This window comes from Anaerocolumna aminovalerica, from assembly GCF_900115365.1.
Taxonomy (GTDB): Bacteria; Bacillota; Clostridia; order Lachnospirales; family Lachnospiraceae; genus Anaerocolumna; species Anaerocolumna aminovalerica.
This window is the reverse complement of the sequence record NZ_FOWD01000001.1, coordinates 1-230,686: the sequence shown is the minus strand read 5'-3', so window position 1 is coordinate 230,686 and position 230,686 is coordinate 1. Positions and strand designations below refer to the sequence as shown.

Sequence of the window (230,686 nt, the reverse complement as noted above, 5' to 3'; positions counted from 1 at the left end):
TTTTGCACTGATTTTTTGAGGAACCATTCCATCCGGGATAATATAATCATCTTTACCGGTTACTATCAAAGATTTTTCTTCATATACACCCATAGCTTCCCTTAAATTTTTGTTGATTGCCTCACTATCAATTACCAGCATAAGTTCAGTATCTATATATGTACTTCTCATATCCCAGTTAAAAGAGCCAATAGCAGACAAATTATGGTCTATAACAAAGCATTTTCCATGATAAGATATCCCTCCATCATATTCCAGGATTTGTATTCCTGTATCTAATATCTTTCCTTTATTATTCTGATAATCCATTGCTCCGAAAGGATTACCATTATTCGCAACAGAATTTGTCAGCATAGTTACTTTAGGAACCGCTTTGCTGACTTTGGTTATTTCCCCCAGCATCCAGTCATTGCAGATAATATAGGGCGTATGAAAAATGACTTCCTCCTTTGCATTCTGCATCAACTGGGTTATCTTATAAAATACAATGGGTTCTTTTGCATAAGGGGTTGTAGGATTAGATATTAGCTGAATATTATTTACCGGCTCTGTTTTCCCATAATAGTCAATCGTTTGAAACCATTCCGGATACTCTTGCTGCATATTTTTATATATTGTTATTAACTCTTCTGTTGCCTGCTTTACAGAATCTTTCTTCCAGATTTTAATATTGTTATTAAATTTTTTACATTCAGGCAGATTCCATATACCTGTGAAATAAGCAAGTAGTTGCTTCATGGATTCTCCCTGAACTGTTTCTTTATTATATACCAGCACATCCCAATCATAATTTTTATATCCCTCTTGGTTACCAAGGAAATAATCATAAGTATTACGGCCTCCAAGAATATATAAATTATCGTCTGCAATTAAATATTTATCATGGAGACGCCCCATAAGTGACCAAGGACGTAAAAGTGATACCGGATTATAGATTCGTATCTCTGTATTCTGTAAGTCTGATAGTGCATAAAAGTATTCATTACCTTTCACATTTGTAAACTCAGAAACTCCATCCACCAGAAGCTGAATCTGAACCCCTCTTTCTGCTGCAGAAAGCAAAGCTGCTAATATTTTCTTTCCGCTTTCATCCGTACGAAATTCAAAGGTAGATAGAATAATTCTTTTCTCCGCCTGTGCTATCATTCGTATTCTCTCTTCCAAAGCTTCTCCATTATCCGACAATATATAAGCTCGCTCACTTGTGATACCATCACCAGTATATTGACTTTTGTAGATGCTGTATTTCGTTTCTTTGCTTATAACCGGCTGATTAATGAATGGAAAAACGGCCCCAATTATAATGTAAACCATTAGTACAATCAGTAATATCGGTATCAGTTTCTTCATTTTTTGTTTTATGCTCCCCTGCTTATAATAATTCTGATTGAAATTACATACTTTATTAAGTACTTTTGGAACGCTGTACTTTTTCTGTCTCTTTTGCATTTTATAAATCTCCTACCGGTGCTTTTGTAATGATTCTAATCTATAATCGGAGAGTATACAACTAAAGTACAATAATTTAAGTTTTTTTTAATTGATTTTTTATTTTTATTTAGGATACTCTAACTCTCTTTTAACTCTAAATCAGGATATGCTCATGAAATGTAATCATGAGCATATCCTGATAGAAAACCTATTAATGTATTTTCTTTTTGCTTCCAGCTTTATTAAATCTTTCTGGGTGGTTAGTTCTTCTACAATGCCCTTTCTCGACGGTAAAGAAGTCCATGGCTCAATACAGATGTAATCTACTATTGTTTTCGGCCAATGCCAAATACCCAGGTATTTCATGTTTGAAAAAAGCATAGTAATTTCTTCTTTACCTTTTTCAGATCTTAAAGTAACTTTTTTTCCCATGTCTTTTAAAATGATTGCATCATTATCAAATAAATCATGCTTTAAGTGTAGATATTTCCCTTCTTCAAGAAGGAATTTTCTATTATTCTCTGTAACAAAGCAGTCTTCTGACATTCCAATCTGTATGGGTTCTGTCTGATCTTCAAATTCTATCACATAATCTTCAAAATTTAAGTTATCCTTCATTGGCACATTAAATCCAGGATGTCCCCCCAGGCCGAAATACATAGTTTTCTTGCCTTTGTTATGTACTTCATAAGTAATAATAATTTCATTCTCCTGTAATCTATATGTTACACAGAATTGAAAGGAAAATGGATATTGTATTCTTGTTTCCTCATCATCTTCCAGTGTAAAAGTAATGCAATCCTCTTTTTGTTCTAATATTGTAAATTCTTTCAACATGGCAAACCCATGAATCCCCATATGATATTCCTTACCATGGAACATATAAGTTTCCTTAGTCAGTCTTCCAACATAAGGAAATAAATTTGGTGCACTTTCTTCCCATGTATTTTTACTGCCCTGCCATAAGAACTCTTTTCCGGCTTGATTCCGGATGGATTTCATTTGTGCTCCTTTTGTTGAGATACTAACTTTTAATTTACTGTTTTCTATTACATATTCCATACTTTCTCAATTTCCTCTCTAGTTGGAAGGGCAGGAATTCCACCCATTTTCTGTACGCACAAAGAACCGGATATGTTTCCATACTTTAATGCAGCTTCAATAATATCTTTCGTTAAATCCTGTTTCTTGTTTACATCCTCCAATAATAGTTTTGAAAGGAAACCACCAAAGAAAGCATCTCCAGCACCTGTTGCATCTACTGCATGTACCCTTCTGCCTTCAACCTTTCCTATTTCTTTACGGAAGAAATACTTTGCACCTTTTGCACCCAAGGTTTCAATCACTACAGTAATATCGTATTCGTCCATTAATCTGAATATGTTTTCTTCTCCACCTACAAAATACAACTCTTCATCAGAAATTTTTAGCAAATCAATATAGGGAAGAACTTTATCTACTTCATTTTTTGCTGCTTCTTTACTTTCCCATACCATGTCACGGTAGTTCACATCAAAACTAACCAGTTTTCCCTGTTCATGTGCCATTTTCATAGCATATTTTACGGCATCTCTGCTGGGATTCTCTGATAAGCTAAAGGATCCGGCATGAAATAAGCGGCACTTTGCGATATCTTCTTCTTTCACATCCCACTCGTAAAGCATCATATCTGCACCTGGTTTTCTTGCAAAAGTAAAAGATCGTTCTCCATTTTCATAAAGGGTTACAAAGGCTAATGTAGTTACCGCTTCCTTTGTCAGACCCTCACATAAATAGGTTACTCCATCCTCTTCCAACGTTTCCCTTAAAAATCTTCCGAAATCATCCTCTCCAAGTTTTCCTAAAAACCCCACCTTTAAACCGTTTCTTGCTATACTAACAGCTGCATTTGCAGGGGCTCCACCGGGATTTTTAATATAACTGTTCTTCTCTTTTCCGGGCGTAAAATCAATTAACATTTCTCCCATACTAATTACATCCATTGTCATTTTCCTCCTTCAGAATACTTTTTAAATTTATTCGTTAATTTCATTGACTTCTTATTATCTACATTATAATATTATTTAAATTGTATTGCTATTCTTTATAGCCACTGTACAAAATTAATATTTTATTTCACTTTCCATGTTCTTTTCAACTACTGTATATTTCAGTACTTTGTTTTAATATAGGAGGTATTTATGGAAGAAGCCATTCACTTAATCGATGTACCTGTTTACTCTGCCAATCGTAATGTATTGACCAATGCGGAACTTAAGATTCCTGGGCTGAAAATGTTTGGAAAACACACCATGACTACTGCTGTTTCTCCCTTACCCAATCATTATCATAAAAATTGTTTTGAGATCACTTATGTATCCGATGGAGTAATTACGTTCCACGTAGGAGAAAAGGATTATAAATTACGTGGCGGTGATGTTTTTATCACGTTTCCTGACGAAGTACATAGTACAAATCTAACTCCCATGTCTGTAGGAGAAATATATTGGTTTCAGTTAGATATCACCAATCCAAAGAATCTTTTATTTTTAAATAGAGCAGCTTCTAACACATTGGTGAATCATTTATTACACTTAGAACAGCATTTATTAAACGCCAACTCAAAGGAAATGCTTCTTTTACTAAAAAAATCCTTTGATGCAAGTTTTCATTCCAAAAATACATTTTTATCCGCTTCTTATCTGACTGTTTTTATACAAAAATTATTGGAATGTAATACTCTGCCTAAAACAAAACTTTCAATGGATATGGAATCATCCGTAAATTATATTTTAACTCATCTAAAAGAAGAATTACCCTTGGATACGCTGGCAAAGCTATGCAATTTATCTACTTCACAATATAAGCAAAAGTTCAAAGCTCAAATGGGGGTATCCCCAAGAAACTTTATTAACTTCCAAAAAATCGAGGCCTCTAAACTTCTATTAGAAAAAGGAATGGATATTACCCATGTTGCTATGGAATTGGGTTTTAATACCAGCAGCTACTTTTCCGTTGTATTTAAACGGTACAATACCTATAGTCCTTCCGAATATATTAAAAGACATAAACCAAACATTTAATTTTGTACATCGTTTGTAAGTAAATGCGTACATTTTTATAGGTTTATATAATATAAGTAAACTATAAATAAACGGAGGTATTAGGTTGAAAAAACAATGTTTTTTCAAACGGCAATTTGTGCCGGCGTACATATTACTTTCGTTATCCAAAGGCGCTAAAGTGCCAGAATCGAGGTTACAATGAAACGTTCAGAAGTAAATAAAGCAATTAAAGAAATGGAAAGTTTAATAAAGAAACACGGATTTGAGCTGCCCCCATTCTGCAACTGGACTCCAGAAGAATGGAAAAATAAGAATGAAGAATACGATGAGATTCGTGACAACATGCTGGGTTGGGACATTACAGACTATGGTTTGGGAGATTTTGAAAAAGTAGGTTTTGCACTGATCACTCTTCGAAACGGCAATCAAAATAATCCAAAATACAAAAAAGTATATGCAGAAAAATTGTTAATGTTAAAAGAAGGCCAACATTCCCCTATGCATTTCCATTGGAATAAAAGCGAGGATATTATTAATCGGGGCGGCGGAACTTTAATTATTCATCTTTACAATGATAAAGGAGATGGTACCTTTGACGATTCCGATGTTCTAGTTAATTCTGACGGCCGTTCTTATTATGTAAAAGCAGGAACCGGTGTGGAATTAAAGCCCGGTGAAAGTATTACTCTTTGGCCTCACCAGTATCATGATTTTGATATAAAACCGGGAACCGGTGATGTACTAATTGGAGAAGTGTCTATGTGCAATGATGATACTACGGATAACCGTTTTTATGAAGAAATAGGCCGCTTCCCTACCATCGAAGAAGACGAACCGGCTTACCGGTTGTTATGTACGGAATATCCTAAGTGCCCCCAATAGAGGCGCTTTGCTCTGTAGTTTGTTGAAAACTCAGAAAGTGCTTTATTAAGCTTTATAATGACTCCATTTATATTGTTCAAGGATAACAGGGTGTATAGGATTAATTTTGCTACCTTACCCTGTCGGCCGGATTACGCAAAATTAATCCTATACACCCTGTTATCCTAATTTAAAGTTTTATGAGAGTCATTACGAAAGCTTATTAAGCACTTTCTGAGTTCAATTTATGTTGTCAGCAAAGCTGCTACTACCGATTATTTTACAAACTAGTATATATCTTAGGATAAATAAAATGTACATACTAATTCATGATATTATTTTATGTTGCTATATAATGGGTATACTAAATGAATTGTTATAAGTTTCAAAACACAACTTTACCTCAATGTATAAATTGAACTTTGGAGGTTTCGAAAAGGCTTTTAATTCTTTTTGAATAGATATTTAATACTTATGTACATAGATATAGAATTTTTTAAAGGTATTAAAACAGATAATATGAGATGAGAACCTTTTGTATGGAAAGAATAATAGTTATTGTCTGACAGAGAATTTATTTCCTTAAGTATAATTAATATATTTGAACTTGATTGATGAAAATTAAAATTATTTCATAAACAGCTTTGCTTCACAACATAAATTAAACTCAGAAAGTACTCATTGAGCTTTCGTAATGACTCTCTTAAACTAAATTAGGATAACAGGGTGTATATTATAAATTTTGCGTAATCCGGCCGACAGGGTAAGGTAGCAAAATTTATAATATACACCCTGTTATCCTTGAACATATAAATTGAGTCATTATGAAAGCTTTAATGAGCACTTTCTGATTTCCAACAAACTTCAGGCAAAGCGTCCTACTAAATTATAGTTCTAAAGTTTCACAAATCTTATCTTAGAACCATTCACAATATGATTTAACAAAAGATGATATTCTTTAGGCACCTGACCAATAACATTTACTCTCTCATCTGCCGGAAGTGATTCTACAATAATTTGAATCTCACCGGAATATCTTTGGTAGCGATAATTGTCAATGGTTATGGAGCCAGGTATTCTTTCCCTGCAATGTTCCGGTAAAATCTCTGCTCCCTTGCAGGCATATTCTCTTGATTCCTGTAAACGTTTCAACCAGCGAGGTGAATCTGCTCTTATGGTAAATACTTGATTAAACAGATATTCATATTCTTCCTCAAATATCGCCGGTATAGCATAAATATCAGATTCCAAATACTGTGATATCATATCCGCCTGAAATTGACTGATTAATCCATCACCAATAAAAATACCATCAACACCATAGGATAACAGATCAATAAATGCTGAGTAGGGAGATGCATTTCTATGAGACTCCAACGTCGGTAAGCCTTCATGTATCGGGCCTCTTTTAACTTCATCTCCGGGAATGAATGCAAGAACTTTAAATCCCTTACTCTTCAATGTATCATTTCTAAGTTGAAATTGTTCTATATCCAATCCTGTTTCCGGTCTTGGATAAAAATTATGCATTGCATATACATTAAAGGAATGTGATGCCAGTGTATCTATAAAATCAGAATTAACCGTTGAAGCATTAATACATATAGGAAATTCTTTCGCCAACTCAAATATTTCATCCTCTGAGAATCCGTAATCAATTCTTAGTATAGATATACCTAACAGCTTTGCTAAATCTATAAGGGAATCCGTTTTAAACACTTTCAAAGTATTTCTTGAGACATCTGCAATTATCTTATATCCACAGGTGGTTAAAAAAGAACACATCTCTTTGACTCTTTGAATATAGGTAGTATCATATTCTTCACTCATATGCAGGGAAGTAAAAATATAATTACCTTCTTTAAATATGGACTCCAATTTTGCTTTTTGTTCTTCAAAAGTTGATAAATATACAGAATATCCGATTGTATTAAACATTTGCAACTTCCTTATCTTTAATTACAAAGTAAGTTATTATAAAACCTGCTATATAGGATATCAGTAAGCCTAAGAAGAAGTTAAGCATGCTTTCCGGTTTCATAATTGGAATAGCTACTAATCCGGATGGGCCCCAGGAACTTGCCATAACATGTGTTAACATTACAAATGCTCCACCAAATCCTGCACCTAGACCTGCAGTAATAAATGGTTTAAACATAGGTAGAGTTACACCGTAGATTAAAGGCTCACCTACTCCAAGGAATCCTGCTGGAAGGGCACCAGCAATTACTTTTTGTATACGCTTGTTTCCAATACGTTTTGCTTTTAGATAGATTGCTAATGACGCACCAACCTGACCAGCTCCTGCCATTGCTAAAACAGGGAATAATGTAACACCGCCTAAAGTTTCTAATTGAATCGCATAGATTGGTATTAATCCATGATGCAATCCAAGTAAAACCATTGGAAGAAAGACTGCTGATAATATATAACCGCTAATTACACTAACAACAGGGTTAGAAGAATTAATAATTACACTAAGTGCTGCTACTAATCCATCTGATGCAAAACCTGCTAATGGCATAATAATAAATATAAATAAGATTGCTGTAATTAATAATGATACAAAAGGTGTAACAATTAAGTCTAATACATCTGGAACATGTTTTCTAACAAATTTTTCTACTTTTGATAGAATCCATACTCCTACGATAACACCTATAATACCGCCTTTACCTGTTGTAAGAATAGAACTTAGCGGAACTTCTTCATTGTACAGGCCAAATATTGTAGATATGGCAACAATATTACTTCCGATAGAGATTGCACCAATCATACCGCCTAGTGCTTCTGTTGCACCAAACTGTTTTGCAGAATTAATACCGGTATAAATTGCAAAGTAACCTAAGAATCCGCCGCCGATCAGAGCAAATAATAGCTGTACTACCTGCCAGAATCCTTCTGTACTTAGTACTCCTTGACCTTGCAGGGTGCTGATTAAACTGGCAAGACCATTGAACAGACCTGCTGCAATAATCGCCGGAATTAATGGAATGAAAATGTCTGCAATTGTCCTAATTGCCTTTTTAAATGGACTTTGCTTTTGTACATCCTTCATTGCAGTCTTATTTTCTTTCCAATCTTCAGTTACCATTTTTACCTTCGGAAGCCCTAATTCATCAGTACAAATATCAGCAACTTTTTTGGCTTTACCTGGCCCTAATACAATCTGAAGAGAATTACCATCCACAATATAGCCCATAACACCCTCTGTGTTCTTGATTTCCTCTCCTTTTACAAGGTCGGCATTCTTAACTGTTAAACGTAGCCTTGTCATACAGTTTGTGGCTTTATCAACATTTTCTTTACCACCAACAAGTTCAACAAGTTTTTTTGCTAATTCTAAATTTGTCATATATATTTCCTCCTCCTAATATGTTTTATGTGAATATTATCTCACTTTCAAACCCGATGCCGCTTTGCCACATCTAAAATAATAAACGAAGAAGTTCAATATGAGAATTCCAATGTATTCTCATGTTGGAGTTCTTCCAAGTGTGGAGATGCTTTTCTTTCAACTTTCGAAAGATTTTCATAAACTATTTGCTGCCTTTTAAAGCATGACGAATATGTCCATTAGAGTGGTCTAATCTTTCAATCGCCTGGTCTTTTGTACATTGTAACAAGATCATGGTGATTGCTAACTTAACACTTCCATCAGCCATTTCTAACATATCCTTCGCTAGTTCATGATTGCATCCTGTAGCTGCAATAATAATATTTACAGCACGAGAGTTTAACTTCTCATTGGTCTGCATAACGTCCACCATTAAGTTCTGATAGACTTTTCCTATCCCAACCATACTTCCAGTGGATATCATATTAAGTATCATCTTCTGTGCAGTGCCTGATTTCAAACGGGTAGAACCTGTTAATACTTCCGGTCCTGGTATTGGTTCAATTGCAATGTCTGAATATTTCGACACCTCTGAATTCTTATTACAAGCCAATACTGCTGTTTTACATCCAATCTCTCTTGCATATATTAATCCTGATATTACGTAAGGAGTACGCCCACTGGCAGCTATTCCTATTACAACATCATTCCTATTAAGATTTAATGTAACCAGATCTTCTTTTCCAAGAGTTTCGCTATCTTCAGCACCTTCCACCGCTTTAATGAATGCGTCGTTACCACCTGCAATCAATCCTACTACAGTATCCGGTGAGGTTCCAAAGGTTGGTGGACATTCCACTGCATCTAACAAACCTAACCTTCCACTTGTTCCTGCACCCATGTATATAATTCTGCCGCCTTTTCTTAAAGAATCCGTACACCATTCAATTACAGTAGCAACTTGGGGTAATACTTCATGGACTGCAGCCACTACCTTATTATCTTCTTCATTCATTATGGTTGCAATTTCTAATGGGGTCATACTATCTAAATTCATTGTTTTTTCATTTCGTGTTTCTGTTGTCAGTTTTGTCAAATCTAGCAACTGCCATTCCTCCTCGATTCTGATTTTAGTCTAATTTTTATTATGTTCATCTTGAGTCGTGCTTTTGTTAGGCTTATCTATGTGTGTATTCTCAAACTGTGCGAGACTTGATTCAAATTGCTTATTTAAAAATCCCGTATAAAGTATATCAATAATATTTAGTTGTGCTATCCTTGAAGACATTGCTCCGCTTCGAAATATGAATTCAGTAGCAGCAACACTTAAATTATAATCTGCCATTCTGGACAGAGGTGAATCTTCAAAACGTGTAATAGCAATGATTGGTGTTCCTTTTTGTTTTACGGTAGAAGCACATTTTAACACTTCTTCAGTTAAGCCAGAATAACTGATTACAATGGCTACATCTTCTTTCTTAATGTTTCTTGCCTGAAGCAACTGAGCATGCCAATCTTCATTGATTAAGCAAGGCTTGTTCATTCTTAAGAATTTAAGATAAGCATCCTTTGCAACTAAAAGGGATGACCCCATTCCAAATAGACATATTGTGTTGGCACTGTATATTAAGTCAACACAGTCCTGTAATATATTAGTATCTATTAATTTTCTGGTATTCTCCAGAGAGGCAATATTCTTATAAGTTACTTTGTCCACAATAGTTTCCAGGGAATCTTCTCTACTAATTTCTTTTCCCTTTTCACGACTGGTAGCTTTTCGTAAAGCCATTTCATAAATTAGTGATTTATGAAAGTCTTTATACCCTTGAAAACCTAGCTTACGACATAATCTTATGATTGTAGAAGATGATGTATAAGTTGTTTCCGCAAGTTGGTGTATATTAAGATTTACACCTTTTTCCGAATTTTTTAATAGAAAATGAATCACACCTTTTTCAGCTCCACTAGCATGACCTGAATATTCCTGTAAACGTACTAGTACACTTTTCATTGTTTTTACTCCATTCATAAGTTGAGTATACTATCCTGAAATTTTATAGTCAATTTTTATACACCATTATGAAACAATGTTTCCCATTATGACTAATTTATACTGAAAATCTGTAATTTCATGATAGTTTTTGTTAATTTGTAATAATTATTCCTTTGAAAATTACTATTAAGCGTTCCTACAGCACTTGTCTACGGATGAATTTATAAATTAATTTACACATAAAAAATACGCCTTACTGGCTTTAAATCAGTAAGGCGAATCTTATATGCAGATTATCTCGTTACCCTGGAATAGTTTATCCGTTCTGTGCCTATATCATGAACTCCGGACATTATTTTCCTAATAATTATAATATATAACTTTATAATTTGCACTCATCATTTTATTGTATGTAATGATATTTAAATTTAGTTAAAGTACAGTTTACAAGAGGATTACACAGGCTAACGGTCTATGGGCAGTAAGGGTAGCCGTACAGAGTAATTGCTGCTGCTTTTCTAGAACAGGCAGAATGGGAAGAGAAAACGCAAGTGACATGGCTGGATTTATGTGGTAAAATGGATTTATTGTATGTTCACAATGGTAGTATATATGGCGAATGTAGAAATAATGTATACTTCAAAACGTGAGGTGAAGAAATCATGACAGACAAAAAAATCATAGTACATTTTACGATGGTGACATTTTTCATAGCCTATCTTATGTCAGGGGCTTTGATTGCTCTTGGGCAATTGGGATTTTCGGTTCACTCTTCGGTTCAAGAATCATTACAGAACTTAGGGATGAATATTCCTTTTACAATCTATATTTTGTCCCCCGCTATTGCTTCATATATCGTTCTGAAGAAAAATAACAAAATAGCAGATCTTAAGGAATGGTTGAAAACTGTTTTTTACGTCAAAAATAACATATCTCTTTATTTGTTCGTTGTTGCAGGACTTGCACTGTATTTTTTGATACATCTTGCAGTTTCAGGCCCCAACGAAATGGCACTACCATTTTATATGTTCTTCCTTTCCCTGCCTGGCAATCTTATTATCGGTGGTTTGGAGGAAGCTGGATGGACATACATTTTACAGCCTGGGCTTTACAAGAAATATGGTTTTGTTTTATCTTCCGTTTCTGCCGGCATCATTTGGATTTTATGGCATATCCCTCTCTTCTTTATTCCAGGTACGGTTCACTATGAGGGCCTCATTGACTTTTGGATGTTTGCAGTTCAACTCATTGCGTTTCGGTTTTTCTACGGGGCAATCTACAAAATATCAGGTAAAGGCACTGTGTTTATGTGCGTATTATCCCACACCATGTTTAATGCGGCAAGCTCCACCTTTAGTATTCTGCCTATGACTTGGGCGGGAACAATTACCGCAAATGCTGTGCTTGTTCTTGTTTCAATTGTAACCGTTGCAATATACGACAAAAAGAACAGGCGAATTGTATAAGCATTCTTCAATCACCTTATACTAATAAGGTGGTTAAACTTGATGTACACTTCAACCTTTAGGCAAGTTTAATACAGAAAAAGAGCCGAAAATATAAATATTCAGCTCTTTTCTTAACTTTTATTACTTAATATCAAAAACACTGCGTAAACGAAGATCGGTTACATTACCACGTAAAACAGTCAGACGCTTTTCTCCTGCATTCATATCAAAATAATTATCAGATAAAACAAGATCTTCTGCATCATTTTGAACCTCCACACTCTTTGCATAAGCCTGTGCCTTTATAATAATTTCATTACCTGACACAGAATAGCTTAACTTTGGATCCTTATATTTAAAATATTTTGGATATGAAAATATAACGGTACCGTCGGAAACCATATTTTCATTTGAATAAAGAGAATAACTTACATATTCATTGAAGATATCAATATCAGGAAGCATTTTTTTATCTAACCATATGCTGGATAAGGCAGGTACAAATACTTCACTGATCTCCTCATATATTATTTCTGCATCAACATTTCTCACAGCAAAATGAACTTTTAAATTCTCATCCTTACGGCTTTCATTTGCCACACTAAGCCAGATGGATTTTTCAAATTCAAAATGTTCACGGTTCATATCTGCCTTCTGGGACATCATACCCTCTTCCTGACAACTGAGCATTAGAGGTGCAAAAAAGCGTTTTGCATAATAATGCAAAGCCTTCCATCTTCCTGTATAGTCAATGGAGGACCATGAAATAACCGGCCAGCAGTCGTTTAACTGCCAATAAATAGCTCCCATGCAACGGCCCCGGTTCCTCCTGAAATGCTCCACTCCATAGCGGATTGCCTCAGCCTGTAATAATTGTGAAGCATAGAGGAATATATCAAAGCTTGTAGGATAAAGATACGTCTGTTGCAGATAATTCATAATCTTCCCGTTTGCACCATAATTCCTCTGATGTTTTTCCATAATATAAGAGAATATATTGTGATCCGCAGGATCATCCGTAAATGTCTCAATGGTCTTCTTACAGGGAAAAGACTGAAATCCAAATTCAGATGCATACCTGAAGAAATATTGCCGGTATTCAGAAAAAGGCTTGTTTCCATGCCATACTTCCCAGTAATGCACATCTCCCCGGTCAGGATCATTTGGCTTATCAAAGGAACCTCCCGAAGAGGGACTTGCAGGCCAGTAAAATGTCTGGGGGTCATGCTCACTTAAAATGTCCGGAATCAGTTCTTCGTACATGATTAAATAATCACGGACTTCTGAATGCTTTGTTACCCAGTGATGATTCTCACCTACAAACTGTTCCATTTCATTATTTCCGCACCATAATCCTAGAGAGGCATGATGACGTATTCTTTTAATATTGTCGATAAACTCCTGTCTGATATTAGCTTTAAAATCTTTTGTCAATTCATAAACTGCACAGGCAAACATAAAATCCTGCCAAACAATTAGCCCAAGTTCATCGCATAGATCAAAGAACCAATCTTCCGGATAATATCCTCCGCCCCATACACGAACCGCATTAAAGTTTGCATGTTTAGCATCTTCAAGAAGGCGTCTGGTACGTTCTTTTGTTGTACGCCCGATTAAATGGTCTTCCGGAATATAATCTGCACCCATTGCAAAGATGGTAATTCCATTTACCTCATGGGCAAAGCTTTCTCCCCATTGATCCTTTTCAATTTTCATTGTCATAGTTCGCAGACCAATGGTTCTTTCCCATGTACTTATTTCTTTTTCATCTGCATATAAAGTGAACTTTATATTATAAAGATACTGTTTTCCATAACCATTTGGCCACCAAAGCATTGGATCTGTAATTGTGATTTTATCCGGTGAGCCCTTATAAACAGCAGTTACCCCTAATGGATTTTCAACCTCAACTTTGTATTCATAATGGACCTTATCATACATCTTACAGTATTCTATCTCCGGTTCAAAATTAAGTATAACGGTATCTCTCTTATGCTCCTGTTTTATATACACACTTTCAATCCTTGCTTTTTCAATTCCCAGCAGGGAAACTTCCCTGAAAATTCCTGCATCAGGCAGGTGTGCGCCCCAATCCCATCCAAACATACAGTGAGCCTTCCTGATATGTACAAAACCATCCATTGCATCTTCAGAGCCAAGTGTCCTGCATTTTTTAAAAGCCTCTTGTATATATTGGGTTGGTGAATGCAATATTACCTTAAGTATATTTCCTGTATCCTGTAATTTCCCGGTTACATCAAATCTCCATATGCGATGCATATTATAGGTATTTCCTATACTCTTCCCGTTAAGATATATATCCGCTATAGTGTCAATACCTTCAAAACAAAGAAAAACTTTATCCATCTCAAAAAAAGCTGCCCCGGCATCAAATCTACTCTCATATTCATAATCATATTCCATTAATTCCAATGCAGCATTTTCATTATCTTTCCAAAATGGATCATCCATACTTCCGTTTCTTAATAAATCCGTATACACGCTGCCGGGAACTATAGCAGGGCTCCACTGAAGTTCTCCTGCTTTTCTCATTTTCCAGTTTGAATTTAAGTTTTGATGTAACATAAATACAGCCCTCCTATATTCTTGGTCCTTAGTTTTTAAAAGGGGTGCTGCAATTGCATTGCAACAGCCCCTCTTAAGTTATTTATTTGGTTTTCTTCCACTCATCAATCTGTCTTTGCATTTCATCAATAACATCCTGGATACCTGTAGCTTCTAACTTCTTGTTAAGCTGGGGCAGATATTCATCAGGGTCAACACTTCCGGTATATAAGGACTTACCAAACTCATCCAATACATTTCTAAATCCTGCTACCTGTGTACTTACAGGATCTAAATTGAAGTCAAATCCAAAGGAAGGTGCTTCTTTTGAAGCATCATTAAACTCTTTAAAAACAGCCCATTTATCCAAAGGTTCGTTTACCATTACATAAGTGTTAAATAAACCACCTTGTACCCAGTAAGGAACAGAATAATCTTTTCTCTTTTCTTCATTATATTTAAGTTTTACATCATAAATATAATCTTTACCTTTACATGCCTCAACTTCTTCATCAGTAGCATTCTCTTTTTCATAATGAACACCTTCAATACCGTAATTTAATAGGTTTCTTAAATATTCATCGGTGTTGATCAGGTTTAATAGGGCCATTGCTTTTTCCGGATGTTCGGAATTCTTATTAATAGCAGTCATTGCTCCACGTGCAGATACGTTTGTAACTTGTGTATCCATGATTGGTGATGTTACTACTTCATATCCTAAATCTTTTCCCCAGATAAGTTCTGCATATGGCTGACCGTCGCCTTTTGTTACAAACCTTTTCACAGACTTATCATCTGATGCTGTTGCTGCATCTCTGTTAATATAACCTGCTAAATAATATTTTCTCATTGTTTGTAAAGTAGATTTCATCTTTTCTGTCTCAAAAACATTCTTTACTGTTAAAGTATCATCTTCATATTCGATACCAACAGGATCCTGAATCTTATCCATATAAGTAGGAGCAGAATAATCCTTTGTGAGATAAAAAGGTACAACGTCAGGTTCTTTTTCCTTAATTAACTGAAGCCATGGCTCTAAATCTTCAAGATTATGAATATCCTGATAAGGAATATTATATTTATCAACATACTCTTTTGTAAATACTCACATCGGGCAGCTGCCAATTTCTTTTTCACTTGGAACTGCATAGGTTACTCCGCCTACTTTTGCTGCATTCCAAAAGCGTTGATCGATTATATCATACATTTCCTTGCCCTCTTTTTTAAGCAAGTCATCTAATTCAAGAAAAGCACCTTTTTGCGAATTCTGAAGATAATCATTTGCCCAAGAACAGGTAAAACATAAATCCCATTTATCTCCGGTATTGATTACAACCTGCATCTTCTGATTATAATCACCCCATCCAACATTGATCACATTAAGCTTAACCCCTATTTTTTCCGCCGTATACTTATTTACTTCCTCAATAACCATATCTGCATCTTTTTGACGATCCCCAATCTGATACCAGGTCAGTTCAACTACTTCATTATCGTTTTTACTTGTTGCTGTTTCCTTAGCTTTACAAGCAGATAAACTGCCAACTGTCATAGCAGCAACCAATCCTAACATAACCATCTTCTTAAGTTTCATTTTTCCACCCATTGCATATCACATCTGTTTACTATGTAGTACTTATGTGATATTGCCACAAAAATCAAGTTGAAAGAATGGTTTGTGGCATCCTTTCTTTGTTTTATTTTCTTCCAACCTTCTCCTCCATGCATACCGTATATAATCTAATTCTATTCCTTTCATTACTCCTTAACCGCTCCAACTGTCAGGCCATTTACAAAATATCTTTGGAAAAACGGATAAGCAAAAATAATCGGCAATGTGGATATAGTAACAATTGCCATCTTTATAGTTTCTTTTGGCAAATTAAGCGCAATTACAACACCATCTACTCCCATCATTGACTTATTGCTTGCCAGCCAGTCAATGGAACTCTCAATCTGGATAAGCAGATACTGCAATGGTACCCACTTTTTACTATCAATGTACATCATTGCATTAAACCAGTCGTTCCAGTACCCTAATGTTAAAAACAAACCAATTGTAGCAAGTCCAGGCAAAGCCATAGGTACTACAATCTGAAAAAACAAACGCCACTCAGATGCACCGTCTATTTTAGCCGATTCAACTACTGCATCCGGTATACTTGTTTTAAAAAAGGTACGTAAAACAATAACATTAAAGGAGTTCATTGCAAGGGGAAGTATCAAAGCCCAAACACTTTCCTTCAGCATGAGAACTTTTGTCATAATTAAATAATTGGCAATCATACCACCGCTAAACAACATTGGAATGGTTATTACCTTCGTGAAAAACTTCCGAAATGCATAGGTCCTTCTTGATAGTGCATAGGCGTAAGTACCGATTAGAAATAATCCAAGGCAGGTACCTACTACTGTAACTAATATTGTGACACCATAGCTTCGTATAATGTTCTCCCCTGCTTTTACTATGTACTCGTAGGCATATAAACTGACTTTCTCAGGGATAAAACGATAACCATTTTTAACCAGTACATTTTCATCTGTAAATGAAATAATAATAACAAATAAGAACGGAATAATACTAAGCAGAGATAAGATTCCTAAAATCACGTTAAACAAGAAATTGGCAGGCTTCTTAATTCTATTGAACTTCGATTGTTTTTTTTCACGTTTCGCTATTTCTTTTTCTGAAACAACCGTCTTTCCTTTTTTGTGCATTTCCTTATCCCCTTCCTAAAACAATGCATTGTCGCTGTCAACTTTTGAGACTATTTTATTGGCAAACATAATCATAACAAATCCTACCGTAGACTGAAACAATGCTGCTGCCGAACTCATTCCGATTTCACCATTGGTCTTTAGCGCCCTGTATATATAAGTATCCAATACATTTGTCACCGGATATAATGGTCCGTTGTCTTTTGGAAGATGGTAAAACAATCCAAAATCCGCTCTAAAAATTCCGCCTACTGACATAATCAATAAAATTGTAATAACCGGTTTCAGCATCGGCATAGTTATGTATTTTACCTGCTGCCATTTGGATGCTCCATCAAGTACCGCAGCTTCATAATAAGTTCTGTCGATTCCACATATGGAAGCCAGATATACCACTGTATTATATCCGATTCCCTTCCACTGGCTCATAAATATAATAATAAAGGGCCAATATTTCTTCTCGCTGTACCAGGAAACCGGGTCAGCTCCAAAATGCTGCAAAACCGTATTAAAATAGCCTTTTTCCGGATTTAAAAAAGCAAATAAGCAATAACTTACTACTACCCAAGAAAGGAAATAAGGTAGAAACAGCGAACTTTGATAAATCTTAGCCATTCCCTTGTTATGAATCTCATTTAACAGCAGTGCAACTATGACAGGAAGCACAATACCTAAAATGATAAAAACAACATTATATAAAACTGTGTTTCTGACAATAATCCATGCATCTCCGCTGCTAAACAAAAATTTAAAATTATCAAATCCAACAAATTCACTTTTTATCAGACTAGTCAAAAAACTACCAGAAAAGCGAAACTTCTTAAATGCAATGACCACACCAAATAAAGGTAAATAAGCAAACAGAAGAAACCATATACCTCCCGGTATGCTTAAGATCAACAGTTCTTTATTTGCTTTCAGCCGATTTAGAAATTTTCCTTTCTGTACATTTGTATTTCGTGAACCCAATTTCCAACCTCCCTTTCCTAAAATCAATAACTGCTAGCTAGTTAATTGACCTTATATGCATATTATACAAAAAACCCATAAGCATAGATAGTTGAAAACTTTTAGTTTTCCTGTACATATTCTAGGGAAGTTAATAATCTAGTATTTTTTCATTTCCCGCAGGGATGCAGGGGATACTCCGTAACACTTCTTAAACTTTCTGTAAAAATAACTGGTATCCTGATATCCTACTTCCTTTGCAATATCATTAATCTTCATGTTAGTATTCAATATCAGATCTTTTGCATCTCCATTCTTCTTATTGCTAAGATACTGTGCAAAAGAACAGCCTACTTCCTTTTGAAATATCTGTCCAAGATAGGAGGCATTCATATTGTACTTATAGGACAACATTTTCAGATTCATGTCCTCTTTATATTTCTTTTCTACTTCTGCCATAATCTGTTTTATAACAGGCGTATACTGTGAATCATCCTCATGGAGGTAATCTATTATCTGTATAATCTCACCGATGAAAATAGTCTTTAATGTGAACAGATCCTCTGCATGGTAGATTCTATCAATGATTTCTATGAGATTCTGCATGTTCTTGCGATCATTTAAGTTATATTCCGACTTTATATTCTGCAAAATCATTGCTATCTGCAATGCCATCTGAAAAATATCCTCAACTGCTGAATTCTTCTTAACATTGTTAATAAATAAATCTTCAATATAGCTTAAAGCAGCTTCTTTGTCTTTTTTAAAAATCATTTTTCTTAAAGTACTATCATCAATTGATATATCCTCAGATTTACGATTTTTAATTGTTCCTGGAGCTACACAACTTCCGTAACCTTCTATGACCTGATATTTTTGCAGCTTCATAATCTCCCGGTAACATGCCGGTAAGAATTTGTAATCATTAAAAGGACTTGCCAGGCTAATAAAGGTAAATACATCATATGTACTTTCAATCTTATTTTGCAGAGAAAGAAAGAATTTATATACCTCATTTTCATCCCTATCGGTAGTATACAGGAGTATGAACAAGCTGTCGGAAGACAGATAAATAACCCGGAGATTCTTCTCTTTTTGAAGTTCAACTAACAAATCGGATATTTTTACGGTTTGCAGACTTTCTATTTCAATTTTCATTACCCCGCCATATACAGACTGTCCGACAGCTATCTTTGGAAGTATTTCCAGGTATTTCTCTTCTTCTTCCTTTTCTAATGAACCTCTTAAAAAACAAAGCCATCCTGCCTCATCATCAATATTAACTGCTTTTTTCCGGTCAATTTCATTCAACTTATCATATGCTCTTCTTAAAGTTAACTCCAATTTTTCTTCGTCAATAGGTTTTAGAATATAGTCTTCCACATCCAGATGAATGGCTTTCCTTGCATATTCAAATTCATCATACCCGGTTAAGATAATAAAACGTACCCGTTTGTCAATGTTCCTGATTTCATGTAATAATTCAAGGCCTCCCATAACAGGCATCTCAATATCTGTTATTACAATATCAACGGGCTGTAATTTCCAGTATCTAAGAGCTTCCTCCCCATTATGTGCTTTATGTACTACTTCCATATTCAGTTCCTTCCAATCCAGAATATTGGTAAGTCCCTCTAATATCAGTTCTTCATCCTCAATTAACATTACTTTTTTCATTCCCATTTTCCTCGCCCATTCCAACTCTTAAAATTATATGCATTCCGCCGCTATCACTAGATTTTAACAAAACTCCATATTCTTCACCATAAACTGCTTTTAGCCTTCCGTTTACATTAATCAAACCAATGCTCTTTTTAGTCTCTCTTTTATTCTCCATTAACTCCTTATTTTTTGCCTCTATTTCCTCATCACTCATACCTCTGCCGTTATCAATTACATTTATAATCAATGCATCTTCATCACTCTCTACAAGAATACATATTTCATTTCCTTCACTTTCCCCACGTATTCCATGTACAAAGTAATTCTCGATCACTGGCTGCAATATAAATTTGATTATAGGATAATTCATATATTCCTCCGGACATATAACAGTGGAAGTAAACTTTCCCTGATAACGGAATTCAAACAATTCCAAATACTTTTTACAATAATGGATTTCCTGAATTACCGTAATAACATCGGATTCCTTTAATTGGCTTCGAAAAATCACCGCCATACTATAAAGCATTTTTGCAACGTCCTTATCACCATTACAGATAGCTTTCATACGAATGGATTCCAGGGTATTGTACAAAAAGTGGGGATTAATCTGATCCTGCAGCGCTTCAAGTTCTGCATTCTTTTGCTCAATTTCAGCCAGATAACTCCTTTGAATGTACCTGTCAAGCTTGACACACATGTCATTGAAATTTTTCGAAATTAAATCCAGCTCATCTCCATTATTATCAACTTCCAAACGTACCGACAAATCTCCGGTTGTAATTTTATTCATTCCATCCAGTATATAATTCAATCGTCCTGTTAATTTTTGCAGGTATATATTAATGCACATCTCTCCAATGATAACCATAGTTACACCTACCCCAAAAATAGTAAGAAGTAATGACATTGGAAGCTGCCTTGCCTGATTTTTATCAATAAATGTGTAAATTACATAATCTTTCACCGTCTTTTTTATAGAATATTCATTGTCTTTTTCAAGATTGATTACTTCTTTTTCGGAGTAATCATCTAAGGAATTATATACTGCAGTTCCTTCCATATTATATACTGCCAGCTCTGCCTTGGAGTAATAGTTCTGCAATTTATCAAAAACATCTGCCTTAAAGATTACAATCATGCATCCTACACTTTCCATAGTATCCGGATCTCTCAATTCTTTCAAAAAAGAAAATCTCCCTCTTCCTGCCAGGTCACCATCTCTAATCTGATCTATCTTGTTCTTAGGAAGTGTTGTCCTGTTCTTTATTCCGTCTGAGTAACATGATGTACTTTCAAGTCTTAAGTAAGATATAAGATCAATTTGCAGGATATTAGAATAGGTTTCCATGTTTTTTATAATAAAGCTTTCAAATCCATTGTATTTTAAAGTAGTGGAAGCTATATATTTCTCAAGACGTTTAACTTGGTAGGTCTCTTCATCATATCTAAGATAGTTCAATAGATCCTCTGAAATAACAGGAAGTTGGTAAAGATCACCTTTTATGTAGCCTACATCATTTGAGCACTCCTCCATATAAGATACAGCCTCTTCACTGAGCATCTTCATATAATCAAGGTTCGTCTCAAATATTCTTGCTTTATTGGAGGAAATAAAATAAACCATAAGTACCCCTACTGTAAAAACTAAAATGGCAGTATAAGTAAAAAATATTTTATAGTACAATTGTTTTGATTTTTTCTTATGCATAAAATTTCCCCCAATATTTTAATATTTCCCATCAAATTATAGCACAGAAAGAGCCAGTGTCACTGACTCTTTTCTAAAAACTTTAAAATTGGCCGGCTCATAAAAGCTATCAGGAAGCCATAACCGCTTATCATAAATAAAACTGTTGTTCCTGCACTAAGCTCAAATAGCATCAGCATAAAGCAAAATGCTGCTATATACCCAAGTGTACAAACAGGGCGGGTCACTGTTATTATTACTGCAACCCTGACTATATCTAAAAGCTTCATATCATACCTTGATGCAAATAAATATAAATTAGGGGTTAATACTATTGTGAATATGAAAGCAACAAAGAACAGCATAGAAACAACACCCAGTCCATATTCTGACAAATACTTTGTATTGGTCCAAAGAACGAATATAGCAAATAACTGTACTGCACCAAGCTTTAGTTTTAATAAAAAATCTGCCCGGTATCCTTTTTTATAATCCTTAAAGGCCCGAACCTCTGTCCCTCTTAACTGTCTTCCCATACAATACAATACTGCAGAAAAAGCAGGGGGTACCGGCAGCAGGGATATCATAAATAAAGGAAGGTAAGTTGGGATATGCTTTATATCAACAAAAACAAAGAAACAGATTAACGGTATATTTGACAGCCAGAACAAAGTATTTACTATAAAGAAGTAGCATACTTTTTCACAAAAACCAAAAATTCTCTCTCCGCTAAACAATTCATTCAACAATTTTACCCACCTCTTTTCTTATACTAATCTGATTATAAACCCTTCAAAAATCAGGTAAAAATCTTGGAAATAGTGATTTTTGCCCTGATTTTTGTGTAAGGTTTATTTTGGGATTTATATTACAACTCTATTAAAATTGTTTTTATCTCATAAGGCTTTACTTCAAATGTTAAATCTTCTGCACCCTTCTTTTCCCCAGTGGGACGCTCTCTTAAATCTCCTTCCACAAAGGATTTGAACTGAAATCCCAGCTTCATATTAACAGTTTGCCTTGATCCTGCAAATTCATGGAAACGAATCACAATATATTTGCCGTCTTCTGATTTCTTAACTGCATCTACTTCAATCTGGTCATTATCCAGGGTTAAGAAACTCTCAGCTTCCAGCCTTAGCTGTCCCTTTACCACTTGCATAGGCTCATTTAAAAGAAATGCTTCCTGTACTGTCCTTCCCTCAATAAAATCACCTCCATGAGGCAAAAGTGCGTAGGTAAAGACATGTTCTCCCTGATCCTGTAAATGATCCGGATGGTTGGCAGCTTTAATAAGGCTGATTCTCATAACATTATCTTTAATGTCATGACCATATTTACAATCATTTAATAAACTTACCCCATAATTCCTCTCTGACAGATCTGCAAAACGGTGTGCCACCGTTTCAAACCTTGCCTGATCCCAGCTTGTATTCCAATGGTTTGGACGTCTTACATTGCCATACTGAATATCATAGGTAGCATATGTTGAACGGATATCCACCGGAAATGCAGCTTTAAGCAGCTGATGGGTTTCATGGTAATCCACTGTTGTTTCAAAATCAATGCGTCTGTTTTTGGAATATAGAATCATATTCTGAGAAATGTAAGAATTCATATATTTCCATTCCATATGTATTACCATACGCAGATTTCCACATTCTGTAACTTTAAATTCAACAAGTTCCTTTACTTCACGCATTTTCTGCTGATAGAATATATCAATATCCCATGCATCATTTCCCAAGGGTTTATCTTCAAACATCTGTAGGACATTTGCTCTTTCTCCCTCGGGAAGAACTTCACGTTCAAAAGTCTTATCATACAAACCTGTAATCTGTCCCCAGTCATTCAAAGAAATAGAATAGAATGGTGTCTCAATATTTCTTTCCTCTATTTTGAAACTTAAATTTGTTTCATCCTTATTTCCCGGTTCAAATACAATTGTTGCCACACCCATAGATGGTACTTTCTTTAAAAATACATAAGAACTATCCTTTTCAAACTGTGTTTCAAGAATATTTCCATGTTCATCTTTATAGATTCCATCCCCTGTATTAGGGATTTTAACTATTCCGCTTACAGTCCATGCTGAGCTGTTTATAACACTGTATTTATTGTCTTCTTTCAGGGTTGTATAATCCAGGAAGTCATTCTCTACTTCTATTCCAATCTTTTCGATGTATTCATAATCTTTCCTGGAATCTTCATACACTTCATGAATTGAGGAACCTGGTATTATATCATGGAACTGGTTGGTAAGAATATGTTTCCAACCCTTTGTCAGTTCCTCCTGCTTTGCATTCTGCAAAGATCCGGTAAGTATTCCCTTCATTACAGCCATCCACTCTGCTCTTCGATAAAGAAGCTCCATCTTTCGATTCATACGCTTATTGTGGCCATGGCTGGTATAAGTACCTCTATGATATTCCAGATAAAGTTCTCCGTCCCAGGTATTTACAAACTGTTCAGAATTTCTAACTGTTTCTTTCAGATTTCTAAAGTACTCCTTAGCTGTGGAAGTTTTCAGGTTAGGGAGTCCGGGAATCTTATCGATACATCTTCTCTGTTCCAGATTGTCCCTGTTGACTCCGCCGCCTCCATCACCAAACCCATAGGATATTAGCAGTTCTTTATTCAGTTCTTTTTCACTGTAGGCTTCCCAAGTACCCTTTACTGTTTTGGGCGTAAGTTTGCCATTATAAGTATAGAACCAGGAACCCGGTTCACTCCAGGGATCCGGTGTGGTAATAAAATGAGTTATCACTTCACTGCCGTCTATTCCTTTCCATTTAAAGGTATCATGGGGCATACGGTTATATTGATTCCAACTTATTTTTGTTGTCATAAACATGTCAATGCCAGATTTTTTAAGAATCTGAGGCAATGCCCATGAATAGCCAAATACGTCCGGAAGCCATAAATACTCTACATCTTTTCCAAATTCATCTTTAATGAACTTACTTCCAATAAGTATTTGTCTGGTAAGGGATTCACCACTGGTTAAATTGCAATCAGCTTCAACCCACATACCTCCATCGCATTCCCATCTGCCTTCTTCTATCTTTTTCCTTATCTCGCTATAAATCTCAGGAAAATCTTCTTTTATGTATTCGTAAAGCTGGGGCTGTGTCTGTAAAAATATATATTCCGGATATAGTTCCATAAGGCGTAAAACTGTTGAAAAAGAACGGGATGCTTTTTCTCTGGTATGTTTTAGCCTCCATAACCAGGCAACATCAATATGTGTATGGCCAACACACTTTATGTTTACTTCCGAATTTTTCTCCATTGCCTCCACTTTATTGTTTAAAACTTCATTTGCCTGATGGAGAGAATCATAAAATTCCTCACTTCCAGGATATGACCAGTCAATACACTTACATGCGGCATCCAGTGCATTTCTTAAGTCATACTTAACCGGATTGCCATCCTCCAGATTCTTTAATGTATCTACAATCATCATTCCCATGTAGTAGAAATTATCCACTTCCTCATCAAGCCATGCTAAATCTGCCCGATTTATACAATGTTCCTGGGGACTAGGCACTCCGCCCCCCTCAAGACCGGACCACAAGCGGAAAGTCAGGTTAATACTGGAGCCTATAAGTTCCGGTTTAATAAATACTTCCTTATGGTTAACATCAACCCCCTGATATGGCTTACCGTTTATGTAACACATGGACTCAAATCCTGAATTATTACCTGCTCCTGTATTGCCATAATCAAATATACCTACAACCCGTTTATCTTTCCACTTTTCAGGTATTATAATATCCTTGTGCATCCAAAGATACAAGTCTCTTCCGGACCATTTATCACCCACACATATAGTATCCCAATTGTCAAAATTATCCGGTACTTTAGGATTAACCACACTCTGAGTATCTTCTTTCATGAAAAACTCTTTAAGAGGTTGTATTTCACGGTATCTATATTCTGCTAATTCCTGAATACGGCTTTCTAATTTTCTATCTGTCAAAAACATATTATATCTCCTTTTTATTGAAATAAATTATAACCTCTGAAAAATCCTTGCAGAAATTAAAACGTGTTTACAGCCTTAGATATATGGGCTATACAAGGTATTTTAGTAAGGTATTAATGAGAGATTAGTAATTACATATGGTATATCCGCAATATTCCAGAACAAGCTCACAAAATAATGCATTGGCCCATGAAAACCATTCTCTTGTATATTCCTTTGGGTTATCGGGATTAAAACTCTCATGCATGAATCCGGTATCTCCATCCGTTTCCACCATTTTTTTAAGAATAATTAACTTTTTGTTCTTATCCTTTGTTGTAAGCCCCTCCATTGCAAGTGAAATATGCCATATGTAACCTACCGGTGTATGACTGCTTCCAATTCCGGCAGCTTTACTACCCTTATAATAATAGGGATTTGCTTCACTTAAGATAAGCTTTCTGGTATTCTCTGCAACTTCTTTTCTTTCCGGTTGATATCCTAAGTACTCCATAGAAAGAAGGTTTGGTACATTGGCATCATCCATAAGATTAAATTGTCCAAAACCATCTACTTCATAAGCATAAACATCTCCGTACCCTTCTTTTGCTGTAATTCCAAAGGTCTCGACACCTGTTTTGATTTCTCTTCTTAATTCTGCTGCTTCCTGCATTAAAACAGTATCCTTATAAATCACCTCTGCAATTTCTTCTATATAACCAAGAATCACTACAGCAAACATATTCGATGGAATTAGATAGCCATATGTGCAGGCATCGTCACTTGGCCGGAATCCGGACCAGGTCAAACCGATACCCGGTTTAACCAAAGCCCCTTTCCCTCCCCTTGACAGAGTATCCATAAAGAATGTATTCTTCCGCATAAAACTATACTCCGATTTTTCTTCGTGATCTTGTTCTATACGAAACACCTGTATGATTTTTTCAAGTGCTTTCTTTATATTAAAATCAAAAAACTCCGTCCGGTTTGTTACTTTCCAGAATAAATACATCAATTGAACCGGATAACATAAAGAGTCAATTTCATATTTACGTTCCCATACCCAGTCATTTCTTAAGGTTTCATCCTGTTCCCAGCAGGCACCGTTGGCCTCCCGGTTAAATGCATTGGCATAAGGGTCAATATGTATACAAGCAACCTGCCTCTTTATCAATCCCTCTATTATATCAGCCATTTCCTCATTACCTGCAGCCGGAATAAGATATGGACGCATTTGGGCAGTTGAATCCCTAAGCCACATTGCCGGTATATCTCCGGTTATTACGTATGTTGTTCCATCTTCAAGTCTTTCCGCCGTTTTCTGTATAGTATTACGATAGCATTTATCAAATACCTGGGCTATTTCCCGGTGACCGCTTAACTTATCTTTAACCTCCCGGATAAGGGCTTCCAGGGATTCATCTACTGACTGCTTCATAATTAGCTTTACTCCTTACTTGTTTATTCCATATACTTCTACTTCATAAATTCTTGCGGCAGTATCACCACCCTGTGTAGGTTTTACTACAACCAAACGTACATATCTGCCATCAACAGCCTTAAATGTATCCAGTGTCATGCCTTCTTTATTCTTTGTTATATTTACAATCTCCGTAAATTCATTGCCGTCAGTACTTACTTCAAATTTGTATTTCTGTGTATTCATATCCGGACTTTCATTTCCTTTTTCAGCATGGGCAATTGCTATCTGACTGATAGTTTTTACCTCTCCCAGATCAATAGTAAGGGTATGAGGCGGATTTCCGGTAGCACACCATTTCTTAGAATAATCTCCATCTACAGCAAAGGTAGGCGCTTCATTTTCATTTACATAAGCAGAGGCTTCTGTATTCTGATTTAATGCCAGGTTCACAAGACCATCTTTTGCCTTATTACTTACAGTTATGAAACCTTCTATTTCCTTTTTATCTTCACCTTTGGCATTTTTAGCAGTCAATGACACTTTATATGTACCTTCCTTCTGGTAGATAACGGTAGGAGAAGCCTCTTCACTTGTTGTTACATCAGCTCCTTCAAACTCCCATAAAAGACCTTCTGTATTCTGGGTACTTATACTTTCAAAGGTTACAGAACCGCCCTCAGGAATCAATGTTATAGATGCTTTAAAGTCTGCTCTAGGTATACTGTTATCTTTCCATTCTATTGAAATTGTAGCACCTTTACCCCGAACCCCTTCATAATTCACTGCAACCACTTCAAATGTAGTAGTTAAGGATTCTCCGCTTCTTTCAAGACGGTCAATATAGCTGCAAGGATTCGTTGTAACTGATAATAAAGATTTACTGTTATCTTGGTTTATTCTGTATATTTCATAGTTCTTAATATTTTCTGTACCCGATGGCTCATAGGATAGACGAACACCGGCGTACATATTTTCTTCGTCAAAAACACATCCCTCTACCTTGGCAGATGTTACATCTGTAATTTCTAAGGCTCCATTTAAAATTGACAGGTTTCCTAAGAAAAGCTCATAACCGGAAGCTTTCTCCTTTGCTGCAATTGATAAAGAAATATTACGTACTGTTTTTCCTGCTAATTTAGAAACATCAAATCCTACTACTGTCCAGTCCGTGGATACTGCTTTATCCCCTTTCACAACTTTAGTTGACCCATCATCCATCGTTAATACCAGATTAGCTATGGTTTTATGGGAAGCCTTTAATGCCGTGGAAACTGTCATGGACTTTTCAATAGCTAAATCCGATGCAAATAATTTAATTTCTGTCTTTTTATTAGCATCCATATTACCATAGAAGCGGAAGGAATTTCCCCCATAGTATGCATTTGCATAGTCTGTATAAACCTTTAGATCATTATTGCCTTCAGAATCCATGATCCAGCGGTATGTGGGCATTACATCAGCCATACTCCGGTTATTCCAGTCACGGTTTGAAACCTTTTCGCCATCAATAAAGAAGCTGTATCCATTACCCATACTAAAATTAGTTACAAAAGGTGCTTTTTTAACAACACTGCGCTCAACTACATATGTAGAAATACCTTTCCATGTACTTCCGCTTACCTTAGTATCAATAGCAGGATTTCCATGTTCGTTAACCCATAAACGACTTTCGTTTTTGTCATAAGCATCTATGGTTTCTGCCGCAAAATATGACCAACTTGGACAATACAGTCCCAGTGATGTATATGTGACAGATGGAGAGCCATTCTCAAAATTCTTCCACTCCACAGGTGTCATAACACCGTTTGCCTGAATATCAACCCCAGCATATAGTTCATAAGGATCAATACCAAGCTGTTCTGCTCTTTCTCTGGAATTTTTAAGTTCATCCCTTCCCCACCAGAAATTTAAGAACATACTATCTGCAACTTTATTCTTCGCAGAATCAATCATAAAGATGTCATTTTCCTGAGTCAATGCATTCTGCCAGTTCATTTCTCCGTTCTTTGTCATAGAATCATACCATACAATCTGGAAGCCTTCCGGTGCCTTTTCCTTGCATTGCTTTATGAACTCCTGCATCAGTACTGCATGATCCTTAGTTAAGGAGTCCTGTGTTTCCTGATTTATAAACCATCCGTCAAATCCGTATTTATCTGCAACTTCAATTAGTTTATCAGCCATTGGGAAATTACCGGCGGCATCTTTTTTAAGAAAATCATTTAACCATTCTATTTTACCACCATGTTCAAGCATTGGGAAAAATATTGTGCCAAGAACCGGAACACCGTTTTTATGAGCTGCATCCGTTACATCAGGACTTGGTGGTACAATAATCCCTTCTCCGGCAGATCCTCCCCAATAAACCAACGTGTCTATGTATTGCCAGTGAGAAAATGTATTGGCTGAAAACTTGCTTTTTCCATGTGGTGCATTTCCACTTGTACTGCTGTTCATTACCTTTGTATCTTTATTCTGAGTGCTATTAATTGTACTCAACTTATCTTTTTCAACACGTTCCTGTAAGGGTACTGTGCTTACATTGTAGGCAAAATCAGTATCTTCTTCCGAATTCCACGTCAGAAGTTCTGCCGGAAACCAAAATGAAGATATAGGTGAATTTGGTAATTCAATTTCTTGATTTGCTTCTTCTGTAAGGGTATAACTGATTTTGTCACTCACCACACTTTTACTGTCATCTTTGGCTTTACATCCTGACATGCCCAGGACTAATGTACAAGCCAACACAACAGCAACTGCTCTTGTTTTTGCTTTTAAAATTTTTTTCATTTTAAATCCCCCTTTGTTATTGTAATTTTAGTGTAACAAAAGCCCATTGATCCCGATAGTGAAAAAATCTTAGATATACTGTAAAAAAAATATTTTTAGATACTATATATCAAATATCACCCATTAATTTACACAAGTAGAAATCGAAATAATTGAGGTGGGAGTAGTAGGACACTCTTCTTGCTATAAAAGAAAAGAATAGAGTTGTAGAATGGCAAAAATACAGTCATTGGAGAGAACAAAAACTTAAAAATAATAAAGATATCTTTGGAAGCTTACTTCAAAGTCAAACATAATAAACCAATATGTGGTATAATAAATTATATTTACAATGGTATTTTATCATATAGTATAAATAACCTGGGGAGGTATTGCTGTGACCAAAGAGTTAGGTTTCAATATGGGGGTACTAAAAATATTGGCTATTTTTCTTATTATATATCTTGTTACACGCCTTTTATTTAAGTATTTAATTAAATCAAATAAGATAAAATCAAGCAAAATATCAAGAATATTTTATACAGATGACGAAAAATTCATTATAAATTGGGAAAAGAATAGAAAAAAAGGTAAACTAATGTATATATTATACAACCTTATAATTACTAGTATCATCATTTTCGTAACTTCTATAATATATTTAGTAGTCACTGGTAGTGGCTTTAATAAACTAACGATATCTTTTTTACCTGCATTCTGTGGGACATTAATAGGTAATATAATTGGCTTACCTTCTCGATGGGATATGAATGAAGAAAAATATTATAATTTACTGAATAATAAATAGTACATTTTGTCTTGATTAAGGTATGACTTTAATTGGCAGTTTTTATATATGACGAATTAAATGTTATTAATAACTTTATTAAAAGCTTATCCAAAAAACAATTTAATGATGAAAGCCTATATCTTAAATTACTATGCAAAGTAAGATATAGGCTTTCATCATTAAGATTGTTTTTTCGGTTCCATCTAATATTTTTTAGCAACTAGTAATGTAGTATTCCCTTCTCTCCATTTCATTTCCACATTCTGAAACCCGGCTTTTAAAAGCAAATCAATTTGATTAGAAATTGTACATGGAGTATCATAATGATAGAACTCCCCATCCTTAATGCCATATTCTTTACGAAGTCTCTTATTTTCACTAAAATAAAAGTCTTCATCCTCCTGCTTTTCCAACATATAATCGCATTCTATGTATTGGCCATCCTCTTTTAAGGCAGCCAGAATCTTTGAATACAGTTTAATTTTATCATCATGTGAAAAATGATGCATTGTTTGAAAAGAAACGGCTGCATCATATAGAGAAGTTCCGAAATCATAATCAAAATAGCTTTCATTTATCAGCACCATATTTTTATCCGGATGTTTTCGTTTTAATTGATCAAGCATTGCTTTGGTCAGGTCGATACCAGTAACATTAACAAAAGGAAATCTTTTAAATATCTCATCAATCTCTAATCCGGTACCGCAGCCTAAATCTAATAATTGAACCATATCCGGGGGCAGCAATTCAGCCATCTTAATATAACCGTCTTTACACCCTTCTACATTATTCAGCATATGATCATCATATCCGTCCACACGGGCAGTAAAAAAGTCACTCATTTTCTCAATCTTCATATTTTCCCATTCACCTATTTCTCATCCTATTAGTAATCTTTATCTTATAATCCATTTTTACTTTAACATATCATATACCTTCATATTTTATCTAATACACCCACAATTTAGTTCTTAATATTTATTTTCATTAATATTTGATTGTTGTACTATTTTCAAATGTCTCTAATATTTCTTGGGTTCTAAGTCCATATACCCCGCTGGTGTCATAATTATCCTTCCCCAATAAAGTATTCACCACTCTTTTTATTAGGGGCAGCTGGACATGCTCCGGTTGTGGAAATTCGATTTCATATGATTTATCTTCTTTTATTACAGATAAATTATCATATGACATAATGGATAACTTTATTGAGCCTTTACTTCCAATTATGGTTAATTCATCCCGTTTTTCATTTCCGTTAAAAGAAAGCTGTATACTTCCTTGAATATTGTTTTTAAACTGGATTATACCGGAAGTAACATCATTTACATTTAATGCTTTACTTTGATTGCAGGATATTCCTGTTGCCTGCTTAACCTCCCCAAACAAATAAATCATAGTATCAATCATATGAGAGCCTATATCATATAATAATCCCCCGCCTGCCACCTCTTTACTTAGAAGCCATGAGCGGTTAGGATCTGTTTTTGGAATACCGGAAGTATAGAAATATTGAAAAGATCTTACTTCACCAATATCCTTGGATTCTATTAGCTCTTTTACTTTATTAAATCTATCTTGTCCTCTTCTATAATAAGCCACAAACAACGGTACATTATTATCCTTACAAACTTGAATCATTTCTTCACATTCCGCTACTGTCATAGCCATTGGCTTTTCAACATAAACTGCCTTACCATATTTTGCAGCTTCCAGGGTATAAAAATGATGCATATTAGGAGGGGTTGCAATATATACAGCATCAATATCTTTATCTTTTAATAACTCTAAATAGTCCGTTGTATATTTGGGCACATTATGCCTCTTGGCATAATCTATTAATTTTTCCTCATTACGTCTCATAACTGTTAATAGATTTGCCCCTTCAATCTTTTGAAAAGCAGGACCGCTCTTTACCTCAGTTACATTTCCGCAACCTATAATTCCAAAATTAACTTCTTTCATCAGTAATCTCCTTAAATATGTACTTATTTAAATATTAAATACGGTATACAAAAATTATATACTATTATATGTATTATATTATAGAATCTTAATTCAGCAGTTATGTATCCTTTACAACCTAGTCTATCATAAATTTAACCAAAATGTAAGAGAAATAACCTAATGTTTGTTGCAAAAAACAACTGTCATTCTGAAAGCTTTTAGCCGAAGAATCCTGCCTTCACAATTAAGATTCTGTTTCTAAAAGTTTTATAATGACAGCTTTGTAATGTTTCTTTTACATTATAACTTTATCTATTTCAAATTGAGAATTAACAATCAACCATAGGTCATTGAAAAAATTCATAACATTCCAAACAGCTATACCACCTAATCCGGTTTTTGCAACTTCTTGAACATAGGCATTTATAGTACGTGCATCTTTAAATTGTACAAAGAATTCTTCATTACCTTGTATAAATATAAAATAAGCAGATTCTGTTGACACATCATATTCAATTGGTACATTATTTTCCCGGGCTAATTCTACAGCTGCAGTATTAGATATGGCATTACCTCTGCTAATGCATTCCAGAAAAGGAAGCTCCCATATATACCCAATTGTAGATAAACCTATTTGTAACTTTTCAGGTGGTATTAGTGTAATAGCAATATCAATAAACTGCTGAACTGTGTTAAAAGTTATAGTGCTAAGAGGGATTCCAATAGAAAACCCCAATTCGTAAGGCAAAAGAATAGTAAAGTCTACATAATCACTTATGTTTGCATATTGAAGTTCAGAGTATGCAATACCTGTTAATAGTTCAAATGTACTAGCACCATATGTATTGAACACCTGATATCCTTGCTCTCTGATAACACTAACAAAATTTACCATAAATTCTATATATAATTGCCGATCCTCCGGAAAAATATATACTATATCAAAATTCACCCCATAATATCCTTTTGTATTTAAAAAGTGTAAAACATCATTAACATAACGACTTTGAACCTCTTTATTAGTAAGTATTCTATGTGTAATATCATTTTCCCTATTTTCACTTTCTGGAAATGTTATTAACATAATAGGTGCTACCCCGTATTCTTTAGCTGTCCGAATAACCTCAGTATCGTTTATATTAATTAAATTACCCTCTGGTGTAGCAGCGTAACTGTAGATATTTAGGTAAGTTAGAAAAGGTAAGGTTTTTCTAAGAATGGAATTTTCAATAAAAGGATACGCATATCCATTAACAGCAATTTTTTTTATTTTGGGATCTGCGTACTGAATAATGATGGTCTCTCCAGGTGTTAAATATTCCCTATCTGAAAGATAAGGGTTATTTCTTAATAGATCCATTACAGTTACACCATATGCTTCTGCAATACCTGCTAACGTGTCACCTTCTTGAACGGTATAGGTTATCTCAGGATATAATATAACAATGGTATCACCAACTACTAAATTATTGGGATATATTATAGCATTTTCTATAATTAATCTTTCTACAGGAAGTCCATATAAATTTGCTATGGATTCAGCTGTTTCCCCTGGTTGAACAATATGTATCTGCATAATTACCTCTGGTTAAAGTCCTTGATTTAATATATGAGTGAATTTATTATATGATGTAAGAAAAGCTGAGTAATTCTAATTTTTATATTAGTGCATCCTATTATCCCCTTCATTAAAATAACGATCCTCTTTTAATACATAATTGCAATTCAATAAGTTACAAAAAGGTAAAAAAACTGTCATTCTAAGTATAAATTCAACTTTGTTGAATTTATTTCTTAAGAATGACAGTTTCCAATAGTTATTTTTATACTTAATTCTAACCATTATCTTTTCATCTGTTTTAATTTTAATAAAATATTTTAATTTATTACTTATTTTTTTCTCTATCTTATCACTTTTTAATTTTTATCTGTTTGGATTCCTTATCTTCTGGTGATTATTTATTTTCAATTAAAATTGGCCTCATCATATCATTATCTTCATGTTCTAGAATGTGGCAATGCCATACATAATCTCCAACATGTTCCTTAAAGTGCATAATAACTGATGTTACTTGCCCCGGTTCTGCTCTTACCACGTCTTTCGGCCCTGTTTCATAACTAAGGGGAGGAGTTAAACTGTTTAAATCAAATTTATAGTTTCCATGTTCATCAAAATCATTTGGTGTAAACACCTTTCTTCCCAATATCTCAAAATGCACCAAATGAACATGCATTGGATGAGGAAAAGCAAAATTATTTACAAAATGCCATATTTCAATGGTATCTAATTTAGGTGTTTCAGTAACCGGTGCATCCCACATTTTACCGTTCAGTAAATGCTGTGCTCTTCCATAATGATCTGTTGTTTCAACTAACTGCATTGTTCTCTCTTTGACTGCTAGCTTGGGATCCATTTTATGAACAGGCATCAGTTCTGTGGGAATCGTACTTGTGTCCGGGCAAGATAATCTTTTGCCTACTTTAAATTTCATTATATTTTCCATGCCTGGACTAGGTGGACCTTGAGCAATGTTTTCTAAGATAATCTCCTGGCCTTTATATTGTGAAAAGTCTACTATTAAATCTATCCTTTCAGCCGGTTCCAGAATAAAGGAATCAATATCAACAGGATGATGCAGTAATCCTAATTCAGTACCAATCTGATGGAATTTAGCTCCATTACTTAATTTAAGTTCATAAGCCCTTGCATTGGAGCCATTCAACATCCGAAATCTATATTTACGGGGTTCGACTTCTAGGTATGGCCAAAGTTTACCATTTACCACTACAGTATTTCCAAAGAAAACAGGAGGTATTGACGGAATGGGATTATCAACAGGCGGTGTTGCATTATCCGGATAGAATAATGATCCATCCTTATTAAATGATTTATCCTGAATCATAATTGGTATTTCGTAAGGACCTTTCGGCAGATTTAATCTTCTCTCTAAAAAATCTCTTATAAAGTAAAAGCCGACTAATCCTGCGTATACATTTAATCTGGTTATTCCTACTGCATGATCATGATACCACAAGATACCTCCAGCTTGATGATTGGTATATTCGTATACTTCCCGGGTGTATTTATGTCCTACATATTTATTATCTCTTGAAAACCATGCATCCGGATGCCCGTCACTGTCAGAAGCAACATTAGCACCGTGAAGATGCACTACTGTTCTTACATCCGGAGTATCCATAGTTCCATGAAGAGTATGGTCTACCGGAAGGATGTGTTTCGTTGGTAATTTATTTTCCCATTTTACTTTAATTGGTACATCCTTTTCAACCTCAAAGGTTGGACCAGGATAAGTTCCATTGTATCCCCAAATGTTTGTTAGCGGAAAATACCTATGAAATCTATGCTTACCTTGCCGCATTGTAATATTATAAAACAACTCCTGTTTCTTTGATGAATCATATTGGTTAACAGGCTCTGCTACATCTGGTATTGGCATTGGATCCACGAATTTGGGTATGGTAGTAGGATCCGTTGGATCAACTTTAATTTTTTCCGGTTTTTCATGCCGTCCCAGTTCTGTATATTCTCCCTGAGCTGCATATTCTTCTGATTTATTATTTTCTTCTATTTCTTTATTTTTTTCTATTTCTTTATTTTCTTCCACTTCCCTATATTCTTCTGCTTCTTCATGTTCCTCCGGCTCTTCATATTTTTCCATTTCTTCATATTCTTCCGGCTCTTTTGACCTGTGTATTATATATACAGCCATGTTTACACCTCCATCTATAATTAACGTGTATAATCTTAATAAGACTATTAATATTATATGATGCTATTATAGTTTTGTGTTATATTATGGCGTATTATAAAGCATTATGTCGAATATGTTTTTCGTATTTTTTTTATCTTGAAAAATCTTCATATACATATGGAAAATTACAATTAATCAAATTAAATATCATAATTTATCTAATAATATTCATTAAAGGCTTTACTTTACATATTTTACGGTCATAAGTGAATAATCCGTTTACCTCATCCTCCACATCAGAAAGTTGTGTATATACTGCAGCACATAATCCTTTCTTCTTAAGTTCTGCAATATCCTGTGCAAACATCTTTTGAAAATCCTTATTTAAATCTTCCTCATTCATATAGATGCGGTATCCGTAGATTTTCCAGGAATAAGAATGTTCTTTAATATAACAGGCAAAGCCACCGAATTCGGATAATACAGTGGGCCGTTTTTCACTTTTTATTTTTAGTTTATGAAAATAATTATGTATACTTTTAAAATCTCCGCATTTCTGATCATACCAACCGCTTGCATGGTCAACAAGTCTGGTTTTATCCATTTCTTTCAATCTGGCATATATTTTTTTTGCATCAAATTGTCCCCAGGCTTCGTTAAATGGAACCCAAACTACAATAGATGGAGAATTGTATAGATGGTTTACTGTATCTTCACATTCTTTCAACCATTCCTTTCGTCCTTCTTCATTTTTCCTTCCAAATAACCGGTAATGCTTATCTTTTAGCAGCTTAGCAGAACTGGGGAATAAAGTGGGAAGATAGCCAACTATTAATTCATTGTATTTTTCTCCACCATTAACCATATCCTGCCACACAAGAATACCTAAGCGGTCACAGTGGTAATACCAGCGAAGAGGTTCTATCTTAATGTGTTTACGTATCATGTTAAAGCCCAGTTCTTTTGTTTTTAGAATATCAAAAATAAGTGCTTCATCACTAGGGGCAGTATATAAGCCATCAGGCCAGTATCCCTGATCTAAAATACCATTTTGAAAATATGGCTTATGGTTAAGATAGATTCTGGGGATGCCTTCACTATCCATCTTTATCTCTATTATCCTCATTGCAAAATAGGTCTCAACCCGGTCTTCCCCTGCTGTAATAACCACATCATATAAGAAAGGATTCTCCGGGCTCCAATATTCAAAGTTGCTCATAGGAATAACTACATTTGGATATTCACTGGACTCAGATATTATTAAAGTTCCTTTGGCATAAACATCAATGTGAAACTCTATGCACTCTATCTCTCCAGAAATCATACTATCAGAATTTCTATTGGAAGAATTATCATCCTTTTTATGTAAATCTAAAGTATTGCTATTATTTATCAGTATATTTACTTCTACTGCACTTTGCAGCACCAGGGGCGTAATCTTTATTGATTCAATATATATCTTTGGAACCCATTCCATCCAAACAGTCTGCCAAATTCCACTTTGAGCAGTATAAAACATACCTCCCCGGTCTAATTTCTGTTTTCCTCTGCTGTGATAAGAGGTATCGCTATCATCAGCTACCTTTAGAATAAGAATATTTTCACCCTTTTCAATTTCCTCGGTAAGATCAATAGAAAATGGAAGATAGCCCCCCATATGTTCTTTAACCTTTTTGTTATTAAAATATACTTCACAGAATTGATCCACTGCTCCAAAATGCAAAATGCACCTTTTATTATCAGGTAACGTATCAATCGTTATCTTTCTTTTATACCACAGGAATTCTTCCGGCATTAATTGCTTATTAACTTCAGATAGCATACTTTCAGGTGAAAAGGGTACTAATATTTTACAATCGTAATGTTCAGGCATGGCAGAATCTTTAGTAATGCAATAATCCCAATAACCGTTTAAGATGGTATAATTATCTCTTTTCAGCTGGGGCCTCGGATACTCCTCCAGAACATGATCAGGATCCAAATGCTCTCCCCAAGTTGTATATAGCTTATGATGGTTCTTATTCTTATCTTTAAATTTCATAGTACGAATAGCATCTCTTAGTTTCAACGTATCACCTTCCTATTTTAACTCTTCGTTATCAGTAACACCTTACCAAACTTCCTATTATAACCCTATTCATTATATGCCTATAATATTATAGCCTCCTATTTGATAAATAATTACCAAAAAAGAGGCTATGAATGACTATTTAAATATAATAAAAAATCCGATTACTATTACACCTAGTACAATACGATACCAGCCAAAAGCTTTAAAATCGTTATTTTTAATGTATTTAAGAAGAAACTTAATTGCAATAATTGACACAACAAATGCTGAGATCATACCTGTCAGCAGTATCGCCAATTCTGTTCCTGTAAAGTTAAAACCAAACTTGAGTAATTTTAAAGCACTTGCACCAAACATTACCGGAATGGCTAAAAAGAAGGAATATTCAGCAGCTATATAACGTGAGGCTCCAAGAATAATTGCTCCAAGAATTGTTGCACCAGAACGTGAAGTACCTGGAATTAGCGCTAAAACTTGGAATAGTCCAATGTATAATGCAGTTTTGTATGACAAATCTTGAAAACTGTTAATTTGAGTCCTTTTCCCCTTGTTTCGATTCTCGATGATAATAAAAAGAACACCATATAGAATTAATGTTATCGCCACTGTTACATCATTATAAAAATGCGCATCAAACCAGTCATCAAATAGCACACCTAAAATACCTGCCGGAAGAACACCAACAATTACTTTAAACCAAATACTCATAGTATCTTTCTTTTCCTGCATCGATTTCTTAGGAGAAAAAGGATTAAGTTTGTTAAAATAAAGTATTACAACAGCCATTATAGCACCTAGCTGAATTACTACTCTCATCATTTCCATAAATTCAGCGCTAACATTTAACGTTAATAAATTCTCAAATAATATCAAATGTCCTGTACTGCTGATAGGCAGCCATTCTGTAATTCCCTCAACTATACCTAAAACTAATGCTTTAATAATTTCTATGAAATCCATTTTTATCCTCCAATATTCCTTACGTAATAATTAGAATTATATAACATTCATATAGAAAAGTACAACATAAAATTCCAAAGATGTTAATGGAAATTTATTTTTAAATGAACAATGTACCTAACTTCTTTGTTTCCATATTGATTTAATATTTAATCTTCATATTTTATTTCCAGGTCACCACAATATTTTCTTTCCATACTGTGTCTTGCCTTGCGATTCTCTACCGTATCAAAAATAATAGAGAAATCATAATCCTCTGGATATAACTCTTTAGCAGCTACATGCAATTTTACACGTTTATGGTTAATCCAAATCTTTTTATCCGGTAATTGAACCCTCAGAACACCTTTATCATTAACCCTCTCACAAACAATCCCAATTCTTTTATCAGGTAAAACCATTACACTGTCACCTAAGTTAAACTTTTCTGTGATATTTTGTTGATTCTTTTTTTCTTTTACCTTATAAATAATTGGTGCAGATTCCCGTTGTACCTCATCTTCTTTCGATAAGTCCAGAAATTCCAATTCTTCTTTACCATAAGCAGCCATACTTGCTCTTCGAAGCATTCCACCAGGCATGCCAAGACGTTTTGCTATATATAGGGCACAACTTTCACCGGCTTTTCCAATTTCAAGTTGGTATAATGGTTTTAATGTTTCCCGGTCAAAGGTCATTCGCGCATTTAGAATATTTTCTGTTTTTTCACCATAATTCTTAACTTCAGGATAATGAGTGGTGACAAGGAAAAGACAATTGGACTTTCTTAATTCCTCCAATATTGCAATTGCGATACCCATACCCTCTGTTGGATCGGTGCCAGAACCCAATTCATCCATAATAACAAGACTATCTCTACCGGCTTTCTTCAGAATATCTAACACGTTAGTAATATGAGCTGAAAAAGTTGACAAATTCTCAGAAATATTTTGTCCGTCACCAATATCACAAAGCACCTGGCTATTCAAACAAATATCCCCTTCATCACATGGAATGTGAAGTCCACATTGAGCCATCAGGCAATGTAATCCCACTGTTTTGATTGCAACTGTTTTTCCCCCTGTATTTGGCCCGGTAATAATAACTCCATTGGTATTGCCCCCAAGGTTGAAGTTTAATGGTACACAGATATCTTTATCCATTAATGGATGTTTTCCATTTACAATTTTTATGATTCTATCTGTATTAATGTGTGGAGCTTTGCCATCCAGCTCAACACTTAGCCTTCCTTTTGCAAATATATAATCCAGCTTCTCCATGATTCCGGTATTTTGTAAAAACACCTCTATCTTCTCTGCAACCATGGATGTGAGGGTATATAGAATTCTTCGTTCTTCGTTCTCTTCCTCAATCTTTAACTCCTGCAATTCCTCATTCAAACTGGCAACTGCTGTTGGTTCTATAAATAGGGTTGCTCCTGTAGATGATTTATCAATAACACTTCCATTTATTTTAAACTTACAATCTTTTTTTACCGGAAGACATATACGTCCGTTACGAATTGTAATAAATTGATCTGATAAACTGTCTTTATTAGCCTTAAGAATGGACTCTGCCTTCATACGCATCTTGTTATCCAATCTTTCAATATCACTGCGAAGATCTTTTAATAACTTACTGGCGTAATCATCTACCCTGTTATTTCTTATTTTATTATTCAATTCTTCTCTTAATTCATCTAGAGAATCTAATTCTACTTCATAATATGGCAGGCTAAGTTCAAGTACCTTACAGCGGCATAAGAAATCTTTCAATCTTCTCACTGCAGTTAAGGTTATGGCAATATATTCTAATTGTTCTGCAGCAAGGCATCCCTCCTTCTCTGCAATCACCAATAGTTCTTCAACTCCTGACAAGGATACCAGAGGAGGATTCCCTATCTTATCCAAAATGATTCTGGCTTCTGTAGTTTCTCTCTGTTTTGCCAATACATCTCTTTCTGCCATAAATGGTTCTAAATTTCTTATTTCTTCTTTTGCTTTCTCTGTATAAGCGTATTCTTCTAATTTATTTAATATCTTATGAAACTCTAAAATTTGAAATGAATGATTCATGTTTGTTCTCCTTTACAACAAAAAAACCTATAAGACCATAGCATCACAGTCCTATAGGTATTATCCTAATCATAATTGTGTATGTGCTACATCTATTACGGAATCAAAACAGGCACAAAAAACAGACCTTAAGCTACATACTTAAAAGGTACAAAAATAAAACTGTCAGCAGTTATCTGCCACACCTGTCTTGCTACATTCAGTTACTTAAATTCCATAATTTGATGCAATTAACAAACATGCACAACCTTTCATTTCAAAATATGCATCCATAATAGCATGATAAAAATCAAATGTCAATAAAAAGTTTATCTTACATCTGTTTTCTAACAATTTTATATTCATCATTAAACTGAAAATGGGGGCAGTCATGATAAGAATCACTTAAAAACCTTACCATTTCGTCTTCATCTAAACTGACATCACATATGTAACAATTGTACTCATCATCATGTACATAATTCATACAATACTCACAATTGGTTCCTTTCATAAAATATCCTCCTGTACAATTTTGGCATCATCAATAGATCAAACAACTTTTTGAGCCACTTATTTGCAAGTAAAAATGTAAGTCCCACACTTCCAAGTATTACAAGAATATCAAGATATGCCGGTCCTTCTTTAATCATAACAAAAAACCCAACATAATTTAATATATTCCGAATCCAGACATGGGTCATGTATATTGGAAGGGTACGGCTGCCAAGTTCTGAGAAAAACAGTTTGCATCTGGGGACAAGAAGCATTGTTGCTGCAGATGTAAGCAAGGCTGCTACATACCATAAACTACGAAACAGTATTCCATAAGGTGCTAAATTGCGAAGGCCCTCTGAATATGGTGTTCCTCCAAATAGGATACTATAAACTGCACTTAATTCTTTCCAGAATACTACAATACAGATGAATTCTGCTATAAGGAAAGCCAGTGCTAAAACCCTTAAAGGTTTGTTCAAGAATTCTTCTAATTTTTCTTTAGATAAATAAAATCCTATTGCGAAAAACGGAAAGAATACTAATACCCTGGATAAAGAAAATTCAAATTTAATACTATTAAAATATCCTGCAGCCAATCCAATTAGCACAGTTCCCGAAATGAAATATCTGGGTTTTATACGCTCCATTACAGGAATAAATAGGTACCAGATACATAGGGATATGAGATACCAGGGAGCAGAAGAATCATGCAATAATTCTAAAGCAAAATAACCTGAAAAAATAAACTTTATAATTGCATTTCCCATCTTAAAAATTAAGTACATTGTGAATATGGATAAAATTTTATCTATCCTAAGTCTTCCACCTGCATTCATATTTTTGGCAAGTAAGCCATTGGTAAATATAAAACAGGGCATATGAAAAATATAAATAAAATAAACCAGCTTATCAATAATCTTTATATCACATAATTTAAAACTAAAATGGCCCACAACTACAAGAGTTATTAAGATAAATTTAAGATTGTCCAAAAAATAACTCCTATTGTTTTCTATTGTATTATCACTCTTACCATCCGGATAATACCACTTCTTCATAAGATTTACCATAGAATCCTCGATTCTAGCGCTTTAGCGCCTTTGAATAACGAAGGTAATTTGTGTCCTAAGCACAAATTCTGGTTAAAAACACTGTTTATTTAACCTATCCTCCGCTTTACATAACAAATAAATTCCCCTAATTTAATTATCACAATGAGATAGTATATTCCAAAAGTATGAATTCTGCAACATAAATCGTTTGTCATTGTATGTCATAATGTAACAATATTGTCACACAATCTTAATTTGTAAAAAAGGCTCTCTATTGGTATAATTTTTTATAATAATAATACAAATAGAAAGAACACAAATAAGATTAAACCTCTGATTTGATGTCAGTATTAGTAGAATTATGTATATTAATTTATCTTCAGGAGGTAACCATGAAAAAAGCACTAAAAATTCTATTGTTTTCCTTGTCCATCCTTACATTAACCGCATGTGGAAAAAAGACAGAACAACCCACCGGATCAAATACAAATCAGGAAAAAGAACAAGGAATAAGCACCCCGTCTCCTACGAGGGAAGAAACACCCCCGGCAAATGGAGAAGCAACAAATTCAATCAAAACATCTGATAATAAAAGTATGAATAATACCCTTTATCCGGTATTTATAACAGAAAATAATATTAGAAAATACGGCTATGTCAACGAAAAAGGTGATTTTGTAATCCAACCGGTATATGATTGTGCAACCAATTTTTCAGAAGGATTGGCTGTTGTGAATACTACGGACACCTATAAAGTGATTGATACAACAGGTAATGTAATATATAAAAGCGATTCCAGCATAGGAACTTTTCAAAATGGTGCCGCGATTATAAATAAAATAACAGACAAACTATTATACGGCTATATTGACACAAATGGTAATGCAATTGCAGATTCAAATTTCTATGAATTTGCAGATAATTTTAATTCTGATAATCAAGCTTTCGTATATTCCGAGGGGAAAAGTAGCATAATTGACAAATCTGGAAATATTCTGGAAAGCTATCCTATTGATTCAAGGTATCAGGATATAATTGATATTCAGGATGGTTATATCATCTATTCTGACCCTGATACCGGAGATTATGGTGTCATTAACTATAAGGGCGAAGATATACTTGAGCCTAAAAGTAACCCATATATAGTTAGATATGTAGGAAATGATATATTTGAAATAAAAGAAAATCAAGAGGATTCTTATCTGCCATCCTCTTATAGTCCATCTGCTCTATTGAATATAAAAGGGGAACAGCTTACTGATTTTAACCTTTATGATTTAAGTGATTTTAATAATGGTTATGCATCCGTTACAGATGATAAATATACTTATTTCATTGATACCTCTGGCAAAGAAGTGGCTAGCTTTCCAAAGCTAGAAGGACGAGGAACCCTTACCCTCCTTGGTGATATTGTAAAAGCTGAGATTGATAGAGATTTACTATATATGAAAAAAAAGGGCATCATATTATGGCATAATAGTAATGAATACAACTTAACATCAGATGTTAATGTAAAAGAAGTGAAATATAAACCTAGTAAATATGTTTCCGTATATTATCCTGTAGTGGTAGGATTGAAGTCAAAAGAGACTGAAAAAAAGATTAATAATAAATTGAATGAACTTTTTATAAGCCATAGAAAAAGTATTACCGCAGAAGATCAACTGTCTGTTGAAGATAGTTTTACCGCCGAACTAGAAAATCAATTACTTGTTATTAAGCAAATAGGCTATGATTATCCATTTGGTGCAGCACACGGAATGCCTATTAAGAATTACTATTATTGCAACATCAAGACTGGTGAATTCTATACTTTAAAAGACTTGTTTATAAAAGATAGTGATTATATAACCACGATAAACCATATCATTAAAGAAATGATTGCCAAAGAAGAAACAAATGAAAGTTCTATGCTTTTCCCGGATAGCTTTAAAACCATATTAGAAGACCATAACTTTTATCTAACCAAAGAAGGTCTTGTTATATACTTTTATCCTTATGATATAGCTCCATATGCAGCCGGATTTCCTGAATTCGTAATACCTTTTGAGAAGTTAAATAAGATTGTAGATAAACAGGGAACATTTTGGAACTCTTTCAATTAATATAATTTTATTTCTTCTCCTGCATTGGTTGAAATCTAAGAGGCTGCCCATAAAGACAGCCTCTTAAGAGTAAAAATATATAAAATAACTTCCCCTTCATATTATATAAGTATAATAACTTTATATTTAATAGACAGCATATTGTTTTGGAAAGAAATAGGCAGCGATAGAAACTGCCTATTCTTATAGGAGGACACTCACTACAATCTATCAAATAATTCAGTCATTTTCTCCGGTAATATTGGTTCACTTACGTAATATCCCTGAACGATATCACACTCCTGTTGTTTTAGGAAATCATATTGTTCCTTTGTTTCAACACCTTCTGCTATTATAGCTGCATTAATCTTATGTCCTAACAAAATAATCATCTCAATGATGGATTGATTAACTTTTGATTTAAAGTCCTCAATGAAAGATTTATCTATCTTAAGATTATCAACTTCTATACTTTGTAGATAATTTAAAGAATTATAACCGGTTCCAAAATCATCAATAGAAAACTTAATACCTTGTCTTTTTAATCTCATTAAATTCTTAGAGATTACGCTATTATACTCCATATGTACCGTTTCTGTTATCTCAAGCTGAAGGTATTCCGGTGTTAATCCGGTTTCTTCAAGAGTATTTAAAACCATTCTTGCAAAACCTTTTTGTTGAAGCTGAATGACTGAAACATTCACAGATATAAAATAATTTTTATACCCCATGTCATGCCAGGATTTTAATTGACTGCAGGCTTGTCTCACAACCCACTCACCAATTGGTATAATATGCATGGTTTCTTCAGCTAAAGGAACGAACTCTTTCGGACTTATGGTACCTCTATGAGGATGATTCCATCTCAGTAATGCTTCCATACCGATCATCTTATTTGTCTTTGTATTAATTAACGGTTGATAGCATAAATAAAACTCTTCGTTATCTATTGCATAATTAAGATCTGTCTTAAGATCTGTTATATTATAAACATCGTACATAAGCAAACTCACTCCTATCCTATGAACATCCAGACTGTTCATATTCGCTTTTTGATTTTTCTTTTGTATATCTCCCAACATAACAACCTCACTTAACCTATCTTTAGTAATTCTAACAAATTATATCAATAGTTGAAATACCTTTTTAGAAATATCTTTTATTTGTATATGAATTTTTAATATTTTTTGTATATTCATTTTCATAATAATTAATTATTTGAAATAATTGATTAATTTTCCCAATTATTCTCCGAAATTATTCCATTACAAAATTTGTCCGATGTCATATACTATTATAAGTTGTATAAAAAGAAAATGCCATGACGTTTTTAGAGATTTTTATAAATTCTCCAAAAACGTCATGGTTAATAAGTCAAACATCCATTATCATATATCTTAATTAGACAAAACAATTTACATAAACTAAGAACGAAAAAAATAAAAAATAAAAGGAGAGATTTATTATGAAAAATTTAAAATCTAAAATTAAAGTAGTTGCTACATTATTAATGCTTACATTAGTTGTTACTGCTAAAGTTGCTCCAATTGCACAAAATAATACTCCTATTACTACTTTGGGCATTGGTTATGATAATTGGACTAATTATTAATTAATACAAACATTCATATGCATTATAATTCCTATTATAGTATTTTTGTATCGTATCTCTTAATTTAAAATTTTTCATTAAATCACTAATATAAAAAGCCTGATTAAAATATTTTATTCGGGCTTTTTTATTGTTTTCATTTTTATTAGCTTTATCAATCTTCTCTAAACAACATGCTTTTTCACTTAAAAAAGAAGCTAACATATTTCCTCGTCTGCATCGGAAAGATAGATGGATAGCTTTATCACATATTAACTTTCCTTGTTCTGGTTCACCATTTTCTTCTAACCATGTTGCCAAATTTGACATAACAAGTAAAATCCCAACAGAATGATACTTTTCATCTACTTTACTATGCTCATAATTATATATAATATCTTGCAATAAATTTATAGCTTTTTTCTTAAGTCCTAACTTATTATAAGTTATAGCAATTTGATTAATCAGTAGTACTTGGTCTCTTGATAAATAGATGTTTCTAATTGAAGCAATTCCATAATTTTTCATTGTATATTTTAAAGCTTTTTCAAATCCATCTAATGCTTCATCATCAGTTATTTTTTTCATTCCGTAAGCTATCAAGGTACGGTATTGTAATAAAAATTGTATGTTTTCTGGAACGTTATCTTCTAATTCCTTTGCTAATTTATTAAATATTATTTCAGCTTCTTCAAAATGGTGGAGATTTATTAGTTTAGTAATTTCTCTCTTCTTTTCAAAAATTTCAAAATTCTCTGTTGATATAAAGATATTATACAAATCTTTATTTATACCCATACGTGTTGTTAAGGATTGAAAATTCTTTATACTGGGTGCTCTTTTACCGGATTCAATACGAGATAAAGTCTCCGGTGAACAGATATTCCCGCTTAAGGTTTCTTGAGATAACCCATTGGCAATACGGCAATTCTTAATAAATTCGTTTACCAAATATAACTCACTTTGTGTATTTTCTAATAATAAGGTAGAAGTATCATTGGAGGTTGCAAAATTGTATTCCTTATAAATTTCATTTAAACTGTCAAACTGGCATGTTATTCGTTTTAAAAGTTCCTGATTATTCTGATGCCTTAAACCGATAATGCAAAGTTGCAGCAACTCAGACAGGCAGTTAATTACGCCATTAGATACAATTAAATCTATGGTTTTTAAGCATAAGGTTACTAACTCATCATATTTCTCATCTTGCAATAATAATTTTGATAATAAGTATACTGCTTTGGGATATACCTTTACCTTTTCTTCCTCATCCGAATACTTTTGATCAAGGTAATCAATAACATTATGCAATAATTGCAATGCCTGTCCTTCTTCTTCCGTATTGGAATATGCCTGAGCAAGCATAAGTAAAAGGTAAATTTCTTCAATACTCAATAAATATTCTAGGATATTCTCAATATTAAAGGAAGGCAACGTCATATTTATTGCCTCCAATAAGTATTTAATACTCTCCTTAGTGTCATGTTCTAATTCATCAGAAAGCACTGACTTTATTTTATATATGTATTGTTGATGAAGTTTTTCTTCACATTCTTTTTGCTCCTCATAAAGTATAAGTTCTTCCTTAGCTAATTCAAAATTATGTTCAAAAATGGCTTTTTCAATAGCTTGTCTTTTTTCAAATAGAAAATAATCTCTCTCTGACAATATGGTTTCTAACTTATCCGGAGATTTTCCAAGCCTTTGAAGAAGGGCATCCAGTAAGAACTTATCAGGAATTCTCTCTCCTAATTCTATTCTTGATAAAGTTGCATCGGAACATAAACCGCTGCATAACATTTCTTGGGAGATATTATAATGCTTACGAAGTGTAAATATAATTTTTCCTATATCATTTTGTCTCATGTTAAAAACTCCTTTTTCATGCTGTTTTTTATTTTACTACTGCCTTGAAGTTTGCTTAACACTTTTCCATAGTTAACCATTTATTAAGCCCTAATGTATTTTACCATATAGTTTTACAAATTACCAGAATATTGATATGGCTCTTTATTAAAACAAAAAAAGTTTCTAATAAAATAAAAAAGCAGCTTAATAACTGCTATTCTATCGTAGCACCAAAAGGCATCAAAGCCAGCTTGGCTATTTTAAAATGTTGTAATCCAAAAGGAATCCCTATAACAGTAATGCATAAAAAAGCACCAAATACAGCAGATTCAATTACAAGAGGTATTCCCGGAAAGAGAAGCCATAAGATATTTAATAACACAGAGCCTGCTCCACCTCCATATCGTATTTCTTTCCCAAAGGGAAAAAAACTTAATCCTGCAAATTTAAAACATTGAACACCAATGGGTATTCCTACAATAGTGATGCACCATATACAACCTGCAATCAGCCACGTTAACCCGCTAATAAATCCTCCAAAAATAAACCATATTATATTACCTAAGCATCCCATAAATCATACTCCTTTAAAGAATTCAATTTTTAAAATACTTCTATTAGGAATTCGTAAGTAAACTTACACTCTTCATTTCGTTTTCGTATATCTGAATAATGCACTCACACTATTATCTTTATTTAGGTTGAAAGACAACATATTCTCCATGATAATTTCCCCACAGGGTACAGGGTTCCTTAGTAAAATAAAAAGTAGAGAATAACATTTCAGAATAGTTTAGTTTAACCAGAATATTTATTAATATTTCATCCAACGGGAATATGACTTCTTCTAAGGGATTAGAAATACCTTTTATATAATTCATTTCCTCTTCATTAAACATAGAATCTACTTTTTTCTTTGCTTCATTGTTTAATTTGTAATAATAAAAATCAGCAAAAGAATGCTCCGGATCATTTAATAGCCAAAGTTCTCTGATATGTTCACAGGCCTCTTCCTGATTCCAGGTAACTATTTTATAGTTATATTTCTCAAACCCCTCCTGTATATGCTCCAAATATATTGCTCCTGCTGCCTTTAACTGTTCTACTGTAAGCATATATCCTCCACTTCTTCCTATAAGCAGATTATATCCCTAAATAATCTAATGTTTATTCCATAGTGTTACAATCATAAATTATCCTAATTTTATATTTTAGATACTTTCACTAAGACTTAGCTTTGTACTTACTTCTGATTTTTCACAAAAGTATTTCATTATATCCCTTCTTGTTACAATTCCTATAAAATAATTCCTATCGTCGATAACCGGTACGAAATTCTGATCCATTGCTCGAATCATCAGTTCTTCCATTCTGGCTGTTATTCTTACCGGAGGATTTTTGTCTGGCTTTAGTATGTCTTTTATTTTCATATTCTCCAAACTTTTCATACATGGGGAATTTAAATCCTGATTATCCTGATTTAATATATGCCATAGAAAATCACCCTCACTTACAGTTCCTATATATTTATTACCTTTGGATAATACGGGTATTGCTGCATATCCATGTTGGTGTAATTTTTCTAATCCTTGACGTAATGTACAATCATTATATAAATAGGCTACTTCACTTTTTGTAATTAAAAAATACGCTATATTCATAACATTTACTCCTCATGTATATAATCTTTATAATCAATATCTTTTTACATATGTATCTTGTATAATAAATGTAATATTACCTATAACCCACTATTATAACTAATTATACCATAGAATTAACAGTAGTAGTTATTAATTTTTAATTAAGTATATTATACTTTACTTATTAATTAATTTACCTTATCCTAAAACAACAAACTGTCATTCTGAGGATGCCATTGAAGTTGAATTCTATGCTTTAAGAAGCCATCTTAATAGTACGATTTAGCCCTTTCAATTCAATTTCATTTACTCAAAATGACAGTTTTGCAGTTATTCTTTATTATTTAGTTTCTTAAAGAATATTTCTAACCTAATCTTTTCCCTTAATGCAGTTCCCTACCCTATGGGATTAACATCCGTCCATACATTTGTTCCAACCAATCTGTACAGGTTAAACCGTGCTATATATCCGTATTTTGCACCCATTTGTAAGTATCCGCTTGTATCTAATCTTCCGGCAACATAATGCTCTGTTGCGGTTCCATATGCCACCTCTACTTCTGGATTTTCCGGTCCCCCTGGTCCCCCTGGGTTTTCCGTTTCTCCGTCATCAATGGAATTGCCGGATAAAAAACCCCATATAATTCTACTTGCATCAGGTCCTGTACTGTCTGTATAACTACCTAAAGAACTTCCCCCTGACCAAGCATGTCCCATTCCGTCAACTAAATATTTTTGCATTAATAGATTTCCTTTACCGTCTTCATAGCTATAGACAGTATAGCTTCTTCCCCCCGTCACGGTTTTTGATTCTGTAGTGTTAGGTGTGTCATTAATGGAGTTGTTATCCCTTCCGTCATCTAACAAATCATTGACCTGGGCCCATTGGGATAATATCTGATTACCGTTTATTTTTTGAACTACATAATCACTGTTTCCATGAAATACGATTGTTGGCATAAGCTTAGTTGCATAACCAGACATTTCATTAAATGCAAGGGTACCCTGAGTATTTGGATCCGGCCCGCCCATGCTCATAGCCATAAAAGCACCCGTCATATTAGTTGCAGCTTTATATTCCAGTCCGGAGACAATTCCAACTCCTTTAATTATATCGGGATAGGTAACACCTAAGATTACGCTCATGGCTCCTCCCGCAGATAAACCTGCTGCATAAACCATATTATCGTTAATATTATATGTATTCTTTATTTCGCCTATCATACCTGCTATGATAGCCGGTTCTCCGCTGCCTCTGTGTTGATGTGCCGGTTCGAACCAGTTCCAGAACTTATTTTGATTTGCTGTTGCCGGTTGATCTGGATAAAGTACAATAAAGTTTTCTGTTTCTGCAATTTCATTCATTCTGGTACCGACTGCGAATTGATCAGGATCCTGACTTCCGCCGTGGAGCATTACCATCAAAGGTACTTCTGTTTCACCATCGTAAGTTGATGGTACATAGATTTTATAGTACCTGCTTCCATAAGTAACCTTTGTAAATGTTCCTTGACCGGCATATGTAGTTGTTCGGAAAATTGAACTAAACAACATCACTGCTAACAATAGACTTAACCTTTTAAAATTTTTGTTTCTCATAGCGAAAAACTCCGACCTTTCTGGACTTTGTCCCTGTTCGTTAGTAATTATCCTAACTAATGTTAACATGCTGCAGTCCTATCATATTTAAGTTACTGAGGCTCCTCACTCCTTTCCTTTATATACCTAAAATTTAACATTTTTGCATTTATTAGTAAATATAAACTTGTCTAATTATTTTGTCATAAACAGAGTTAATTCGACATACTCTTCCTAATGTAATATACCATTTCTCAATTCCATTCTAAAATTCAAGAATAAAGTAATAATTAAAATACTCTTGCCCAAATAGGAAGCTGTAATCTTAATAACATAAAATAACAGCTGTATTCACATGAGGGGGTATATACGACCAACGGATGCTAATTCAGCTGTTATATAATTTTGATGGAATACTCCGGTTGTATGTAATACACATTACCTTATTACCTTTATTCAACCAATCTTCCTACTTGAATTAATTTATTTAAGACGGATTGAGCGCCTCTATGACAGCCCATAAATTGTTCAGTTAGATTATTGCCTGCCGACAAACCAAAATGGGTTCCACTTGCCCAGGGTCTAATATGACTCATATCATAAACAATCCCATTAATTGCCACATATGGTGGTTTACCATTGGTGCCGTTATATTCGGCTAATTCCTCTAATGTGAACTCTTTTTCCGGAAGTTCTTCTGTATTATATTCCGAGTTTATTTCTCTGTTATTTTCCGGGCTAATTGTGAATCCATCTTCACTTTCCTGTTCTACTGAAAGATGAAATAGATTTTCCGTATTTGGTTCCGGAATAATGAATTTATTTCCTACCTTATATGGATACTCTTCTATAGGTTCTTTTTCTTCTTGTAGATGTCTAATGCCATAATTATTTCCTTCCGGGGAATAATATAGGTTTTTTACCTCCAGTTCCATGATCCCTTCCAGCTCACCAATAAGTGCATTGGTTCTTTGCTGTATCTGTTCACTATAGTAATTTTTTTCATAAGTGGTCATAGAATAAATTTGCATTTGCTGAAAGTAACAAATATCACTCTCATATTTAGTAATTAAATCACTAATATTCATAATCCCCTCCATAACGAAATCATTACATTCCATCCTATATAAAGTATGCACATCAGTTTATTTCATGCATACTATTTTAGGCTTAAGTTGCTCCGGTACTCTCTCGTTATAAGGGTGAAATCTTCGGGTATAAAATTCACTTTGTTGATTTGTGCTGTCAGATTGATAATTTATTATTTTGAAACAGTTTAATATGATTCTATTATATATATGTTATTTTATTATGGATTCTGAGCTACTTCCATGGTTCCGGCATAGTACGGAACTATAATGTATGCCCCTTCGTGTATGACATCGGAAGTCAGTCCGTTACTTCTTTTAATTTCATTAATATATGTATAAATGTCCGAATATTCTTCTGTCATATATCTTTCCGCTATACTCCAAAGGGAATCTCCCTCTTTAATTCTCACGCTGGTAACCAGCTTTTCTTTTGTTGGTGATTTTTCTGCAATTACTTGAGTGGATATAGTAAAAAGTGAAAGAAGGATTACGGTAAAAATTAATGCACCTAATAAAATCATGGTGGGATTTTTCTCAAACATAAGTGCAAGTTTCGTTTGAAATGAACTTCTTTGAATAGTACGTGTACGATACATATGATTCATATTCATGCCTCCCGTTTTCTCTATATGTTGGTTTTATGTTCTTTATCCTTGTTTTCAAGTTCTGCATATACCAAGTTGTTCGAACAAGTGTTGCGAACACATGTTTTGTTTTTCTTGTACCCATTATATTATCCAAACACTTGTTTGTCAATAGATTTTTTTAAAATTACGAACATAAGTTTTGCATTTTGAAATTTTATATGCTATAATAGGAAAGAAGTTAGCGTAATTAAGCTATTTGGAATCAATAAGCTTTATAGTGAACGAAAACGAAAGATTTATATTATTATTTACCGGATAAATATTTTTCCTGCAAAGAATTACCGGGTTAAAAAACTATACGATTGGAGGTATAAGAATGAGTTATGGTAAGATAAGCGCCAAACAAAAAGAAATCTTAGAATATTTGAAATCACAGATTATTAATAAAGGATATCCGCCTGCTGTACGTGAGATTTGCGAAGCGGTTAACTTAAAATCTACATCTTCTGTTCATTCACACCTTGAGACACTTGAGAAAAACGGTTACATAAGACGTGATCCTTCTAAACCCCGTGCTATTGAGATTATTGATGATGAATTTAATTTAACAAGAAGGGAACTTGTGAATGTTCCAATAGTTGGTACAATTACAGCCGGTGAACCGATACTTGCTGTTGAAAATATTGAGGGGTATTTTCCTGTTCCTTCCGAATACATGCCGAATGAAGAAACTTTTATGTTAAAAGTAAAAGGGGAAAGTATGATTAATGCAGGAATACTTAATGGGGACAAAATACTGGTGCAAAAACAGCCTACTGCTTCCAACGGAGAAATTGTTGTAGCATTGATTGACGATTCTGTTACGGTAAAAACATTTTATAAAGAAAAAGGTTATTACCGATTACAGCCTGAGAATGATACCATGGATCCAATCATAGTTCCCGAAGTGAATATATTGGGAAAAGTTATTGGATTATTCCGTGTTTTTAATTAATCCTTACATAAAATAGTTATAAGGCTATTACTTAGTAAAGTAATGGCCTTTTTTTGTAATAACTACCTTTTATACACTAAAATTCTAAAAGAAGTTTTTAAAATACTAATCTAGATTCAGATGCCTTCCTATTCAATAAGTAGTTAGGAAGTATTAAAATAATATGTGTATCATACGAATATTTTATTCATTTTTTATATCCATTTACCAGATTTCATTTCACTTATTTCTAATGGAACTTATTTCTCGGGTAACTTATCTGCATATTTAAAAATGAAAAAGTTAATAATAAACTTGTAACATTTAATTTATTATTTCTCAGGAGGAAATGAAAAATGGAATCAAGAAATGCTAATACTAGAAACGATGCTACAACTAGCTCTAGAAATGCCAATACTAGAAACAATGCTCAGGATGTAAATACTAGAAATGCTAATACTACAACTACTAGAAATTCCAACTCTAGAAACGACGCTCAAGATGTAAATACTAGAAACGCTAATACTACAACTACTAGAAATTCCAACTCTAGAAACGATTTCCATGATACAAGTAGATAATAATTATCTGATTGAAGTCTCCTAGGCTGGAGACTTCTTTTATTTATCTGTTATTATTCTTCTGTTTTATTTTTTCTATTCATCTGTTTTTTCATCATCGGTGTATTTATATACAATTTCCCCATTAATTATAGTATATACAGTATGGGTAAATACCTCCATAGGATTACCAGTAAATATAGCAATGTCAGCATCCTTTCCCACTTCTATACTTCCTACTCTATCACTAACATTACAAATAATCGCTGGATTAATGGTAATGGCTTTTAATCCCTCTTCAATACCTAAGCCCTTTTTAGCAGCCAGACCTGCATAAATAGGCAGGTATTGGATTAATGTAACTGGATGATCTGTCATTATTGCAACTTTAACTCCTTTACGGTTTAATACCCCAGCTGTTTTAAAATCTGCATTTTGTGCTTCCAGCTTATTTCTACAGGCTAAATCAGGACCCACAATAGCATAAAAACCGCTGTCCCTGATTTCTTCAGCAATAATATGCCCTTCCGTACAATGATCCAGAGTCATATTCAGGTCAAATTCTTTAGCAATACGAATGGCAGTAAGAATATCATCCACTCGATGAACATGGGCTTTTAAAGGTATTTTTTTATCAAAAACCGGAATCCAAGGTTCTAATCTAAAATCTTCCTGAAACTCCTCTCCGGTTTCTAAAGAGTAATCTTTCTTTTTCTTATATTGTTTTGCATTATATAACTCTTCTCGCAACAAAGCAGCAATCGTCATTCTTGAGGTTGGAGGTTGATTCATCTCCTGAAATGTTGTTTTAGGATTTTCTCCAAAAGAAACTTTAATAGCTGCAGGTGCTAAAACAATCATATTATCTATAACTCTCCCATGTGTCTTCATAAAAGTAAATTGTCCACCGACTATATTGGTACTGCCAGGACCAACCATTACTGAAGTAATTCCGGCCTGTATAGCATTATGGAAAGCCGGATCCATTGTATTTATGGCATCTAAGGATCTTAAATAAGGAGTAATTGCAGATGTAGCTTCGTTGCAATCTTCTCCTTCTTTCCCTTTCTTTTCCTCTGATATGCCAATATGACAATGAGCATCAATAATACCTGGCATAACCCATAGACCTTTAGCATCTATTAATAAATCGTCTTCATTTAAAGCAATATCTATATATTCCTCAACAGCAGCTATTTTACTATCAATGATTAATATATCTCCTTGTTCCAATATTTTACCTGCCATAGTTAATACTTTACCGTTTTTTATTAATAACATATTTTAATTTCTCCATAATTATATATTTCAAATCCTTATTAAGTTTTTCATGTAAGGAGAAAAAATATTCATTTTTAAAAAAATGATGTCTGATAGTAACTATGTATTTATCATGTGTACGGTTGAAACATTTTAATAAAAAAAGCTTTCTACGAAAATTCATAGAAAGCTATAATTCAAATAAATTTAACAGAGCATACTTATGCTTCTAGTTGTTCTTTACTAACTGATGTGCCATCTCTCCAGATTCTTTCCAAATCATAGAATAGTCTGTCTTCTTTTGAAAATACATGGATTACAACATCGCCATAATCTAATAGAATCCAGCTGGCAGTACGTAAGCCTTCCACACGTTTGGGATTATAACCATTTTTCCCTAGCAGATCCTGGACATTATCAACCAGAGCCTGTACCTGTGATGCATTAGTACCGTTTGCTATTATAAAATAATCCGCAATTATTGAAATATTACCTATTTCCAATATTTTAATGTCTTCAGCCTTCTTATCTTCTAATGCTTCATATGCTAACCTAGCCATTTCTTTTGCTGTATTGTTCATTTAATATCCCCTTTCAAGGTTTATTTTAGAATAATATGAAACCGGATTTTAGAATCATATTTATTTTTTAAAACGGAGTATTTTTACATCAAATGTGTCTCATATTATCTGATGATATTTTTATAATATTCATATGCTTCTACCGTAGTACTATCAATTTCCATGTGAATTTTTTTTAAATAATTTAATGTATTGCCCAATATTTGGTATACCGCAAAATCTAAATTATCAAATGCTAACCTTCTAATCTCATGGAGATTTGGTATTCTTTCAGAAGATCGGCTTGGTTCAATATAGTCCGCTGTAAAAACAATCTTTTCAAGTAAGCTCATATCCGGTTTTCCCGTTGTGTGATAGCTTATAGCAGATTGAATTTCTTTATCTGTAATACCATATTTGTTTTCTGCATAATATGCTCCCAGTTTACCATGTAATAAATATGGACTGTTTTCTTCTGTATCTGAGATGGGTAAACCATACTTACCACATTCAGAAAGTAATACTGCACCGGATAAACATTTTGCACTATCATGAAGCAGTCCGGCTATCAAAGCTTTTTCTTCATCTGCCCCGTGTTTTAAAGCCATTGCAAAGCTGGTAGTCTGTACACCTAATGTATGATAAAATCTTTTCTCTGTCTGGACTTTTGCCATAGCTTGTTGTAAACCAAACAAATCATATTGCATAATTAATAGCCTTTCCCCTACAATCTTTTAAATACATTTAAATCTTTATAAATTCTAATTTCTATAGAATCCAGATATTTGATGTTCCAATTTCTAATCTTTATATAATCCATGCTCTTGTATATATTGAGCTACCTGGTTTGGTACATAATAACGGATGGATTTCCCTTCCTTTATATGCTCCCTTAACATTTCAGAAGATAAATCCATGTTTGGAATCTCCAGTAAATGAATCTTTCCATGATACATCTCTTCCAGATGATGTGCCTGTTGCTCTATTTTATCTTTTGGCGAACGGTATCTTCCCGCTGCGACAATATGTGAAAGTCTTAATATAACATCAGGATCTCTCCATTTTTCAATTTGCTGTAATGAGTCCCATCCCAGGATAAAATAATATTCATTTTCCGGAAAATCCTTGGCTAATTGCCGTAAAGTATCTGCCGTATAAGTAATTCCTTCTCGTTCTAACTCCATAAGAGATAATTCAAAATGAGGGTTTCCTTCAATTGCCAGCTTCACCATTTCCTTTCGATGATGATCACTGACAATTGGCTCATGAAGTTTATGAGGAGGCTTCTTTGAGGGCATTATTAAAATTTTATCCAACTGTAATTGTTCATAAGCACTTTCCGCAAGTATAAGATGTGCCATATGAATGGGATTAAAAGTTCCTCCCATGATTCCCACCTTACTCATATATATACTCCTAAACCATAGAAACGATCCTAAAGATGTTTTATTTATACACGTCTCTAAATTAATTGTTCTTTACTTCGTTACTTTCTTTTCCTTAGGAAGTTCAATCTTTTTCTTATTCTTAGATTCCCTGTAAAGTACAATCTTTTTTCCAATTACCTGTACAACCTCAGAATGTGTTCTTTCACCTAATATATTAGCAATTTCTTTTGGATCATCTAAACAATTCTTAAGTACATGGATTTTAACCAGTTCTCTTGCTTCTAAGGCTTCATTTAATCCAATGGTTAACTCTGGTGTAATACTGGATTTTCCAACCTGGTAAATGGGATCTATATTCATAGCTAAGCCCTTTAAATAAGCTCTTTGTTTACTTGTCATAAAATCTCCTCTAATTTATTTATAAAATGTATTTCTATTTTACCAACATATCTTTTATTTATAATAATCAAACTGTAAACCATACATTCTTACAGTGTCACCTTCTTGAATTCCTAAATTCTCTAATTCTTCAAGAATTCCGTTATCCTTTAAGAAACGTTGGAAGAATTCGAATCCACGTTCAGAATCCAGATTCGTATAGCCTAACATTCTCTCAATACGGGGACCTTCCACAACAAATACATTCTCACTTTCCTTTTCCACGGTATATGGTTCGTTAGAGAAGGTATCCTCTTCCGGAAAATACTCTCTTTCAAAAACAACCGGTGCAGTATCTATGGAATCCAGCATTTCTCTTACATGATAAAGGAGCTCTTTGATACCTTTACCACTTACTGCAGAGATAGGAAATACTTTAATCCCCTGCGGTTCAAAAGTATCTTTTAGCTTCTGAATTACTTGTTCTTCTTCCTCACCATATAAAACATCCAATTTGTTGGCTGCTATTACCTGCGGTCTCTTAATCAGTTCTTCATTATATGCAGCTAATTCGCCATTGATAGTATTAATATCTTCAATAGGGTCTCTTCCTTCGGTAGAAGCAGCATCCACCATATGAATGATCACTTTTGTTCTTTCAATATGTTTCAAGAATTCATGTCCAAGACCAATACCTTCCGATGCGCCTTCAATTAAACCTGGAATATCCGCAATGACAAATCCATCTGCACCCTCTAAATCCACAACACCTAAATTCGGATTCAAAGTTGTAAAATGATAATTGGCAATTTTGGGCCTTGCATTGGTAACTCTGGATAAAAGAGTAGATTTACCTACATTAGGGAATCCTACTAAACCAACATCTGCAATCACCTTTAATTCAAGAGTTACGTTTAGCTCCCTGCTTGACTGACCAGGCTGTGCGTATTTTGGAACCTGCATGGTGGGCGTAGCATAATGCTGATTACCTTTTCCGCCTCTGCCGCCTTTTAGTATGGTCTGACGTCTATTGCCATGGGACATATCTGCAATTACTTTTCCAGTCTCAGTATCTTTTATAACTGTGCCTTCCGGAACTCTGATCACAAGATCTTCTCCATCCTTACCATGACAACGTTGTTTACTGCCGCTCTCACCATCCCCGGCACAATATTTTTTGGTAAATCTAAAATCGGACAAGGTATTAAGACCTTCATCAACTTCAAAAATCAAATCTCCGCCTTTTCCGCCATCGCCACCATCCGGTCCTCCGGCTGCCACAAACATTTCTCTTCGAAAACTTACATGTCCATCGCCGCCTTTACCGGAACGTATATATATTTTAGCACTATCTGCAAACATCATCTCACCTCTTATTCGTTTCAATATGTATAGTATTTATAAAATTAAGTTTCTTATTACAGAATTTCATCTGACATTTTCTTCATTATTTTCAATGTTTTTATTATAAACATAAAATATGAAAAATACAACAAAAACATGCAGGAAGTCACGTTTTATTGTTTCCTTTCTACACAAATAAACCCCAAATTCATGATTTAATCAAGAATTTGGGGTTTTAAATCATCTCAACCTATTTTGATTCTACAGGATAAACAGAAGCTTGCTTCTTGTCTCTGCCTTTTCTTTCAAAACGAAGAACACCATCTATTAATGCGAATAATGTATCATCTCCGCCACGTCCTACATTAAGACCTGGATGAATTTTAGTTCCACGTTGTCTGTATAGAATGTTTCCAGCTAATACAAACTGTCCGTCTGCTCTTTTCGCGCCTAGTCTTTTGGATTCGGAATCTCTACCGTTCTTAGTAGAACCAACACCCTTTTTATGAGCGAAAAACTGAAGGTTCATCTTTAACATAACCTACACCTCCTTGAAAGTTTGACACAGAACCTGCTTTCACATGTTCTGCGGTACAAATTTAATATATTCTTGACCATATTCTTCTTGTATTCCTTGTAAACCCAGGAACAAAGAATTGAGTAATAAACTTGACTCATTACTAAGTTCTGAAACAATTTTGAAATCTATCATTCCACTCTCTTCGTTTTCCTTATATTCAAAGGTATCACGAGTAAAACTTTCTATAGAATTCATGGTATTGATTACCAGTACTGAAACTGCTGAACATACAATATCCTGTCCCTTTTCAGCAAACCCGGCATGTCCGGAGCATCTAAATCCGATAATCTTACCCTCTGCATTATTATACATTGATATTTTAATCATATCTCTACCAGCTTGGTATTATGCATTGATTTTTTCGATCTTTACCTTAGTATATGGCTGTCTGTGACCGTTTTTCTTGTGATATCCGGTTTTACTCTTGTATCTGTAGACAACAATTTTCTTGTTCTTGCCTTCTTCAACAACCTGTGCAGTAACACTAGCATTAGCAACTGTAGGATTTCCTACTACTAATTCTCCGTTATTTACTACAAGCACTTGATCAAATGTAACAGTTTCACCAGCTTCTACACCAAGCTTTTCTACTTTAATGATATCGCCTTCGGCTACTTTGTACTGTTTACCACCTGTTGCTATAATTGCGTACATATGGCACCTCCTATTATCATTACTCGCCAACTATGGTGTCTGACACTTTTAAAAATGAACAGAACTTTAGACCTCGCTGTGCGGCACACTAAATTATACTAGCATAGTAAGTAGTATTTGTCAATGTATTTTCAATAAATTTATAATTAATAAAATTCCTGCGGCTAAAAATATTTGAGTCTCTTAAATCCGTAAAATTATCTAAGATTACTCTGCAATATCGCATACCACCGCATCTGTAAATTTAATAAGATCATCAGGCTGAATTACCAACTGGCATCCCTTTATACCTGCACTAACTGTTATGGTGTCAAATAATATAGCCGATTCATCTATATAAGTAGGATATTTTTTCTTCATACCTATTGGGGAACAACCGCCCCTTATATATCCGGTCAAACCTAATAAATCTTTTACATGAACCATCTCTATTTTCTTATCCCCAACTACAGCTGCTGCTTTTTTCAGATTCAATTCCATATTAACCGGTATACAAAAAACTAGAATTCCTTTTTTCTCACCCTTTGCTACTAAAGTTTTGAAAACTTGTTGGGCAGGTACACCAATTTGATCGGCTACATGCTCTCCTGCCAAATTATTTTCATCCACTTCATATTCTATGGATTCATATTCAATCTTTCCTTGATCCAGTAATCGCATTGCATTTGTTTTTATCATAACTCATCAGTCCTTTTGTGTATGTATGATTGCTTTTCATAATTTCATAAAGTTATTATATCAAACTCTACTGTTTTTATTACATCAAGCCCAGTCTTTCCTACATCTCATTACATACCTAATTCATCAAATGTTCCATAGTTTATATTAATATCAAATTCTATTTTGGCATTATTAGCTGCAACCAATTTGATTCTATTCAGTCCTTTTTTTATAGGAATTTGATTTACCGCATAATCTTTTGCATCTGAATTCTTTGTAGTTTCAATCAGTGTTGTTAATGTTTCATCCGGTGAAATCAGCACTAATTTTGCTTTTCCTCTGGAAACTTTAAACAAATAAGTCATATCAATTTCCGTATCCTCTTCGGAGTTAAATGTCCATATGGTATCCATTCCCTCAAACTCTATGGTACCTGAAAATTTTTGTTCCTCTATTTTCTGTTCAGCCTCATTTAAATTATAACTATTTGTATCACTTGTTATCTTTTCTTCATTATTGTAAATAGAATTCATTAAGTTTGAAGTACATCCTGTTAAAACTAATAAAGCAATCGCAACTATTGATACTAATTTTTTCATTTTCCCCCTCCTTCTTAACTTCAATCCTATATCCGTTATAAAATCTGCTCGTATAATGGTTTTCTTACCTTTTTCCTTGTTACTTCAACTAGATTTAAAGCAGTCATATCCACCAAAGTAGTCTTAACGGGATCCTTCCGGAATAATTCTTCTAACACCTTCATTAATTTTACTTTATACTCCTGCTTACTCATATCAATAAAATCGATGATAATGATACCCGACAAATTTCTTAAACGTATTTGTTTTGCTATTTCCTGGGCCGCCTCCATATTTACCTTAAAGAAAGTGTCTTCCACATTCTTTTTACCACTAATGGCTTTGCCAGTATTTACATCAATTACGGTTAATGCTTCTGTAGGTTGAATAATTAAGGTAGCACCGCTTTTTAACCAGACCTTTTCATTTAAACCCTTTTCCAATTTGGAATTGATACTGTAAAGATTTTTCAGTGAAATCATATCATCTTTATATAATTGAAGTTTTTCCAAATCCTCTTTTTGATAATTTTCCAGATATTCTTTAATATTCTTATGAATTTCCAGATCATCCGTAACTATTTCATCAATTCGGTCTGCATATCCATCCCGTATATCACAAATATATCCCGGTGGAGTTTGATGTAATAAGGAAAATAAACTTTTATGAACTCCATATTGTTTTAATTCTTCATATTGTTTCTTTAAAAACATGATTTCTTCATGAATACGTTCTTCGTTCATGTGAACCGCATTGGTTCGGACAATAAAACCATAGGTATCTTCTTTGAAACCTTTCATTATTTTTTTTAATCGTTTCCGTTCTTCCTCATCTTCTATCTTGGAGGAAATGCCAATCATGGACCTGCCATGAATCAAAACTACATATTTGCCGGTAAAGTTTATATTTGTAGTAACTACGGGAGCTTTCGTCTTAATATCTTCCTTGGAAATCTGAACAAGCAATTCATCTCCAACCACTAATTTGTCCGTTTGCTTAGGCTTTATATAGATGGGATGCAAATTCTCTTCCAAAGAAAGATAGCACATCTTACCACCACTAATTTCAACAAAGGCAGCATTAATGTTTTTTACAATATTCTTAACTTTGCCGATATAAATATTACCGAGGATGCTTATACTCTCCCTATGGTCAATGTTTACCTGAACCATATCGTTGCCTTCATAAATTGCTGATATTATTTGATTGTCTTGCTTTGTAATGATTAATTTATTCATGCAGACTCCTGTTATATATTTTTTCATGTAAAAAGCTTATAAATACATATGAATTTATAATTATAATACCAGTTTTTCTGTGTTCATCTGATTTATTAAACTGTTATGTCAAAGCGGATATTCCACTTGCCCATAGGCAAGTTTATCCGCTTACGCTACTTGCTCATAACCTCATTGCCACTACGTGGCATTTCAGCAGGAGCTTAAACTCCTGCTGAAACAGGCAAGTCCTGCTTACCTGATGAGGTTAAATAACATTAGTATTTTATAATTATTCTCTTTTCATTTACATAGTATAATAGTTCTAAGTATATTAATCATTCATTTGGTCCAGAGCAATCAATCTTCTATTCTCCTCAGTGCCCAAATCTGCGTAAACTTCCATTCGATGTACTTGAAATGCAAATTCATTATATTCTATTCCTGTATACTGACAAAATGCCTCCATAACTAATTCCGGTTTTAAGTTATTGGCGCTTCCTGTTGCAAGCTGCATATAGACCTTGATACCATTTTCATATTCGTCTGCAACACTTTTCATATCTTTATCATAAATTTGTCCAATATTCTTACAGAATTCTTCTCTTTCAAATCCAATATGATAAATTGATGGTTTAATATCCACCTCTTTCTCACTTTTCTTGGATTTTTTAAGAATAACAATACTTTCACGGTTATGGAACTCTTGGAATTTCTTCATAAATTCTTTCATCTCCATGAATTCATAACCATCTTTCACGGAAACCATATAGTCAGCCGCCGCCACAATAGACATGGCATTCTTACTGTCCTCCGGGAGTACCATAAAACCAACTGCCTGTATTTCTTCTGCCATGGTCTTATTAATCTTTTCTATCATTACCTCAGGCTCATCACTAGCTTTCAACTGAAGATCTAAATATTCCCCATCGCTGGTAAGCCCTACTCCCAAAGGCGCTGCAAAGGACATAAGCTGGTGAGGGTTAAATCCCTGGGAATACTCCACCTCCAGTTCTGCCCGGCGAAATGCCTTCTGGAAATACCTCATTACATCCAAGTGTCCTACGAATTTTAATGAACCTGATTTTGTAAATTTTATTCTTGTCTTCATAATATCCTCGATTCTGGCGCTTTAGCTTCTATTCCCCCGCTTTAGTGCTCTTTTCTTATACTTGTCCTCTCTCTTCAAAACATACCCCGCCTTCAAATACTTTAGCACCGCAGTTAGTACAAGCCATTCTACAGTTTGGTGTTACCTTTGCATTCATAGCACGGTCATACTCTCTCCATAAGAAGTCTTTCGTTACACCTGCATCAATAAAATCCCATGGAAGAATTTCTTCTTTTACCCGTTCCCTGCTTGTGTAGAACGCCATATCGATTTGATTATCTTCAAAAGCTTTCTCCCACAGCTCATATTTAAAATGTTCTGACCAGGAATCATAAAGACATCCGGCTTTATAAGCATCATAAATAACCTTGCTTATTCTCCTGTCTCCTCTTGCAAATACTCCCTCCAAAACACTAAGTTCTGCTTCATGCCAATTATATTTGATGCTCTTACGGTTTAATTGCTCATTGAATTTTGTTCTTAAGAAATGCTGTTTCTCAAGATATTCTTCTGCCGTATTCATTCTCGACCATTGAAATGGTGTAAATGGCTTAGGAACGAAGAAAGAAGTACTGGAAACGATGCTGACCTTTCCATTTCTTTGATCTTTCGGAATTGTATAATATTCTCTGGCAATCTTATCAGAAAGGACTGCAATCCCTTCAATATCTTCATTATTTTCACTTGGAAGTCCTAACATAAAATAAAGTTTTACACGATTCCAACCGCTGTTAAAGGCATCCATAGCACCTTTTAGTATGGATTCTTCTGTTAGACCTTTATTAATAACATCGCGAAGTCTTTGTGAGCCTGCCTCTGGTGCAAAAGTTAAGCTACTCTTTCTTACATCCTGAACTTTACTCATTACATCCAATGCAAAGGCGTCGATTCTTAAAGATGGCAGCGATATATTAACACCTTTGGAACTAAACTCATCAATTAAAAAATAAACCAGTTCCTGTAATGAAGAGTAATCGCTGGAACTTAATGAACTTAACGAAATTTCTTCATGGCCTGTATTTTTTAACATCTCATAAGCATATTCTTTTAAAAATTCAAGATTACGTTCACGAATAGGACGGTAAACCATACCTGCCTGACAAAAACGGCAGCCACGAATGCAGCCTCTTTGGATTTCAAGTACTACCCGGTCCTGTGTTGCTTTAATATAAGGAACTAATGGCTTCTTAGGATAATAAGTTTCATTCATGCTTATTTCTACCTGCTTTTTAATGGCATCTTTTCCATGAGCATTTTTCTTTGTAAATGATTTTATGGTTCTATCTGGGTTATATTCCACATCGTAGAAAGCTGGCACATAAACACCTTCAATCTCCGCTGCTTTCTCCAGAAATTCTTTTTTGGTGCCGCCTTTAAGCTTATTCTCTTTGTACAGATCCAAAATCTCATTATAAACAGTTTCCCCTTCTCCTATATAGAAGAAATCAAAAAAGTCCGCAATTGGTTCCGGATTATAAGTACAAGGACCACCACCTAGTACAATGGGATCATCTTCTGTTCTGTCCTTTGCATAGATGGGAATTTGGGATAATTCTAATACTTGTAAAATGTTGGTATAACACATTTCATATTGTACGGTAAAACCTAAAAAGTCAAAGTTCTTTATAGGTTCCTGAGATTCCAGTGCAAATAAAGGAATCTGTTTTTCCCTCATAATCTTGTCCAAATCAACCCAAGGGGAATATACTCTCTCACAATAAGTATCTTCCCGGCGGTTAAACATGTCATAAAGTATCTGAATTCCCAGATGTGACATACCGATTTCATACACATCCGGGAAGCACATACAAAAACGTATATCTATGTTATTCAAATCTTTTTTTACCATATTGATTTCATTACCTATATATCTGGCGGGTTTTTCTATGGTTAATAAGATTTCATCGTTTAGTGCTAATTTTCTCATTAAAGTACCATACCTTTCTTAATGTAGGAATTTATATAATCTTTGAAAAACACATTGATTAGCATAAATACATTATGCAATCAATGTGTTAGTAAATACTATTTCAATATCAATACCAAGGGAACTTGGTATTATCTCATTACGTTTTTATTATATCTTATCTTTTTAAAAAAGACAAATAGAATTCATCTCCAGCCGATTCATCTCCATCTGTAATAAGAAGGAGTATTCTTTTCCAATGTAACTTCTTATCCGTTTATAGGTAAAAAAACAGTGAAGCAGCTCCCTTTACCTGGTGCACTTTCAACTGTTATTTTACCATCGCAAAGCAGTAAAATCCGTTTTACCAACGAAAGCCCAAGTCCATTTCCCTCCGTGACCCTCGAGTCATCACCTTGATAGAATTTGTCAAAGATATGTTTTTTTACCTCCTCATCCATGCCAATGCCTTTGTCGGATATAGATATATATGCATAGTTTCCCTTGGTTCTGAGTATCACATGGATGGTAGCACCTTCCGGACTAAATTTGACAGCATTCTCCAGAAGGTTGATCCACACATGATTCATCATTTCTTCATTTGCGGTAATCTTCATGGTCTTAAGACTGATCTCCAAATTAAGACGTTTTTTTTCCAATTGAGGCTCTAAAAGAAGGATTGACTTACGGATCTGCTCATCTAAATAATAGGCAGACTTTTCAATAGGATTCTCCGTGTTTTCCAAATTAGATAAAAGCATGACATTACTGGACATCCTGGTCAGACGCTCAGTTTCTGCGATGATGATATCTAAGTATTCCTCCCGTTGCTGCTCTGTCAATGTGCTTTTCTTAAGACGTCTTACAAAGCCACTGATGGAGACGATTGGCGTTTTGAATTCATGTGAAACATTTCTTATAAAATCACTGTGGATTTTTTCAATGCCTGCAAGTTCTGTTGTCATCTCATTAAAGCTAATCGCCAAACGGTTTATCTCATTGGGTCCATTGACTGGTACCTTAATATTAAAATTTCCTTCTGCAACCTCCTTTGTGGCTGCCACCAAATCATGAAGAGGGCGCAAAAAATGGCTTCCTGCAAAGATTGCTAAAACAGTGCCTATGAACAGGCTGACCAGCAGCAAGAATATTAAGACCATAGGAAAACGTTTCTCCGTTAAAGGAGGTAGAATTCTCGCTTTTATAAAAAGATAAGCGATGCCATCCGATAATACAATACTGATAAGCAGGATGACAAATACAAAGAGGACAAGTAACAAGAGCGTAGTAAGCTTCCACTTTGCAACTTTCTTATTAACATTCTTTGTATCTTTCCATTTATCCATCATCATTCTTCACCGCCTTATATCCCAATCCTCTCACAGTCACAATGGTAAACTCCGGCCAGTTGCCAAAGCGTTCCCGCAGTCTGCCCACATGGACGCTTACAGTATGAGCATCCGTTTGAGAATCATATCCCCAGATTTCATCCATCAACTGCATCCTGGTGAAAATGGTATCCGGATAACTGAGCAACTTGTATAGAAGCATAAATTCCTTTTGAGGAAGTGTAAAGTGTTCCGATTCGCGACTTATGGTCAGCGAATCATAATTCAGTGTTACTTTCCCTATGACGATTTTCCGTTCATTCACAATTTTTGCCCGTCGTAAAAGTGCTTTGACCCGCAGGAGCATCTCTTCCTCATCAACAGGTTTTACCATATAATCATCTGCCCCAACAAGAAATCCTCTGCGCTTATCCTTAATTGTTTCTTTTGCTGTCATCATTAATACAGGAAAGTCAAATCCCGCATCCCGAAGCATCTCTGTCAGGTCATAGCCATCCACTTCCGGCATCATGATGTCTGTTATCATCAGATCAATATGCTGGTGGTCTAAAATACCCAGGGCTTCATGGGCATCTTGTGCCAGCACTGGAATGTAATTCTCATCTAGCAAAATATCCCCAAGCAGCTTTCTGGTGTGAAAGTCATCTTCCACAACAAGTATATTAAACATGGTGATCACTCCTTCATTTAAAAATTTATACATCTCAACTGTTCAGTTGAACTTTAGTTGATATTCCTATTATAACATATATATATCTATCGGGTAAAGAAACAGCCGCCGGTAAATAACACCCAATCATAACAACGGAAAGTGAGGATGTTTTTATGTTGACAACGTTGAAAAAGGTATTTAAATCAATGAAGTGGCTGATGCTCCTATCTGGCACCATGATTGTGATACTTGGTATTACCATGCTATTTACGCCACTTCAAAACTTAGTTACACTGGCTATTTTTATTAGTATTTCTATGTTGATATCGGGTTTCTCTGAAATTGTGTCTTTTTACAACGAAGAAAAAGTCCACCGTTCCGGCTGGTTGCTGGCAAGTGGAATTCTCACCACTTTATTTGCTGTTTGGGCATTGTTTGGCCACGGAACCAAAACGTTGGCCGCAATGTTTCCTTTTGTCTTTGCCGTATGGGTAATGTCCTCCGGCGTCATGCGTATTGTAGGATCCGTTTCCTTGAAGTCCGAAGGTTATGGTTTATGGTGCTGGATCATGGCATTTGGCGTTCTTGGAACCGCTTTCGGATTCCTGCTTTTGTTCTCGCCGGTTCTCTCGGAAATGATCATATCCTATTCAATAGGTTTCATGCTGATCTCATACGGAATTGATAACATCATTATCTTCTTTCGCTTAAAGAAAATCGGAGATTATATTAAAAATTCTTATGGTGAATTGCCATGAAAAAGACGGATGATACCTTAAGTAAACAGCATAGAAAGGATAAAGATCCCGTTGTCAGTAAAACTTTACGTGCTTTCGCCTATGTCTCTCAGATTGGAGTAACTATGGCGGCATCCGTATTGGTGGGGGTCTTGTCAGGTAAGTTTCTAGATAGTCTGTTTGGAACAAAACCATGGCTTCTGCTTATTTTTTCACTTTTAGGTGTGGGAGCGGCTTTCAAATCTTTATTCGATATATCCCAAAAGAAGTAATGGCAAACCAAAAATTTAGTATGGAGAGGAGTATTATGAAGCTGTCTGATTTAGCAAAGAAAATGATTGTTTCAATATCAATAATAGCTTTGATATGTATTTTGGGTTCGGTAATCTATTACCGTTCTCTGTATTTTCTTCCTTTTATGTGGGGAGTCTTCTTGGGCTCTTTCGTTAGTATTATTAAAGTCTTTCTTCTGGATCATGCAGTGGATAAAGCAGTAAAAATGGAACAAAAGCATGCCGGTAACTATATGAGTATCCAGCACATGTTAAGGCTTTTACTTTCCGGTATTGTGTTGGTCTTAGGTGCTCTTGTTCCGCAGATTAGTCTGTGGGGAGTGGCAGCCGGTATATTAGCTTTCCAGCTTGCTGCCTATAGCTTAAAATTCACTCCGAAAAGATGAGATTAATATTAAGAATAGGAGGTGATTAGTTTATGAACTTAGAAATAGATAATCTCTGGGTTATAAATATTGCAGGCGTTGAAATCTGGATAACAGAAACGATTTATAACACATGGATTATTATGTTGATCCTTATTGTGCTTGCAGTTATCATACGTTTCAAACTTAAAAACTTTAAAATTGTTCCGAAAGGTTTTCAAAGTTTAATAGAAGGAGCTATGGAAACATTCGATAACTTTGCAGACAACACTCTAGGGGAAGGATTTTCAGATATAGTGCCTTGGTTTTTTATGGTTTTTGTGTTTATTCTCTCTTCTTGTCTGTTCAGTGTATTTGGTCTTAGAGCACCAACAGCAGACTGGGCAACAACTTTTGCACTGGCCTTAGCCAGCTTTGTAATCATGATTTTCATGGGTTTTAAACATCAAAAAGGTAAATACTTAAAAACCTTCTTCGAGCCAAACTTTATATTTTTCCCACTGAATTTGATTGGGGAGTTAGCTAAGCCGGTTTCGCTGAGTTTCAGGCTCTTTGGTAACATGCTTTCCGGCACCATTATTCTGACCCTTTATTATGCACTGACGCCATTATTTGTTCAGATTGGTATTCCTGCATTGCTACATACATTTTTTGATGTAATATTTGGTGCTTTGCAAACTTATATATTTGTTATTATTAGCCTTATGTATATTAGAGGTGCAGCGGAGTAAATCACAGTAAATTCAATGTAAAAAGATTGGAGGAAATTATTATGCAAGATCCATTAGCATTTGTCATCGGTATAGCACACATCGCAGCTGCGTTAGCACTCCTTAACGGAGTGACCACCACATTCGGTCAGGCAAAAATTGCCGCCCAGGCCATCGAATCCATAGGCAGACAGCCTGAAGCTGCTGATTCCATTCGAAGTACAATGTTCGTCGGTTTAGCTATGGCCGAGACATCCGGTATTTATGGCCTTTTGATTGCCATCGTCATGCTATTTGCTAATCCACTGGTAGATATTTTACTTAATTATCTGGGTTAAGTGTGAAGGAAAAGCATCTTCACACTCGGAAGAACTCCAAAATGAAATCCATTGGAATTTCATTTTGAACTTCTTCATCTATTATTTGAGATGACGCAAAGCGGCATCATGTCGGGAAGTGAGAAGAAAAAACTTTCTACAAATGGAAGACTATTCTTCCATTCGGAAGAACTCCATCAAGAGAATTCCTATGGATTCTCTTGATAAAACTTCTTTATCTATTATTTAAGATTGGCAAAGCCACATCATGTTGGTAATAGTGAATTATAAGACAAGAGAAAGGAGGCCGTTAAAAATTGTATAACAAAATAATATTCTTAGCTGAATCTGTGCCCAAAGGCCGTGTTTTCGCTATAGATACACAGACTTTGATCAGTATAGGTATCCAATTACTAAATGGGATTATTCTGGCCGTTGCATTAGGTTTTATTCTGTATAAACCTCTGAAGAATTTTATGCAGAAGCGTACAGAAAGAATTCAAAGCCAGATTGATGATACCGATGCGAAAATGGCCGAAGCAAAGGAACTTATGGCTGAGTATAACAGAAAAATAGATGATATATCCAAAGAACGTATCGAGATCCTTGAAGATGCTCGTCTTAAGGCTGATAATGAGAGGAAAATAATTCTGGAAGAAGCAAGGCAAGAGGCAGATGAGATTAAAAAGCGCTCTTTAGAAAGTGTCCTGGCAGATGAGAAACATCTTCTGGAAGAAACACGTCTTACTATTATTGAGCTTGCCTCACTTATGGCCGAAAAGTATATTGCTCAAACTATTGACCAGGAGACCCAGAATAAGATCTTTAATGAAACATTAGCTCAAATGGAGGGTGCAAAATGGCAGGACTAAAAGAGCATTATGCTACAAAACTTTTGGAGCTTTCAGAAAAGGGCAATATCTTGGAAAAGGATTTAGAACAGGCAGTTTTGCTACGGGACACTCTTGGAGAACCTAAAGTGCAAGCTTTCCTTAGGGATCCACATATACTAGCTCCTGTGAAGCACCAGCTTTTCACCGATTCTTTCTCAGGAAATATTTCAGAGCATCTTATAAAATTTTTATATCTAATGATTCATGAGAATCAAGAATCATTGATTATACCTGTATTAACAGAATATATAGAACGGGCAAACAGGCGCCTGGGTAAAACAGAGGCAAAGGTTGTTGCAGCCTTTCCACTTACAAAGGAACAGACTGAATCCATTGGCAATGTATTAACAAAGAAGCTTGATATGCCAGTTGATATCAGTGTCACAGTTGATCCTGAATTAATAGGTGGATTCTATGTTTTGGTAGATGGTCATATTTTTGACGGTACAGTAAAATCTAGTTTTAATAATATGAAGAGAACGCTTAAAGAGAGGAAGTTATGAATGCAAATTAATACTGATGAAATCAGTAAGATGATAAAACAACAAATTGAGTCTTACTCATCCAGGCTGGATTTTTCTGAAGTCGGTGCAGTCATACAGGTCGGGGACGGTATTGCAAGAGTAACCGGTTTGAACAGCGCTATGAGCGGCGAACTTCTGGAATTTCCCAATGGAACTTTTGGTATGGCGCTGAATTTGGACGAAGACAGTATAGGTGTTGTCGTTATGGGTTCTGACGCAGATATCAAAGAAGGTGATCCCGTTAAATTGACGGGCAGGATGGCTGAAGTACCGGTGGGGGACGGTCTGCTGGGGCGTGTTGTCAATGCCCTTGGCGAACCCATTGACGACAAGGGTGCTATTAGGGCAGATGCTTACCGTAAAATAGAGAACCCTGCACCAAGTGTAATTATGCGTCGGGAAGTAAATCAGCCACTGCAGACAGGTATTAAAGCCATCGACGCACTAGTACCAATCGGAAAAGGTCAGAGAGAATTAATCATAGGTGACCGGGAGACAGGAAAGACCGCTATTGGTATTGATACAATTATTAATCAGAAAGGAAAAGATGTCTATTGTGTATACGTTGCAATCGGACAAAAGGTATCAACGGTTGCCCGTATTATCAAAGTTCTGAATCAGACCGGTGCTATGGATTACACCACGGTGGTTCTGGCCAGTGCTGCTGATTCTGCATCTTTGCAGTATATTTCTCCCTATGCAGGCTGTGCAATCGCTGAAGAATGGATGCTTAAGGGAAAGGATGTCCTAATCGTCTATGATGATCTGTCCAAGCATGCAACCGCTTACCGGGCCATTAGTCTGCTTCTTCGCCGTCCACCTGGACGTGAAGCCTATCCTGGCGATGTTTTTTACTTACACTCAAGATTATTAGAGCGTGCAGCATGCATGAGTGAAGACTCCGGTGGAGGTACCCTGACGGCTCTGCCAATTGTAGAGACCCAGGAAGGTGACATTTCCGCCTATATTCCCACGAATATTATATCTATCACAGATGGGCAGATTTATTTGGAAGCTGATCTGTTTAACAACGGCATTCGTCCGGCAATTAATCCGGGCTTGTCTGTTTCACGGGTGGGGGGATCCGCTCAGATTCCTGCAATCAAGGAAATGGCCGGTCCACTTCGAATCGAATTTGCTCAGTATAAGGAATTAGCTGCTTTCTCCCAGTTTGGCTCCGATCTTAATCGGGACACTCTGGATCGCCTGAATTATGGAGAGAGCATTATGGAAATTTTTAAACAGCCACAATATGCTCCCATGCCGGTTGAAGATCAAGTTCTGATTCTTTTCGCCTTAAGTAACAGGCATATGACAGATATAAACATCAGGCATATTCGTAAATTCCAGAAGGACTTCATTGATTATGTGGATAAACATGCAGCTTATATAAAAGAAGAAATCAGGAAAACCGGGAAGGTTTCGGAAAAACTTAAGGAAGATATTAATGCAGTAATCTCTGAGGTTAAAAAGTATGACTACAGTTAGGAGGTATTCATATGAGTTCCATGAGAGATATTAAACAAAGAATAACAAATATTAGTTCTGTAGAACAGATCATTAAGGCCATGGATATGGTTGCCTCCACAAAGCTGCTTAAAGCAAGAGCACAGTTGGATGGGGTACGCCCCATTTACCATGAACTAAAACGTATAACAGAGGAACTTGGCAATAACAGCAATGCAAAATCACACATTTTCTATAAAGAACATGAAGTTAGGAATTCTTTATATATCGTATTAACCAGCGACAGAGGGCTCTCCGGCAGCTATAACGCAAATATTATGGCAAAAGCTTTAGAGCATATGGAACAGGGGAAAAATGAGAAATTAATCGTTGTGGGTTCCAAAGGTAAGGAATATTTTAAAAAGAAAAATAAAAATATTATCCATGCAGTTACTGACGTTAATGACACACAGGTGTATTACAGCAGCGAAAAAGTTGCAAAATGGCTGATTGATGTCTATCTGTCCGGAGAGGTGGACGAAGTGTTTATTGCCTATACTCACTTTAAAACCGTCTTAAGCTCTGTGCCTATAGTGGAAAAACTGCTTCCTTTGGCTACAAATCCAGCAAAGGAAACAGACTATAGCAATAAGAACTATGAACCGGACATATGCACATTTATTGACAATGTGGTTCCGCTGTATTTGCATATGAACTTATTCCGGGCATATTCGGAATCCCACACCAGCGAGCAGGCAGCCCGGATGGTCAATATGGATGCAGCCGGAAAGAATGCTTCGGATCTTATTGAAGAGTTAAATCATATGTATAACCGAAAACGACAGGCAGATATCACACAAGAACTCAGCGAGATTGTAGGAAGTGTAAATGTTTTGAATAAAGGTGGTAGAAATGAAAGTTGAAAATAAAGGTAAAATTATTCAAATAGTAGGGGCAGTTATTGATGTTCGTTTTGATGGTCAAGTGCCTTCTTTATATAATGCAATAAAAGTGCCCTTCCACGAGGAAACGGTGGTTTTAGAGGTCTTGCAGCATCTCGGAAACCATACCGTACGGTGTATTTCCATGCATCCCACAGACGGACTGACCCGGGGTATGGAAGCCGTAGACACGGGAGCTCCGATCACTGTACCCGTAGGTGAAGAAGTTCTGGGCCGTATGTTAAATGTTCTGGGAGAACCCATAGATAACAAGCCGGCTATAGAAGTAAAAGAACGTGCACCCATTCACAGAGATCCACCTAGTCTTGCCCAGCAAAGTAGCAAACCGGAGATGCTAGAAACCGGCATCAAAGCTATTGATCTCCTCTGTCCTTTCTCCAAAGGCGGTAAGATAGGTTTGTTTGGCGGTGCCGGAGTAGGAAAAACTGTCCTTATCATGGAGCTTATTGACAGTATCGCCAAGGAACATGGTGGTTATTCTGTCTTCGTAGGTGTAGGTGAACGTACTCGTGAGGGCAATGATTTATATTACGATATGAAGAATTCCGGTGTTATCGATAAAACTGCATTGGTTTTCGGTCAAATGAATGAACCGCCGGGAGTCAGGATGAGAGTGGCTCTTTCAGGGCTGACTATGGCGGAGTATTTCCGTGATAAAATGCAGCAAAATGTCTTACTTTTCATTGATAATATTTTCCGTTTCGTACAAGCAGGTTCAGAAGTATCCGCTTTACTGGGACGTACACCAAGTGCCGTAGGATATCAACCGACTCTGGCCACGGAAATCGGTTCGCTACAGGAGCGCATCACATCCACCAAGTCCGGTTCCATCACCTCTGTACAGGCAATTTATGTTCCTGCAGATGATTTTACTGACCCGGCAACAGCTACCACATTTGCTCATCTGGATGCAGTAACGGTTTTGTCCAGATCCATTGTTGAACAAGGCATCTATCCTGCTGTTGACCCTCTGAACTCATCATCACGTATCTTGGATGCCAGTATCGTTGGCTCAGAACATTATCGTGTTGCAAGGGCTGTTCAGAGTATTCTGCAGCGTTATAAAGATCTTCAGGATATCGTTGCTATTCTTGGTATGGATGAACTTTCTGAAGATGAAAAACGAATTGTCAGCAGAGCCAGAAAGATTCAGCGTTTTTTTTCACAGCCTTTTTATGTAGCTGAAAAGTTCACTTCTATCCCCGGGCGACATGTTTCTGTAGATGAAACAATCCGTGGTTTTAAAGAAATCATAGAAGGAAACCATGATGATATACCGGAAGGCTATTTTCTCAATGTAGGAACTATTGATGAAGTCGTAGAAAAATATAAAAACACACAAACTTGATGCATTCTGAAAAGGCAAGGTGGTTAGTGTGAATTATTAAAATGTATAATTCACACCCTGATTTGTGGCAGTGCCACATCTGCAAGCAGATGCGGCATGCAATGGGAGCAGCAAGTTTGTACTGCCGCCAAATTGGTGGGTTTGAGGCAGAATGGAGGATTATTATGGCAGATCAACAGACCAATTTCCCAAATGAAAAAAAAATTAATCTTAAGATAACTACTCCCCGTGGAGTAAAATTCGTTGAAAAAGCTGATATGCTTATCATGCGTTGTGTTGATGGTGATCTGGGTGTCCTTCCGGGTCATGCACCGGTTTCAGCCGTACTTGGTGATGGTATTCTCCATATTTTTAATGATGGAGTTGAAAAACAACTTGCTGTATTCGGAGGTATCGCCCAGATAGAAAGCAAGAATGTGGATATTTTTAGCACCATTGCTCAGCATCCGGAAGAGATTGATCTTGAACGTGCCCGGGCAGATCGTGAGAAAGCCGAAGCGGCCATGCAGGAAGAAGCTGAAGAATTACAGATCCAAAATACACAGGTTTTGTTACGCCGTTCTTTGGTTCGTATTGAAGTCAGCTCACATCTGGAAGAAGCTGATTATTACGATGACGGTGGCAATGAAGATGAAGATAACTGATATAAAAAAGATGGGCATGATAAAACAGGCACCTGTTCCTAGCGTTTGTTTTACCATACCCATCAACACATCAGTGGTTCTCTCCTACTAAAGGATTTATTATATCTTTTGCCTGTATTCCTTTCATCTTTCCTTATTAGTTTTATTTTCATTATTTTCGTTATTTTCGTTATTTTTTCTATTTTCTTTACTTTCCTCATCTTCATTTACTTTCTCTTTATCAAATAGAGATACGAAAAAGTTTTCAGCTTCTTCCATTCCCTGATTGGAGGATACCAATTCTTTAATTGAGTTACTACTAATCCCTTTAAATTCAATTTTTAACTTATCAATAATAAATACTGTAAGAAACAGCATGAATGCACAAATAGCTCTAATTATAAATATCCTCATAGTACTATTGGGAATATCAAATTCTCCCTGGGAAAAGTTATAGTAATCCGAAGTATCTTTCTTTTTTAAAAAATTATATCTTATATCTTTATTATCATCCTTCATTTTACTATTGTTCTTACTGTTCAAACCTGGAGCATTTAAATTCCTGGTACAGCTTTCTCTTGCGAGTTTTATGTATTCTGCTCTTGATGGCATTGAAAAATCTTCCTGATGATCCATTACTCTCCTCCTATTCCTTTCTATACCGGTTACCAGCCACATATGAAATTAAAATATTTCAAAATATCTCATATTTTAATTTTATACTATTATATTCATTACTTGTTCAAGAATATTCGCTTCATTTAGGAATGACATTGAAAAATAAATTATTTTCATTTATAATGAAAATAATTTATTGAAGGAGGAAATAAAATGTCGACGAATGTTTATGATATTTTACAAGAACGTGGATTTATAGAACAGACAACCCATGAAGAAATCAGAGATTTATTAGGGAAGGAAAAAGTAACTTTTTATATAGGATTTGATGCAACAGCAGATAGTTTAACAGCAGGACATTTTTTAACCGTTATGGCTATGATGCATATGCAAAAAGCAGGACACAGACCTATCGCATTACTTGGCGGCGGTACTACTATGATCGGTGATCCATCCGGAAAATCTGACATGAGGAATATTATGACCAAAGAAACCATACAGCATAATGCAGATTGCTTCTACAAACAATTATCCAGATTCATTAATTTTGATAATGACAATGCGATTATTGCAAATAATGCTGACTGGCTGCTGAGTTTAAACTATGTTGATTTCTTAAGGGAAGTTGGAGTTCATTTCTCAGTAAATAAAATGTTAACCGCAGAATGTTATAAGCAAAGAATGGAGAAAGGTTTAACCTTCTTTGAATTTAACTATATGCTTATGCAGTCTTATGACTTCTTAAAATTAAATCAATTATATGGCTGCTCCTTACAATTAGGTGGTAATGACCAATGGTCTAATATTCTTGGCGGCGTTGATTTAATTCGTAGAAAAGAACAAAAACCGGCTTATGGTTTGACTTTTAAACTTCTTACTACCAGCGAAGGCATTAAGATGGGTAAAACCATGAAAGGTGCTGTATGGCTAGATCCTAATAAAACATCACCTTATGAATTCTATCAATACTGGAGAAATATTGAAGATGTTAAAGTTGAAGAATGCCTAGGGTTGCTAACTTTCTTACCTATGGATGAAGTAAGAAGACTTGGTGCTTTAAAAGATGCCGAAATCAATCACGCAAAAGAAGTGCTTGCTTACGAAATCACTAAGATCGTACACGGTGAAGAAGAAGCAAAGAAAGCACAAGATGCAGCCAGAGCATTATTTGGCGGTAATATGATTTCTGATGATATTCCTACCACTGCTTATTCCCCGGAACAATTTAATGCAGGAATTGATTTAATAACTTTATTAGTAGACGCTAAGATGGCAACTTCACGCTCTGATGCTAGGAGAAATATTCAACAAGGCGGGGTTACTGTAAATGATGTTAAAGTAACTGAATTTGACAAAGCCTTTACACCTAAGGATTTTGATTCCGAAGGACGTTTACTTGTAAAAAAGGGTAAAAAAGCTTATCACTGTTTTAAAGTTAGTGAATAACTTATAGTATAAACTGATAGGGGTGAGGATAATGCCAAAATGTCCAAAATGCAACATGCTATTTACTGTTGATGAAACACTTTGCAGCAATTGTGAAACAGAATTAATTGAATTTGATTCTTCTGCATTAGTTGTCTTTAAAGAAGTGGATAAAAAACCGCAAGCCCATAAGTTTGTGAAATTTCTTCATTATTCTAATATTGCTTCTGCAGTATATGAATATAATGAAGAATGTGAAACATGGAGTATTCTAGTTAAAGAATCAGATTTAAAGCAAACCAAAAAACTTTACGAGGCTTTTTATACTGTTGAGGCGGAGAATGCTTTAAATCATAGTAAACAGGCGGTGGCTATTCAAAGCACCGACTCCATGGAACATGATACAAAGGTGAATGATTCCCCAGAGAATGTAACTACAGAAAATAATTCTGTGGATGGTGACATTAGGGAAAGCAGCTCTGTAGAAAACGATTCACTAGAAAATGATTCTGTAGAAAGCAGTTCTGCGGAGAACAATTCTTCAGAATATGATTCTGCCGAAACAAGTTCTGATGAAAATTCTTCAGAAAACCATTCTGTAGAAAGCAGTTCTGTGGAAACTTCAGCCAATGATTCTGTGGAATGCAGTTCTGCGGAAAACGATTCTTCAGAATATGATTCTGCCGAAGCAAGTTCTGTGGAAAATTCTTTAGAAAACAATTCTGTAGAAAGCAGTTCTGTGGAAAACGATTCTTCAGAATATGATTCTGCCGAAACAAGTTCTGTGGAAAGCAGTTCTGTTGAAAACGATTCTTCAGAAAATGATTCTATAGAAAGCAGTTCTGTGGAAAGCGATTCTGTAGAAAATGATTCTGTAGAAAATGATTCTATAGAAAATGATTCTGTAGAAAATGATTCTGTAGAAAATGATTCTGTAGAAAATGATTCTGCAAAAAATGATTCTGTAGAAAATGATTCTGTAGAAAATGATTCTGTAGAAAATGATTCTGTAGAAAATGATTCTGTAGAAAATTCCGTAGAAAATTCCGTAGAAAACAATTCTACGGAAACAGATTCCGAAGAATATCCTCCTAAAGAAAAGGATTCTCCAGAGAAAGAAACTTTGGAGCATGATGTTCTCTTAGATACAGATGAGGCTTCTGAATTGAATGAAAGGGAAAACAATAGAACACATAATGAAGAATATCCCGAAAATAGCAATACCGAACATTCCCCCATTTATGATCCGGAAGATGCTGAAATTACTACCCCTGAGGAAGAAAATCACTTAAGGGAAGATTTCAACATATCTGATATGGAGAAAGAGGAAGAATACTTATTTGATCAAGAAGAAATACAGGACTTTTATGATGAAGATCCGAGAAGACCTGAAAAAACACAGACCTATATAAAAAAGGAAGAACAATATAAGGACCTAATCTCTTCCGCTTTCAGTTTTTTAGTTATCTCTATTTTAGGCATTCTCATACTTGTGATTAATGCTATAGGATTTATAAGTATATTTAATGGTACTATGACTTATATTGTTATGGGTGGTTTATTCTTAATCTTTTTATATATAGGGATTACTACTTTAATAAAGTCTAATAAAGTGAAAGGCCAAATAAGTGAAGAAAATCAGGTAACTGATGCAATCAATTTATGGCTATCTCAGAATATAACAAAAGAAAGTTTAAATGAGCTGGTGAATCCAAAGGATACGGAAGAAATCCAATTCATGCAAAAAATAGAAAAAATGAAGGAACTCGTCATAAAACAATTTGGTGAGTTGGATGATTTATATTTAGATCGCATTACTGAGGAATATTATAATAACCATTTTGATGAATAGTTTATAAATCATAAAAATGGTGAAAGTGTTTTAATTTCATACTAAGCATTAAAGGCGAAGATTCTCTTACAACACCATACGAGGTTCTTCGCCTTTTAATTGTATCTCGATACAATTAAACCACAGCTATGCCAATGTGTCCCCAATGACATGGAATAACAAAAGAACACCTTTCTGTATATAGTGTTCAAACATCTAGATATAACAGAAAGATGGTCTTTTATTATAACCTTTTATTTAATTTAAAAACGGCGTCTTCTGTCAAATAATTGTCTTAAAAATAAAAGTCTGATAATATCTCTTATATTAAAGTCACGAAAACGGCGACGGCGGCGGAATCTGAAGTCCCGATCCCTACCCATAAAGCCATCGAAGGGTATTTGTTGAGGTATGACTTCATCTATATTGTATCCAAAATAATTCTCCTGCTCATAATTATTTACAATATTATCAACCATATTGTCCCAAGCACTAAGAGACTCCTCTCCGGTCATATTGTTTTCTGCTATATAATATCTGATATCTTGATCTAACATTGCATATAATTCAGGATAATTAGCAGCAAATTCAGTTAGTTCCATATAATTACTCCATATTTTTATTTTAGTCTTTCAATATCTATTATATGAAAAAATTATAATAGAGTTCAGATTCTATGTTTTTGGAACTATTCAGAACACCTAATAAAAAATGAAGTCTGTTCCCTATGCTCGCAAGTGCGAAAAAGATAAATGTGAAAGGGGTACATAAGTAAGGAGATACATTACTAATATACACCAAAATAAATTAAACATAATACAAAATTATTTAGATATTCAATTAAAGAAGCAGGAATCTCCGTTAAAACAGGGCTTTCAGGGAAAAATCAATGTTTTTATATACTCTTGTGCAATAATACCATGTCCAAGATGACTAGGGTGAACACCGTCCGCAGCCAGCTGTCCACAAGAATACTGTTCTACTTCTACTTTTGCAAATATCCCATCTAAAGGTACATAGTAATCTGCATATTCTTTTGCAAGTTTTCTAACAACCTGAATTTTAGGATCTAAATCTTCTCTCCATAGCCCTCTATCAGGAAGAGAGTTAAGAACAAAGGGTTCTATAATCATAATCTTACATGCAGGCAGATCTGTTTTTATGAGATTTAAAAGCTTTCTATAAGTTTCTTCAAATTCTTCCGGCGTAGTCGGATCATTGGAATCATATTTACGCCATGTATCATTAATTCCTATTAAAATCGAAATAAAATCAGGATGAATCTCTTTTATGTCTTTTTCATATCGATTTAGAACATCCTTTACTCGATTACCGGAAATCCCTTTATTAATAAAAGTTACTTCATTATCAGGGAAGTATAGATTATAAGTCTTTGCAATAATTCCCGGGTATCCATAAGATAAAGATGTAATATCCTCTCTATCCCTTCCGCAATCGGTTACACTATCTCCTTGAAATAATACAACTTGTCCTTTGTTAAAAAATTCTTTCATATTTCCTCCAATGTATCATTTGATGTCTGATTAATATTTATTTCAAATCCTTATTCCATCTGCCATAACCCCAAAATTGTCATATCTAAAGTATACTATAAGTATTTCAATATAGCCATCAAAATTTAGAAAATCTGGTCAAACATATTTATAATATTCATATTTAAAAAAGTCTTGGAACATATATATTCCAAGACTTTTTTATTAATACTTCTGTAAAAAATTTGTTTATACTTGTTCAATCTGACTGGAATGCTTTTTAAAGAAATCCACCTTAGGTTCCAAAAATTTAAGCTTATGCCCCTCAAAGTCATCTATAATATCGTACAAAGCAGTAAAGATATAATCCCAATTCCAAATTCTTTCATCTACATTCAGATATTCTCTTACCATCTCGCATCCATTAGGGGCGATTGGATGGAACAAAGCGGCTGCAACTTTTACAACATAAAAGGAATCCAATAATACTTGCTTTCTAAGTTCTTCGTTGTCAGTTGTTTCAGCCGTTCTCATATTATTAACCCAATATTTATTCATATTGCGGATATAGGTATCCAGTACATAAGTCACGCTGTGAAACTCATGATTGTACATATGCTTTTCGTAGATTAAAACCGCTTCCTTGGATTCTTCCAGAATATTTTCGCTGATTGTACCCGTAGGAATCTTAGAGTCATAATAACTTTGAGCGGTATAAAAACAGGATCTGATTAATCTATTGAATACATTTGTTAACAGATTTCCCTCTTTTAATACCATATCTGCTCCCTTTCTTTCCTCTTCCTGCATATATACCTGTGGCTGGAAGCTGACACTTTTGGTTGATAAACCAAGACTTAAAAAGTGCATTCTTAATTGTTCAGAGGTATAATACTCCAACAAATCCTTTGCCATAGGCGGTTTTACATTACTGCTGCTGCTTGCCTTCTTATCCATAAACAGAATATGTCTGTTTGCAATGATGTGAGGAAGTGGTATGTCCCTCATATCAGGAACTTGTTCTTTGGTATATTCGAGAGCTGTAAATAAAGCCATCTCTGCAATTCCATAAAAATAAATATTATCTTCACCAATAAACTGGTATACCACAGAATCATTCGAATTCCACCATTTGCTCCATTCACTGCTGTCTTTTCCACTCTCCTTTAGATAAGCTCTTGTAAATGATATAGGCGCCCAAAGGGATTCCGGCCAAACCCAAAAGGTCAGATCTTTTAAGTCTTCTTTTTCAGGAACTTTTACACCCCAAGAAATGTTACCGGAAAGCCGGAATGGAACTAAGGTTTTCCCTGTTCGATAACGGATTCCTTTCTGTGTAAAAGTCTCTCTTGCAATATCTCTGTCTTTTAACGTTTCAAAAACAAAGGTTACGGAGGCCTTCTTTTCTTCCGATAGTATACTGTGTTTTGGAAGTGACTCTCTTAAATCTTCCATTTCTCTCTCATCCCCCAACAATTCTTTCTTCACATAAATATAAGGGGGCTTTAGAAATTCTTCAATAGTATTTATAATATACTTACGAGTGTTGGAGTGGGCTTTCAGATAATCCATCCTTTTCTTTAGCATATCCACACAATCATCTAAGTCAAAATACCAATTTACAACATCCTTTAATTCAGGTGTCTTACCGGATAAGGTACTTTTTGGACCAATTAACTCACTTGGCATATACTGATGCCCTAAAGAACACTCATCTGCATAGCCTTTATCAGAATTACAGCCGTCTATGGGACATCTGCCCTCTACCTGTCTGCCATTTAAAAATACATGAAAATCAGGATCGTAAAACTGTGGATTGGACATCTTGGTTAGATATCCATTTTCATAAAGCTTATCAAAGACCTCATTAGATACTTCCCTGTGTACCTTTCCACCTTCATCCAGTGCAGAAGCACCATAAAGATTCAGACTGATATCATAACCATCCAAGGTTTCTTTTTGCAAATCATGGTTCATACGGACATAATCTTCAATAGACCCGTTAAATTCACCACTTTCTGTAAGTTTACGGTAGCTTTCCAGTATGGGAGAACCATAACAATCGGTTCCTGATATAAAGATTACATTCTCCTTTCCAATTCTGTCACGCAAAAACCTTGCAAATGTATCTGCATGTATGAAAACACCGCCAATATGTCCAAAATGAAGTTCTTTATTACCATAAGGCATACCTGCTGTAACCACTGCTCTTTTAGGGAATTCCGGTCTTATATAGCTATTAAAAACTTTACTATCTTTTTTCATATTTTCACTAACCTTTCTTCAAAATTACTAATTAAATATAACCAAAAGCATGGTATTTGAACGTATTCAACTTAGTTAAATTCGTTCTGAATATCTTTTTCAAACAATTCGCAATTAACATCATTTTATGATTAGAGTCTCAAAGCCATTATGAAATCTTTAATATTGTGCTACCAAATCTCTAATTGTGTCATTTTTCTCATTCGAGAAGTTTTGAACCTTTGAAAACTCAAATCATTTTTAGAAAAATTGAAGTTTAAAAGTATAAAAAAAACACCTCCTACAAATTGAATTGTAGGGGCGAATTCGTTCGCGGTACCACCCTATTTTATTAATATGTCACCATATTAACCTTACAGAGTACTATTCATACTCCTGTTCTGTAACGTGAACTTACGTCATAGCATCACTTTATAAAAAGATCCGTATGCAGCTCCGAGGCTTGTTTCATCATAAATCCGCTGCTCCTTCTCATCAACCGGAGTTCTCTGTAAGCTTCATATATGATTACTCTTCTCTTCATAGCCTTTATTTTTTCATAGTATATGGTAATAGTATTCCTTTGTCAAGAGGAATTTATTTATACATTTTTATTCCATCTTCAATAATATTCCAGAACTTATCTACATCAATATCTATTCCAACATAACTATTAGATTCTTTTTTCAGATAACCAAAATAATCGCAATTAGTACGTCCATAACTTTGTGTACTGCGAATATCTATCTCTGTATACATGGCTTTGGCAGTTACCACAGATGGGTCTATTAAATATGCAATGGTTACCGGATCATGCAAAGGACCGCCATCCCATCCAAAAACTTCTTTTTGTGAATGATTATAAAAATTCATTAAATCCACAAATAATTTAGAGGCTTTATTATCCGCCTTTCCCATTCTTTCCACTATACTTGGATAACAAAGTACTTTTCTGGTTACATCCAGTCCAATCATTACGACCTTTCTTCCTGATGTAAATACAACATGGGCAGCATCGGCATCGGCTATAATGTTAAATTCTGCCGCAGATGTTACATTTCCTAATTGATAGGAGCCACCCATAAGAACAAATTGCTTTATTTTAGTTGTAATTGCAGGCTCCAATCTAAGGGCCATAGCATAGTTTGTTAATGGCCCTGTTGAAACTAAAGTTATATCTCCATCGGAGGCCATTAACCTGTCTATTATAAATTGAACTGCATGCTTATTCTCTGCCTTTTTTGTAAGAGGATCAAAATGAGTTCCATCTAAACCTGTTTCTCCATGAATGTCATCTGCAATTTTCCGTTCCCTTATCATTGGTCTGTCACAGCCTGAAAATACAGGTATATCAAGCCCCAAGTGCTGGCATACATTTAATGCATTAATTGTTGTTTTTTCTAAGGTTTGATTTCCTGCTACAATAGTAATCCCCAACACTTCTATTGCCGGACTGCTTCCAGCTAACATAATGGCTACCGCATCATCATGACCGGGGTCACAATCAAGTATGATTTTTTGTTTTTCTACATTATCCTTATATGTTTGATTTACTGGCATATGTATCATCTCCTTTTACTGCAAATGAAATGTATGAATAGATATCACTTATATTATAAATTGTAATTTTATGTGAACTCTTCTAAATTACTTCAATTACAATATACCATATATTAGTAAATATGGCTACCACAAACTTTTACTCAGTAATTTTAAAAACTATGTTCTCAGGAGTATGAACATCCTATTTCCAGTACCATATACCTTTTATCCTAAAATACCTCCAATGCAGCTTTCTTTATTGCCGATTTCTCTACCAACTTTACAATAATAGTTCCTATTATACAATATACAATCCCCAAACCCATCTCACCTATTAAAAGCCATGTAAGCCTTCCCGAATCAATCTTATCAAATAGCATATTTGCGGCCTCTATGCTGCGTGTAAGTGGCAATACTTTTGAGAATAGCCTTGCTGCCAATGGAAGTTGAGAAACAGGAAAATTAGCTCCGCAAAAAATCATAAGAACATAGGAAGATAGATTCAATATAAAATTCATCTCATCTGTAATTAAACCAAGTACAGCCAACAACATTCCGAATCCGGTAGCTGCAAACATTGCTACAATTGTGATTAATAAAAATAATCCCGGATTAATGCCGGTAAAATCTACTCCAAATATGAGACTTCCCATAAAGAACCCAAGCATAACGGATAATACGGCCGCAATACATGGATAGAAACCTTTCTGTAATATAATACTTATCTTGTGAACTGGTGCTACAATAATGGATCGTAATCGTCCAAAATATCTTTCTCCGGTAAAGGTTCCGCCTAAACTAAATATACAAGTATTAATGCAAAGCAGAAAAGAATTCCCCACTACCCAATGGGTCAAATCTGATTTACGAAAGCTGTATCCGGCTAAAACGCAATAAAAAATTAAAGTGATCAATGGATATGATACTTTAAACAGAAGAATTTCTTCAAAACTAAAGGCTGATTGTTGTCCTTTAAAACTCAGCCATGCTTGAGAAAAGAATCGTCTTAACATATTAACTTACCTCCAGGGTTGCTTTCATACGTACTTGTTTTTCTATGGTACGACAGAGAAATATGGACAATACAATATATATCATTGTGATGCATCCAAGAATACCAAGTATAGTAAAGTACTCCATCCTATTGTCTACTCCTGAAACACTAAGACGAATCAGTTTGACTGCCCATGTAGGTGATAGGGCATAACTAATCGGTAATACCCAAACGGGAAGGATCTCTACCGGAAAAACAAATCCACACAATAAAATAACTGGTATCTCAATACAGTTCATATAAAGCTGTGTCTTTCTGGATAGGGTTAACAGATATGCCAAACAAATGGATATGGTTATAAAACATATAACTGCTGCAAAAATAGAAAGCAGCAAAAACCCTGGGCTGACCACCATAATCGGTGCATGATATACTATTTTTGCTGTTAAAAAAGATATAATTAAGGTTCCTAAAGATAAAACAGTATTTCCTAATACTTTACCAAAGATTATAGTGCTAAAATTAGCAGGTGTAACAAATATAAGAGATAGGGTTCCCATAGATCTCTCCCTGTTTATATCTCCTGCTGACGAAAAACAAATGCAACTCCAAAGTCCCATAAGTCCTCCACCAAGCATTACGTATGTAGTAAAATTATCTTGACCGGAATTTTTATACATTTCATACAAAAGTATAGTCTGTACAATGGGTGCTGCAATTAAACAAAAGCGATACATAGGGCGTACAAATGAATTCTTCATCTGCAGCCTCAGAGTATCCCATATCACAATCAATTGTTTCATAATAATCCTCCATTCTGCCGCAAACCCGCAAATTTAAGCGGCAGCACAAATTTGCCCTGTGAAAAATCTTGATTTCCCACACTACTACCTTCACTCCAGCAGATAATTATATTAGTTAATTTTCTTCCACTAACTGAATATATACATCTTCTAAAGTGATTTCTTTCTGGGTAAATGAAGTTATCTTTTTGTTTTTTAATACATCAAATAATGTTCCGCTTATATCACAATCAGACTTATGTTTTATATAAATTATGTTGCCCTTTTCATTAACTGAAGCAGAAACCGATTTTACGCCCCGTATATTTTTGATTTCACTTATTAACTGTTCAGAAGCTTCTCCAACTAAAACTTCTATGGAGCTGATACCATTTACCATATGTTTTAAATTATTTGGTGTATCAAGAGCTACTAATTTGCCTTTGTTGATAATTGCAATTCTGTCACAAAGTTCATCTGCTTCATACATATAGTGAGTCGTAAGCAAAACGGTTTTTCCCTTTTCCTTCAACTTTTTAATAATATCCCGAAGCATTCTAGCCCCTAAAGGATCCAATCCTACCGTAGGTTCATCCATAAACAAAATATCAGGATCATTAATAAGCCCTCTGGCAATTTGTAAACGCTGTACCATACCCTTTGAATAAGTTTCAACTAACAGATCTGCTTTATCCGATAGTCCTACTAAATCAAGAATTTCTTCTATTCTTTTACTGGCAACCGGAAAATCAATGTGATACAAGTTAGCAAAATACTTTAGATTATCCCTGGCAGAAAGTCTCCGATATACTCCCATTTCACCTCCAAAGATAAAATTAATCCGCTTTCTGATGTTATCTTCTTCACCGAAAGTTCGGAAACCTAAAACCTTACATTCACCTGAGGTTGGGGCTAATAATGTTATTAACATCTTAATGGTTGTTGTCTTTCCTGCTCCATTCTGACCTAATAAACCAAATATTTCACCTTCCTGAACCTCAAAAGTAATTCCGTTCACTGCATGAATAATTTCTTTTTTTCGCTTCACCCATCCTTTTGTTGTTATGTACTCTCTTTTTAAGTCTCTTACTTCTATTACAGCTGACATAGGAACCCCCTTTTATCTAATTCGTTACTTATCGAATTTCATTATAATCGAATTACTTTAAGGTGTCAAGATAAAAAAAGCCCTTCATAGCTATAGCTTAGCACTATATTCCATGAAGGGTATTTTTTATTATACAGTTACTTAAAGATAACACTTATATCCTATATTTAACATTATTTATTTCCCAAAGTCTCAGTAAGGACTTTTAATAGCTCATCAACATTATTTCTGCTAATGCTATAATATTTTGAGTTCTTTTCCTGCTCTTCATTCACAATACCTGCATTCTTTAATTGGTCCATATGATGAGAAACAGTAGAAGGAGCCAGTGATAGTTCTTGTGCAATATCAAGTCCTCGAAGAGGTTCCTTTGTATTAAGTAAGGATATAATTTTAAGCCTTGTACTATCAGCAATGGTTTTTAACTGCTTTAACATCATTTCATTTTCTAAAGGAGCAGGCCTTAGTGTATAAAACAAAATCTGATCTTTCCCGAAGAAACGAAGTGCCCGATAAGGAAGTAATAAGCTTGGGGAAAATGAAAACTTTGAATATGGCCCTCTGTTATGAAAGGTCTTTCCCATAATTTTTTGTGAATATTCCAGTGCTTCTTCCTTTACTAAAGCCTTCTGGTGCTTAGATAAATCTTCCTTTATCCTATCTGCCAACCCTTTCATCTCACTTTGAAACCCGGGTGTACGTAGTTCTTCCGAAAATGCAAAAAATTCTTCAAGGTATCTTTTTCTTTGCCTTATAAATGATTGAAGTCCAAGAAAACTATAGAAAAAATCATGGTGTTCCAGATAAAATTTCTCCAGACCCTCATCTGATTTCACTGCCTTTTCCAATTCCTCTTTTTCAATAAAGTAGAAGCATTGGGCTAAGAATTCTAATGTATCCAGATTCAATATATAATCTCTAAATTCTGAAAGATGAAAATTATCCAACGGATAATTCAATAAATGTTCTAGTATACAGTTAATACTAAATTTATTAAAAGTTCCAGCTATCTCTACAAGAAAGTGATACTTTTTCTTTAATTTTCCAATATATTCTTCCCCATATAGTTTGGTACACAATTGATGTTTTTCTTCACCTTCCAAAATGTTTAATACTCCCAACATTAATTCCATATCTTCAGAGAAAAAGAATACGCTATTCGAATTTATTTGCTTATACATCTTTATAACTATGCTCCTTTCAGCGTCTGGAGACTTTGTACATAGCACAAATCTCCGGTTGAAAGATTTCAACTTTGGAAGAATTTCCATTTTGAAGAATGAAATCTTTCAACCATCCCGACATGATGTCGCTTTGCCACATCTCAAATAATAGACGAAGAAGTTCAATATGAGAATTCCAATGGATTCTCATGTTGGAGTTCTTCCAGTGTGAAACTTAGAAATTCTTAGTCTGCGTACTGTGCTGACTTAGAATTTCTTTTCACACTTCACCTACCCTAATATCTCTTCCAATTCCTCACGGGTTAATGTATTGATAAATACTTCTTTTGACTGAATGACAGAATCGGATAAATTTTTCTTCTTCTTTTGCAATTTATAAATTTTTTCTTCAATAGTACCTTTGGTAATAAGCTTAATTACATGAACGGATTTCATTTGCCCTATACGGTAAGCTCTGTCGGTAGCCTGGTCTTCTACTGCCGGGTTCCACCATGGATCATAATGGATCACCGTATCTGCACCGGTTAAGTTAAGACCTGTTCCTCCAGCTTTTAGAGAGATTAAGAATACTTCACCTTCCCCTTGGTTAAAACGTTTTACATAGTCATTTCGATCCTGTACTTTTGTTGAGCCAGCCAGATAAAAGCATCCGATATTTTCCTTATGCAATTCTGCCTCAATAATCGAAAGCATGGAAGTAAATTGGGAAAATACAAGTATTCGGTGCCCATTGGCAATGGCATCGGTTATAATTTCCAGCAATAATTCCAGTTTACCGCTTCCACCAGTATAGTTATCAATAAAAGTGCTTGGATGGCAGCATATTTGTCGAAGTCTGGTTAATGCTGCAAGTATTTTCATCTTGCTCTTTTCAAAACCATTTTCTTTGATTTCTGTATTGATTTCACTTTTAACATTCTCCATAAAGGATACGTATATTTTTTTCTGTTCCTCAACCATGTCAGTAAGCATCTTTTCTTCTACTTTATCAGGAAGTTCATGCAATACATCTTTTTTCATTCTTCTTAGTATGAAAGGTGTAATACGTCTGTTTAAATCCCTTAATTTGTCTTCTTCCTCTTTCATAATAGGTTTTTCATAAATATTTATGAACTTAGTATGGCTGAACAGATAGTTTGGCATGATAAAATCAAAGATGGACCATAATTCAGATAAGGAATTCTCAATTGGCGTTCCTGTTAGGGCAAATTTATGCTTTGCCCTTATGAGCTTAACGGATTTTGCATTAAGTGAATCGGCATTCTTTATATACTGGGCCTCATCAATAAATACGGTATGAAATTGTATTTTTTCATATAATTCAATATCTCTTCTTATCAATGGATAGGAAGTGATGATAATATCTGCTTTCCTGTCCGATTCAATCAGTTCTTGTCTTTCTTTTGGTGAACCGGTAATCACTTCCGTTGTTAAATGAGGGGCAAAATTATCAACTTCATCCTGCCAGTTATAGATTAGTGATGAAGGACAAACAATTAAAAACCTTACTTGATCCGGTTCTTCCTTAACAGCATTTTTGACCCTACTTACTTTGTTATCAGCGTCCGGCTCTTTAACATTATTTTTATTCTCAGAATCCTCAAGTATAGAAGCCATATAAACAATAGATTGCAGCGTCTTTCCAAGCCCCATATCATCTGCAAGAATTCCACCCAGATTATTTGCAGCTAAGGTTCTAAGCCACTTATATCCGGTCATCTGATAAGGACGCAAAGTAGCCTGGATTCCATTGGGCACCAGATATTGTGTTATACTAGGATTTAAGATACTATCAACCAAAGCAGAAAAATCTGCATTCTTTTCTACTTCCAGATTTAATTCTGAAAATGCATTATTTAAATATACGGCAGCATTCTTGGATACTTCTATTTTTTCCTTATCCAGTTCTTTACCTGATACATTCAGTTTACTTAAGATATCCCAGACATTCTTAATACTCTCATCTTCCAGATTAATAAAGCTGCCGTTCTTTAAACGATAATACTTTTTCTTTAACCGGTAGGATTTAAACAGTTCCTGTAACTCATCTTTAGGAACTTCTTCGTAATTTAAGTCCATTTCTAATAAATCAACACCTGTGCTTACACGAAGTCCGGCCTTGAAACTTCCCGGTGATTTAATATTAATCCTTTTAAAATCATCTGAATAGTACAGTTCACATTCCTTTGCCAGATCATGAATGGAGTTTGTTAAAAACTGGTATATATCTTCTTCATTTCTCATAATAAAACTATGGGATTTGGGTACAAATCCTAATTTCTCCAGGTATTCCAGATAATAATCTTCCTTCCCGGGCTGTCTGACTATAATATAATTAGGCTCAGAAGGATTGTCAAAAGCATTAAACTCATGTTCACCGTACCTGAATTTTAATTCCCCTCGAATATGATTCTTTGCTCTGTCTAAGTAAACAATCGGCTCTAAATCCTCAGTAATAAACCGGTCCTGTAACTCTTCCGGTACAGCCAACTCCATAATTTCACTTATTTTTGGCAGAACTACTTCCAGAAATTTATTTTTATGGACTCCTTTGAATACCAGGGGATCCCGATTGCCGCCTAAATTATTAAAAAAAGGAACATAATTATGCTTAAACCTTTTATTGGGTTTATAGATACACCCGTTAAAATATAGCAGTTCCCCGGTATCCGTAAGGGGGACAATGTGATAATTGCCGCTGTAATCCATAATAATTCCATCTTCAATCATGGATAAATTGTATTTAATACGGGGATTGGAAGCTGAAAATATAACATCCTCGTACTCCTTCCCATAAAGATCCAATTGAAATTTATTTTCTCCCAATATGGTTAATAGCCTTAAAAGCATATTCTTGGTTAAAATCACTTGTGACCGGTTAAATAATTTTGGAATTGCCATTTTGTCTACAACTTCTTGAATCTCAAGTATTTCTAAAAAATAATCCAGTACTTTATTAGACTGCTTATCAAATTTACTCTCGCCATGAACAAATTTAAATTCTTTTCCAAGCACAATATTTTCTTTATTATATAAATCCAATAAGAACTTCTTTATAGACTGAATTTTATAGAACTTACTGCTGCCAACACGAATAGAAGCAAATGCATTTCCTTCGCTGTCTCTTAGAAGACTTGGTATGGTTATGGTTACTTCAATATGATAAGTTTCCCCTTGAACAATACTTACTTCTTCATTACTAAAATATTCGATAATCTGATATATTTTCTTTTCCTCCGGATTATCCGGTTCTTTTAATAAAGACCGCTCTACATAATTAAGCACGAAAAGAAGTGCAGTCACAACATGCTTGCATGCACCGTTTTCTTTCAGATGCTCCGAACAATTACAGCTATGTTCAAAGGACCCGTCTTCGAATACTTTAATGGTTACATTATAATTAAAATTATCCTTAACCGTAATGCGGTATTGCTTTTTGCTATTTGACCAGGTAGCATTGACTACATGATTATTTTTATAGTCTTGCAGACCTCTTGCATAAACCACATCACTGGAAGCAATGTTTCGAATTCCAATTCTGGATAATTGTATCATTTAATTTACTCCTTTTACATCTTATTCAATCCTATTATTATACCACATTTAAAAAAATAAAGTAGTATTTCTTCGGATAAAGTAAAATGGGGGTGTAATCTACCGAATGACATTAAATATTCCATTGATTTAGATTGTAACAATGATATCATGAACGTACCTAATACATATAAACTTTACCAGAATTAAAAAAACCATTGTATTCTGAAAGCAATTTATTCTTGCTTTATCCAATTCTGTGTACTATAATACGTAATTATTTAAATTAAGGAGGATTATAATGTATACTGTAGAAGAAATAGAATTTGGTTCAAAACGCTATGAACAAACCCTTCTGTTGCGAGACAAAATTATGCGAAAACCCCTGGGACTTTCTATCTATAATGATGATTTATCTTATGAACAGCAGGCTATTGTACTTGCTGTTTTCGATACAGAAACAATTCTTGGCACAGGAGTTCTTGTTTTTGAAGACGAAGCAACTGCTAAAGTCCGCTTTTTATGTGTTGATTCCAATTTGCAGAAAGGTGGTATCGGACGGGCGATACTTGAGAATATGGAAGAACGCTCATTACAGCATGGAATTAAAAAGATACATTTGGAATCCCGGGTAACAGCCAAGGATTTTTATAAGAAACTAGGTTATCATGAATATGGGGATACTTATTTAATGAAACAGGCTCCAGTTGAACATATCCGGATGCAAAAGATAATATAGCTTTTTAAATAAAATCAATAAAATGAACTGTAATTATCATTTGAAATCAGGCAACATACAAGACGCCATCCTTAATATCACAAGGCGGTGTCTTGTATAAAATAATAATTGCTATAGTGGATTATTTCATGCCTTTTGGTAAGGACAAATCTCCTTTGAGGCTTCATGTTGCTCACAATTATGAACCATAGAACGTAACCCGAATATAAGGCAAACTACAATTCCCATAAATGGAAAAGCAATATAACAGCCATTTATATTACCATAAATGATGGAAAATCCCCAAAGCAAACAGAGTATCCCTAAGAACGCAAATATAATACTTTTAATAAAATAGCGGTATTTACTCAATCTGAAACGATGAATTAAATCTTTTATATAAATCAACTTCTATTCCCCCTAGACAAATGAAAGCTTAAATTTGATATTTTATTAACTTATCTCTATATATTAGACGATTTTGAAAGCAATATTGTTTCAACAATTTATAAAACTCTTAAAGAAATGCAGAATAAATTTTGGATTTCCATTTGACCTGTTTAACGGATTAGTTGGATACCGCCACACCTATCTGATTATAAATATTTACAGCATCCATAATATGCAATTGTTTTGTTTGATGTGTGCCGTCTGCATTTGCAGTTACCAATATATACTCATGCCCATTAACACTTGCCAAACTTGCAAGACAAAGTCCTGCCTGGCCAGTATACCCGGTTTTTCCACCCAGAATTTCACCTCCGGTTACTTCTGCTGAGTCCATGTATTTGAACATAGTGCTATGGAAAGTAAATCCCCCCGGATGAGAATTTGAGGGGGTTGTACTATATCTGCTGCTGGTAAATACAGTACGAAAGACTTCATTCTTTAATGCATATCGAAGAAGTATATAAATGTCTTCAACCGTTGAATAATGGTCATCATCATGGAGACCGGTGGTGTTGCGAAAATGAGTATTTTTCATTCCAAGTTCGGCAGCTTTTTTGTTCATCATCTCTACAAATGCTGTTTCTGAACCGGCAATAGAATCAGCAAAAGCCAAACAACATTCTGCTCCGGAAGGAAGAAGTATTCCATAAAGTGCATCTTTGTATTTTACCTTTTCCCCCGGTTGAAACCCCGCCAGTGATGCATTTTGGGAATACAAATCCTGAAATAGATCCGATGAAAAAATCAATGTTTTTTCTAAATCGGGTGTATTCTCAATTGCAAGGATTGCTGTCATAATCTTAGTTAAGGAAGCAGGATATATACGCTCACTGCTATCTTGTTCCACAAGCACTTTTTCGCTGTTCAAATCTACAAGAATAACATTAGGACTATTTAAATGGTCTAAGTCAACCGGTATGTCAGGTATTGGTTTACCAGAACCTTTATCCGGCAGTACTAAATCCTTTGTCCTTATATCTGAGATTTTAAATGGCCGCTCTTCATTATTCATTGAACGAAAATCTTTTATTACTAAAACAAGCAAAAAGAGTAACAGTGTCGTAGCTATAAAAAATAATCCATATAACTTTATCATTCTTTTACGACGCTGCATTTTTCTTTTCCTTATCAACTGTTTTTTTATTTCTTCATCCAAAATAATACACACCTTTCTTTTTACAAAATAAAAGTAGCTCCTGTTCAGTAATCATTGTACTGAACCAGAGCCACTTGTACTTTAAAATTCCATGATTTAATTCTTAAGAAAATCCTAATATTTTATTGATATTTTCTTAATCTGTTAAAGGAAGTGAAACTATAAAGGTAACTGTATTATCTTTGCTTTGCGCTGTAATGGTTCCTTCATGTAAAGTAACGATTTCTTTTGCTATAGCAAGTCCTAATCCAGAACCGCCTGTAACAGAGGTGCGGGCTTCATCCATCCGGTAAAACTTTTCAAAAATGGTTGATAGTTTTTCAGAGGGAATGGTCTGTCCTTGGTTTTGAAAGGTAATAACCACACTATTATCCTTCTTTTCTGCCGAAATAATTATTTCTGTATCTGAATAGCTATAGGCCACCGCATTTTTCATAATATTATTAAATACCCTAGCCAGCTTTTCAGGATCTCCATAGATGGTAAGGCTTTCATCTACCTGAATTACAGCCCTGTTTCCTTTTGAAGATAATATGGGATAAAACTCATCTATCAGCTGTACTAACATAAAATAAAGGTCAATAGTTTCTTTTTCCAAAATAATATGCTGTAGATTATACCGTGTAATCTCGAAAAATTCGTTTATTAGTTTTTCTAAACGATTTGCTTTATCTAAAGTTATATGAACATATTTTGCTTTCTGCTCTGGCGGCATATCTGGAGCTTCATCCAATAAACTCAAGTAGCCAATAACAGATGTAAGGGGAGTTCTAATATCATGAGCAAGATACATAACCAAATCATCTTTACGCTGTTCAGCCAGTTGTGCCTCAAAAGCACGCTTTTCTAAAGTTTGACGGACGGTGTTCAACTTTTTCTCTATGGCAAACATCTCTTCTGATAAAACAATCTCTTTTCCATCATCTTTGAGTAATTTATCAATTCCATTATTAATTTCATTAAAATACTTAGTAAATCCTATAAGGGAAATTCTAAACAGTATAAAAAAGACAATAGAAACAGATACAATCCAAATTATCTCAATATTGTCACGAAATACTTGCCGATAAATATTAAGCGCTTCATAATATCCCAGGGGAAAATACTTTTGAAGTACCGAAACCAGCCAATTTCCTCCTTTTCCACGCCAAATAGAGTTATATATTGCTACTATAACTACAAAGGCTATTATCACCATACCCAAAGCCTGCAAAAACATTTTAGTTTTTAACCGCGAGAAATCAGCATTATTTTTCACTTTACGTTTCAATTTTATAGCCCACTCCCCAAATTGTTTTTATATACTTAGGATTTTCTACCGTATCGCCCATTTTCTCGCGCAAATGTCGAATATGTACGGTAATTGTATTATTGCTTTTACTGTAATATTCATCCTTCCAAATCTCATGAAACAATTCTTCAGCACTCACCACTTTACCTTTTTTCTCCAAAAGAATTTGAAGAATAGCAAACTCAGTGGGAGTCAGAATAAGTTCTTTCTCGTTTAATAAACACTCATGGGTTTTTATATTCATTACAAGTCCGGAATGGACAATAATAGAATCCGTAATCCCTGCTTTTTGTACCATATTATACTTTTTGTATCGTCGTAGCTGTGCTTTTACTCTTGCTATCATTTCAAGGGGACGAAAGGGTTTTGTAATATAATCATCTGCCCCCAGAGTTAAACCAGTTATTTTGTCTGTTTCATCATCTTTAGCTGTCAGCATAATAATAGGATAGGCATGGTGCTCACGTATCTTTTGGCAAAGAGTGAATCCATTCATATCTGGCAGCATTATATCCAAAATAGCAAGATCGATTTCTGTAGTTTCAATACAAGCAAGAGCATCCTTTGCAGAATAAAACTTAAAAACAGTATAATTTTCATTCTTTAAGTATACTTCTACTAAATCTGCTATTTCATGTTCATCATCTACTATCAATACTTTATTATTCATCTATATTCTATCCCTTCCCTATACTTATCATTATATTGTAACATGACATGCAATGAAATGTATTCATTTTTGCATAAAGAATTATTAATATTTTCCTAAGGTTCTTATTTTCGGGATAGAAATTATTTATCAATGCTTATGTTACTCTTAATATTAGACCCCTTTTTAATTTATTTCTGATAAATTTCGAATTCTGCTACCTGTCCCCCGCCTGCTCCAGAATTCTCTGTAAATACAAGTTCCACGTATCTTGCTTGCGTATCATCAAAAAGTATTTGTACTTCGTTCCCTGTATCAGGATCAAAGGTATATTGCTTCTCACCTGCAAGAGTAGTAAAATTCTCACCGTCATCACTGATTTGGACAGCAATGGTCTGGGTTCGTTTACCCCAGATAGCCATTGGATTTAAAGCAATTCGAATGGCGTGAAAGGTCTGTATACTCTCTAAATCCACAGTAAGATAGTTGGGATAATCCGGTTTTCCTTCCCAATAGGATACACCTGTAGCTTTCCCGTCTGTTACTTTTTTTGGAGTATATACATCTGCATAGCTGCTGGCTTTCACTTTCTTTTTTAATGCTATATTAGTACCCTCCGGTAATACCAAAGTATACTCTTTCTTCTTAAAGTCGGGATGCTCCATACCCTCTGTCTGGTCAGGTGACTGCATAACTGTAACCTGATCAGCGTCCATCTGACGGGGAGGTTCCTTGGCTCTGCCTGGTGCAAAGCCAAGAAGATAAATATTAACTGCCAATAAAATCACAATGATTATGGGGCGTACTACTTTCATTCATATATCCTCCTTATTTTTAGCATACAAGACAAAGGCTGTTCCTTATTTTATAATTATATTTTCCGTAGTGGCCGGATCAATTTGGAATTTACCTTGTTCAAAACCTGTAATTTTTTCACTTAGAATTTCAAGATTACTTATGGATACATTACTAATCTTATGGTTTTCATCAAATCCTTCCACCCTTGATGGGCTGAATTTACCAGACAATACTTTTACATTATCAATGATTATATGATCAATAGTTCCTCTTTCTTTGGTGGAAGTCCAATTGGATGTCTTAGGTATGTGAATATCAATCAAATAAGGCATCTCATCACCGTCTCCGGAACCCATCTGGGCATTTTCTACTGTTATGTTTTGAAAGGTTACCTCTTTTATTATGGCATCATCTGCATTATGTACGGATATAACCGGTTTGTGAAAATTATTCAGTACAGTAATATTTCTAAAGGTAATATCAGATATGGATACATCTTCTGCCTGTCCTTTGTTGGTTTCATAGCCTATTTCCATAGATTGGGCAAAATCTGTCCATAACTGCATATTTTCAAATGAAATATGTGAAGAGCTTCCTTCATAATTTTTAAGTACTAAAGAATCATCCCAGCTTCTTACGAAACTGTTTTCAATCCGGTAATTATTGCAGGACTGCAGTGTAATTCCGTCTCCGTTAGGTCTTGAAGAAATAATACGAATACCGTCTATAACACCATTTACAGAACTTTTTGCAGAACATACCCAGGCATTGGAGTTTAATACAATAATGTCTTTTATGGTAACACCATCACAATTATCAAATTTTAACGGTACATAGGCAGTTTTGCCCATCCACCCCTGAAAAGAGGAACCATCCAGTATTCCTCTTCCTTCTACTTTTATATTTTTTGCATAATTGGCGTTGATAATACCATGAACTACAGCACCACCTGCCAGATATAAAGTCTGGTTATCTTCCAGTATGATATTTTCAATATTCCATTCACCTGGGCCAATATATTTTATATTTTCTGTACTTTCTGTAGGTGCATCCTTTTCGATGGTATTGGCGAATATATGTAATGCCCGCTCCGGTGAATCATTAAAAATGACGGTGTAATTGTCCGGTTTGGTTATGGTAAAAGTGACTGTCTTAGAATCTAAATCCACTTCCGGTATAATATGATAACTTAGTGGGCTTATTTTAACTGATTTTAAATCCATAGCAGGAACACTTACTTCAATTTTTGCCATACCTTCAAAATCAAAATACGTAATGGGAGTTCTGGACTGAGGAGGCATATAGTCCGGATACCATACTCTATTGTGATTAACATTGGTATCATAAACATAACAATCATATCCGTTTACTTTTACTTTTGTGTCCGTACAGTGCAATAGAGCAAAATTCCTTTGTTTTTCGCTTTCACTTAACAGATCTTCCGGTTTTGCATCCTGTAAAGATTTTGGCCCCTCATAGAGAACCAATTTAGAGCCTTCATAATTTAACATCCTGCTTATCTCTTTTGTTCTGTCTTTTAAGCGTTTTCCTGCAAAAACTGCTATTATAATAAGTGCAAAAATTACAAACCACTGAGCAAACTCCATAACCTTTTTCCCTTTTTCCATATGTCTTTTCCTCCTGAATTGATCACACTTCCAAACATGATGCCCCTTTGCGACATCTCAAATAACTTAGAATTTCTTTTCACACTTCTTATACCAATTCCCTATAAAATCACCAACGAATCCTGCACCCTTGAATGTAGGGATTTTTACAGTGATTTCTTGGAAGGATTTTAATAAGGGATTCGTATTATTCTTCTAAGATAACTTCCCAATTAATGTCTGCCCAAAGTCCTGGAGCTTCATAATCTGCTCTAAGCTGTTTATATTCAGTTCCTATCCCCAATACTTTCATATGGGCTGCTTTTCCGGCTACCACACCGGCAAAAGAATCTTCAACCACTAAGCATTCTTCATATTTTAATCCCAGTTTGTCCGCTGCAACTTCAAACACCTGGGGATCTGGTTTTGACCTGGTTATATCCAAGCCGCAGCTGATTTTATCTACATAGTGAATAAGTCCGGTTCTTTCCAGTATAAGAGGTGCATTTTTACTTACTGAGCCGATTCCGATAAGAATTCCTTTTTGCCTAAGCATTTTAAGGCATTCTTTAGCTCCAGGCAGTATTCCATTCTCATTCAGTTCCTCCAAAAGTTCTTTGTAGTATGTATTCTTACGCTCTGCCAGTTCTTCTTTTTCCTCTTCCGTATAGATTCTGTTACCTTTACTTAGAACTACATCCAGTGAATTCATTCTGCTGACACCTTTTTGCCTTTTATTATCCTCTTTTGTAAATTTATCAATTCCAAGCTCATCAGCTAGTTTTTTCCATGCATTAAAGTGCATTTCATCCGTGGATACAAGTACTCCGTCCAGATCAAAAATTACTCCTTTTATCATCATTACATTCTCCTTTTAATTCGTTTTTCTTTTGATTTTTTGTCTATAATTCTATGCTTTGCGTTACTCTTGTTTATTGTAGAATCATTATTCCTGGAAGCAGCAATTGAATTCATCTGTACATCTTTGCACAATTATGATAAACTAATTACACTTACGTTTAACATAAAACCTGCAAAAGAAAGGAACTTGAAAATGACCACTATTAAAGACATTGCACAGGCCGTAGGGGTCAGCTGTACTACTGTCTCCAATGTAATTCACGGAAAGACAGGCCGTGTATCCGAAGAAACCATTGCTCGTATTAAAGAAGCTATTGATACGTTGGGTTATGTTCCGAATATGTCAGCACGCTCCCTGGTGTCTAGTTCATCGAAGGTAATCGGAATGATCAGCCACCTTACTTCAAATAAAAAAGAAAGCATTGTAGAAGATCCTTTTCATTCTGCTTTTATCGGTGCCATTGAGAAAACTTTAAGAGAAAATGGCTATTATTTAATGCTTCGTACTGTAGAAACTACTTCTGACCTAATGAATTTTTTACGGACCTGGAATGTTGACGGTCTGTTCTGCACCGGAGTTTTTCAGGATGAATTTTTTGAAGCACTCAGTAATCTTACTATACCTGTAGTGCTGATCGATAGTTATGTATCCCATCCGAACATTTGCAACGTGGGTCTTGAAGATTATGACGGCGGCTATATTGCTACCAGATACCTGATTGACAAAGGTCATGAAAAAATAGCCTTTGCTTCTCCTTCTATACGGGAGAAAGGTGTTGTATTTGAACGTTTTCAAGGGTATAAGGATGCTTTAAAAGAAGCTTCCATTCCTTTTAGGCAAGACCTTGTATTTGAACAGGAATTAGATATTGATACCACCATTGCCCTGGGCAGCAGTCTTGCCCTAAGAAAGGATATTACGGCAGTCTTTGCTACTGCTGATATACTTGCAGCGGGTATTATGTCAGGTTTAAAACAAGCAGGAAAAAAAGTTCCTGATGATATTTCCGTAATAGGATTTGACGATATCAATCTATGCCGGCTAACTTCACCCAAGCTGACTACCATCCATCAGGATGCTCCTCTTAAAGGAAAACTAGCCGTCTATTTCATGATGGATAAACTGGATAATAAACCCATTCTAAACAGAGAAGTCATTCTTCCCATTCATCTGGTGGAAAGGGAAAGTGTAAAGTCTTTGTATCAATAACTATAAGAGGTACTTTTTGAGTCTCAATATTAATAAATGGAAGCTAAATATTATTATCGAGACTCAAAAGTCAAATCATGTATCACTTTTCTCATTACTTTCTCTTTTTATTTTTTCAATATGTACTTCCTTTTTTGTTATAGTAACTTGGTATAATTCCCCCATGTAGAATATCTGAAAGCGTAATTTTGTCCAGTGAGAAGGAAGATCAGGCTTTGCTTTTAATACTCCGTTTTCAATATAAATTCCGCCAAAGCCTTCTACAGCCGTCATATAAGCACCTCCTGCGGCTGCGGGATGAGTACCTCCGATATATACCAAGCCTGCCCATTGCTTACCGCCCTCTTCTAAATCTGCTCTGGCAGATTTTAAAAATAAAGGGTATGCTTTATCGGCCATACTGCATTTGCATGCAACCATAGAATACATACAGGCACTTAAAGAGGAACCATGTTCCGTTCTTGGCTCATAATAGGCCCAATTCTTATAAAGAATTTCTTTGTCATATTCATTTGAGAACAGATTAAGCATGGTTATAACATCTGCCTGTTTTATTATCTTTGTATGAGAGGCAACTCCATAGGCACCTCCCCAATATTCCTTTTCGTGTAAAAGCCTGCTCTTAATTTCAGAAACGGTAGCTTCTTCCAATTGCTCATACCCGTCAAACTGTTCAATTACTCCATTCTCATCATTGGGTTGTGGAATATAGAGATGTTTCACTCCATCCCGGAAGTTATCCAGCAGTACTTTCTTCTCTCTTCTTTTTTGATCCGGTTCTATCTTTGATGCTTCTGCCTCAAATTCTTCTTCCATTTCCAGTATTTTTATAGCAGCATCAAAAGTAAATTTAGCCATACGGTTAGTATAAGCATTGTTATTGACTCTCTCATGGTATTCATCAGGACCGATAACATCCCAAAGTTCATAGTTTTCTTTGTTAACCCGTTTAACCAAAAGACTGTAGTAGAATCTGGCGCATTCTATAATAACTTCCCCGCCGCCTTCCTTCAACAGATCATCTTTTCCGGTATATTCCACATAACGCATTATACCGTAAGCGACAGCTGCTGATATGTGGATCTGCTTATCTTTAAAATATGTTCTCATTGGACGTCCTGTAAACACATCCGTCACATTATAGTCCGAACAGGCATCAAACCCTCCTTCCTGACTCTCCCAGGCATAAAAGGCCCCTTCATATCCATAATGCTTTGCTTTCTTTTTAGCACCGGAAAGGGTATCAATACGGTATCTTAACAGTGTTTTTGCTACTTCCGGTTCTGTAAAAAGAAAAAAATCCAGCATAAACATTTCTGTATCCCAAAATACCGCTCCCTTATAGGTCTGCCCGGATAAGCCTCTGGCTGCTATAGAAAGGCTTTTTGTATGTCTGGGAGCAATGCTGTGAAGATGGTAAAGGGAATAATTTAAGGCTTCCATAGCTTCATCATCCCCTTCTATAAAAACCTCTGAAACCTTCCACTTTTCTTCCCAGATTTTCATATGCTCTTCTATAAGCTTCTGAAATCCCTTTTCTTTCGCTGCAGATAGTAAGCGGATTGCTTTTTCCCTGTAATTCTTCATATCCTTGCTTGTATAGACAGAAATGTATTTATGCAGGCAATATTCTTTTCCGGGCTTTCCCTTAACACTAAGATGTCTGATAACATACTTTTGGCTATATTCTATCCTCTCCTGAAAAGGAAAGGTAGAATCTATGGTTTCTCCCACAAAGACTTCCTCTCTGCATTCATGGGTAATTCCTGAGGCAAAGATACTATCTTGTATTTGAAAACTATCCAATTGCTCATAATGAGGACCATTTATATCCCATACATCAGAATCTATTCCGGTGATGATTTCAAAATCTCCCTCAAAGAAAGGTGTAACCTTTACTTTCAGACAAATCAGATGTTTTTCTTTCATACTGGCAAATCTTTCAGTTTCCAGTACTATATCACCTTTTGCAGTGCAAAATCTGGTTAGACGGCGGAATATGCCATGTCTGTAATCCAAAGACATATTATGAGAAACACATTCTTTCTCCGGAAGAATGTATTCCTCGCCTTCTACCACCAAACGGGTAAATAGTCCGTTTGGTGCATTCAGCGGTTCTCTCCATCCCTCTCCTGCCTGATCGTAAATACCGGAAAGATTTATTGCCGGAAGCTGTTCCTTCTTATATTCCTCCAATGTCCCCCGGATTCCCATATAACCGTTGCCTGTTAAGAATTTATTGCCAAGGCCTGTTGCTCTTTCTTTGTTAAATCCATTTTCTTCAATACTCCAATTAATCATAGGTCATCCCTTTCTCAGAGGATAACAGGAATATTAATTTCATCCTGTCCTAATATATATGGTTTTCCATAGACCAGTATCTGGATTCCTAATCCGGCTTTAGAAGATATTTTTATATTCTCCTTATCAACCTTGAATCTAAGAATGTCTCCTTTAAAATGTATTTTGAAAGCATATCCTTCCCACTCTTTAGGCAGGGATGGAGCAAAGGAAAGCAGTTTTCCATCCGACCTCATTCCTCCGAAACCATAAACAATATTCATCCAAGCTGCGGCAATGGAGGTGGTATGCAATCCTTCTCCTGTATTCCGATTATAATTGTCAAGATCCATTCTTGTTGCAAATCCAAAAAATTTATATGCTTCTTCCTCTTTTTGTAGCTGAGAAGCAAGAATGGAGTGTACGGAAGGTGAAAGTGAACTTTCATGGATACATCTGGGTTCATAATACTCATAATTGCTTTTTAACTGCTCTTTTGTAAAATCACTGTTATACAACAACATCATCATAAGAACGTCCGGCTGTTTTAACATGTCATTTCGGTATATCCTGTCATAGGTCCAATGATGATACAAAGGAAATTCTTCTATAGGTATTTTATCAATATCCACATGGGGAAGATTAAAATACCCTTCATGCTGTTCAAAGATACCTGTTTCTTCCTGATAAGGAATATACATATGTTTTGCTATATTATGAAATTCCTCTATTTCCTCTGCTAAAAGGCAGTGTTTCTTAATAATTTTCTCATATCCATCTGGATTTTTATTGGAATACCGCTTTAAAACAGAAAGAGTATATTCTATTGTTTTCTTACCTAGATAATTGGTATAGCAATTATTGTTTACCATCATCTGAAATTCATCCGGTCCCATGACCCCGTAAAATCCATAACGGGTCCTATCTTTATTCCAATCACCTCTGGAAGCAAGCATCCTGCTGACTTCAATCAGAATAGAAAGCCCATTTTCAAATATAAATTCTTCATCTTCCGTAATATTCTCATAATGCCAGAAACCATATGCAACGGCTGTGGAAGCCTGAAGCTGGAGGCTTGCATGCTGCCATAAGGAACAGCACTCTCTTCCCGTAATAGTAGCAATAGGATAAAAAGCACCTTTGCAATCCAAGGTTTTTGCTCTTTCCATAGCTTCCTCAAGTGTCAGATAACGAAACTCCAGAAGATGCCTTGCAGCCTCTGTATTATTAAATATATAAAAGGGCAGGCAATAAGCCTCTGTATCCCAAAAGGTATTTCCACTGTATGCTTCACCGGTCAACCCTTTGGCACCAATAATGGTTCCTTTATCCGCGCCGTGATAGGTCTGATGCATCTGAAAGATACAAAACCGAATGCCCTGCTGATTTAATCCATCCCCTTCTATTACGATATCAGAATCCTGCCAGGTTCTCTTCCACCAGTTAATCGTATCTTCCCTTAATTTCTGGTAAGATAAAGAATGTAAAACTTCTTGGTTTTTTCCCCATTTCGTTTTAAAATTCTCTTTCTCTTCTTCCTTTATATCTTTTCTGGTAAGATTCCTTATGATTTTAATAAACTCTATGGACTTGCCTTGTTCTCCGGAAAGTACAAATCTTCTTACCAGTTTTTTCTCTTCTTCAATGTCAGACCATTCCCTGCAATCTACCTGAAACCGACAGCTTACAAGAACCGACTGGTCTGTGGATATGGTATCCCCAAGCATACTGATACTGTCATTATCTGCTGTAGAACCTGCAATATTCCACATATTCTTACCGGTCATGTGATGTATCAGCCCAAAGTCAATACCGGAATAAAGAATAATATCACCCGAAAAATTAAGAGGTGTTAATGTGATTTTTTGGGCGGCTATTTCCGCATCCTTCATGGATAAAAACCGTTCAAACTCAAGTTTTATTTCTTTTCCATTTTCTAAGACCCATATATAAGATCTGGTCAGGATACCTTTTTTTAAATCCAGTATTCTTACATAATCTTTAAATTTACAGGTGTATAAATCAACAATCTCATTATCTGCCTGGATTCTGGTATATAGCCAATTTGCTGAATTAACAATGAATTCGGTTTTATCTATCATTCCTTTATAAGAGGATTTTTCTAAATCTGCGGCTTCGTAAATTCCGTTAAAATAATTTCCCGTAAGGCTGTCACCTGAATACCCTTCTTCAAAGTTTCCTCTGGTTCCCATATATTCATTTCCCAACGAAAATACGGATTCGGACACCATGGCGTACTCTTTGCGAAAGCCTTCTTCTATAATCTTCCATGGATGTATTTTATAATAAATATCTGCTGATTTTGCCATGCTCTACCCCTTTAATGCTCCTGCTGATGCACCTTCTGTTATTTGTTTCTGAAAAATAGTAAATAATATGACCGGCGGTATTATTGAAAATGCTACTGCTCTTAATACTTCTACGTCCGTTGCATTGGATGTTCGAAACATAAACAACCGTACCATAACCGTTTCCTTTCCTGAGCCGTTCAATACCAGATAGGGCAGGAGGAAATCTGACCAGGCGGCATTTACAGCAAATATAACTACCACCATAACAATGGACTTTGACAGCGGAAGAATAATATTAGTAAAAGTTTTCAAATAACCGCAACCGTCTAATTTGGCTGCTTCAACTAATTCCTTTGGCAGCCGCTCAAAAAATTGTTTAAATAATACTACATAAAATGCATTGGCACCAAAAGAAAGCCAAAGCGGTAAGAAAGACTGATTGATTCCGATTCTGTTAATATTAATGAACAATGCAACAACGCTGGTGGTTGACGGAATCAATAAACTCCACATAACAAGTCCATATATGACTTTATGTCCCTTGGGTTTGATAACACCAAGTACATAAGCTAATAATCCGTTAAATATAACCGCAGATAAAACACTTCCTGCAACAGATATAAAAGAATTTATGTAAAACTTGGCGAATTTCAAGTCATTCCAGGTCTTTGCATATACGCTAAAATCAAACTGTGAAGGCAATATGGTGGCACTTCTCCGAAACTCTTTAATATCCTTAAAGCTTGCAAGGAATACCCAAATAGGCGGAAAGAGAGACACTATAATGACAGCCAGACATATTAGGTAAATTATAATAAGTAGTATTTTGGTACGTTTGGAATGCAGGTCATAAAAGCGAACTGCTCCGTCTTCTTTTTTTCTGTAATTATCAAAAAACATGGAATCACCCCCCCTAAGCTTCTTTAGAAGCAGTTATCTTAAAATATAATCCGCTTAATATAATTAATACAATGCCCATCATAACAGACAAAGCAGCTGCCATTGGATAATTAAAATCTCTAAAAGCATAATTGTAAACCAGATGCATGATGGAGATACTGGCGTTATTAGGTCCTCCATTTGTCATAACGAGCGGTTCGTAAATAATCTGGAACACGGATATAATTTGTAAGATAAGAAGGGTCTTTGCCAGAGAGAAAATACCGGGTAAAATAATATAACGTATCCTGCTAAGTATACCTGCACCATCTATGGTAGCCGCTTCATATAATTCAGGATTGATGTTGGAGATCCCTGCCATATAAATTAATGCAGTAGAACCCGCACCTTTCCATGTCATAATAATTACAATAAGGGGAATAGTCCATTTCGCATTGGTAAGCCAGACCTGAGGCTCAATACCAATCTTGCCCAGTATAATATTTAACACGCCTGTACTTCCAGGGCGGAAAAAGAATCCCCACATAAGAACGGTAGCCAGTCCCGGCATGATATTGGGAAAATATATGCCCACTCTGAAAAAACTTTTGAAATGAGTTGTCTCTGTTATAAGAACCGCCAAAATCATAGGTATAAAAAAACCAATTGCAAGAGACCAAAATATGTATGTAAACGTATTAGAAAAGGCAGCAAGAAAATCCGGATGCTTTAAAACCCTGATATAATTTTCAAACCCAACAAACCTTTCCAGGCGAATTCCTTTTGCCGTATAAAGAGAAAGCCGAATGCTTTCTAACAATGGCTCCCACACAAAAAATGCAAATAATATAATAGTGGGAAGCATGATAAGCCATCCTACCGCATCTTTTCGTTTTATTCCTGTCACTGTTTTGTTATTTGCCCTGTACTTATTTCTTCCAGCCACCTTATCTGTCCTCCTTAGCTTTTACTTGTCTGTATAGAAAATACCACCGATAAACAATTAGCTGCTATTCAGAATTGATGGGCATCTTAAAAAAGATCCCCATCAACTTTATAATCTATTTATTTACCGTCTCATCCAAAAGTTTCTGATAGTTGTCATTTGCAGTCTTCATAAGAGACGCAACATCTGCATTCTTATCTGTAATAACTGCTTGGAGGACTTTGGTAAGTTCAGCATACAAATCCTGTGCGGATCCCGGTTCTTCCAGGCGAAGATTACCCTCTTTCTTTAATATGGCAAAATAATCATTGTACAGGTTCATGTCAACATTACTATATTCTTCCGTTACTGCCTTTTCTGCTGCAAGGACTTTTTCATCTACCCAACAAGGAAAACGGGGAATAACGGGAACATTATTATCAATTTTATTCTGATTATCAGCCTTCATACCTGCAATGGCGTCTTCAGTTGCTACAGGTGCTTTACCCATAATTTCAAGATAATCAAGGGCAGCATTTATCTGTTCCGGTGTAGCATCTTTTGAGAACATATATGGAGTACCGCCGGATAAGGAATACTGTCCGCCAGGACCTGCCGGAAGAGGTATTAAAGCAAGTTTTTCAGCAGGAAGTTCGTTTACCTGGGTAGGTTGGTTCACCGCATCATTTGCGGCTATGTACATGGCAGCCGTACCGGTTCCTAAGTTTGCAAAACCAGTTGACCAGTCTTCATTAGTAGGATCAGGAGTAAGAATATCATATTCCCATTTTAAAGACTTTACAAATTCCATTGCCGCAATGGCTTCCGGAGTATTTACATTTGCTATAAATTTATCATCTTTAACAAGGGTTAAGGTTGCTCCAAAATCCCAGGCAATATTGCTAAAATGCCAGCCACCTGCATTATCTTTTGCTAAAAGGCAAAGGCCTGCCTGACCTGTCTTATCTTTAATGGTTTTTCCTATCTGAGCAAGTTCTTCCCATGTCTTTGGATATTGGGGGTATCCATTCTCATCTACTAAACCAGCTTCTTCAAAAAGCTCAATATTAACCATAAGTCCAAGTGCATATCCATCACGTGGAATTCCATAAATTCTTCCGTCTTTTGATAACAATTCGCGAATGGAAGGGTTCATTGCTGTATCCCAACCTCTTGCTTTTAATTCATCGGTAATATCTGCTACAAAACCGCCGTTAATTAATTTCTGAGGTTCCGTATACCATGTTTCGAAAATAGTGGGCAGATTACCTGACTCTGCAAGTGAAACAAAAGTATCTGTTGCATATTTGTAATAAGCAGGTACTACCTCAATGTTTGGATTTTTGTTGTTTAAAGTCTTTACATAACCTTCATGAACTTTAATATCATCTGTTAAAGTATCTTCCGGCCAAATACCAAGTTTTAACTGAATCTTTTCAACAGGACCTTCTGTGGCCGCTGCCTGAGTGGGATTAACTGTATCTGTTGTGGGAGGTGTTGTTTGTTCGGCATTAGTTTCATCTACTTTATTATCCTTCTTGCAGCCCAGCAGCATAGTAACGGTCAGCAAAAAACATAACAGTAAGCCAATAAGTTTTTTTGCTTTTTTCATAAATTTTCCCCTTCCTTATAAAAGAATATTATATAGTTTTACGTTAAACTAAACCTGTACTTTTTTCGTGTATTGTTCATTTAACGTTAAACCTATTATAGCATTTACATATTTTGTTGTCAATAGAAATTAATTTTTTATTGGTAATTTTTAAGCTGTTAGTTGCAATGCATCTTTAATTATTCTTTACCTTTTCATGCCAAATACTGTATAATGGCATTAGATGCTTAAGTTACTATTATTGTAATTTATGAATTTAAGATTGTGGAAAGTTAATGTTAATGAACTGGGTTAAATATTTGGATTGACTACCGCTATATTTATGCTTCTTTTAAAATAACATTAATGCTGTTGAATGTAGATTTTAAGTAATGTGTTCCAAATCATATATAAATTAAGTATCAAATGATTAAAGGAGTATCAATATGAAAAAGTATAATATAATCTTTTTACTTACTATTGTATTATCAGTCTGTTTTTTCCTTGTAGCTTGTAACAAAGCTAATCAGTCCGGGAAGAATCCTAATACCTTAATTCCTGAAGAAGTCACAGAAGTAACCGTGAATCATATCCTTAGTGGTAACGAATCTGATTACACCATTGAGGGTACTGCATTAGAAAAACTAAAAATATGGGCTTCCAATCTGTCTATGAAACACAAAGTTTATAAAGACGGTTCATCACCGGGAGATGTTGATGGCGGGGAAGTTTATAGTTTCAACATGGGTAACAATTATACGGATTTTTCATACATCATTAACGGAGAAAATGATTGTCATATACTAATCGGTGATGAATGGTACGAGGTTTTAAATCCAACAGTCCCATTTGATGAAAGTGAATTGGAATCCTCTAGAAGCTCCATCCCAAAATGGACAAAGTAATTTTGGCTGCATAGGTTCGGAATATGCCTTTTACGATGACGGAATTATTGTTATGATAAATAGGGAATGGCAATTTTTTAGAAGTGAAAAAAGCAAACTTTCACTGGATGCAGTTACAGATTTAGCTCAAAAGAAAGACGTACATAGCTGTACAGAAAGTACAATCCTGCAAAGGTATAAACAGCTCCGCCGCCCTTGCAGGATTCTCTTTAATTTATAACCTGTATTATTAATTTTCAAATACCTTATGTGGATTTAAAATATTCTTCGGATCAAAAGCTTTCTTAATTCCTCTCATGATTTCTACTACCACCGGATCCATGGATTCTAAAAGATAAGATTTTTTCGCATATCCGATTCCATGTTCACCGGATACCTGGCCATTTAATTCCCTGGCTTTTTCATAAATGTTATCCATAGCCGCTTTCATCTTCTGCTCCCATTCTTCGTTGCTTAAATCATCCTTTAAGATATAGGCGTGGAGATTGCCATCTCCTGCATGACCAAAACTTTTAATCCGGATATCTACTTTTTCATGAAGGTTATGAATATATTCCACCATCTCATTCACAGAGCTTCTCGGAACAACAACATCCACTTCATCCATATAAGTAGTGGAGCCTTTAATAGCCTCTAAGAATGCACCTCTTGCCTTCCAAATAGATTCTTCTCTCTCTTCCGTATCGGAAATTAGAATATCTATTGCTCCTTGTTCTAAACAGATTTGCGCTATTCCTTCATAGGCTTTTTCTATTTCTTCTACAGAATTGCCATCAAATTTTAATAACAGATAGGCATCGGCAGAATTATCAGGGAATTTTTTACCCAAATATTTTTCTGCATCCATGATTACTTCCCGCTGCATAAACTCAATAGCGGTGGGAATGGACTTTGATTTTATAATTAATGGTACGGTTCTTATGGCCTGCTCCAAACTTGGATATGGTATTAATAAACTGATGGCTTTTTGAGGCAAGGGTAATAATTTTAATACTGCTTTCGTAATAATTCCAAGTGTTCCTTCGGAACCTACCATTAAATCCTTTAAAGCATAGCCGGTACTGTTTTTTACAACCTTTCCGCCAAAGGTTGTAATATCTCCATTGGGCAATACTACTTCAAGTCCACGGACATAATCCCTGGTAACTCCGTATTTAACCGCTCTCATTCCACCTGCATTGGTGCTGATATTACCACCTATGGTTGCGGACTTTTCCCCTGGATCCGGGGGATAAAATAAATCTCTCTCTTCTACGTAAGCTGCCAGGTCCATTAATAATACGCCTGGCTCTACAGTGATAGTAAGATTATCTTCGTCCAGTTCCAGTACATGATTCATTAAACCAGTTTCTAACATAATACCATGTTCCATGGCTACAGAAGAGCCTACCAGGCCGGTTCCTGCCCCACGGGGAGTTACGGGAATCCTACGCTCATAAGCGTACTTCATAATTGCAGCAACTTCTTCTGCTGAGGTTACCCTTACCACTACATCCGGGTAACTTTCCGTACCACTTAATTCGTCGTGGCTGTATTCTTCATTGATATTTTCACCATAGAGTACACGTTCTTTGTCTCCAATAATACTTTCTATGTATTCTATATCTGTTTGATCCAATCTTTTATAATTCACAGTTAAGCCCCCTTATTTGCCTTTAATTTATCAATTAATTCTGGTATGATTTCATATAAATCTCCTACCAAACAGTCATTTGCTACTTTAAAGATTGGAGCTTTCTCATCTTTATTAATAGCTATAATATGTTCGGAATGATTCATACCTGCCACAAACTGAATGGCACCGGATACACCACAGGTGATAATAAGTTTTGGCCGGACTGTTCTTCCACTTAATCCGATTTGTCGTTTTGCTTCCATCCATCCGGCTTCAGCCATCGGTCTGGTACAAGCAATCTGACCTCCCAATAAATCAGCAAGTTCTTCAAGCATGGCAATATCTTCTTCCTTTTTCACACCACGGCCTGCAACCACCAGTACATCGGCTCCTTCAATAAATTCTTCTTTTTCTTTCTTTATGATATCCAGTACTTCTACATTGTTTTTTAATAATTTGGAATCTATATTGCAGAATAGGATTTCACCGGATTCCTCTTTTTTTCTCTTGGGAGCATCCATAACTTTATAACGTACGGTTGCCATCTGTGGCCTGTGGTTTGGAGTTAAGATCTGTGCCATTATGTTACCGCCAAAAGCAGGGCGGATTTGTATCAGGTCAGTATCCTCATTCATATCCAGTATTGTACAATCTGCTGTTAGACCAGTTTGAAGCCTTGCCGCTACCCGAGGTGCTAGCTGACGGCCTACGGTAGTTGCACCTACTAAGATAGCCGTTGGTTTAATATTTTCAATAAAATCTTTAAAAACTGCCGTATAAGGCTCTATCTTAAAACGGTCTAACTCTTTAAAATCATATACAAATATTTTATCAATGCCATAATGAAGAAGTTCCTTACATTTCTCTTTTATATTACTTCCCATCATAATGGCATACACAGGATGATGAATCTTACTGGCAAGTTCTTTTGCTTTACCGATTAATTCATAAGTAACAGGATGAATGTCCCCATCTATATGGTCCACATAAACAGCGATACCTTTCCATAAAGATTTATCTACTGCTTCTACCTTCTCTTCCACATAAGTTGCAGCACCTTCCGGTCCTTTTTTCACACACAATTTACACATCTTACAGGCAGCATTTACTCTGACTTCCCCCTCTGCTTCTTCTAAAGCACCAAAAGGACAGATGCTGATAAATTCTTTTATATTATCAATTTTACTTTGATTAATAATAAGTTTAGCCATGTTCTTACTCCTCCTATACCAGTTTTAATTCTTCCAGTTTATCGTAAAGCCGGTTAGCCAGTTCTGAACCATTGCCTTTCCATATTACCTGACCGGAATTCACTTCTGGTGGGAAGATGCGCTGTACTTGTGTTGGCGAGCCATTTAGTCCATAATGTTTTTCATTCTTGTCCTCCAGATCATCAAAAGTAATAACTGTGATTTCACGGTCTTTGGAGGCTTGCTTTTTCAAATAGGAAGGCAGCCTTGGGGTAAATATATCTTTATCCACTGATAAAAGACAAGGAAATGTAACTTTGGCTATTTCTATGTCCTCGGTCATATCCATTTCCACAACAATAGAATTATCTGCTATTTCTTTTATTTTACACACATTGGAGACACTTGGAATCTGCAGCAATTCTGCTACTTCTGGCCCTACTTGTGCTGTATCTCCATCTGTTGTTTGTTTACCGCAAAGGATTAAATCAAACTGACCTAATTTTTTAATCCCTTGTGATATGGTATAACTGGTTGCCAACACGTCAGCTCCGCCAAATTTCCGGTCTGAAATAATTGCTCCTTTATCAGCTCCCATAGAGAAAGCTTCCCTTATAATACTAATAGCCTGATTAGGTCCCATAGTTACAACGGTTATGGTACCTCCTTTTTCTTCACGAATCCTTAGCGCAGTTTCAATTGCATATAAATCATAAGGATTCATCTTAGAGCTTACACCATTTCTTTTTAGTACACCGGTAACGGGATCCACTTCAACTTTGTTGGTTTCAGGAACTTGTTTAATACAAACTAAAATATTCACAGATCTACTCCTTTCAAAATTGGTACTACCACTTATAGTAAAATATAAAGTGGCAGCTAATTGGTAGTACCACTTGTTATTCTTATTATATAATTAATTTAATAATGCGTCAATAAGCTACTGGTAAATATACAATATTTATTGAATTTTTCATATCATCTTTATTCATATTACATAATAATAAAAAACCCTTCCGATTCAATCAGTAATCCGGATATGATAATTCTTCTTTCAATATGTAAGAATTATAAATTCTTACTTACCAAATTTCTTTAACTTATCATCAATTAATGCAAAGTGTTTATATATTGATTTTCTGCCCAGTTCCTTGTCTTTTGTCAGCAGACTCTTCACCATTCCCTTATGGGCTTCATATAAGCCATCCCTGCTGTCTTCACTGCTTAATATTTCTCTTCTTAAATCCAGAATAAACTGATCCACTATGGTGGACAAAGCTTGCAGTATGTTTAGAATCAGTACATTTTTAGATGCCACGGCGATACTGTAATGTAGTTTTTTATCCAGAATCACATTATTTTCTTCTGTTACGTTCTCCAGTTGGGATATAATCTGCTCCATCTGCTTTAGCTCCGGTTCTGTTATATGGTCTATGGCTAACATTAACGCTTGCATTTCCAGTCCAAGTCTTAATTGGCTGATTTGCTCATAATTAATCTGATTCAGTAAGAACATCATTGACATAGACTCTACCAAATTATTTTCAAAGTTTCCTTGGACATAATTACCGGCACCATGCTGGCTGGATATTACCCCCATAATATCTAAAGTACGGACCGCTTCACGTACGGAATTACGGCTGACTCCCAATGTTTCAGATAGCTCTCTCTCAGCAGGCAGTTTATCACCTGTTTTTAGCTGACCCGCCATAATCTGATGTTTAATATAATCAACTACTTTGGTATAGGACTTTTTCTGTAACTCTTTTTCTTCCATAAATTCCTCCTGTAAGATTTATCACTATTACGGTAAATTGCAAGTAAAAAATATAGCTCTCACTAGAAATTAATTTGATTTCTGCTATTATATAAAGTTTTATAGCCAAAATGTAAAGAACAGAATACGGTTAAACAAACAGAGGTACATATGGCAATCATAATGGATATCTGATATAAAATAGCAGTGGTGGGAAGTGTACCGGATAAAATCTGGCCAGTCATCATTCCAGGCAATGATACGATTCCCATCCCAACCATTGAGTTCATGGTTGGTAGTAAAGCTGTTTCAACAGCATCATTTACATATGGAAGAAGTATCTTTTTAGGGGTTGCCCCCAGATTTAAAAGAGTTTCTATTTTTGTTCTCTGGGACCGGATATTTTCATTAAAGGTTTTAAGCCCCAGTGTTACACCTGTCATAGAATTACCCATAATCATACCGGCTAAGGGAATGGTATATTGAGGATTGAATATACTTTTACCAACTACCACTATAACAAAATAAGAAAGGATGAATATCCCTGAACCTGCAAGGGATATGGAAACAGCCCATTTAAATTTGGAATTCAATCCTTTATTCTTATTAATAACCCTCTTTATGGAGAATGCAACCATGGCTATAATATAAAAGACAACAAAAACAGGATGTGGATTCTTAAAGATATAAGTCAGGATTAGACCCGCCAGAACCAACTGTACTGTCATTCTCAAACTGGCTATGATCAGGAATCTGCTTTGATTTATCCTGGACTTTTTCATGATAGCTAGTACTATGATAAGCAGCAGATAAACCAAACTGAATTGTAAAATATTTAACTGAACAGCTCCCTGCATTAGTCCACACCCCTTTCTATTAAAATAATTTCTTCTGCAAATTTATCTGTTATTTTAGGATCATGGCTTACTATAATTACTGTGATTCCTTTATCTTTTGCAAATGCTATAAGATTCTCTATTACATCATTACTATTTTCTTTATCTAAAGCAGAAGTTGGTTCATCCAGCATAATAACCTTTGGCAGGAAAGATAAATAGATAGCAATGTATACCCTCTGCTTTTCACCCCCTGACATAGTGGTACAATCTTTATCCAAAGAAAAGGGTATGCAACATAATTTTAGAAATTCTTTCATAACTTCCTCAGAAGGGGCAGGCATATCACGGTAACGATAGAATTCTTTAAAATTATCTTCAATACAGCCATCGAATAAATAAACAGCCTGGCTGATCAGCAGTACTTCTTTCCGCAAAGTAATGGTGTCCATTTGAGAAATATCCCGGTCATGATAATATATGGTTCCATTGCTTGGAGGTAAGGTACCGTTAAATAATTTTAATAAGGTGGATTTACCGGAACCGCTTTTTCCAACGATAAAGCTTACTTTTCCTTCTTTGATCTGAATATCTTTATATTTAATTATCTGATTAAAGCTTAAATTCTTTGTTTCAAATAGAATCCCGTCCAATTGGTTATTCTCCTCTTTTTTCTATTCTATATTTTATATATTACTCATTATGTTCATTATAATAATTGTAAGCCCTAATTTCAATTATTATAATCTAATTCTGAAACATAACCGTAATACTGCTTTCTTTACTTTTAAAGAAACATATTTTACTAATTAATTTGAAATGTTGAGAGATTTTTTTACTAGGGAAATTCTATAAGATAAAAAGAAGTCCATTATGAACTTCCACTGCTGAATAAGCAATGAGGTTGTTATAATAAGACTTCCTTATAGCTTTATACATATTTCACCACATAATTCATTTGTAGTAATTCCTTTTTTATTTTAATTTGTACATCTTCATAATCTGATCCAAACAGTAATTAAAATCTCTCTCTGCTACTGTTTTTGAAACTCTGATAGGGAATTTGGTATATATTTCTCCATTAATCCAGATATTAATATATCCTACCGCACTTCCTTTATAAATTGGTGCTTTTACCACTTCGGGCATATCATAAGTATAGTCAATCTTGTCACTTTTACTTACCAGAAGACCTAAATCCCCTTCCACATAAGTATCGGTAGTGCTTTCTATTCCATTCTCCACCATAATGGTTTGAAAATCATCTGTACCTTCAAATATAGTTTTATAATCAAAATTATCTAAGCCATAATTCATTAATTTGGTGGTATCACTCCACTTATAGCTCTTATTTGGAGGCCAGCCGCTTCCCAATACTGCAGAAACAAGTGTCTTATTATTCCTTTTCACTGCACCTACAAAGCAATAACCAGCTTTCCCTGTAAATCCGGTCTTTACACCTATAGCACCTTCAAATATGTATAAAAATCTATCCTTATTGCTTACCGCAAATTTTCTTCCCGTCTTCACTTCACTAAAGTTCCATATAGGTTCGTTAGTAATCTTAATAAATTGTTCATTTTTTATAGCATAACTAGCTATTTTTGATAATTCTACTGCCGTAGTATAGTGCCCATTTGCATCTAACCCATTGGGTGTTACAAAATGGGTATTTTTACAGCCTATTTCTTTTGCCTTATCATTCATCATTTTTGCAAAGCCCTGTACGGAACCTCCTATGTGTTCTGCAATGGCTACCGCCACATCATTATGAGATTCCAACATAAGGGAATATAATAAATCCTTTAATATGTACTGCTCCCCTTCCCTGATACCAAGTTTAACCGCCGGCCTGGTGGAAGCATATTTTGAAACTGTTACAACATCCTCCAGATTCCCCTTTTCTAGTGCGACTATGCAAGTCATTATTTTGGTAGTACTGGCCATAGGCAATGGATCATTTCCCTTTTTCTCATACAAAACCCTGCCGCTGTCTGCATCCATTAAGGCAGAGCCTATGGCATGTAATTTCATGTTAGGATATTCTACAGGAGTAGACTCAGGAACTGTATCTTTAGAATCCTTTACTGTAATATTCTTATCATCTATTCCTTTTATCTTTACTTCTTCTGCTTTTACTTGGTTCTGTATGTTTTTATATTCCTGGTCCAGTTTATTGCCCAACGCTTTATAATGAGTGAATGAGGCAAAATATAGAATAAACATTGTAACTACTATGGGAAGAATTTTCTTTTTCAAAGCATGTTACCCTATTATATATACTTATTTTTATTTTATAAATATTTTAGAATAATATGCTTAGAAAATATAAGGTTATTTTTATTTCTAAATTACTCTGGAAATTCATCGGTAAAAATTCTTGAATATATCTCTCCTGCTATGTTATGAAAGTCTGGAAGGAAATCCCACAATTACACCCAGACACCTATGTTCAATTATGGCGTTCTATCATTTTTTAGTATAATAATATGTTTTGGGAGATTTTAAAATAGAATCTCCCTTCCGGTTACATTTGTCTTCATTTCTCTTGCGTAATCTATAACTTTTTGAAATTCCGTGGTATCATATTTCCAACCAAAATACTCGGCCACTTTTACAGCTACTTTATTGAAAAAATCATATTGCAGGAATAACTTTTCCCAAATGGCTTCATAACCGCCCTCTGGAAAGAGAGCCATAAAATTCTGCATTTCTTCTTTACTTAAAAATCTTTTTAGATATTTGGAACATTTTCCTGTAGATATAGAAAAATCATGATCCATTGCTATACTCCAATTTAACATTTTAAGTAACATAGGCATTTGATAATCTTCCATATGTATTTTGGCATACAGGAACTCTTCACGGCATAATCCCTTTGCAACATAAAGTGATAACCACCAAAATTCATTACAGCAATCATGAAATTCTTTTTCACCAGGTGGCGTTATGTTGTATATTGAAGTTGAAGTTATATCATATAATTCCTCCCGATTATCTTTATTTAGCAATATCTTTCTCGGTTCTTTATTATCCCTTACCCAAGTTATGTTCCCGGTATCCACCAAAGTCAGATCAATTCGGTTACCGTCTGTAAATTGCATCAGATAATGAAAATTTTCCTTTCCGCTGTAATCATAGGGTTCATTATACCAATCATCCGGAGTCTGCATAATTAGGATTTCACCAAAGACTTTATACCATTCTTTATCATTGGTAAAAGATTGTATGTTTTCCACCAGATACACAATATCATAATCACAGTATTCATCCTTTGTTGCATCAGAATCTGCCCGGGAACCGTTTAGAAAGACACCGCGAATTCGAAAATCTTCTTTTGCTATTTTTAATATTTTATCTAACATGGAAATCTCCTATACTATTTTATTAAATTCATGTATTGGTTTTACTATAATGATTAGATTTATTATACTATAATTAGCAGGAATATCCTACTATATGCTTTAACATAAGTAAAACAACAATCAAATTACTCTATTTAGCCAACTGACAGGACTTTAGAAAACAGGATGCTTCAGCATTTCTTTAAAAATGTCGAAGCATCCTAATATTTTTCTTCCATTAATTAAATCCATATAATAATTTAGTATTACTTACATTTCCTTCTGTGCCACCGATAACATTAATTTAATCCGATTCAGCTGGTTTACATTTGAGATTCCGGGATCATAATCAATGGGCATAATATTGGCATTCGGATACTTTTCTTTTACTGATTTAAACATGCCCCGGCCGGTTATGTGATTGGGCAGGCAAGCCAATGGCTGGACACAAAGAATATTGTTTATTCCATTCTCCATACACTCCATCATCTCTGCGGTAATAAGCCACCCTTCTCCTGTATGATTTCCCAAAGATAATACAGAAGTAGCCAGTTCTGCCAACTGGTGAATAGAAGAAGGTGCCATAAACCTCTTACTCTTCTCCAGTTCCGCTTTCATTACCTTTCGGTAATAACTTAAATACGCAATCCCTATTTTACCAAAATCTTTTTTTAACCTGGTTCCTCCAAGATATTTGTGTTGAAAATCGGAATTATAGAGAGAATAAAAGAAGAAATCTAATAGATCTGGTAGCACAACTTCTGCACCGCCTTCTTCTAATGCCCGGATAATTCCATTATTAGCAACAGGATGGTATTTAGCCAGGATTTCTCCCACAATTGCCACCTTTGGCTTCTTAATATTTATTACCTCAAGCTGGTCAAACTCACTGATAATTGCTTTAACATTCTTATGAAAGGTCTTTCTGTCTCCATTTCTTAAATTTTCTTTTGCCTTCTCATTCCATTCTTTATACAAAGCTTCTGTGGAACCGGGAACTTTTTCGTAAGGTCTTGTTCCGTATATAACACGCATAAATAAATCACCATACAAAACTGCCATAATTAATTTGTTTAACATCCCCGGACTTATCTTAAATCCCGGCTGTTCCCCAAGTCCTACTGCATTCAGGGATATTAACGGAACATTTTCAAATCCCGCCTGCTTCAGCCCCAGTTTTAAAAATGCCATATAATTAGTTGCCCTGCATCCCCCTCCTGTCTGAGTTATCATAACAGAAGTATGATTGATATCGTATTTACCTGACTTTAATCCTTGGATAATCTGTCCCACCAAAAGGATGGCAGGATAACAAGCATCGTTATTTACATACTTTAATCCCATGTCTAAAGCAGCCTGATCAACTTCCGGTAATATTTCCAAATGATATTTGCTTGCCCTTACCGCTTCTTGTACTAATTCAAAATGAATAGGGGCCATCTGGGGTGCCAATATGGTATTCGTCTTTCTCTTATCTTTTGTGAATATTGGGTAGTCATAAGTAATTTTCAGCTTTTTCGCCTGGTATGCTTTTCTTTCTCTTTCTTCTATGGCAGCTTTCAAAGAACGAATTCTTATTTTGGCTGCACCTAAATTATTTCCCTCATCAATTTTTAACATGGTATACATTTTCCCCCCAGAGGCAAGGATTTCTGCTATTTGGTCACTGGTTACGGAGTCCAGGCCGCAGCCAAAGGAATTTAGCTGTATCAGATCCAGGCAGTCTTCCTGAGCAACCAAAGCAGCTGCACGGTATAATCTGGAGTTATATGCCCACTGATCCACCACACGCAATTCCTGATTGCAATTTTTCAGATGGGATATACTGTCTTCTGTTAATACTGCCAGGTCAAAGGATGTTATAAGCTGAGGTATTCCATGATTGATCTCTGAATCCACATGATAGGGCTTTCCACATAACACAATACCTTTTTTATTATGCTTCCTTAAAAAATGAAGTACTTCTTCTCCTTTTTTCTGAATGTCCCTTTTATACCGCTCCAACTCTTTTCTGGCTTCCCTTACCGCTTTTTTTGCTTCTTCTAAGGTAACCTGATACTCTTTGAATTCTTCATAAATTCTGCGAACCAGCAAAGAATCATTATCCAAAGATAAGAAGGGAGCAATAAATTTAATTTCCTTTAACCGGTCTATATTATTCCTTACAACTTCCGCATAAGAGATAACAATAGGACAATTAAAATGGTTGTCCACATTCTTATATTCTTTCTTCTCATATACAATAGAGGGATAAAATATAGTGGTAATTCCCTTTTCAAGTAAATTAATAATATGACCGTGGCTTAATTTGGCGGGATAACATACCGCCTCAGAAGGAATAGTTTCCAGTCCTTTTTCGTATAATTTCTTGCTTGACTGAGCAGATACCACCACTCGAAAACCCAATTCCGTCAGCAGTGTGAACCAAAAGGGATAATTATCATACATATTCAAGACTCTTGGAATTCCTATAGCTCCACGTTTTGCCTTTTCTATAGGTATAGGCTTATAGTCAAAGGTTCTGTTATATTTGAAGGCATAAAGGTTTGGCATCTTAGAGAGTTTATCTTCCTCTAAACCAAGTCCTCTTTCGCACCGGTTACCCGTTATAAAAGTTTCCCCGTTGGAAAATGCATTTACGGTAAGCAGGCAGTGATTTCCGCATTTAGCACAACGATTGTATGAGGTATTGCCTGAAAAATTTGATAGGGTCTCTCCTTGTAAAAGAGTTGATTCATCCCCCTCCTGATATCTTTCTCTTGCAATGAGCGCTGCTCCAAAGGCCCCCATAAGACCTGCTATATCAGGTCTTATAACTTCCCGTCCGGATATCAGTTCAAAACTCCGCAGAACCGAATCATTATAAAAGGTTCCTCCCTGTACAATGATATTTTCGCCCATGTCTTTTTCATCACGTATTTTTATTACTTTAAATAGTGCATTCTTAATAACCGAATAGGACAGTCCCGCCGATATATCACCAACCTCTGCCCCTTCCTTCTGTGCCTGTTTTACTTTAGAATTCATAAATACGGTACACTTTGTTCCCAAATCTACCGGAGCTTTTGCAAATATTCCTTCCTTTGCAAAGTCTTCTACTTTCATATTCAAGGAATTGGCAAACCCTTCAATAAAGGAGCCGCAACCGGAGGAACATGCCTCGTTAAGCAGAATGCTGTCAATAGTACCATTTTTAATACGTAAGCATTTCATATCTTGTCCGCCAATATCCAAGATGAAATCCACACCGGGAAGAAAATGTTCCGCTGCTTTATAATGTGCAATGGTTTCTATTTCCCCAATGTCTACATGAAATGCTGCCTTCAAAAGATTTTCTCCATAACCGGTAACAGTACTTTTAGCAATGGTTACACCTTGGGGGAGAATTTGAAATAATTCTTTTAAAACCTTAACCACTTTTTGAATGGGGTCTCCTTCGTTGCTTCCATAATAAGTGTACAGAAGTTCCCCTTTTTGTCCGATTAGTACAACTTTAGTTGTAGTAGAGCCAGCGTCGATTCCCAGATAGCTTTTACCTTTATATTCCGATAGCTTTTGCTTTTTTACTGTAGCTTTGTCATGCCTTGTTCTAAATTGTTCGTACTGGGCTTCATTTTCAAATAAGGGCGGAAGCTTTCTCACATCATCATCCTTAATATCCGCAATAAGCCAGATCTTATCTATAATTTCTTTTAAAGAAAATATTTGATTGTGTTTTAATAAGCTAAAATTTATTTTTTCATTGGCTTTATCCCTTTCCCCTGTGTCTCTGCCTTTTTCATTTTCTTCATTTTCAGGCATGGTTCTTGTAGAAGGATTGTAAGAGCTTCTCTCTATCTTTTCACCAGATAACAAAGCCGCGCCAATAGCCGGATAATATATAGAGTTCTCCGGTATAATTACATCATCTTCTGTCAGTCCCAAGCTTTCTCTAAATCTTTCTCTAAGTTCAGATAAGAAGTAAAGAGGGCCTCCTAAAAAAGCTATCTTTCCCCGAATGGGCTTACCGCAAGCCAGTCCCCCTATAGTCTGATTTACAACTGCCTGAAGTATGGAAGCAGCTATGTCGGATTTATTAGCACCATCATTTAATAAAGGCTGTACATCTGTTTTTGCAAATACACCGCATCTTGAGGCAATTGGATAAATGACTTTATGTTTTTTAGCATACTTATTTAATCCCGATGCATCTGTATTCAATAGTACCGCCATCTGATCTATGAATGCTCCTGTACCGCCTGCACAGCTGTTATTCATCCGTTGTTCTATTCCGCCGGCTAAGTAGGTAATCTTTGCATCTTCTCCACCTAGCTCTATTACAACATCCGTCTCAGGTATCATAGTTTTTGTTGCCTTGGTACAAGCAATCACTTCCTGTTCAAAGTTTATATTTAACCAATTAGAAACAGACAGTCCGCCCGAACCTGTAATATTAATCGTACAATGAATGTCACCTAATATTTCATAACATGAATTCATAATACTGATTATAGTACTTTTAATATCTGATAAATGTCTTTTATATTCACTATAGATAATGTTATTGTCCTCATTAAGAACCACTATTTTTACCGTTGTTGATCCAATGTCTAAACCAATTTTATAAGGATTCATAATCTTAGTTTCTCCTCTTCCTGCTTCTCTTTATGACTGCTATAAAAGTCCCGTTATATCTTTCTAAACCTTAAGATTATTGTAATCTGGCCTTAATAAAATATCATTCTAAGACTTAAATAAATGTTATTCTATGTCTTTGGAAAATGTTTTTCCGGGCCTTAAGGCGAAGGATCTCATAAAAAGATTCCATATCTAACTATTATGTTCCGGATTCCTTGAATCATACAGTTCTTCCAATAATTTTATATTATGTTAAATAAAAAAACGTCTGTTCTGCCTAAATAACAGTACAAACGTTTTTTTAATGGAGGTTAGAGAATGAATGAAAGAAAATAATATACCTGTTGAAACTTATATGCACGTAGTGACATTCGACCTATGAGAATTCGTTTAGAAAATAAGGACATCCTAAGAATTAACTAGATGAAGGGCCTGATAGTCAAACCATTTGATACTATCAATCCGTTTCATTAATAGTGTCCGGTGGTAGATATAATTTTAACAGCTTTGACGGATTGATCATCGATATCATATCCATTCAAGAACTAATCCCACACCTGTTTCCTCTATGTTCAGGTCTTGTAAAAAACTTGCCTTCACTTTAAAGGATGTACAATGGCAGGGATAAAGATAAGGGATGTTCTGTTTCTTTAAATATTCCCTTGTCTTTTCCACTTGTTCATTTACATCAAATAAATGAAAACCTCCGATAATACCTGCTACCTTATCTTTTTTAGTTACCTTTTTACTATACTCAATAATGTTACAAATCCCTGCATGTGAACATCCTGTAATAATATAAATCCCTTCTTCTCCAGTAAAAACAAGGGCAGAATCATCCAATACATAGTCTTCTACAAGTCCCTCTTCAGAGTTTCTTATACCAACGGGAGCCTTTGCCTCATAATCCATAACTCTTGGTATTTCACCAAGAAATATTAGTTTCTCCGTAATATAAAAAGGTGTTCTGGTTGTAACTACCCTGTTATTTTTACCTATTTCCTCTAAAGAAAGGGGAGAGGAAATAAGAATATCATCCATCCTTTTCTCTTCAAAGGTATGGGGATGGGCGATTATAGTCAGATCTTCATTGTTTTCATACTCTTTAAGAAGGTGGGACAGACCTCCTGTATGGTCATTATGACCGTGGGACAATACCAGATAATGAAGTTTTGCTAAATCAATATCCATACTTGCTGCGTTTTTTATAAATACATCGGAATATCCCGTATCAAATAAAATCCTTTTATCCCCATCCTCTAAATAATAAGAAACTGCCGGCTCACCTAAATAGTACTCATCAATATAGGTATTATTATCAACTAAAACTTTTAGTTTCATAAATTCACTCCTTGAACCCCGTATTGTATGAAACGGATACTGCTATTTAAAGCTGCCTTCATTCCTATGCCCCCATGTAAATATCTTTCTTTAGGGTCTTTACAGCTATATCGATTTCCTTCTATTTCTAACGATATCACATTATCCTGCACAGTAACATCTAAGGTATATTCTTTCTTATATTCTATGGAATAAGGTACCGTTAAAAGAATTTCTTCCTTTCTTTCAAAGATACTTCCAACCTTAATGCCGTCTTTTTCCATCCTTACAAAATAAGAACGTAAATTTCCCTGATTTCGAATGAATAAATCTCCTGCTCCCTCATAAAGGGCAAAGGTCAGACGACAGGTATAATTTCTCCAGTAATAATCACCGGTTAGAATATGCTCCTCACCTGTAAGAAGTATTCCGTCTTCCTGCCACTTGATGTTATTAAGGTGCTTATTATATTTTGTAAAACCCTGCACTTCTTTTTGAACTACACTATGCAAAGAATAATCATCCACCGGTATATCAGCCATGATCATGGAATAAGATGGATTAGCTTTTATAGTAAACTCATCCAGGTATACTACTACCTGTTCACCAAAGAAAGTGTCCTCTTGGTTTAAGGATACTATCTGTATTCCCACTTCTTTTACCAGACCGTTTAAAGCAGCAGGAATTCTTCCCTTTATTTCTTTCCAGCCGGGAGAATCCAACAGAACTTCACCAAATTGCAGTATCTTATCATTGCCTGCATCATAGCAGTATAGCTTTGCCTTTAGTTTTTGATCCGTTTTTAAATAGAGATATCCCTTAACTTCATCCCCCGGATATACAATGGGGCTAAAGGTAGGTTCGTATCTGGCGTCATGAAGATCTTTTGGCTCATAGTAGCTTTTTTGATACACAGATACAGTATTGTTAGGATGAAGATTATTAATCATTATTTTAAGGCTGCGCTTTCCTTCAAAAGCCGCCTCATCCGTATTTTGCAAGAATACCTCACTGTTTTTATAATCACCTTTAATACGAAATCCATGAAGGGCATCCATAAATTCAAAATGAGAAATTCTTGTTTGCTCCTGAGACAATTTTCTTTCATATTCTTTAAACATAGCAGGCATCTCTTCCCCTGCTATTTCATATCCTAGTTTGCAAAACAGCAGTGTATTTTCTGAAAGAGTGGAGATATTAAGACTTCCCACCATACTGGAAGCCAGCATAATATCCTTAATAGGTGTAATAAAACGTTTCGGTATACCCAATGGATTTTCCTCACTTTGTATTCCCGTTAACACACCCATAATAGCTCCTACATTACCGGCATTACAATCCGTATCAAAACCGCATAAATTAACCAATTCCATAGTCTTAAAAAAATCACCGCCGCCATAAATTAAAGACAGGGCTATAATACCTCCATTGGGTATCATATGACATACGCCTTTATACCGGTCAGACCAATATTCGTTTTTTAAGACTAAGAAAGCTTCTTCTGAAGAGCAGCCTTCTTCCTTACATAAAAGCATGCGCTCCACTACCTCTTTATAAGTAGAATCCTCCGGAATTTCCTTTAGGGCTTCTTTTATAATTTCAATAATATCTGTATGGGTATATGCCAGAGAAATACAGGCAGCAATAAATCTACCTCCGTACACCCCTTCCAAATCATGGGTTACTCTTGCGCTGTGTTCTGCAAGGTCACTTGCAACACTGGGATTTCCCGGAGCTAAAAATCCAAAACCGTCAATGAAAATCTGACCGCCGATTTGCTCTGCCAGTTCCTGCCCGTTGACGGCTATACTGCCTGACTCAGGGGCTTCTATACCTTTTAACAGGTTTTTATAAGCGGTATGTTCTGTGGATAATTCATTGCCCCACCAAAAAAATCCATGCTCATTGGCAATATAATTTAAAAAAGTATAGCCCATTTCTTTGGGAGAAACTTGGCTGTAATGTTCCAAGGCTCTGACAAAAAAGAGGGGACCATTACTGTCATCATCACAAGCAAAGTCATTATAATCCACTAAATAATCGGTGATATGCTTTCCATAAAGCTGCTCTATTTTTTCTTTGGAATATCCCTCAATAGGTGCTCCCATACGAATGCCAATCACCTTGCCAAGCCAGCCGGCATAGGTTTTTTCAATATAATTAGGAACCATTCCACGCCTCCTTCCATGATTTAAATCTTAAGCCAATGCTTTAGATAAAATTCTTTTTTCTCTAATTTCTTTTCTTCTTTTATTTGAAGTTCTTCTTTGCTTAATATATCAAGAATCGTTCCTGCCAATACATAGGCAGTATCTTCATACACATGTTTTTTATCTACAATTTCAAACTGATTGCTGTGTACATTTCCATAAATACCGGAAAATCCAAATTGAATCGTAGGTAATAAAAAGCTAATATCGCCTATATCACCGGAAGCTCCCGATACCACATTTTGAATAATTTCATCTTCATTGCATAAGTCAAGCATATTGGAATACACAACGTCATTTACTTTTTTGCTTTGATTTAGGGGCAGATATCCGTTTACATCAAGGATTTCACAGGTGGTTTCCAACGCTTTGGCACAGTGAGTAATGGCGTGGTTCACCTGCCTGTTAATCTCTAACAGATCCTTTTCTGTATTTGCTCTGATATAAGTCTCCATAACCGCATAATCGCAGATAATATTGGCTGTTTTTCCCCCTTCTTTTAAGATAGGGTATACTCTTGCGCCGGATTCTGTGGAGAAAGTATCTTTTAACATTTGAATGGCTGTTAAAGAAAGAGTTGCCGCCTGCAATGCATTTTTACCCAAATGGGGAATTACCCCCGCATGTGCTGCCAATCCTCTAAAAATAACTTCCTTACGTATAAATCCTGCCAAGGTAGAGTTAATATCAAACAACCCATGGGGATTTCTTTCATCCTTTCCCATTACATGGCAGGATAACACCATATCCACATCATCAAAAATTCCTTCGTATATCATATTCTGCTTACCGGAATAAAACTTTATTTTTCCTGCCTGTATTAGTTCTTCTCTGGAATCAATATCAATAAATTCTTCTGCTGGTGCGAATATAAAGCTGACACGACCTGTAAATTTTTCCAATACTTCACTTTTATGAAAGGCTGTAATCAAGTTTAAAAGAACCGCAATTTGAATGCTGTGACCACAGGAATGAAAAGGTGCCATAACTCCATCCATGCTGGTTAATAAAGCATCCATGTCTGCCACTACCCCTATATGATAGCCTGTATTCCCTCCTAAGGTAACTTTTACTCCATGAAGAGCAATATGATTGGTATAGGGAATACCTAATTCATCTAAATATTTACAGATACAATCTTCTGTGTACTTTTCAAAAAAACCCAATTCCGGGTGATTGAATAAATCTTCACCGATCTTATAAATACATTCCCTGTTTTCTTCTAAAATAGACAGCACTTCTGCTTTACATGACTCTATCATAGTATTCCTTTCTATTCCTACATGGAATCCAATCGAAAAACTGCTTCCTTTAGGTGTCTTACAAACTCCTCCCTGTCTACATCCATTAATACAGTTGTATTGGGCTTTGGCATATCATACCAGATACGCTTATCTGTTACACTCATACCTTTGGTTAAAGTACCCTCCAGTTCAATATCCACATACAGTTCCTTTGCAGTAAATATCTCCGGGTACATTAAATACATAACAGGACATGCATCAAAAACAGGACTTCTATCCTGGTTCAGTCCTTTGGAAAATTTGGAGTAGAACCCCAGAAGATCATATACAAAGCTGCTGACTTTTCCTTTGTTTTTAAATTCTTCTATTTCGCTGTGAAGTATACTTGCAGCAGCACTTACTTCCGTACCTGCCTGTATAATGGGCAGACCGGAATGAAATACCATATATGCCGCATGAGGATCAATATAAAAATTAAATTCTGCGCTTGCTGTTGCATTGCCGGAAGAATAGCTTCCCCCCATTAGGGCAATGGCTTCTATTTTTTCTTTTACCTCAGGATAAGTTTTTAACAGCAGGGCAATATTTGTCAAAGGTCCAAGGGCTGCTATGGTGACCTTTTCCTGAGATTCCATAAGTTTATCTCTTAAGAATTCAATTCCGTTCTGATTTTCATATCCAATAGTAATTTCTTCTACAATTGGACCGTCCATTCCGCTGTCGCCATGGGCTTCGGGAGCCACTCTTAAAGGCTCTATTAAAGGTTCACTTGCACCTTTGGCTACAGGAATTTTTTTATTTATTACCGTTAATATTTTAAGGGCATTTTCACTTACTTTATCTAAGGTTTGGTTTCCTCCCACAGTAGTAATGCCTAAACAATTAAAAAATTCAGGATTAGCTAAAGCAAACATAATAGCCATAGCATCATCATGCCCGGGATCACAATCAATAATTATATGTTTCATCTATTTATCCTCTTTCGTTTTACGAATGGAATACACTATAATACCAATAAATACTGCTACATAAGGAAGTGTAGTAACTAACTCAGAAGGAATGTTCTGAAGCTGCAATACATTTCCTATGGCACTGAAAATACCGAATAAAAAGGAAGTAATGGTAGTAGGAATTACCATGGAACGCCCCATAGCTCCTGCTGCAATGGCAATCCATCCCCTGCCTGCTATCATATCTCTTGTAAACATGGAAAGGTACCCCATGGACATATAAGCTCCGCCAAAACCGGCAAGCAATCCGCTAAGACAAAGGGATAAAAATCTTACACGTTTTACGTTAATACCCACAGAAGCTGCTGCATGAGGGCTTTCTCCCACAGCTTTTATATGAGTTCCTAATTTAGTTTTATTTAACATAATATAAATCACTATAATGGAAAGAAGGGCCACATAGACCAAAATATTATGTCCAGAAATAATTTCTCCTAAAACGGGAATATTTTTTATTACAGGTATGTCCACAGAAGGAATCTGTTTACTTGCTAAAGAAGCAGAGTTCCCCTTTTGTCCTGTAAGCATATAAAGGATATATACTGTAAACTTACTGGCAAATAAATTCAGCGCAATACCTGCCATAATTACATTAGTTCCAAGATACAGATTCAAATATGCCATAAAAGCACTAAATAGTATTCCCACTACTAAAGCAGCTAAAAGCCCTATAAATGCACTGCCTGTATAGGCAGATGCCAAAACTCCTACTAAAGAAGAGGTAAGCATGGTTCCTTCCATAGCTATATTACTTACTCCTGCCTTACTGGATATTACATTTCCCAGAGCTGCATAAAGGATTGGAGTGGTTACACGAAGCACTGCATAGCCAAATGCAGGGGTTAATAAAAGTGCTAAAATATTATTCATTTACAATCCCTCCTGCCATTGCCTTTTTGCGCTTTAAGTAATTAATTATGAAATCCGCTGTAATTAACAGAACCAGTATCATCTCCACAATTGCAACCATTTCCACCGGTATATCGGTGCTTCTTGCCATAATATTGGATCCGGTTCTAAGGTAGCTTAAGCCGAAGGCCGCTACAATAGCCCCAAGGGGACGGTTTTTCCCAAGCATGGCTACCAAACAGCCGTCAAATCCGTATCCGGGCAAAGAAGACCATGTAAACCGGTCATACATACTGAGCAAATGAATGGAAGATCCCATTCCCGCAATAAATCCAGACATAAAATGAACTATGATGGTTAATGCAAAAAAGCTCATACCGGAATATTTAGCAAAATCTTTATTAATACCTGTAATTTTAATGGTATAGCCCAGCTTGGTTTTATTGGAGATAAACCATATAATTGCAGTTACTATAATAAGTATAATAAATCCTGTTGTTACTCCTGTTTTCGGTATAATCTGAGTCAGCTTTGCAGTATCTAAAAATTCTTTGGAAGCTACACCTGTAACCGCCATATCCTTAAGCCTTGTCTTTAGAATGTAAAAACCGATACCAAAAAGAATGGTATTTAACATTAAGGAGGTTACCAGTTCACTGGCATTATATTTGGCTTTAAAAAAGCCAGAAATACAGGCAATGCATCCTCCTACCACGGAAGCTGCGAGAATAACTATGGCAGAATGAACAATACTTCCGCCCATTGGCCTTGTAGCCAAAACCGTAGCTACAATACCGGACATATAAAAGATACCTTCTCCACCCATATTAAACAATCCGCTTCTAAATAACAGGGAAGCAGATAGTCCTGCAAAGGCAAGAGGTACCATAAGTTCAAGTACATTGCCGAAATATCTTAATTTTGTCATAGGAGCTGTAATTAATCTTGTAAATGCATACAGGGGTTCTTCACTGGTTGCAAATAGAACAAGCAAAGTGACAAGTAAGGCAATAACAACAGCAGACAATATTTGTATGACTTCATTTTTGGTTTGGCTAGTTAATCTTTTCATCCATTAACCTCCTGATTTCTTCTGGAGACTGTCGTTTTACTCCAAGCATATAAAAACCTAATTCTTTTTCTGTCAGATCGGCTAGATTATCAAAGTAAGCCACAATTTCACCGGAATACATAACAATAATCTTATCGCTGACTGCTAAGGCTTCACCTAAATCCGCACTGAATAAAAGAATTGATTTATTTTTATTTCTAAGCTCAATTAATTTTTCATGAATAAATCTTGCAGAACCGATATCCACGCCTCTGGTTGGCTGCTCTGCAATTAGAAATTCAGGATTGGCATTATATTCCCTTGCTACCACTACCTTTTGAATATTTCCTCCTGATAAGGACTGAATTTCCGTATCGGAAGACTGGCAAAGCACATTAAAGTCTTTCACCAATTGATCACTTACTTTAGTAATGGCTTTATGATTCATCATAAATTTATGGTTTAATTCTTCCCTGTCATAATAGCTGGCAATTATATTTTCCTTAATACTTGCACTGGCTGCAATTCCCTGCCTCATACGGTCTTCCGGTATGTAGGCAACCTTTGCCCGTTCCCGTATTTCTTTAATTCTAAAATTACTGATTTCCATATCCTGAATCAGAATTCTTCCTTTTTCAGCCCTTTTATAACCAAACAAAACATCCACAAGCTCTGACTGTCCGTTTCCCTCAACTCCTACCACACCAAGTATTTCGCCGGTTTTGGTTTTTAGGGATAAATCTTTTAACAAAGGGATTCCGTTTTGAGTATAGGTTATATTATCTATGGTTAAAGCTACTTTCTTGCTTTTAATTTCCTGTTTTATACCGCTGTATTCATACTCCACTTTTCTGCCGATCATAAGCTCAGATATGGTTTCTGTATCCACATCCCTGGTATTATGAGTTGAAATTAATTCACCCTTTCGGATTACAGATATTCTATCACTGATTTGCTTTACTTCCCCAAGCTTATGGGATATAAAAATTATAGTATGTCCGTTTTCTTTAAATTTTTTAAGCTCAACAAACAGCTGCTCTGTTTCCTGTGGAGTAAGAACCGCCGTCGGTTCATCTAAAATTAATACCTTTGCACCTTTATACAGTAATTTTAAGATTTCCACTTTCTGTTTCATTCCAACACTTAAATCACTTACTTTTTCATCCATAGAAAGCTGAAAATTATACTGCTTTGCCAGCTCTTCTGCTTTTTTCTTACTGGCTTTTGAATTAATAAAACTAAATTTTGTGGGCTCATCTCCTAAAACAATATTTTGTAATACGGTAAAAGAGGGAACCAGCATAAAATGCTGATGTACCATACCGATCCCAACAGCAATAGAATCTAAGGGAGAGGTAAAATTCATTTCTTTTCCCTTATAATAAATAGCTCCCTGTGTGGGTTTTTCCAGTCCGAATATAATCTTCATCAATGTTGATTTACCTGCCCCGTTTTCTCCTACAATGGCATGTATCTCACCTTCACGAAAGCCTATGGAGATTCCTTTATTTGCTACTACTCCGTTATCATATACTTTTTTAATATCTCTAAGTTCTAAAATATAGCTGTTGCTCATTCCATCAACCTCCGACCTAAGATGGTAAATATAAGAGCGGGTTTCCCGTAATAAACCTCGCCTATATCCTATAAAAAGGGTCTGCTAGTAATTTAACAGACCCTATTAGAATTATTTATTTCAACATAAAATAGAATATCTATTTTAGTTTTATGGCTGTACGCTTTCTCTAAAATCACGAACGGCCTTTTCATCCATATCAAATGCAGTAGGAATAGTTACCTTTCCATCTTTTAAAGCTTTTTCCGCATCGTCTACCTTGGCTTTTACATCATCAGTAAGCGCTTTATTATAGAATTCATTTCTGGCAATACCGATACCATTTTCCTTAATACCGTATTGAACATGAGTACCCCATTCCAATTCACCTTTTTGAGCTTTTTCCACAGATGATAAAATAGTTTGATCGATGGTTTTAAAGCCGGAAGTAATGATTTTGGAAGCTTTGGCTTCATCTGTTTTTGCATAAAGCATAGCTTGATCGCTGTCTACACCAATTACATATTTATTTAATTCATTGGCTGCATCAATTACACCGTTACCTGCATTACCTGCACAAGCAAAGATAACATCAATACCGGATTTGTATTGGTTTAAGGCAATTTCTTTCGCTGTTGCCACGTCCTGGAAGCCTCCAACATAGGATACCGCTACCTTAATATCAGGATTTACATATTTTGCACCTTCCACATATCCAACCATGAAGTCATTAATTCCAGGGATATCCATACCGCCGATAAATCCGATGGTTGCGTTTTCATCTGCTAATTCCATAGTGGAAGTAGTGGATGCTGCTGCAACTGCACCGCATAGGAAACCAATTTCATTGGTGGAGTAGAACATAGAATATACATTGTCTAATTCTGAAGCAGTTTCAATATCAAAGTTAATGAATTTTTGTTCCGGATATTCTGCCGCAACCTCATTCATATAAGGAGTTATCTGCCAGTTACAGCTAAGAATTACATCATAACCTTCTTCTGCCGCATCAATAAAGTAAGATTTCCATTTTGATTCGTCAGTACCTATTTCAATAATTTTAGTAGTAACACCTTTTGCATTTTTTTCCACTTGTTTCATACCTTCTACCGCTAAGTCATAAAAGGATTGATCTCCTTGGTATGGTATTAAAAGTGCTGCACTGAATTCTCCAGAACCGGCTTTTTTGCTGCAACCGGCCATTAATCCAATAACCATAGCCATAGTTGCCATTAATACAATGATTTTTTTCATAATATTCCTCCTAGTGTATTTATATCTGGCATTGCGCTGTGCTCCAATGCTCCATTAAAAGCATATCCTGCTCCTGTAGTTTCCACTACTTGAATAGTTTCTGCTTTACAATGTACAAACGGTTCTCCGTTATGAAAATAAGCTAGTCCTTACCTGCACTCATAATTTTGTTTGGGTCAGGAGCAAAACATCCTTGTCAGGTTTCTCATATACCCTTGCAGTTCATTTTCATTTGGAGTTAAATAAGTACTTTCTTTATAGCTTTATTCTTTTTTATTATCATGAAACCCTTTTGTTGTTTCTCTGATTACCAGTGTATTCTCCAATATAATTTCAAAAGGCGGACTAATCTTTTGTTCTATTAATCCTATCATACATCGAAAGGCTTCTTCCCCAAGCCTTCTCACAGGCTGGCTTACAGTTGTTAGTTTAGGGTGTACCCATTCCGACATTTTTATATTATCAAATCCTAAGATCTGAATTTCTTCCGGAACTTTCTTGTTTTTTTTATAAAGATAGTTTAAAAGTTCAATTGCCGTAATGTCGTTCCAAGCAAATACACCATCAAAACCCTTATTTAGCAACCCTTCTTTTTCATCCTCTGTTATAATGTCCCATTCCTTTACTTCATAGACAATGCCGTATTCCTTCATAACTTCTTCAAAAGCTGCCTGCCTTTCTTTAGATGGGATGTTATCACCTCCTGATAGATACAAAATTTTATTGCAGCCGCAGTCAATAAGATGCTTGCTGCCAATAACCGCTCCCTGCCTGTGATCGCTGATTATGGTTATATTAGAATTAGGCTTTGAGCTTTTTCTGTCCAGTGTTAAAGTGGGAATATTGGATTCCAGATCTTCAAATTTGGAAGAGCCGGTAATAAAAATAATTCCGTCAAAACAACTGGATATTGCCATTTTTAAATAGTTCTTTTCCAGCTCAATATTACCGTTGGTATTGCATAGAACGGTTTTGTAACCTGCTTTCATAAAATTTTGTTCTATTGTTTCTACTAATTCTGTAAAAAACGGATTGGTGATGGTAGGTATCATAAGTCCGATAGTATAGCTTTTATTTGATTTCATTGCCCTTGCAATTGCATTGGGAAAGTAGTTAAGCTCCTCACATGCCTTTTTAATCTTTTCTTTTGCTTCTTCGCTGATATAGCTACCTTCTTTAAAATACCTTGTTACAGTAGACGTTCCAACCCCTGCCAGCTTTGCTACTTCTTTAATCGTTGCCATATTATTTTCCCCTATGTGGTATCGTTAACACATCTTAATCATATTGCTATTTTTGTAATTTGTCAATAAAAAAATTGTCGAAAAAGCATATTTTTTGTTACAATTACTTTTTATTACAGTAAAAATCAGTCCCTTTCTTCTCACACCATGGATTTAAAGTACAGGAACCGCAATTAGATTTCCTTGCAGTACAAATACTTCTTCCATGATAAATCAATTGAAAATTAATACGGTTCCAATATTCTTTCGGAAGCAGTTCCATTAATTCCTTTTCTATTTGTACCGGATTTTTTCCCTGTACCCAGCCGAGGCGCTGTGTAATACGCATCACGTGGGTATCCACCGTCACCCCTGGTATCCCGTAGGCATCCGCTAAAAATAAGGTAGCTGTTTTTCTTCCCACACCGGACAAATTCACCAGCTCATCTATATTGACTGGCACTTTGCCGCCATGTTCTGCAAGGATTTGATTACAGCAATTTTTCATATTCTTTGCTTTGTTTTTATACAAACCGACGGATTTAATATGTTCCTCAATGTCTTCTAAAGGTGCATCTGCTATGGATTCAATGGTGGGAAATCTCTCCCACAATTTTGGCAGTATTTCTTCTACCTGCTTGTCCGTACTTTGTGCACTAAGCATAATGGCAAGCAATAGCTGCCAATCCTTAGAATGAAGAAAGCCCTCTTTAGTAGTTCCGTACTCTTTGTCCAAGGTTTCCAATATATGCTTTACTGATTCTTTTGTCATTTTCTATCACTCCATTATTAAAATTTTATTTTTGTATTTGCCATTATATCATAAATATGAAAGGTATTCCTATTCTAATTCAAATGAGGATTATAAGATTATAACAGAACAAGCAGAAGCATTAAAAAATAACTGAGTTAATTAATGAAATTAATAAAGCCATCAAAACCATAGTAAGATATCTAACTATAACTATCTATGGTATTTGATGGCTTTTATTGTATTTATTATCTAAGATGCCTTAAAGAAATGTGTAAAAAATCAAATAAAACATGTTTATACTCTTTAATTTATACGGTTTTGCATAGGTTTTATCTATTTCTAACGAAGATTAATGCTAACCGTTCCGTTCTATAAATATTAACTTCTTCGTATAAACTCCGCATGACATTTTGGACATGTAATACAGATTTTACCCTTTCCTTTTGGAATACGTATTTTCTGGGAACAAGTTGGACATTTATAAATATGATATTTTCTTCTTTGCTCCGAATTATACTTTAGTTTTTTAAAGATACTTAAAAAGCGGTTCTTATAATCTAAATATATATTATTTTCCTTATATCGTTTGGCATGATTTCTGGAAAACATTCGAAAATAACATATAATTATTAAGATAAGGGCCAAGTTATAAGTAATAATATTAGGAAAGAACATAGAGATAATCATTATGATTAAGCCAAGACCAAGTAAAAATTTATTAAGTTGATCCACTCCGTATCTTCCCATCATAAAATTACGAAATCTATTATTAAAATTCATATTCCTTAAGTCCTTTCATGTTTACTCTATTCATAGTAATTAACATTTATTTTACTAAGAATTATAAGATTAAACAATGGTTTTACTATTAAGTATTTATAATATTTTTCTAAAATGGAATAATTCTAAAATCAGCTCATTACCTATACGAATCCGTTATAGACCTCAAAAACGAAACAGCAAAGCAGGATTGGTATTATCTTATGATATTTTAAATCCGGCATTTTGGAACTTTCTTGGAACATTGGGTTGGTCACCTATTCTTCCATATACATTTAAGGATGCAATTGCTTTCATATCTTCCTCAGAGATTTCAAAATCAAATACATCTCCATTGTTTATAATTCTGTCCGGATTTGCTGATTTTGGAATGGGAATCGCACCAAGTTGGAATACAAAACGTACACAAATCTGGGCAATGGTTTTATTATACTTTCTGGCCATATCCTGTAATATTTCTCTTTCAAACGCCTTTCCTTGAATTAACGGGCTCCAGCCTTCCACACAAATATTATTTTCCCTGCAATACGCAAGTAGTTTGTCTTCCGTACATTGTGGATTTAACTGAATTTGATTAACCATTGGTTTTATCTTGGAATTCTTTATCAATATTTCCAAATGTTCAATCATAAAATTACTTACACCAATGGCTCTTATTTTTCCCTCTTCATATAATTTTTCAAAAGCCTGCCAGGTCTCAATAATATCTTCTTCATAACAATCTTTATGTTCTTCAACTACCGGCCAGTGAATCAAATATAAATCAAGATAGTCCAAATCCAAACGTTTTAATGACTCATGAAATGAAGCCAAGGTATTTTCATAACCATGGTGTGCATTGGGAAGCTTACTGGTTACAAAAAGTTCTTCTCTTCTGATACCAGATTTTTTGATACCTTTACCAACTCCAGCCTCATTAAAATAAGCTGCAGCAGTATCAATATGTCGATAACCGCAAGTAATGGCATTACTTACCGCATCCTCCACTACCTCGTCAGGCATTTTCCATGTTCCGAATCCAATGCATGGGATTTTAACTCCATTTGACAAATCTAATGTTGAAGATAAATTAGTACAAGTATTATTCATATTAATTTCCTTTCAGTTTATTCTGTATTCTTCTAATGCGTCCAGTACAATATCTGCAAAATCTTCCGCTGCTCCCCAGTCGAATCGAAATAATCCTTCTCCCCCGCCGCCGCTTGAATAATGTACTCTTGTATTACCCTCTAAATTATCTAGGACAACCGTTAATGTTAAACGGTTTCCGGCACGGTAGTAATGTTTTTCAAACACCTGAACCATACACTTTAAAGTCCTTCCATCCTCAATCTCATATTTATCAATTAATTCTCCGGTAATACTGCCGCCCACAACCTCATCATAGATAATTTCTGCTGCCTCCTGAATGGATATTGATACCATAAATGTTTGTCCCATCTTAACCTCAATTCCAGCATTTCGTGCTTTTTAATAAGGGCAGTAAATATGTGCTCCGTGCACATAGCAGCGGTTGTAAGAACTAGTTTTTACAATCTCTCCACATTAATCAGCCCTTCATTGCTTCATGTTCTTCCTTTAATTCTTTATATAACTCCAGTGAATTCCACTGTATATTATGTTCCGTTAGAATTGCTTTTAAAGGTATTTTTTCAATATTATTATTTCTAAATAATCTCAATAATTCATCAATACGTTTGCTGGTAAAACCTCTCATCACCAGCATTTCATCAGTAAAGCCTTCTCCTGTATAATCTTCCTGATTCTTTTCAAAGCCTTTTATTCCGGCAAGAGAACCGATTGTTTGTAAATACATATCTTTTGTAATTATTTTATTTCTGACTCCCATCCGAACCAGAACAAATCTTATTTTATTCAGTTTCTCAGGGTTAATATTATATAACAATACTACTTCATTTGTTGTTTTCATAAACGCTCCTGTCTAAATACTTATTTGGTAACATATAAAATACCTAATGTTTTAGGTCCGCAATGACTTGTAATTACGCCTCCGGCACGGGTTACTGTAATTTCTTTAAATACGTTCAGACCTTTTAAAAAATCGTATAGTTCTTCAACAACTTCATCCTCACATCCGGAGTGCGTTATAAACACTCTATCAGTATCTGCACTTAATAAATTTTCTTTCAAATCTTTGGCATATTTTAAAAGTACGGCTTTATGACTGCCTCTATATTTTTTCCCTACAGACATCTTTCCTTCGGATACTACAATCATAGGTTTTAACTTTAATGTATTACCAATCAATGCTGTTACAGTTGAACATCTGCCTCCACGGGCCAGATATATTAAAGTATCCACTATAAAGCTTGCTTTCACTTTATCTCTCATAACATCTGAAATATAGTGAACAATTTCTTCAGCAGAATAACCTTCCTCAGCCATAGTTGCAGCTTTTAATACCTGGAATCCGATTCCAGTTGATAAGCTTTTGGAATTAATACTATATATTTTATGATGATAGTTATAGAACTCTCCTGCTAATCGCATTACATTGCAGGTGGATGACATATCCTCTGAAATACCTATGAATATAATGTCTTTATTTGCTTCAACATATGGCTTTATAAATTCGATGGCATCATTTAAAACCGGAGCTGCTGTTTTAGGGGTGTTGCCGGTCTTATCTGACCACGCAAATATATCTTCCGGTGCAATGTCAATTCCATCTTTATAACTTCTATCGTCCATATTAATACACAAGGGTATTATACTAATATCGTACCGTTCCAATAAGTCCTTAGATAAATCACAGGTACTGTCTGCTATAACTTTAATATTATTCATATATCCTCTCTCCTCTTAAACATTCAAAAAAACTATTAAATCTATTATATACTATGGGCTAAATTAATCAATCCTTTTTAAAAAGTGAAATCAGAGCACTATACAGCCACAGGATCTGCATAATTATGAAAAAATAATGCCACTCTAAAGTAAATTTGAAAAAGCTTTATTAACCGGAAGAATCCTAATCTATCATACTTCTTCAACGATTATGCTTTATATAAATTTACTTTAGAATGACATGTACTATTGTCTTGATAGTTTAGTTTTGAATTCCCATCCCTTTTTCTATTTTTTCCACTCTCTGCAGTTCGTGACTGGCTACTAGATTACTTCGATAAATATTTCCTTTTTTCCAGTGCCTGGTTTTTCAGACTTTCATAGCATTTTTTACACAATGCTTTGTACCTCTCATTGCCACCGATAACTATTTGCTCACCGGAAGTGATCAGGTTTCCTTCACTATCGAATCTGCCATTGTAATTGGCTCTTGCTCCACACTGACATACGGTTTTTATTTCATGAATACTCTCTGATAGCTCAATCAGTCGCTTGCTCCCTTCAAATAAATGCTGTGAATAATCTATTAACAATCCAAAACATATTACCGGAATATCAAATGATATTTTATAAAGCTCATCTACTTGTTTTTCCGTTAAGAATTGAGCTTCATCAATCATTAATACATCCGTTGCATTTGCATCATAATAATTATTTATAGAGCTTCCAGGACTAACCAAACCACACTTTGCTTCTAACCCAATGCGTGATTTAATAACTGCTTTTCCTTCTCTGTCATCCAGAGAGGGTTTTAATAATGCTACTCTAAATCCCTGTTCTTCATAATTGTGCTTAATCATTAGTAAATTTGCTGATTTACTGCTATTCATACAACCGTACTTAAAATATAGTTTTGCCATGGTGATTCCTTCCTTACGCTCAATAACTGCTGCCTATAAAATATACTTTTAAAACATACTATAAAATTTAACGTTCCATTAAGCCCCTGCTACACTTACATTCTCTAAACGTATGGCATATGGCCCTTCAAAGTTAATTTCTTTTTGCATCTCCTTTGAAAAGGTTAAATTCTTCTGTGCCTCCAATAAATTTCCGTTAATGGAACCTCCTGTAACAGGAGTTATAGTTTCTCCATCACACAAAAGGGCAAGACGGATTTCCCCAGCAAAATGTCCGGATAGGTCATCCATTTGGAAATCAGAGAAGTTCAATACATAAAGATACTTACCTGACTTCATCTCTTCAAAAGTTTTAGTGCCGGAAGGAAGGGCAATACTATGGTAATCACCTGTTGGTTCAATACCTAAATAATAAGCAAAACGGCTGCTGCCATGAATGGTCTGCAATACACCATCCGTAATAAGAGGCCGGTCAATCATAGGAATACCCTCATTACTATAAGGTGCTTTGGCTTTTAAAGTAATATTTAATAATTCGCCATTCACATCCTGACCTTGAATATTGTTACCTATTGCGTAGTTTGAATATTTAGGATAGATCATGCTTGCGTTAGCACGATTTAAATAATAACTGCATATTATACCTACATGCTTTCCAGAAAGAATAACATTATACTCTCCTGCCCCAGGTGCTGTAGCTGCCTGTGCTCTTGCTTTTGTTATTTCCAGTGTTTGTTTTACCTTGTCTTTAAGTGCCTGTGCATCCAGATTTTCATAAGCAAAATCCTGATAAGTTTCTACATCTTGAGGTGTAACACACTGTACAACATATTCACCTTTTGCCATATATTTTTCGAAACTGACATTAACACCATTGGAATTAATAATACGATTTATAATCTTTTCCACAAATAATTCCGCAGAATTAATAAAAGTATCCTGTAAAGTATCCTCTGAAAATAAAGCTTCTGCCATCTTTCCAGCTGCATCTGCCAAAGATCCTGAAGCTAAAGAACTTTCCAATCTAACACACTCTTCCTTCTCACCGGATGGCAATTCATAATATGGATTATTAACAAAAGAAGCTGCAAAATAAGCATCCTTTACCTTTGTAGCAATCTCTTCGTCCGTCATGCCTGCATATATTCCTACCGTAGAGGAACCACGCATTTTAGTTCCTTCTATTTCAAAATCTTTGTATACCGTTAAGGTATAATGATGTACTTCCTTTTGTCTTCTCATATCTAAATTCTTTTTTATAAAGAATAGTTCCACGGTTTCCTGTATGTCTTCATGAATCAGGTAGGTGGATATATTATTTTGATTTAATGCTGATAATATTCTATTGATCAAGGTTTTCACCAGTCCTTTTCTTAATTTTATTTTCTTTTTATCTATTAAGTCAGTCAATTAATTGAGCCAAATTCTTTCATGATCAATTAAGATAAAATAGTAATATACTTTCATGTGTAAATCTCTTTCAAAGTTATATATATTTATTATATATTTACCCCTATATTTGACTTGATATCTAACCGAGAACTATAATTTTAGCCGAGACGAATCCTTGCTTTTATGTATGGGCCTCCATCGGATACTTTCACCCATTCTTTATAGCCTTTTCCACAGAAACCACCGCCTGAAAGTTCCATGGTATCGGATATCATGGAGATTGACTTTAATAAATCAGGAACATATCCTGTCATAACAATAGGTGAATAAATCTTGCCGGTTAATTTACCCTCTTTTATTTCTCTTGCTATATTAACCATACACTGAATGCCCCAGTTTTTTGGATCCTCCATGCCGCTGCTGGCATTTTCTAATAAGAAACCGTACTGAATGGAAGCAATCATATCTTCTAATTTATCCTTGCCGGCTTCAAAATAAGTATTGGTCATTCGGGTATAGGCTTTTCTTTCATAACTTTCCCTTCTGCCGTTACCAGTTGGCTTAGTATTTAGATACATTGCAGATTGACTGTCACTGATACCCCGTTTTAAAATTCCTTTTTCGATAATAACTGTATCCTGCGCCGGTACACCCTCATCATCAAAGAAATAGGTAGCTGCTTCTCTTACTGCAGCACCATCATGCATGGTAATTAAGGTCGAAGCCACATATTCTCCAATGTATTTTTCAGCTAACGCACGTTTCTTTACGAACATGTCCATTTCCACACCATGTCCGAAGGCTTCATGTACAATCATACCGGTAACCTCAGGTGTACAGATACAATCGTATTCACCGGGCTTAATGGGCTCACTTTCTAAAAGTTCAAGTGTATTCTGTGCAACGGATTGGATATCATCTTTCATTTCTTCCAATAATTCTGTTCCGCCAAGATTGGAATAGCCCTTAAAATAATGTTTTATTTCTTCTCCCCGGGAAGCCATAACAATGATACTGCCGGTTGTCCATAGAACATTTTGTTCCATATCTTTATTCCTAGATAAGAATAGCTTATGATATTGCTGATAATTACAACGAACAATACAGTCTAAAATCTTATCATCAAATTGTTTCCCTTCTTCACTAAGCTTGGTTATGAAGGTAACAATTTTTTCATCTCCCAGCTCTTCCGGATTCTGTATGTATTCTGTACTCTCTTTGAACACATCTGGTTCGTCAAGAAGCTCTCCATACCCGCTTTCTGTAATACCTTTCGGCAAAGATTCCTTCAAGGGTATTAGGCTGAACTTAATATTATATAAAATATCCTCTATGGATCCTTCTGTAATTTCATTAAACGAATATTCTCCATAACTATTGCCATCATATACCTTGGCAACAAAACCCCGGCCGCTTAATAAGCTGTCCTCCTTAATTACGGTACCGCTTTTGGATACGGCATAATTTTTTCCTTTGGAATCTGTTGCTAAAATAGAAGCATAGGAATACTCCTCCAGCAGACTATTTAACAATTCTTTTAATAGTGGTTTAACTTGATCTAAGTATTGACTTGATTTTACTTTCATAGGTTTTTACACTTATTCCTTTCTTAATTTAGTTACCAGCTTGTATAAATTAATTCTATAATAGTATGTTACATCCTAATTATTAATTTTATTTAAATTCATTTTTACTATTTATTGATTAATACTATTTTCTTTTCTGAATTCTAAATACGTTTGCAAAATTGAAAAAGCGAGAGCCAGTCCCAAACGATCCATGTAATGATAATACCCTGGTTAAACTCTGTAGCGTACAAGACATCTATACCATTCTTATATTTCATGTAACATTATCCATTTTCAACCGTTTTTATTAATTACTTCTACTTGCTTATATGGTATCTCAATATTATTTTCCTTAAACTTCTCTAATATACTCTTTCTTAAATCACTGCAAGTCCTGAAATTCTCTCCTACTTCCTTTGTCCAAACCTGTACTCTTAAAGCCACACCATTGTCTGTCAGATCCCGAATCGTAACTGCAACGGGAGTCTGTTCCGTAATTAATACCAGTTCATGAGAGGAAACCAATTCTTCCAATATACTAATAGCTTTATTCAGATCCGATTCATAACTTATTACTACATCTAAGAAATTACCTGCTCTGCTGTCCTGACTGCTGTTATTTTCTATCATCTGTTTATTCATAACACTGTTTGGAATTACAATTTTGGAATTATTAAAAGTTCTGATAATAGTATGCCGAACAGTAATATCCTCTACAATACCTGTAATCTTTAATCCCAGAATCTGTACACGTTCTCCCACCTCAAAAGGCCGGCTCCAGGAAAGCATTATTCCACTTAGAATATCATTTAGACTTTCTTGTGCCGCAAATATTGCTACAGCAACAATTATACCGGAACTGGTAATAAATGTATTCATAAAGTTTGATTCGGGGAAAAACTCTCTATAGATTGCTAGTATACCTGCAATATAAATTAATACTGTAATAACAGAACGAGTAAATTTTAGATGTATTTTATTATGTCTTTTTAAAATACTTCTAAATAAAACTTTATTCAATTTATTCAAAACAAACACTGATACAAGTATAATTATGCTTGTATAAATGGCATCCACATTATCGTTCTGTAAGAATTTCTCAATCATATAGTAACTCCTTTTTTTCCCTTACCTTTATATTCACAAATATATTTTTAACAATTAGCAGAATATGCAATATGGCTATTTCAGAAATAGTCAACGCCGCTATATAAGAGCCTAAATCGAAAACTTTATTAATCGATTCCAAAGATAAATAGAATCCCATTATAAAGATAATTACTTTTGCAAATATTACAAGGCCTGAAAACATATTCAATAAACCATATTTCCTTGTCTTTATAAATATAAACAATAAAAGCATTAAAATTATAAACATAATTAACAATGCCATCATAGTTATTTTAAATACTTCATCATATTTTCCTACAAGCCATTCTACAGAAGATGCTTCATAATGTGGCCTATTAAGTGCAATTTTTAAGGTTGATTTTAACGTGATAATCACCACAAGTCCGGATATCACCACAAGAAAGGATAATATTAAATAACCTGTTCTTAATGTTTTATTTTTCCCAAAACTAAAGGAACAGATAATAATAAAAACAAATAACATACCCCATACATATTCCATTGGTGAAATAGGACCAGTCATATAAGCCTCCTAAACTATATATAATCTGCAGCAGATGCAGATTATTCTTTTATATCAGATTCTTTATATCAGGTTTCTTTTTCCTTATCTATACTATCTTTTGGCTTTAATCCTCCATATAAAATCATCACAATTGAAATGATAAGTAAGGGTACTGAAATCCATAGCGCTATTGGTGTAATAAATTTATCTATGACCATATATACCCCAAATATAATAAGTCCTGCCAGTAATACTATTCTTTTATTCATAATGATCTCCTCTTTTAATTCCACCGTTAAATTATCATTAAACTTATCTTTATATATTCTGTTTCAAAATAACTTATAATAATCTTATATCTTTTGTTGCCAGGTTTCAAATAAAATCAGGATCTTCCAATATTTCTTGCAGCATATTGTAATATTCCCCTACATGCAATCCATCTGCCAATGCATGATGCATCTGTACTGAGAAAGGAAGCTTCATTCTGCCGTTCTCTTCAAAGTACTTGCCCCAAGTAAGCCTTGGGATACTGTCCACCGGATTCATCTGTATCGGATGTTCCATACTGGTAAATGAAATCCAAGGTATACTGGTAATATACAATAAATCATCCTCACCAGGCTCGTCTTCAATAATAATATTATTCTTCACTTTTTCCATAGCTTCCATAGCACAGTCCTTAAACATGGAAAAATCATCTATGTAATCAGTAGTACAAAAGCTGAATAATTTGCTTTCAGTCATAACCGTAAAGGCTGGTTTAACAATCTCATGTTCTATCACTTTACCCTCTCTTATTCTCTGTCGGAATTCCGGAATTCCATTTGCTGTTTTACTGGCTAGATACGTCATAGACAGAAAAAAAGGAATATCATGCTCTTTTATATACTTAAAATAATTCGTAATATCCAGATTAGCACAAATATTAAAATGAGGATAACTAAATTGGCTAAAAAAATGGAAATGATCTTTCCGGTTCCAGCTTTCCATATCTATATATTTAAACTTCATACTCCTTACCTCCAATATTGATGTCCGTTCTTTACTCATCTGTAAGAATACGTACCATTATTATACAATAAATCAAAATAAAAGACTACCATAATTCAAATTATTTATTGTCATTAAATTATGGCAGTCTTTCCAAAAATATTTAATTATTACTTTAACTTTATATCTGCCTCAACTGTATATTCCAAATCCTGAATGAACTGTTCTGTCTTTTCCTCATACTCAAGCCACATATTCTTATTCTTGTGACTGGTCATACGATAAAGGTTAATAATGTCTATATTTTTTTCTTTCATAATATTATCAAATAATTTCGTGATTTTCTCCGTGATTTGCTTATTACACAGATTTTGAATTTCATGAATATGTTTGTCATTAGCAGCTGGATAATTATTCGCTGTATCTTTAATGCCCTTTTCTACCAAACCACTTCCACTAACTTTAAAAGTCATCCTAGGTATGCCATTATCCCAGAAGAATTCTGCACTTCTGGAAACATTGATGATTCTGACCACATATTCCGGTTCTTTCTCTTCCTCGTCATTAATATATATGCGGATATTTTTCCCGTATCCGCTGGCTATATTAATATAATCCGATTCTTTCTCACTTAATTCATGCACTAATTTACTTTTATTAAATACTGCCAGTCCAATATTTTCAACAGATTTTTCATGGGGTTTCAAAATAGGTACCTTAATTATAAGATTATCACTGTTTTTCCCATATATTAAATCTCCTATGCTTACTTCTTTTTTACCAATATTAATAAGATTAATCCGGTAAAGCCGTTCAAGATATTGGCCGATTCCACCAGAAACGCTGCTATTTAGCGAAATAATCTCTTTTGCATCTGTTTCTCCTAAAAAAACTAAAGTATTTCTTGCCAGTTCATATTTATTTTCAATATAAAACAGCAATTTGTCTAATTCCTTGCTATTTACTGCCATATCTTTACCAAGCACAATAGCTTTTATATGCCTAAAATCCAGACGTTTTGATGATTGCAATTGATACTTTTCTTCTATTTCAAAAAAATCCTTACCTTTTAGTTCAATAAGCAGCTTCTCTGAATCTTTTGTAGACTGTCCAGTTATTGCTTCCAAATCCGGCATAACATAATAAACCTTAATTTCCTCACCCTCCAGATCAATTCCCATAGCCTGAACAAAATTTCTATCCTCAATCTCCGTCATATCTCCGCAGCCGGTCAAAGATAGGGTTGTAAATAAGGTTGCCAGGATAAGAACCGATCTTGCTACTGCTTTGGCATTACTTATTTTTCTTAATTTACCGATTAAAAGTATAAATAAAGGTAACAGGATGGATTGAGGAATTCCTATAAACATCATGTATTTTCCAAAATACTCATAATTTTTTTCTACATCCATAGGTATTACTGAAGCTCCAAAGACAAGTAAAATTATTGGTATAATTAAATAATTCTGTGTGGAGACATGAAATATCTTCTTGGATATATAACTGATGTAATAGATGAATCCACTGATTATTGTAAATATACTAAACATCCATAAGGATATAATCAAAGCATCATGTCTTTGAATAACTCCGCCAGGCAGTTTAATTAATTGAATGATGGAAAAAGTTGACCAAATCTTTTCTTTTGTTCCCTCCATTCCAAGAATACCGACGGTAATCACGAACAGAAGCAAATCCATTATTCCGCCTATTATCAAAGCTTGCACTACATAAGAAAATATACTTCTTTCTTTACTTACATTGGTTTTATTAACTTCTATGAAAGGTGCAGTGAATAAGATAAGTTCCAGTAAACTGAAGGTTAAAAATACAGCATAACCGCCTTTAACTATATCCAAAGGTCTTTCCGTAAATATAGGCATGAGATTTGATATATCAGCATCTCTTAGACCTAATATTAAGAAAATTAATAGCGGCACGATGACAATAAAATATAATACTTCTACAATTCTTGCCCTTACTTCAAAACCTTTGGAGGCCGCATAAGCAGATATCAATAAAAGCAAAATAATAATAATCCGCGGATCTGTATCCACCAACAATGTTTCGTTAATAACCTCTCCAAATAATCTGGCGGCAAATACACAGCAGGCAAACAGCTTTATTATATAAAGTGTCCCAATAATAAAGGTAATAAACCGCCCTGCATTATGAACGGAATAATCCATGAAATTTTCATTGAGTTTTTTTGTTATTAATATGATAATTGCTGCATATATCAACGCAATGATGGTTCCAAGAATAATAGCGCTAAATCCGTCTCTTCCTGCAAACTCAACTGCTATTCTCGGAATGATCAAACCTGATATACTGAATAAATCAAATACGATAATTCGTTTAAATTGTCTTAAGGATATCTTTTCATTATCTGAAAACATGTTACACCATGCCTTTCTCAGCTACCATTTATAAATAGAAGTCAGTATAATAAAACTTATCTGACTTACTGCTTTTGCTTTTTCTTTTCATCATGATTACGAACCAGTCTTATTCTTGCATCGTCTTTTGCATAAATAGGCCTGTCTGTTAATTTGTTTAACGGGAATCTGATAATAGCATCCCGTCCGTCGCTCTTTCCTCCCATTCCAGACGCTGCAAATGGAAGTAAGTAAGGTATTCCAAAACTTTTTAACCCTGCCAGATGAATCAGCAAAATCATAAACCCAAGCACAAAGCCATATAAACCTAAGAAAGCAGACAATATAATAATTAGATAACGAATCACTCGAAAAGCGGCTGCAAAAGCTTCATTTGGTACTGTAAATGCTGAAATAGCAGTCATTGCAATAATAATGACTACCATAGGACTTACTAAATTAGCACTGACTGCCGCATCACCTATAACAAGGCCCCCTACAATTCCAAGAGTACTTCCCATTGGCCCGGGAAGCCTGATTCCCGCCTCTAGCAGCATTTCAAATGCAAATTCCATTAATATCACTTCAAATACTACAGAGAATGGTACCCCTTCCCTTGCGGCAGCAAAAGACAGAGCTAAGGCAGAGGATAAAAGCTCTGGCTGATAATTCACCACAGCTATATAAAGTCCAGGTAAGGCTACCGTAATAAATGCTCCAAGGAAACGAAGTATTCGTATCATCGTTGCTACTTCCCACCTGGAATAAGTATCATCGGAGGCCTGGAAAAAAGAATTCATAGTGGTTGGCAATAAAAGTACCATGGGGGAATTATCCACTATCAGTACAACTCTCCCCTCCACCAGGCCAGAAGCAGCTTTATCCGGCCGTTCCGTTGCCTGAAATTCAGGAAATGGTGAATACACATTTCTCTCTGTTAATTGTTCCAACATACCGCTGTCAAAAATTCCATCTACAACAAAATTTTTGATTCTTCGTTGAATTTCTTCTACCACTTCCGGCTTTGCAACTCCTTCTATATAAACAATTGCCACTTCTGTCTGAGTTCGGGTACCTACCGTAGTCTGTACTATCTTCAGATTTGTATCCTTAATTCTGCGGCGTAAAAGAACCCTGTTAATAAAAAGAGCCTCACTAAAGCTTTCTTTGGAACCCCTGACTGCCACTTCATTTTCTGCCTTTTGCACACCTCTGTTTTCCATATGTCTATTAGAAACTTTTAGTGCCTTATCATAGCCATCCACAAATATAATGGTATCTCCGCCCATTATAAATTTAACAGCTTCGTGCAAGGTATATACATCAGAAATATCTGCGGATATTACAGCCTTATCCTTAATATAGTCAAATTGATTCTCGGCAGGCATATCATCCATCCAGTGAATCAGATTCCATAATGTATCTTCTTCCAACAAAGCCTTATCAACCATGTTGTCAACATATACAAAATAAATATCTACTGTATTGCTACCTCCCACAGTCAGCTTTCGTTTTACGATATCAGCCCAATCTTTAAACAGAACATCCACGGCATCAATATTTTCCTGTAGATTTCTGGTTAAGGGAGCTATAATTTTATTCTGTTCATCATGTAATACGCTCATTCTATCATCACCTTATCATTAAAATATAAAAATCTTAACTTATTACTTGAGCTCTTTTAAAATGCAGAATTAATGCATCTTTTATCAAATCTATTTTAGTAAACTTATTTCATATTATATCCAAAATGAATTATATTATTTGCTAGCATTAGAATAAACTGGGATTGTTTTAAGATATTTTTGAACCACAACTAATAGAAAGGCATTAATGCACTTTTGAGATAAACAGGATTAATGTACTGATGGGTACCCAAAATCTGAAATTTTAAAAACGCCAGAAGCCCTCTAAATAATGGGCTTCTGGCGAATTAAGCTACATGGGAATAATTAAAATTTAATTCTGTACGCAAACTCTTTAGGGTAAGGAAGAAGTGCTCCCATATACATAGGACATTTATTCAAACAAGCTTGATCGTGAATAGTCAGAATAGATTTTACCAGTATACTTTTTAAAACATTTACTAAAATAATTCGGATCTGGGATTCCTACCTCTTTTGCTGTTAAATACATAAGTTTTCCCTTCTTGGCATAACTTATTGCTTTTTCCATTCTGTATTGAGTTAAGAAGTCGTTTAGCCCGATTCCAGTTTTGTTTTTAAACATACGGCTTAAATAACTTGGATTAAAACCATATTGTTGTGCGATGGATGACAGATTAATTTCCGGATTCTGATAATTAATCACTATATATTCCTTGATTTTTGCAATGGAATTACTACTGCCTTCTATTTCTTCTTCCCATTCTTCCTCTTTTTTTTCCATTTTAATTTCTTTCATTAACTTTGTCAGAGTTTCCCGGATTTCTTCTCTTGCTATTGGTTTTAATAAATATTCACATACACCAATTCCGATACAATCTCTTGCATATTCAAAATCATTAAAAGCTGTTAAAATAATAATTTTTAGTCTGGGATAACGTTTAATTGCCAATTTACTAAATTCAATTCCGTCCATAAAAGGCATTCTTATGTCAACAAAAGCAATATCTGGTTTGTAATTATCAATCGTATTAATTGCTTCAATGCCACTAGCCGCTTCACCCACAATGTCAAGGCCTAAATCTTCTTTCTCCAATGTGATCTTCAGTAGCTTTCTAATTGCACTTTCATCATCAATAATCATCACTTTACACATACCTGATCCCCCTATAAAGGAATTTTAAGATCAATCTGGGTATAGAGTCCTTCTTCACTTTTGATCTCAAAAACATCTTCCTTGCCATAATAATACCTGATTCTTTCTATTGTACCTTTAAAACCAAAACTTTTGTTATTATCCTGCATAATCTGCTTTAATTGTTCTTTATTCATACCAACTCCACTGTCGTAAACTACGATATGAATAAAATCATCTATTTGACATACAGTAATTTTAATTAATCCCTTTTCTCCTTTCAAACGAATCCCATGATAAATACTATTTTCAACAAGAGGTTGCAGTATTAATTTAGGAACATGTACATCAAGTAAATCTTCGCAAAGATCATACTCGTCCTGAATTATGTCGTCATAACGAAGCTTTTGTAATTTTAAATAGTCTTTTACAATAGCAACTTCCTCTCTGATAGGAATTACCTTACTTCCTTTACTTAAAAATCTCCGGTAAAAATTACCCAATGTTTCAATGGAATCATATACTTTCTCCGATGATTCCTTAAGGGCAAGATATGCAATGGTATCTAGTGTATTATAAAGAAAATGAGGCTTAATTTGCTCCTGCAAAACATCCAGCTCAGCTTTTTGCATAGACTTTTCATTCTCTAACAGTTCATTAATTAATTGATTGATGGCTACAAGCATATTATTGTAACTATTCTTTAAATGTCCAATTTCATCATCAGGGAGCTTCAGACTCACCCTCCTTAGCCATCCTCTCTTCGCAATATCCATGGATTGTACTAAACGTTCAATTGGAGTGGTAATATATACAGATATAAAAAGACCAATCAGAATCAAGGAAATGATAGTTAACATTATCAATAAGACAATGATCCATGTTGCTTCTGATGGAATTATATGCATGTAAGACATCTTTTCAATACCTGCAATAATAAAAGGTGTATTTGGTATATGGTAATAGGATAGAATTTTTTCATTCCATAGAGATCCAATGGTTTTCTGATCAAACAATTTATTGTTTATTACAATTTCACTTTCTAATTTCGAATCAATAATCTGATTAATTAACTTCAAATTTTTATCATAGTAATAAAATTGTTTATCATTACTGGTCATATCTTTGTACGAATCATTTAATATTTCATCTGATAAATTAATAACCATTAAACCAATCGGTTCTTGTGTCTCAATATCATTTATAATACGCATAAATGATACGAGAGGTTTACCTGATTTACGAAAAAAAGCTCCTCTTCCGTTAACACCTAAAATATAACCACCTCTTGCATTGGCAATCTCTCTAAACCATTCTTCCTCATCCAATATATACTGATTCACTATGGTAATTCCATTGGTAATATGTACATATCTTCCATCCAGTCGGTATAAATAAACAGAACTTACATAGTTAAAAGTATTCGTTATATCATACATTGAAGTAATGGCGTTATGAGAATACCTGGTACCAGGTTTATCTTTTAACAGATAGGTATTAATGTTACTATCTGCAGTTAGAAGTTTACTCATACTATTTATAGTGCTAATTTCACTATTTAAATTATTTCCAATGGAGATCATTGTATTATAATTACTTTCCAATGTATAATCCAACATACTTTTTCTAATAAAGAATATATAAATAAAGATAAATAAAGTTATATATAACCCTATAATACCTAAAAATAAATACCTGACTTTTCCTTTTAATTTCTGAGACGAAAACCAGTTTTTAATTCTTCTTACCATATGTTTTTTCATTAGATTGCCCCCCCATGCAAATAGATCCCATTTATTACATTTTAGCAAATGGAATTCTATTTGAACAGTTCGAGGCATACTTTATTTAATAATTTGCGAAACTCTTTTCTATTAATCAAATACAAAATATATTACATCTCGTAAATTTCTAATATTATTATAATTTTAATGATAGTTCTATAGGAGAATTGCCTGTTAATTTCTTGCTTCGTCCATCTGGTTGGCTAATTCCAATATAGATATTATACTGATTACTATCCAATATTTTTTCTCCATTCTCATTCACTGCTTTTAATGAGTTAAAAGGAATGGATATATTAATAGTTTTCTTTTCCTTTGGTTCTAATCTGATTCTCTTAAAACCACATAAACTATAATTTGGAACTGCATATTTTGATTCTAAATCTTTAATATAGCATTGAATTACTTCTTCTGTTCCAAAGTCACCTTTATTTTCTACATTCACCTGTATCTTAATATCTTCATTTTGAACAACTGGTTCAACAATTTTAGCTAAAGTACACACCACATTTCCATAAGTCAAACCATAGCCAAATGGATATAAAGCCTCTTCTTTCATATATCGGTAAGTTCTATTTGCCATGGCATAATCTGTAAATTCAGGCATATTTTCAAGGGAACGATAGAAAGTTACTGGTAACTTTCCTGATGGAGAACACTTACCAAAAAGAATTTCGGCAACGGCCTTTCCACCACCTGCACCTGGATACCATGTCTGTAATATACCATTACAATATTCATCTGCATAAGATAAATTAATTGCACTGCCAGCAGTAAGGCATAGAACTACTGGTTTTCCAAGTTTCGTAATCTTCTCCAAAAGACGTTGTTGTACTTCAGGAAGTTCTAAATCTTTTTTATCTCCTGAACCACTATTGTTTCCTTCATCAAGTTCTTCCCCCTCTATGGTTTCATCAAGTCCTAGACATAGAATTATTAAATCAGAATGTTCTGCTACCGTTATCGCTTCCATTAAACGGTCATGATCCATTGCAAGAGTTTCTGTTTTGCTTTTAACCAGTTCGCAACCTTTGGAGAATAAAACTCTTACGTCATCTTTTAATTCATCTTGAATTCCTTCAAGAAGTGTAATATATCTGGAAGATGTTCCATAGTAATTTCCTTTTAAAGCAAGTCTGCTATTTGCACCTGGACCAATTACGCCGATGGTTTTTAGAGAATTCTTATTAATTGGAAGAATTCCATCATTTTTTAGCATAACAATACTTTTTTTGGCTGCTTCAATTGCTAATTCCCTATGTTCTTTACATTCAACCATTTCATATGGAATATCATCATACTCAGTTTTTTCGAAAAGGCCAAGTTTAAATCTGGTGGTAAATAATCTCTCTGCAGCCTGAGTAATCTGTTCTTCACAAATAAGACCATCTTTATATGCTTTCATCACATATAGATACATATTACCACAATTTAAATCGCATCCTGCATCCATGGCCAAAGCTACAGATTCTTCCGCTGTACTTGTTACATGATGGTGCATATGAAAATCTTTAATTGCCCAGCAATCCGATACAACATGTCCATCAAATTTCCATTTATCACGAAGGATATCTTTTAATAAAGTATGGCTTCCACAGCAAGGTTCCCCATTGGTTCTATTATAAGCGCCCATAACTGCCTCCACTTGCGCTTCTTTTACGCATGCTTCAAATGCTGGAAGGTAAGTTTCATAAAGATCTTTCTCATTCACCCTGGCATCAAACTCATGGCGCAGATCTTCTGGACCACTATGTACTGCAAAATGCTTTGCACAGGCGGCTGCCTTTAAGTATTTGCCTTCTCCTTGCATTCCTTTTATAAATGCCACACCTAACCTGCTTGAAAGGTAAGGGTCCTCACCATAAGTTTCATGGCCCCGGCCCCAACGTGGATCTCTGAATATATTTATATTGGGAGACCAAAAGGTAAGACCTTTATAGATATCTCTGTCTTCGTGTTTTGCACTTTCATTATATTTTGCTCTTCCTTCTGTAGCGATTGTATCCGCTATCTTACTTAAGAAATCCTCATCGAAAATTGCCGCCAGACCAATCGCCTGAGGAAAGCTGGTAGCTGTTCCGGCACGAGCTACTCCGTGTAATGCTTCATTCCACCAGTTATAAGCCGGAATACCGAGCCTCTTTATAGCAGGAGAATTATAGGTGAGCTGACCAGCTCTTTCTTCTAATGTCATCTTTGCTACAATTTCTTTTGCCTGTTGCTTAAACTCCTCTTGATAATACATTCTTCCATCTATCCTTTCACTGCTCCCATAACTAAACTTTCCTGAATTTTACCACTCATTAAACTATATACAACTAAAGTAGGGAATGTAGCAATTACAAGTGCTGCACCAATTGGTCCCCAGTCTGTTGTATATGAGCCTGAAAGTGTCTGTATACCTACAGATAATGTTCTGAATTTTGATTCACTAATAAATATAACGGCAAACATCAATTCATTCCAAGCTTGTAAAAATACAAAAATAGAAATTGTTGCAAGGGCCGGTTTCATAAGTGGTAATATAATTCTTCCAAATATACCATACACACCGCAACCATCAATACAAGCAGCTTCTTCCAATTCTTTTGGTATACTCTCTATAAAACCACTGCTAATCATAATCGCCATAGCAAGTGCAAATGCAGAATATGGTATGATTAATGATTGGTATGAATTCGTCATCCTTAAATTCCGTAAAATAATAAATACAGGTAAAATAGCTGCATGAATTGGTACCGTAAGACCAAGCATAAAGATGTTGTTTGCTAGTTTTCTGCCCTTCCACACCATTCTTGTTAATGCATAGGTTGCCATTAAGGCAGTAACTGTAGTCAGGGCAATTGTTAACCCTGTTACAACTATGCTATTAAAGAAATAACGAGCTACATTACCTTTTGTTAAAGCCGTTGTATAGTTCTCCCAAATCCAGTTATGGGGAAGACCAATTATATTTGCACCAAATATTTCACTATTATCCTTTAAAGAAAAGGTAAACATCCAATAAAGAGGGAATAACTGAATAACAGCCCAAAGTACTAAAATAATTGTAATAATTATACTACCTATTTTAATTTTTTTTGTTTCCATCAGCTAATCCACCTCTTCTGTCCTAAATAATTTACGTATTAATACGGCAAAGAAGAAACATAGGAAGATAATCATAATTGCGATTGCACTTCCAAAGCCATATCTATTTCTGCCAAATATCATTGAAACCATTAATGTACTTGGTACTTCGCTTGCATGAGCAGGTCCGCCATTGGTTAATACATAGATTAAGTCAAATGCTTTTAGTGAACCTGTTACTGCAAATATAACACAGATTCTAATAATTGGTTTTAACAAAGGAATGGTAATAAATCTTGCAATTCCCCATTCAGTCGCCCCATCGATTTTAGCTGCTTCTCTAAGGTCCGGGGAAATTGATTTCACACCCGCATACATAAGTAACATATGATATCCGACATATTGCCACAATATTGGTATAAATACTGCAAATAGCGCTGTATCCTGTTCTCCAAGCCATACATGGGTCAGATTATCAAGTCCCAAAAATCTAAGCCCTGCATTTACAATTCCATAGTCTGGATTGTAGATCTTTAACCATAATTGGCCAATTACCGTTGTTGATATCAAAACCGGAATAAAGAATACTGCTACATAAAACTTCTCTCCCTTTACTCCTTTGCCTAGTATTATGGCAAAGAAGAGAGAGATTGGTAATTGTATAAAGGTAGATAAAACTGCTAATAACATTGCATTTCCTATAGTCTTTGGAAAGCCTGCAGATTTACTTGTAAAAAGCTCTTTAAAATTATCTAACCCAACAAATATTCCTTTTGTTATCCCATCCCAGTCAAGAAGGCTATAATAGGATGACATAAATATTGGAATTATAATTATCGTTGCAAACAGCACTACAGCCGGAAACATAAATAAACATATTGCGATTTTATTACGTCTAACTTTCTCCATTCTAATTCCTCACGGTAAGTTTGCACTAACATTATTATATTACTTTTAATCTTCTAATTGAGCAGCCATAGCTTCTACAAATTCTTCAGGTGTTAAGTTACCAATATATAATTCTTGTAATAATGCAAGATATTCACCTGCTTCATTTGCATCCATTAAAGTATCAAACCATAATGTGAATGAAGTTGCGTTAGATGCATATTCTGCAACTTTCTTTGTAATTGGATTTACAGCGCTATCGTCATAATCAACTTGCCATGCTGCAATACCGGCTCCATCGAGATAAGCATATTTTGAAATACTTTTAGTTAATTCGAATACCGCATTACCAGCTACATCTGGATATTTTGTTCCGTTGCTGACCATAATCGTATCAGCTGCACCACCCATGAAATCTGTGATTTTAGCATTTGCACTATTAATAACAGGAATAGGCGCTACATCAAAGTCATCTGGATTGGGAGCATCTGTTAAGATAGAACCACCCATCCAGCTTCCTGTAATATACATAGGTACTGTGCCATTATAGAAATTAGCACTTGCTTCATCGTTAGACAGACCTGTTGCACCTTCAATAAATGCCCCCATATCTACTAATTCTTTAATTTTCTCTGCAGAAGCTAAGAAATCTAGATCATTATAACTTACACCATTTTTAGTAACAGCATTGGCTGTTTTTTCTGGACCAGCAGATTTTAAAGTAAGTGCATCATGTGTCATTGCAAGTACCCAAGTATCTTTAACACTACTGCCAATTGGTGTGATTCCATTATCAAGGAAGGTTTGACATACTGTTTTAAATTCATCCCATGTAGTAGGTGCCTTTAAACTATACTTATCAAACATTGCTTTATTGTAGAACAAAGCAGATACCGGTGTAGTATAAGTTGAACCGTATAGTTTACCATCATAAGTTGCATTATTTAATGCAGCAGTTGATAACTGAGCTTTAAATTCATCTGTATAATATTGATCAAGTGGTAATACTTTACCCGATTCTACGAATGATTTGGAAAAACCACCGCCCCATGTATAGAATAGGTCTGGAAGTTCATTTGCTGCTACCGATGATTTAATTTTAGTTTTGTATGATTCATTTTCAAATGTTTCATGTGTTATTTTAATTCCTGGATGAGCTGCTTCATAGTCGGCAATCGCTTTCGTATAAGCATTATTGAAAGCATCACTTTCTGTTGCAATACTCCAGAGAGTCAATTGAATCTCTTCCTTTTTTGCATCTGCGGCCCCTTCCGCAGCCGCATTATTGCCTACGTCTTTGGCTTTATCCGTTTTCTTATTACCACATGCTGAAAATGATAAAACCATGGTTGTACTAATTAAGATTACCAGTAATTTTTTGAGATTTTTTTTCATTTCCATTCCTCCAATACATTTTTGTAATTCTATTATAGTTAATTTTTGTATCTTTTTTGAACGTATTATCTTTACCACTATACGTATTTTTTTTACATATATTTTTACTAGATTCGAAACGGAGAAACTTACGTTTTAAATGTAATGCATTACCTTAAAAAAACATCTATATAATCCCTCTAATCATTTAAGAAAGTATCATATAGATGTTTTTATTATCTTATTCAATTTATTATGTAGCCTTGAAGCTATTCATATCCTGAGTAGCATTTCTTTTGGTTATTTCAGTTCACACTATATATCTAAAGTTAGCTGAATTTCTTCCTCCGCCTCCAGTTTAAAGTCTTCCACTTTTTCCGGATTGATTACCGGCAAGTCTTGCAAGGACTGAATACCAAAACTACGAAGGAATTCTTCTGTTGTACCGAATAGGATTGGTCTTCCCGGCGCATCCATTCTTCCTACCTCACATACCAGATTATATTCCACTAATTTATTTACTGCATGGTCTGATTTTACGCCGCGGATGGCTTCAATTTCCTGCTTTGTTATGGGTTGTTTATAGGCAATGATAGATAAAGTTTCTAATAATACATCCGTTAAGACATGTTTTTTGGGAATATGGGTAATTTTAATAATGGATTCATACATTTCCGGCTTGGTACACATTTGAAAAGCTCCATCCAGTTCAATAATCTGAATGCCTCTTTCCTCAGAATCGTATTGATCCATCATATTTCGAATAATTTTTTTAGTGGTATCTGTATCATGTTCTATGGCTGCTGCGATACGTTCCACTTCCACCGCTTCACCCATAGTAAATAAGATAGCCTCTATGGCAGCTTCTACTTTTTTAAGTTTCATACTTTCCTCCACATATCATAAAAATGTATTATCTTAGGTGCCTGATATGATTTATAATATATAATTAATCACTTGAATCATCTTTTGATTATATCTATTCAAGTACAACCCTATCGTCAAATTCTGCAATTGTGTCTCCTGTAAATGTTACAGTTATATCATCAAATAAATTGTCCTGTTGGATTATAACTTGTCCAATTTTCATCAGCTCTAAAACACCTAAGAAGGTTACGATAATCTCCATCTTGGTGGGCTGAGCTTCTAAAAGTTTACGAAAACTGAATTTCCTGTGTTTTAGACCATAGGCTTGGATAGAGAGTAATTTAGCCGTTAAATTAATCTCTTCTCTTTCAATTTTTCCGAATTTACTACGGATTGGGTCAATTTTATCCGTTTGTTTCTTTACTACAGATTCAAAAATTTTATGTAATTTTGCTAACGTAAGGTCAGCCAACAAACTTTCAGTATCAATTTCTTCCTTAAAGCCTTCGATTTCTTCCGGAATAGTAGGCTCCTTAAAGAACACCCTTGCAGCATCCAGCTCTTTATCCTTTAATTCTTCGGATATGTATTTAAACATCTTGTATTCCAATAAACGTTCTACTAATTCCTGTCTAGGATCTTCTTCCTCTTCTTTAGTTTCATCCTTTGGAAGCAACATTTTGGATTTAATATTAAGTAAGGTAGCAGCCATTACCAGAAATTCACTCATAATATCCAAATCCTTATCTTCCATGTTATTAATATATTCCATGTATTGATCCGCAATTTCTACAATAGGAATATCATAAATATTTACTTTGTTTTTATCAATGAGATGAAGCAATAAGTCCAATGGTCCTTCAAATGCTTCCAGTTTCACAGAAATACTCATATATTTCCTCTCCACAACAGCATCCTTAATATAGTAGTACTTATATTGGCAATAATCTGTAATATCATAGCAAAAAATAAAATCATTTTAATCAAATAATCATTACGGATAATGGAGAAAAATTTATTTGGTGATTTTCCTGCAATACAAAGACCCATATCAAAGGTTGATACAGGGAACAAATTCACTATGAACATACTAATGCTTAATAGTGCCATATAAACCATAATGTATTGTAATATAAGGTCTGTTGTTCCGATATTTGCATCGTAAGTAAAGTCAGAATTCATACCTATTCCAAATCTTAAAATAAGAACACTGATTATAAAAGTCAATGCCAAACTGGCAAAGCCGGCAATGCCTAATATAAAATTCGTTTTTTTGTCCTTAATACGGTACATATAGGGTTTTGAAAAACCTGCCATACTGGTAATACAGAATATTATACCGATGGGATCTATATAGTGATGCAACTTAAATATAATATTTTTATCTTTCTTATCCTTTGATGGATTAATTATATAAAAAAGAATGGCTTTGGGAAATTCATGCAGAATCATAATTAAACTGCCTGATATGAAAGCTGCTGCTATTCGAATTAGTTGGGTCTTCATTTTACCTCCAATAAATAGTTATATACTTTACGGCCTTTTTAAAGTAACAACCATTAATTCAGGCCGGTTAAATGCTCTTAATTTTATAGTATGAGTACCAAGTCCTCTGGAAACCAGCATAGTTTGTCCATTTTCATGAAATTCTCCTGCATCGTATTTGGGAAATAACTCATATTGAGGGGAAATTACCCCCCCTATCCATGGTAACCGGGCAATTCCACCATGTAAATGACCGGAAAGTACTAAATCTGCACCCCAATCTATATATGTTCTAAAGTAAATGGGATTATGTGCAATCAATATATTATAACATTTGTTATCCGGAATTCCTACTAATTTTTGCAAATATTCAGTTTCCATCTTTATTTTCTTAAACTTCTTAAAGTACTCTTTTCCTATTTCAACAGAGGTAATATTGATCCCGCTGTCTTTTCGGTATATAGTATAAGTCTCATTATTTACAAGATGGACACCCATTTCTTTTAATTTGAGAATATAGAAATTAAAGTTTTCATCATAGTGCTCTCCCCCTTCCGCCACTCTTTGTTCATGATTTCCAAAACCATAATAGACCGGATATTGTTTTGTTAGCTTCTCCAATAAGGCTAGCGGGACGGAATAGTCACCTTGTTGTTTACCTACTATTAAATCTCCAGCAATCACAATAAATTTGGGATTAGCTTTGTTGATTTTGTTTAGCAGCCTTTCATTGTTTCTTCCAAAACTATTATTATGCAAATCTGCAAGCACAACAAAAGAAACATCATCAAATGCATTTGGAATACGCCTTGATGATATTTTATAATCAGTAACTTGCAAGTTAAAATTCTCCAAATACATATAGATAAAAAATAGTACACAGAAAATTAGAAATACGTAAAAAATAAGCATATACCGCTCCTATCATACATGTCATTCTGAACAGGCCAAATCATTGCTATACATTCAGCGAGGCTGAATCGTGAAGAATCTCTGACAGACTAAACGGAGATTCTTCAAACCAATTCAGCGGAGCTGAATTTACGCTTAGTATGATTCCTATGGTTTTTTCTGATTACACTTCCACCATAGCTCTCTTCTGATTGGCATTCATGAGTAATTTTGTTCATAATGACACCTCTTGTATCGTTTTGTTCCAACTGGCCTTTCATATATAATTATCCAAAGCAGCACTACCTATATATGAATAGCATGTATGTTCTATTCTAACACAGTCTTTTCATCAGGTCTAGAGTCACTACAACAAGAATTTTTTAAAGGCAAAATTAAAGTAATCTTTAAATTTGGCTTTCTCTACAGTTTCTGCTGCCACAATATCAACGGATCCGATTTTTTTTCCGTTTAAGGTATAGGTAATTTCTCCGACTTTAAAGTTCTCCGCAATAGGTGCCACAATATTTTCCGCAATAGTTATTTCTTTTTGAATATCAGCAGGATTGGTACCTTTTAAACATACATAAGAGAATTCATCCTTAACCCGATACCCTACACTATCAGCAATACCTTGTTTTACCGGTATTGGATTTACTGCAAGGTCTTCATTTTTATCCTTGAATATGCTGCAATTAGCGAAACCATAATCCAGTAATTTGGCAGCTTCACTAAAACGAACCTTGGTTGAAGGGGCTGCCAAAATAACTGCTATCATGTCCATACCATTTCTTTTAGCAGTAGCGGATAAACAATACTTTGCCAAACCAGTAGAACCGGTTTTTAATCCGGTAATACCATTGTACTGTTTGATTAGTTTATTGGTGTTAGTCAAGCCAAATTCTGTCTGCCCTTTCCTTGTTGTATGTACAAATGTATCCATCCAAACCGTGGCATATTGACTGATTTCAGGATGTTTGGTTATTAGTTCCCTGGACATTAAAGCAATATCATAAGCGGTTGTATAATGATTATCTTCATCCAGTCCACAGGCATTTACAAAGTTAGTATTTAACATACCTAATTCCTTTGCCCGTTCATTCATCATAGCAACAAAGGATTCCTCAGAACCTGCAAGCATTTCGGCCATAGCAACGGAAGCATCATTTGCGCTGGCAATACTGATGCATTTTATTAATGTATTCACATCCTGTGTTTCAAATGGCTCAAGATATACTTGAGATCCTCCCATAGAGGCCGCATGTTCACTAACAGTAACCTGATCTGTCAGCTTTATCTTACCACTGTCAATAGCCTCAAAGATTAATAATAAAGTCATGACTTTTGTAACACTGGCCGGTCTTAGCTTTTCATCTTTATTTTTCTCGTAAATAATCTGCCCTGTGGAGCCTTCTATTAAAACTGCTGCATCTGATGTAATTTCTAAGGGATTATTTTCCGGTTCTGCATATACTTTCATAGGCATTCGAATATTCGTTAGTAAAATAATTCCTATAAATAGGGCGCACAATCTCTTCACTTTAACCTCGATTCCGGCGCTTTGGCGCCTTTTCTAATTGCACAAGCTTACTACTATTTTAATCAACTTATACCAATTTTAGACCTGTTCAGAAGGATTTATTTCACATTCACTTCACATATCAAAGTTTTACCACTGCATTCTGCAATAATTTTTGTAGTCCCCTTTGATACCCCTTTTACTTTACCTGTCCGGCTTACCGTAGCAATCTTTTTATTAGCACTTTTCCACTTCACTCTAAATATGGGACCTTTTACTTTTAATCTATAGGTCTCTCCTTTTTTCAAGGTTAGCTTCCTCTTATTCAAATCAATAACTCTTACTCTGCACTTTAGAGTTACATCATCATGCTTTGCTCGAATAATAGTTGTTCCGGGTCGAAAAGCAAATACTTTTCCGAATATATTTACATCAGCTACTTTAATATCCGTTGAGGAGAAGCTTACTCTTTTATTAATTCCTACCACATAAAGTTTAAATACTTCACCTTTAACCAGTACAAGATCTTTTACATGGAGCCTTTCACTTAAAGGCGTTTCTATATCATTCCTAAAGAATAAGGAAGTACGAGGGATGATTAAATACCATAATAATGCAAACAAAGTTATATAATAAATAATAGAAATTCCGCCTTTAAATCCAAATAAATGGAAAAAACCTTTTTTCTTCACAAAAACATTCCTTCAGTTTCTTTATTATATTCTATTTATGAAAAACTATCTTCATACTAAATAAAACAAAAACTATATTCCTAACAAGAAAACAGGCCCTATGGTCCCTTTGTGGGAGCATAGAGCCGTTTGCCACATATATTCTCATTATCTCAAGCGATTTATAATTTCATTTGCTTTCCTATAGATATTCTCTACATCTTCTCCAACATAAAATTGATTATCTTCATATAATACCTTACCATTTACCATAGTAAGCTTCACATTCTGCTTGCTTCCACTATAAACTATGTTTTTGGTAATATTATTTATAGGCTGCATATTAGGCTGATGAAGATCAAGGATAACTAAATCGGCCTTTTTGCCAGCCTCTAAGGTATCCATTTCATTTAATCCCATGGCTTTTGCCCCTCCTGCGGTAGCCATATACAACACTTGATCTGCTGGTGCCGCAGCTGCATCATCCTCTTTTAATTTTTGCAGCACAGTAACCAGATACATCTCACGGAACATATCCAACCCGTTATTGCTGGCAGGGCCATCGGTACCGATTGCAATATTAATGCCCATATTCAGCATTTTTGTTATTGGAGCAATTCCACTGGCAAGCTTGGAATTAGATCCTGGATTGGTTACAACAGTTAGTCCACGTTTCTGAAATACTGCTAAATCTTCTTCTGTCACATGTACACAATGGTAACCTCCGCCGCCATGGTCAAACATACCTAATTGATCCAAATAGACAGTAGGTGTTGTCCCATTCTTCTTCAGACACTGCTCCACTTCTGCTTTCGTCTCTGAATTATGGGAGTATACCGGTGCCTTATATTTTCTGGAAAGAGCCGCAATACCTTCTAACAAAGGTCTTTCTGCTGTATATTCTCCATGAAAACCAATACAGTAACTAATCAGGTCATGGTGATGATTGTATTTATGATACCAATTCTCCAGATTTTCAAGATTTTCTTCGGCACTTCCTGTGAATTCACTGATTCCTGCACATAATACAGATCGAAATCCCATATCAATAGAAGCCCTGGTAACATCTTCCGGACTAAAGTACATATCAAAATTAGCAGTAATACCACTTGTTAAGTATTCCAGTATAGCCAGCTTGGAAAGATGATAAATATCTTCACCGGTAAGTTTTGCTTCCATGGGGAATATCTGCTTATGCAGCCAGTCAAGCAAAGGCAGATCATCTGCATAGGATCTTAAAAATGTCATAGCCGAATGGGTATGTGCATTTTTAAACCCTGGCATTATCAGGTTTCCTTTTACATCTATTTCTCTGTCAAAGTAAGGTAATGATGTCTTTCCATTTTCCTTCTTTGGTTCGCCTACATAGGTGATACGATTTCCTTCAACCCAGAGTTCTCCTTCAATTATAGAAAAATCTCCTGCCATGGTTAAAATTTTAGCATTATAAAATCTAGTATTCATGGTTTCCCCTTTCAATATATACTTCCTTTTCTTTTGTTAAGAATAGGCAAGTACATTATATTAAGTATTCAATTTCTAATTATTTTAATGTCACTTTTCTTTTCTTAACGTTATAATTCACCTTAACTAAATCTGTTTCATGTCTTGTTTCTTCTTGTCCAAGCAACAATTGATCGTTACCGTTATTTCCAAAACCATAAACCGTTCCATCTTTTTTCAGGAAATATACAAACCGGGCATCCCCAGAACCGTTTGATACACTAACCCAATCGTTATCTTTTCCAACCCTAGTAGGTTTCGTAACATCATCTTCTATATCCAGAAAATAACCCAGATAACCCCATGCCCAAAGCGAACCATCCTTTTTAATTCCAAAACTCATATATTCCGTTGCATATACTCCTACCCAATCTTTACTTTTTCCTATACGTGTCGGCTTATTTTTATTGTCTTTGGTGCCATTACCAAGCTGTCCATAAAGATTATAGCCAAAGGCCCATAAAGATCCATCTTTCTTCACTATTAATGTATGAGTAGAGCCTACCGCAACGGATTTATGCTCCATATTTTTAGCTACTTTTATAGGGTACAGCATAACTTTATCTTTACCATTTCCTAACCTGCCTACAGTGCCATCTCCCCATGCCCACATAGAACCATCTTTTTTAAAGGCGATGGTATGGTGACTGCTTGCATATACTTCTGCCCAGTCGTTATCATTTCCTATTTTTACAGGCTTAGTTGAATTATTAGTTGTTCCATTGCCAAGTTGACCTGACCAGTTTGCTCCCCAGGTATATAAATATCCTTCTTTACTAATAGCAACGGCATGACCATAATTGGAAGAAACAGTTTTCCACTTTATATCTTTTCCTATTTGAACCGGTTTATATCGGGTTGTTGTTGTTCCATCTCCTAATTGACCAACGTCGTTAAATCCCCAGCTCCACATAGTTCCATCTTTTTTAATTCCATAAAAACTATTATCATTAGCTGCAATTACAGCCCAGTCTTTGCTATTTCCTGTATTACTTGTATAACCCCTTGACTTCTTTGGTTTTCCTAAGCCAAATACTTCCGGTGAACCTGCCATGGTAACCATACCGTTAGCATGAACAAAAGCTCCCGCATAGTTACTGTTTACCATTTTAATATCTTTTGCTGTTACATTTGTTTCCGCCAGTACCTCACCTGATAACATAAAGCTTGTAATAAAACAAATATATAGTGCAACTAATCTTTTAATACATTTTCTCATAATTCTTTACTTGTGATAACCCATAGCTATCACTTTCTTCTTTCGTAATTTTATATTACAATTATGTTTTTACCATACTATAAACGTAAGCCAGTTCCCTAATCCTATATCCACTCAATTGAATTACAAGCAAGATTGAAATTCCTCATTACATTTTTAGATAGTATTAATTATCTCTTACCTTTATCATAAATCTCACCAAGTGCTCTGGGTGAACGGTTGGATTTTGAGAAAAAGATAAGCAGTAATAAAGTTAAAACATATGGTAGTATCATAATCAAATCAGAAAAAGTACTTGGTAATTCTAATACCTGTCCTAATTTATATCCGCCGGATTTTGCAAATCCAAATAGAAGGCAGGCACCTAAAGTAGGAAGTATCTTCCAGTTTCCAAAAATTAACGCTGCTATGGCAAGATAGCCATATCCCATATAAATACTTGGTGAGAAGTTAGCAGAGATGGAGTAAGCAAAACACATACCACCAAGGCCTGATAAAGCACCGGATACCATTACCGCCTTAAATCTTATCTTAGATACTTCTACACCTGCAGCATCTACAGAATGAGGATTATCTCCACAAGCTCTTAACCGTAGTCCATATCTTGTCTTGTATAATACATACCATGCAATAAATGCAATCACTACAATCACTATCTCAAAGGGATAGATTGATTTAAACATAGCTCCTATAACAGGTATACTTGATAAAACAGGAATAGTAAATCGATTGGATACTCCTAATTGGAATTTATCCGATACTGCTCCAAACATCAAACTATTTACCTGAGTGGTTAGGAATACTGTTAACGCAGCAGCAAGTATATTTATAACAACACCGCTGATTACCTGATTCGCCTTAAAGTTAATACATAAAAGTGCATGAAGCATGGAATAGACCATTCCGCCTAACATAGAAAAGATCAACGCCACATAGAATAAAGATTGCACTTCCATATTTGCAAATTTGGAAAATAAAACAACTGTCAGAGCTCCAACAAAAGCACCAAAGCCTTGCAAACCTTCAATTGCCAGATTGGTAATTCCGCTTTTTTCACTATAAATGCCTCCAATTGCCATAATAAAGAGAGGCAAAGCAAAGGATAAGCCATCAATAATTATAGTATCCATTATTCTTCACTCTCCTTTCTCTCATTCTCTTCCTGTAGAATACTTGCTTCTGTATCCTTTCTTTCATCCGTTTCCTCCAGCATGCTGTCTTTTTCTACAGCTTTTATGAGATTTTCGCTTTTTTCTACACTAGTGGTACTTCCAACAATGTCCTCTGGCCCTATAGCTTTAATCCCTTCAAAGTGTTTTTCCTTTCCTCTTTGAATCTTGTACTTAATAAAGGTACCGCAAGCACTAAACAGAAGGATTAATCCTGTAATAACAGAAGCAATTTCTTGTCTGACTCCGGCTGTAGAACTCATGTAAGTACTGCCCTTATCAATAACCGAAATCAGGAAGGAGGAAAATATAATTCCGATTGGATTTCCGTTACCTAATAAAGATACTGCAATGGCATCGTAACCTGTACTTGCTAATACTTTTGGTTGTATGGAAGCGAAATAGCCAAGATAATAAGTTACTCCTGCAAGTCCTGCTAAAGCCCCTGAAATTACCATGGCTAAAACTATGTTTCTACCTACATTGATACCGGCATACTTTGCGGCTTTTGGGTTTGCACCTACCGCTTTTATTTCATATCCAATTCTTGTTTTGTCAACAAGGAATTTTATAATAAACGCAGTAATCAGAGCTAAAATAATACCTATGGACAAGTCCATCTTAAGGCCTGCAATTTCCACATTCATAAATGTTAATCGTGCTGAACTTCTTATATATTTTGATTGTCTTGAAACTGGATCAATATAATATGAGTTAATAAAGAAACTTAAAACATATTGCACGATATAATTAAACATAATGGTGGAGACTACTTCGTTAATATTAAATTTATATTTTAACCAACCTACAACACCTCCATAAATTGCACCAACTAAGATACCTATAATTAATACAAGAGGCTTTGCAAGTATTCCGTTCAGCTCACTATAACCCACTAGTACAGTAGCTGCATATCCGGCTAATAACATCTGTCCGGATACACCTATGTTAAAAAGGCCTGCCTTAAGAGCCACTGCTACCGCTAAAGCCGCAAAAAGCATAGGTGTCATGGAATTCAGCATGGTCAATAAATCTGTAAGCATACTTTTATATCCTGCATAGACCGGTTTTGGCAGTACACCTGCACCTTGTAACAGATTATAAAAAGCCTCGAGAGGATTCTTTCCAATTAGCAAAATGGTAATGGAAGCAGCAATTAAACTTAAAAGAATGGAGAATAAAGGTATGGAAACAGGCTGCCATTTTTCATTTCCCATACATTTTAGAAAAGCTCTATATATGATATTTGCATTCTTTGTATTTTTAGGATTTGTTTTACTCATGCTTTACCCCCATCATAAATTCTCCGACTTCCTTGGTGGTCAGTGTTTTTGCATCGGCTATTTTTAGAAGCTGGCCATTGTAAATAACACCTATGGTATCAGCAATATTCATAATTTCATCTAATTCCAAAGATATTAGAAGGATTGCCTTACCATTATCACGTTCCCGTAAAATCATATTATGAATATTTTCAATAGCTCCAATATCAAGTCCTCTGGTAGGCTGTACGAAGATCATTAAAGGGGACTGCAGCTCTATTTCTCTGGCAATAATGGCTTTTTGCTGATTACCGCCGCTCATGGAGCGAACTATGGTATTAGAGCCTTGTCCACTTCTAATATCGTATTTATCTATAAGTGAATTTCCGTAATTTACAATTTCATCTTTATCCAATATCCCATTCTTACAAAAGGGTTCTTTATAGTAATCTTTTAAAGCAATATTCTCAGCCAGGGTAAAATCTAATACCAGCCCATAAGCTTGTCTATCCTCCGGTATATAAGAAATACCTTCTAACGTACGCTTTCTAATACTATAATTGGTAATATCCGTATTATTAAGCTTAATTGAACCACTGCTAACTTTTACAAGTCCTGCTATTGCATCAGCAACTTCCACCTGACCATTACCGGATACTCCGGCAATTGCAAATACTTCACCGCCCTTTATAGTAAAGGACACATCTTTTACCACTTCAAAATTATCCTGGTTCTTTACGGTCAAGTGGGATACATCTAATATTACTTCTTTAAAATGTGCCGGTTTCTTTTCTGTTTCAAAGGATACCTCTCTGCCCACCATTAAATTGGCCATTTTTTGCGTAGAGGTTTCCTTAACATCCAACACATCCACTAATTTACCGCGGCACAAAATCGCACAACGGTCAGCAACTCTTTTTATTTCTTCCAATTTATGAGTAATTAATATTATAGTCTTTCCGCCGGCACGTAAGCCCTCAATTATACCCAGTAAAAAATCAATTTCTTGGGGTGTTAAAACTGCTGTAGGTTCATCAAAGATTAAAATCTCTGCTTCCCGGTATAACATTTTTAAGATCTCCACCCGCTGCTGCAATGAAACATTTATATCTTCAATTTTTTTCGTTGGATCCACTTCTAATCCATACTCTTTTGATAATTGGCTAATTTTCTTATTGGCATTTTTAATATCTACATATGGTATTACACCTGCTAATTTTTTGATAGGTTCAATACCAAGTATAATATTTTCTGTAATAGTATAATTTTGAACCAGTTTAAAATGTTGATGCACCATACCTATATTCAGTTTTGTTGCATGGTTTGGAGAATGAATATGAACTTTTTCCCCTCGAATGAATATCTCGCCTTCGTCAGGTTCATACATACCAAAGAGCATACTCATTAAGGTAGATTTACCGGCACCATTTTCACCTAATAATGCAAAGATTTCTCCCTTTTTAATCTGCATCGTTACATTATCATTGGCAACAATGCCGGGAAATTTCTTTGTAATATGTTTCATTTCCACAATATATTCAGACATTTTTATTCTCCTTGTCTTCATTTTAATAAAAAAAGTTTATCACTTATTACTGATCCCTCAATATAAAGTGATAAACTTTCTCTGTTTTCCCAACTTTAGCTAAAGGCGATGTGGAATTTTTTCACAATTATTTAAGACCAGGGAAAGAGTCGGATGAAATTCCATTAAAATTAGCTGCAGGTACAATTTCTCCAGCCTGTAATAATTTATAGGCTTCATTCATTTTGGCGATACTGTCTTCAGATAACTGATGACGTCCTTCTGCACTTACGAATCCTGTGGAATCTGTATCTGCTTTCAGAAGAACATTCTGTCCTTTAAATGTACCGTCTTTTACTGCATTTAAAGCTCTTTCTACGTTCAAGCTCATAACTTTTAATACTGAAGTTAATATTACATTTTCGGAACCGTTTTTACCATCATCATATTGGTCAACGTCGCAGCCGATTACCATAACTCCCTCTGCTTCTTTTGCAGCTGTAAATACACCATTACCGGAACCGCCTGCTGCAACAAACATAATATCAACACCTTCATTAATTAAAGCATTACCTACAACTTTACCTGTTGGTTCATCTGCAAAGGATCCAACATAGTTACCACCCACATTTGCACCAGTTACATCTGTTCCTGCGTAAGCTGGAAGTTCTACAAATTCAACTTTCTTGTCATACTTAGCATTAACATAGTTAACACCGGATTCAAAACCATATTGGTAATTAACGTTGGAAGGATAAGCTACACCATTAACAACTGCAACTTTGCCTGTTTTTGTTTCTAATGCTGCTGCCATTCCTGCAAAGAATCCGCTCTCTTCCTCTGCAAATGTCATAGCATAAATATTATCAAATTCTGCAACACCTTCAATTTCTTGAGGGTTAGAGTCGATTAATACGAATTTACTATTTGGGTTATCTCCGGCAATTGTTGAAATTCCTGCAAATTGAAAACCTGGAGTTACAATTACATCATAACCGGCAACAATATCTGCAACAGCCTGTACTGCAGCAGTTGGGTCACCAGTTGGTTCCTTAACTGTTTTAACAGTAGCATCAGGATTATTTTTAATAAAATTTAATATACCATTATAATTATCTTGGTTGAAAGAACCATCATCTACACCGGATGGGCTGGTTACAATTGCAATTTTAAGCCCTTCTTTATTACCAGTTTCCGTACCTGGATTTTCTGTTTCAGTTTGTTTTCCATCTGTGTTTCCTGTTTGATTTCCGTCCCCTGTAGTATTTCCTTTTTTACCGCATCCGGTAAATAAAACAACCATAAGGCTCATAATACATGCTAATGCTAAAAATTTTCTGCTTTTCATAAATGACCTCCATTGTTAGTTTAAAGATTTAATTGCCTTAAATAAAATAAATATATTATTCAACACAACTTATTAATGACACCTAATAATAAGTTATATTAATAACCTTATAAGAATCTTTACTACTATAAAAACAAAACTACCAAATATGAAACTTATATTACCATTACTTCGTAATCCTAATTAGCAAAAGTAAATCCTTTAAAACTTAAATCCTGCCTTAAAAGCTTTGGATTGCAATGCCTTTTCATAATCTTTCAATTCATATAATTCTATGGCAGGCAAAGTAACAAGCCCTCTTTGCAACAACTGCATAGCCGGCTCAAAAGGACCGCATCTGCTTCCCTTAATAGTAATCTCATTTACAACAAAAGAGCTCATGTCAATTTCAACTTTTCCGGCATAAGTACTCTTTATTACAATAAGTCCTTTATTACGTACCAGTTTTTGTGCTGATAAGATTCCGTCCGGAGATCCAGTTGCATCTATAACAATTTCATAAGTCTCATCTGCTTCTGTGGTAGTTTTAGCAAAAGAAGAAAATTGTTTCAATTTATCTTCGTGCCTTCCTATTATTGTCAAATCGGCACCGGATAGAGAAACCACCTGCGCTATCATAAAAGCAAGCCTTCCGTCTCCGATTACCGCAACATTCTTTGAAGGCTGGATATGAGCCTGTTCCATAATCTCTAAAGCTGCCGCTAAAGGTTCTGTAAATATTGCAACTTCTGTAGGTATTTCCTCCGGTACAACATGAAGCAGATCGGAATGTATGGTCATATATTCTGCAAAGCAGCCATCTCTACCGGCTATACCGATAACTTTACGGTTTAAACAATGCTTTTCTCTGCCTGTCCTGCAATAGATACATTGTCCGCAGCCTTCATTGAGTTCACCTACTACCCTTTTACCAATCAGTTCTTTTTTGTTGGATTCTACTACTTCTCCTACAAATTCATGTCCCAACACCCCTGAAAAATTAGGCTTGTACCCTTTTAACACTTCCTTATCTGTATTACATATGGCACTTATTAATATCTTTACCAGACTTTCGCTGGGTCCCGGAACAGGTATGGGGTAATCTTCCAAATACTGTGCCTTATCTTTATAATATAATGCTTTCATAGGCCCTCCTTCTTTCGCTGCTGTCCTTCTGTGGTTCCTTCACCAATTCAGCTTTGAACGGCTTTTATTCAGAATAACAGAACAGTGACCTTTTCAGAGTAACTGACTATCTCTTATTCCATCTTAGCAATATTCTTAATAGAGTCTGTAATTAATTTCTTAAATAAAGGAGCAACTCTGTCTGCTGTTTCTTGTACTTCTTCATGAGTTAAAGGCTGTTCCGTCATACCGGCGCAAAGATTTGATATACAGGAAATACCGCAGACTTTCATTCCCATATGCTTTGCGGCCATAGCTTCACAGGCGGTACTCATACCAACTGCATCCGCTCCAAGTATTCTGCACATCTTTACTTCATGGGGTGTCTCAAAATTTGGACCGGTAAACTGAATATATACACCTTCCTGCAAAGGAATATCAGACTCCTTCGCTGTATTACGGATGATTGCCTGTAAGTCCAAATCATATACATGGCTCATATCAGGAAAACGAAGTCCTAATTCCTCAATATTTTCGCCAATTAAAGGAGATGGTACAAAATCAGATATATGGTCGGTAATCATCATAAAATCACCGCTTTTATAATTAAAATTTACGCCACCGGCTGCATTGGTAAGAAATAAGACTTTTGCACCCATCATCTTCATAAGTCTGGTGGGCAAAACAACATCTGTAATAGGATAACCTTCATAATAATGAACTCTGCCCTGCATAATAACCACCGGAACATCACCTATATATCCAAATACAAATCTTCCCTTATGGCCTTTTACTGTTGAAACAGGAAAACCTTCAATATCATTATAATCAAGTATCGAATGAATATTAATACTATCTGCATAATCCCCTAAACCGGAACCAAGGATTAAAGCCACTTCCGGTTCAAAATTAATTTTTTCCCGAACACTCTTGTAACATTTTTGAAGTTTTTCATATACTGGATTCATATGAATCTCCTTTTCATTTTTTTATAGTATACGTATTACCTACTATTCGACAATATTATAGCATTTTTTTGTGTATTCTTCAATCATTTGTATGAAATATTAATATCCATATTATAAAATAAATATAAAAAAGCATCCTAAAAATTAGGATGCCCAAACATATTAAATCAATTATTAATAGAAATACAATTATTCCATATCATACCTGTAATTATGTTTAGATTTCTTGTGTTCTTCTCCTATTGGATTGTCTATAAATGTATTAAATCTAAATTCATGTCTATGCCCATCAACAACAGTGGTAAAATCTTTTAAGAAGTGAACATGTCTGTCACCCACTCTTATAGCTCCACCAGTTTTACCACAGAATTCATGAAAATGATCATTAAAAAAATCTGTTCTGAATTTCACTTCATGAACATGGTCATGCTCTCCACATGGAATAGCTTCTCCAGATACCGTTGCAAAACGATGATTATGAGGTTCTTCCTCGGGCTCAGCAATGAATACACTTCCTTGTACTTCATGAACGTGTCTCTGTTCGTTTTCTCTTTCACATTCTCTTTCTCTTTCTCTTTCTCTACAACAATTTCTATGATTTGACATATGACTTCCCATTTAAATTATCTCCTTTTTATTTTTAGAAATGATTTTATACTCCTAATATATCTTATGCAAATTTAAAAAAACAGTGTCTCAATTTGTCATATAAAAAGATAAAAAAGTAAAATTAAGTATTGACAATATAAAATTATCGCTGTATTATTGTATTAGTTGCTTAATACAGTAATACAACTAATCAGGAAGGAGATGAATGAATGCAATGGGAACTTAATTCAGAACGACCGGTTTACCTTCAATTAATAGAGCAAATACAGGCAGGAATTATATCGGGTTACTTTAAACCCGGTGACAAATTACCTTCTGTTAGAGATTTAGCAGCCGATGCCGCTGTAAATCCAAATACAATGCAAAGAGCTTTTACCGAGTTGGAACGAACCGGGTTGGTTTATACCAATCGTACCAGCGGAAGATTTATTACTTCCGATGAGAAACTCATAAAGGAATTGAAAGAACAATCAGCCATAAATGAAATAAAAGAATTTTTAAATAAAATGAAGCAACTTGGGTTAGATACAGAAGAAATAATTGAAGTAATTAGAAATTTAGCAAAGGAGCTAGGTTGAAAGAAAAAATCTTACAACCGGAGATTTGTGCTGAGCAAAGTCTCCACACTTTGAAAGGAGCATGGTTAAAAATATGAACACATTATTAGAATGTAAATCATTATATAAAAGTTTTTCCGGCTTTACTGCTTTATCCAATATTGACTTATCACTTCAAAAAGGTCAAATCATTGGATTATTAGGACCAAATGGCAGCGGAAAATCAACTTTATTAAAGCTTATCAACGGTCTGCTGGTTCCTGACACAGGCTCCATAACTATGGGCGGTTTTAATCCCGGTATAGAAACAAAGAAAATGATATCTTATTTACCGGAACGGACATATCTTGCAGACTGGATGAAAGTAAGTGATATTGTTTGTTTTTTCAAGGATTTTTACGATAACTTTGATTCTGCAAAGGCTTATGACATGCTAAAAAGCCTGCATATAGAACCAAATAGACGTTTAAAGACTTTATCAAAGGGGACAAAAGAAAAAGTGCAGCTTATATTAGTTATGAGCCGCAAAGCAGATTTGTATTGTTTGGATGAGCCTATTGGAGGTGTAGATCCTGCTTCCAGAGATTATATTCTGAATACCATTATTAAAAACTACAGTGAAAATGCGTCTGTTCTCATATCCACCCATCTGATAGCGGATATAGAAATGATATTAGATGATGTTATATTTTTAAAGGATGGCTCAATTTTTCTTCATTCTTCCGTGGATGATTTAAGAATGAAAGAGCAAAAATCCATAGACACATTATTTAGGGAGGTATTTAAATGTTAGGGAAATTATTAAAATACGAATTTAAAGCAACATCCAGAATATTAATTCCTCTGTATCTTATCCTGTTAATAACAACAGGAATGAACAGGCTCATACTTCTGCTGGATATTTTTGAAGGATCTCTCATGATAATTCCAGTGATTATGAAAACGTTATTTATATTATCTGTTATAACTATATTCATAACAGCCTTTATATTAATGATTTATAGATTTTATAAGAATCTCTTGTCTGATGAAGGTTATCTAATGTTTACCTTACCGGCAAAAACCCATCAATTAATTATATCCAAATACCTTGCTACTTTAACATGGTTGCTTGTAAGTATTATTATTATCATTGGTTCCGCAGTTTTGGCTATTGGCACACCAGAAAATATAAAGCTAGTTTTAAACAATTTGAATGAGTTTTTACTTCAGTTTGAAGCATCAGGTAATAATACCACAGTAACCATAATTACCTTACTACTATTTTGTCTAACGTCTTTTATTACTTATATATCATTAATCTATGCATCAATTGCCATAGGACAATTATTTACTAAAAATAGATTAGTTGGGGCTTTTGTTTCTTATATTGGTATTAGTACCCTCATGCAGCTATTATTACTTTTACTCCTTGTAATGACAAATGTTTTTCGCTCCATTATTACCAATGGTAATAATATGATACCGTTAAAATTATTATTAGGTATTATTGTTTATCAAATTGTAGTAAGTATAATTTTCTTTATTACCACAAATAGGATTTTCCAAAAGAAATTAAACTTAGAATAAATTTATTAGTTGATGCCAGATAGATTTTCATACCGGATAGGTGGAATTTGACTGTAATAGAACTCTATTCCTATCTACCCGGTATTTTATTCTATTTTACAATACCCGTTTCACTCATAAGTTCTATCTTAAACGTTTATTTTCAAATCTGGCCAAGGTCTCTAATGCAAATATTAGTCCTTTTATTCTTTCTTCCATAGTTCCTTCTTCAATGGTACAATCAATGGATACTGCCATATCATTCAGCAATCGTTCATCAATATACTTCTTTCTATTTAAAAGTATTTCTAGTTTATCATTATATGATCTTGCATCCAAAAATTCAAGAAGAACAGAATTGACACCGGACTGTGCCGCCTCTTCATCCTGTAACGTAGTATTATCGATTTCATACTCTGGTTCAATATGAATTGCCTTGGAAGCTTCTACATGAGAATTTGTAATGCTGTCAACCGTATCCTGAATATAGTTATGCCCCCATAATTCAAACCGATATTTCTGACCTGCTTCCGGATATTTAATAAAATCAACTTCACTTAGAAACATATTCAATGGTCTGGCAAATATTTTATAATCACCATATAACGCCTGATAAATAACCAGTTGTTCATTGGTTTCTGTGTGTATTGCTACAGTAATAATTTGATATAAATTATTTTTAAAATGTTTATATATTTCACCTGATTTGGGAATTCTCTGATAATCCATACAATCCTGCTAATCCTCCATGTTTTCAATGCCTGGGAATTTAACCCCACGTACAATTTTTGTAAAGCCAATTGTTTTACAATTCACTTTTTTAAAATTATTTTAAACTAACCTCCTGAGTATGTTTCAATATGACAATTATCATTGTATTCTTTTTTAAAAGGGATAGCAATAAGAATTCTTAACTATATTTTTAATAAGAATTTTTAATTCCTTGAAAAATACCACCCTCCGATTATATGGATAAGAGACCTGGGCCGGGTATAAAATGAACGAAAAAATATGCATTATTGTTATAATATTAATGAATAGTCCAAATTTCAACTGTTTACCCGGAATTAGTTGACTTAACATAGTAAAGAGTATAAAATGTAAAAAACTAATTTCGTTAACTAAAGTAAAGGAGATTCATACTATGAGTTTTATATTTAAGAAAAAAGTAATCTCTCCTTCTGAGTTGATTCAAACTTATCCCTTACCAGAAAAAGATGCTTTGATAAAAAAAGAAAGAGATGAAAAAATACAAGACGTGTTAACAGGAGCATCTGACAAATTCCTAGTTATTATTGGCCCTTGTTCTGCAGATCACGAAGATGCTGTTTGTGATTATATAACCAGACTTGCAAAGGTGCAGGAAAAGGTAAAAGATAAAATAATTATTATTCCAAGAATCTATACCAATAAGCCAAGAACAACGGGGGAAGGTTATAAAGGAATTGTACATCAACCAGATCCAGAGAAAGAGCCAGACTTGCATGAAGGACTTATTGCTATGCGTAAAATGCATCTTCGCGCCATAGCTGAAACCGGCCTTACTGCAGCAGATGAAATGTTGTATCCGGAAAACTGGCCCTATGTAGAGGACATATTGTCCTATGTTGCAGTTGGAGCACGTTCTGTTGAAGACCAACAGCACCGTTTGACCATAAGCGGCATGGACTGTCCCGCAGGAATGAAGAACCCCACCAGCGGAGATTTCTCCGTAATGCTAAACTCTGTAGTAGCAGCCCAAGGACAGCATACTTTCCTGTATCGTTCCTACGAAGTAAGCACTTCCGGAAATCCTCTTGCTCACACCATTCTTAGAGGTGCTGTAAACAAGCACGGCAATAGTATTCCTAATTATCATTATGAAGATTTAGCCCGTTTGTTTGAAATGTACAATGAGCGGGATTTAGCAAATCCTGCTACTATCATTGATGCAAACCATAACAATTCCAACAAAGTTTATTCTGAGCAGCCAAGAATTATTAGTGAAGTACTTCACAGCCGTTCTGTAAATAAAGACATTGCCAACATGGTAAAAGGTGTCATGATTGAAAGCTATATCGAACCGGGTAATCAAAAAGTTTCCCAACATATTTATGGTAAATCCATAACAGATCCATGTTTGGGTTGGGAAGAATCCGAAAAACTAATCTACTTTATTGCAGATCATCTATAATCTATAAATCATCCTGAACATAAAAAGCGAAGAATCTAATTCATGTAAATAAGATTCTTCGCTTTATAAGTTCAGGATGACATTTTTTAAATCCATGTGTTCTATCTTAATTATGCCCGAGGGTGTGCCCCCATATAGACATCACGGATTTTTTTACTTCGGTTTCCAAGATAGACTTGAGCCGTAGCAGCATCGGTATGGCCTAGTAATTCTTGAATGCTGGCAACATCAGCACCATTTTCTAACATATGAAGTGCAAAAGAGTGTCTTAAAATCTGGGGTGTAATTTCATGGGTTATTCCTGCAGAATTTCCGTATGCTTTTATGATTTTCCAAAAACCCTGGCGGCTCATGGGTTCACCGGAAACATTCATAAAACAAATATCCGATTCTTTTTCTTTCAGAAATTCTTCTCTTCCATGTTGAAAATAATTATCCAGTGCTTTTCCCGCCATGGAGCCAAATGGTATAATTCGCTCATTTTTAGAACCACAGCATACAATATAATGACTTTTCATATTTATATCTTCAACTTTTAAAGAAATCAGTTCAGATACTCGAATTCCTGTTGCGTACAATAATTCTAACATTGCTTTATCCCTGATTCCTTTTATATTATCCGTCTTAGGCATCTCCAATAGACGGTTCACTTCCTCTAATGTTAAAGTATGGGGAGGCTTTTTCTCAACTTTTGGTGATTTCATACGTTCTGTAGGATCTTGATGTAATTTTCCCTTTTTTATGAGATAAAAGGTAAATGCTTTTATAGAAGCAATATTTCTTGATACCGTTGCAGGTGACATCCCGTTTCTTTCCATATGCAGCACATAGGAATTTAAGCTTGTCTCACTTATCTTCCCTACATCTGTTATATTCTGTTTGTTCAAATGACGAAATAATTTTGCTATATCATTTTTATAAGACAACAAGGTATTTTGTGAAACATTTTTTACATCTTTCATATACATTAAAAAATCCCGCAACGAACTCTCCATTCTTACCTCTCTCCTTTGTACAAGCATTTGTTAAATACTTAAATCTACCCATATGTATTTTATAGTTTCTGTTTTACTACATGCTTTCTTTATTTTAACATTTTTTTATGTTTGTGTAAAGAAATGATACAAGATAAACTTGCATAATTTTACATACAGTAACTTGATTTTTAGAATAGGTATAGAATCTTTTGTAATATAAAAGAACCTATGTATGTTTCTATTAAACATCCAAAAGTTAAAATAATTCCAAGTACAAATATAAGTCCAATGTGTTTTATTACTCTTTCCACTTTACCCTTTGAACCAAGTCTTGTTTCATGATACATGCTTTTGCACAGCCAGTAGCCAGCTCTTAAACTGACAAAAGCAACAGGTACATACACAATGATTTGTGGAAAAGTATAAGCGAATAAGAGCAATACACCCTTAATTCCGTACCGCATCATAATGACAGTTACAAATAATCCTACCCGGAATCCTCCATAAACCAGTGATAATGCTATATATGGTATTCCTAATGCTGTGGAACAGAATACCCAAAACAGAATAAAAATTTTTAAATTGTTCCATAAAACATATCTTAGTAAAACCCTATAGTCAAAAACAGTTTCTCTTATTTTTGATATATATTCATCATCTATTATGTTAATCTGATTCCAGTACAGTCTTTTAAAGACAATGGCGAATAAAAGACCTAAAAAAATTCCAACCCCAAGAATAAGAATTCCGAATTTCACTTCTCCAAGCTTTCGTAGTTTTGCTTTTAAGAAATTCATAAACTAGCCCCCTGACCATATGTGTAACAATAAGATTTTAGAAGTTGTACAATTAAACTATTATCATAACATATGATTTTAGCAGAGAAAGTATTCCAGACTTTCTGTTGCCCTGATGATAATAATATAGCCGGGTAGCACTATAATATCAGATATTTATAAGATACCAGGTTTCTATAAGATATCTGTTCTTATAAGATAACTAGTTCTTATTGGAGAGCAAGTTCTTATTGGAAATCAGCTTCTTATAGGAGATTGGTTTTTTCAAGGACAATTTCCAGTAAAAAAATAAAGAGTATTAACATCTATGTGTTAAATACTCTCTATATACAGGCTTTTATAAATATGCCAATTATCTGTTTTTAAATCATATCTTATTCTTATAAGCCAGAATACCGGATACGGTCTTTCCATCTGTAATTGTTCCATTATAAATAAGTGAAACCAATTCATCCAAGGAATACTTTTCTATTGCCACATATTCATCTTCATCCAGTTTCTGCTGAGATGGAATTAAATCAAACGCACAATATATTCCGATTTTTTCGTTACAAAATCCTACGGTGGTATGGATATCAATGAGATGTTCTATATTTTCCGAACGGTAACCTGTTTCTTCTTCTAATTCTCTTGCCGCACAGGTTTTCATGTCTTCTCCGGGATTTAATCCCCCTGCAGGTATTTCAAGAACATATTGCTCCGGAGCATTCCGATATTGCCTTACCATAATGATCTTTCCATCATTATCAACCGGTATAATGGCTGCTGCACCTTTATGTTCTATAAAATCCCACTTTGCAGTTCTGCCGTCCGGTAACTGCATAGTATCTTCATATACATTTACAATGTGTCCCTTATAAATAAGATCTCTTTGTAATCTTTTATGCTCGCTCATAGTTATTCTCTTTTCTTAATATTTAATAGCTCTTATATTTCATTTTAATATATGTATTTTATAATCTCTTTTATTGTTTCTTTATATATTATTCTTTATATCATTATTCCTTATATCTCTATACCTTATCTCTATTTCTTATAGCATTATTCCTTATAGCATTATTCCATATATTATTATAATGTTTATTTTTTAAAAACCTATCATTATTTTTATATTAGTTATATTATTTATTTTTATTATTTATTTACATTACTTATTTATATTATTTTTTCATACTATTCGCCTTAGCATAACAAGCATCCGTAGCCTTAATAACGGCATTTCGGAACCCATTTTCCTCAAGTGCTGCAACACCTGCTATGGTAGTACCCCCTGGAGAACATACTTGGTCTTTTAGTTTACCTGGATGTTCCCTGGTTTCTAAAACCATCTTTGCTGCACCTAATACGGTCTGGGAAACTAAATCATAGGCTTTATCTCTTGGTATTCCATACTTTACTACACTGTCTGCCAAAGCTTCTATAAACATATAAACATAAGCAGGTGAACTTCCGCTGGCACAGGCCACTGCATCCATTAGTTTTTCATCAAAGATCTCGTATCTGCCAAAGGAGCAGAAAAACCGGTCAATGATACTTTTTTCTTGTTCTGTAAATGTATCTTCTGAGAAACAGATACCGGTCATGCCCTCCCCTACCAAAGCAGGCGTATTAGGCATTGCCCGAACTACCCTTACAAAAGACCCCAGTGATTTCTTAATATTCTCAATAGGAAAACCTACTGCAATAGATATTACAATATGGTCTTTGGTTACATAATCCTTAATTTCATTAAAAACCTCTTCGTATTTTTGAGGTTTAACAGCAAGAATAATGTATTTACAAGAGGCTACAATGGAAGCATTATCAGATACACGGGAAACTCCGGTTTCCTTCTTTATTAATTCACGTCTTTCTGCACTTGCAGTTGTAAAGACAACGAAATCCGGTCCAAAAACATTCTTAACTCCCTGAAGCATTGGATAACCCATATTACCACAGCCAATAAATCCAAATTTGTCCATTATATTTCCTCCTGTAAATTATTATAGGCCTGCTTAGTTTTAAATAAGCAATCAAAAAATAATATTATTATATCATGAACAGAAAGCCTGTTCATGATCTTGGCACTCCACTCAGAATATTCAAGCAAGCTTGTATTTTCCTCATTCCGTTTTTATTATATCATAAACATAGAGAATGTTCATGATCTTAACACTACAATCGAGATTTGTTAACATTCCAAATATCTGATTCCCTTTGAGATCTGCATGGAGTTCCCGATCCATGTAGTTCATTGAGCTTCGATGTGATTCGGTCAAGAATACCATAATCTCACTTTAATTACTCACCATAATAATATTTTCTAACTAAAGAGCTTTCAATAATTTCTCGATACGATCCAATCCTTTTTCAATCTGCTCAATAGAAATTGCATAAGATAAACGGATATGATCGTCAAATCCAAAATCACCACAAGGTACTACAGCTACATTATAATCATCAATCAGAATTTCTGCAAGTCTTGCAGTGGTTTCGATTGTTTTACCTTTATACTCCTTCTTTAATACTTCAGTGGTATCTACAAACAGGTAGAAAGCCCCTAAAGGAGTGATTGCATCTACATAAGGCATTGCATCTATTCTTTTCATCATATATTCTCTTCTGTTGTTAAATTCCATGTTCATAATATGAACCGTCTCCTGAGGGCCATTTAAAGCTTCTGTGGCAGCCTTTTGTGCAATGGAGTTAGGATTAGAGGTCTGATGGCTTTGTATACTGCCCATCAATTTTGCTATTTCTTTGGAAGATCCGGTATATCCTATTCTCCATCCGGTCATGGAATAACTTTTAGATAATCCGCTGCAAGTAATGGTTCTCTTGTATATTTCTTCGTTTAAAGAACCAATGCTTATATGTTCATTGTCACCATATACCAGATATTCATATATTTCATCGGATATTACATAAATGTCTTTTTCAATAATTACGTTTGCTATAGATTCCAACTCTTCTTTTGTATAAATCATTCCTGTAGGGTTGCATGGGGAGTTTAATATAAAAGCTTTTGTTTTATCTGTACAGGCAGCTGCAATTTGCTCAGCTGTTACTTTATAGTTCTGAGATTTGTCAGCACGAATAATTACTGGTACACCATCTGCTAATTTTACGATTTCCGGATAGCTTAACCAAAAAGGTGCCGGTATAATCACTTCATCTCCGGGATTTAAAATTGCTTCAAATATATTAGTTAAAGAATGCTTTCCACCATTGCTTATTACAATCTGATCAGATGAATAATTTAATTTATTAAAAATCTTGAACTTCTTACAGATTGCCTCTTTTAATTCTATAGTACCTGAAGCAGGAGTATATTTGGTAAATCCATCATGAATTGCCTTTATGGCAGCTTCGTTAATATTATCAGGGGTGTTAAAGTCAGGTTCTCCTGCTCCAAAACCTACCACATCGATACCTTGTAATTTTAATTCTTTTGCTCTTGCAGTAATTGCAAGTGTTGAAGATGGCTTTACCGCCTGCGCTTTCTTTGATAATGTTAATGACATAGTTCTCCTCCTTAAATAGCCTATGGAATACGTTTCCTAATAATATTCTGATTCCCGGATAATAAAATATTCTCCATCATAAATCCATGAGAATTTCCATCTTTTGAAATTAATACTAATATATACTTGCATTTTATTATTGTATACAATAATACACCAAATTTTAATTTACATTCTATATGATTCTTTTTCATATTGCAAGCTAAAAATTATATTCTGATGCAATATTTATGCAAAAAATCAATCACTTTTTTATAATTATAAACACCAATTATAGTATCTATAATTAATAGTAATAACTGTATGAGTGAAGCTATAAAAAATCACACCAAAACCATCTCTTTCATCATATATTCTTACAATTTATCCATATTCCAATACCTGTTTAAGTTGAGATTTTTAAAGAATTATGTTATATTTTATACAAGAAGCATGCTGTGGGGAAGCAAAAACTATACTATATAACCATAAAATTTCATCTCATAGTATGATAGCTTTCAAGTTAAAACAAAGAATTCAAAGCAAGGCAAAAGAAATTCATACAATGAATTTCAAAAAAACACAAAGAAAGGATTAAATTGCAGCTGCCTTTTACTGGGATTTACATGGCAGTATTCCATGAAATCAAAATGGGACAGGCGCAATGGACAAAACAATGAGAACAACGTGGATTAAAAATGCAAAATGTATCGTGACCTGTGACGAAAATGACAATTTATACGAGAATGGTTACATTTATATTGAAAATGGGGAAATTAAAGAAATCGGTTCTTCAGATCCGGATAATCCTAAGGAATTTATTGCAGATGAAATAATCGATGCATCTAATATGATTATATATCCCGGCTTAATTAATACACATCATCATTTATATCAGTACTTTACAAGAAACCTTCCGCAAGTTCAAAACATGGAACTCTTTGATTGGCTTAAAACTTTATATGAAATATGGAAGAATATTGATGCCGATGTTATCAGGTACAGTTCTTTGCTTGGTATGGGTGAATTAATGAAACATGGCTGTACTACATGTTTTGACCATCATTATGTATTCCCAAATCAAGGCGGTTCACAGTTAATCGATGCTCAGTTTGAAGCAGCTTCCAATTTAGGCATCAGAATGTTCGCTTCCAGAGGCAGTATGGATCTAAGCAAAAAAGACGGTGGTCTACCTCCTGATTCTGTAGTACAGGATATCGATTCCATCTTAAAAGACAGTGAACGGCTTGTAAGCAAATACCATAATCCTAATAAAGGCTCTTTGAGACAAGTTGCATTGGCTCCATGTTCACCCTTTAGTGTCTCTTCTGACTTATTAAAGGAAAGTGCCATATTGGCAAGAAGCCTGGGTGTAAGATTACACACACATCTGACGGAAACAATTGATGAAGAAAAATATACTTTAGAAAGATATGGTGTCAGACCTTTAGAATACATGGAGAGGCTAGGTTGGATTGGCAATGATGTATGGTTTGCTCACGGCATACATTTTAACGAGGAAGAATTAAAACTATTAGCAGATACCGGTACGGGGGTTGCCCACTGTCCTATTTCTAATATGAAATTGTCCTCCGGCATTGCAAAGATTCCAAGAATGTTAGAACTTGGCGTTCCGGTTGGTTTGGCCGTTGACGGCAGTGCAAGTAACGATGCATCCAATCTCATGGAAGAAATAAGGGTGTCTTACCTGTTACACCGTTTGAATTCCAGTAAACAGGCTCCAAGTGGTTATGATATATTAAAGATTGCTACCAATGGCAGCGCAAAGATTCTTGGAAGAAATGATATTGGGCAGTTAGCAAAAGGTATGATGGCAGATTTATTCATGGTAGACAGTACAAAAGCTGAACTGGTAGGTGCAGATTATGATACAAAATCCATGCTTGCCACCATCGGAACAAAGGAACCTGTAGCTCTGACTATGGTTCAAGGTGAAGTTGTAGTAAGAGACGGAATACTTCAGAACATTGATGAAGAAAAGGTTGCTGCTGAGGGCAGAAAAGTTGTAAAAGAGTTATTAAGTAAATAGCCATATCCATATGTTGGAATATGATTTTAATATGTTTCCTCCTACAAAAAATACTCAATTAAGCCGTTTATTGAGAAAACATACCAAAAATCATATTCCAATATTATATAATTACTCAAACTTCGCACATAGACTTTAGCTATGCACCTTGACAATTCAATATCTGGCAGTTATTAAATTGTCAACGTTGAGTATTTATTCTACCTACAGCTGTAATCTCAACGTGGATGGATATTTTGCAGGAATGCCTACAGTTTTGCATTTTTTAGGAGTTTGAGCATTACATCTATCTCCTTGGTCATAGAAAGCTGTCGACGTTTATATCCAACTGTTCTTTTATCTAGAGAAATTGATTCATTGATCCGATTCTTTGCATTCTCAGTAGAAAAAAGAATACTGTTAACAGGAAGGAAGGTACTTCCATTAGACCATCCAAGTGTTAGCATACGTCTTGTTAAGAAGCTCTAAGTTGTCTATTTCCAAAATATAAACTATTATGAAAAATATGCAGTAATATATTGATATAGATTCTTGAGTTCAAACTTGTCATAAGGATATGCTATGGAACTTTGGTTTATAGTTTCTTCTTTTTCACCTATTTTTATATTAAATTCAATTATATAATTGTTCATATCTTCCATTACATTTTCATTAATATACTGTTTCCTAGAACAAAAAATAATCAAATCCGGTTCATATATAACATTAAGATGTTGGACAGCCTCATTTAGCAACATTTTTGAAGGGATATATTCTAATCCGTATAAATATGAATATTTTTGGTTGGATGCACAAATACACTGGTATCCTTCTTCTTGAAATAATTTTTGTAAATCACACGCTAAATCAATACCATTTTTATCATCACTAGCAATAAAAATGGTTGGGCACTCCTTTTCTTTTAAAGCGTATTCGAAACAATCTTCTTTTAAAATTCCCCAGTTATATTCATCCCATATTAAAATATCCTCCAATTCAACTAAAGATTCTCTCTCTATTTTTCCTGCTAACAAAATTCCTTTCCATTGTTTATGATACTCTTTTATAAAATTGATTACTTTCTTATTTTCATTTTCATCCGGAGATGGTATAAAAACAAAGCTTTTCCAAAATTCAATCTCATTTAATAAACTCTCAATCATTGTAAATTCTCGGAAACGCGAAAAAAAGAATCTCTTATTCAGCAGGCTTTCCCCACTTAAATTAAGAATATCGGCATCTTCTATAAAGTCAGGTCGAATAAACTGATGGTCTAATTTTTCTCCTGTTAATTCTCTATATAATAAGGGGACTGACACAGAATATGGTTCATGACTTACTAAAATATTATGAATGGCGGCTGTTACAGTTGGAGCAGCATAGCTATTAGAAATATCTGTTTTAAACACATTACCCAGTGAGTCTATCAACATATGCTTTGACGATGCCGATAAAAGAATTCCTTTTTCAGAATAACATGTATTAAAGGCAAATCCCTTCAGCTTCTTATCTGCAATCACTCCTATAACACCGCTAAGACATGCCGGTATAGTATAACTTCCTTTATTATTACCAGCCGCTACTATAACCTGCCCCTGCATAAGCATTCTTGCAATTACAGGTCGAATCATTAAAGAATCGTTTAGTTGTTCTGTACCAATACTCATATGAATAAGCTGAATTCTTTTCTCCAAACACCAGTTGAGGGCAACAAAAAGGCGTTCACAATTTGTCTTTAATTCTGTATTTTGAAATACCGATATACTAATAAACTCTGCTTTTGGAGCATATTTTTCAATAATATGTGCACATATTGTTCCATGCTGTGTAAAAATATGCTTTTCAGAATCCCATTCCCTTATCTTATTATTATTATCGACAAACAGATTATATTTAATATTATGATATAAAAGCTTTGATTTATCTATTCCATCATCAATAATTGCAATCAGCACATAATACCTCCGTCTTCTTCATCCATACGAAATTTTTCCTGCTGATATCTATATAGTTCAGCATATTGTTTATTATTTTTTAATAACTGCCTCTGATTTCCATCCTCCACTATCTTTCCTTTTTCTAATACAATAATTCGATCAGCAAGTGAAATATTAGAAAGCCTGTGGGATGTAAAAATCGTCAATTTCCCATCTGTTATTGTTTTTAAGTTCTCAAAAATATCATGCTCTGCCTTAGGATCAAGGTTTGAAGATGGCTCGTCCAGAATCAACGCTGTATTTCTTCGGTAAATCGTTCTGGCAAGTGCTAACTTCTGATGCTGCCCACCGGACAATTCTACTCCATCTTCATCAAAAATACGAGTCAAGCTACTGGAAAGTCCTTTTGGGGCTTTTTCTAAAATATCTTCACTACAGTTTTCTTTTAATACATTCAGTACAAGGTTACCTTCACCTTTACGCTTAATATCACTAATTGTTATATTTTCAGATAAGCTAAGGCAATAATTACCCATCTCTTGAAAATATACACTAAAGTTAGCTCGAAGACTTTCCAAACGATATTCTTTTAAATCAATTCCATTAATCTTTATCGTTCCAATCTTCGGATCATACATTCGCAAAATCAACTTAATAAGAGTTGTTTTTCCTGAACCATTAATTCCTACAAATGCTGTCTTCTCGTCTTTTGAAAGACAAAAGCTTAAATCTTCCAATACCCATTTATTTGTATTTGGATAAGCAAAACTCACATGCTGGAATTCAATAGTATCAACCTTTTCTAACTCAAGTTTACCATGATCTAATACATGATTTTCAAACTCAAAGATACTTTTTAGATTGATAATTCTTAATTTATTATCGTAAATATTGGTAAAAGAAAGTGACAATCTTGAAAATGAAGATAAAAATTGTACGATTAGTCCAGTATACAGTGAATAGTCTCCCACAGTGGATGTTCCGTTGAAAATTTTAAATCCAATACTTATTCCTATTGCCATGGATACTATTTCAGGAAGACATTCCCAAAGTATGGCAGCTGCTGTACGTTTTCGTGCAACCTTTCTTTGTTCTCCAAATACTTCTTTCCACAGCGAATAGTGCTTTTCTTTTAAAAATCCACCAATGTTAAATAAACGAACATCTTGTGCAAATCGTTTATCCAATGCAATTCCTTGAAAATATCCTTTTCTTCGTTCGTTTTTTAGCTGTTCCATGCTTAAACGATAAATGGATTTGGTATATTTCATAGACATAGCTGTACTGGGAATTGCGGCTATGGTTAATAGAATCCCAAAAAATGGATTTGCCAACCATAGCACTGCGAATATTCCGATAAATGATATCGAGGCGCTTAAAAATAGCAAGGCATTCCACATAATATGTACCATGGAAAAAGAATCACGTGCTGCTGCCTGTAACTTATCATAATACACCGTATTATCAAAATGTTCTAAATCTGCCTTTACAGAACAATCCATAATCATAATAGAAAGCTTTTCATTTAAAATATTATCATGCATAGATTGCATATACTGCTCTAAGGAGCCTCCTCCTCTTTGCAGGAATCCAATAATAAATATACCAGCCATTAAAGATAAAAATACAATATTCTTATCCTGTACAATGAAAACTCCCGTAAGTAAATTGATTAAATACTTTCCTAAAAAGGCATTGGCAATTCCTAAAACGGGTAATACTATCCCACAGATAATTCTAAACGTTGTATAATATTTCGAGGCGTTCCAGGATAATTTCATACAATAAAATAATGCACCCATGTATTCTATAACATGATTCCTAATTGCTTTTATCTTTATCATCGAAACACTCCTATTTTATATTGTGAGTATTCCATCCTGCATCCTCCACACCCGATCGGATATACTCGCCACTTCCTGGTCATGTGTTACCACAATCACACAATATCCTTCTTCATGGGCAAATTTTTTTAGTATATCTAATATATGGAGCGTGTTTTCACGGTCTAAATTACCGGTGGGTTCATCCGCCAGCAGTACTTTTGCTCCTGTTGCTAAAGCACGAGCAATAGCAACACGCTGTTGCTCCCCTCCTGATAACTTTGATGGAAAACGTTTGTGCTTTTCTTCTGTAATTCCTAACATCAGTAAAAGTTTACCTGCTCTTTCTCTCGCTTCTTTCTTAGGTATACCATTATTCTCCATTGGATAGCTTACATTTTCTAATATTGTAAGTAGAGGAAATAACTGAAAGGATTGAAAAATCATAGCTACACGCTCCCTGCGGTATGCATCTAAATCAAGCGTTGTCAGATCATCCCCATTAATATATACTTTTCCCTCTGAAGGACGATCCAATCCGGCAAGGATAGATAGTAGTGTTGTCTTTCCACTTCCTGATGGTCCTACAATTGCACATAACTTTCCCCCCTGAAAATCACAGGAAATTCCCTTTAATACTTTCTGTTTACTATTTTTATACTGATAGCATACTTCACTAAGTTTTAATTCTGCCATGATAACACTATTCCTCCTATTCCTTTACCTGAAGCAATTCCAGAGGTATTTTATTAGTTACAAAAATACTTCCCAAAATAGAACCTAACGTACATCCTGTTACATATAATAAAATGTTCATCTGTATATTAGGTGAAATTCCACCTTGCAACATTGCAATTAATATAGCACCTAATATCATACCTGTTAAATAGATAATCCCTTGCTCTACTGTAAAAAGAATTCTAACTTTTCTCTTAGCTCCCCCTAATATTCTCATAATGGCTGCTTCCTTTGCACGAAATGATATTATTAGAAAGTTGAGAACTCCTCCAATCAAAGTAAACACAATCACTGCTATAGGATATATTATCTTTAAAAAGGAAAGATTTCGTTCCATTGGCTCTATTACTTGCTGTAGCTCCGCATCCCATATCATAAGCTTTGGCTCAATAGATCCAAATTTAGCACTGGATACCATTTCTTTAAGTTCTTTTTCCTTTTGGATTAATTCCTTATTTTTAGCCGGATTAAACTTAAATTTTGTTACTACATAAAAAAAATTATTACCCATTAATTGCTGCATATGATATTCCGACATGATAATCGTGTCACTTAAAACTGCATTTGAAAGCTCCCCTTCATAGCTTCCTATGATACGACATGGGGTATATTCTTCTTTTATTATTAAATAAACAATATCGCCCCATCTCTTTCCCAATTTCTTCATAAATCTTTCGGGCACAATAGCTTCTACTGCATCGCTTTCACTCTCCATAAATACTTTTTCATCATACCCTTTCATAAATTCCACAGTAATACCTGCTCCTGTTTCTATAAAAAAACGGTTCCATTCATTAAAAGATACTACTGCAACTCCGGGAATGAAAGCATCCCTGTCATAAGTTTTATGGGGATTAAAACCTGTTAATGCATTAACTTGAGCTGTTTTCTCCAAATAACTTTCATTTATTAATCCGGTATCTTGTAAATTATTCACTACTTTGGGATTAATGAATCCTCCCCCTTTGCTAAAATCTAATCTACCTTCATTAAGAATTTCACCTTTTATTACGATGGAATTATATAATTGATCTATTTCTACCTTATTCTTCTCTATAGCTATATCAAACCAACTATAGGTGGTTATGAATCCAAGTGTAATAATAAACATTAAGAGAATTTTACCATAAGATCGAAACATATGGCGATATAAATACTCTATGGAAGTGGTAAGTTTATATATTCTAGAAGCATTCGTCTTTCCTATCGACTCTACCATAAATTCCTTGTAAGAGTCTGAAAAGTAAAAAATTTCTTCTGCCTTTTCATCAGTTTTAATACTTGGATCAGGTTGTAAATCCACTTTTTCACGATTTATTTGTCTCATATTTTTTCTTCCTATATTTAACTTCTGTCCTTGCAACAAATCAAAAACCGATTGATTTGCTATATAGCAACTACCTAAGAATATTAATATGACAAACAGAGAAAATAACAGAAGCATAAGCAGCAACCAGAAAATTCGAAGAGAAGAATTATATTCTATAACTCCTGGCATTACAAAATCCTTGAATAAATCTTTCGCTTCCTTTAGAGTTTTATACCGTGCTACTATCCCACCTATAATAATCCCTGGAAAACCTATCCATATGCCAGCTACTCCTACTTGATATATTGCTAACCTTCTAGATATCCCCATTGCTCGAGCCACCGCAAATTCTCTGCGGCGCTGACTAAGATAAAAGAATGCAACAATCACCATAACAGGTAAAAATGTAGCTGAAAAAATCGCTACACTCATTTGAGTAGATTTTTTCAATGCCTTTGATGCAATTCCAAAATCATCTGCATCATTATCTATAAAGGAAAGGGTTATTCCCATACCTTCTAATTTACTTTTGTTCTCTATCAGAAATGCCTGCAGGTCTTTTGCTGATTTTAAAACAAAACTATAAGTGCTTGAATCTATCATTTCTCTCGTTTGAAGTAGAAAGTTCTCCGGAATACAAGAATCCGGAACAAAGATTCGATTGCCTCTTGCAGTAGATTGATCTAGATATACCGAATCATATATTCCTACGATTTCAAATTCTTTTTCTACCGTTTTATAGTTTTTCCAATTATCCCATATTTCTGGAAATAGTGGGATAATATACCCGTTATAACCTCCACCCATATCTCTCAATTCTATATTAATCTTATCACCAAGGGAAAGTCCTCTCCATTCAGCAAAAAAGCTATGAACTACGCATACATTTTTCTTATTAAGATCATCTTCTCTGTCCAGCCATCTTCCATCTACAAGATAATAAGTTCTAGAACTTTCCTGAAAAGGAGGCATTAAACTCATATCCTTTGTTCCATAAACTTCCACAGACCTCTGATTTTGGTCTACTATTTCTAAATGCTCTTTTAAGCCTGCTAATTTCCTGTTACTATAATCTACTGTATCACCCTCTTTAACGGGATAGAAGTATAAATTATCATCCGTAAGTTTATCCAATAAAAACCATTTTCCTACTTTCCCCTCTATAATCTGCCCCGAACGATTCATCGATTGAGGAGAGTTTTCATCATAGTATGCCCGTACCAAATACTGCTCTCCAACTATAAGTGAGTCATATTCCTCCTTTAATTCCCCCTCTGTTTCAGGCTGATATTTTACATGAATGAGATTATCCTCTGGCATATAATCGGGATAACCCACTTCCATTTTATTAATTTTAAAAACAAAATGATATTGTCCGCTTCCAACCACAACATACTTCTTTTCCTGCAAAACTCCATAGAAAACTATGTCAGATACATAACTTTCTAGTTTTATTTCTTCTGCTTTTGCTCTATTAAAACTATTACTTACATCTGCATTATATAATCCTTGTAATATACCTTGAGGTATCCTTCCTATATCTTCAAATTCTATGTAAGGACTGCGGGATACCAATTCCCTGCCACGTGTTACATCATTATTTTCTGATTTCAACGTTCCTATAGGTCTATAATACTTCTCCAGTTGGTTTGTCATCTGTAATACAATTACATATTCAATTACATGGGATGTTATCCCATAGGTGATAGCGCCCATTAGCAACAACATGAGTAAGGAGCGAAATGGCTTTCTTAACACCGCCTTCAAAAAAGGATTTCTTCTCATCATCTACTCCCCCTTTTCTTTTTTTATTTTTTAAAAGAGAAAATAAAATAGAATTACTTTTAAAAGTTTGTGATACACCATTGATGCATCACAAACTATAAAAAACATCTATTTCACACACTTAACTGCAACCACTATGTAGCTATTTTAAAGAACAAAAAAATACTAAACAGAATACATCATATTTTCTGAATTATATTGAGCTTGGTAAGAACTCTCCCCAATTTTCGCGACTATTTTGTCGGCTTCATAACTAGAAATCGTCGACTTAGGATAATCTGTACTACAATTGCAAACGGCTGTACAAGAACAAGTACATGCTGCATACCAGCACATACATGCATATGCTTCTACAGAGTTTAAATTACTTCTCTTCTTTAATTTTTTCATTGCTCTACCTCCTGGTCTACTATAAATTTTTTTACAATAAAATTTATGTGTGAAACAGAGTCTCTTATCATCAATATCTCTTTACCTCTCTGGATATTTCTTAAATACCCTCCATAATATTAGTAATTTTTCTTATAGTGCTATATCCATAATCATCCATGTCTTCACTTTTCACACACATACCATAGCTCTTTTCAAGCTCAAACAGCAAATATACCATTTCAATGTCTGAAAAGTAAAATGGCTCCTCTGTCAAAGGTTTATCCCAATTCTTCTGTATTAAGATATCATGAGGTAGATGAAATTTTTGGTGTAATACTTCAACAACTCGATTATTTATAGTTATCTCTTTCATTCTTTAATCCTCCTCTATAAATATTGTATCAACATTCATTTTCGAACAAATTATTATACACCTCATCAATTCCATTCATAACTACGCTATAGACCGGAATTTGATACTGTCTTCCTTCTTTAAAAAGTTGTTGCCGAACAAATTTTAGATTACAATATACAATTGAAATATCAAACTTTTGCTTTAAATCTTGCATATCTATTAAAATATTACTTGCATGAACTGATGTAATAGATACTCCTAATGTTGCCTCAAATTTCTTGCTAATTGCATCCAAAAACTCACCCACAGCTAATTCAAATGGCACACAGCAAATAAAACGCTCTGGAGCAACTGCCTGACAAAGCATGTAAGTTCGTATTCCAAATCCATTCACTGCATAGTCATTATACTTTAACACTGCGTCTGGAGCTTCCATTAATATTACCTCCGGTCTTTTCTCCTTAAGCAGGCTGTTCATATAGCGATTGATTTCATTAATTTTTTGTGCCTCTGAATGGTCAGTGCAATTCCATATATGATTTAGATTATAGAAACCGAATAATTCTCCCATAGGATGTTTTGTTATTACTAAAGCATTCGTGTTCTCCATCTTCAACTTTACTGCAAGTTTTAACAATACCTCAAAATTATCTGCTTCTTCCAGTAATCCTCCTACTAATATAACGGGAACTTCCATATCATAAAATTTGTGTTCTTCATTATGAGCATGATTTTTATATGTTATGTAAGGTTTTATTTCAATCTTATCTGAATATAACTTAGACAACTTATTTATTTTGTTATCTCCTTCTTCTGATGCACTGAAGAAAATAACCTGCTTGCCATACAATATTGCAGCCTCAGCAATATCCACATAGGAATAATCTATTTTCTCTTTTATCATAATCGGTTCAAATAAAATTAGTGTTGTCCATTCTTTGCCTTCAAAATTAAATTCTTCTGTTACGACAAAACCAACATCAGGATGATTACATACATAACCGGCATCATGTCCTGTTAACCCAAACCCGCTAGGAGATATCAACCGCTTTATTACAAAAGACTCTTGAAGTTTATTAAAAGTCTTTACTATCGGTAATATTTCCGCACAAAAAGGATATATTGCTACTGGAATACTCATACTATATCCTCTCCTTTCTGAACTCTATATCTCATCTGTGGCAAATAGTCAACATTGATTTCTTTCAATAATAAGTAGAGCATAAGCTTATGATAGGCATTTCCTTTAGATTCTGAACAATATGATAACTTAACTGCCGCATCTAATGTGCCTTGTCCCGAATCCGCTTTTTTACAACATAACATACAATAACGAAAACACCAACATTCCTTACATGCATCAGACGTTAATGCACCAACATTTAATAATTGTTTTGCATTGTCGATATTAAACCCTGAATCTAAGGTTCCTAAGCACATTGCTTTTGAATTTTCGCTAACTCGTTCACATGGGAAAAGCAGCCCTTCTACATTGCAAAATAATCTCATCTGCCCTGCAATACATGGTCCGGAAGGGGTATCCACTTCAAATAATCTGGATGTTTCAACTTCAAATCGGCGTTCAATTTCAGAATTAATCGATGCTAACGCAATAGGAGATACCTTTTCCTTTTCATAACGTCCCAAATAAGATAATATTGCAAGAAATCCTTCATATCGAGATTTCCATCTATATATATCCGAGGATACTGTTTTTTCTCCATCATAACCTTTGTCAACAATGGATGGTAGTATATTTAATTTATCTACATCATTTTTCCCCAAACATATACTATTAATACAATCAAAATCATTTTGAGGATCTATTACCATACTAATTGATAGTTTTTTGGCATATTCCGGTGCTATTTCTCTCATTAATTCAATTTTCTTCATCACTGTATCATATGTCCCTGTCCCATTTACAAAAACCCTATTCATATCGTTTATCTCTTTTGGTCCATCAAGGCTAATCATCAGTGATATTTCTTCCTCTTGCAAATAAAGAATCTTCTCTTCATCTAATAATGTTCCATTAGTTGTCATGTTAAATGTCAGCTTCTTCCCTTTAAAAAGCTTCTTACTATATTCTATCACCTGTTTAATTAAAGGCATCTGCAATAAAGGCTCACCGCCATAGAATCCTACATTTATGGAACTACTGTCAACAGAGTGCTCCCATAAAAAATTTAAAGCAGCCTTTGCCGTTTCCCAACTCATATTTTTCGATGAGTGTGATCGTTGCATAATACTGTGTTCTTCAGAATAGATACAATATTTACATCTTAAATTACAATTTTGTGTTACTTGGAGAATTATTCTTGACAATTTACGCTCCAAAAACTCTTCAAGATAATCTGTAATAGCATGTTTTACTTTCTTTACATTGCTTTTCTCAGAAAGATATCCTGCTTTTTTTAAATCCAATATTTCTTCTGGAGGCATTGTTTTTACTTCTTCTCCATTCAAAATCTGAGCTAAATATTGATAAGAAGCAAAGCTGAGTTCAAGAAATTCATCCTTATTTACATCTAGACAATAGTAATGATTAGGTGTACTGAAAAGTTTTACAAACATTTTGACTATAACATCCTTTCTCAACGTAATTATATTACATACTTTTACAGCCAGATATGATGTGTCATAAAAATGACAATAGGTAATTTGCTGGAAACATTGTAAAAATAATTAAGGATGATTCTACAGTATGAGATGTTATTACATAGGTGATGGCATCAATTAGCAACAATATTAAGTCATAAAGAAATTAAACAGGATACATCATATTTTCTGAACTGTAATGTTTTGGGGAAGAACTATGCTCTATTATCTGCCTTACTCTCTCTATTTCATAATTAGAAAGCATCGCCTTATGATACTGTGTTTACAATTACAAGTGGCTATACAAGAACAAGTACATGATTCATACCAACACATGCAAGCGTATGCTTATACAGAGTTTAAACTATTTCTCTTTTTTAATTTATTCATCCTTTTACCTCTTAATCTAACAACTTTTTTAATAATTTTATGTAACCCTTTCTAAAGGGGACTACTCATTCCGTATAAAACTATCAAAGACTAATGTTGAGTTTAGATTATAATTAGATGTTACCGCAAAAGCAAACTGAATAATAAAGCCTTTCCTCCTCCGTTTTCGCCTACCAACGCAACTTTCGGACTTTGCAAAGTACGGCTTCAATATGTTTCGCAGGATTCGTTCCAATCGAAAAACGCTTCATTTTGATGCTTAGAGGTTTTTTACCTACTTCATATATCTTTAAAGTAATGATTACCAGCTTCAATGGCACGATTAATCAAGATTCCGAGACATTATAGTTTAAAGTTAATTTAAAGTACCAATGTTTCAATAGTCCAAAATCTTGATTATTTTTAATATGTCTACAATATACTCATTCTTGCAATGAAATCATCTTTTATAATTTGGTTAATTCTTACATGTAAATATTACCATTTTAGGTTAGCATTGTCAACCTGTTAAATCTTATCAAAATGCTCTAAATCTGCTTTTACAGAACAATCCATAATCATAATGGAAAGCTTTTCATTTAAAATATTATCATGATAGATTGCATATACTGCTCTAAGGAGTCTCCTCCTCTTTGCAGGAATCCGATAATAAATATACCAGCCATTAAAGATAAATATACAATATAAATGTAACCCTTTATATTTAAAGAATCTACTAGTTCAGGGATTGCAGTAATTTCATTGGATTTATAAAGCAGGCCCACTAAACCTTCCATTCCCTACGGATAAAACCTTACCCGCTGTCCGTCCGCAAGCTTACTGTCGCTGGCAAACACCACAGGGTATTCAATAGTTGAGCTAACTGAAAACTCCTGCTCTGTACTCACCCAAACCGTCACGTCCATGCGCCGTACCACATACTCACGCCCCCAAGCCCCCTGCTCTTTCATAACCACAAACAGGTACGCTCCTTTATCATCTTCATGCAGTGCGCTTTTGGGCATAATGTTATTTAATGGAGTCGTTTCTTTCATAATCGACACATCAACCGACTCCCCGTCCGCAAAATTTTCAGCATGAAAGCCAATGGTCAGCACAAGGTTTTCCTTTGTATTGGTAATAGAGGTTACACGCCCCTTTCTTGTACTGTTTCTGATTCCGGTCAGCGTAACCTCCGCCTCGTCATCGACATAGAAATAATTTACCGTAAGCGGAAGCAAAATCTGCGTACTGTGTGTAAAGCCGCTTGACCCTTCTTCCTTTTTAGAAACACTCCGCACATCGTACTGCCCCAACAGTAACGTTCCCGACCTTGGCGCCATTATTTCTACTTTCGGCAAATTCCATTGATAATAGGTACGTGAATAGATGGTACAGCCCACAACAAATAATAAAAAAATGATACCTATCAGCACCCAGCGTTTCCTAATTCGCATATGCAACCTCCCGTCTAATTTTTTACCCCAACAAAGGACAGCTCCTGTGATATATAATCTCGACAAGCCATAAACAATACCACAATCGGAACTATATAAAAACAAGCCATCGCAAAAAACATACTTGTGTCATTCTGCATCACTTTTGACAGTGCAATCGACATCGGCTCGTCAAACGCATTTTTAATAAAGACAATCGCCTGGTCAACAATATTCCAATAATCCGCAAAGGTAATCATGACAAGCACCGCTACGCTCGGCTTCATGTTCGGCAATACAATATGATACAAAATAGTTCCATGTGCCGCACCGTCCACTTGTGCCGCTTCTAAGCACTCATGAGGAAATCCCTTCAGCTGCTGCCGTAGTAAAAAAACACCAAGGGGACTGAAAATACCCGGCAATATAATGGCCAAATAAGGCGGCAGCGTTACCATTTCCGCCAGAAGATAATGGGGTACCAGCAAGACCTGTGTCGGCATCAGCATCACAATGATGTAGATAAAAAACAAATACTCCTTGTATTTCCATTGCAACCGCTCAAATGCGTAAGCTGCCGGCACTGAAATAATACATTGCCCCACAACAATCGGCACGCATAAAATGACCGAGTTCCAAAACAATCTTAAGTATTCGGGACTGTTAAAAAACAATTTAAAATACTGATGAAAGGTAATATAATCCGGCAAAAATGCCATTTCAACAAAATGAAAGGATTCATCACCAGCTTTTATGTATTCCGTATTCAATACATTAAAAATCGTTATATCCATAGAATAACGGCTTACTATCTCTCGCCCGCTCATCAATGAATTAGTTAGCAGCAGCACAATCGGAAGCAGAGTGACCAGTGCCAGTGCCATGATACAGACATAAAGCAATCCACTCTGCCATGTTTTTCTCTTTATCATGTTTCTCCTCCTCTCAACTAAAATGTTCCGATAGCTTTCGCTGTGAATGGAAGAAGAAAAACAATACACTAACAATAAAAGCAGAAATAATACCTGCAGAAGCACTCAATTTCTGTGCATTAGCGGCTAAAAATTGATTATTCATATAATGCTGAAGCAGATAGACCCATTCCGACGGATAGTTCCCAAATAAGAGAAAAATTTCCTTGAAAATTTTAAACGAGTTAATGATAGACAGAAGTGCTGCCACAAACCCAGTCGGCATAATATACACCAGCGTAATATGAAAAAGCTGACCCATTGCACCACCACCCTCTACCCTCGCCATTTCGTAATAGGTTTTTGGAATTCGGTTCAGTCCTGTCCAAAACAAAATCATACCAATACCAATATTTTTCCATAAAAAAATAATAATAACAATCCCCAACACCCATTCACTTTCCAACCAGTTTTTCATTGGCAGACCAACGGAATACAAAACCCAGTTCAATATTCCGTTGACATCAAATATGCTTTTCCAGACAAACACCACCGCTCCTGCCGGAATAATCATAGGGATAAGAAAAATTAAGCCAAAAAAAACTTTCAACTTTGTCACTTTTTTAAGAAGGTTGGCGATGGTAAATGAGCAAATCAAATTCAGCGGCACACCGACCAGTATAAAAAATGCCGTGTTTTTCAATGCCTGCTGAAACGACAAATTATGAAATGTATCAATAAAATTTTGTAACCCAACAAACCTGTGCGACACTACATTATCAATCATTGCATAATACATGGAAAGGAAAAATGGAAGCAAATAAAAAATCAGCATTCCCATCAGGCTGGGCAACAACAGCAGCCACAACACCCATTCCCTGTATTTCTTTTTGTTTCTCCTCCTTATAGTTACGTTCATCAAACTCCCCCTCTCATTAATAACCATCTTCCTTTCAAACCATAACATGCATCCCTTCGTTACGATTTTAATGTAATACAACTATATACTACTCGTTCAAATAAATCTCTGTTTTTGTTTGAATACGTGTAGCTGTCTGCTCTGCCGTTTGCTTTCCAATTAAATATTGATACAAGTCAGGATAGATTAAATCTAAAAATAAGTTTAAATCCATTTGCATCACTTTACCCTTCATGCCACACCACTTCTCTACCTGTGCCATGCTTTCTTCTATCACGGCGGTACGGTTTCCCGAAAACGAATAACCTACCACACCACCTTTGCGCAATGTTTCATTGGCAACAGCTTTAACAAGCTTTCTAAAATTTTGCTTATTTATAGGAAATCCTAGCCGAAAAAGGAAACTGTTTGTGTCTACTTCTTTTACAGGAAGCGCCCGTTCTGCCATGCAATAGGAAAGAAATTTCCACGCAAGCTCTTTGTTTTGAGTTGTATTCGTTATGCCAAACACAAATGGTGCATACATTGTCGGCATTCCGTCAGATATTATCGGTATCGGTTTTGAATAGATCATATCATTAAACGGAAGTAACGTTTGAGTGATATCCTCTATTGACGAACTTAGAACAAACAGCACAGCAGGGTTCATCTTAAAAATTTTGTCCCGAAAGTAACCTCCTCCTAGAACTCCCGGTCCATCCTTTGTTTGTGTAACATTTTCAGTCAGTTTAATACGCTTTATCTTTTCTAAATTACTTAAAAATTCAGGAGTATTCATATATGCCTTTTTGTTTCTCGTGTCAACAAGGTTATCCCACTCAAACTCAAACCAATTTGTGGCACTTGCAAATTCGGACATATACAAATTCTCATCTTCCATTTCCGCCTGTGCCCTAACATACAAATCCAGCATCTGCTGATAGGATATGCCCCCACGGTTTTCAAACTCAGCATCAAAGGACTTCATAAAGTCCTGCCGCATGGTAACAGAATTAAATATAAACGACAACGGAACTACAGCCAGACCATTTTGACTATCTTCAAATGCCTCAAAAACATTGACAAAATAATCCTCTTTGTGGAAGCTGTCGTCTGCATTCATCAATGGGTATAAATCCGCAAGCAGCCCTGCAGCGGCATACCGCTCATAAGGTATATAGGACAAATCAATAATATCCGCCGCTGTGTTACTCATCAACTCCACTGAGGTTTGTGCTTGGTACTTCAAGACATCATCATGAAACTGTATCTGAATTTTAACCTCGGGGTGCAAATCTTGAAATTCCTTTGCCGCCACCGCAATTAAATTTGTTTCATTGTCCGGCCACATAACAGATATCCTTAGTGTTCCGCTCAACGCACTATCAGTGGAATCGGTCGCCAGTTCCTTTTGCGTCCAATTGTTTCCATTTTGGGGGCTTTTAATTAATTCGTCAACACTTTCCCCGTACTTGTCCAAATGGTCGGTTATCTCCTCCAATTTGCTATTGTACAGCTCGTCGTTCTTTGTTTCAAAGGAACAGCCTGTCAAATTCCCTATCGCTATTACCAAAACCAGGATAAATTTTAAAAACTTATTCATCAAATCCCCCTTCTTTATAATGAAAGCAAATTCACTTTAAAAAAGCACCTATTTTATATATATGTTATATTATGTCTTCATTGTTTCACTACTTATTAATATCAATATGTAGCTTCATATTAATTTGTCAATGAAAATATGCAGTCCGTTAAACAGTCTACAGTTGCTGTATGATATATCTCTACCAACTCATTTAAATCAATATTGAATAACTTTTGAATTTCTATACATACACATGCCATTTCTCTTGCACTTAAATTTATTTCATACCCAAATACATTCTTTGTACAATCATCAATTTGTCTATTTAAAACACTTTCAAAAATATGAATGATTTTTTCTTTTATTTGTTGCTTTTCCATAAAACCACTTCCTTTTTCATAGATTATTATTTGTTAAACTTTCTAATATTTTTTCATTTACAAGATTACTACTGGTCTCATTCAATACATTAAACATAGTAAAATCACTGGTAGGAACAGTATTTATTTTATTTAAAATATTATTGGAATCGATTGTTCTGTACTCAAAAAAGGGATTCGCATCGTTGTTAACAAGAATTCTACTATTCGCTACATTAATAAATTCTATATCACTATCATATTTATACCTAATTCGTTTCTTCATCTCTCTAAGAGAATCAAGGTCTACACCATTTGTATAGGTACTATAAATAGCAATATCTGGCTTTACAGCATTTGTTATTATAAAAGCCAGCTCACCAAATCCATTCGGTATTTCTGCGCTATAAGGCATTACTCCACCCGGAACCCCCAATATAAACACGTCTGGAGACTCCTCTTTCACTAAATCGTACATATAGTGATTTAATGCTATAATCTTACTATCTAACGATATATTTTCAAACAGGAATTTGGGCAAAGCCTTAAATCCCATTAATTCACAATAACTTTTTGTTCCTAACTGTGATACTATATAATCATTTTGTCTAAAATATTTTCTTAATGAAAGTTGAATATCAAATTTATTACAATTATCGCCTGATCCCAAAACTATTATTACCGGAACTTCAATTGGTAATATCTCAGAAAATGAAAAATTTGCTTTCGGATTATTCCACTTTAATACTGTTATATTATCATAAATAGCATTTATTGAATCATTTAAAAACTCTCTTAACTCAGGAGTTATAAAAACTTTCTTATTTATTTTAATACACTTTTGAATTTTATCAATATAGCTTTGAATTGTTATATTCTCATTTTCAAAAACAAATAATATATTATTACAGCTTTTTAACTCCTCCTCAAAATCATAAGATACCTTAACTTCTGTAAAATCTCCACCATCAACTATACAAGCATCTTTGCCTGCAAATCCCCAACTTTTAGGAGATACCAAAGATACCGAATCATAATTTAATAAGCTCAGATTTCTTACTATAGGCGATGTGTTTTTCCCAAAAGGAAATATTAAAAGTTTATTATACATTGGCGCCTCCTTCTTCCTCATTGAAATCATACCCATATTCCTTTAAAAAACAAATATCTTTAATATCTTGAATTAAACTATCCAACGTTTCATTGCATTTCAAAAGTTTTAATTCTTTTGACAGCGCAACTTTACCATCAGCTGAAGACGCACACATTTTACAATGTATTATACCCCAACATTGAGAGCACCTTTCCTTTGTTATTGCTCCAATATTCGTTAAGTACTTCGCCTTCTCAATATCTATACCTTCACTTAGACTACCAATCCTCATGATTTCTGAATCTTCGCTAACTCTTTCACATGGATATAGGTAGCCATCTGTATTTACAAACAAACGTTTAGACCCCACTATGCAAGGTCCTCCCGGATGACATTTTTGAGGAAGATATTTAATAGGCTTCAAATATTTATATTGCCTTTTAAGGTATGCGGCACGTATACAAAAAATTTTAGAAGCTTTGGATTTATCTATTAAATTAAGCATTGACAAAAATACCTTAAAAGTTTCATGCCTATTTATTATTAAAAAACTTTCATCGTAGCTTAAATCTTCAATAATGCCATTGTCATTCTGATAACTTATGCGAGCATTTAAAAACTCCACAGCAGAATCTGTATCGAAGTATTCTTTAATACATGCCAAGTCATATTGAGGAGAAATTACTGTACTGACGGAAAACTTCCTGTAAAAGTCAGGATATTCCCTCTTGATATACTCTAACCTTGATATTATTGTTTCATAAGAACCTTGTCCGTTTACAAATTTTCTGCATCTATCATGTATTTGTTTTGGACCATCCAAACTTATCATTATAGAAAATGAATTTTGGTAAAGAAATTCAACTACTTCTTCTGTCAATAAGGTTCCGTTGCATGTTATGTTAAACAAGACTTTCTTTCCCTCGTAATTTTCATTAACATAACGTACACATTTTTTAATTAATTCAAATTCTAATAATGGTTCCCCTCCGTAAAACCCAATAGAGACTTTCTCTAAATTGATAGAATGTTCAAAAAGATAATCTATTGCCTTTTTAGCTACATCAAAACTCATCCTCAAATTGGAATGTGTACGATTTTTATAATTTCCTGAATACACACAATAGCTACATCTTAAATTACAGTTTTGTGTTACTTGCAAAGTCAACATTTGTAAATTATTTATGTGTGATGCATAATCATCGATAGAATAATGAACAATTTCTTCAATACTGCTTTCTCTACAATAACCCATATTTTGAAAAGATTCTAGGACCGCCATATTCTCAGTCCCTCTATCTCCGTCAATATAACCTTTTAAAGCTTTATAGTTATCTTTATTTATAGAAACAATAGAATTTGTCATTGCATCAAAAAGATAAAACTTAGTTAAGGAATCAAAAACTGTAAACATAGTTCCCATTATCCATCCTCCCGAAATATAAAATAATTAATAATAAAGATTTAAACACTAATTTTATGTATAATTCATTCGTTGGAACATTTCGTAAAATTTAATTATGTCGATTTTATGTTCCTAACTACAGTTGAGTATATCATAAAATTATCTTTTCAGTTTTTAGACATATACCAACCAATCCTTTTGAATATAAAGCATAGCCCCCTTAGAACAATTTACACTCTGTGCCTTTGAATTGATATAATATACCTTCGATAATGAAAGTCTAATAATTTTATTCTACAAATTCAGTTCAAAAACCATATAACAAATAGATTACTCCCTTTATTTCTATATGATTTTAAAATCTTCTCATTATAGATAAATTTAGACAATATACTCATTGCTACGAACTTGTTTTCGTACCATATGGTGTACGACCTGTAGTTTCTGTAATACTGCGCGCTTCATAACGATTTGATGATACATCATTTACCGTTTTTACAAAACCGGTAATGCATGAACAGATTGTACACCAAAAGCAATCACAAGCGTCTATCCAATAAGCTTCCACCTGCATATTTCTATTTCTTTTTCTTAACTGCTTTTTCATAACTTATTACCTCCTAATCTAACAATTTTTCAATAATTTTATGTAACCTTTTCTAAGGGGGACTACTCATTCCATATACAAGATAACCATGTATGTAGGTTTTCATATGCAGACATTACATTACCAATAACCTTATTACGCTTATTGGTAAAAATACTAACAATGGTAATTTTTAAAGGTACAGATAAAATTATTATTATCGCTAACTTCCAGCTAATAGACGGAAGCCATGTAATCCAGAAAAAACATTCAATATTAGTATCATATTATTTAAAATACTTCCACTAGAGTTTTGAAAAATATCGGAAATGTCATAGTTTTAATTACTAATAATTTGTGATTCATTATCTGTGAGATGTATATATGATTAGAAAACTGAATAAAGCCAGAAATAAAATTTACTAAATCTATTTAAAAATCAATATAATTGATTCTTGAAGCAATCTGTATGTTTAAATTTAATTCTCCCATACTTTCCATTATATGTCAAGTGCTTTATTTATAGTGAAATTATAAATAATAACTTAATAAGTTTCTTTGGTGTTAGTATATAAGTATGGACACGAAAAATTATTCTTGCTGATCTGTATAAGTTCAGTATCGTACTTGAGCAGTAAATATAGAGTCACAAATGTAACCATTTATAGCTATTTCAATATCACCGGTAGTCATACCTTTGGCATACATGGAGAGGATTTTCTCCACCATGTCCTAGGTTAAGGTATTTTGATATTTCTTTACAATTTTAGGTTCAAACTCTCCGTTACGGTCATGGAGAACATCCAGTTCCATGTAGCCATAGCTGGTATGTAATGTTTTGTGTTATAACCATTTCTACTGTTATCTGTTTCTTTGTTTCGAAAATCATACTTTGAGTAACCTATTCCTCATCCATTTCTCAGTCCAGACTTCCCTCCAGGATAACAGAATGAGAGCATTGAAATCTGTTCCATTTTTAACAGGATTTTCTTTCAGATATCCATTAGTCATTTCACGTAGAGCCTGTCTTTCGGGATACTCGTCCCTTCTTCTTTTCGCCATAAAATAAACCTCCAAACTGAGTAATTTTATTTTACATCAGTTTGAAGGTTTACACAAACTTTGGGATACTCCCCTGAAATGATGATTTAATCCTTACACAAACTCATGCTTAGCCAAATTCAGCATAGCCAAATTCTACGTCAAAGAATCTCACCTTCAAGATATTCTTATCTTAGAATTCAACTATGCTGATTTACATTGGAATGGCAGTTTTTACAGCCATTTTTATATTATATTTTTTTTCACTGCTTATATGTCTTTACAACGTCTATAAACTTCTCTCCATATTTATCAAACTTAAACTTACCTATACCAGACACTTCCAGCATTTCTTCCTCATTTACTGGCTTTTTAAAAGACATCTCTTTTAAAGTCTTATCTGAAAATACAATATAAGGCGGAACCTTCTCTTCTTTTGCTATACTTAAGCGAAGTTCTCTAAGTTTATCAAAAAGTGTTTCATCTACTTCTATCTCGTCCTGATTCTTACCCTTTGCCAAACTGGATTTCTTTTTCTTATTAGCCGTATTTTCCTTCAAAACTTCTTTCTTTATTTCTTTTGGGAACTTCATCATAATAGTTGTTTCACTTTCTAACACCTTTAAAGAATTCTCTGTGAGTTTTAACACGGCAAATTGATCGTTAGTAAGATATAAATAATCATTTAGTATTAGATGATTTATCACCTGGCGTATGCGATAAAGAGGTTCACCAGATAAACTGCCATAGAACAAATTTTTATCCATTTTATAATTTCTAAGTTTAGCTGTATTACTCCCATGTACCGTATCTGCAATGACTACCATACCATATCTTTGATTACTTGCTTTAACACACCCAATGATTTGAGATGACATATAAGTTACATCCTTTTCTTCGAACTGTGTTAAACAGTTGGAACAGTTACCGCAATAATTAGAACCATACTCTCCAAAATACCTTAGAATATAATCTCTTAAGCACTCATTAGTAAAGCAATAAAACGTCATCTTTTTTAAACGTTCTCTATCTCTTTCTTTAACAGTCTGCTGCATTTGGTAATCTAATTCTTCATTTTCTACGTTATTCTCAATAAAGAAGTCATTGGTTACAACATCCTGGCCGGAATATAGAAGAATACATTCGGCCGGTTCCCCATCACGTCCTGCTCTTCCTGCTTCCTGATAATAACTTTCTATATTTTTAGGCATATTATAATGAATGACATACCGGACATTGGATTTATCAATTCCCATTCCAAATGCATTGGTTGCAACCATAATGGGCTTTCTGTCATAAATGAAGTCATCCTGATTCCGGATTCGCTCAGCATCATTTAAACCTGCATGATATCTGGTTGCAGATATACCATCTTTATTCAGTCTTTCACATACTTCTTCCGTAACCTTTCGGGTTAAGCAATAAATAATTCCACTATCCGCTATATGCTCCCTAATATAATTTTTTACCACTTCGTACTTATCTTTCGGTGTTTGTACAGAAAAGCTGAGATTTTTTCTATCAAATCCCGTGGTCAAAATCTTAGGTGAATGTAATCTTAAGATTTCAGCAATGTCTTCCACTACTAATCTGGTAGCTGTTGCGGTAAAAGCACTGATTACAGGTCTTTTCGGCAGCTTATCAATGAATTCCATTATTTTTAGGTAGCTTGGGCGAAAGTCTTGTCCCCATTGGGATACACAGTGGGCCTCATCCACACTAACCATGGATATATTGACATGCATGGCAAAAGCTAAGAATTCCTCCGTTACTAAACGCTCCGGTGCAACATATATGATTTTGTATTGTCCTTTACTGGCATTGTGGAGTGCTAACTGATATTGCTTAGCGGTTAAAGAACTGTTTAGAAATGCGGCATGTATGCCTGCCTGATTAAGAGCACTTACTTGATCTTTCATTAGAGATATAAGCGGTGATACTACCAGAGTAATTCCTTCAAACATTAATGCCGGTATCTGAAAACAAATTGATTTACCGGCTCCGGTGGGCATGATTCCCAGTGTATCTCTGCCTTCTAATATACTATCTATCAGAATTTCCTGCCCTTCCCGGAAATCATCGTACCCAAAGTACTGTTTTAAAATATTTAATTTCTTATCCAAAATCCAATCCCCTTACTTTTTATCTGTTCTGTAATTAATTTTAATAAGTATATCATATCATTAAATTTTAATCTATAGTTTCCGGCTTTCTTACATTGTATGGAAAGCCGGATAAAAACTATCTTTATTTTAAGGTTATAATTAGCTTTTAGAGATTTCTGATAATTCCTTAAATAATTCAATATCAGATTGGGTAATTTTAAGATTGGAACTTATATTCTTTCCTTCTGGTGTTACTACATTGATTTCAATAATGGTTCCTTCCTTAATACCGTCTCTGTTTATTGCTCCCAGGAATTGAACAAACCTAGGGTGGTTTTGGGAAAATTTATCCCAGGCACCTTTTATCTTAAATAATTTAGCCGGATTCATCATGGATTTTCATTCCTCCTTTAAAAGTATAATATTTTAGTAAAGTTGTAAATTGTACAGGCTTTTTCAGTTGCCTTTTTATATTATTATAATATTCTCAATTTCTTAAAAACTCTTATAATCAATGCACCTTTTGGCAGACCTTCTATCTCATTTTTAGTGATACCTCTTAATTTGATCATTAAAATAAAGTATAAAATGGCACCAAAAAGGATTGCAACAAATAGTGAAATTGCATTGCTCTTTATTAATGTATACAGTCCCATATAAATTAATCCTGCCACAGCACCCATAATAAGAGAAGAAAGAAGGGGAATAAAATAACATTTCCTCATGTTTTGTTTATATCCAAGACTTTTACGAATGGATATACCATTAAATATGCACATCAATAAGGAATATATAATGGATGCAACTGCCAGTCCATACAAATTCATATTAGTAGTTAACAAAATAATTACTAAGAAAGCAGTCTGTATCAGCAAAGAAACGAAAGCATTGATTACAGGTATATTTACTTTTCCAATTCCTTGTAAAACAGCGTTGGATAAAGTAGATAAAGAATAAAATACTACTGTAATACTAAGAACACACAATAAGCCCGCTGCTTGATACATAGATTCCTTTTGCGGGAACAAAAGCCGAACAATAGGAATGGATAAAGCCGCAAGTCCAACTGCTGCCGGTATTGCTATCATCATAGTGGTTTTAGTTGCCTTATCGACTTTTCGATTGGTATCTGTTAAATCACCTTGAATATAAGAGCCTGCAATGCTTGGTATCACAGCTGAGGAAATAGCTGATGCAATTGCAATAGGGATATTAGCAATTACAACGGATTTGCCTGCAAATATTCCATATTGGGTAGTTACACTAACCTCATCCATTCCTTTTAGGTTTATTAATATCTTTGAATATATGGTCTGGTTCAAGGATGTAGTTGAATTATAGATGAAGGTGCTTAAAATAAACGGTGTAACTGTCAGCAATAAACTAATTATGATTTCACTGTAAGGTGCAACAGTACTATGGGTGTCTATTTCTAATCTTTTATGGATTATTTTCCTATTTACCAAGTACACAAGTAACATAAATATAAAGGCAATCAATACCCCTGTACCTGTTCCTATGGCACTTCCCGTAGCTCCGTATATAGCTATTGTGGTAGAATCAGAGTCCGCTACTGTCTGCATAAGCAGGTAAGCTGCCAGGATACTGATTACAGCGTTCATAATCTGCTCTATAATCTGGGAGATCGAAGTGGGCACCATTGTTCTATGTGCCTGAAAATAACCTCTTAGTACTCCAAGTAATCCCGAAATAAATATAGTAGGAGCAAATACTTTAAGTACACCAATAGAATTTGACTGAACTAAAATTCCTGCACCAAAGTAGGTAAATAAGCTTGCCAAGCCGCCCACTACCACTACATAAATTATAGAACAGTAAAATATCCTCTGTGCATTCCTATATTCCTTCATGGCCAGTTTCTGTGCTATTACCTTGGATATAGCAGAAGGTATACTATAAGAAGATACCAATAAAATAATGGTATAAATATTGTAGGCTACACTATAATAACCGTTTCCTTCATCCCCAATGATTCCGGTCAAAGGGCTTCGATATAATATTCCAATAATTCTGCAAATAATTCCTGCCATAGCAAGAATTCCTGCCTGTTTAATAAAACTGTCTTTTTTCTTTTGATTTATCATCAGGATGTTCCAACTTTCAGTATTAATATAAATATTTATTTTTGTTTCTTCCCGTTCTACTATTTTAACACATAAATTGAAAATTCCAATACACGAAATCGCATTTACATGCAAATATTTCTCTAATTTAATAGATAAGTCAAGAAAAACATTGTTTTTTAGAACTCTTTCACTTAGAATTAGATTGAAAGATATATATTAATAATCAAATAAATCAAATCTACACTTTTATTTGTATTTAAACATTACTTTCACAAAATATTTATAGTAAAAAACATAAATATAGAATGGGGGATCCATATGAAGAATCAACTTTTCCAAAAATTTAATGAAATCTTCGGTGATGGTGAAAAAATAGAATTGTACTTTTCACCGGGACGTGTAAATTTAATCGGTGAACATACCGACTATAATGGGGGTCATGTATTCCCCTGTGCTCTGACCATCGGAACTTATGGAGCAGTGAGAAAAAATAACAGTAATACCCTGCGCTTTTATTCCATGAATTATGAACATTTTGGAATCATAACTTCAAATTCAGAAGACATCAAATACTCCAAAGAAGATGATTGGGCTAATTATCCGAAAGCAGTGTTCTGGGCTATAAAAGAAAAAGGTTACAAAATACCTCAAGGTTTAGACATTCTTTATTATGGTAATATTCCAAATCAATCCGGCCTATCCTCTTCTGCATCTATCGAAGTATTAACCGGATACATAATAAAATCTATATGCAGCCTTGATTTTGATATGGTAGAACTGGCTCAGATCTGTAAAACTGCTGAAAATCAATTTATCGGCGTGAATTGCGGCATTATGGACCAATTTGCAATCGCCATGGGAAAGAAAGATCATGGAATATTCTTAGATACCAACACCTTGGAATATGAATATGCACCGGTTATATTAAATAATAAAAAAATTATTATTGCTAACACCAATCGAAAAAGAGAATTAAGTGATTCCAAATATAATGAAAGACGGGAAGAATGCGAATCAGCACTTCTTGATTTACAAAAAATTGTTGACATACAAACCCTTGGAGATTTAAAAGAATTGGAGTTCGAAGAGATCAAACACTTTATCCAAAATCCAGTTTGCAGAAAACGTGCGAAACATGCCGTATACGAAAATCAAAGGACCGTAATGGCAGTATCTGCATTAAAGAACCATAACCTTACCCTGTTTGGCCAGTTAATGAAGGAATCTCACATTTCTTTAAGAGATGACTATGAAGTAAGCGGCAAAGAACTGGATACTTTAGTGAAAGCAGCCTGGGAGCAAGAAGGAGTTATCGGTTCCAGAATGACCGGAGCAGGTTTTGGTGGATGTACAGTAAGTATCCTGGACCAGGATCAAGTTGATTCTTTTATATACAATGTTGGGAAGATATATGAAGATGAAATCGGATATAAAGCTGATTTCTATGTTGTAGATATTGGGGACGGGCCTTGTAAAATAGACTAGCAGAAGAAGATTTTGCGTAGTCATACCAAGGTGAAAGTAAGAAATTAAAAATGTATTTCATTCCAAAAGAGTTTAAGATGTTCGTAGCCTGATATATTATTAGATCCAAAAAGCGAAGAATCCTTTTTAGTTGAGATTTTTCGCTTCTTGGAGTCTAATGATAGGTATTTATATATATCATTTAACTAAAATTATTTACAAAATCTTATTTTGAAGGAATAACGGCATCTCCATAAGTATCATTAATATATGTTCTCATCTCATCTGAAGTCAATACTCCTACTAATGCTTTAATACCTTCGCTATTTTCATTACCTTCCTTTACTGCTATCACATTCACATAAGTTTTAGCTGCTTCAGAATCAGCCTTCTCATAAGTAATAGCATCTTTTGCCGCTGAAAATCCTGCATCTAATGCATAGTTTCCATTTAATACGATAAATGCCACCTCGTCTTTTACTCTGGGTATCTGTGCTGCCTCTAGTTCCAGAATAGTTAAGTTTTTAGGATTGTCAACAATATCATTAACAGTAGCAGTAAGTCCTGCATCTTCTTTTAAAGTTATTATTCCATTATCCTGAAGTAATAATAAAGCTCTTGCTTCATTGGTAGTATCATTGGGTACGGCTATTACATCACCATTTTCTAATGTAGATAAATCTGCCTTTGTTCCTGGATACACACCAAATGGTTCATAATGAATACCGCCTGCATTCACTAAATGAGTACCATGTTCTTCATTAAAGCTTTCCAGGTATGGAATATGTTGAAAATAGTTTGCATCAAATTCACCGCTTTCTACCACATTATTCGGCTGAATATAATCATCAAATATGGTAACCTCAAGCTCCCACCCTTTTTCTTTAAGAGCTATCTGGGCCTGCTCTAAAATTTCTGCATGAGGCGTAGCTGATGCTGCAACTTTAATAGTTTTACTTTCTTCTCCGGTTTTTACGGGTTCTTTTTTACCGCAGCCTGCTAAAGTTCCTGCTGCTATGGATAGTGTTAAAATAACTGCAAATAATTTCTTTTTCATAAAATTTCCCTCCACTTTCTTTACTATCTATCTTTTTCTTTTATCTAATTTATTTGATAGCATCATTCCAAGTCCCTGAAACAACTGTACCAAAATAATTAATAACACAATAGTTACTAGCATAATATCTGACTGGTATCTGTTATACCCATACCGTATAGCAATGTCACCTAGTCCGCCACCGCCTACAATACCTGCCATGGCAGAATATCCTAATATAGTTCCTGTAGCTATAGTTACTCCTACAAGCAAAGATGTTCTTGCTTCAACCAGCAAAACCTTCCTTATAATTGTGAATGTTCCAGCACCCATACTTTCTGCTGCCTCAATAACTCCCTTATCCACTTCTTGTATGGAGGATTCCACTAATCTTGCTATAAAGGGAGCAGCTGCAATGACCAGCGGCACAATAGTTGCTGTAGATCCATAACTTCTGCCTACAACTAATTTGGTAAATGGAATCAAAACAATCAATAAAATTAAAAATGGTATACTTCTTATAACATTTGCAATAAAATCCAAAAGTTTATATATGAACTTATTTGGTTTTATACCCTGCTTATCCGTTACAGCTAATACAATTCCCATAGGAAGGCCGATTACATAGCCCATAAAGGTGGAAACCAAGGTCATATACAAGGTATCAAAAATACCTTCCATAAGCATTTTAATTATTTCTCTAGTCCACATAATCTGATACCTCCTCTACCGCAAGACCTCTGCCCTTTAAATATGCGATCATTCTGCTTGCTGTATCTTCATCTTCCGGGAGTCCCAGAATCATCTCTCCTCTGGCAATTCCGCCTATGTTCTTTGTATCTGCCTTTAAAATATTAACAGGTGCTTTATGTTCTAGAACCATATTAGCAATAACCGGTTCAAAGGAAGAATTCTCGCTAAATACGATTCTGATACAACGCTTTGTTTTCATAAGCTTAATAGTTGCATCCTTATAAGTATCCGTTAATTCATTGGATATGTTCTCATCACCGTGAAGAATCAGGTCTTTTGCTGCTTTCGTCTTAGGACTTGTAAATATATCAATCACTTTACCTGCCTCAGCCAGAGTGCCATTACTAATAATTGCAACATGACTGCAAATTTCCCGAACCACTGCCATTTCGTGGGTAATAATTACGATAGTTATTCCATATTCTTCATTAATGTTTTTTAATAACTCCAGTATGGATTTTGTTGTCTGAGGGTCCAATGCACTGGTAGCTTCATCACAAAGCAATATCTTGGGGTTATTCGCCAATGCCCTTGCAATGGCAACCCTTTGCTTTTGTCCTCCTGATAACTGGGACGGATAAGCACCTGCTTTTTCTTCCATTCCTACTATCTTAAGTAACTCCAAGGCCCTATCTCTTGCTTCTTTCTTATTAACACCTGCAATGGATAATGGGAAACAGATATTATCCAGTACACTTTTTTGCATAAGTAAATTAAAATGTTGGAATATCATAGATATTTCCATACGTTTATTTCGCAGTTCTTTTGCTGTTAACTTAGATAGATCCTTACCATCTACTGATACGATACCGCTAGTTGGTTTTTCTAAAAAATTTAAGCATCTTACCAGTGTGCTTTTTCCTGCTCCAGACATTCCGATAATTCCGAATATTTCTCCTTTATGGATGGATAAATTAATGTCTTTCAGTGCTTCTACTTTGTTGTTCTTATCTTGAAAAGTCTTTGTCAAATTTCTGACTTCAATGATTCCTTCCATTTCACACCTTCTCTTATCTTAATATTTAGTTTCTTCGTTAATTTTGCTCAAAATAAATGTTTGTTCAAGACATCCTTTGTCTAGTTAAAGAGCCAGAAACCTAATTCGTCTATTTCTCATGTTTATTGGCCCATAATTAACTTTATTCAAACATTAGAAACTTGGCTTAGCCCGTTTCTAATGTTGGCAGGTGGGTTCGTATTGTTGCAAATAAATTTGCAACAAAGCTTACTTTACTTACCTTCACGCAAATTAAAAAGACAGATACCGTTATGTACCTGTCTCTTATATTTACAAATATAATTAACTACGCAATCAGGTATCATAACAAGCACAACAATAAGCCATATACATGCTTCCGCACATATGGCCACAGCACATCATCATATTCATATTGTTAGATTGGCTAACTTTGTATCTCATGCTTGTTTTCTCCTTACTTTTTAATATTGGGATTTGTCTCATTTATTGAAAGCAGATTAACATACCTGTTTCATTTTATAAACAAGTAATTTAATAATATAATATTAACTTTGCTTACCATTTAATTGTACTTAGTATATATCAATTCAATCTATTAGTAAAATATGAAAAAAGTATGGTTTGATATAGTTTAAAGCTATACCAAACCATCGCTTTTTATATTTTCTTTTAAGCTGCTTACGAAGATTTCTCCAAGTCTGCTTCGGACTGTATTCTTATGAGTAATCATTCCTACCCTTATTGTTTCATCTACATCAAGAGGTAGAGATATAATATCTTTACCATTTAAATCCTCACTAATAACTCCGGTAGATATGGTATAACCATTTAAACCAATGAGCAGATTAAATAAAGTTGCCCTGTCATTTACCATGATGGACTTTTTGTGCTCCAATGTACTTAATATCTCCTCGGTAAAATAAAATGAATTATTCACTCCCTGGTCGTAACGAAGAACAGGCAGGTCCTCTAAATCTTCCAATGTTACACCTTTTCCGTTATTATAATCCGGGTTCTCTTTAAACTTTTTTACCAGAGGATTTCTGGAACTTACAAATATATGTGGTTGAACAGTAAAAAGCAATTCAAAGTCTAATTCATTTTCTTTTAATAGCTTAGTAATTACCTTCTCATTAAAGTTACTAAGATATAGAATACCTATTTCGCTTTTTAACATTTTAACATCTTCAATAATTTCATAAGTTCTGGTTTCCCGAATGGCAAAATCATATTCTTCCATTCCAAAATGCATGATTAAGTCAACAAAAGCTTTTACCGCAAAAGAATAATGCTGGGTAGATATACTGAATTTTTGTTTGTGGAGTTTACCAGCCACATATTTCTGTTCCAATAATTCCATTTGTTCTATTACTTGTCTGGCATATCCAAGAAATTCTGTACCTTCCACTGATAATTGAATTCCCCTGTTAGTCCTGATAAATATAAGTATTCCAAGCTCTTTTTCCAGTTCCATAATGGAATTAGAAAGACTTGGCTGTGAAATAAATAATCGCTTGGCTGCTTCACTCATAGAACCTATTCCGGAAACTTCTATTACATATCGTAATTGTTGTAATGTCATCCCTTCACCTCCACTACTTCTGTTATGTTAACATTATAGCAGAATCCAATAAGAATAAAAATATAAACCATATACTTGACACAAAAATTGTATTAAATCAGTCTTCAGATAGAGTATTTCCATAACTCTTATTAATATTTTCTTAATCCTTAATAAAGAATTAGTGAAGTTCATTGACAAAGAACAAGGTAAGTTATAAGATACAACTATTTCAAAGGAAGATAGAAAACAAGTCTGCGAAAGAAGAGGAAGATATAAATGGACACCAAATATAGTAACGAACAAAGGAAAAAAAGAACAATTACACTATTGTTTGGATTTATAGTAATAGTTATTGGTTCTTTCATAATCAGCAATTTATTTCTTGAAAGAAAATCTAATTTGAGTTATGCATCCCAATCCGATACAAATTGGCAGCTTATTCTTGCAAATCCATGGAATACATTGCCTGAAAATTTTACTGTGGAGACAAAATCCTTTCGTAATGGCCACTCTGTTGATAGACGAATTTTTGATGATCTTGAAATGATGTTGGAAGCTGCAAAGAGGGAAGGGTTATCTCCTATTATCTGTTCTTCCTATCGAACACTGGAAAAACAAAAATCGTTATTTGAAAACAAAATCGGAAAATATTTAAGCAATGGTCTTTCTGATCAGGAGGCGGCAGTAGAAGCTGCTAAATGGGTTGCTGTACCTGGAACCAGTGAACATCAAACTGGGCTAGCAGTTGATATTGTTGCAAAAAGCTATCAAATCTTAGACAAAGAACAGGAAAATACACCTGAGCAAAAATGGCTGATGGAAAATTCTTATAAATATGGCTTTATATTACGTTATCCTGAAAATAAAAGTGATCTTACAGGAATAAATTATGAACCCTGGCATTATCGCTATGTAGGTAAAGAAGCGGCAAAAGAAATATATGAAAATGGAATTTGCCTTGAAGAATATTTAAATCAAATCTTATGATATACAGAAAATTAGAGTTTTAGCAAATACGGGAACAAACATAAACATAGATAATTTATTTACATATGGAAGCTTTTAATCTACAAAATATAGTAATAGGGTGAACTTCATTAAAAAGCTAAAAACTTAGCTAAGGATATCAAGGGTTTCACATTGCGATATATATAATAACAATGTGAAACCCTTTAATATAGGGACCGTTTCAAAGTCCCTGTAAACTCAAAAGCTGACATAATTTCAAAACTTATTATATAAATCATAGAGTAATATTTAACCGTTTAAATTCTTAGTAAACCCACGTAGGTTTTCTAATTTAAACTATTGAATGTTATAAAAAAATCTTAATATCTTTTTGATTTCTACAATAAAGTTTCTTCTCTATAATTTTACAATGAATGCAATATCTTTATTACTAATTATAAATTTAATGGAAATTAAAAATAGAAATTTTAATTCTCACGAAATCTCCTATTGCGGAAAAATATATTCTAATGTATCATATTTTATAGCATTTTCAAGGAGTATCGTAAAATCCTCAGAATCTAGTAATAAATAATCAAGCAGCAAGGCATTTGAACAAAAACCATGTTTCACTATCTGTTTTGTCATCATTTGAATGGAGCTGTTTATACTTTCTCTGGACTTCAGATTGAAAAAAGACTTTATAATTTCCAAGTCATCTGCCTCGATTTTCAGCATTCCTAATGGTTTTTCAACTATCATACATGCAATTGCATTTCTTAAAACCTGACTGCAGACATTGTCAAGAAATAACTCCTCGTAATCAGGCATCATTCGATGAAGCAATGCCATAATTGTCTCATCAGGAAAGGCATTAAGAAATTGCCATTCTGATTTTATGCTGCACAGGTACTGATATATTGCATCTACCCCACATAAATTGCTTAATGGTTTTATAGTAGGATAATCTAAGGTTAAAATATGATCTTGTGGCTTAAATACAGGGTCATACCATAGAAAGAAATTTGGTATACCATTAATTATGGTATCATAATAATTTCTGCAATTGTAAGAATGAAAATCTCTAATTATTTCTTCGTAAAGTTCCTTACTTTTAAGCACCTTTTTATAAACATATTGTAAGCCTTGTTCATATAAATTTTTTGTATTCATTTTTTCATCTGTATATTCTCTATCTTCCTCTGGAATCTTATTATATTCATCCAAACAGTACAGCACTGAATCCATTAACATTCTAGCTTTATCATAAGTAATAGAGCTGCTTTCCATACTGGTATATTTTTTGGATAAATCTGAAACAATTGAAAGGAGCTCTCCCATTTCAAAACTTTTTATATCCGTTAAATTATTCCTCATATCCATACCTAATTTTCCTTGCTAATTTTTCAAGACAGGTATCTTCCAAATACTCAATAGATCCTTGACAGTCTCCATCAAAATGCTCTTTCATAAATTCAATTAATTCATCATCGGTCAATTCATCCAGCGTTTCATTTTTGTATTCATAAAATATTTCCTGCAGGGCCTCCAGTGCAGGTACATAATTATCCTGATAAATATAAGGAGAGTCACAGAAAGCAACAATTAATTTTGGTAATATTCCTTCACCAAATTCTATACGTTCCTGCTCTCTTAAATTGCTGATTCTGCTTTTAAGAAGTTGCAATGCATCCTGTTCTGTTAGTCTAACCCCGAACTTTTCTGTTGAGGAATTACACAACATTACATTATCCAGTTCTTCTTTTTGTTTCTGTTTAACAATCATTTCAAAGAAATCCTTCTCCATTAAAACCATCCCTTTCGAATTAGATTAAATGATTATACAAAAAAACTAATTTTATTACAAGTATTGAAATTTTCCCCATTTTGTGGTAATATATAAGTATAAAATATAAAAACTTTATGCGATAATATCTTTGCATAAAGTTTTTTTACATTAACATAAATAAAATCAAAATAAAAAGATGGCTGAAACCTTTATTTAAGGTTTTCAACCATCTTAATTTTCTTATTTAATGTCATTTAGCATAATCTGTTACACGAGATTCTCTGATTACATTTACTTTAATTTGACCTGGATATTCTAATTCGGCCTCAATCTGTTTTGATACATCACGTGCAAGCAAAACCATGTCTGCATCACTAACCTGTTCCGGCACAACCATGATGCGAACTTCTCTACCTGCCTGTATTGCGAATGACTTATCTACCCCTTTAAAGCTATTCGTAATATCTTCTAACTGTTTTAGTCTGTTAGTATATGTTTCCAATGTTTCTCTTCTAGCGCCAGGTCTTGCTGCTGAAATTGTATCTGCAGCTTGTACTATGCATGAAATCAATGAGGTAGGTTCCACATCGCCATGATGTGACTCTACTGCATTAATAACAATAGGAGACTCCTTGTACTTCCTGCATAGCTCAACACCTATCTGAATATGTGAGCCTTCCATTTCGTGATCAACAGACTTTCCAATGTCATGCAATAAACCGGCTCTCTTAGCCATTCTAATATCGACACCAATTTCTGCGGCCAGTAAGCCGGATAATTGTGCCACTTCAATAGAGTGTTTTAATGCATTTTGTCCGTAACTTGTTCTGAATTTCATCTTTCCAAGTAAACGAACAAGCTCTGGATGAATTCCGTGAACACCTACTTCAAGAGTTGCTGCTTCACCTTCTTCACGAATCATGACTTCAACTTCTTTTTGCGCTTTCTCAACCATTTCTTCAATTCTTGCAGGATGGATTCTGCCATCTACAATTAATTTTTCAAGTGCAATTCTTGCAACTTCTCTTCTGATTGGATCAAAACCTGATAAGATAACAGCTTCCGGAGTATCATCAATAATTAAATCTACACCGGTCAGGGTTTCTAAAGTACGTATATTACGTCCTTCTCTACCAATAATTCTGCCTTTCATCTCATCGTTAGGAAGTTGAACAACGGATATGGTTGTCTCAGCCACATGATCTGCTGCGCACCTCTGAATTGCTGTAACAACATATTCCTTTGCTTTTTTGTCAGCTTCTTCTTTCGCTTTGTTTTCAAGTTCTTTTACTAACATCGCCGTTTCATGTTTTACTTCGTCTTCAACAGTTTTCAAAAGATATTCTTTTGCTTGATCGGAGGTAAGTCCAGAAATTTTTTCTAACTCCTGCAATTGCTTGCTGTGCATTTCTTCTGCTTCTGCTCTTACTTTGTCGAGCTCTGATTCTTTTGCAGTGAGCTTAGCCTCTTTCTTTTCCAGTGCTTCCGTCTTCTTATCTAAGGTTTCTTCTTTTGTAAGAACACGTTTTTCGTAACGCTGTAATTCTGCTCGTCTTTCCTTAGTTTCCTTCTCAAGCTCATTCTTAGTCTTTAAAGACTCTTCCTTTGCTTCAAGTAAGGCTTCTCTCTTCTTAGTTTCAGCTGTTTTTAAAGCTTCATCTATGATTTCCCTTGCTTTTTCTTCTGCGGAACCTATCTTAGCCTCTACGACTTTCACACGATAGGATATTGCAATTTTCCAAACAAGAGGAGCAATTATTACCAAGGTAACTAAAATAGCGATCACTATTTTGAGTTCTTCTGGCACAGGAGCACCTCCTTATTTAATTTTCATTGTACGAATATACAACATATAAATTTTATACTTTTTTTAGTAATATGTCAAGTATAGTAACTAATATTTTATGCATTATGTCACTATTTCACGAATATTAATGTGCTTTTTAATAAATTTTTTAAAATTATGCTTCACATTGTTATCTTATAACAAATACATAGAAAGTAAATTAGCAATATTGTATCTTTATTCTACTAATTCTCCTAAATAATAAAAACCTTTGCATTCTGCTAATTTCACATCAACTAGTTTTCCAATCAATTCTTTACATCCTGGAAAATGAACCAATACATTGTTGCTTAATCGTCCTGTTAATAAAGATGAATCTTGGTTGTTTATTTCTTCCACTAAAGCAGTTTGTACAGTTCCTTCGTCTCTCTTTGTTAAATCTGCTGAAATATCCTGTACTTCTTTTAATAAGCGATTAAATCTTTCCTTTGCAACTTCTTCCTCAACTTGTGTTTCCATAACAGCTGCCGGTGTTCCCGTACGTTTTGAATAAAGGAAAGTATAAGCACTGTCGTATCTCACTTTTCTAACCACATCTAAAGTATCTAAGAAATCTTCTTCTGTTTCTCCGGGGAATCCAATAATAATATCTGTAGTTAAAGATATGTTTGGCATAGCAGTTTTTATTCTATCTACCAAATCTAAATATTGTTCTTTTGTATATTTGCGGTTCATCGCTTTTAATAATTTGGTACTTCCTGACTGTACGGGCAGATGCAGATGGTTACAGATTTTTTTCGAATTCTTCATTACTTCTATTAAAGAATCAGATAAATCCTTTGGATGGGAAGTCATAAAGCGAATTCTTTCCAAACCTTCTATTTTTTCTATTTCTAATAATAACTCTGCAAATGTCATTGGTTTATCCAAGGTTTTTCCGTAAGAGTTAACATTCTGGCCTAGTAACATAATTTCAACTACGCCATCTGCCACCATATCTTTAATTTCTTTGATAATATCTTCTGGATTACGGCTTCTCTCTCTTCCTCTAACATAAGGCACAATACAATAGCTGCAGAAATTGTTACAGCCATACATAATATTTACACCGGCCTTGAATTTGTATTTTCTTTCACTTGGAAGATCTTCCACTATCTGATCGGTTCCCTGCCATATATCAATAATCATTCGTTTAGACTGTAGTCTGTTATATAAGAGTTCTGCAAGTTTGAAGATATTGTGGGTTCCAAATATGATATCTACAAAACGGTAGCTTTTTCTTATCTTTTCAACTACCACATCTTCCTGCATCATACATCCGCACAATGCAATAAGCATGTCCGGATTTTTCTTCTTAAGGCTGTTTAAAAACCCAAGTCTCCCATATACTCTGGTATTGGCATTCTCACGAACCGTACAGGTGTTATAGATTACAAAATCTGCTTCTTCCGTATCTGTTTCTACATAACCGATTTCTTCTAATATACCGGCTAATTTTTCAGAGTCCTTCGCATTCATCTGACAGCCAAAAGTCTGTGTAATAAAGGTAAGGGGTCTGCCTAATTCTTCTGATTTTTGCTTTACCCATTCCTTTAATTTCGCCATAAAATAATACTGTCTTTCAGGTTCATTAACTGGTGCTTCTCCTGCTGTACTTATTTTATTTAAATCAATGCTAATTGTATCCATAATATAATCTCAACTTTCGTTAAACTAAATTTCTTAAATATCATATAGAATTATATAGTATTAAGAATAATATTTCAATATTAATGTAAATGGCTATAAACAAAGAAGTATCATATGTGAAAAATCTTGTAAAAACATATAAATAAATTATTAATTATGATTGGAGGAAGGGCCGAATAGAAATCAAGATATCATTAATCTTTAAACGTCCTTGGCCTTATTTGTCATTGCCTTTGATAGGTTTGATAGTATTTTTACATTATCCAAAAATCCTAATGTAATAGATGTATTTTTCAATATTTAATTAAATTAGATTTTGATTATAGGAAAAACTGTAAGTTTCAACAAAAATATACACCAAATTCAACAACTTGGGGTGCTAATGATATTTTGTGGTATGATTGATGCAGTAATATCGGCAATTATGAAAAAGAGTTAACTTGGGACAATGGTTTAAGCAGATCAACGTTTTATTATGCAGAAGGATATTTTACATGGGGTAATGGAGATGTGAGCGTTAGTAGTCCAAGCGGTGGATGGGACCATATACCGTCAAATGCCACTACTTCCAATGTTAGCACAACTTCCGGTACCGGCCGATATGCAGGAATATTTAACAAATATGCTTATGTTACATTTTCTTTTACCGTTACTAATGTTATTGGCTTAAGCAGAGATTGCTCCGTAACAATTAGAATTAGTGAAAGCGGTAATCAAATTTAATTTATAGACCATTATAATTAGTTAAAGTTATAATTATACAATAAGTGATATGTTAGGCTTTCTATGATAGTATAATATTATAGAAAGCCTACTATCATAATTTCTAAAAATGTTAGATCCAATGGAATAGCCCATGTTAGAATTATGACAGGATAAATTGTATAAGAAAGGTACACTACACATGATAACAATTCAAAATCTTACGAAAATATATAAAATTGGTGATTCCACAGTAATAGCGTTAGATAATGTGAATCTTGAAATAAAGAAGGGCGAATTTCTTGCAATCACGGGGCCATCAGGTTCTGGAAAATCAACATTGCTTCATATGATGGCAGGAGTAGACATTCCCACTTCGGGAAATGTATTTATTGAAGGGAAAAATATTAATAAGTTGCAGCCATCAGAACAAGCAATCTTTAGGCGCAGACATATTGGTATGATTTATCAGTCATTTAATTTGATACCCACTTTGACTGTTGAGGAAAATATAATTTTACCTTTAATGCTTGATGGTAAAAAAATAGATAGAGCAATGCTTATGTCCTTGCTCGAATTGCTTGGCTTGTCAGAACGCAGAAAACATCTTCCAAATCAATTATCCGGCGGACAGCAACAGCGTGTGGCCATAGGACGTGGGTTAATGTCAAAACCTTCCCTAATATTGGCAGATGAGCCAACAGGAAATTTGGATAGTGAAAATACAGAAGAAGTTTTGACATTATTAAGAGCAGCAAATGAAAATTATGATCAAACAATTATTATGGTCTCCCATGATGAAAATGTCAGCAGTATTGCAAAACGCCGGATATTTATGAAAGATGGACATATTGCGTTAGATAAGGTGGTGTAAATATGAAGATTTTATTTATATCTACTCTCCGCCATATTAAGAAACATTTTATTCAGACTTTACTTACATTTTTTATGACCATTTTAATAATTGCAGTATTATCCGCAATATTTAATTTTGCCGCCAGCTTTAAAGATGTGTTGCGGCGTTGGGCTATTGACACATCTGGTACGTATCACTATAAATTTGTTGCGGAAGATGCAAACAAACTTAAAGAATTAGAAGAAGGTTTTAAAAAGGACTCTTGGTTTTCAGAAGTTTTTCTTGACACTGAGGATAGGGAAGCAGTACTTTTTGTAACTGTAGATAAACCCGGATTATTTACCACAAGAATTATGAAAGATAAGTTAAGTGAATATTCACTTGATTCCATATATCAAGATCATAATTGGGAGCTTTTAGTCTCATACGGTGATTTATGCAAAGAAAATGGTATGTATGCATTTTTACTTATATTTATAATTATTATTACGATTATAACGTTGGCATCTGTTTTAACCCTTGGAGCAGTATTGAAAATATCTGCATTTCAAAGAGAACGGGATTTTGCACTCTTGTCCAGTATTGGTACAAGCGGCAGTCAAATCAGCAGAATGATTTTATTTGAGAGTATGATATATATTTTAATAGCCCTGCCTTTTGGCTTAGTGTTTGGTATTTACCTGTTAGATCTATCCAGAAGTAGGTTAGATGCTATGCTGAAAGGACTGGAAAAGTTTCCTCCTGTAGAGATAGTGATATCCATTCCATTTATGATTGCTATAATAATCGCCTCTGGGGGGATTATTTTGGTATCAACCTATCCGCCAGCTAAAAAAGCGGCAAAGATCAGGCCAATAGAGGCATTACGGCAGAATCAACAAATACATATATCAAAATGGGAACAGAAACAAACCAGAAATTCTGCTCTTTCTAATTTTGCAACTAAGATTATATCAAGATTTTTTCAAATAGAAGGACAACTGGCATATAAAACTTATAAACGTTTTAAACGCCGCTACTATCCTGTCTTGATGGCAATGTCTGTGAATATTGCTTTATGTATGGTGTTGTCCAGTTTCAGCCATTACACAAATGATGTGATATCTATGACTTATAGCGGAATGGACTATAATATTAATATTCACCTTTCCTGTGATGATAGTAAACTTCTAGGACAAACTGCAAATGAACTTGTGCAGATTTCAGATAATCAGTTAAGCTTAATTCGCCAAACTGCATTTGAACTGCGAAACCCTCTTCCGTTGTCTGAAACAGGATATGGTTCCGGGTTGTTTCAGGGATCCGGAAGGCAGCCAGATGCTGTTCTTTTATCTGTTGATGAAAATACCCTTAATTCCATTTGTAATAGGGAAGGTATCGATAAAAATACCTTAAGCGGAAATACAGGTATTTTTATTAATGATGAGCGTACATGGAGAAATGACGGAGTGCAAGAAAAAGGAAGACCCTATCATTTGGAGACCGGGGACATACTTCCTGTTTATTCTACCCATGTTTCTGACTTAGAATTAAGTAAGCCTAATGATGCTATCGATATAAAGATAGCTGCTGTTATAGATTATTCTCCGGAATATACTAAGGTTGATGCACCAACTAGTCTTGTAATCTTAGTGTCTGAAGATACTTTTTTATCATTAGAGCCCTGTCGTCCATTTGCAGAAAGAGATGTGGGAACCCATAATGTCATTTTACGCGGAATGGTAGATGAGGCAGATGTATTGGAAAATTCAACATCCACTTACTTGGATAAGCAGACACAGGTGCACGGAAATATTTATAATTATGATGAACAAATCAGAGGAGACCAGGCAGGTATTACAGGTATACGGTATTTATTGACCGGATTAATTATAATTTTGTTATTTATTTGTATGTTCAGCAATTTTATTGTCACATGGACGATAGCCCATGGACGTATTAAAGAATTTTCAATTCTTTCTTCAATAGGTATGACACCGGAATCCATCAGGAAAATGAAAAAGGTTGAAAGTTTATTGAATTCAATCAAAGCATTGGTACCAGGAACTGCTGTAGGAATTATATGTTCCTTATTCATTCAAAAAATATATTTAACTGAGTATAATGTTTCCTGGTCATTTCCTTGGTTGGGTTTATTTATAGGAATACTGATTCTTATATTTGCTTCAGTACTATCAGAATGTGTTATCAATTTATTAATGAGAAAAATAAGTATTGTTGAAGGTGTTCGGATAAATGAGATATAAAATAGGGTATTATTAAATATGTAAGAACAATATCTAGGAAAAATGATATTTCAATGTAGAAAACAATCTAAATATGATTATGTACATAAGCGAGGGAGGTTATTAATTGTGTTTGGGTGAAAAACTGTAAGTTTTAACAAATATATATATTAAATTCAACACCCTGAGATAACTATTATATTCTGTGATATAATTGGATATACCAAATACTAGCAATTACATGAAAGGGGGAGATTAATGAAATTACAAAGATAAAGAACAAATTTTTTTTAATATGACTAATCATTGATGCTCGCTTCTTAGGATATCCTTTAATATTCTTATTCTGATAATAGAAATAAGTTCTTTTAGCGGTATTTGGTGGAACAGCATAATTACTATAACAATTATTATTACAATCAGGAGGAAAATTATATGAATAAAAAAAATAATGCAAGTAAAGTAATTTTAGCAATACTACTATTTGTTTTTATATTACTACCTGAGAAAATAATATTAGCTGAAGAAAATCTATCCAAAAGTAATCAAACCACAGATATAAGTGAACAATACTTAAAAGAGAGTGAAAAGACCACTGCTTTAAACTTGTGTAATCATCTTTTAACAAGACAGTTTAATGCTCTTATTACTGGAAATGACGTTGAAACTAGAGATATTTTTTATGAAAGTGATAATACTATTCTTTATAACCAATTTTTAAGATGGAGAATAAAACAATCACAGGTAATGCATACATCATGGTCAAGCTATGATTATAATTTATTAAATGTTGATTATGTTAAAGATGCAGAGAATATACTTATTCATGGTAGTTTTAACTTAAAATACACATACACAAATGGATTGGAGGGAAGACAGGACAATATTAATTTTGATGCTAGGATAAAAAGTGTTGATAATAATTATTTAATTGAATCATTTAATATTGATGAGGTAATGTTTGATGATTTTATATCAACATTAAATTATGAAAATGTCATTGATATGGATGTAACGAATCATAAGGTGAAAAATATAAATATTAATGATATCAATACCGTAGTAGATAATATGCTAATGCAGATTGAATTAACTAATGAATTAGTATCACAAGAGCCAAACATAATACAGCCACCGCTACTTAAAACAAGGGCAAGTCAATATAGCTATAATAGTGCTAACGGAGTAGCTTATGCAAATGAATATGCATATTCAAATAATCCTTGCTTTTATACTGCTGCTGGTGACGGTGGAGATTGCACTAATTTTATTTCTCAATGTATTTGGGCAGCATATGGAGGTTGGAATCCAGGTGATAGTATAACAACAATGACAAATAATATTAATAATAGAGTACGCATGATGCCTTCAACAACTCTATCAAATTGGTTTGGACATCAATATGGAGCAGGAACACCTTGGGAAAGCGTTAATGATTTATGGAATTTTGCAACTTTAAATTCTGGAACAGGTCCAAGAGCTAGTGGAAGCAACAATAATTCAGTATATAAAAACTTGGTAGCATTCGCTATTTCTTCAGGTGATGTGTTGCAAGTTAAGAGGAGCGGTGATGCCAAATATCGTCACTCTGTATATGTAATCTTTTCAAGTCCAAAATTTAGTGATGACTATAATAACATAATAGTTGCACAACATTCTAAAAATACTACAAGAGCACTTTCTGATCTAATTTCTGGTTGGGGCGGGGCAGATTGTTATATGAGAAAATTGACTTTTAATTCGGCTCAGTTTGATAAATAAGTATATAAGTAATAATGGTATTTTCTGACCTTTACTAAAAAATTGTTTTTACAAAAAGAATTCTGGATAACATATTTTTATATGATACATAAATGATATAAAAAGTATTAAAATGTTCTATATTTACAGCAGCCTTTATAGATATCAATTTATTATTATGACTAGTTAATTATTTGAAAGAGAGTGAGAAAAATGAAAAGAATATTCTTATCCATCGTTTTAATATTGGTTTTAAGTATCTTTTGTTCATCGTGCCAATATAAGGCTACGGATTCATCAAAATTACCTGGGGAATCTATAAATACGTATGAAAAGAATCCAATCCAGGAAGCAAGAGAATTAATGTTAGATTGGCAGATTAAAAAAATATACCAGGAACACAGTTTATCATACGATGAAAAAGAGCTTACTTTACCAATCTCAACCTCACAAGCTGAAACTTATATATCTCAAAAAGGACTTTTATTAAGTAATAATGATATGTATAAAGAAAAATGGGGATTTGACTTTTCTATTCCTGAATCTAAAGAAGAAACCGTACTTTTAGATGATTTACACGAATATCTTTCCTATTGGATGTTAATGAGGGAAAATATGAGAGTTTTGCATACGGAAAAAAATAATGATGATTACTACAGTATGGTTTTAACGCTTGGTTACGACTTTGCTGATGGTATATACTTAGTACAGTATACTATGTTAAATGAAAAAATTCAAATTCTTAATGTTTCCGATGCTCCTCAAATTCTTTCATTACAAAATGTATATTTGGGAGTAGTAAATCAAAATAACCCCATTTGTTTTGGATTTGTAAAAAAGTTAAAATACGATCTTATAGAAGATAAATGGATGAATTCAGATATTTGTAAAATTAAGCTTTTCACAAATGCAGAGGACTATGATATTCAAGTTGAAAGTCCAAAACCTTTTATTGCTTTTTTATCAAAAGGACCTCAAGTTATAGGATACAAAGCCGTGAATTCTCAAGGTGATACTATTGAGGAGAAAGAACTAACGGAATTAGATTATTCAAATCCTTTAGAAAAGTAAATGTATTTACTGGAGACCGTTTCAAAGTCCGTGTAAACTCAAAAAACTGACATAAAATTTTAATAGTTATTTATGGGCAAGGCCATTTTTCTGTGGTTCTTGCCCATGCTTGTATTATAAATCTGTTTTTGGGGTTGTCAAGTAAAACTCCCCTTCGGCAGTCTTAATACCTTAATTTTTCCGTTTTTAGGATAACCTTTCTTCAAAGAATATCTCCAACTGGGAGTGAATCTGTCCCCAGTCCTGACGGTGCCCTGTCCATTTTTTCGTGATGTCCATCGTGGCCAGATACAGCATTTTTAGCAGACTGTC

General features: G+C 34.6%; 198 protein-coding genes, 2 pseudogenes and 1 other annotated feature (1 of these 201 cut by a window edge). Of the genes and pseudogenes, 36 read left to right on the top strand and 164 right to left on the bottom strand.

Going from position 1 to position 230,686, the window contains the following annotated elements; genetic code table 11:
• The 3 genes from BM183_RS00985 to BM183_RS00975 form a co-directional block, all read right to left on the bottom strand.
• Positions 1-1,449: the 5' portion of a phospholipase D-like domain-containing protein gene (locus BM183_RS00985; RefSeq protein ID WP_242960788.1), read on the bottom strand. It extends 60 nt beyond the left edge of the window; the window shows 1,449 of its 1,509 coding nt (coding positions 1-1,449); it begins with the start codon at positions 1,447-1,449; its stop codon lies off the left edge, out of view.
• A 165-nt stretch (positions 1,450-1,614) separates the two neighbouring features.
• On the bottom strand, positions 1,615-2,493 hold the full coding sequence (locus BM183_RS00980; protein ID WP_091683688.1) for an aldose 1-epimerase family protein: 879 nt from the start codon (positions 2,491-2,493) through the stop codon (positions 1,615-1,617).
• Entirely contained in the window at positions 2,481-3,413 is a 933-nt protein-coding gene (locus BM183_RS00975; RefSeq protein WP_170847846.1) for a carbohydrate kinase family protein, read from the bottom strand. Before BM183_RS00975 ends, BM183_RS00980 begins: the two co-directional genes overlap by 13 nt.
• A gap of 198 nt (positions 3,414-3,611) precedes the next feature.
• Here BM183_RS00975 and BM183_RS00970 point away from each other — a divergent pair, with 198 nt between their 5' ends.
• Positions 3,612-4,493 (top strand): AraC family transcriptional regulator, encoded by an 882-nt coding sequence (locus tag BM183_RS00970; protein ID WP_091683684.1) that lies wholly within the window; start codon positions 3,612-3,614, stop codon positions 4,491-4,493.
• A gap of 180 nt (positions 4,494-4,673) precedes the next feature.
• A complete protein-coding gene (locus tag BM183_RS00965) occupies positions 4,674-5,357 on the top strand; it encodes a D-lyxose/D-mannose family sugar isomerase (RefSeq protein WP_091683682.1) in 684 nt (227 codons plus the stop codon).
• A gap of 873 nt (positions 5,358-6,230) precedes the next feature.
• Here BM183_RS00965 and BM183_RS00960 read toward each other — a convergent pair.
• From BM183_RS00960 to BM183_RS00945, 4 genes are all read right to left on the bottom strand, one after another.
• Positions 6,231-7,274, bottom strand: coding sequence for a MupG family TIM beta-alpha barrel fold protein (locus BM183_RS00960; RefSeq protein WP_091683680.1), 1,044 nt, complete (start codon positions 7,272-7,274; stop codon positions 6,231-6,233).
• On the bottom strand, positions 7,267-8,691 hold the full coding sequence (locus tag BM183_RS00955) for a PTS transporter subunit EIIC (protein ID WP_091683678.1): 1,425 nt from the start codon (positions 8,689-8,691) through the stop codon (positions 7,267-7,269). Before BM183_RS00955 ends, BM183_RS00960 begins: the two co-directional genes overlap by 8 nt.
• Positions 8,692-8,875: 184 nt before the next feature.
• On the bottom strand, positions 8,876-9,778 hold the full coding sequence (murQ, locus tag BM183_RS00950) for an N-acetylmuramic acid 6-phosphate etherase (protein ID WP_091683675.1): 903 nt from the start codon (positions 9,776-9,778) through the stop codon (positions 8,876-8,878).
• Between the two features lie 30 nt (positions 9,779-9,808).
• Entirely contained in the window at positions 9,809-10,684 is an 876-nt protein-coding gene (locus BM183_RS00945) for a MurR/RpiR family transcriptional regulator (RefSeq protein ID WP_091683673.1), read from the bottom strand.
• Positions 10,685-11,328: 644 nt separating this feature from the next.
• On the opposite strand from BM183_RS00945, the gene BM183_RS00940 reads away from it, so the two are divergent.
• Positions 11,329-12,132 (top strand): CPBP family intramembrane glutamic endopeptidase, encoded by an 804-nt coding sequence (locus BM183_RS00940; RefSeq protein WP_091683671.1) that lies wholly within the window; start codon positions 11,329-11,331, stop codon positions 12,130-12,132.
• A gap of 123 nt (positions 12,133-12,255) precedes the next feature.
• Here BM183_RS00940 and BM183_RS00935 read toward each other — a convergent pair whose 3' ends face one another.
• The 11 genes from BM183_RS00935 to BM183_RS00890 form a co-directional block, all read right to left on the bottom strand.
• Positions 12,256-14,700 (bottom strand): beta-mannosidase, encoded by a 2,445-nt coding sequence (locus BM183_RS00935; RefSeq protein ID WP_091683669.1) that lies wholly within the window; start codon positions 14,698-14,700, stop codon positions 12,256-12,258.
• 82 nt (positions 14,701-14,782) lie between these two features.
• Positions 14,783-15,631, bottom strand: a complete 849-nt coding sequence (locus tag BM183_RS21340) for an ABC transporter substrate-binding protein (protein ID WP_330392266.1) — start codon at positions 15,629-15,631, stop codon at positions 14,783-14,785.
• Positions 15,632-15,784: 153 nt separating this feature from the next.
• A complete protein-coding gene (locus BM183_RS21335) occupies positions 15,785-16,273 on the bottom strand; it encodes an ABC transporter substrate-binding protein (RefSeq protein ID WP_330392265.1) in 489 nt (162 codons plus the stop codon).
• A gap of 164 nt (positions 16,274-16,437) precedes the next feature.
• Complete coding sequence (locus BM183_RS00925) at positions 16,438-17,397, bottom strand: carbohydrate ABC transporter permease (RefSeq protein WP_091683667.1); 960 nt, start codon at positions 17,395-17,397, stop codon at positions 16,438-16,440.
• 15 nt (positions 17,398-17,412) lie between these two features.
• On the bottom strand, positions 17,413-18,366 hold the full coding sequence (locus BM183_RS00920; RefSeq protein WP_091683665.1) for an ABC transporter permease: 954 nt from the start codon (positions 18,364-18,366) through the stop codon (positions 17,413-17,415).
• A 138-nt stretch (positions 18,367-18,504) separates the two neighbouring features.
• Positions 18,505-20,022 (bottom strand): response regulator transcription factor, encoded by a 1,518-nt coding sequence (locus tag BM183_RS00915; RefSeq protein ID WP_091683663.1) that lies wholly within the window; start codon positions 20,020-20,022, stop codon positions 18,505-18,507.
• A complete protein-coding gene (locus BM183_RS00910; RefSeq protein WP_091683661.1) occupies positions 20,000-21,718 on the bottom strand; it encodes a sensor histidine kinase in 1,719 nt (572 codons plus the stop codon). The genes BM183_RS00915 and BM183_RS00910 overlap by 23 nt, the downstream gene beginning before the upstream one ends.
• A 59-nt stretch (positions 21,719-21,777) precedes the next feature.
• Entirely contained in the window at positions 21,778-22,446 is a 669-nt protein-coding gene (locus tag BM183_RS00905) for a DUF624 domain-containing protein (protein ID WP_091683659.1), read from the bottom strand.
• 119 nt (positions 22,447-22,565) lie between these two features.
• Entirely contained in the window at positions 22,566-25,685 is a 3,120-nt protein-coding gene (locus BM183_RS00900) for an alpha-mannosidase (protein ID WP_091683657.1), read from the bottom strand.
• 124 nt (positions 25,686-25,809) lie between these two features.
• Positions 25,810-27,102, bottom strand: a complete 1,293-nt coding sequence (locus BM183_RS00895; RefSeq protein WP_091683655.1) for a glycoside hydrolase family 125 protein — start codon at positions 27,100-27,102, stop codon at positions 25,810-25,812.
• A 15-nt stretch (positions 27,103-27,117) separates the two neighbouring features.
• On the bottom strand, positions 27,118-29,877 hold the full coding sequence (locus tag BM183_RS00890; protein ID WP_091683653.1) for an endo-beta-N-acetylglucosaminidase: 2,760 nt from the start codon (positions 29,875-29,877) through the stop codon (positions 27,118-27,120).
• A 376-nt stretch (positions 29,878-30,253) separates the two neighbouring features.
• Between BM183_RS00890 and BM183_RS00885 the strand changes: the two genes are divergently transcribed.
• The gene (locus BM183_RS00885; protein WP_091683651.1) at positions 30,254-30,664 is read left to right on the top strand and encodes a hypothetical protein; all 411 of its coding nucleotides are present in this window, start codon (positions 30,254-30,256) and stop codon (positions 30,662-30,664) included.
• 185 nt (positions 30,665-30,849) lie between these two features.
• Here BM183_RS00885 and BM183_RS00880 read toward each other — a convergent pair whose 3' ends face one another.
• The 9 genes from BM183_RS00880 to BM183_RS00840 all read right to left on the bottom strand — a co-directional run bounded on the left by BM183_RS00880 (position 30,850) and on the right by BM183_RS00840 (position 42,938).
• Complete coding sequence (locus BM183_RS00880) at positions 30,850-31,503, bottom strand: class I SAM-dependent methyltransferase (RefSeq protein ID WP_091683649.1); 654 nt, start codon at positions 31,501-31,503, stop codon at positions 30,850-30,852.
• A gap of 130 nt (positions 31,504-31,633) precedes the next feature.
• A complete protein-coding gene (locus BM183_RS00875) occupies positions 31,634-32,611 on the bottom strand; it encodes a Gfo/Idh/MocA family protein (RefSeq protein WP_091683647.1) in 978 nt (325 codons plus the stop codon).
• A 277-nt stretch (positions 32,612-32,888) separates the two neighbouring features.
• Positions 32,889-34,169, bottom strand: coding sequence for a LysM peptidoglycan-binding domain-containing protein (locus BM183_RS00870; RefSeq protein ID WP_091683645.1), 1,281 nt, complete (start codon positions 34,167-34,169; stop codon positions 32,889-32,891).
• A gap of 379 nt (positions 34,170-34,548) precedes the next feature.
• Positions 34,549-36,324, bottom strand: coding sequence for a multicopper oxidase family protein (locus BM183_RS00865; RefSeq protein ID WP_242960786.1), 1,776 nt, complete (start codon positions 36,322-36,324; stop codon positions 34,549-34,551).
• Between the two features lie 196 nt (positions 36,325-36,520).
• Entirely contained in the window at positions 36,521-38,374 is a 1,854-nt protein-coding gene (locus tag BM183_RS00860; RefSeq protein WP_091683643.1) for a glycoside hydrolase family 2 protein, read from the bottom strand.
• A gap of 138 nt (positions 38,375-38,512) precedes the next feature.
• Positions 38,513-39,337, bottom strand: a complete 825-nt coding sequence (locus tag BM183_RS00855) for an undecaprenyl-diphosphate phosphatase (RefSeq protein WP_091683641.1) — start codon at positions 39,335-39,337, stop codon at positions 38,513-38,515.
• Between the two features lie 149 nt (positions 39,338-39,486).
• On the bottom strand, positions 39,487-41,391 hold the full coding sequence (locus BM183_RS00850; protein ID WP_091683639.1) for an endonuclease MutS2: 1,905 nt from the start codon (positions 41,389-41,391) through the stop codon (positions 39,487-39,489).
• A 313-nt stretch (positions 41,392-41,704) separates the two neighbouring features.
• Positions 41,705-41,884, bottom strand: coding sequence for a DUF6472 family protein (locus tag BM183_RS00845; protein WP_091683637.1), 180 nt, complete (start codon positions 41,882-41,884; stop codon positions 41,705-41,707).
• Positions 41,865-42,938 carry an acyltransferase family protein gene (locus BM183_RS00840; protein WP_091683635.1) on the bottom strand — a complete coding sequence of 358 codons (1,074 nt, stop codon included), beginning with the start codon at positions 42,936-42,938 and terminating at the stop codon, positions 41,865-41,867. Before BM183_RS00840 ends, BM183_RS00845 begins: the two co-directional genes overlap by 20 nt.
• A 374-nt stretch (positions 42,939-43,312) precedes the next feature.
• On the opposite strand from BM183_RS00840, the gene BM183_RS00835 reads away from it, so the two are divergent.
• A complete protein-coding gene (locus BM183_RS00835; protein WP_170847845.1) occupies positions 43,313-45,025 on the top strand; it encodes a WG repeat-containing protein in 1,713 nt (570 codons plus the stop codon).
• A gap of 200 nt (positions 45,026-45,225) precedes the next feature.
• On the opposite strand, the gene BM183_RS00830 is transcribed toward BM183_RS00835, so the two are convergent.
• Positions 45,226-46,086, bottom strand: coding sequence for a putative bifunctional diguanylate cyclase/phosphodiesterase (locus tag BM183_RS00830; RefSeq protein WP_091683631.1), 861 nt, complete (start codon positions 46,084-46,086; stop codon positions 45,226-45,228).
• Between the two features lie 383 nt (positions 46,087-46,469).
• On the opposite strand from BM183_RS00830, the gene BM183_RS20640 reads away from it, so the two are divergent.
• Entirely contained in the window at positions 46,470-46,616 is a 147-nt protein-coding gene (locus BM183_RS20640; protein WP_170847844.1) for a hypothetical protein, read from the top strand.
• On the opposite strand, the gene BM183_RS00825 is transcribed toward BM183_RS20640, so the two are convergent.
• The 7 genes from BM183_RS00825 to yneA form a co-directional block, all read right to left on the bottom strand.
• Complete coding sequence (locus BM183_RS00825; protein WP_091683629.1) at positions 46,617-48,461, bottom strand: helix-turn-helix domain-containing protein; 1,845 nt, start codon at positions 48,459-48,461, stop codon at positions 46,617-46,619.
• A gap of 196 nt (positions 48,462-48,657) precedes the next feature.
• Positions 48,658-49,017, bottom strand: a complete 360-nt coding sequence (locus tag BM183_RS00820) for a YccF domain-containing protein (protein ID WP_091683627.1) — start codon at positions 49,015-49,017, stop codon at positions 48,658-48,660.
• Positions 49,018-49,135: 118 nt separating this feature from the next.
• A complete protein-coding gene (locus BM183_RS00815) occupies positions 49,136-49,558 on the bottom strand; it encodes a hypothetical protein (protein ID WP_091683625.1) in 423 nt (140 codons plus the stop codon).
• 96 nt (positions 49,559-49,654) lie between these two features.
• On the bottom strand, positions 49,655-50,104 hold the full coding sequence (locus BM183_RS00810; protein ID WP_091683623.1) for a CBS domain-containing protein: 450 nt from the start codon (positions 50,102-50,104) through the stop codon (positions 49,655-49,657).
• Between the two features lie 378 nt (positions 50,105-50,482).
• The gene (locus tag BM183_RS00805; RefSeq protein ID WP_091683621.1) at positions 50,483-51,685 is read right to left on the bottom strand and encodes an extracellular catalytic domain type 1 short-chain-length polyhydroxyalkanoate depolymerase; all 1,203 of its coding nucleotides are present in this window, start codon (positions 51,683-51,685) and stop codon (positions 50,483-50,485) included.
• A gap of 431 nt (positions 51,686-52,116) precedes the next feature.
• On the bottom strand, positions 52,117-52,752 hold the full coding sequence (locus tag BM183_RS00800; protein WP_242960785.1) for a cytochrome b5 domain-containing protein: 636 nt from the start codon (positions 52,750-52,752) through the stop codon (positions 52,117-52,119).
• 221 nt (positions 52,753-52,973) lie between these two features.
• Positions 52,974-53,360, bottom strand: coding sequence for a cell division suppressor protein YneA (gene yneA, locus BM183_RS00795; RefSeq protein WP_170847843.1), 387 nt, complete (start codon positions 53,358-53,360; stop codon positions 52,974-52,976).
• Between the two features lie 358 nt (positions 53,361-53,718).
• Here yneA and lexA point away from each other — a divergent pair, with 358 nt between their 5' ends.
• Entirely contained in the window at positions 53,719-54,336 is a 618-nt protein-coding gene (gene lexA, locus BM183_RS00790; protein WP_091683618.1) for a transcriptional repressor LexA, read from the top strand.
• A 335-nt stretch (positions 54,337-54,671) separates the two neighbouring features.
• Positions 54,672-54,896, top strand: coding sequence for a hypothetical protein (locus BM183_RS00785; protein ID WP_091683616.1), 225 nt, complete (start codon positions 54,672-54,674; stop codon positions 54,894-54,896).
• Between the two features lie 75 nt (positions 54,897-54,971).
• On the opposite strand, the gene BM183_RS00780 is transcribed toward BM183_RS00785, so the two are convergent.
• From BM183_RS00780 to BM183_RS00705, 16 genes are all read right to left on the bottom strand, one after another.
• The gene (locus BM183_RS00780; protein ID WP_091683614.1) at positions 54,972-56,156 is read right to left on the bottom strand and encodes an amidohydrolase; all 1,185 of its coding nucleotides are present in this window, start codon (positions 56,154-56,156) and stop codon (positions 54,972-54,974) included.
• A gap of 200 nt (positions 56,157-56,356) precedes the next feature.
• Entirely contained in the window at positions 56,357-56,716 is a 360-nt protein-coding gene (gene rsfS, locus BM183_RS00775) for a ribosome silencing factor (protein WP_091683612.1), read from the bottom strand.
• Between the two features lie 104 nt (positions 56,717-56,820).
• Positions 56,821-57,402 carry a bis(5'-nucleosyl)-tetraphosphatase (symmetrical) YqeK gene (gene yqeK / locus BM183_RS00770; protein WP_091683610.1) on the bottom strand — a complete coding sequence of 194 codons (582 nt, stop codon included), beginning with the start codon at positions 57,400-57,402 and terminating at the stop codon, positions 56,821-56,823.
• A gap of 93 nt (positions 57,403-57,495) precedes the next feature.
• Positions 57,496-58,101, bottom strand: coding sequence for a nicotinate-nucleotide adenylyltransferase (gene nadD / locus BM183_RS00765; protein ID WP_091683608.1), 606 nt, complete (start codon positions 58,099-58,101; stop codon positions 57,496-57,498).
• Between the two features lie 72 nt (positions 58,102-58,173).
• Complete coding sequence (yhbY, locus tag BM183_RS00760) at positions 58,174-58,482, bottom strand: ribosome assembly RNA-binding protein YhbY (RefSeq protein WP_091683606.1); 309 nt, start codon at positions 58,480-58,482, stop codon at positions 58,174-58,176.
• 54 nt (positions 58,483-58,536) lie between these two features.
• Positions 58,537-59,823, bottom strand: a complete 1,287-nt coding sequence (obgE, locus tag BM183_RS00755) for a GTPase ObgE (protein WP_091683604.1) — start codon at positions 59,821-59,823, stop codon at positions 58,537-58,539.
• Positions 59,824-60,055: 232 nt separating this feature from the next.
• Positions 60,056-60,343, bottom strand: coding sequence for a 50S ribosomal protein L27 (rpmA, locus tag BM183_RS00750; protein ID WP_091683602.1), 288 nt, complete (start codon positions 60,341-60,343; stop codon positions 60,056-60,058).
• Positions 60,344-60,382: 39 nt separating this feature from the next.
• Complete coding sequence (locus tag BM183_RS00745; protein WP_091683600.1) at positions 60,383-60,712, bottom strand: ribosomal-processing cysteine protease Prp; 330 nt, start codon at positions 60,710-60,712, stop codon at positions 60,383-60,385.
• 18 nt (positions 60,713-60,730) lie between these two features.
• Positions 60,731-61,039: a 50S ribosomal protein L21 gene (gene rplU / locus BM183_RS00740; protein WP_091683598.1), complete on the bottom strand. Its 309-nt coding sequence runs from the start codon at positions 61,037-61,039 to the stop codon at positions 60,731-60,733.
• A gap of 207 nt (positions 61,040-61,246) precedes the next feature.
• Complete coding sequence (gene ybaK, locus BM183_RS00735) at positions 61,247-61,717, bottom strand: Cys-tRNA(Pro) deacylase (protein WP_091683596.1); 471 nt, start codon at positions 61,715-61,717, stop codon at positions 61,247-61,249.
• Between the two features lie 110 nt (positions 61,718-61,827).
• Positions 61,828-62,298 carry a hypothetical protein gene (locus tag BM183_RS00730; RefSeq protein WP_091683594.1) on the bottom strand — a complete coding sequence of 157 codons (471 nt, stop codon included), beginning with the start codon at positions 62,296-62,298 and terminating at the stop codon, positions 61,828-61,830.
• 35 nt (positions 62,299-62,333) lie between these two features.
• Positions 62,334-63,515: a ribonuclease E/G gene (locus tag BM183_RS00725; protein WP_091683592.1), complete on the bottom strand. Its 1,182-nt coding sequence runs from the start codon at positions 63,513-63,515 to the stop codon at positions 62,334-62,336.
• Between the two features lie 313 nt (positions 63,516-63,828).
• Complete coding sequence (locus tag BM183_RS00720) at positions 63,829-64,605, bottom strand: TIGR03936 family radical SAM-associated protein (RefSeq protein ID WP_091683589.1); 777 nt, start codon at positions 64,603-64,605, stop codon at positions 63,829-63,831.
• Between the two features lie 55 nt (positions 64,606-64,660).
• Positions 64,661-66,532, bottom strand: coding sequence for a TIGR03960 family B12-binding radical SAM protein (locus BM183_RS00715; protein ID WP_091683587.1), 1,872 nt, complete (start codon positions 66,530-66,532; stop codon positions 64,661-64,663).
• Positions 66,533-66,780: 248 nt separating this feature from the next.
• Positions 66,781-67,863, bottom strand: coding sequence for a HAMP domain-containing sensor histidine kinase (locus BM183_RS00710; protein WP_091683585.1), 1,083 nt, complete (start codon positions 67,861-67,863; stop codon positions 66,781-66,783).
• Entirely contained in the window at positions 67,850-68,530 is a 681-nt protein-coding gene (locus BM183_RS00705; RefSeq protein ID WP_091683583.1) for a response regulator transcription factor, read from the bottom strand. Before BM183_RS00705 ends, BM183_RS00710 begins: the two co-directional genes overlap by 14 nt.
• A gap of 155 nt (positions 68,531-68,685) precedes the next feature.
• Between BM183_RS00705 and BM183_RS00700 the strand changes: the two genes are divergently transcribed.
• The 11 genes from BM183_RS00700 to atpC all read left to right on the top strand — a co-directional run bounded on the left by BM183_RS00700 (position 68,686) and on the right by atpC (position 76,751).
• Positions 68,686-69,270 carry an HdeD family acid-resistance protein gene (locus tag BM183_RS00700; RefSeq protein WP_091683581.1) on the top strand — a complete coding sequence of 195 codons (585 nt, stop codon included), beginning with the start codon at positions 68,686-68,688 and terminating at the stop codon, positions 69,268-69,270.
• A complete protein-coding gene (locus BM183_RS00695; RefSeq protein ID WP_091683579.1) occupies positions 69,267-69,521 on the top strand; it encodes an AtpZ/AtpI family protein in 255 nt (84 codons plus the stop codon). The genes BM183_RS00700 and BM183_RS00695 overlap by 4 nt, the downstream gene beginning before the upstream one ends.
• A 35-nt stretch (positions 69,522-69,556) precedes the next feature.
• Positions 69,557-69,928 carry an ATP synthase subunit I gene (locus tag BM183_RS00690; RefSeq protein ID WP_170847842.1) on the top strand — a complete coding sequence of 124 codons (372 nt, stop codon included), beginning with the start codon at positions 69,557-69,559 and terminating at the stop codon, positions 69,926-69,928.
• 32 nt (positions 69,929-69,960) lie between these two features.
• The gene (locus tag BM183_RS00685) at positions 69,961-70,638 is read left to right on the top strand and encodes a F0F1 ATP synthase subunit A (protein WP_091683574.1); all 678 of its coding nucleotides are present in this window, start codon (positions 69,961-69,963) and stop codon (positions 70,636-70,638) included.
• 41 nt (positions 70,639-70,679) lie between these two features.
• Positions 70,680-70,955 carry an ATP synthase F0 subunit C gene (gene atpE / locus BM183_RS00680; protein ID WP_091683572.1) on the top strand — a complete coding sequence of 92 codons (276 nt, stop codon included), beginning with the start codon at positions 70,680-70,682 and terminating at the stop codon, positions 70,953-70,955.
• A 296-nt stretch (positions 70,956-71,251) separates the two neighbouring features.
• Entirely contained in the window at positions 71,252-71,806 is a 555-nt protein-coding gene (locus BM183_RS00675) for a F0F1 ATP synthase subunit B family protein (RefSeq protein WP_091683570.1), read from the top strand.
• Positions 71,794-72,330 carry an ATP synthase F1 subunit delta gene (gene atpH / locus BM183_RS00670; protein WP_091683568.1) on the top strand — a complete coding sequence of 179 codons (537 nt, stop codon included), beginning with the start codon at positions 71,794-71,796 and terminating at the stop codon, positions 72,328-72,330. Before BM183_RS00675 ends, atpH begins: the two co-directional genes overlap by 13 nt.
• Positions 72,331-73,839, top strand: coding sequence for a F0F1 ATP synthase subunit alpha (atpA, locus tag BM183_RS00665; RefSeq protein WP_091683566.1), 1,509 nt, complete (start codon positions 72,331-72,333; stop codon positions 73,837-73,839). It abuts the gene before it with no gap.
• 11 nt (positions 73,840-73,850) lie between these two features.
• The gene (atpG, locus tag BM183_RS00660) at positions 73,851-74,720 is read left to right on the top strand and encodes an ATP synthase F1 subunit gamma (RefSeq protein ID WP_091683564.1); all 870 of its coding nucleotides are present in this window, start codon (positions 73,851-73,853) and stop codon (positions 74,718-74,720) included.
• Entirely contained in the window at positions 74,710-76,107 is a 1,398-nt protein-coding gene (gene atpD / locus BM183_RS00655; RefSeq protein ID WP_091683562.1) for a F0F1 ATP synthase subunit beta, read from the top strand. Before atpG ends, atpD begins: the two co-directional genes overlap by 11 nt.
• A 164-nt stretch (positions 76,108-76,271) precedes the next feature.
• A complete protein-coding gene (gene atpC / locus BM183_RS00650) occupies positions 76,272-76,751 on the top strand; it encodes an ATP synthase F1 subunit epsilon (RefSeq protein ID WP_170847841.1) in 480 nt (159 codons plus the stop codon).
• 123 nt (positions 76,752-76,874) lie between these two features.
• On the opposite strand, the gene BM183_RS00645 is transcribed toward atpC, so the two are convergent.
• Positions 76,875-77,366 (bottom strand): hypothetical protein, encoded by a 492-nt coding sequence (locus tag BM183_RS00645; protein ID WP_091683558.1) that lies wholly within the window; start codon positions 77,364-77,366, stop codon positions 76,875-76,877.
• 195 nt (positions 77,367-77,561) lie between these two features.
• Between BM183_RS00645 and tyrS the strand changes: the two genes are divergently transcribed.
• Entirely contained in the window at positions 77,562-78,794 is a 1,233-nt protein-coding gene (gene tyrS / locus BM183_RS00640; RefSeq protein WP_091683556.1) for a tyrosine--tRNA ligase, read from the top strand.
• 31 nt (positions 78,795-78,825) lie between these two features.
• Positions 78,826-80,625 (top strand): O-antigen polymerase, encoded by a 1,800-nt coding sequence (locus tag BM183_RS00635; RefSeq protein ID WP_091683554.1) that lies wholly within the window; start codon positions 78,826-78,828, stop codon positions 80,623-80,625.
• A 242-nt stretch (positions 80,626-80,867) separates the two neighbouring features.
• Here the strand turns inward: BM183_RS00635 and BM183_RS00630 are convergent, their stop codons facing one another.
• From BM183_RS00630 to BM183_RS00590, 9 genes are all read right to left on the bottom strand, one after another.
• Positions 80,868-81,206, bottom strand: a complete 339-nt coding sequence (locus BM183_RS00630) for a hypothetical protein (RefSeq protein ID WP_091683552.1) — start codon at positions 81,204-81,206, stop codon at positions 80,868-80,870.
• Positions 81,207-81,479: 273 nt separating this feature from the next.
• Positions 81,480-82,118, bottom strand: coding sequence for an SGNH/GDSL hydrolase family protein (locus tag BM183_RS00625; protein ID WP_091683550.1), 639 nt, complete (start codon positions 82,116-82,118; stop codon positions 81,480-81,482).
• A gap of 228 nt (positions 82,119-82,346) precedes the next feature.
• On the bottom strand, positions 82,347-84,362 hold the full coding sequence (locus BM183_RS00620; RefSeq protein WP_091683548.1) for a methionine--tRNA ligase: 2,016 nt from the start codon (positions 84,360-84,362) through the stop codon (positions 82,347-82,349).
• Between the two features lie 293 nt (positions 84,363-84,655).
• Positions 84,656-84,894: a binding site (T-box leader), on the bottom strand.
• A gap of 44 nt (positions 84,895-84,938) precedes the next feature.
• A complete protein-coding gene (locus BM183_RS00615; protein ID WP_091683546.1) occupies positions 84,939-85,901 on the bottom strand; it encodes a nucleoside hydrolase in 963 nt (320 codons plus the stop codon).
• 212 nt (positions 85,902-86,113) lie between these two features.
• Positions 86,114-86,896, bottom strand: a complete 783-nt coding sequence (locus tag BM183_RS00610) for an ABC transporter permease (protein ID WP_091683544.1) — start codon at positions 86,894-86,896, stop codon at positions 86,114-86,116.
• Between the two features lies 1 nt (position 86,897).
• Entirely contained in the window at positions 86,898-87,680 is a 783-nt protein-coding gene (locus BM183_RS00605) for an ABC transporter permease (RefSeq protein WP_091683542.1), read from the bottom strand.
• A 115-nt stretch (positions 87,681-87,795) separates the two neighbouring features.
• A complete protein-coding gene (locus BM183_RS00600) occupies positions 87,796-88,767 on the bottom strand; it encodes an ABC transporter ATP-binding protein (RefSeq protein WP_091683540.1) in 972 nt (323 codons plus the stop codon).
• A gap of 173 nt (positions 88,768-88,940) precedes the next feature.
• Positions 88,941-89,948 carry an ArsR/SmtB family transcription factor gene (locus BM183_RS00595; RefSeq protein ID WP_170847840.1) on the bottom strand — a complete coding sequence of 336 codons (1,008 nt, stop codon included), beginning with the start codon at positions 89,946-89,948 and terminating at the stop codon, positions 88,941-88,943.
• Positions 89,949-90,221: 273 nt separating this feature from the next.
• On the bottom strand, positions 90,222-93,506 hold the full coding sequence (locus BM183_RS00590) for an SNF2 helicase associated domain-containing protein (protein WP_091683536.1): 3,285 nt from the start codon (positions 93,504-93,506) through the stop codon (positions 90,222-90,224).
• A gap of 280 nt (positions 93,507-93,786) precedes the next feature.
• Between BM183_RS00590 and BM183_RS00585 the strand changes: the two genes are divergently transcribed.
• Complete coding sequence (locus tag BM183_RS00585) at positions 93,787-94,224, top strand: GNAT family N-acetyltransferase (RefSeq protein WP_091683534.1); 438 nt, start codon at positions 93,787-93,789, stop codon at positions 94,222-94,224.
• A gap of 547 nt (positions 94,225-94,771) precedes the next feature.
• Here the strand turns inward: BM183_RS00585 and BM183_RS00575 are convergent.
• From BM183_RS00575 to pgmB, 6 genes are all read right to left on the bottom strand, one after another.
• Positions 94,772-95,767: a D-alanyl-D-alanine carboxypeptidase family protein gene (locus tag BM183_RS00575; RefSeq protein ID WP_242960784.1), complete on the bottom strand. Its 996-nt coding sequence runs from the start codon at positions 95,765-95,767 to the stop codon at positions 94,772-94,774.
• 178 nt (positions 95,768-95,945) lie between these two features.
• Positions 95,946-97,028, bottom strand: coding sequence for a vancomycin resistance histidine kinase VanS (vanS, locus tag BM183_RS00570; RefSeq protein WP_091683768.1), 1,083 nt, complete (start codon positions 97,026-97,028; stop codon positions 95,946-95,948).
• A gap of 40 nt (positions 97,029-97,068) precedes the next feature.
• Entirely contained in the window at positions 97,069-97,770 is a 702-nt protein-coding gene (gene vanR / locus BM183_RS00565) for a VanR-ABDEGLN family response regulator transcription factor (protein ID WP_091683530.1), read from the bottom strand.
• Between the two features lie 170 nt (positions 97,771-97,940).
• Entirely contained in the window at positions 97,941-98,564 is a 624-nt protein-coding gene (locus BM183_RS00560; RefSeq protein WP_091683528.1) for a discoidin domain-containing protein, read from the bottom strand.
• Positions 98,565-98,609: 45 nt separating this feature from the next.
• Entirely contained in the window at positions 98,610-100,175 is a 1,566-nt protein-coding gene (locus BM183_RS00555) for a glycosyl hydrolase family 28 protein (RefSeq protein WP_091683526.1), read from the bottom strand.
• A 187-nt stretch (positions 100,176-100,362) separates the two neighbouring features.
• Positions 100,363-101,016, bottom strand: coding sequence for a beta-phosphoglucomutase (gene pgmB / locus BM183_RS00550; RefSeq protein WP_242960783.1), 654 nt, complete (start codon positions 101,014-101,016; stop codon positions 100,363-100,365).
• A gap of 192 nt (positions 101,017-101,208) precedes the next feature.
• On the opposite strand from pgmB, the gene BM183_RS00545 reads away from it, so the two are divergent.
• On the top strand, positions 101,209-102,225 hold the full coding sequence (locus BM183_RS00545; protein WP_091683522.1) for a LacI family DNA-binding transcriptional regulator: 1,017 nt from the start codon (positions 101,209-101,211) through the stop codon (positions 102,223-102,225).
• A 75-nt stretch (positions 102,226-102,300) separates the two neighbouring features.
• Here BM183_RS00545 and BM183_RS00540 read toward each other — a convergent pair whose 3' ends face one another.
• From BM183_RS00540 to BM183_RS00520, 5 genes are all read right to left on the bottom strand, one after another.
• Complete coding sequence (locus BM183_RS00540; RefSeq protein ID WP_242960782.1) at positions 102,301-104,526, bottom strand: glycosyl hydrolase family 65 domain-containing protein; 2,226 nt, start codon at positions 104,524-104,526, stop codon at positions 102,301-102,303.
• Positions 104,527-104,540: 14 nt separating this feature from the next.
• Positions 104,541-106,835, bottom strand: coding sequence for a glycoside hydrolase family 65 protein (locus tag BM183_RS00535; protein WP_091683520.1), 2,295 nt, complete (start codon positions 106,833-106,835; stop codon positions 104,541-104,543).
• A gap of 3 nt (positions 106,836-106,838) precedes the next feature.
• The gene (locus BM183_RS00530; protein ID WP_091683518.1) at positions 106,839-107,717 is read right to left on the bottom strand and encodes a carbohydrate ABC transporter permease; all 879 of its coding nucleotides are present in this window, start codon (positions 107,715-107,717) and stop codon (positions 106,839-106,841) included.
• Positions 107,718-107,730: 13 nt separating this feature from the next.
• Entirely contained in the window at positions 107,731-108,642 is a 912-nt protein-coding gene (locus BM183_RS00525; RefSeq protein ID WP_242960780.1) for a carbohydrate ABC transporter permease, read from the bottom strand.
• Between the two features lie 115 nt (positions 108,643-108,757).
• Positions 108,758-110,233 (bottom strand): ABC transporter substrate-binding protein, encoded by a 1,476-nt coding sequence (locus BM183_RS00520; protein ID WP_091683516.1) that lies wholly within the window; start codon positions 110,231-110,233, stop codon positions 108,758-108,760.
• Positions 110,234-110,658: 425 nt separating this feature from the next.
• Between BM183_RS00520 and BM183_RS00515 the strand changes: the two genes are divergently transcribed.
• The gene (locus BM183_RS00515; RefSeq protein WP_091683513.1) at positions 110,659-111,117 is read left to right on the top strand and encodes a hypothetical protein; all 459 of its coding nucleotides are present in this window, start codon (positions 110,659-110,661) and stop codon (positions 111,115-111,117) included.
• 229 nt (positions 111,118-111,346) lie between these two features.
• Here the strand turns inward: BM183_RS00515 and BM183_RS00510 are convergent, their stop codons facing one another.
• The 55 genes from BM183_RS00510 to BM183_RS00240 form a co-directional block, all read right to left on the bottom strand.
• Positions 111,347-112,750 (bottom strand): FAD-binding oxidoreductase, encoded by a 1,404-nt coding sequence (locus BM183_RS00510; protein WP_091683511.1) that lies wholly within the window; start codon positions 112,748-112,750, stop codon positions 111,347-111,349.
• Positions 112,751-112,752: 2 nt separating this feature from the next.
• Positions 112,753-113,943, bottom strand: a complete 1,191-nt coding sequence (locus BM183_RS00505; RefSeq protein ID WP_091683509.1) for an electron transfer flavoprotein subunit alpha/FixB family protein — start codon at positions 113,941-113,943, stop codon at positions 112,753-112,755.
• Between the two features lie 13 nt (positions 113,944-113,956).
• The gene (locus BM183_RS00500) at positions 113,957-114,745 is read right to left on the bottom strand and encodes an electron transfer flavoprotein subunit beta/FixA family protein (RefSeq protein WP_091683507.1); all 789 of its coding nucleotides are present in this window, start codon (positions 114,743-114,745) and stop codon (positions 113,957-113,959) included.
• Positions 114,746-115,000: 255 nt separating this feature from the next.
• Positions 115,001-115,699 carry a FadR/GntR family transcriptional regulator gene (locus BM183_RS00495; RefSeq protein ID WP_091683505.1) on the bottom strand — a complete coding sequence of 233 codons (699 nt, stop codon included), beginning with the start codon at positions 115,697-115,699 and terminating at the stop codon, positions 115,001-115,003.
• Positions 115,700-115,761: 62 nt separating this feature from the next.
• Positions 115,762-116,535, bottom strand: a complete 774-nt coding sequence (locus BM183_RS00490) for an ABC transporter permease (protein WP_091683503.1) — start codon at positions 116,533-116,535, stop codon at positions 115,762-115,764.
• The gene (locus BM183_RS00485; RefSeq protein WP_242960778.1) at positions 116,535-117,167 is read right to left on the bottom strand and encodes an ABC transporter ATP-binding protein; all 633 of its coding nucleotides are present in this window, start codon (positions 117,165-117,167) and stop codon (positions 116,535-116,537) included. Before BM183_RS00485 ends, BM183_RS00490 begins: the two co-directional genes overlap by 1 nt.
• A gap of 322 nt (positions 117,168-117,489) precedes the next feature.
• Entirely contained in the window at positions 117,490-118,773 is a 1,284-nt protein-coding gene (locus BM183_RS00480) for a D-alanyl-D-alanine carboxypeptidase family protein (RefSeq protein ID WP_242960776.1), read from the bottom strand.
• A gap of 245 nt (positions 118,774-119,018) precedes the next feature.
• Positions 119,019-119,879: an aminoglycoside 6-adenylyltransferase gene (locus BM183_RS00475; protein WP_091683501.1), complete on the bottom strand. Its 861-nt coding sequence runs from the start codon at positions 119,877-119,879 to the stop codon at positions 119,019-119,021.
• Positions 119,880-120,128: 249 nt separating this feature from the next.
• Positions 120,129-124,472, bottom strand: coding sequence for a 2-hydroxyacyl-CoA dehydratase (locus BM183_RS00470; protein WP_242960774.1), 4,344 nt, complete (start codon positions 124,470-124,472; stop codon positions 120,129-120,131).
• Between the two features lie 531 nt (positions 124,473-125,003).
• Complete coding sequence (locus tag BM183_RS00460; RefSeq protein WP_091683499.1) at positions 125,004-125,816, bottom strand: MBL fold metallo-hydrolase; 813 nt, start codon at positions 125,814-125,816, stop codon at positions 125,004-125,006.
• The gene (locus BM183_RS00455) at positions 125,813-127,966 is read right to left on the bottom strand and encodes an ADP-ribosylglycohydrolase family protein (protein ID WP_091683497.1); all 2,154 of its coding nucleotides are present in this window, start codon (positions 127,964-127,966) and stop codon (positions 125,813-125,815) included. The genes BM183_RS00460 and BM183_RS00455 overlap by 4 nt, the downstream gene beginning before the upstream one ends.
• 20 nt (positions 127,967-127,986) lie before the next feature.
• Positions 127,987-129,267, bottom strand: coding sequence for an amidohydrolase (locus BM183_RS00450; protein ID WP_091683495.1), 1,281 nt, complete (start codon positions 129,265-129,267; stop codon positions 127,987-127,989).
• A gap of 17 nt (positions 129,268-129,284) precedes the next feature.
• Positions 129,285-130,217 (bottom strand): nucleoside hydrolase, encoded by a 933-nt coding sequence (locus tag BM183_RS00445; protein ID WP_091683493.1) that lies wholly within the window; start codon positions 130,215-130,217, stop codon positions 129,285-129,287.
• The gene (locus BM183_RS00440; protein ID WP_091683491.1) at positions 130,218-131,129 is read right to left on the bottom strand and encodes an ABC transporter permease; all 912 of its coding nucleotides are present in this window, start codon (positions 131,127-131,129) and stop codon (positions 130,218-130,220) included.
• Positions 131,122-132,180, bottom strand: a complete 1,059-nt coding sequence (locus BM183_RS00435) for an ABC transporter permease (protein WP_091683489.1) — start codon at positions 132,178-132,180, stop codon at positions 131,122-131,124. Before BM183_RS00435 ends, BM183_RS00440 begins: the two co-directional genes overlap by 8 nt.
• Positions 132,164-133,735, bottom strand: coding sequence for an ABC transporter ATP-binding protein (locus tag BM183_RS00430; protein ID WP_091683487.1), 1,572 nt, complete (start codon positions 133,733-133,735; stop codon positions 132,164-132,166). The genes BM183_RS00435 and BM183_RS00430 overlap by 17 nt, the downstream gene beginning before the upstream one ends.
• 150 nt (positions 133,736-133,885) lie before the next feature.
• Positions 133,886-134,968 (bottom strand): BMP family ABC transporter substrate-binding protein, encoded by a 1,083-nt coding sequence (locus BM183_RS00425; protein WP_091683485.1) that lies wholly within the window; start codon positions 134,966-134,968, stop codon positions 133,886-133,888.
• Between the two features lie 263 nt (positions 134,969-135,231).
• The gene (locus tag BM183_RS00420) at positions 135,232-136,212 is read right to left on the bottom strand and encodes a LacI family DNA-binding transcriptional regulator (protein WP_091683483.1); all 981 of its coding nucleotides are present in this window, start codon (positions 136,210-136,212) and stop codon (positions 135,232-135,234) included.
• A 103-nt stretch (positions 136,213-136,315) separates the two neighbouring features.
• Positions 136,316-136,963 (bottom strand): endonuclease III, encoded by a 648-nt coding sequence (gene nth, locus BM183_RS00415; protein WP_091683481.1) that lies wholly within the window; start codon positions 136,961-136,963, stop codon positions 136,316-136,318.
• A 360-nt stretch (positions 136,964-137,323) separates the two neighbouring features.
• Positions 137,324-137,725, bottom strand: coding sequence for a hypothetical protein (locus BM183_RS00410; RefSeq protein ID WP_242960772.1), 402 nt, complete (start codon positions 137,723-137,725; stop codon positions 137,324-137,326).
• 201 nt (positions 137,726-137,926) lie between these two features.
• Positions 137,927-138,814 carry an aldo/keto reductase gene (locus BM183_RS00405; protein WP_091683477.1) on the bottom strand — a complete coding sequence of 296 codons (888 nt, stop codon included), beginning with the start codon at positions 138,812-138,814 and terminating at the stop codon, positions 137,927-137,929.
• A gap of 12 nt (positions 138,815-138,826) precedes the next feature.
• Complete coding sequence (locus BM183_RS00400) at positions 138,827-139,165, bottom strand: DUF6054 family protein (protein WP_091683475.1); 339 nt, start codon at positions 139,163-139,165, stop codon at positions 138,827-138,829.
• Positions 139,166-139,274: 109 nt separating this feature from the next.
• Complete coding sequence (locus tag BM183_RS00395) at positions 139,275-139,655, bottom strand: DUF3783 domain-containing protein (protein ID WP_091683473.1); 381 nt, start codon at positions 139,653-139,655, stop codon at positions 139,275-139,277.
• Positions 139,656-139,675: 20 nt separating this feature from the next.
• Entirely contained in the window at positions 139,676-140,533 is an 858-nt protein-coding gene (locus BM183_RS00390) for a DegV family protein (RefSeq protein WP_091683471.1), read from the bottom strand.
• Between the two features lie 329 nt (positions 140,534-140,862).
• Positions 140,863-141,453, bottom strand: a complete 591-nt coding sequence (locus BM183_RS00385) for a thymidine kinase (RefSeq protein WP_091683469.1) — start codon at positions 141,451-141,453, stop codon at positions 140,863-140,865.
• A gap of 78 nt (positions 141,454-141,531) precedes the next feature.
• Complete coding sequence (locus tag BM183_RS00380; RefSeq protein WP_139221457.1) at positions 141,532-142,806, bottom strand: metallopeptidase TldD-related protein; 1,275 nt, start codon at positions 142,804-142,806, stop codon at positions 141,532-141,534.
• Positions 142,807-143,003: 197 nt separating this feature from the next.
• The gene (locus BM183_RS00375) at positions 143,004-144,431 is read right to left on the bottom strand and encodes a TldD/PmbA family protein (RefSeq protein ID WP_091683465.1); all 1,428 of its coding nucleotides are present in this window, start codon (positions 144,429-144,431) and stop codon (positions 143,004-143,006) included.
• 276 nt (positions 144,432-144,707) lie between these two features.
• Entirely contained in the window at positions 144,708-145,520 is an 813-nt protein-coding gene (locus BM183_RS00370) for a mechanosensitive ion channel family protein (protein ID WP_091683463.1), read from the bottom strand.
• The gene (locus BM183_RS00365) at positions 145,513-146,067 is read right to left on the bottom strand and encodes a hypothetical protein (RefSeq protein WP_091683461.1); all 555 of its coding nucleotides are present in this window, start codon (positions 146,065-146,067) and stop codon (positions 145,513-145,515) included. The genes BM183_RS00370 and BM183_RS00365 overlap by 8 nt, the downstream gene beginning before the upstream one ends.
• Positions 146,068-146,135: 68 nt before the next feature.
• Entirely contained in the window at positions 146,136-146,318 is a 183-nt protein-coding gene (locus BM183_RS00360; protein ID WP_091683459.1) for a hypothetical protein, read from the bottom strand.
• Between the two features lie 106 nt (positions 146,319-146,424).
• Positions 146,425-147,063: a chloramphenicol acetyltransferase gene (locus BM183_RS00355; RefSeq protein WP_091683457.1), complete on the bottom strand. Its 639-nt coding sequence runs from the start codon at positions 147,061-147,063 to the stop codon at positions 146,425-146,427.
• Positions 147,064-147,212: 149 nt separating this feature from the next.
• Positions 147,213-149,441: an endospore germination permease gene (locus tag BM183_RS00350; RefSeq protein WP_091683455.1), complete on the bottom strand. Its 2,229-nt coding sequence runs from the start codon at positions 149,439-149,441 to the stop codon at positions 147,213-147,215.
• A gap of 65 nt (positions 149,442-149,506) precedes the next feature.
• Entirely contained in the window at positions 149,507-151,045 is a 1,539-nt protein-coding gene (locus tag BM183_RS00345) for a spore germination protein (RefSeq protein WP_091683453.1), read from the bottom strand.
• A gap of 394 nt (positions 151,046-151,439) precedes the next feature.
• Entirely contained in the window at positions 151,440-152,180 is a 741-nt protein-coding gene (locus BM183_RS00340; RefSeq protein WP_091683451.1) for a response regulator transcription factor, read from the bottom strand.
• A gap of 11 nt (positions 152,181-152,191) precedes the next feature.
• Positions 152,192-153,922, bottom strand: a complete 1,731-nt coding sequence (locus BM183_RS00335; protein WP_170847839.1) for a cache domain-containing sensor histidine kinase — start codon at positions 153,920-153,922, stop codon at positions 152,192-152,194.
• A 157-nt stretch (positions 153,923-154,079) separates the two neighbouring features.
• Positions 154,080-156,188 carry a glycoside hydrolase family 3 C-terminal domain-containing protein gene (locus BM183_RS00330; protein ID WP_091683447.1) on the bottom strand — a complete coding sequence of 703 codons (2,109 nt, stop codon included), beginning with the start codon at positions 156,186-156,188 and terminating at the stop codon, positions 154,080-154,082.
• A gap of 8 nt (positions 156,189-156,196) precedes the next feature.
• Positions 156,197-157,033, bottom strand: a complete 837-nt coding sequence (locus BM183_RS00325; RefSeq protein ID WP_091683445.1) for a carbohydrate ABC transporter permease — start codon at positions 157,031-157,033, stop codon at positions 156,197-156,199.
• A gap of 3 nt (positions 157,034-157,036) precedes the next feature.
• On the bottom strand, positions 157,037-157,921 hold the full coding sequence (locus tag BM183_RS00320; RefSeq protein WP_091683443.1) for a carbohydrate ABC transporter permease: 885 nt from the start codon (positions 157,919-157,921) through the stop codon (positions 157,037-157,039).
• Positions 157,922-157,966: 45 nt separating this feature from the next.
• Complete coding sequence (locus BM183_RS00315) at positions 157,967-159,295, bottom strand: extracellular solute-binding protein (protein WP_091683441.1); 1,329 nt, start codon at positions 159,293-159,295, stop codon at positions 157,967-157,969.
• A gap of 294 nt (positions 159,296-159,589) precedes the next feature.
• Entirely contained in the window at positions 159,590-160,159 is a 570-nt protein-coding gene (gene scpB / locus BM183_RS00310; RefSeq protein WP_091683440.1) for an SMC-Scp complex subunit ScpB, read from the bottom strand.
• A 94-nt stretch (positions 160,160-160,253) separates the two neighbouring features.
• Positions 160,254-161,033 carry a segregation and condensation protein A gene (locus BM183_RS00305; protein WP_091683438.1) on the bottom strand — a complete coding sequence of 260 codons (780 nt, stop codon included), beginning with the start codon at positions 161,031-161,033 and terminating at the stop codon, positions 160,254-160,256.
• Positions 161,030-161,647 carry a hypothetical protein gene (locus BM183_RS00300; protein WP_091683436.1) on the bottom strand — a complete coding sequence of 206 codons (618 nt, stop codon included), beginning with the start codon at positions 161,645-161,647 and terminating at the stop codon, positions 161,030-161,032. The genes BM183_RS00305 and BM183_RS00300 overlap by 4 nt, the downstream gene beginning before the upstream one ends.
• A 27-nt stretch (positions 161,648-161,674) precedes the next feature.
• A complete protein-coding gene (locus BM183_RS00295; RefSeq protein WP_170847838.1) occupies positions 161,675-162,466 on the bottom strand; it encodes a metallophosphoesterase in 792 nt (263 codons plus the stop codon).
• 176 nt (positions 162,467-162,642) lie between these two features.
• Positions 162,643-162,798: a hypothetical protein gene (locus BM183_RS20635; RefSeq protein ID WP_170847837.1), complete on the bottom strand. Its 156-nt coding sequence runs from the start codon at positions 162,796-162,798 to the stop codon at positions 162,643-162,645.
• 86 nt (positions 162,799-162,884) lie between these two features.
• On the bottom strand, positions 162,885-164,057 hold the full coding sequence (locus tag BM183_RS00290) for a D-alanyl-D-alanine carboxypeptidase family protein (protein WP_242960770.1): 1,173 nt from the start codon (positions 164,055-164,057) through the stop codon (positions 162,885-162,887).
• 98 nt (positions 164,058-164,155) lie between these two features.
• The gene (locus BM183_RS20445; RefSeq protein ID WP_097013880.1) at positions 164,156-164,728 is read right to left on the bottom strand and encodes an Ig-like domain-containing protein; all 573 of its coding nucleotides are present in this window, start codon (positions 164,726-164,728) and stop codon (positions 164,156-164,158) included.
• A 147-nt stretch (positions 164,729-164,875) separates the two neighbouring features.
• Entirely contained in the window at positions 164,876-166,171 is a 1,296-nt protein-coding gene (locus BM183_RS00280; protein ID WP_091683753.1) for an amidohydrolase, read from the bottom strand.
• Between the two features lie 79 nt (positions 166,172-166,250).
• On the bottom strand, positions 166,251-167,429 hold the full coding sequence (locus tag BM183_RS00275; RefSeq protein WP_091683432.1) for an RCC1 domain-containing protein: 1,179 nt from the start codon (positions 167,427-167,429) through the stop codon (positions 166,251-166,253).
• Positions 167,430-167,599: 170 nt separating this feature from the next.
• Positions 167,600-168,559 carry an ABC transporter permease gene (locus tag BM183_RS00270; protein ID WP_091683430.1) on the bottom strand — a complete coding sequence of 320 codons (960 nt, stop codon included), beginning with the start codon at positions 168,557-168,559 and terminating at the stop codon, positions 167,600-167,602.
• Positions 168,559-169,881, bottom strand: a complete 1,323-nt coding sequence (locus tag BM183_RS00265) for an ABC transporter permease (protein ID WP_170847836.1) — start codon at positions 169,879-169,881, stop codon at positions 168,559-168,561. The genes BM183_RS00270 and BM183_RS00265 overlap by 1 nt, the downstream gene beginning before the upstream one ends.
• Entirely contained in the window at positions 169,874-171,406 is a 1,533-nt protein-coding gene (locus tag BM183_RS00260; protein ID WP_091683427.1) for an ABC transporter ATP-binding protein, read from the bottom strand. Before BM183_RS00260 ends, BM183_RS00265 begins: the two co-directional genes overlap by 8 nt.
• A 127-nt stretch (positions 171,407-171,533) precedes the next feature.
• Positions 171,534-172,733, bottom strand: coding sequence for a BMP family lipoprotein (locus tag BM183_RS00255; RefSeq protein ID WP_091683425.1), 1,200 nt, complete (start codon positions 172,731-172,733; stop codon positions 171,534-171,536).
• A 201-nt stretch (positions 172,734-172,934) separates the two neighbouring features.
• Positions 172,935-173,858, bottom strand: a complete 924-nt coding sequence (locus BM183_RS00250; protein ID WP_091683423.1) for an MDR/zinc-dependent alcohol dehydrogenase-like family protein — start codon at positions 173,856-173,858, stop codon at positions 172,935-172,937.
• Between the two features lie 113 nt (positions 173,859-173,971).
• Positions 173,972-174,805: a purine-nucleoside phosphorylase gene (locus BM183_RS00245; RefSeq protein ID WP_091683422.1), complete on the bottom strand. Its 834-nt coding sequence runs from the start codon at positions 174,803-174,805 to the stop codon at positions 173,972-173,974.
• Positions 174,806-174,994: 189 nt separating this feature from the next.
• Positions 174,995-175,423: a YmaF family protein gene (locus BM183_RS00240; RefSeq protein WP_242960768.1), complete on the bottom strand. Its 429-nt coding sequence runs from the start codon at positions 175,421-175,423 to the stop codon at positions 174,995-174,997.
• A 200-nt stretch (positions 175,424-175,623) separates the two neighbouring features.
• On the opposite strand from BM183_RS00240, the gene BM183_RS00235 reads away from it, so the two are divergent.
• The 3 genes from BM183_RS00235 (at position 175,624) to BM183_RS00225 (ending at position 177,540) form a co-directional block, all read left to right on the top strand.
• Positions 175,624-175,992 (top strand): GntR family transcriptional regulator, encoded by a 369-nt coding sequence (locus BM183_RS00235; protein WP_091683419.1) that lies wholly within the window; start codon positions 175,624-175,626, stop codon positions 175,990-175,992.
• A 73-nt stretch (positions 175,993-176,065) separates the two neighbouring features.
• On the top strand, positions 176,066-176,764 hold the full coding sequence (locus BM183_RS00230) for an ABC transporter ATP-binding protein (protein ID WP_091683417.1): 699 nt from the start codon (positions 176,066-176,068) through the stop codon (positions 176,762-176,764).
• Positions 176,758-177,540: a hypothetical protein gene (locus BM183_RS00225; RefSeq protein ID WP_091683415.1), complete on the top strand. Its 783-nt coding sequence runs from the start codon at positions 176,758-176,760 to the stop codon at positions 177,538-177,540. Before BM183_RS00230 ends, BM183_RS00225 begins: the two co-directional genes overlap by 7 nt.
• Positions 177,541-177,663: 123 nt before the next feature.
• Here BM183_RS00225 and BM183_RS00220 read toward each other — a convergent pair whose 3' ends face one another.
• Positions 177,664-178,248, bottom strand: coding sequence for a DUF1653 domain-containing protein (locus tag BM183_RS00220; protein ID WP_091683413.1), 585 nt, complete (start codon positions 178,246-178,248; stop codon positions 177,664-177,666).
• 382 nt (positions 178,249-178,630) lie between these two features.
• On the opposite strand from BM183_RS00220, the gene BM183_RS00215 reads away from it, so the two are divergent.
• Positions 178,631-179,692, top strand: a complete 1,062-nt coding sequence (locus BM183_RS00215) for a 3-deoxy-7-phosphoheptulonate synthase (RefSeq protein WP_276326314.1) — start codon at positions 178,631-178,633, stop codon at positions 179,690-179,692.
• A gap of 110 nt (positions 179,693-179,802) precedes the next feature.
• On the opposite strand, the gene BM183_RS00210 is transcribed toward BM183_RS00215, so the two are convergent.
• The 5 genes from BM183_RS00210 to BM183_RS00190 all read right to left on the bottom strand — a co-directional run bounded on the left by BM183_RS00210 (position 179,803) and on the right by BM183_RS00190 (position 184,969).
• Positions 179,803-180,687, bottom strand: coding sequence for a tyrosine recombinase (locus BM183_RS00210; protein ID WP_091683409.1), 885 nt, complete (start codon positions 180,685-180,687; stop codon positions 179,803-179,805).
• A 170-nt stretch (positions 180,688-180,857) separates the two neighbouring features.
• Positions 180,858-181,466, bottom strand: coding sequence for a stage II sporulation protein M (locus BM183_RS00205; RefSeq protein ID WP_091683407.1), 609 nt, complete (start codon positions 181,464-181,466; stop codon positions 180,858-180,860).
• Between the two features lie 367 nt (positions 181,467-181,833).
• Positions 181,834-182,361, bottom strand: a complete 528-nt coding sequence (locus BM183_RS00200) for an NUDIX domain-containing protein (protein ID WP_091683405.1) — start codon at positions 182,359-182,361, stop codon at positions 181,834-181,836.
• Positions 182,362-182,626: 265 nt separating this feature from the next.
• The gene (gene proC / locus BM183_RS00195) at positions 182,627-183,427 is read right to left on the bottom strand and encodes a pyrroline-5-carboxylate reductase (protein ID WP_091683403.1); all 801 of its coding nucleotides are present in this window, start codon (positions 183,425-183,427) and stop codon (positions 182,627-182,629) included.
• 345 nt (positions 183,428-183,772) lie between these two features.
• Positions 183,773-184,969, bottom strand: coding sequence for a pyridoxal phosphate-dependent aminotransferase (locus tag BM183_RS00190; protein WP_091683401.1), 1,197 nt, complete (start codon positions 184,967-184,969; stop codon positions 183,773-183,775).
• 643 nt (positions 184,970-185,612) lie between these two features.
• Between BM183_RS00190 and BM183_RS00185 the strand changes: the two genes are divergently transcribed.
• Positions 185,613-186,998 carry an 8-oxoguanine deaminase gene (locus BM183_RS00185; protein WP_091683398.1) on the top strand — a complete coding sequence of 462 codons (1,386 nt, stop codon included), beginning with the start codon at positions 185,613-185,615 and terminating at the stop codon, positions 186,996-186,998.
• A gap of 231 nt (positions 186,999-187,229) precedes the next feature.
• On the opposite strand, the pseudogene BM183_RS21590 reads toward BM183_RS00185, so the two are convergent.
• From BM183_RS21590 to BM183_RS00080, 22 genes and pseudogenes are all read right to left on the bottom strand, one after another.
• A pseudogene (locus BM183_RS21590) lies at positions 187,230-187,447 on the bottom strand (IS4 family transposase); the annotation flags it as partial.
• Between the two features lie 45 nt (positions 187,448-187,492).
• On the bottom strand, positions 187,493-188,932 hold the full coding sequence (locus BM183_RS00175; protein WP_091683396.1) for a S8 family serine peptidase: 1,440 nt from the start codon (positions 188,930-188,932) through the stop codon (positions 187,493-187,495).
• Positions 188,926-190,758, bottom strand: coding sequence for an ABC transporter ATP-binding protein (locus tag BM183_RS00170; protein ID WP_091683394.1), 1,833 nt, complete (start codon positions 190,756-190,758; stop codon positions 188,926-188,928). Before BM183_RS00170 ends, BM183_RS00175 begins: the two co-directional genes overlap by 7 nt.
• Positions 190,759-190,773: 15 nt before the next feature.
• Positions 190,774-191,433, bottom strand: coding sequence for an ABC transporter ATP-binding protein (locus BM183_RS00165; protein WP_091683392.1), 660 nt, complete (start codon positions 191,431-191,433; stop codon positions 190,774-190,776).
• Between the two features lie 16 nt (positions 191,434-191,449).
• The gene (locus tag BM183_RS00160) at positions 191,450-194,572 is read right to left on the bottom strand and encodes an ABC transporter permease family protein (protein ID WP_139221456.1); all 3,123 of its coding nucleotides are present in this window, start codon (positions 194,570-194,572) and stop codon (positions 191,450-191,452) included.
• 162 nt (positions 194,573-194,734) lie between these two features.
• Entirely contained in the window at positions 194,735-194,959 is a 225-nt protein-coding gene (locus BM183_RS00155) for a hypothetical protein (protein WP_091683389.1), read from the bottom strand.
• Positions 194,960-195,059: 100 nt separating this feature from the next.
• Complete coding sequence (locus BM183_RS00150; protein WP_091683387.1) at positions 195,060-195,314, bottom strand: hypothetical protein; 255 nt, start codon at positions 195,312-195,314, stop codon at positions 195,060-195,062.
• A gap of 28 nt (positions 195,315-195,342) precedes the next feature.
• Positions 195,343-196,437, bottom strand: a complete 1,095-nt coding sequence (locus tag BM183_RS00145; protein ID WP_091683385.1) for a hypothetical protein — start codon at positions 196,435-196,437, stop codon at positions 195,343-195,345.
• A complete protein-coding gene (locus tag BM183_RS00140; RefSeq protein WP_091683383.1) occupies positions 196,434-197,873 on the bottom strand; it encodes a radical SAM protein in 1,440 nt (479 codons plus the stop codon). Before BM183_RS00140 ends, BM183_RS00145 begins: the two co-directional genes overlap by 4 nt.
• Before the next feature lie 1,193 nt (positions 197,874-199,066).
• Entirely contained in the window at positions 199,067-199,723 is a 657-nt protein-coding gene (locus BM183_RS00130; protein WP_091683379.1) for an efflux RND transporter periplasmic adaptor subunit, read from the bottom strand.
• A gap of 14 nt (positions 199,724-199,737) precedes the next feature.
• Positions 199,738-200,634 carry a carbohydrate ABC transporter permease gene (locus BM183_RS00125; protein ID WP_091683377.1) on the bottom strand — a complete coding sequence of 299 codons (897 nt, stop codon included), beginning with the start codon at positions 200,632-200,634 and terminating at the stop codon, positions 199,738-199,740.
• Between the two features lie 13 nt (positions 200,635-200,647).
• Positions 200,648-201,532 (bottom strand): carbohydrate ABC transporter permease, encoded by an 885-nt coding sequence (locus BM183_RS00120; protein WP_091683375.1) that lies wholly within the window; start codon positions 201,530-201,532, stop codon positions 200,648-200,650.
• Positions 201,533-201,620: 88 nt separating this feature from the next.
• Positions 201,621-203,114, bottom strand: coding sequence for an extracellular solute-binding protein (locus tag BM183_RS00115; protein WP_091683373.1), 1,494 nt, complete (start codon positions 203,112-203,114; stop codon positions 201,621-201,623).
• A 119-nt stretch (positions 203,115-203,233) separates the two neighbouring features.
• On the bottom strand, positions 203,234-203,476 hold the full coding sequence (locus tag BM183_RS00110) for a hypothetical protein (RefSeq protein WP_091683371.1): 243 nt from the start codon (positions 203,474-203,476) through the stop codon (positions 203,234-203,236).
• A 16-nt stretch (positions 203,477-203,492) separates the two neighbouring features.
• Complete coding sequence (locus BM183_RS00105; protein WP_170847835.1) at positions 203,493-204,566, bottom strand: TIGR04066 family peptide maturation system protein; 1,074 nt, start codon at positions 204,564-204,566, stop codon at positions 203,493-203,495.
• Positions 204,559-205,971 (bottom strand): Cys-rich peptide radical SAM maturase CcpM, encoded by a 1,413-nt coding sequence (gene ccpM / locus BM183_RS00100; RefSeq protein ID WP_091683367.1) that lies wholly within the window; start codon positions 205,969-205,971, stop codon positions 204,559-204,561. The genes BM183_RS00105 and ccpM overlap by 8 nt, the downstream gene beginning before the upstream one ends.
• Positions 205,972-206,353: 382 nt before the next feature.
• A complete protein-coding gene (locus BM183_RS00095) occupies positions 206,354-206,560 on the bottom strand; it encodes a hypothetical protein (protein ID WP_091683365.1) in 207 nt (68 codons plus the stop codon).
• 711 nt (positions 206,561-207,271) lie between these two features.
• On the bottom strand, positions 207,272-207,352 hold the full coding sequence (locus tag BM183_RS21760; RefSeq protein WP_139221459.1) for a hypothetical protein: 81 nt from the start codon (positions 207,350-207,352) through the stop codon (positions 207,272-207,274).
• Between the two features lie 72 nt (positions 207,353-207,424).
• Complete coding sequence (locus BM183_RS21755) at positions 207,425-207,601, bottom strand: hypothetical protein (RefSeq protein WP_170847834.1); 177 nt, start codon at positions 207,599-207,601, stop codon at positions 207,425-207,427.
• 242 nt (positions 207,602-207,843) lie between these two features.
• Positions 207,844-209,703 (bottom strand): DNA helicase RecQ, encoded by a 1,860-nt coding sequence (gene recQ, locus BM183_RS00090; RefSeq protein ID WP_091683363.1) that lies wholly within the window; start codon positions 209,701-209,703, stop codon positions 207,844-207,846.
• A gap of 141 nt (positions 209,704-209,844) precedes the next feature.
• Complete coding sequence (locus BM183_RS00085; protein WP_091683361.1) at positions 209,845-210,078, bottom strand: hypothetical protein; 234 nt, start codon at positions 210,076-210,078, stop codon at positions 209,845-209,847.
• 83 nt (positions 210,079-210,161) lie between these two features.
• A complete protein-coding gene (locus BM183_RS00080; RefSeq protein ID WP_091683747.1) occupies positions 210,162-211,790 on the bottom strand; it encodes a putative polysaccharide biosynthesis protein in 1,629 nt (542 codons plus the stop codon).
• Positions 211,791-212,090: 300 nt separating this feature from the next.
• Between BM183_RS00080 and BM183_RS00075 the strand changes: the two genes are divergently transcribed.
• A complete protein-coding gene (locus BM183_RS00075; RefSeq protein ID WP_091683359.1) occupies positions 212,091-213,257 on the top strand; it encodes a galactokinase in 1,167 nt (388 codons plus the stop codon).
• 205 nt (positions 213,258-213,462) lie between these two features.
• Here the strand turns inward: BM183_RS00075 and BM183_RS00070 are convergent, their stop codons facing one another.
• From BM183_RS00070 to BM183_RS00055, 4 genes are all read right to left on the bottom strand, one after another.
• Positions 213,463-214,293, bottom strand: coding sequence for a MetQ/NlpA family ABC transporter substrate-binding protein (locus BM183_RS00070; protein WP_091683355.1), 831 nt, complete (start codon positions 214,291-214,293; stop codon positions 213,463-213,465).
• 27 nt (positions 214,294-214,320) lie between these two features.
• A complete protein-coding gene (locus BM183_RS00065) occupies positions 214,321-214,983 on the bottom strand; it encodes a methionine ABC transporter permease (protein ID WP_091683353.1) in 663 nt (220 codons plus the stop codon).
• Positions 214,973-216,022, bottom strand: coding sequence for a methionine ABC transporter ATP-binding protein (locus BM183_RS00060; RefSeq protein WP_091683351.1), 1,050 nt, complete (start codon positions 216,020-216,022; stop codon positions 214,973-214,975). The genes BM183_RS00065 and BM183_RS00060 overlap by 11 nt, the downstream gene beginning before the upstream one ends.
• Before the next feature lie 619 nt (positions 216,023-216,641).
• The gene (locus BM183_RS00055; RefSeq protein ID WP_091683349.1) at positions 216,642-217,586 is read right to left on the bottom strand and encodes a LysR family transcriptional regulator; all 945 of its coding nucleotides are present in this window, start codon (positions 217,584-217,586) and stop codon (positions 216,642-216,644) included.
• A gap of 258 nt (positions 217,587-217,844) precedes the next feature.
• Here BM183_RS00055 and BM183_RS00050 point away from each other — a divergent pair, with 258 nt between their 5' ends.
• Entirely contained in the window at positions 217,845-218,555 is a 711-nt protein-coding gene (locus BM183_RS00050) for a M15 family metallopeptidase (RefSeq protein WP_091683347.1), read from the top strand.
• Between the two features lie 468 nt (positions 218,556-219,023).
• Here the strand turns inward: BM183_RS00050 and BM183_RS00045 are convergent, their stop codons facing one another.
• The 4 genes from BM183_RS00045 to miaB form a co-directional block, all read right to left on the bottom strand.
• Positions 219,024-219,899 carry a DUF6179 domain-containing protein gene (locus tag BM183_RS00045; RefSeq protein WP_091683345.1) on the bottom strand — a complete coding sequence of 292 codons (876 nt, stop codon included), beginning with the start codon at positions 219,897-219,899 and terminating at the stop codon, positions 219,024-219,026.
• Positions 219,883-220,323, bottom strand: a complete 441-nt coding sequence (locus BM183_RS00040) for a DUF6323 family protein (RefSeq protein ID WP_091683343.1) — start codon at positions 220,321-220,323, stop codon at positions 219,883-219,885. Before BM183_RS00040 ends, BM183_RS00045 begins: the two co-directional genes overlap by 17 nt.
• A gap of 232 nt (positions 220,324-220,555) precedes the next feature.
• Entirely contained in the window at positions 220,556-222,088 is a 1,533-nt protein-coding gene (gene rny, locus BM183_RS00035; RefSeq protein ID WP_416386051.1) for a ribonuclease Y, read from the bottom strand.
• 240 nt (positions 222,089-222,328) lie between these two features.
• Complete coding sequence (gene miaB, locus BM183_RS00030; RefSeq protein WP_091683339.1) at positions 222,329-223,780, bottom strand: tRNA (N6-isopentenyl adenosine(37)-C2)-methylthiotransferase MiaB; 1,452 nt, start codon at positions 223,778-223,780, stop codon at positions 222,329-222,331.
• A 510-nt stretch (positions 223,781-224,290) separates the two neighbouring features.
• On the opposite strand from miaB, the gene BM183_RS00025 reads away from it, so the two are divergent.
• From BM183_RS00025 to BM183_RS00005, 5 genes are all read left to right on the top strand, one after another.
• Complete coding sequence (locus BM183_RS00025) at positions 224,291-224,503, top strand: hypothetical protein (RefSeq protein ID WP_091683337.1); 213 nt, start codon at positions 224,291-224,293, stop codon at positions 224,501-224,503.
• A 181-nt stretch (positions 224,504-224,684) separates the two neighbouring features.
• The gene (locus BM183_RS00020; protein WP_091683335.1) at positions 224,685-225,356 is read left to right on the top strand and encodes an ABC transporter ATP-binding protein; all 672 of its coding nucleotides are present in this window, start codon (positions 224,685-224,687) and stop codon (positions 225,354-225,356) included.
• A gap of 2 nt (positions 225,357-225,358) precedes the next feature.
• Positions 225,359-227,584 (top strand): ABC transporter permease, encoded by a 2,226-nt coding sequence (locus BM183_RS00015; RefSeq protein ID WP_091683333.1) that lies wholly within the window; start codon positions 225,359-225,361, stop codon positions 227,582-227,584.
• A gap of 414 nt (positions 227,585-227,998) precedes the next feature.
• Positions 227,999-229,324, top strand: a complete 1,326-nt coding sequence (locus BM183_RS00010; protein ID WP_091683331.1) for an amidase domain-containing protein — start codon at positions 227,999-228,001, stop codon at positions 229,322-229,324.
• A gap of 192 nt (positions 229,325-229,516) precedes the next feature.
• Positions 229,517-230,374: a hypothetical protein gene (locus BM183_RS00005; RefSeq protein WP_091683329.1), complete on the top strand. Its 858-nt coding sequence runs from the start codon at positions 229,517-229,519 to the stop codon at positions 230,372-230,374.
• A gap of 186 nt (positions 230,375-230,560) precedes the next feature.
• Here BM183_RS00005 and BM183_RS21420 read toward each other — a convergent pair.
• Positions 230,561-230,686 (bottom strand): annotated as a pseudogene (locus BM183_RS21420) (IS256 family transposase); the annotation flags it as partial.

Coding starts and splice junctions, on each gene's coding strand:
- BM183_RS00980 (WP_091683688.1), bottom strand. CDS start 2,493: ATGGAATATGTAATAGAAAACAGTAAATTAAAAGTTAGTATCTCAACA.
- BM183_RS00975 (WP_170847846.1), bottom strand. CDS start 3,413: ATGGATGTAATTAGTATGGGAGAAATGTTAATTGATTTTACGCCCGGA.
- BM183_RS00970 (WP_091683684.1), top strand. CDS start 3,612: ATGGAAGAAGCCATTCACTTAATCGATGTACCTGTTTACTCTGCCAAT.
- BM183_RS00965 (WP_091683682.1), top strand. CDS start 4,674: ATGAAACGTTCAGAAGTAAATAAAGCAATTAAAGAAATGGAAAGTTTA.
- BM183_RS00960 (WP_091683680.1), bottom strand. CDS start 7,274: ATGTTTAATACAATCGGATATTCTGTATATTTATCAACTTTTGAAGAA.
- BM183_RS00955 (WP_091683678.1), bottom strand. CDS start 8,691: ATGACAAATTTAGAATTAGCAAAAAAACTTGTTGAACTTGTTGGTGGT.
- BM183_RS00945 (WP_091683673.1), bottom strand. CDS start 10,684: ATGAAAAGTGTACTAGTACGTTTACAGGAATATTCAGGTCATGCTAGT.
- BM183_RS00940 (WP_091683671.1), top strand. CDS start 11,329: ATGACAGACAAAAAAATCATAGTACATTTTACGATGGTGACATTTTTC.
- BM183_RS00935 (WP_091683669.1), bottom strand. CDS start 14,700: ATGTTACATCAAAACTTAAATTCAAACTGGAAAATGAGAAAAGCAGGA.
- BM183_RS21340 (WP_330392266.1), bottom strand. CDS start 15,631: ATGGATAAGATTCAGGATCCTGTTGGTATCGAATATGAAGATGATACT.
- BM183_RS21335 (WP_330392265.1), bottom strand. CDS start 16,273: ATGAAACTTAAGAAGATGGTTATGTTAGGATTGGTTGCTGCTATGACA.
- BM183_RS00925 (WP_091683667.1), bottom strand. CDS start 17,397: ATGCACAAAAAAGGAAAGACGGTTGTTTCAGAAAAAGAAATAGCGAAA.
- BM183_RS00915 (WP_091683663.1), bottom strand. CDS start 20,022: ATGAAAAAAGTAATGTTAATTGAGGATGAAGAACTGATATTAGAGGGA.
- BM183_RS00910 (WP_091683661.1), bottom strand. CDS start 21,718: ATGCATAAGAAAAAATCAAAACAATTGTACTATAAAATATTTTTTACT.
- BM183_RS00900 (WP_091683657.1), bottom strand. CDS start 25,685: ATGTTTTTGACAGATAGAAAATTAGAAAGCCGTATTCAGGAATTAGCA.
- BM183_RS00895 (WP_091683655.1), bottom strand. CDS start 27,102: ATGAAGCAGTCAGTAGATGAATCCCTGGAAGCCCTTATCCGGGAGGTT.
- BM183_RS00890 (WP_091683653.1), bottom strand. CDS start 29,877: ATGAAAAAAATTTTAAAAGCAAAAACAAGAGCAGTTGCTGTTGTGTTG.
- BM183_RS00880 (WP_091683649.1), bottom strand. CDS start 31,503: ATGAAGATTGAGAAAATGAGTGACTTTTTTACTGCCCGTGTGGACGGA.
- BM183_RS00875 (WP_091683647.1), bottom strand. CDS start 32,611: ATGAAAGAAGTTAATTTTGGAATTATAGGTTGCGGAAATGTAACTGAG.
- BM183_RS00870 (WP_091683645.1), bottom strand. CDS start 34,169: ATGCAGATACATATTGTTCAACCAGGGGAAACAGCTGAATCCATAGCA.
- BM183_RS00865 (WP_242960786.1), bottom strand. CDS start 36,324: ATGGCTGTATATATAATACACAGGTCAAAAGAGCCGGAAGAATATGAA.
- BM183_RS00855 (WP_091683641.1), bottom strand. CDS start 39,337: ATGGATTTCATAGAAATTATTAAAGCATTAGTTTTAGGTATAGTTGAG.
- BM183_RS00850 (WP_091683639.1), bottom strand. CDS start 41,391: ATGAATCATTCATTTCAAATTTTAGAGTTTCATAAGATATTAAATAAA.
- BM183_RS00845 (WP_091683637.1), bottom strand. CDS start 41,884: ATGAAAGGAACCAATTGTGAGTATTGTATGAATTATGTACATGATGAT.
- BM183_RS00840 (WP_091683635.1), bottom strand. CDS start 42,938: ATGGTAAATCTTATGAAGAAGTGGTATTATCCGGATGGTAAGAGTGAT.
- BM183_RS00835 (WP_170847845.1), top strand. CDS start 43,313: ATGAAAAAAGCACTAAAAATTCTATTGTTTTCCTTGTCCATCCTTACA.
- BM183_RS00830 (WP_091683631.1), bottom strand. CDS start 46,086: ATGTTGGGAGATATACAAAAGAAAAATCAAAAAGCGAATATGAACAGT.
- BM183_RS20640 (WP_170847844.1), top strand. CDS start 46,470: ATGAAAAATTTAAAATCTAAAATTAAAGTAGTTGCTACATTATTAATG.
- BM183_RS00825 (WP_091683629.1), bottom strand. CDS start 48,461: ATGAGACAAAATGATATAGGAAAAATTATATTTACACTTCGTAAGCAT.
- BM183_RS00820 (WP_091683627.1), bottom strand. CDS start 49,017: ATGGGATGCTTAGGTAATATAATATGGTTTATTTTTGGAGGATTTATT.
- BM183_RS00815 (WP_091683625.1), bottom strand. CDS start 49,558: ATGCTTACAGTAGAACAGTTAAAGGCAGCAGGAGCAATATATTTGGAG.
- BM183_RS00810 (WP_091683623.1), bottom strand. CDS start 50,104: ATGAATATAGCGTATTTTTTAATTACAAAAAGTGAAGTAGCCTATTTA.
- BM183_RS00805 (WP_091683621.1), bottom strand. CDS start 51,685: ATGAGAAACAAAAATTTTAAAAGGTTAAGTCTATTGTTAGCAGTGATG.
- BM183_RS00800 (WP_242960785.1), bottom strand. CDS start 52,752: ATGAATATTAGTGATTTAATTACTAAATATGAGAGTGATATTTGTTAC.
- yneA (WP_170847843.1), bottom strand. CDS start 53,360: ATGAATCATATGTATCGTACACGTACTATTCAAAGAAGTTCATTTCAA.
- lexA (WP_091683618.1), top strand. CDS start 53,719: ATGAGTTATGGTAAGATAAGCGCCAAACAAAAAGAAATCTTAGAATAT.
- BM183_RS00785 (WP_091683616.1), top strand. CDS start 54,672: ATGGAATCAAGAAATGCTAATACTAGAAACGATGCTACAACTAGCTCT.
- BM183_RS00780 (WP_091683614.1), bottom strand. CDS start 56,156: ATGTTATTAATAAAAAACGGTAAAGTATTAACTATGGCAGGTAAAATA.
- rsfS (WP_091683612.1), bottom strand. CDS start 56,716: ATGAACAATACAGCAAAAGAAATGGCTAGGTTAGCATATGAAGCATTA.
- yqeK (WP_091683610.1), bottom strand. CDS start 57,402: ATGCAATATGATTTGTTTGGTTTACAACAAGCTATGGCAAAAGTCCAG.
- nadD (WP_091683608.1), bottom strand. CDS start 58,101: ATGAGTAAGGTGGGAATCATGGGAGGAACTTTTAATCCCATTCATATG.
- yhbY (WP_091683606.1), bottom strand. CDS start 58,482: ATGACAAGTAAACAAAGAGCTTATTTAAAGGGCTTAGCTATGAATATA.
- obgE (WP_091683604.1), bottom strand. CDS start 59,823: ATGTTTGCAGATAGTGCTAAAATATATATACGTTCCGGTAAAGGCGGC.
- rpmA (WP_091683602.1), bottom strand. CDS start 60,343: ATGTTAAAGATGAACCTTCAGTTTTTCGCTCATAAAAAGGGTGTTGGT.
- BM183_RS00745 (WP_091683600.1), bottom strand. CDS start 60,712: ATGATTAAAATATCAATGTATAATAATGCAGAGGGTAAGATTATCGGA.
- rplU (WP_091683598.1), bottom strand. CDS start 61,039: ATGTACGCAATTATAGCAACAGGTGGTAAACAGTACAAAGTAGCCGAA.
- ybaK (WP_091683596.1), bottom strand. CDS start 61,717: ATGATAAAAACAAATGCAATGCGATTACTGGATCAAGGAAAGATTGAA.
- BM183_RS00730 (WP_091683594.1), bottom strand. CDS start 62,298: ATGAAAAAATTAGTATCAATAGTTGCGATTGCTTTATTAGTTTTAACA.
- BM183_RS00725 (WP_091683592.1), bottom strand. CDS start 63,515: ATGAATAAATTAATCATTACAAAGCAAGACAATCAAATAATATCAGCA.
- BM183_RS00720 (WP_091683589.1), bottom strand. CDS start 64,605: ATGAAGACAAGAATAAAATTTACAAAATCAGGTTCATTAAAATTCGTA.
- BM183_RS00715 (WP_091683587.1), bottom strand. CDS start 66,532: ATGAGAAAATTAGCACTAAACGATGAAATCTTATTAACCATAGAAAAA.
- BM183_RS00710 (WP_091683585.1), bottom strand. CDS start 67,863: ATGATGATGGATAAATGGAAAGATACAAAGAATGTTAATAAGAAAGTT.
- BM183_RS00705 (WP_091683583.1), bottom strand. CDS start 68,530: ATGTTTAATATACTTGTTGTGGAAGATGACTTTCACACCAGAAAGCTG.
- BM183_RS00700 (WP_091683581.1), top strand. CDS start 68,686: ATGTTGACAACGTTGAAAAAGGTATTTAAATCAATGAAGTGGCTGATG.
- BM183_RS00695 (WP_091683579.1), top strand. CDS start 69,267: ATGAAAAAGACGGATGATACCTTAAGTAAACAGCATAGAAAGGATAAA.
- BM183_RS00690 (WP_170847842.1), top strand. CDS start 69,557: ATGAAGCTGTCTGATTTAGCAAAGAAAATGATTGTTTCAATATCAATA.
- BM183_RS00685 (WP_091683574.1), top strand. CDS start 69,961: ATGAACTTAGAAATAGATAATCTCTGGGTTATAAATATTGCAGGCGTT.
- atpE (WP_091683572.1), top strand. CDS start 70,680: ATGCAAGATCCATTAGCATTTGTCATCGGTATAGCACACATCGCAGCT.
- atpH (WP_091683568.1), top strand. CDS start 71,794: ATGGCAGGACTAAAAGAGCATTATGCTACAAAACTTTTGGAGCTTTCA.
- atpA (WP_091683566.1), top strand. CDS start 72,331: ATGCAAATTAATACTGATGAAATCAGTAAGATGATAAAACAACAAATT.
- atpG (WP_091683564.1), top strand. CDS start 73,851: ATGAGTTCCATGAGAGATATTAAACAAAGAATAACAAATATTAGTTCT.
- atpD (WP_091683562.1), top strand. CDS start 74,710: ATGAAAGTTGAAAATAAAGGTAAAATTATTCAAATAGTAGGGGCAGTT.
- atpC (WP_170847841.1), top strand. CDS start 76,272: ATGGCAGATCAACAGACCAATTTCCCAAATGAAAAAAAAATTAATCTT.
- BM183_RS00645 (WP_091683558.1), bottom strand. CDS start 77,366: ATGGATCATCAGGAAGATTTTTCAATGCCATCAAGAGCAGAATACATA.
- tyrS (WP_091683556.1), top strand. CDS start 77,562: ATGTCGACGAATGTTTATGATATTTTACAAGAACGTGGATTTATAGAA.
- BM183_RS00635 (WP_091683554.1), top strand. CDS start 78,826: ATGCCAAAATGTCCAAAATGCAACATGCTATTTACTGTTGATGAAACA.
- BM183_RS00630 (WP_091683552.1), bottom strand. CDS start 81,206: ATGGAACTAACTGAATTTGCTGCTAATTATCCTGAATTATATGCAATG.
- BM183_RS00625 (WP_091683550.1), bottom strand. CDS start 82,118: ATGAAAGAATTTTTTAACAAAGGACAAGTTGTATTATTTCAAGGAGAT.
- BM183_RS00620 (WP_091683548.1), bottom strand. CDS start 84,362: ATGAAAAAAGATAGTAAAGTTTTTAATAGCTATATAAGACCGGAATTC.
- BM183_RS00615 (WP_091683546.1), bottom strand. CDS start 85,901: ATGCCAGTAAATCAAACATATAAGGATAATGTAGAAAAACAAAAAATC.
- BM183_RS00610 (WP_091683544.1), bottom strand. CDS start 86,896: ATGTTAAGACGATTCTTTTCTCAAGCATGGCTGAGTTTTAAAGGACAA.
- BM183_RS00605 (WP_091683542.1), bottom strand. CDS start 87,680: ATGAAACAATTGATTGTGATATGGGATACTCTGAGGCTGCAGATGAAG.
- BM183_RS00600 (WP_091683540.1), bottom strand. CDS start 88,767: ATGTCAGCTGTAATAGAAGTAAGAGACTTAAAAAGAGAGTACATAACA.
- BM183_RS00595 (WP_170847840.1), bottom strand. CDS start 89,948: ATGTATAAGCAAATAAATTCGAATAGCGTATTCTTTTTCTCTGAAGAT.
- BM183_RS00590 (WP_091683536.1), bottom strand. CDS start 93,506: ATGATACAATTATCCAGAATTGGAATTCGAAACATTGCTTCCAGTGAT.
- BM183_RS00585 (WP_091683534.1), top strand. CDS start 93,787: ATGTATACTGTAGAAGAAATAGAATTTGGTTCAAAACGCTATGAACAA.
- BM183_RS00575 (WP_242960784.1), bottom strand. CDS start 95,767: ATGCAGCGTCGTAAAAGAATGATAAAGTTATATGGATTATTTTTTATA.
- vanS (WP_091683768.1), bottom strand. CDS start 97,028: ATGTTTTTGCAGGCTTTGGGTATGGTGATAATAGCCTTTGTAGTTATA.
- vanR (WP_091683530.1), bottom strand. CDS start 97,770: ATGAATAATAAAGTATTGATAGTAGATGATGAACATGAAATAGCAGAT.
- BM183_RS00560 (WP_091683528.1), bottom strand. CDS start 98,564: ATGAAAGTAGTACGCCCCATAATCATTGTGATTTTATTGGCAGTTAAT.
- BM183_RS00555 (WP_091683526.1), bottom strand. CDS start 100,175: ATGGAAAAAGGGAAAAAGGTTATGGAGTTTGCTCAGTGGTTTGTAATT.
- pgmB (WP_242960783.1), bottom strand. CDS start 101,016: ATGATGATAAAAGGAGTAATTTTTGATCTGGACGGAGTACTTGTATCC.
- BM183_RS00545 (WP_091683522.1), top strand. CDS start 101,209: ATGACCACTATTAAAGACATTGCACAGGCCGTAGGGGTCAGCTGTACT.
- BM183_RS00540 (WP_242960782.1), bottom strand. CDS start 104,526: ATGATTAATTGGAGTATTGAAGAAAATGGATTTAACAAAGAAAGAGCA.
- BM183_RS00535 (WP_091683520.1), bottom strand. CDS start 106,835: ATGGCAAAATCAGCAGATATTTATTATAAAATACATCCATGGAAGATT.
- BM183_RS00530 (WP_091683518.1), bottom strand. CDS start 107,717: ATGTTTTTTGATAATTACAGAAAAAAAGAAGACGGAGCAGTTCGCTTT.
- BM183_RS00520 (WP_091683516.1), bottom strand. CDS start 110,233: ATGAAAAAAGCAAAAAAACTTATTGGCTTACTGTTATGTTTTTTGCTG.
- BM183_RS00515 (WP_091683513.1), top strand. CDS start 110,659: ATGAAAAAGTATAATATAATCTTTTTACTTACTATTGTATTATCAGTC.
- BM183_RS00505 (WP_091683509.1), bottom strand. CDS start 113,943: ATGGCTAAACTTATTATTAATCAAAGTAAAATTGATAATATAAAAGAA.
- BM183_RS00495 (WP_091683505.1), bottom strand. CDS start 115,699: ATGGAAGAAAAAGAGTTACAGAAAAAGTCCTATACCAAAGTAGTTGAT.
- BM183_RS00490 (WP_091683503.1), bottom strand. CDS start 116,535: ATGCAGGGAGCTGTTCAGTTAAATATTTTACAATTCAGTTTGGTTTAT.
- BM183_RS00475 (WP_091683501.1), bottom strand. CDS start 119,879: ATGTTAGATAAAATATTAAAAATAGCAAAAGAAGATTTTCGAATTCGC.
- BM183_RS00470 (WP_242960774.1), bottom strand. CDS start 124,472: ATGAATCCTTATAAAATTGGTTTAGACATTGGATCAACAACGGTAAAA.
- BM183_RS00460 (WP_091683499.1), bottom strand. CDS start 125,816: ATGAAACTAAAAGTTTTAGTTGATAATAATACCTATATTGATGAGTAC.
- BM183_RS00455 (WP_091683497.1), bottom strand. CDS start 127,966: ATGGTTCCTAATTATATTGAAAAAACCTATGCCGGCTGGCTTGGCAAG.
- BM183_RS00450 (WP_091683495.1), bottom strand. CDS start 129,267: ATGATAGAGTCATGTAAAGCAGAAGTGCTGTCTATTTTAGAAGAAAAC.
- BM183_RS00445 (WP_091683493.1), bottom strand. CDS start 130,217: ATGAAACATATAATTATTGATTGTGATCCCGGGCATGATGATGCTATG.
- BM183_RS00440 (WP_091683491.1), bottom strand. CDS start 131,129: ATGAATAATATTTTAGCACTTTTATTAACCCCTGCATTTGGCTATGCA.
- BM183_RS00435 (WP_091683489.1), bottom strand. CDS start 132,180: ATGAAAAGATTAACTAGCCAAACCAAAAATGAAGTCATACAAATATTG.
- BM183_RS00430 (WP_091683487.1), bottom strand. CDS start 133,735: ATGAGCAACAGCTATATTTTAGAACTTAGAGATATTAAAAAAGTATAT.
- BM183_RS00425 (WP_091683485.1), bottom strand. CDS start 134,968: ATGAAAAAAATCATTGTATTAATGGCAACTATGGCTATGGTTATTGGA.
- BM183_RS00420 (WP_091683483.1), bottom strand. CDS start 136,212: ATGGCAACGATTAAAGAAGTAGCAAAGCTGGCAGGGGTTGGAACGTCT.
- nth (WP_091683481.1), bottom strand. CDS start 136,963: ATGACAAAAGAATCAGTAAAGCATATATTGGAAACCTTGGACAAAGAG.
- BM183_RS00410 (WP_242960772.1), bottom strand. CDS start 137,725: ATGAATTTTAATAATAGATTTCGTAATTTTATGATGGGAAGATACGGA.
- BM183_RS00405 (WP_091683477.1), bottom strand. CDS start 138,814: ATGAATAATACTTGTACTAATTTATCTTCAACATTAGATTTGTCAAAT.
- BM183_RS00400 (WP_091683475.1), bottom strand. CDS start 139,165: ATGGGACAAACATTTATGGTATCAATATCCATTCAGGAGGCAGCAGAA.
- BM183_RS00395 (WP_091683473.1), bottom strand. CDS start 139,655: ATGAAAACAACAAATGAAGTAGTATTGTTATATAATATTAACCCTGAG.
- BM183_RS00390 (WP_091683471.1), bottom strand. CDS start 140,533: ATGAATAATATTAAAGTTATAGCAGACAGTACCTGTGATTTATCTAAG.
- BM183_RS00385 (WP_091683469.1), bottom strand. CDS start 141,453: ATGGCAAAACTATATTTTAAGTACGGTTGTATGAATAGCAGTAAATCA.
- BM183_RS00375 (WP_091683465.1), bottom strand. CDS start 144,431: ATGAAAGTAAAATCAAGTCAATACTTAGATCAAGTTAAACCACTATTA.
- BM183_RS00370 (WP_091683463.1), bottom strand. CDS start 145,520: ATGATTGAGAAATTCTTACAGAACGATAATGTGGATGCCATTTATACA.
- BM183_RS00365 (WP_091683461.1), bottom strand. CDS start 146,067: ATGACTGGTCCTATTTCACCAATGGAATATGTATGGGGTATGTTATTT.
- BM183_RS00360 (WP_091683459.1), bottom strand. CDS start 146,318: ATGAATAAAAGAATAGTATTACTGGCAGGACTTATTATATTTGGGGTA.
- BM183_RS00355 (WP_091683457.1), bottom strand. CDS start 147,063: ATGAAGTTTAAATATATAGATATGGAAAGCTGGAACCGGAAAGATCAT.
- BM183_RS00350 (WP_091683455.1), bottom strand. CDS start 149,441: ATGTTTTCAGATAATGAAAAGATATCCTTAAGACAATTTAAACGAATT.
- BM183_RS00345 (WP_091683453.1), bottom strand. CDS start 151,045: ATGAGCGTATTACATGATGAACAGAATAAAATTATAGCTCCCTTAACC.
- BM183_RS00340 (WP_091683451.1), bottom strand. CDS start 152,180: ATGTGTAAAGTGATGATTATTGATGATGAAAGTGCAATTAGAAAGCTA.
- BM183_RS00335 (WP_170847839.1), bottom strand. CDS start 153,922: ATGAAAAAACATATGGTAAGAAGAATTAAAAACTGGTTTTCGTCTCAG.
- BM183_RS00330 (WP_091683447.1), bottom strand. CDS start 156,188: ATGTATTATCAAGAGGAGTTTAAGCAACAGGCAAAAGAAATTGTAGCA.
- BM183_RS00325 (WP_091683445.1), bottom strand. CDS start 157,033: ATGGAAACAAAAAAAATTAAAATAGGTAGTATAATTATTACAATTATT.
- BM183_RS00320 (WP_091683443.1), bottom strand. CDS start 157,921: ATGGAGAAAGTTAGACGTAATAAAATCGCAATATGTTTATTTATGTTT.
- BM183_RS00315 (WP_091683441.1), bottom strand. CDS start 159,295: ATGAAAAAAAATCTCAAAAAATTACTGGTAATCTTAATTAGTACAACC.
- scpB (WP_091683440.1), bottom strand. CDS start 160,159: ATGAAACTTAAAAAAGTAGAAGCTGCCATAGAGGCTATCTTATTTACT.
- BM183_RS00305 (WP_091683438.1), bottom strand. CDS start 161,033: ATGAGTATTTCTGTGAAACTGGAAGCATTTGAAGGACCATTGGACTTA.
- BM183_RS00300 (WP_091683436.1), bottom strand. CDS start 161,647: ATGAAGACCCAACTAATTCGAATAGCAGCAGCTTTCATATCAGGCAGT.
- BM183_RS20635 (WP_170847837.1), bottom strand. CDS start 162,798: ATGAAAGGCCAGTTGGAACAAAACGATACAAGAGGTGTCATTATGAAC.
- BM183_RS00280 (WP_091683753.1), bottom strand. CDS start 166,171: ATGAATACTAGATTTTATAATGCTAAAATTTTAACCATGGCAGGAGAT.
- BM183_RS00275 (WP_091683432.1), bottom strand. CDS start 167,429: ATGAGAAAATGTATTAAAAGATTAGTTGCACTATATATTTGTTTTATT.
- BM183_RS00270 (WP_091683430.1), bottom strand. CDS start 168,559: ATGGATACTATAATTATTGATGGCTTATCCTTTGCTTTGCCTCTCTTT.
- BM183_RS00265 (WP_170847836.1), bottom strand. CDS start 169,881: ATGAGTAAAACAAATCCTAAAAATACAAAGAATGCAAATATCATATAT.
- BM183_RS00260 (WP_091683427.1), bottom strand. CDS start 171,406: ATGTCTGAATATATTGTGGAAATGAAACATATTACAAAGAAATTTCCC.
- BM183_RS00255 (WP_091683425.1), bottom strand. CDS start 172,733: ATGAAAAGCAGAAAATTTTTAGCATTAGCATGTATTATGAGCCTTATG.
- BM183_RS00250 (WP_091683423.1), bottom strand. CDS start 173,858: ATGAAAGCATTATATTATAAAGATAAGGCACAGTATTTGGAAGATTAC.
- BM183_RS00245 (WP_091683422.1), bottom strand. CDS start 174,805: ATGAATCCAGTATATGAAAAACTTCAAAAATGTTACAAGAGTGTTCGG.
- BM183_RS00240 (WP_242960768.1), bottom strand. CDS start 175,423: ATGGGAAGTCATATGTCAAATCATAGAAATTGTTGTAGAGAAAGAGAA.
- BM183_RS00235 (WP_091683419.1), top strand. CDS start 175,624: ATGCAATGGGAACTTAATTCAGAACGACCGGTTTACCTTCAATTAATA.
- BM183_RS00230 (WP_091683417.1), top strand. CDS start 176,066: ATGAACACATTATTAGAATGTAAATCATTATATAAAAGTTTTTCCGGC.
- BM183_RS00225 (WP_091683415.1), top strand. CDS start 176,758: ATGTTAGGGAAATTATTAAAATACGAATTTAAAGCAACATCCAGAATA.
- BM183_RS00220 (WP_091683413.1), bottom strand. CDS start 178,248: ATGGATTATCAGAGAATTCCCAAATCAGGTGAAATATATAAACATTTT.
- BM183_RS00210 (WP_091683409.1), bottom strand. CDS start 180,687: ATGGAGAGTTCGTTGCGGGATTTTTTAATGTATATGAAAGATGTAAAA.
- BM183_RS00205 (WP_091683407.1), bottom strand. CDS start 181,466: ATGAATTTCTTAAAAGCAAAACTACGAAAGCTTGGAGAAGTGAAATTC.
- BM183_RS00200 (WP_091683405.1), bottom strand. CDS start 182,361: ATGAGCGAGCATAAAAGATTACAAAGAGATCTTATTTATAAGGGACAC.
- proC (WP_091683403.1), bottom strand. CDS start 183,427: ATGGACAAATTTGGATTTATTGGCTGTGGTAATATGGGTTATCCAATG.
- BM183_RS00190 (WP_091683401.1), bottom strand. CDS start 184,969: ATGTCATTAACATTATCAAAGAAAGCGCAGGCGGTAAAGCCATCTTCA.
- BM183_RS00185 (WP_091683398.1), top strand. CDS start 185,613: ATGGACAAAACAATGAGAACAACGTGGATTAAAAATGCAAAATGTATC.
- BM183_RS00170 (WP_091683394.1), bottom strand. CDS start 190,758: ATGATAAAGATAAAAGCAATTAGGAATCATGTTATAGAATACATGGGT.
- BM183_RS00165 (WP_091683392.1), bottom strand. CDS start 191,433: ATGGCAGAATTAAAACTTAGTGAAGTATGCTATCAGTATAAAAATAGT.
- BM183_RS00160 (WP_139221456.1), bottom strand. CDS start 194,572: ATGATGAGAAGAAATCCTTTTTTGAAGGCGGTGTTAAGAAAGCCATTT.
- BM183_RS00155 (WP_091683389.1), bottom strand. CDS start 194,959: ATGAAAAAATTAAAGAAGAGAAGTAATTTAAACTCTGTAGAAGCATAT.
- BM183_RS00150 (WP_091683387.1), bottom strand. CDS start 195,314: ATGAAAGAGATAACTATAAATAATCGAGTTGTTGAAGTATTACACCAA.
- BM183_RS00145 (WP_091683385.1), bottom strand. CDS start 196,437: ATGAGTATTCCAGTAGCAATATATCCTTTTTGTGCGGAAATATTACCG.
- BM183_RS00140 (WP_091683383.1), bottom strand. CDS start 197,873: ATGTTTGTAAAACTTTTCAGTACACCTAATCATTACTATTGTCTAGAT.
- BM183_RS00130 (WP_091683379.1), bottom strand. CDS start 199,723: ATGCGAATTAGGAAACGCTGGGTGCTGATAGGTATCATTTTTTTATTA.
- BM183_RS00125 (WP_091683377.1), bottom strand. CDS start 200,634: ATGATAAAGAGAAAAACATGGCAGAGTGGATTGCTTTATGTCTGTATC.
- BM183_RS00120 (WP_091683375.1), bottom strand. CDS start 201,532: ATGAACGTAACTATAAGGAGGAGAAACAAAAAGAAATACAGGGAATGG.
- BM183_RS00115 (WP_091683373.1), bottom strand. CDS start 203,114: ATGAATAAGTTTTTAAAATTTATCCTGGTTTTGGTAATAGCGATAGGG.
- BM183_RS00110 (WP_091683371.1), bottom strand. CDS start 203,476: ATGGAAAAGCAACAAATAAAAGAAAAAATCATTCATATTTTTGAAAGT.
- BM183_RS00105 (WP_170847835.1), bottom strand. CDS start 204,566: ATGTATAATAAACTTTTAATATTTCCTTTTGGGAAAAACACATCGCCT.
- ccpM (WP_091683367.1), bottom strand. CDS start 205,971: ATGGGAACTATGTTTACAGTTTTTGATTCCTTAACTAAGTTTTATCTT.
- BM183_RS00095 (WP_091683365.1), bottom strand. CDS start 206,560: ATGAAAAAGCAGTTAAGAAAAAGAAATAGAAATATGCAGGTGGAAGCT.
- BM183_RS21760 (WP_139221459.1), bottom strand. CDS start 207,352: ATGGAACTGGATGTTCTCCATGACCGTAACGGAGAGTTTGAACCTAAA.
- BM183_RS21755 (WP_170847834.1), bottom strand. CDS start 207,601: ATGGCGAAAAGAAGAAGGGACGAGTATCCCGAAAGACAGGCTCTACGT.
- BM183_RS00085 (WP_091683361.1), bottom strand. CDS start 210,078: ATGATGAATCCGGCTAAATTATTTAAGATAAAAGGTGCCTGGGATAAA.
- BM183_RS00080 (WP_091683747.1), bottom strand. CDS start 211,790: ATGATAAATCAAAAGAAAAAAGACAGTTTTATTAAACAGGCAGGAATT.
- BM183_RS00075 (WP_091683359.1), top strand. CDS start 212,091: ATGAAGAATCAACTTTTCCAAAAATTTAATGAAATCTTCGGTGATGGT.
- BM183_RS00070 (WP_091683355.1), bottom strand. CDS start 214,293: ATGAAAAAGAAATTATTTGCAGTTATTTTAACACTATCCATAGCAGCA.
- BM183_RS00065 (WP_091683353.1), bottom strand. CDS start 214,983: ATGTGGACTAGAGAAATAATTAAAATGCTTATGGAAGGTATTTTTGAT.
- BM183_RS00060 (WP_091683351.1), bottom strand. CDS start 216,022: ATGGAAGGAATCATTGAAGTCAGAAATTTGACAAAGACTTTTCAAGAT.
- BM183_RS00055 (WP_091683349.1), bottom strand. CDS start 217,586: ATGACATTACAACAATTACGATATGTAATAGAAGTTTCCGGAATAGGT.
- BM183_RS00050 (WP_091683347.1), top strand. CDS start 217,845: ATGGACACCAAATATAGTAACGAACAAAGGAAAAAAAGAACAATTACA.
- BM183_RS00045 (WP_091683345.1), bottom strand. CDS start 219,899: ATGGATATGAGGAATAATTTAACGGATATAAAAAGTTTTGAAATGGGA.
- BM183_RS00040 (WP_091683343.1), bottom strand. CDS start 220,323: ATGGAGAAGGATTTCTTTGAAATGATTGTTAAACAGAAACAAAAAGAA.
- miaB (WP_091683339.1), bottom strand. CDS start 223,780: ATGGATACAATTAGCATTGATTTAAATAAAATAAGTACAGCAGGAGAA.
- BM183_RS00020 (WP_091683335.1), top strand. CDS start 224,685: ATGATAACAATTCAAAATCTTACGAAAATATATAAAATTGGTGATTCC.
- BM183_RS00015 (WP_091683333.1), top strand. CDS start 225,359: ATGAAGATTTTATTTATATCTACTCTCCGCCATATTAAGAAACATTTT.
- BM183_RS00010 (WP_091683331.1), top strand. CDS start 227,999: ATGAATAAAAAAAATAATGCAAGTAAAGTAATTTTAGCAATACTACTA.
- BM183_RS00005 (WP_091683329.1), top strand. CDS start 229,517: ATGAAAAGAATATTCTTATCCATCGTTTTAATATTGGTTTTAAGTATC.